Here is a 230,686-nt window from a genome sequence, read left to right on the forward strand (position 1 = left end):
TCTCGATCTGAGGGTTGTTTATTGGTGGAGGCGGGGGGAGTTGGTCGCTCTTGCGCGTCCTGCGCTCGCGACATTAGTGCATCCCTGCACGTCAAACCCCCTACGGGGGACACTCTCTACGCGCCCCACAAACAAAAAAGGCCACCCAGTTGGGTGACCTTGTTTGTTTGGTGGAGGCGGGGGGAGTTGAACCCCCGTCCGCCGGCACTCCGCTCGCGGCTCTACATGCTTAGTTTCCGTTAATTGATTTAACTCATCTGCGACCCAACGGGCAGGGTGCAGCGAGCGAGTTCGCTTTAGTTTTGCAATGTTGCCACGATCATAACAACACAGCTATCCAGTTCTATATGACAGTCTGTAACGCGGTACTGGCACCTTGTCATAGACCGCTAACGGCGTACCGTTAGAAGTGCTTCATAACCGCTTACGCGGCTAGTTGGGCACCGTAGTTGTCGTCATTGGCAACTAATAGTTTGCAGCTTGGGATTAACGTGATTGGCTACCATCACGGCATGCACCTTGAGTTTTGCCACCGGCGTCGAATCCAAGTCGCCCCCAAAACTGGGTGTGGCTTGTTAACTTAGCCGTACATTGGGACAAGCGAGTAATAGCTTGGTTCCCAACAGCCGGCCATTGTAGGGCTCACGGGCTGTAAGTACAAGGGGGCGGACGATGCTTAGGGCTTAATTTCACTTAAGTGCTGGACGGCGTTGGGGGTTGCTCCGGCAGGCGGTGTGGTTGCCTTTTAAGGTGGTTTTTTAGGGGGCGGTTTGATTCCGCTGCGAGCGCGGTACGGCTATCGGCAATCCGGTTGGTGTGGGTTGATTGGGGTTGCTTGATTTTTGCTCACGCTGGCCTGCTATTGGTTTGGTGCAATTGGATTCTATTAACGGTCATTTTTGATTTTGGTGTGTGGGTCAGGGTGGTGTTGCAAAAATTACATACGTATTCATAAGTTTTATCGCCATTTCAGGCTTTTGAATACGTATGCAAGCAATTGCGTGGGGTGGGTGGTGGCTCTAATCTCAGTAACAGGTTCATGACAAGCCACCAGCACCCTAATGCTGGGTTTGTCAGCCACTGGCGCGCTGGTTATGTCGGTGGTGCTGAAATTGATAATAATAGACCAATACAGGATTGCATCATGAAACAAGTTAAAAGGTTGTTGCTACCTTCGGCCATTAGCTGCGTTATTGCAGGTTTTGCTCCGACTGCTTTTGCTCAAGATAATGTCGAGTCTGGCATGCTTGAAGAAGTTGTGGTTACTGGTATTCGCGCCAGTTTGATTAACTCGATGGCGATTAAAGAAAACTCCAGTTCAATTGTTGAGGCGATCTCGCCGGAAGACATTGGTAAATTACCTGATACCAGTATTGCTGAGTCTTTGGCTCGCTTGCCCGGCTTAGCCGGTGAGCGTCGCGATGGCCGCACCAGCGGTATTTCGGTACGTGGCTTTAATGAAAACTATGTAGCTACCACCATGAACGGCCGCGAGCTGTTGGGCATTGGTGACAACCGTGGGGTTGAGTACGATTTGTACCCCTCCGAGATCGTATCCGGTGCGGTGGTGTACAAAACTCCCGATGCCAGCCTAGTTAACCAAGGCCTGGGCGGTATTGTTGATTTGCGCACCCGTCGCCCGCTAGATAGCGATCGTATTATTAGCTTTAACGGCAGTTACGAGATGAACGACTTGGAGTCGGGCAACCCTGACTACGATGATACCGGTCACCGTTTGGCGTTAACTTATTCTGATAACTTTGCCGATAACACTTTAGGTTTAGCGGTTACTGTGGCGACTATGGAGTCTCCCAGCCAAGAAGAGCAGGTGCGTGCGTGGGGTTATGCCGATGCGCCCGATGGCTCTAAAGTGTTGGGTGGCCACGATACTTTTGTGCGCTCGGCGTTGATGAAACGCGATACTATTTCGGCGGTTGGTCAGTACGCACCTAATGATCGTTTAACCTTGACGGTTGATGCGCTTTATATCGATTTTGAAGAGTCTAAAGTGTTCCGTGGTTTGGAAGAGGGCGGCCCAGTATGGGGCGGCGCTAACTGGAACGCGACTTCAATTGAAGATGGCTTGGTTACCTCTGGTCAGTTTGACGGCTTTCACAGTGTGATTCGTAACGATGGCGAAGTAAAAGACGGCGACTTGTCGACTTTTGGCTTTAATGTTGAGTACATGCTGAATGATGCTTGGATGTTGACCTTTGACGCCGCCCATAGCGAGTCGACCAAAGACTTGATCAACATGGAAAGCTACTCGGGTGTTGGCCGCGCGCAAACCCCAACTCAGGGCAGCGCTGCGGCTCGTACTTGGGTGATGGATCCAACCACGGGTGTGCAATATAGCGCGCACCCCACTATTGTTATGCCCGATTACACCGATCCTAATGTTATTCGTTTGGCCGGCCCACAAGCGTGGGGTGGTGCGATAGCCCCGCTGGTTGGTGGCAACAGTAACGCGCAAGACGGTTTTGTTAACAACCCATCGTTTGAAGAAGAGCTAGACACTTTGCGCTTAAGCGCCAAAGGCGATCTTGATATTTCGATCATCGACAGTGTTGAAGTGGGTGTGGCTTATTCTGACCGCACAAAATCTAAAGTAAACTACGGCGCCTTTTTGGTGGCACCGGGTTATGACGACTCACTACCGGCCGATCAGCAAACCGCTATTGCCGTACCTGAGAAATACATTGAAGGCAGCGCTAACCTAGACTTTGTCGGCTTGGGCAGCATGCTTGCCTACGACGGTATTGGTATGTACCGCGATGGTCTGTACCGCGAGATTGACGCCACTCAGGCCGAAACCGCGCGCTTAGGTGATACTTATAGTGTCAATGAAGAAGTGTTTACTGCTTACGGTTTGGCTAACTTTAGCGCCGGCATTATGAGCGGTAATGTAGGTATTCAAGTGGTCAGCAGCGATCAAAGCTCAACCGGTTTTGATACTTACACCGGCGCTGACGGCACTGTGGTTGCGACTCCAGTAACAGGCGGTGCGGATTACACTAAAGTGTTGCCAAGCTTAAACACTAATTTCCAACTGAGTGAAAACCAAGTGTTGCGTTTTGCCGCGGCTAAAACCATGTCTCGTGCCCGTATGGACGACATGAAGCCCAACAACACCATTGGCTTTAACTTTGATGCGGCTCGCCGCGTTAGTGACGACCCTGAGTTTAGTGCTTGGAGTGGTTCGTCGGGCAACCCAGGTTTGCAGCCTATTGAGGCGGTTCAGGCCGATTTATCTTACGAGTACTACTTTGCTGACGACGGTTATATTGCCGCAGCGTACTTTTATAAAGATCTGCAAAACTGGCATTTAAGCACTAGCGCCTTAACGGACTTTAGCGCCTACATAGTGCCCGGTTACCACGATAAAGATATTGCCGCGTTAGCATCGACCCAAGGTTTTACCGATTCTATGGTAGAGGCCGGTGACGGTTATGTTAAAGGCACAGAGCTGCAAGGTAGCTTGCCGTTCCATATCTTTAGCGATTGGTTGGATGGTTTTGGCATCATTGCCAGCGCGACTTTCTTGGATGGTCAGGTTGAGTACGAAGGTGTGGAATCGGATATTCCGGGCTTGTCGGATGAGATTTATCAGCTGACCGCGTTCTACGAGAAAAACGGTTTTGAAATTCGCATTAGCGGCCGCAAACGCGACCAGTACCTAACTGAGTTTTACGGCACCAGCTTGGCGTTAACGCCAACCGCCGACCAAGGTGCTGAGTTGATTGATGCGCAAATTGGTTTTGATTTTGGTGCCGCCGGTATCGAGTCATTGGATGGTTTGAGCATCACCTTGCAGGGTCAAAACTTAACCGACGAAGAGACTATCTCGGCGGCTGAAGATGATCCGCGTCAAGTGAACAAATACCAGCATTTTGGTGCTAACTATATGCTGGGTGTTAACTACAAGTTTTAAAGCTCTCCTCGCTTTATGTTAGGCCTCTTGTAAAAGCTGGCCGCTATTGCTTAGCCCCTGCTACCCTTTGGTAACAGGGGCTTTTTTATGGGCTGTGATAATAAATACAATAATGCTGGAGTGAGCAACGTGAGCAAATTAGATCTTGTGATTGCCGGCGGCGGTAGTGCCGGCTGGATGGCGGCGGCGATGCTGGTTAAGTTGTTGGGGCCGCAGCTTAATATCACTTTGGTAGAGTCGAGCGAAATTGCCACGGTGGGGGTGGGCGAGGCGACGATCCCACCGATTCGGACCTTTAACCAAGTGTTGGGTATTGATGAGGCGGAGTTTTTACGCGCAACCGGTGGCACCATTAAACTGGGCATTGAGTTTAATCATTGGAACGGGCCGCACAGCAACTACTTACACGCCTTTGGCAGCATTGGCCGCGACCAGGGTTTTGCCAGCTTTCATCACTATTGGCACCGCGCCCGGGCCGAGGGGCTGGCGGAAGATTTTTGGCACTACTCGCTTAACGCCCGCGCTGCTCGGGCCGGCAAGTTTGCGCCGTTATCACATATTGCCAACACGCCCTTGGATGGGCTGCATTACGCCTACCATTTTGATGCGGGCCGCTATGCCAAATTGCTGCAAGGTTATTGTTTGGCCGCAGGGGTTAGGCATGTTGATCGTGTTATAGAGCAGGTATTACTCGATCCAGACAACGGCCATATACAGGCGTTGCAATTGGCCGATGGCGCAACGTTAACGGGCGATTTTTTTATTGATTGCAGCGGTGCTCGCTCGCTGTTGTTGGGCGATGCGTTAGGGGTGGGGTTTGATGATTATCGCCAGTGGTTGCCGTGCGATCGCGCCATTGCATTGCCCAGTGAACGTTTGGCTAAGGTGCAACCTTTTACCCGGTCGAGTGCTAATGCTGGCGGTTGGTGTTGGCAAATACCGCTGCAGCACCGCACCGGTAATGGCATTGTTTATAGCGCCGACAGCCTCAGCGATGATCAAGCCTTAGTGCTATTGCAGCAACAGCTAACCGGCCCTGCGCTGGGCGAGGCTAAACTGATTCGTTTTAAGGTGGGGCGCCGGCGGCAACAGTGGCATAAAAACTGTGTCGCACTGGGGTTGGCCAGCGGCTTTTTAGAACCGCTAGAATCCACCAGTTTACACTTAGTGCAAAGCGCTATTACCCGCTTGGTTAAGTTGTTTCCGCGGCAGACGATTAACGCGCGCGATGTGCAGGAGTTTAACCGCCAAGCGCAGACGGAGTTTGAATCTGTGCGAGATTTTATTATTTTGCACTACCACTTAAATGGCCGCAGCGAGCCCTTTTGGCAAGCTTGCCAAACGATGGCGGTGCCCGAGCGGATAACCCAGCGGGTGGCTTTATTTAAAGCCAGTGGCCGATTGTTTATAGAGCCCAATGAGTTGTTTACCGAGCCGGCTTGGCAACAGGTGATGTTGGGGCAGGGGATAATGCCCGAGAGTTACCATACCCTTGCCGATGGTTTAAGCGCGCAACAGTTGGCTGGTTTTATGCGCGATTTAGACACGCTGTATGATCGTGCGTTAAATTCATTGCCCAGCCATGAGGATTACCTGCGCTCGCAGGCTAAGGTGTAGTGGCTTAAGGATTTACGGTTGTCAGTTGGGGCCATAAAAACGGCCGGGGTTGCCGGCCGTTTTTATGTTAGCGCTACGATTTACCTTTAAATATTACAGCGCACTGTAGTGCAGATTGTTGTCGTTTACCTCTAGGGTAATGGTGCCGCTGCGAGTATCGCTAATGTCGTTACCGCTGCTGTCCAATACGCCGTCTGCGTTGTTGTCGCCATAGTTGCTGCTCCAGTCGCACTCGCGGTCAAACTTATAGCGCTGGTTGGCGCTGCCATCTAAGGTTACGGTGGTGCGCCAGGTGTTGTCGGCGGTAAGTGTCAGGGCGTCGCAGCTCCAATTGTTAAAAGTGCCACGCACGTACAGGGTGCTCCAGTTAGCTGCATAGTTATTGGCGCCGTTGCCGCCGCTGACGCTGTAGGCGAGGGTGGCATCGTTGAGGGTGACCGCCACGCTACCGCTGCGGTTGTCGATAATATCGGCGCCGCTCGGCTCTAAGGTGCCGTTGTTGTCGGTGTCACCATAGTTACTGCTCCAGTCGCACTCGCGGTCAAACTTATAGCGTTGGTTGGCACTGCCGTCTAGGGTGATATCTGCGCTCCAGGTGTTGTCGGCGGTTAAGCTTAGGGGCGTACAGGTCCAGTTGTTAAACGTGCCGCGCAGGTACACACGGTTCCAGTTGCTGCTAAAACCAGTGGCCAGTGAGCTGATGCTGTAGCTTAAATCGGCATCGTTCACTTGTACTCGGTATTGGCCTATGACATTGGTGGTTATGTCATCACCGCTGCTGTCCAGCACACCGTCGGGGCTTGTGTTGTCGCCGTAGTTTTGGCTCCAGTCACCGGCTAGGTCAAATTTAAACCGCTGATTCGCTTGGCCATCAAACTGCACGTCTAATTGCCAGGTGTGGTTGTCGACTAAGCTCATGGGGCTGGCGGCCCAAGCGTTGGCGGTGCCGCGAAAGTACAGGGCATCAAAGTTGCTCACCAGCTCGGCTCCGCCCACTTGAATACTGACTTGGCTGCTGTGGCTGGCGCCTTGGTCATCGGTAACGGTTAAGCTAAACGTCGCATTGCCGGGGTTGTTAAGGGTTGGGCTAATGCTTGAGGTGGTGGCACCGGTGCTCCATAAATAGCTGACAATGCTGCCGTCGCTGTCGTAAGAGTTGCTGCCATCTAAGGTGACTTGGCTGCCGGTATCTATCGTGTTGGGCGCGCCGTTAATCACCGCAACAGGCGGTTGGTTGCTCACCCCTGCAATGGCACCGCCGTGAATTGCTGAGGCGGCGTGAGGGCCCACGTTAAACGAGGCAAAGCCATTGCTATCAACGCTAATAATAACGCCGCTGCACTCGTCGTCGGCACGCAAAATATCGCAGTAGTCGCCAGCGGGCATACCGGTGTACAAGCTTTGGTTAACGCTAGAGCTACCGTTGTTGATTACCACAAAGCCTTTGTCGCCGCGACCAAAAGCAATGGCGTTGTCATTGATTACCACTTTGTTGTCGACGCTCCAAGCATCGACGGTGTGGTTTCTAAAACCGACCATGTTGGCGATATTGCCCCAGCGGTGTTGGCATACCCAGCCGTTGGCATCGCACCCGCCGGGCGCCGGTGGGCCCATGTCGGTGCCGGCAAGGGTGGTGTGATCAAACTCGTAACCGGACATGACTTTGGGGTAGCCGTACGGGTAGGCGAGCATAAAGACGTTGGCCAAATTGTACTTAGCGCCATCTTTGTAAAATAAATTGCCGCCGCCACCGTGGCCGCGCTCGCGGTCGTGGTTATCGACAAACACTAAGGCGTCGGATGAGGCCAGCATGCCCCAGTTGGGGCCAAGGTCTAACAGGTGTTTAATTTGGCCGTTAAAGTTGCCCGCCAGTGCCGGGCCGTAACCAAACTCGGTAACGGCACCTAAATAAGTGTAGTTGGAAGGCTGAATCTCGGGGGCTTCACCACCGGCGCCAATTACTTCTAAAAATACCCAGGGGTTTCCGGCCGCTTGTAAAAAGCCGTTAATGTCCGATGGCGGCATGTGTTTCGCGGCATCAATACGAAAACCGTCAACCCCCATATTGCTTAAGCGCGTTAAGTAGTTGGCAATGGTGTCGCGCACGTAGGCTTGGCTGTGATCTAAATCGGGCATGCCGCTTAGGTCGCAGCTCCACACAGAGTTTGCATCGTTGTAGTTGGTGGCGCAGCCGGGGTGAAAGTCTTGCGTACTAAATTCGGGATAATCTCGCGGTGCCCACCAAGTACCGCCGACACCGTAGTTGCCCTCGACTAAATGATTGGCCATCTGGTTGACAACAATATCAGCATAAATTTTAACGCCGGCGTTGTGGCAGCGGTTGATCATGCTTTGCAGTTCGGCCTCGGTGCCACTGCGGCTGGTGAGGTTTTGGTAGGTGATAGGTTGGTAGCGTGTCCACCACTGCTGGCCCTTGGCGTGCTCTGTTGGCGGGGATATTTGCACGGCGTCAAAGCCTTTGGGGCCTAAAAAGGTTTCGCACTCATTGGCGATGTCGTTCCAGCTCCATTCAAATAAATGCACAAATGCGGTGCCTGCGTGGGATGATTGTGCCGCCAGCAGCAGTGCGGCGCTGCCTATTAACTGCTTTAGGGGGAAGCGTTTTAAACGAGTTTTCATGTGTGACTCCCAGTCTGGTTATTAATATTAGGGTGTTCAGGAGTTGGACAGGCGAGCCTGCCGGTGCCGGATGCTGGCTGAGTGACTTTGGTGTTAGTCGCAAAAATAAACAGCACCTTGTTATTTTTTAAAGTGGCACTGTCGACCAACATAGGTAGCTTTAAGAAGGGGGCCAAGATGTATACGTATGCAGTTTTTTTGAATACGTATGCAGCGTGGGGTGGTGTTAACAATGGCGCAAAAAGTCAGTTTATAAGGTGATGTAGGTGGTGCGGGGGAGCCTTAAGGTATTGCGGCTTAGAGTAAAAGCTAAGGCCGCCTACCTAGTTATCAGTAGGCGGCCTGTGTTGCGGCGGGGCTTAACGCAGTTCGCCGAGGCGAGCGTTGGGTTTAGGGTCGACCATCCACTTGCTGATATCGGCGGCAAGCGATTTCACGTCGCGGCCCAAAAATGAGCAGGTGCCTTTAAATGCTCCAAACGCGCCGCCCGAGGTGGTGCGTTGGCCTCTAAAGCTGCCAATTTCTTTACCGTTATCGGTTAGGGTGCCAGAGGCGCCGACAGATTTACTGCCGCTCCAGGCGCCGCCGCCGGGGGCTTGGACGTTGTCTATCTCGACATTAAGCACTAGGCCTTTGGGCGCGGCCTCGCCTTGGGTGTAGGTGGTGACGGTATAGCCGCGCTTACCCACGTAGGTTTGTAAAAAGCCTGACATTTTAGTGCCCAGCTGGCACTCGTCACGAATTTCTTTGCGCACGTCTAAATCACTAGAAAAGGGTATGTCATCGCTGATAAAGACAGCTTTGTCGGCGGCTAGAGCGCTGGTGACAGGTAGCGCCATAAGCGCAGCGATACTGATGTATTTTATTGTTTTCATAAAACGTCCTTGAGTTAATGGCCGCTAAGAATAGGTCAAAAAGTGTGTAAAAGAAACAGTGACGGTTGGCCTGGGTGGTGTTGAATATCTGGATTTTTACCCCGAGGCCTTTTATGCTGCGCATTTGTAGATTTGGTTAGAGATAAGCGGGATATGAGTATAAAAAACAGGGATTTATCGGATGTCGATGGAATTCAAGACCCGCAGGTTCCCAATTGGGCTGAGCTTGAGCTGGCGCAGACTTGGGCCGACCAAATTAACTTTTCGCGTCCAAGCGGTTGGTGGCAGCTGTTTCGCGCGATTAAGGGCCCCCCGCAACGGGTGCAGGTTGATAGTGCCGATGCGTTGTTTACGAACATTCCTAAGTATGCGCTGCAAGAGTTTCATAACCTGCCCAATGGCAATTACTCCAGCCGTATTTCTAGGGGCTACATTAAAGGCTTTGATGTCTCTATGCTGGGGGTGGTGAGCCGTTTTCGCCAAGCTATGGCGGCGCAGGTGGCTAATTGCCGCGCTGTTTTGGATGTAGGTACCGCAGGTGGTACTCTAGCCTTTGAGGTACAGCGTGCCGGCGTGGCTGATGTCTGGGGCGTAGATGTATCGCCATATTTGCTAAAACACGCCGCAACCGATTACCCCGAGATTCGTTTTGTTCAGGCGCCGGCCGAGAACTTGCCTTTTGCCGATCAGCGTTTTGATGCGATTGTGCTGTGTTTTTTACTGCATGAAATGCCGCCTAAATACGTGCGTCAGGCGCTGGCAGAGTTTCATCGCGTATTGGCTCCGGGGGGCAAGCTATTAATAGCCGAGCCATCACCCGCGCAGTTGTTGCCTATTGCTTGGGGTTCGTTGTTAAGCGCTGCCGGCTGGCGTCATTTGTACTTTAAGACGCTGGCTCGGTTTGTTTATGAGCCCTTTGTTGCGCCTTGGCATAAAGAAGATAAAACGGCACTGTTTAATGCGGCCGGTTTTACGATTTGTAAACACGAAGACCGAATACCGATTAATTTTTTTGAGCTGCAAAAAACACCCGCAGATCATACTGATTGAACGACAACTAACCCTAAGAGAGTTGCTTATGTTAATACCAACAAGTGTTCGATGCTTATCGGCATCTGTGTTGCTGGCGCTGAGCGTCGTAGCTGTTGCGCACGATACCGACAACGAAAAGCTTAACCTCGCACTGCACACCGATTACCGCAGTGATGCGGCTGTGCGCGATGAGCATCGGCATCCGGCTGAGACCTTGACCTTTTTTGGTGTTGAGCCCGATATGACCGTGGTAGAGATTTGGCCCGGCGGTGGTTGGTACACAGATATTCTAGCCGCCTACTTGCGTGACTCGGGCACCTATTATGCCGCGCACTTTGATCCTAACAGTGAGGTGGGCTACTTTAAACGCTCGCGGGAAGCGTTTGGCAAAAAAATGGCCGAGCACCCAGAGCGTTATGATCAAGTAAAGCTGTCGGTTTTTAACCCTCCCGCGCAATATGATATTGCCCCTGAAGGCAGCGCTGATGTGGTGTTAACCTTTCGTAATGCCCACAACTGGTACATGAATGGCGGTGGCGAAAAGCGTGTGCTGGCGGCTTTCTCGGCGTTTTACCGCAGCCTTAAACCCGGCGGCGTACTGGGGGTGGTGGATCATCGCCTGCCAGAAGATCGCGATATTAAAGAGCAAGATGCCAGCGGTTATATGAAGCAAAGTGTGATTGAGAATATAGCCAAACAAGCCGGCTTTGAGCTGGTGGCCAGCAGCGACATTAATGCCAACCCAAAAGACACGGCGAATCATGAAAAAGGCGTGTGGACGCTGCCACCGTCTTATCGTTTGGGTGACATTGATCGAGCTAAGTATCAAAAAATAGGTGAGAGTGATCGGATGACCTTGAAGTTTGTGAAGCCGAAAAAGTAGGCGGTTACATTCTAAACAAAAACGGAGCTGCAGTTAGGCTCCGTTTTTATTTTTGGTTACGCTAAACGTGGAGGCAAAATGAAGAGTTTAAAATCGTGTGTGATCTTGGCTGTGACACTTGCAGGTTTGTTTTTTGGCTTTGCTCGGGCCGAGGACGTTGTAAGTTTTGACGCACGTTTGAGTGAATACGCTTATCCGTATCCTGTGGGTGAGTTTAATTTTAACTCACAGCGCCAAGCGCTCACTATGGCTTATATGCATTTACCTGCCCAGCCGGGCAAAGCTACGGTACTGTTGCTGCACGGTAAAAACTTTGCATCCGATTACTGGCAAAGCACCGCCGAGTTGCTGCAACAAAAAGGCTATGGCGTGTTAATGCCCGATCAAATTGGATTTGGCAAATCATCTAAGCCTGCGCACTATCAGTTTTCGTTTGAAGCGTTAGCAGCCAATACCCGTGCTCTAGCGGATAAGCTAGGTATTAAGCGCTTGAGCGTTATAGGACACTCTATGGGCGGCATGCTCGCCTCGCGTTATGCGTTGAGCTACCCCGAGCATGCAGAACAGTTGGTGCTCATTAACCCTGTAGGGTTAGAGGATTATTTGCAGTATGTTGAATATAAAGACCCTGAGTTTTTTTACCAAAGCGAGTTGCATAAAACCATCTCTGGCGTGATCGCCTATCAACAGAAAAACTACTACGATGGCAAGTGGTCGGATGCTTACGAGGCCTTAACGGTTATTCACAAAGGTTGGATGAACGGCCCGGATTGGCCTTTGGTGGCTTGGAATAACGCGCTTACCTACGATTTGATTTTTACCGGGGCGGTAGTCAATGAGTTTAAAGATATATCGGTGCCGACCCATTTAATTATTGGTACGCGCGATACCACCGGCCCCGGCCGCGGCTGGAAAAAGCCCGGTGTGGAGCGGGTGTTAGGGCAATACAACTTGTTAGGTAAGCAAGCGGCCGAGACAATTCCTAATGCCACCTTGCACGAGCTAGACGGTATTGGCCATATGCCACAGTTTGAGGCGCTTGAGCGGTACAAAGCGATACTGGACGATATATTTTAATTTAGTTAAAGGCGGGTGTTGTTATGAGTGAGTTAAATAAAATGCTCGCAGGTCAAGAGTACTGGATTAACGATCCTGAGCTGACTGAAACTCGGTTTAAAACCCGAGATTTAGTGGATGATTTTAACGCACTAAAAGCTCGTGATAGCGTGGCAAAATCTGAACTTCAGCAGCAGATATTTGCTGTGGTGGGCGATAACGTACACATCGAAAAGCCGATACGGATTGATTACGGTGTTAACACGCGTATTGGCAGCAATGTGTTTATTAATTTTAATTTTGTCCTGCTTGATTGCTGCCCAGTGACTATTGGCAACAATGTATTTATTGCGCCTAATGTACAAATCTATACTGCAAGCCATCCGCTGGATTTAGATAAGCGCAATGCTCATGTTGGTTTTGCTGCGCCTATTACCATTGGCAACGATGTTTGGATCGGCGGCGGTTGTATTATTTTACCCGGTGTAAACATTGGCGATGGGGTAACGATTGGCGCTGGGAGTGTGGTGACTAAAAGTGTTCCCGCCCACAGTGTTGCTTATGGCAACCCCTGTAAAGTGCAAAAAACTAATCTGTAAGTTTCTTGAGCGGCAAAAAAAGGGCCTGAAATCAGGCCCAATCTAGAGTGCTGGACAGTGATGCTATTGAAAATCTAGAGAGCTGAAGATTTAAAGTAGCGTGCCAGTCGAGTTACCAACTGCCTAACTGCAAGTTAAAGTTACTGGGCGCCTGTTTAACATAGACATAAAGAGTGCAGTGATTATCTGCAGTGGCTACAATACTAAAACCGTTTTGCATTTGGGCAACATTAGTAATGACTTGGTTGTTGCAATCAATGATGTCGTAAGTTGTCCCAGCCGCGGCGCTCCAGCTGCCTAAACGCAAATCCCCCCAAGTATGTTGATAGCGAATGCACTGGCCTTGGCTAGTGGCAATGGTGTTGCCGGTCATTGGCGTGGCGTTGGTGGTATCGCAGCCTGAGGCACTACTGGATGATGAGCTGCTAGATGAGCTGCTGGAGGAAGAGCTGCTGCTAGAACTACTGCTCGAGGAGCCGCTCCCAGCCAGTTCAATTTTAAGCCAGTTAAGATTCCAGCCGCCGCTGACTACAGACACGGCTAAATCTTGATCGCCTGCGGGTAAATCTACCTCGTGAGAGATGGTTTGCCAGTTTTGCCAACCACCGGTAACCGGGGTAGTGATGCTGCCGTAGCTCGGGTACCCTCCCGCGGCCTCTAGTTGTAGCATGCCACTATTGTTAGCACCGGCTACCCGATAGCTGACTTTGTAGCGAGCCGCCTGGGGGATATTAACGCTATAGCTTAACCAGTCGCCGGCGTCGGTCCAGCCCACATTCATACCGCCGCCGGTGTCGCTAGTGGCTTGGGTTTGAATACCGTCCATTGTGCAGAAAGATTCAGCTTCGATGCTGCCCGGTAAGTTTATGCGGGTACAGGTTGGGTTTGGATCTACAGGCCCCGCATCGGACCAATCACGGACAATATCGCGCACAAAAGTTCCAGATGCCGTGTATTGGTTGTTGGCCCAGTTACCGGCACCGCTGGCGCCACTGACTAAAGCAGATGCACCCTCAACCTTGTCATTTAATGCCCAGTTGGCATGGCTGATATTGTTGGCCTGTAAAAAATCCATCCAAGTATTGGTTTCGGTATAGGCTACGCTGCCATCGCCGTTGGCATTTACTGTCCCCCATTCGGTGACAAATAACGGAATCCCCATATCTAGGGCGTACTGGGCTTTATCACGTAAGTATTGTGTGTGAGTACCGGCGTAAAAGTGCAAGGTATAGGCGATATTACTGTAGTTGGTGATTGGGTCGTTGGCAGCGGCGTCAACATCTTGTGACCAAGTAGGGGTGCCCACCACAACTAAGTTGTCAGGGTCGATGGCGCGGATGGCGCTAATAACTTGCTCGGCATAGGGCTTAATCGTACTGCTCCAAGAGACGCTAAGCGGTTCGTTATAAATTTCGTAAATAACGTTGTCGTGCTGGCCGTATTCAGTGGCCATTTGCTGGAAAAAACTCACGGCGGCCTGAGGGTGATCTTCGGCGTGGTGGCTGTGCCAATCAATAATTACGTACATGTCGTTGGCTATTGCAGCATCAACAACAGCGCGAACTCGACTGAGATTGGAGGCGGGATCGTCTAAGTAACCGCCCGGGTCATCGACCCCCATGGCGGCCCGAATAATTTCAGCATTCCAATCTTGGCGAACGGTGGCAATCGCACCGGCGGTGTAGAATTTTTCGCCGCCCCAGCCGTTATTGCTCCAAAATAGGCTGGGTCCGGCTACGCTGTCGGCTGTGCCGCCAAACAGTAACTGATTGCCGCTTGTCGAAATTGGCGCCACATCGGCATTTGCCATGTTGGCTGATAATGATAAGGCGGCAATAGATAGAGGTAATAGTAGCCGTTGAGTTAAGCGTGGTTTCATAATGACGTACCTTTGGTTAAGAGTATTATTATCCATTCCTTGTTTGCCAGTGGGCATTCTGACAAAGCACAAGCCAGTCAGTTGGGCGCTGGCTTATGCGCCAGTTATTTATAAGTATTGCTAAGCTACAGGCTACCCACTTTATGAAATGGCTTATTTTGGGTGTTTTTTTTGTGATCTTGTGCCGACATTGTGAAGCGGGGTAACACTTCCTTACGCGCTCGGGATTAAAAAGGGCGAGTGAGCTAAGCGTCATTTTTGAGAGCAGCAGGTTACTATTGTTATAAACAGTGTTAACGTTAATGATCCCTTATCTTAAAATGATAATTTTGCGGTAAAATAAGTCGGCATAAATTGTTTGTCGCTCGCGGGCTTGCCACCGCTGCGGTTTTATCAGTTAAAAATGATCGGCATATAATAATCGATAGTGTTGTGGTTAAGCAGAAAGTGATGCCCGGCATTAAGTCGCCTACGGGTTATAAAAATAATGAGTCAGTTTTTATTTAATATTCACGAAGTCGTTTTATTTATTACTGCGATGGAGGCGTTGTTTTTAGCTAGTGGTATTTTGCTTATTCCGCGGTACCGGTTACAGTCTCACTGGTTGTTGGCCGGCTTGCTTGTTCTGGTCGCGATCATTTTAGCCGCGACACTCATTATTTGGCATAGATCACTACAGATTGGTCGTTTTTCTGATTCTATAAGCATACCCGCCTTGTTGACTTTTAGCCTGCTGCTGCAAGGGCCATTGCTTTACGGGGTCATGGCCTCGTTTACCCAGCCTTTAATGCTGACATCGTGGCGGGTAGCTTTGCATCTAGCCCCAGCGCTGTTGGGGGCAAGTTTGATTGGCCTGATGGGCGTTACTGTCGCCGATTGGTTGCCTTGGAATTGGCAGCACTTACCCGAGTCAAAACAACAAATTATTTTATTGATTTGGGCCGCGTTTAAATGCTCGCCTTTAATCTATGCGGTGTTGTGTTGTGCCGCCGAGTACCGGTTGCGGTGCCAGCTGCGTCAGCACTATGCCAGCTTGCCATTATTAGAGTTGCGCTGGGCGGAGTTGCTGCTGGGGGGCTTTACTCTGCATTGGCTGTGGGTCTTTATCGCTTATTGGTTGTCGGGTTATGTGAGTGGCACAGTCAACGATATGATGGGTCTAATCAGTAACTATGTCACCGTATTGCTGATAAATGCGTTATTTGTTTTTGCGTTGTTTAGTGGCCGAAAAGCGCTTATGTTATCCGATGCAGGCTCACAGCGTGGCGATGCTATTAATCAAGTCGAAAAAAAGTTAGCGCGCATTGCTCGGGCGATTTCAATTGACAAGCTGCATCTGGATCCACACATTAATTTAGAGCGTTTTGCGGAGCTGTGCAACATCAAACCTAGGGAGCTTTCTTCGCTTGTTAACTCACATCATCATAAGAATTTTTTTGAGTTTGTTAATTATTATCGCGTTGAGGAAGTAAAGCGCTTACTTGAAACCGATTATGGGATGACAATTTTAGAGACCGCACTGGCCGCCGGGTTTAATAGTCAATCGGCATTTCAGAGGTTTTTTAAACGCTTGGTGGGAATGACTCCGTCTGAGTACCGTCGTCGGCATCGCGCCGATATCGCAAAGCTTGAGCCTAGTATTCAATAAACCGCCAGGCGAGCACACGCGTGATTTTATTGCCCTGCGTCATGGGAATTTCTTTTATCTCCAGCGCCCCGAGTTTACGCAATAATTTTATTAAAGGTTTTATATTGTCGCTTTTAGATACCAAGCTGCTAAACCAGCGGCACTGATGGGCAAAGGTTTGGCTTTCCTTGGCCATTTTTTTAAGAAATAAGCGCTCGCCACCTTTGCACCATAGCTCGGCGGCCTGGCCACCAAAGTTCAAGCCACTGGGGTTGCTCGTTTGCTCGCCGCGGTTGCGCGCTAGGTTTTCTTGCTTGCGCAGGCTGCTTTTTAAGGCCTCTTCGGCCGAGGCATGAAAGGGCGGATTGCAGACGCTGAGATCGTAAAATTCTCCGGCCAAAATAATATTGGCAAAAATACAGTTTTTATCGCTTTGCGGGCGCAGTGCAATGCGGCGCTTTAGTGTGGGGTTGTGCTCGAGGATGGCGGCAACATTGTCGAGCGATTGCGTATTAATATCAGTCGCGACACACGTCCAGCCGTACAGCTGGCTGGCCAGCAGTGGGTATATGCCACTGGCCCCAGTGCCTATGTCTAAAAGCGTTATGTCGCTCGACTCGGTTGCCGGCACAGAGGTTGGTGGCGCTACATTTAATAGCTCAGCTAGGTAGTGTAAGTAATCGGCTCGCCCCGGAATCGGCGGGCAAAGGGCTGCGGCAGGAATATCCCAATCTTGGATATGATAATGATGCTTTAGCAGCGCGGCGTTTAGTGCTTTGACGGCGGCGGCATCGGCAAAATTAATGGCAGGGTTGCCGTGTTGGTTGGCGGCCACATAAGGTGCCAACGCCGGATGGCTGTTAATTAAGGCGGCAAAGTCGTAGGGTTGGTTGTGCAGGTTTCTGCGATGCAAACTTTTGGCGTGTTGGCGGTTAGCGTGGGTAGGGGGCCGAGGCGTGCTCACAAAAATATGTCCGATGTTTGGTGTTTAGGGGGACCCGCTACAGGGCGATGCGCTTGTTGTGCAATTAAAAGCAAACGCATCGCCTGTGGTTTAATCTTCGTTATCATCACCGGTGTCTGCTACGCGGATGCGCTCTAAGCGCTCCTCTTCCTCTTCTAACGCAGCTTTAATTTCGTCTAGCACTGAGTCGACATCGGCGCTTTCTTCTGGGTCGTCAAACTCGCCGGTTAATGCGGTGTCGGGGTGCAGCTCGCCCTCTTCATACAGCGCCCATATTTCATCGGCGTAGCGGGTGCTAAGCAGCTCTGGGGCAAATTGGCCGTAGTATTCGGTCATATTGCGCACGTCGCGCTCAAGCATGCTTTTAGCGTTGTTGTTGGCGGCGGCATCGACCGCTTGGGGTAGGTCGATAATTACCGGGCCGTATTCGTCTACCAGCACGTTAAATTCCGATAAATCGCCGTGAATTAAACCGGCGCAAAGCATTTTAACCACGTCTTGCATAACCACGGCGTGATCTTCTAGCGCTTGCTCGGCGGACATGCCGACGTCGTTAAGGCGCGGTGCAACATCACCTTCTTCATCGGTGATTAGCTCCATTAGCAATACGCCGTCAAAGCAGCCGTACGGTTGCGGCACGCGAACACCTGCTGCCGCGACTTTATACAAGGCATCTACCTCGGCGTTTTGCCAGGTGTCTTCTTGTTGTTGACGGCCAAATTTAGAGCCCTTTTCCATCGCGCGGGCGCGACGGCTATTGCGTACTTTTCGGCCTTCTTGGTATTGCACGGCTTTTTTGAAACTGCGTTTGGCGGCGTCTTTATAGACTTTAGCGCAGCGAATCTCATCGCCACAGCGCACTTTATAAACGGTTGCTTCTTTGCCACTCATTAGCTGACTTATCACTTCGTCAACCAGCCCGTCATTTACTAGCGGTTGTATTCTTTTAGGTGTTTTCATGGGCCTCTAAATCGTTTTGCAGCTTATAACCTTAAGGTCTTACTTTATCTGGGCGCTATTGTGTTGTTTTTATGGGCGTAGATGCAAGAGGATCATAGTTTTTGCGTTTGAATTAGGCTTTTTTGAGGTTTTTTACGCGTAACTTGGTCGGTGTTGCGATTAAAAGAGGCAAAAGTGGGCGTTAACGACAGGTTTTGGGGTTGGTCGTCTCTTTGTGCGGGTGTGGCTTATTTTGCCGCGAGGCTTGAGTGGCCAATGGTGGAGTAAAGAGGTGTGGGTGTAAAAACCGGTGCAATTTGTGTGGCTCGGGCTGATAATAGCGAGCTGAGATCGTGCTTTAGCAATCGGTCACCTTTAAATTATTATATGAGAGCTGATTTTGTTAAGTTATCGTCATTCGTACCATGCCGGAAACCACGCCGATGTTATTAAGCACATCGTTTTGGTTGAAATTTTAGCCTACCTCGGTCAAAAGCCTGCGCCGTTTGAGTATATTGATACGCACGCCGGTGCGGGTTTGTATAACCTGCGCTCTGAACACGCCATAAAATTGGGCGAGTATCGCGGCGGTATTGGCAAACTAATGACTAAGCCTTGGCCTTTGTTGGCGCCGTATTTAGAGCAGGTTAAGTTGGCTAATCGTACCGATAAACTTTATTACTACCCAGGCTCGCCATTAATTGCCCAGCGGTTTTTACGCAGGCAAGACCGCGCCTGGCTGTTTGAATTACACCCCAGCGACCATAAAAAGCTTAGCGATAACACCAAAGCGTTTAGCAATGTGCAGGTTGAGCATGCCGATGGCTTGAACGGTTTACTTGCTCGTATTCCGCCTAAGTCGCGCCGCGCCTTGGTGCTGATCGATCCGTCGTACGAGGTGAAATCTGAGTACGTTAAAGTTATCGATGCGGTGATTAAAGCTCACAAAAAGTTTGCCTCGGGTGTTTACGCTATTTGGTATCCGGTGGTCGAGCGCGAACAAATTGACTTTATGGCGAAGAAATTAGTTCGCAGCGGCATTAAAAATATTCAGCGTTATGAGCTAGGGCTGGAAGCTGATGCGGAAGAAAAAGGTCACGGTATGACCGCATCGGGATTGTTTGTGATTAACCCGCCCTGGACGCTACGCGCGACCATGCAAGAGCTGTTGCCGCAGTTGCAAGCTGCGCTGGCTGAAGACGATGGCTTTTTTAAATGCGATGTTCTGGTGGATGAGTAGTTAAGAAGGCGGTGTATCGCTGGGTTGGCAGTTGTGGCTCTGAGTCAATTTTTACCCAGAGCCACCGGGGTTTAGCTTTGCAGTGCTTGGGTGTTATCTACCAGCCAAGCGGCGGCACCAATTAACGCGGCTTTATCGTTAGTGACCATGTGTACCGGAATCTCTTCTACATAACCGCGCATAACGCCCTTGTGCACATAGCGTTTTACAAAATCGGTTTGCGGCAAGTAGCTGGCGATTTTAGGCACAATACCACCACCTAAATAAATACCGCCCAAGGCTCCCCAGCTAAGGGCTTTATCGCCCGCTACGCTGCCCAAGATATTGCAAAAAGTCTCTAATGCCTCGTTGCACAGCGGGTCTTGATGGGCGAGTGCGCGCTTGCTGACATCGGCCGGTGTTAAATTCTCAGACGCTTTGCCACCTACTGCAGCCAGTGCTTGGTAAATACGTACTAAGCCCGCGCCCGACAGCAAATGCTCGATAGAGACGTGATCAAATTCGCGGCGCATATGTTGCAGTATCGCGACTTCTTTATCGGTGGTGGGGGCAAAACTGCAGTGACCGCCTTCGGTGGGGATAATCTTCCAGCCACTGCGTATCGGTGCCAGCATCGCTGCACCAAAACCTGTGCCAGGGCCCATAACACCAATCGGTGCGTGCGGGTTGCCTTTTACGTTGTACAGCGTGGTTTTGTCGGTGCTTTGTAAGTGGGGGGCCGCATAAGCAAGCGCCGAAAAGTCGTTAAGTACATCTAGCGCCTGCATATTTAGCTCGTCGCGCAGGCGGCTTATAGAGAACTCCCAATTTAGATTGGTGACTTTAACGTGGCCGTCTTGGATGGGGCCGGCAATCGCCAAGCAGGCAAACTTGGGCATAGTAATACCGGTTTGATCACAATAGGCGCGGATCATATCGGCCAGTGAATCGTGGTCGGCACTGGGTAGGCTAAGCTGCTGTACGGCGTTGTAGCCGGTATCGTGCTCGCACGCATCGACTAAGCCAAAACGGCCATTGGTTCCACCAATATCGGCGACTAATATTTTACTCATGCGGTTGTGCTCCTGGCGTTTTTGCCTGCGCTGTTTTGGTGTTGCTTAGCGCTATTACTTGCCCCCAGCTTGATAGCTTGCTCTAGAGGTACCTAGTGTCTTTACGATGGCTGGCCACTTAGGTAAGCGGGCCGATATTGGCGTAAAAATGCCATGTTAACGATACATAAAGACGAGAAGTGTAGGATCGATTGACAGCGCTGTCAATAGTGGTGTAATTTTGCCCGCGTTCCGTTAAGCTAAGGCGCTTTTTTACAGGTTGCGTGCGCCCTTACGCGACCGTAAGAAGAGCAAATAGAGCTAAGCGTTGTATAGCTTGCAACACATAACTAAAAGACATACCTGACACTCTTGGAGATTACCCCATGCCTTGGCCCCGTTTGACTTCGGCATTTGCCGCTGATACTTCACTTGAAGCAAAAATAGATGAAATCTTAGCGCAGATGAGCGTTGAGGAAAAAGTAGGGCAGATGATTCAGCCCGAGATCAAACAGGTCACCGCACAAGATATTAAAGATTACCATCTGGGCTCTGTGCTTAACGGTGGTGGTTCGGTACCCAATAACGATCGTTATTCGAAGGCCTCCGATTGGGTGGCGTTGGCCGATACCTTTTTTGATGCCGCCGCCGACTGCAGCGATGGCAAAGTATACGTTCCTATGATGTGGGGCACCGATGCTGTGCACGGCGTGGGCAATGTCGTGGGTGCGACTTTGTTTCCGCACAATATTGCGTTGGGCGCGACGCATAACCCAGCGCTAATTCGCGAGATTGGCGAAGTCACTGCGCGTGAAATTGCCGCGATTGGTATTGATTGGGATTTCTCGCCTACCGTTGCTGTGGCCCGCGATGACCGCTGGGGCCGCACGTACGAATCCTATTCGGAAGATCCAGAGATTGTGCGCGCCTACGCCGGCGAAATGGTCACTGGGCTGCAAGGCTCTGTTAACACCAATGAATTCTTAAACGAGCAGCACGTCATTGCCACCGCAAAACACTTTATTGGCGATGGTGGCACGCTTAACGGTATCGACCGTGGCGATTGTGCGGATGACGAGCAAACCCTGTGCGATATTCATGGCGCGGGTTATTTCAGTGCGATAGAAGCCGGTGTGCAAAGCGTGATGGCCTCGTTTAATAGCTGGCACGATGAAAAAATGCACGGCCATCAATACCTATTAACCACGGTGCTTAAAGACAAGCTTGGCTTTGATGGCTTAGTGGTAGGCGATTGGAACGGCCACGGCTTTATCGAAGGCGCCGAGGTGTTAAATTGCCCGCAGGCGATAAACGCAGGGCTTGATATTTTTATGGTGCCCGACCCAGACTGGAAAGTGCTGTTTAACAACACTGTCGAGCAAATTAAATCGGGCGTGATTGATGCTGCCCGCGCTGACGATGCCGTGCGCCGTATTTTGCGGGTTAAGTTGCGCGCCGGTTTGTTTGAGCGCGGCAAACCCTCTAGCCGCCCCCTCGCTGGACGCGATGAGCTGATTGGTGCCCCCGCACACCGCGCCGTGGCGCGCCGCGCGGTGCGCGAGTCGCTGGTGATGTTGAAAAACAAAAATAACCTGTTGCCGTTGTCGCCTAAGCAGCGAGTGCTGGTGGCCGGTGATGGCGCCAACAATTTATCTAAACAGGCTGGTGGTTGGTCGGTAACTTGGCAGGGCACTGGCACCGATAGCCGCGACTTTCCCGGCGCCACCACCGTTTATGATGGTTTAGCCGCAAGTGTTAATGCCGCCGGTGGCGAGATCGAATTGAGCGAAACCGGTGAGTACAGCGTTAAGCCCGATGTTGCCATTGTGGTGTGGGGCGAGTCGGCCTACGCCGAGATGCAGGGTGATGTGCAAAATTTGCTATTTAAAGAAGGCGCAGGCCGCGACTGGGAGCTTTTAAAGAAATTCCAGGCCGCCGGTATCCCAGTGGTTTCATTATTTATCACCGGCCGCCCAATGTGGGTTAACCGCGAGATCAATGCCTCTGATGCGTTTGTGGCTATCTGGCAACCAGGCACCGAGGGTGCCGGTGTGGGCGATGTCATCTTTACCCGCGCCGATGGTGAGATAAACCATCCGATGAAGGGTAAGTTGACCTTCTCGTGGCCGCGCGACCCCGATCAAGTACCGCTTAATCGCGGTGATCAAGACTACGACCCACTGTTTGGCTACGGTTATGGTTTGGCTTACGGCGATGCCGACTCTTTGAGCGATGATCTACCCGAAGATTACGATGCCGGCACCGAGACGCTTGACGAGCTGTTGGTGTTTAACCGCCGTGCCATCGACCCCTACGGCATTATGGTACAAGGACGTCAAAACGATAAACAGCTGATGCAGGGCAACCGCGTTGAGGTGTCGAGCATTTGTGTCACCGCAGTAGACCGAGACGTACAAGAAGACGCACGCCGCGCACAGTGGAACGGCACCGGCGTTGGGCTGGTAGCGCTTACCACTCGCGACCGCCAGGTGCTGGTCGATTACCTCGATAGCGACGGCGCGTTAATGTTTGAGATTAAAGTGGATGTTGCGCCGAGCAAGAATGTCACGCTGCGTTTAGGCTGTGGCCCAGACAGCTATTCCGACTTGGATATCACCAGCACAATGCAAGGTCTGGCCGGTAACGGCTGGGCGCAAGTGCATGTGCCGCTTAGGCTGTTCCCCGATGTGGGCTCGGACTTTGGCTTAGTGTTGCCGCCTAGCGAGTTTTTCCATCGTATTTTAGAGCCCTTCACGCTGGTTAGCGAAGGCGAGCTGGACTTAAGCTTTTCTCGTGTCACGCTTAAAAAGGCCGCAGCGACTGAGCTGGCAGGTATAACAGTGGTGGCCGGTTAGTTGAGTGCAGGCCCGCAAACAGGGGTGATCGTCCTGTGCGGGTCTTTTGCATTTTGATCGGGCAGGCTTTTCGACTACCATAGGCCCGCCCGAGCGCCCGCATATTATAGATATGCAACTTTATGGCGCCTTATACGTCCAATGGCTGTTTCCGGCAATTAACATTAAAGCGTCACATGGAATGTGGCTTGCCAAACTCATAACAGCCAGCTGTGTACAGTGAAGTTATTATGGTAAAAGTCCGTCAAGATCACCCCATTGCCGCCGATGGCAGTGTTGATATCGATGCCTGGTTGCAACGCTTTGCCGGTATTGAGCAACAAAGCCCTTTCCCTTTAGACGAAATGAAACGCGCCTGCGAGCTGTGTCAGCAAGCCGACGCTGCGGTCACTCGCACTGCGCCTCATAGCTGGGGTGAAGGTGCCAGTTGTTTGCGTATCGGCATGGAAATGGCCGAAATACTCGCCGATTTACAACTCGATCACGAAACGTTAGTCGCTGCGGTGCTTTACCGTGCTGTGCGCGAAGAAAAGCTCGCGCTGGCCAATGTCGAGGCGCAATTTGGCGAAACCGTTGCCAAGCTTATTAGCGGCGTGCTGCGCATGGCGGCGATCAGCTACCAGCGCAACGAAAGTGAAGAGCGTGTATTTGGTAAGCAGTCTGACGAACAGGCCGACAATATCCGCAAAATGTTGGTGGCTATGGTCGATGACGTACGGGTTGCGCTGATTAAGCTGGCCGAACGCACCTGTGCGATTCGGGCAGTTAAAACCGCACCAGCGGCTCGGCGCCGGCAAGTAGCCCGCGAGGTGGCCGATGTTTATGCGCCTTTGGCGCATCGGTTGGCCATTGGCCACTTTAAGTGGGAGTTAGAGGATTTATCTTTTCGCTACCTAGAACCTACCGATTACAAGCGCATTGCCTCGCTGCTAGATGAGCGGCGTATCGCCCGCCAAGAATTTATTGACGACATTTTAGCGCGCCTGCGCGGCGAGCTACAAAGTGCCGCCATCGATGCCGAAGTGACCGGCAGAGCGAAACATATCTACAGTATCTGGCGTAAAATGCAGCGCAAAGGTATTGGCTTTTCACAGGTTTACGATATTCGTGCGGTGCGTATTTTGGTGCCCAGCGTGCGCGATTGTTACTCGGTATTGGGTATCGTACACAGCTTGTGGCGCAACATTCCCCACGAGTTTGACGACTATATTGCCTCCCCCAAAGAAAACGGCTATCGCTCGTTGCACACGGCGGTTATTGGCCCCGAGAACAAAGTGCTCGAGATCCAGATTAGAACCTTTGCCATGCACGAAGAGGCCGAGCTTGGCGTGTGCGCCCACTGGCGTTATAAGGGCACCGATACCGATACCACCGAAGACGGTTACGAGCAAAAAATCTCTTGGTTGCGTCAAGTGCTAGAGTGGCACGATGAGCTGGGCAGCAGCAGTCAGCAACTGCAAGATGACTTAAAATCTTTTGAGCAAGATCGTATTTACGTTTTTACGCCCGAGGGGCACGTGGTCGATTTGCCGCAAACTGCCACGCCGCTAGATTTTGCTTACCGTATTCATACCGATGTGGGCCACCGTTGCCGGGGGGCCAAAGTTAATGGTCGTATTGTCCCACTCAATTATCATTTAAATACCGCCGATCAAGTCGAGATATTAACCGGTAAACTCGAGGCCCCAAGCCGCGATTGGCTTTCGCCCGCTTTGGGTTATGTTAATACCGCCCGCGCTCGTGCCAAGGTACAACACTGGTTTAAAGTGCAGGCGCGTGACGACAATATATCCGAAGGGCAGGCGCTGCTGGATCGCGAGTTTAAGCGCTTGGCATTGCTCGATTTAGAGTTTGAGGCCTTAGCCAAAAAGCTCAACATGCAATCGTTGGACGACTTGTACGCGGCGGTAGGTGCCAGCGACATGGGCGTTGGCCAAGTGATTAGTGCCGCGCAGCGTTTAATCGATAGCAAGCATCCTAAAGAGCCAGTAATTCCGTTTAAGGCAAAATCATCTAAACGTGTTAAAGACTCCGATGTGTACATCGAAGGTGTGGGTAATTTACTGACTCAAATTGCCAATTGTTGTACACCGGTTCCGGGCGATGCAATTACCGGCTATATCACCATCGGGCGTGGAGTTTCTATTCATCGTGCCGATTGCAGCAACGTTTTACAATTGCAGGCCGATGAGCCCGAGCGAATTCTGAAAATTGACTGGGGCGCTACGCCGCAAAGCAGCTATTCGGTTGATTTAATCGTCGAAGCTTATGATCGTCATGGTTTGTTACGCGATATCACCTCGCTACTCGATCATGAGCGGATTAACATTAGCGCCATTAATATGTTATCGGACAAGTATAAAAACACCGTAGATATGCAAATCACCGCCGAGATACGCGGTTACGATGAGCTTAGCCGAGTGCTGACACGGTTAAATCAATTGCCCAATGTAGCCTCGGCGCGACGCAAACGGCCCAGCTAAAATTGGCGTTAATCCTAAATGGCGATACGCTTACACGGTAAGTGTATCGCCCACTTTTGTTAAAAGTGTTGTGCGCTTTTTAAAAGAGAACCCCACATGTCTGGCACGCCCTATACCCTCGATGATTTAATTTACTTAATGCAACGCTTGCGCGACCCGCTAGATGGTTGTCCGTGGGATCAGAAGCAAACCTACCAAACCATCGTGCCGTCTACCATAGAGGAAGCCTACGAGGTAGCTGATGCTATTGAGCGGGGCGATCTTGATCACTTGCAAGAAGAGTTAGGCGATTTGTTATTTCAGGTGATTTTTTACAGTCAACTAGGCGCCGAGCAGCAACGCTTTGATTTTAACGCCGTGATCGACATGCTGGTGGCTAAACTTGTACGTCGTCACCCGCACGTGTTTCCCAATAACAATTTACAAGGGCGCTTTGGTGATCAACCCGCAGACGAAGCCGCCATTAAACAGCGCTGGGAAGACATCAAACAAGAAGAGCGCGAGGCCAAAGGCGTGCGTGGCACCTTCGATGATGTACCGCTTAACTTACCCGCCTTAACCCGTGCGGAAAAACTGCAAAAACGCGCGGCACGCACCGGGTTCGATTGGAAAGATGTCAGTGGCCCCATTGCCAAAGTACGTGAAGAGCTGGCCGAAGTCGAAGAGGCTTTGGCCAGCGGTGATATGGATGCGGTCGATGCCGAAGTGGGCGATCTAATGTTTGCTGTGACTAATATTAGCCGCACCTTAAAACAAGACCCAGAAGGCTCACTGCGACGCGCCAACCAAAAATTTGAACGACGCTTTCGCTTTATCGAGGATAACGCCCACAAACCCATGGAGGATATGAGCTTAGAAGATATGGATGCGTTATGGGATAAGGCCAAAGAGCAGGGCTTATAGCCATCGCGCCAGCTCGAGGCGTCTCAAGGTTAAGAAGTTACCCCCCTTCCAGCATAATAAGCCGACCTTTGTTGTCGGTGCACATTTCCCAAGATACACCTTTTTATTTAAAAACATTCTGCGAAGATAAGTATATAAAGCTTTTTTAAGACAAATTTTTCACTTTGTTCTCAATAAATTATTCACAGTCGGCGTTGTCGGAAGGCATGACGCCGGTAGCTGGCTAAATGGCAGCGCAAACAACATAGTCGCTTTTCTCCTCTTTCTGTCGTCCTCTTCGCTATCGTTAAAGCATCCGCTTGATTTGTTCACACTCCTCAATTGTTGCCCATTCGCTTACGGACTAGCGTCTATTGGCACGTATTAATGCACAGCTAAAATCACCTTGATGTTCAGTTGATCGTGTCGTTTCGCGCGAGGGAAAGTTCGGTAAGAAGTTTCAGGGTAAATAACTTAAAGGTCGGCGCTGTTAAGGTTTTTAGTGTTTTTTAGTAATAAGAATGGCTCTAGTGGTTTTAAATTTATATCGTAATGTCGCATTGTGTGCCATAAAAAATTTTATTGTATTCATTTTTTATGGCTGAATATTTTTCAGCTACAGTTATGTTTATTGTGTTTATTGTTTTTATTTTTTATGAATTAATGTTGGAATTTTTTTATTAATGATTAATGCGATACGAGGTCATATTTTTTGTGAGGTTAGTCTCGAAGGTGGGCGCATTAATTTGTTTTATCATTTCTTTACATCGTTATACTCGTTATTCGTTTTTCAGAGTGTATGTGAATATTTTTAATTAAAAATAACGACCTTATATTTTATTTGGTTGGTTGGTCGTTTTGTTATTTTTTCTTGTTAGAAAGTTGACAGCGCTGACATTGTTTTCAATGTTTCTAAAATAATCATTTGGCGCAGAATTTATGGTCACTTAAGGGAGTTTCGTGTTGTCGCATCTATTAACAAGTTAACTTTAGATGACGCGTTTTTTACGGATAAAAGTGACGATAAAAACACCGACCTTGGATGTGCCGGTGTGGTTTGTTGGCGTATGGAACGCCATTTATAAGCAGAGAGATAAGCTTTAATACTAAGGAGAGCAATAAAATGTTTAAAACAAAAAAACGTTATGGTTCGGCTGCAGTTCTGAGCCTTGCGATTGCGGCTATTACACAAGGTGCTTCTGCCCAAAGTGCCAGCTGTAGCTACATAGTTAGTAATGATTGGGGGTCAGGTTTTACTGGCGCCATCAACATTACTAACAATGGTAATACGCCTATTAATGGTTGGGAGGTGAATTGGCAGTACAATAATAATGCCTTGACCAACACATGGAATGCCAACATGAGTGGCAGTAATCCATATACGGCATCTAACTTAAGTTGGAATAGCACCATCCAGCCGGGTCAAACCGTTACTTTTGGTTTCCAAGGAAATACCAATGGTGGTTCGGCCGAAACTCCGGTTGTAACCGGTGATGTGTGTGGTGCAACCTCCTCGTCCAGTTCGTCTAGCAGCTCATCGAGTACGAGTTCATCAAGTTCAAGCTCCTCCAGCAGTTCATCGAGCTCTAGCTCATCGTCGAGTGTTCCCGCAGGAGATGGAACCTTCCGTGTCGATGAGACTGGTAATATCACTAAAAACGGCAGCGTCTTTCCCGTTAAGTGTTCTGCTTGGTTCGGCTTAGAAGGTCAGCATGAGCCACCAACAGCGGCAGATAATCCCGATGGCGCCCCCATGGAGTTGTACGTCGGCAATATGTGGTGGGTGGATTCCGGCCGTGACATTCAGCAAACTATGGATGAGATTACCGCTCAAGGCATTAACACTATCCGCCTGCCAATTGCACCGCAAACCTTGGATCCAACTGATCCACAAGGTATTGGTGATATCCGCCAAGGCGGGGTACTGAAAAATGCAGCATCTGTTCGCCAGCTTAACGCTCGCCAAGCATTAGAAGATTTTATTGTGCAAGCTGATCAAAATGACATCGAAGTTATTGTCGACATTCACTCGTGCTCTAATTATGTGGGCTGGCGTGCGGGCCGTTTAGATGCTACGCCACCTTATGCTGATCGCGATCGTGAAAATTACGATTATACCCGTGAAGGTTACTCGTGCGGCGTGGTTGATGATAACGGTGTTATCGTCCATGAATATAACGAACAAATGTGGCTGGATGACTTGCGTGAAATCGCAGGGTTATCGGCCCAGTTGGGCGTAGATAATATTATGGCCATTGATATCTTTAATGAACCATGGGATTACACTTGGGACGAGTGGAGTACCTTGGCAGAAAATGCTTACACGGCTATCAACGAAGTTAACCAAGATGTATTGGTCATGGTTGAGGGTATTTCTAACCAGACTAAAGATGGCACCCAGGTGCCACATGGCTCTGAAGAAACTAACCCTAACTGGGGCGAAAACCTTTACCCGTTCCAGAATGATCCGCTTAACATTCCTAAAGAGCGTTTGATTTTGTCACCACACGCCTATGGCCCATCTGTGTTTGTGCAAAATCATTTCCTAGATCCATCCGACCCTGAGTGTGACGGTTTGGATGGTGATGCGGCCGGAGATGCAGGTTGTAATATTGTGATTGATCCCGCACGACTTGTACCGGGTTGGGATGAGCACTTTGGCTACCTGCGTGAACAAGGCTATGCCATGATAGTGGGTGAGTTTGGTGGTCACTTGGATTGGCCGGTCGGCGCACCATTGCGAGATCAAAATCGCTGGGGACATATCCAGCCAGGTGTTGATGAGCAATGGCAAGGGGCTTTGGTTGATTACATGGCTGAGAAGAGTATTCAAGCTTGTTACTGGTCGACCAACCCAGAGTCAGGTGATACCGGTGGTTTATATAACCATGCCTATGATCCAGTCTCTAACACCGCCGCGTGGGGCACCTGGAACGGCTTTGAACAACGAAAGTGGAATTTGTTGTTTGAGCTTTGGGGTGAGAACTAAGCTGTTTAGTTAGTCTTAAAGCCGGGCCTTAGTGCCCGGCTTTTTTATACGCCAATAATTATATGAATCACTTTGGTATTTGGTTTTATATTGTGAGTTTTATAGGCGAATGAATAGATGAGTTGGTTGATGATTATTATTTTATTTGTTCCATAAGGCATGTGCTTGCATTACTACCAATGCATGTCGTTTGGCCAATGCTTTTCGATCATCGTCATAGCCCCCGCCGATAACAGTTGCCACTGGAATATTTTTTTCTTTGCACAAGGTAAACACAAGTCTATCGCGCTCACAAATTCCAGCCTCACTAATGTTTAGCAATCCCAGCGGGTCGTGGCTAAAAATATCCACCCCTGCGTCGTAAATGACCAGTTCTGGGCGTTCAGTATCAAGGAGTTTTTTTAAGGTCGTTGCAATAACGGTCAAGTATTCATCGTCGCCGGTGTTAGGGGCTAATGCCACGTCGTAATCACTGTATGCTTTTTGCGTAGGAAAGTTTCTTTCGCAGTGAATTGAACAAGTAATGGCGCGCGGCTCGTCGCTTAATATCGTCGCTGTGCCGTCACCTTGGTGAACGTCGCAATCGAAAATTAAAACCTTGTTGATTTTACCTTGGGCTAATAGAGTTTTTGCGGTAACTGCGAGGTCATTAATAATACAAAATCCCGAGGCGAAATCGTAATGCGCATGGTGTGTGCCGCCGGCCAAATGACACGCGATACCATGATTCAATGCCAAGTGAGCCGTTAATAAAGTCCCGTTGGGTGAAATCAAGGTACGCTTGGCTAATCCCTCGCTCCAAGGCAGCCCCATTCTACGCAACTCTTGGCTGGATTGTGAATTACGGCAAAATCGTTCGATGTAAGCGGGACAGTGGGCGTTGTGGACAATGGTTAAGTTTGCTTGTCCCGGCCTAAAAGTATTGCGTGGTGCTAGTATGCCTTGCTCGGTTAAGTATGCGTTTAATAAGCTAAATTTTTCCATCGGAAACCGGTGACGTCCGGGGAACGGGAAAGAGTAGGCGGGGTGGGTGACAATAGGTATGAGCATTAGCTTATAATAGCGGCGGTGTTTCACCGAGTATACCAGAGGTTAATATGAGAAATTCAAAAGATGCCATTGCCCTGATTAGGGCTGGTAACTGGAGCGCTGCGCACCATTTAGTTCAAGATGGCACAGATGAAATCTCGTGTTTATTACATGCTTACTTACACCGCGAGGAGGGCGATTTAAGTAATGCCAGCTATTGGTATCATCGCGCTGGTGAATCTCTGCCAGACAATACTTTGGCGGAAGAGCTGGCCCGTTTAACGAGCTTAGCCAATCAATCGTAAGGTTTGTATTCGATCGCGCTGATGTAATAGTTTTTTTCGTTGTCGGCGCTGCGCACCATCACTTCATCGTCCACTTGTTTTTTTAACATGGCTTGCGCCAACGGCGAGTCCATGCTGATTTTTCCCTCGTTAATATTAAACTCGTCAGGCCCGACAATTTGGTAGCATCGCTCTACGCCGTCATCATCTTCAAGAGTTACCCAGGCGCCAAACAGGACGCGGCTTTGGTCGCTAGGTAGGCGGTCGACAATGGTAAGAGATTCTAACCGTTTGGTTAAAAAACGCACCCGAGAGTCGATCTCGCGCAGGCGTTTTTTGCCGTATATATAGTCACCATTTTCTGACCGGTCGCCATTTTTAGCCGCCTCGTGTACGACCTCGGTTACTTTGGGGCGCTCGACTTTCCACAGCTCGCGTAGTTCGGCGGTTAACGCGCGGGCACCGGCGGCAGTAATATAGGCCGAACTTTTGGGTCTAGGTGGTCTCCAGCGCCCCATTATCGTTGGGCCTTATGGAGTTGAAGCGTCTGACAATAAAAGTCTAACTCTTTACTGATGGCCGTTTGAATACTATCGGCTGCTCTAAAGCCGTGCCCCTCATTGGCAAAGGTGACGTACTGATTGGCAATGCCTTTATCTGTTAGTGCGGCTACCATGGCTTCGGCCTGGGCGGGCGGCACCATTTTGTCTTTTAGGCCCTGTAAAAAAATCACTGGGCAGTTGAGTTGCTCGATGTGTTGGATGGGCGAGCGGTCTAGGTAGCGTTGTTTGGTGGCGGGATACGGCCCCACCAAAGAGTCTAAATAGCGCGATTCAAATTTGTGGGTGTCTTCGGCCAGCGCGGTTAAATCACCAATACCGTACAAGCTAGCACCGGCGCTGAAGGTGTCGCTAAAGGTGAGAGCGGCGAGTACGGTGTAACCACCGGCGCTTGAGCCGCGAATAATTAATTGCTCGGGGTGGGTGAGTTTTTGCGCAACTAAAAAGTTGGCGCCGGCCACCACGTCTTCGACATCTTTAATGCCCCAGTTAAATTTTAAACTGTCGCGATACGCACGGCCGTAACCGGTGCTGCCACGATAGTTGACATCCAGTACGGCAAAACCACGCGAGCTCCAAAATTGTAATTTGTAATTGAGCGCGCTGCTGGTGGCGCCGGTGGGGCCGCCGTGACAGATAATAATAAGCGGCGGCAGAGTATGTGCGGGCGCGCTAAAGTCGCGGTTGCACGGCGGGTAATAAAAACCGTGGCAAACCCCTGAGCCACTAGGGTAGCTAATAGCCTGTGGCCGAGCTAAATAACCGGGCTCTATTTTGGCCTCTTGCGAGCGTCGTATTAACGTTACAGGCGGTGTGCCTGAGTGTTCAACCGCTTGGGTTGATACATGAAACAGCGCTGGGGCTTGCTGCGCATTGGCGCCAATAAACAACAGGTGATTAGCACTGCTGGCAATACTGCTAATGTCGCTCATGGGGTTTTTAAGTGCGCTAAAATGATAAGCGGTGTGGGTGTCATCAATGCTGATTAATCCCAATTGCCACTCGCCGTTTTGGCTAAAGGTACAAAAGATTTTACGGTTGCCGCAAAAGCCGTAGGTAGACATACCAAACACCCATTGTGGTGTGGCAAATTCGGCCTCCATTGCAACAACCGGCACGGCACCGGCGTCATCGTGCCGGTAAAGGTTCCACCAATTAGAGCGGTCGCTAACATAATAAATGTGATCGGTAGGGCTCCACTGCGGCTGAAAAACCGATTCGCCATCACCGCCGGCAATAACCCGTAGATTTTGCGTTGCGCCTTTGGCGTTTAGCGTGGCTAAGGTTAGCGTGGTGGCATCCCACGGCATGCTCGGGTGTTGCCAGCTGAGCCACAACAGCTGCTCACCCGAGTGGCTGAGGCGTGGATTGCTGTAAAAGTCGGCGCCACTTACCAGTACTTGCACATTTAAGTTGCCGCTTAAATCGATAGCCACTAGCTCGCACTTAGGTTCGCTATGAGATGTGGCAACACCGCTGTGATCTTCGCGCACCGCGATAAGCCGTGCGCGTTTTGCGTCTAGGCAAAAATCGGCATAGCGATAGTCGCCTTTAGGGGTTAGGGCGATTGGCGCGGCGGCGTTATCTTGTTTTACAGCTGCCGGCTTTAACGGTATTTGGTAGACGCGTTGGTCGGCATCAAATACCGCGTATACGGCATCGGTTGTGGCAAGGTATGCGCCGCCGCCATACTCGTTGGCGCGGCTGCGTACACTGGTATTGGCGTCTAGTAGCTCGCGTGCTGTATCGCCTATCTGTTGGTACATCAAAACATTGCGGCCGCCCTCGTCGGGGCGTGACTCTAGCCAGTAAGCAACATCGTTACACAGTTGCGCCTCGCCCAACCTTACTGCATTGGCGGTTAGCGTGGCGGGGGTGATGGGGGAGTTCCAGGTGCCGTAGGCGGCGATTGTTGTATTCATAATGCCTTAACTGTGTTGCTGTGTTTTTTGGGGTGGGCGATAGCCCGCAAACACTAACCATTGTAGCGCCACTGCGCAAGAGACGTTTTGTTACGGTCGCTTTTGCGTTTTAATAGACGGCTACGAGGAGCCCCATGACTTTTACACTCAACTCAACGCATCTTAATGCACTGCAACCTAGCGCTGGCGGCCACTGCTGGGTGGCTTACAGTGGCGGGCTGGACTCTAGTGTGTTGTTGCACTGGCTGGCGCGGCATTGTCCGCAGCTGGCGTTGCGGGCGGTACATGTTAATCACGGCTTGTCGGTTAATGCCGATGCTTGGCAAAGCCTGTGCGAGCAGCAATGCCGTGCGCTGGGTATCTCCTTAAAAGTGGTGACCGTACAGTTAGACTCGGCGGCGGGCAACCTTGAAGCCCACGCCCGCGCCGCGCGCTATAAAGCCTTTCGGCAAGTGTTGGGCATCGGCGACACCTTGGCATTGGCGCATCACCTAGATGACCAAGCCGAAACGTTATTGTATCGGTTGTTGCGCGGCGCCGGTGCTCGCGGTTTAGGTGCCATGGCGCACGAGCGGCGGTTGGGCGCGGCGCGCTTGGTGCGGCCACTGCTTGATGTGAGTCGCGCCGAGCTTGAACAGTATGCGAGCGCGCACGGTTTAGCTTGGGTAAATGACGAATCTAATCGCGATGTGCGTTTTGATCGAAACTATTTGCGCCAGCGGGTGATACCCGTACTGCGTGAGCGTTGGCCGGCGGCGGCGAACTCGTTAGCGGATTCTGCCACCTTAAGCCGGGGTAACGATCAGCTGTTGGCCGAGTACGCGGCAGAAGATCTGGCGCGATTGGCCGAGCGCGCGGTGCCAATGGGCTTTTGCCTGCCCGCCGATGCACTGGCGGCGATGTCTGTGCCGCGGCGATACAACCTATTGCGCTATTGGCTAGAGCAGCGCTTTTTACAGTTGCCCAGCCGCAACGCTTTGGCCGAGATAGACACGCAATTGCTGGGGGCTGCGGCAGTTGGCCACGCCAAGGTGGCTGTGGGGGGCGTTAGCTTGCAGCGCTTTCAGCAAGCGTTGTACGCCTTAAGTGCCAGCCAGCAGTGGCAGCCCAATCAGGGGCCCGCGGGGCACATCGAGCCGAGCATTACTTGGCTCGATATAACCCAAGCATTGGCGTTGCCGGGTGGTGATCACTTGGTTTTACAGCCGGCAACGGGTTTGGGTATTGCCCAGCGCTGGCTGCAAGGCGAGCTTGAGATTCGCTGGCGCCGTGGCGGTGAGCGCTGTCGGCCGGCGGGCCGTGGGCACTCGCAGGCGCTTAAAAAGCTGCTGCAAGAATACCAAGTCCCCCCATGGTTGCGCGCACGAGTGCCGCTTTTATATATAGATGGCGAATTAGTTGCGGTAGGCCATTATTGGGTGTGTCAGGGCTTTACCGCCGCGGTTGGTGAGCCGAGTTGGGCCTGTTGTTGGCAGTGGCCCGACGTTCAGGGCTCATAGGTGCAATATTTCCCACCTTTTGGAACTTCTTTTGATGCTTAGTAATTGAGCTTAAGTACACTTTCTGGTACTCTGGCGCCCCATCTCTAGGGCGGTTCTATACGGTTTTTCTGGGCCTTTTTTGGCCGGTTACGTACAGTTTTGGTCCTGCATCGCCGGCTTTTTGCTGGTTAACCGCATACTGATCAACCTCTACAAGGCTTTACATGACGCGATATATATTCGTTACCGGTGGTGTTGTTTCCTCGCTGGGCAAAGGCATTGCCTCGGCCTCTTTGGCGGCTATTCTGGAATCGCGGGGTTTGGCGGTTACCATTATGAAGCTCGACCCTTACATTAACGTAGATCCGGGCACCATGAGCCCGTTTCAGCACGGCGAGGTGTTTGTCACCGAAGATGGCGCCGAGACTGACTTAGATCTAGGCCATTACGAGCGCTTTATTCGCCCCCGTATGACCCGCCGCAATAACTTTACCACCGGCCGCGTGTACGAGACGGTACTGCGCAAAGAGCGCCGTGGTGATTACTTGGGCGGCACCGTGCAGGTGATTCCGCATATCACCGACGAGATCAAACGCCGTATTTTAGAGGGCGGCCGCGATGTGGATGTGGCACTGGTCGAGATCGGCGGCACCGTGGGTGACATCGAATCGCAACCGTTCCTTGAGGCCGTGCGGCAACTTAAAGTTGAGTTAGGGCCGCAGCGCTCGATGCTGGTGCACCTAACGTTGGTGCCCTACATCGCCACTGCTGGCGAGACGAAAACCAAGCCGACCCAGCACTCTGTAAAAGAGCTGCGCTCTATAGGTTTACAGCCCGAGGTGTTGCTGTGTCGCTCTGAGGTGTCGATCGATGATGACTCGCGCCGCAAAATCTCACTGTTTACCAACGTTGCTATGAACGCCGTGGTTCCGGTACCCGATGCCAACACCATTTACGCGATTCCGCGTTTGTTAAACGAGTTTGGCCTTGACCAAATCGTCGTTGACCAGTTTGGTTTAGATTGCGGCCCGGCCGATTTGTCCGAGTGGGATGCAGTCGTCGATGGCAAGCTTAACCCCGAGCATGAAGTTACCGTTGCTATGGTGGGTAAGTACATGGAATTGCTAGACGCCTATAAGTCGCTTAACGAAGCATTAAGCCACGCCGGCATTCACACTCGCACTCGCGTTAAAATTAATTACATCGATGCCGAGCGCATCGAGCAAGAAGGCGTTGATATTTTAAAAACCGCCGATGCCATTTTGGTGCCGGGCGGCTTTGGTAATCGCGGTGTCGAGGGCAAGCTTGCCGCCGTTCGTTACGCCCGTGAAAACAAAGTGCCGTACTTGGGTATATGTTTGGGTATGCAGTCGGTTGTTATCGAGTTTGCCCGCAACGTGCTGGGCCTTAAAGGCGCCAACAGCACCGAGTTTGATCGCCAGTGTAAAGATCCCGTTATCGGCTTGATTACCGAGTGGGTAGATGAAAGCGGCCGGGTAGAAACCCGCGATGAGCAATCTGACTTAGGCGGCACTATGCGTCTTGGTGCGCAAGAGTGCCGTTTGGTTAAAGACTCAAACGCACGCGAGATTTACGGCGATGACGTAATTGTCGAGCGTCACCGTCACCGCTATGAGGTGAACAACAACTACGTTGATATGCTACAACAAGCGGGCTTGCGTATTGGTGGTTGGTCGTCAGATGACACTTTGGTTGAAGTGGTAGAGATTGCCGATCACCCGTGGTTTGTCGCCTGTCAGTTCCACCCAGAGTTTACCTCCACCCCGCGTGATGGCCACCCGTTGTTTACCAGTTTTGTAGCGGCGGCGCTTAAAACCAAAGGTTAAGTAACCCTCAAGATCACATAATCCCGCACGCCATACGCGTTGCGGGATTTTATTTTAAGGAAACTCTGTGACTGATAAAATTGTTCGGATTGGCGGCGATAAGGCCGGCAATGTCAGCGTTGGCAACAAGCTGCCGTTTGTCTTGTTTGGTGGTATGAATGTACTTGAGTCGCGCGATTTAGCGCTGCGCACCGCCGAGGCCTATGTTGAGGCCACACAAAAACTGGGCATTCCCTACGTTTTTAAAGCCTCGTTCGATAAAGCCAACCGTTCCTCCATCCACTCCTTTCGTGGGCCAGGTATGGAAGAGGGCTTAAAAATCTTTCAAGAGATTAAAAGCACCTTTAACGTCCCAGTGATTACCGACGTGCACGAAATTTATCAGTGTAAGCCTGTGGCTGAAGTTGCCGACGTTATCCAGCTGCCAGCTTTTTTAGCGCGCCAGACCGACCTAGTGCAGGCGATGGCCGAGACCGGCAGCGTGATCAACATTAAAAAGCCACAGTTTTTAAGCCCGGGCCAAATGAAAAACATTTGCGAGAAATTCCGCGAGTGTGGCAACGACAACCTTATTCTGTGTGATCGTGGCAGCAACTTTGGCTACGACAACCTTGTCGTCGATATGCTCGGCTTTAGCACCATGAAAGAAGCCTCGGGCGGCGCGCCGGTTATTTTTGATGTAACCCACTCGCTGCAATGTCGCGATCCGTTTGGTGCCGCCTCTGGTGGTCGTCGTCAACAAGTGGCCGAGTTAGGTCGCGCCGGTATGGCGCTGGGTATTGCGGGTTTGTTTTTAGAAGCTCACCCAGATCCAGACAATGCCAAGTGCGATGGCCCCAGTGCCTTACCGCTAGACAAATTAGAGCCGTTTTTAGCACAAATGCAATCAATTGATGCTTTAGTGAAAGCGATGCCAGTGTTGGATATTAAATAACGCAGCACACACTTTTTTGCGTAACAGTTTTAGTACTTAGTTTATTGATCGTTAACCTAATTTATACCATGACAATTGGAGCCATTTGCCAATGAGCAAGATAGTAGATATTAAAGCCTTTGAAGTGTTAGACAGCCGCGGCAACCCAACCGTTAGCGCCGAAGTTATTCTTGAGTCTGGTGCCGTAGGTTCAGCCTGTGCCCCATCGGGTGCCTCGACCGGCTCGCGCGAAGCACTAGAGTTGCGTGATGGCGACAAATCACGTTACTTAGGTAAAGGCGTATTAAAAGCCGTTGCCAACATCAACGACACCATCAAGCCTTTATTGGTGGGTATGGATGCTATCGATCAGCGCGCGTTGGATAACGCCATGCTCGAAGCCGACGGCACCGAGAACAAATCAAAGCTGGGCGCTAACGCCATTTTGGCGGTATCGCTGGCCGCGGCTAAAGCCGCCGCAATTGCTAAAGGCGTGCCGTTATACGCCCACATTGCCGACATTAACGGCACCCCTGGCAAGTACACCATGCCAGTGCCTATGATGAACATCATCAACGGTGGCGAGCACGCCGACAACAACGTTGATATCCAAGAGTTTATGGTTCAGCCCGTAGGCGCTAAAACGTTTGCCGAGGCGTTGCAAACCGGTGCCGAAATTTTTCATGCACTGAAAAAAGTATTAAACGAAAAAGGCCTGAATACCGCTGTGGGCGACGAAGGTGGCTTTGCGCCTAACCTGCCATCCAACGAAGAAGCCTTGGCCGTTATCGGCACTGCTGTTGCTAACGCCGGCTACAAGTTGGGTGAAGACGTTACCTTGGCGCTCGACTGTGCCGCCTCTGAGTTCTACAAAGATGGCGTATACAACTTGTCTGGTGAAGGCAAAACCTTCAACGCCGAAGGCTTTAGCGATTACTTGGCTGAGCTGACCGAAAAATACCCAATCATCTCCATTGAAGATGGCTTGGACGAAAGCGATTGGGACGGCTGGGCCTACCAAACCAAAATTTTGGGCGATAAAATCCAACTGGTTGGCGACGACTTGTTTGTTACCAACACCAAAATTTTGAAAGAAGGCATCGACAAAAAAATCGCCAACTCGATCCTAATTAAATTCAACCAAATTGGTTCGCTGTCTGAAACTTTGGACGCGATTAAAATGGCACAAGAGGCAGGCTACACAGCTGTTATCTCGCACCGTTCAGGCGAAACCGAAGACACTACCATCGCCGATTTGGCGGTAGCCACCGCTGCCGGTCAAATCAAAACCGGCTCACTGTGCCGCTCAGACCGTGTATCTAAGTACAACCGTCTGTTGCGCATCGAAGCCGAATTGAATGGCACCGCACCTTACAAAGGTCGCGCAGAATTTAAAGCGTAAGTTGCTTTAAATTATAGGTGCGCGCTTTTTACGTGTGCCTTTTTAAAAGCCCCGTGCTGGTGACAGTGCGGGGCTTTTTGGTTTTTGGGGCTTGCCATTTGTGGGGTATTTATTCTTTAGGTGTAAGCGGCTGGAGCGAGGGTAGCTGACGACCGAGATGCCAGGGTGCGTTTCTTGGTCGCTTCTTGCTCGGCGACAAAAAGTAATTAATGATGAGGTAGGAGAGGGGGGCTTTATAAAGGTTATTTGGCATCAGTCTCAAACTGCATCAAATTCAACGGTGAACATGAGATGGCTTACTTTCAGATTCTGAAACCGCAATAATAAATTTGATATTTGGTAAATATTTCAGGGGCTTAAAGGTCAAAATCCACGCTATTTAATAAATATGATACATTGCCGTCTGCTGTTCAAGTTGGCTTCTTTACCTTTCTATAAAAATGCGTCAAAGTTAAGGGAATAATATGAATTACAGTGGATTATGGCGAGTTTCTAAAAGTATTCTAGGTGTTATATATTGCCAGGCGCATTTTTCAACTCGCACATTAATAAGCTGTTAGTTGCAAATAAACATGGATAATCTTTCTGCAATTGAAACAACCCGAAAAAATGGTGATGAACCTTTTGAGTTTAATGGTACATCATTACCAATGGACCTATTGTCGTTTTGGCAGTGGTCATCTTCCGACATTGTTGGCAATGCTATGAGAGGCATCTTAGCTGAATATATTGTGGCATCTTCTGTCGGCATGAATTCTGGCATTAGAACGGAATGGGATGCTTTTGATATAGAAACGCCGGAAGGCATTAAGGTGGAAGTGAAGTCTGGTGCATACGTTCAAAGCTGGGAGCAGAAAAAACACTCAACCATTCAATTCAGCATCCGCCCAACTCAGGGTTGGGATTCTGAATCAAACGAACGAAATATCGAAGTCCGTAGACAGGCTGATGTCTACGTTTTCTGTCTTTTAAAACATAAGGATCAAACCAGTATCAACCCCTTAAATCTAGATCAATGGGTATTCTATGTCTTGCCTACAGGCACACTTAACCAGTCTGTCGGAGCGCAGAAAAGCATTACATTAAATAGTTTGGAGAGCTTAAATCCAAGCAAGGTGAAATATGGTGAGCTACATGCTTCAATCAAAGCAGCAGCTAACAAGTAGCTCCACCGGACAAAATACTCGCTGCGCTCGCATTTTTCCGGTGAGCTAGGCGTTATGGAAACCCAAGGAGATAGGATGACCAAAGAGAATTTAGCTTGGCTACTCATTAGATTTATCGGGGTAGTACTGATAGTTTTTTCCTTATATTTCATTTATCAATTGGCAATATATTTGTTGGTTTATCTTTCAATTGAGCCGTCAGTTACTGTAGGCACTGATGGAGTTAAAACCATACGCCTTCAAAATATTAACTGGACACCATTGACTAACGGTGCTTTCTGCTTAGCTTCCTCTATGTATTTTCTCAAGCGTGGTAGTTTTGTCCATAAATTGCTACTAAATAATGTATAGAAAACGTAATAAGAAATAGTTTTACTGGCTTTTTGAGTGAAACAGTTAAATAGAAAACACCATAAAAAATCACGCCAGGCTCGCAAACTTCGTTTTCTGGACGCATTGTAAGTCGTGCATTTAGCGAATCGCTGTGCGAAGTTTATCGTACATGCGTAACTTACAACGCGCCCCAGCGCTCAACGTTATGTTTCCGTGTTACCCATAATTAGTAGACACTCTGTATAGTTAGATTAATTGATATAGAGCTGAGAGGCGGCTCTATTCAAATTTTCAGTTAAGAGGTTTTAACCGTTCAGAAATAATCACTTAATAATATAAATCAGTTTTTAAGTATATGGTTTTGATGTTTTCTGTGTTTCCTTTTTTGTCATTCAATCCCGTTATCGTTACCGGTTGTTATCATTAATGATTTAATGTTGAAACGATTCGGTTGACTTATTTCTGATGGCTGTGTTTGTCGCAATGTTGTATAATTTAGGCGAGTCACATGAGCCTTGGCATATCTTTCTCGGGCATGGATCTGTCAGAGAATCTTTTTTATTTTTAGTCAAACACTTCTACCGATTCTTAATCTTATTCTTACTGGAGAATAGGTTGCCGTGCTGTGTTTGAATAAACCATGTTAGCTCGTGGTTAATAACTATATTAATAAGGGTACATCCATTCATGATTAAAGTAATTTCTGCAGTAGCCATATTGGCATTAGGGTACTTTTTGTTCTTTAATGAGTCGTCGCCTAAGACTATATATTTTCATGGAATGGAATATGGCCCAAAACAACTTGATAGATCAAATGATAGCAATAGTAAAATTTTTAAATATTACAGCCAGTCGGTTTCCAATAGGGACTATATATCAATACTGCACCCCGATTCGGGTACTGGTAGTTTAAGTGAATGGTCCGATATGTTCTCTACACACTTTGAGCGGCAAGGTTTTAAGTTTTCTAATGTGGGTGGAAACAAGGTGGGCGTGAAAAATACAGTAAAAATATTTATGATGAATTCACATAAATATAATGTAGTTTTTATGTATGTTCTGGAAGACATTAAAACATCTGACCATCTGGATCAAAGAAATCTCTTTAGGCACTTAGATGCTATTGTTTTAGACTGATAAAGTCATAAAGTCGAGTGTGTGCATCGTGTAAATAGTGCCACGCTCGGCTTTGCATCTGTCACCGCATTTGTTGTTATAAAAGTTTCCTCAGTAAGTTCAAGTAGCCCTTATTTTAATTCCCCCGCTTTAATAAACACTCTAAATCTCTTTTTGGCTGTTGAAACGTTTAGTCTATTATTCATGGTCAGTAGGCTGTCTATCATTGCTTACAATTCTTTATAGTGAGTGGACGTTATTGCCAATATTTGGGCTTTGTTGCCGTGCCGGCAATGTTTTGGCAGCGTGTTGCCTGAGTATTAAGGGTGAGCTTTAGCAAGACGCGGTTAGATGGCGTTGAGATAATGAAGCTGTGCTAGCTAAGGGTAATATTGTCGAGAGTTAAATCTATATCGCCATTAATGGTCTTATTGACTATATGGTGGTTCGGATATAAGCTGCTAAAAATTAACTTCATTAGGGGGGCGTGTAATGAGAATTCAGCTTGCTACAACTAAATTGGTTTTATCGGTACTGCTGCTGGGGGGCTGTGCGGCTTATGATAATCAATCAACGCAAAACACCACTTTTAAATCTGCCTTTGCAGATGATTTTTTGATTGGCACCGCTGTTAGTGAGCGGCAGGTTATGACTAATGAGAAAACTCGAGCATTTGTTGCCGAGCAGTTTAGTGCGCTTACTGCCGAGAATTCGATGAAGTGGGAGAGTTTACAGCCGCAAGAAGGGGAGTTTAATTGGCGCGTAGCGGATGAGTTGGTGGCGTTTAGCGAGGCTCATGGAATACACGTAACTGGGCACACACTTTTATGGCACCAGCAAGTGCCTGAATGGGTGTTTGAAGGTGCCGACGGCGAGCCGGCATCGCGTAGCTTGTTATTGAATCGCTTGCGCCAGCACATACACTCTGTTATTGGGCGCTACAAAGGGCGTATACCGTCGTGGGATGTGGTTAATGAAGCGCTTAACGAAGATGGGAGTATGCGTGAATCCCAGTGGTACAAGCTTATTGGCCCAGATTATTTAGTCCATGCGTTTAAATTTGCCCATGAGGCCGATCCTGAGGCAAAGCTTTATTACAATGATTACAACCTGTTTAAACCTGAGAAACGAAACGGAGCCGTTAAGCTTGTGCGTGACATTCAGCAAGCGGGAGCGCCGGTTCACGGAATTGGCTTGCAGGCGCACTATGGGGTTGGTTACCCAGAAGATCTGACTCAAATAGAAGATTCGATTATTGCTTTTGGTGAGCTGGGTGAGGTTCTAATTACCGAGCTGGATGTTTCTGTACTGCCGTTTCCGGATGAGGAGCAGCAAGGCGCTGATATTAGCTTAAATATGGCGTTATCGGATCAGCTTAATCCCTATGTGGATGGCGTGCCGGAGCAAGATCTGAAGAAGTTTAACGATCATTACGTGTCTTTGTTTAAAATTTTTCTGGATCATAAAGACAAAATTAGCCGCGTGACTTTCTGGGGTGTTGATGATGCCCAAAGCTGGCGTAATAATTGGCCTATGTCGGGGCGCACCGATTATCCACTGCTGGTAGATCGCAAGCAGGTGCTTAAGCCTGTGACTGAAACAATATTCTCTTTAGCCCAATAAATTTGACGAGTAGCTCTTATGAAATACGTATATGCTTTTGTTTTATTGTTAATGTCATGCTCTATTTTAGCCGCTGAAAAAAGCGACTTTAATATCGAGAAAGATTTTGTCTTGCTGCAATTTGACAGCAAAACAGATGTGGATGACCTGCATACGATAGCAGCGGTTGCGACACTTTTTAGTCTGCAACCGTTTGAGTCTATCCGTTATCGTGCCGTAGCAGGTACGTATGGCGATCAAGAAGGGCTTTATGTGCCTTCTCCCAAGTTGTTTGATATGGCGTTCTCTGACAATTGGTCTGATTATCACAATCAACCCGATGCGGCGCTAAGTGATGTTGTTACTGCGGTGGTGAGCCATTTGGACAGTGGTGCGAACATTTGGGTGGTAGAGGCGGGGCAGTCAAACTTTACCGCGCGCTGGGTAAAAGAGGTTGCTAACGTTCGCTCTGACGTGGATCTTGCCGAGCGTATCCATGTGGTACAACACAGTGATTGGAATGAACAGCAGACTAACCCTAAAGACCTTGCTTACGTTAAAGCTACCGTAAATTATCAGAGAATTCCCGATGGTAATGCTACAGGTAATGGCTCTCCTGGCTTTAAGACGTTTGATATACTGACACTTAGCCGTTATGCCTTGGCACCTAATGTGCTCAAGATATGGGAGCGAGCGGTAATACTGGGTGACCATTACAACGGCTTGGATGGGCGTTATGAAAATGATGCGGTGTTGGCGCAAGGCTTAGATTTCTCGGACACTGTGGAGCTTTGCTGGATACTGGGTTTGAATGACTTGTCGGATGCGAAAGAATTTTTTGAATATGCTCGGAAGAATACTAAACCTTAAAAACGGCTAAAGGCTCTGTCGATAAGGACTCTATCGATAGAGCCTGTGCTTTGCGTGTCATATAAATGGCTGGTGATTACCAAAACTAGAGGTGTATAGTTGCAGTGCCGCAATTGAATGAGCATTGATTGCGGCCACTTTAAAAGGACTTGCTCAGGAGGTTTGATTGGTTAGATTGCCGAAAGCGTTTGGTTGCGTATTAAATAAAACGGCCAGCACGTTAAGCCTAATAAAATCCAGTATCCTCTGTTTGTGGCTGGTGGTGTTATGTCTTCTGGTTGGTTGTGAACCCTCATCTGCCCGGCAACAGGCGGTCGATAAGTACTCTACAGGAAATCATCCAAGCCAATACGCCGAGCTAGTAACCAAGGATGCAGACACTCTTGATACTAAGCAGTTATACAATCGCGCCCTGACACTTTGGGGCGAAGATTATACCGAGCTTGGTATTCCCACATCGTACGGTGTGGCGCAGGTGGTTGTGTCTGGCCCCGCCGATGGCTACCCACTTGTGCTACTGCATGGTATGAATACCAACTCCACCATGTGGTACCCCAATGCTGCTGGGCTTGCTCGTCATTACCAAATTTACGCTATTGATTACCTCTTAGGGCCTGGAAAATCTGAGCCTAACGAGACGGTTGATGATGTTGCTCAAGTGTTGGCTTGGTACAGTGAGGTGTTCGACCAGCTTGAGCTGAATCAATTTGCCTTGGCGGGAGCCTCGCAAGGTGGGTGGTTTGCAACACAAATTGCACTTGATCAGCCATCTAGAGTGAGCCACTTAGTGTTGCTTAGTGCGGCGCAGACTTTTAGTTGGATCGACCCCAGTGTGGATCTGCTAAAAAACATGTACTTTGCGCTTAACCCGGAACGAAGTGGGCTTAGAGAAATGCTGCAAACCATGTCGGTGAATGTCGACAATATTGACCAGCTGTATATCGATCAGTTTTATCGCTATTCATCCAGTAATACGTCGTTACCAAAACTACTGATAGAGATGAAACCGTTTGATGATGAAACGCTGGCTAAGTTGAATATGCCAACCTTAGTGCTGATTGGCGATCAGGATATTATTAATTCACCGGACAGTCTTGAGCGAGCAAGGCAGCTTTTGCCCTGTGTTAAAACCGCTATTGTTGCCGATGCAGGTCACTTTGTGAATGTCGATAATGCTGAGAGGGTCAATAAAGAGATTCATCGTTTTATTGGTTCTAACGGGGGCGAGAGCGATGGTTGTAACCTCCCAAGTATTAAAAGAAATCAGAGCCATTAATCTTTCACTCTTCACTACAACTTCTAAAAAATTAACGGTTCAAAGCCTGGAAAGTCCAGCCTGACAGTTAAGGCCTTTACGGATTCATATGGGCGCGATACTCACCTTGTCTTTCGATCATCCAGCCAGGGTACTCGGCCGCTAACCGACTGACCTTATCCAGCGCGATTAGCTCATCTTCAGTTAGACGAATACGCGCGGCGTTAATATTATCCAGCAGTTGTTCTGGCCGTTTGGCGCCGATGATCACGCTGCTGACGGCGCGTTGTTGTAGCAACCAGGCTAAGGCCACTTGGGCGACGCTTACGGGTTTGCCGTCGAGCGTTTTACCCGTGGCTATCTCGCGCATGGTGGCGATGACTTGACTGCCGCGTGCGCGATTTACCGGAGGAAAGTCAAACTGGGTACGGCGGTTTTCTGCCGAGGCATCGGGGCCTTCGTATTTGCCGGATAAATACCCTCCCGCCAGCGGGCTCCAAACCATTAAGCCGATATCTTCGGACTGCAGCATAGGAATAACCTCGCGCTCTAGATCGCGCCCTACTAATGTGTAATAAGCTTGCAGCGATACGATAGGGCAAAGCCGGCGAACCGCTGCAATGCCTACCGCTTTAACCACTTGCCAAGCGGCCCAGTTGGAGAGGCCAATATGGTGGATGTGGCCTTGTTGCACCAAGGTGTTCAGCGCTTCGAGTGTTTCGGTTATGGGGGTTGCAGGGTCAAACCCGTGTATTTGATAAAGATCGATATAGTCGGTTTGCAATCGTTTAAGGCTAGCTTTGCACTGGTTAATAATATGTCCGCGCGATGCTCCGCGATGATTTGGCCCTGGGCCCATTGGGGCTAACACTTTGGTGGCGAGCACGATGTCCTCGCGCGGGATATTAAGATTTTTTAGGGTTTGGCCGAGAATTTTCTCGCTGTTGCCACCGCCATACACATTAGCGGTGTCGATAAAGTTAATACCGTGTGCCAAGGCTAACTCGACCAGCTCGTCGGCATCGCGCTGTTGCAACTTGCCGATTTTTCCCCACATGTCATCGCCACCGCCAAAGGTCATAGTGCCAAGGCAAAATTCGGATACAAACAAGCCCGAGCCACCTAAGGTGCGCATAGTGAGTAGAGCGTTTTGTGATGCTGTTGCCATTGGGGCTACCTCGCAATAGTGATGAATACCGTTTTGGGTGTGACACCGTTATATTAAGAGCGGCGCGCGATAAGCGGTAGCCAGAAGCTCTCGCATTTATGCACAATCCTATCAAATCGTGTTTTGATGGCTCCTGTGCCCGAGTCATCGGCGTACACTGTATGACGGTTAGTTGGGCCTTATAGCGCCGTGTATTTATAAGAGGTAGAGCGAATTAATGAGAAACGACGAGCGCTTGGAATTGGCAACGTTGCAAACATTGGTAGAGCAGCAATGGTTGAGCGGTGGCCATGAGTGCGCTATTGATGGATTGCGCCTGACGCGGGCAAGTGAGCCCAGTGGCACTATTCGCGCCGTCTACCAAAGCTCTTTTTGTTTGGTGTTGCAGGGCGGTAAATCCAGTGCCATTGGCCAGACCGCGCTGGAGTATTATGCCGGACAGTGCTTAGTCGCTTCGGTTAATGTGCCGGTTAACTCACGTATTGTTCAAGCCAGTGCCAAGCGACCTTATGTGGCGCTGAGCTTATCGATTGATCCGGTGATGCTGTCGGAGTTGCTGTTGGCGCACCCCGAGGTGCCGCATAATCGTGTAAGGCAAGTGGCTTTGGTAAAAGGTGCGGCTCCGCCTGAGGTGCTCGATCCTCTCATACGCTTGTTGGAGCTTTGTCAGCGGCCGCAAGATCAAGCTGTACTTGAGCCGCTTATCCGCCGTGAAATCTGCTGGCGTCTGTTGTGTTCGCCGATGGGCGCGGCATTGCAGCAGGTGGGGTTGCAGGACAGCGAAACTGCTCGTATCGGCAAAGTTACCGCTTGGATGCGGGCCAATTACTCTCAAGCGTTTAAAGTGGCTGATTTGGCCGATATGACGTCTATGAGTCCGGCATCATTTTACCGTCATTTTAAAGCTATTACGCAAATGACACCGGTTCAGTTTCAAAAGCAAGTACGGCTACAAGAGGCTCGGCGATTGTTGTTAAGCGAGTATGAGGTGGCGGGTGTTGGCTATAAAGTCGGTTACGAAAGTCCATCGCAGTTTAGCCGCGATTACCGCAAGTTTTTTGGTGCGCCGCCGGGCAAAGACGCGGCTATTATGCGCTCTAGTGTGGCGATAGAAAGTAGGGCCTGACAATGAGTCAGTTTGAAGACTGTTTAGCGTATAAAAAGCTGGAGTAAATATGCCGTATCCCATCAACGGGTCATGTCAGTGTGGCGGCGTTACTTATCAATTATTATTCGAGCCGTTGATGATTATGGCGTGTCATTGCAACGCGTGCCAAAAACTCTCGACCAGTGCCTTTAGCATTACAGCTGTGGTCGCGGCGGAGTCGGTTGAGTTTAACGGGGTAATGACTGAGTGGCGTAGAACCGCCGATAGCGGCAAGATCAATGGCGCGATGTTTTGCCCCACCTGCGGTAACCGAATTTATCATTTTAATCCGCAAGAGTCCGATAAAATTAAACTTAAGCCCGCTAATTTGTCGGATACCAGTATTATTAAGCCGACGGCACATGTATGGGTGAGTGAAAAGCAAGATTGGTATGATATTCCCGAAGGCGTTGCGGTATACGATAAGCAGCCTTGAGTCGGCATACACTACCGTATCTGTTAGCGTTACATTACGAGTTACTATGAAAAAGACATTTGTATTTTTATTGATTGTTATTGTGTTGCCCGCGTTTGCCCAAAGCGAAAAGTCACTTGAGATTCGTCCGTTAACGCCGAACGTTTACTTACATACCTCTTTCAAACAGATTGAAGGCTATGGTTTGGTTGACTCCAACGGACTCATCGTCATCGATGGGGAGGATGCTTATCTGATAGACACCCCCTGGTCTGAGGCAGATACTCAGCAGCTTCTCTCTTGGCTTGCGGATAGAGGCTATAAGCTTATGGCAAGTGTTTCGACGCATTCTCATGAAGATCGCACCGCAGGTATTAAGATGCTTAACGCCATGTCGGTGCCCACCTATACATCGCAGTTAACTCAAACACTGCTTGAGCGTGACGACCGGTCGTTACCCACCCATGCTTTTGCGGGCGATGAATTTACTCTGGGCGGTGGGCTTATCGAACTCTATTATCCGGGGGCGGGGCATACCCAGGATAATATCGTTGCCTGGCTGCCCAACAGCAATCTATTGTTTGGTGGCTGCCTAGTAAGAGCCCACGAATGGGAAGGACTAGGTTACGTGGGAGAGGCTTCCATTAGCGTATGGGCCGACTCGATTCGAAATATTAAAGCGAGGGAGTATGCGATTGATCTACTTGTTCCCGGACATGGAAAAGTAGGTGGCGCCGGGATTCTCGATCACACCATTAAACTTGCCGAGGCTGCACATAAAAAATAGCGTGGTTTAGCATTGGTTAAGCTAGCTTATCGGGATGGCATTTAAACGTTGTTGCAGTGGCCCCACGACAGCATCTAAAAACTGTCGCACTCGCGGTGATAACAAGTGGCTATGGGGAAACACAAACTGTACCGGCAGTGCTGGGGCATTATATTCGGTTAGCAGCGCGACTAAGGTGCCGTTTTCTAGATCTTGTTGCGCTTGGTAGCCCAGTACTCGGCAAATCCCTAGTCCGTCGCGGGCCGCTGCTAGCCCAGTATCGATTTGATTAGCGCTGACCACAGGGTGAATGCGCTGCTGCCAAACTTCACCTTCAACCTGAAACTGCCATACCTCTCCATTAGGTGCGAAGCACACGGTTGGCCATTCTGATAACTGCTTCGGGTGGCTGGGTTTACCGCGTTGCGCTATCAGGGCTGGGCTTGCACAGAGTAAGTAGGGCGTGCTGCCTATGGATCGGGCCACCAGAGAAGAGTCGGCTAGCTGGCCTATACGCAGTGCGAGGTCAAAGCCTTCTTCAAGCACATTCACGACGGTATCGGTCAAGCTCAGCTCTGCATTCATGCTGGGGTTTTCTTTTAGCCACTGGTTAAGCAGTGGTGCGATATACAAACGGCCAAACATCACCGGCGCGGTAATGGACAGCTTGCCCGTCGGAGCTGTTCGGCGGTTGTCGAGTTGTAGCTCTGTGGTTTGTATATCCGCCAGGATACGGCGACACAGTTGCAAATACTCGTGCCCTTCATCGGTGAGGGCGATACGTCGAGTACTGCGGTTAAGTAGGCGAACACCAAGGTGCTGCTCTAAGGCGGCGAGGGTTCGCACGATAGCCGCTGGAGATCGGTCTAGCTTATCGGCGGCGGCAGACAGGCTACCTTGGTCCACGATTGCGACAAAGACACTCATGGCTTTGAGTTTGTCCATAACAGGCCCTGTTACAGCGTGTGAGATTGGATTTGTGTAAAAAGCTGAATAAAGATATCAGCTAACCAGTATTTATTGAATCCTTTTAAGCGTGTCTACTTGCTATACACATCAGACATTCGGAGTCGGTAATGAGACAACCCCAAGTTATTCGTCAATTTGATCATGTGGGTATTCGGGTCAGTGACCGACAACAAGCGGTGGCTTTCTATGAGCGGCTTGGGTTTCGGGAGGTGCGTCGCTTTGAGCAATACGAAGCTAATGAGATGGAGACCGCAGACGGTGTGCGTATTAATTTGATTTTTAATGCGGCACGTTTAGCCCATGGCCGAAACGTATTGCTGGACGAACCCATTAAGCTGCCCGGTGTGACCCACGCGGCATTTGTTGTCGATGACCTGTACGAATTAAAGGACTGGCTTGATCGGGCGGGCATTATCGTTACCGAAGGTATTCATCGTTTGGGGGCGCGCCGAATCACTCTGTTTATTCGCGACCCCGACCGCAATGTACTGGAGTTTAATCAGTTAATGCCTGAGTCGGTGAGTGCCGCCCAAAGCCAATAAACGATCACTTGAGGAAATGTTTTTATGAGGCTATATGATTTGGAATTGTCCGGTAACTGCTACAAGGTTCGTTTGTTTGCCGCTTTAGCCGGTATTGAGTTGCAGCGAGTTCTGGTAGACGTACCGAGCGGCGCGCACAAACAGCCACCGTTTATTGATCTTAATCCTTGGGGGCAGGTTCCGGTGCTCACAGACGGTGAGGTTGTTTTACGTGATTCTCAGGCGATTTTGCTTTACTTGGCTCGTCAATATGGCGGCAACCAATGGTGGCCAGATGGCGCGGCTCAGCAAGCAGAGGTGATGCAATGGCTGTCGACGGCCGCGGGTGAGGTTCACAGTGGCCCAAATGCTGCCCGCTTGATTGATAAATTTGGCGTCCCGCTAAATAAAGAGCGTGCGTTGGAGATCAGCGCACAGCTGCTGCCACTGATCGAGCAACACTTGAATAAGCAGAGCTGGTTGGCACTCGGTCGCCCAACTATTGCCGACTGCGCGGTGTACCCATATATAGCATTAGGGTGGGAGGGCGGTGTAACGCTTGAGCAATACCCTGCGATTCAAGCATGGATAGAGCGGCTGATGGCTCTGCCTGGGTATATGGGTATGCCAGGGGTCGATCATTACCATGGGTGATTATAAGCTAACAAAATAAGAATTGTGTTGGCCGTGGAAGAGCGGCCGAGTATATGGCGGGTGATAAGCGCAACGTCAATAACTACCCGTTAGATGATGTAACGCGGTTTTGGTAGATTTTTAGCGCTGCGACAATGGCCATAAAAAACAGTAGATGTAATACAAATTTAGCGTCTACATTAAAATTTAAATCGGGTAGTTGATCGGTGTGAATCTTTTGCCAAGAAACAAGCTGGACAATAATGGCATTGGCCGGCGGCGCTATAATGGTTGTTAGCCATGAAAATATTAAGGTAAGCATTGCAATGTATCGCAAGCGCGTTGTAGCCAACATAACGATGCCGATCAATAAGCCGTAAAAAACAGAAATAGCCATGTGTGCAATCCAAGCTATGGTTATCGCTGCGCTGCTATTCCAGTTGCCAAGTTTTTGATACGCCGCTGCATGTCGGCTTGTTAGGGTGTCCATGCCAAACAATGGTTGCACCATGATAAACACAATGCCTACCAGGGCGCCTATAATACAAGCGGCCAGTAACACGTGTGCTCGCTGAATATTTTTATTTGGCATAGGTTCTCTTAATAGTATTGTTTGTGCGTTAACTTGTAAGGTGCGCAAAGCACCGATGCCGACTGAAGGATTAAGTAATAAGGCTGGTCGCTTTGGTATAAGTGGGCCGTGGCGGCCCCCTTATTAATCATTCACGTTAAGGCGGTTAAACTGGCTTTAATGCTAACACCTTATCAATATCTTCTGCGCTGTGACGATTTTCAAGCTGCTCCCAAGGTTCGCCCCAACTGCGATTGACAATGCTGCCGCGTTGTACCGCAGTACGCGCTAACATTGCTTTAGCCCAACATTGTACGTGACTGTATTCGTGTACTTGGAGGAAGTCTTTGGCATCGTATAGGTTACCAAGTGCTAAGTTTCCATACCAAGGCCAAATGGCGATGTCGGCAATACTAAGTTCATTGCCGGCTACAAATTCATGATTGGCCAATTGTTTATCCAAAACATCTAGCTGACGTTTGGTTTCCATGGTGAAGCGGTTAATGGCATATTCAAATTTTTCTGGGGCATAGGCATAAAAATGACCAAAACCGCCGCCTAAATAAGGCGCAGAGCCGTGCAGCCAAAAAAGCCAATTAAAAACGTGTATCCGTTTCGCGCCGTCTTTTGGGAGTAGGGCGTCAAATTTCTCGGCAAGATAAACCAAAATTGAGGCCGATTCAAAAATAGGTTCGGCTGTTTCGCTTGCGTGATCGACCAGTGCTGGAATCTTAGAGTTTGGGTTTAATGCCACAAACCCAGATGAAAATTGGTCACCGTTTCCAATGTTAATCATGTGGGCATCGTATTCGGCATTTTTCCCCAATGCTAATAGCTCTTCTAGCATGATGGTGATTTTCTGGCCGTTTGGTGTGCCCATTGAATACAGCTGTAAAGCATGTTTGCCAATAGGTAACGTTTTTTCATGGGTTGCCCCAGAAATCGGACGATTTACGCTGGCCCAGGCGCCACCATTGTCATCATTGTGAGTCCAGATTTTGGGTGGGGTGTATTGATTTTCCATTCTCATCCTCCAGTTGGGTGTATGAATTCACAAGACTTAAAGCATCTAGTGGCAAAAATATAACGGCAAAATAGTTACGCGTTAAAAACCGCCAAGGGTGCTCAGCGTTATGTTTTTGCCACAGAACTTTGTGACTAAAAGTCCTGTGGCAGGGCAGCGCATTATTAGTGTGCTGTTTTGTCGAATGGTTAGATATTACTTTTTATCCCAAGCAAATGCTTTAAATGCATCGTCTATAGGTGTTTTGGCAATGTGGTTGGTGTAGTTGCTCATTACTTTTTGGCTGAGACCTAAAATAACGTCCAAAACATTTTGCTGGGTATAACCCGCTGCATAAAAATCATCTAATTGCTTAGTTTCAAGCTCGCCACGTTGACGCACCATCGCCAGTGTGAAATCGCGTAAGGCTTCTAGCTTGGCGCTCGGTAATTTTGTCTCATCGCGCAAGGCATTACTGATCTCGTCCGATACTTTCATGGATTTAGCGATACCGGTGTGTGCGGGTACGCAGTAATGGCACGCATGCTCAACATTAATGGTTTGCCATACTACGGTTTTCTCGTCTGCATTAAAGCTGCTATTAACAAATAAGTTATGCAGTACTTGATAACCTTCAAGCAGACCGGGAGATTCGGCCATTACGGCATGCAAGCCAGGAATCATGCCAAAGGCTTTTTGTGATCCTGCGAGCAGAGGTTTGGCGGCATCGGGTGCGCTGTTTTGATCGTGCAGAGTAAAAGTGGTCATGGGGTTATCCTTTTTTGAGTGATCGTTCAATAATGGTGGATGTTAGTTGCATCTAAGGTCATCGTCAAGTTAAAATTGAGCGATCACTCAAATTAAGTTTTGGCCGGCGTTACTAAGGCCTTTCATTCGAGAACTTACAATGGCACGCACAGCTCGTTTTGATCGCCAGGTCGCCTTAAATAAAGCGGTTGAATTATTTTGGTCGCGAGGTTATTACGCCTCATCTATGAAGCATATTGAGAAAGCGCTGGATATGCGCCCCGGCAGTCTCTACGCCACGTTTGGCAGTAAGGGCGGGTTGTTTGCTGAGGCGTTAGAGGCTTACGCTGCGCGCGCGGGTGACGAGTTTGATCAAATTATTGCGCAAGCTCCAAGCATTGTCGATGGCTTAAAGTGCTATTTGCGCTCATTTGCCAAGCCTTGCGAGAGCGATGAAGAGCCACCGGCGCAAGCCTGTATGCTCATTAAGACCTTGCTTGAAGTGAATGGCGAAGATGCCGAGCTTCGCAGTCAAGTTGACACGATACTGGCAAGCATCGAGCAAAGATTGTGCGAAGCATTGCAGCAGGCTCAAGCCGTAGGGGAGTTAAGTGGCGATGTGGAATGCTCTCGGCTTGCCCGCTTACTACAAACACAAGTGATTGGCTTGCGGGCTTTTGCCGAGCGGCGGGTACCTAATGAGCAGATTGTGGCGCTGGCCGAGGACATGACCGATATGCTGGATGCTTATCGAATCTGATCATTATCGATGATACGTTAGTTCTTATGCGGCGTTAAACTTACAGCGTGGGAGTTTTGTTGATAGGCTACTCCACGATAGCGTAGCCTGATCTGGCTGACTTAATTACCTAATACATTGATTTCTGCTTTCTTAGATGATTTTGCCGCTTTCTTTTCTTTTGCCGTTAAAAGGGGCTTCTTTTTAATATTTTTTTTGCTGTCTTGTCCTTTGCTGATTATATTCACCTATCGTCATAAAAAAATTAACCTAAGATCGGTGTAAACTCATCGAAGGACAGTTTCTAGGTATTGGCAATAGTGTCATCTGTGGTGTCGATGCATAGGTATAGCAGTATGGGCCTAATGATGGGCAACTGAAGACGATTCTTTTTAGTTACAGTGAAGTGTTATAACGCCATGATGCAAGGCTTTAAGTATTAGCTGCGAGATGCTTTTTTGCGATATAGGCTTAAGCTAAAAAGGCAAAAAAAAGACCCACTTAACGTGAGCCTCTTATGCGATTAATACCTGTGTCATCCATGTAGGCTTGGGTACGTCCTTTACTGCTTATTGTTCCCGTGGCATCCGGCCTGGTTACCCTTTAGCTGCTGTTGGAGATTCTATGCTGTTCGGCGTCCTTGTGCCGAGCGACAAATCCTTGTCTCATCCAGATTGTTATCGTTATGTTCTTCCTTGGCCATTCCGTGGCATGACATCCATGTGCTTTGTCCTTAGCCTGCCGCTAGGCTAATGTTTTGTACGTGTGCATCCTGCGAACCTTCCTGGCCCTTGGTCATCCTTGTGGCGTCCCTGTATTGCTAGTATCCCTAAAGTCGATATGTAGAGATAGTCGCTATTAACGTTAGTTTTTGTGCGACATCTCTTACACGGAGTGTGACTTGTTTGTTACAAAATCAAGTATAAATGTGCATGTGGTCTATTTTATTATCTTATAGCAGGGTTTATAGGTACTGCCGGGCAGCTTCATACGCCCTTGATCTTGAAAAGCCTGCAGCAGCTCATCAACCGGCTGCATAATGCTTGATTCACCACAAATCTCAAATAAACCGTGCCTTTCAATGGCGCGAATCCCTTCGTCTTTAACGTTGCCCGCGACAATGCCCGAAAACGCTCGGCGCAAGTTTGCCGCTAAGGTGTGAGTCTCTTGATTTTTATGCAGGGCAAGTTTGCTCATGTTGGCGTGGGTGGGGGCAAACGGCTGCTGAAACAGCGGGGCGATTTTAAGCTGCCAATTAAAGTAGTAAGCGTCGTCGGTGTTTTTACGGAATGTGCGTACCTCGGCGATGCCCTGTTGCATAGTGCGGGCGACAGTTTCGGGGTCATCGATAATAATTTGATAGCGTGACTGTGCCTCGGCCCCTAGGGTGCTGCTGATAAACTCATCAATTTGGGTAAAGTACGCAGCGCTAGAGGCCGGTCCGGTAAATACCAACGGGAAGGGCAGGTTGGCATTATCGGGGTGCAGTAAAATCCCCAATAGATACAAAATCTCTTCGGCGGTACCAGCGCCACCTGGAAATACCACAATACCGTGGCCGGCGCGAACAAACGCTTCTAGGCGTTTTTCGATATCGGGCATGATCGCCAGCTCGTTCACGATGGGGTTGGGAGCTTCGGCGGCAATAATACCGGGTTCGGTAATGCCAATATAACGCCCTTGGCCGAGACGTTGTTTGGCGTGACCAATGGTCGCGCCCTTCATTGGTCCTTTCATGGCGCCAGGGCCACAGCCAGTGCATATGTCTAGGCCGCGCAAGCCCAGCTCGTAACCCACCTTTTTACTGTAGTCGTACTCGCCCACGCTGATCGAGTGACCACCCCAGCAGACGATAATGTTGGGATCGATATTGGGGCGAATAATGCGCGCGTTGCGCAGCATATGAAACACCGCATCGGTGCAGGCCTCGGCTGATAATTGGTTGTCTTGGTTGGCCAATTCACGAGTGTCAGCCATGCGGCGGTCACCGCTGGCAAAAATCACATCGCGTAACACGGCAAACAAGTGTTCGCTCACCCCGCGTATCATTTTGCCATCGACAAACACGCTGGCCGGCGCCCCTTTAATATCAAGCTTAATGCCGCGCTCTTCTTGAATGACTTTAATATCAAAATTGGGATAACGCTCGAGCAGTTCTTTACCGTCATCGAGTGAGTTGCCACAGTTAAGCACGGCTAATGAGCAGCTACGAAACAGCTTATAAAGGCCGCTCTGGCTAATATCCAGTAACTTGGCAGCCTCGGTTTTAGACAAGATATTGAGCTGTTCTTGCGGAGCGATAATTGCATCGATGGTTTCGTGGTGATCGGTATGCTGGTCTGCGTGTTGATAGGGTTGATTGTGCTGCATTGAATCTTGTTCCTTCCTACTGGCGCCAATGTATGGCGGTGACTACAGCCGTGGGTTATGGGCCCGTGCTCTATACTGAAAATTGTTTAAGTGGTCAGTGTACCCCAGATTGGCTCGATTCGGATGGGGTTTGCGGTGGCCCGGTCTTGGTGCACTACTGTTGGCAGCCAACTCTTGCACAAAATCGGTGCGCGATTCTGATGCAAAACACGCAATGATTCATTTTGGTGCGCGCCTGTGGGCAAGCTCTTGTGGTATGGGGCTTTAACGTCTAGTGCGGTTGGCATAGATCTTGATCGTTTGATTGCAATAATAGGTTAAGCCAATTCGCTTAGCCGCCAACCAGAGCGAGAACTTGTGCCCCAGCCCACCTGTGCTGTCGCCATAACCGACACCGATCACGCCTCGCTAGTCGCTGGCCCCCAAGTGGTGCGGCAATGGCGTGCTGCTATCGATATCGAGTTGGCCGAGCGAGCCGGTCGCACCGCTTTAATGCGCGCACGGCACCAAGGTCCGCTGCGTATTCAGCGTGTTTTTTACCCCGAGACTAACGGTTGTGCTCATGTCTACCTGCTGCATCCACCCGGTGGTTTGGTGGTGGGCGATGAACTGCTGATCTCGTTGCACGCAGCAACCGCTGCGCACGGGTTGTTGACGACGCCATCGGCAGGAAAAATTTATACCGTACATGGCTTGCGGCACAGTGATGCGGCGACCACGCAAACCCAGAGTGTTAGCTTAACCCTTGATGCCGGTTCTATCTGTGAGTGGTTGCCGCAAGAAACCATCGTTTTTAATGGCGCTAATGCGCGTCTTAATACCCACGTTAAGGCCGCCGCTGGGGCATTATTTTGTGTCTGGGATATAGTTTGCTTGGGGCGTCCGGCGAGTGATGAGACTTTTGATGATGGCGTGGTGGAGCAAGTGCTACAGATCCACATCGATGATCGGCCGGTGTTAATTGAGCGCAACCGAATCGCCGGTGGTGAGCCGTTTATGCAAGCGCCGTGGGGCTTACAGGGGGCGGGTAGTTTTGGCACCTTGGTGGCCAGTGTCAGTTTGAGTCGCGACCAAGTCGATGCTTTGCTGGAAGATTTAAATCATCGTTGGCCCAATGCTAAATGGGGGCTAACACAAAAAAAGCAGTTGTTTATCGCCCGCTATTTAGGCCCAAGTGCGGCTGAGTGTCGCTACGGTTTTATTGTGATCTGGACATTATTGCGTCCGCTTATGCTCGATTGTGAAGCAGTAGAGCCACGAATTTGGAACACATAAAGATGGCGCGTTTTGCGTATCTTTATGATCGACCTATTGATAGGAGAGAACTGTGGAATTAACACCCAGAGACAAAGACAAATTATTGTTGTTTACCGCTGCACTGTTGGCCGAGCGGCGTAAAAACCGTGGGGTTAAGCTCAACTACCCAGAATCGATTGCTTATATTAGCGCTGAGATTATGGAGGGCGCACGCGATGGTAAAACTGTGGCTGAGCTGATGGATCACGGCCGTCAAATTTTGCGTCGAGAAGACGTTATGGACGGTATTGCCGAGATGGTGCACGAGGTGCAAGTCGAGGCGACTTTCCCCGATGGTACTAAGCTTGTCACTGTTCACAATCCCATTGTTTAGGAGGCGCTTATGATTCCCGGAGAGTACGATATTTTGCCTGGCGAGATCGAATTAAACCCCGGTCGCGAAACCGTAACCCTCAGTATTTCTAACAGTGGTGACCGCCCAGTACAGGTGGGCTCGCACTATCATTTTTACGAGGTAAACGCCGCGCTTAATTTTGAGCGCGACCAAGCCCGCGGGTTTCGTTTAAACATAGCCGCCGGCACCGCCGTGCGTTTTGAGCCTGGTCAAACTCGCGATGTTGAGCTGGTAGCACTGGAAGGCGCGCGCACAGTGTATGGGTTTCGCGGCGACATAATGGGGGAGCTATAACATGGCGACAATAAACCGGCGAGCTTACGCTGATATGTATGGCCCCACCACTGGGGATAAAGTTCGCTTAGGTGATACCGAGCTGTGGCTAGAGGTTGAGCGCGATTACACTCGTTACGGTGAAGAAGTAAAATTTGGTGGCGGCAAGGTAATCCGCGACGGTATGGGGCAATCTCAAGCCAGCTGTTTTGATACCCCGGACACGGTGATTACCAACGCCCTTATTTTGGATCACTGGGGCGTGGTAAAGGCCGATGTGGCGATTACCGCTGGCCGCATTAGCGCTATTGGTAAAGCAGGCAACCCAGATATTCAATCCGAAGTGGACATTGTGATTGGCCCCGGCACCGAAATTATTGCCGGTGAAGGCCAGATATTAACCGCCGGCGGTATTGATGCGCACATCCACTTTATTTGCCCACAGCAAATAGAGGAGGCATTAATGAGCGGCATCACCACCATGATTGGTGGTGGCACGGGTCCCGCTACCGGCACTAATGCCACCACTTGCACTCCTGGCCCCTGGCACATTAGCAAAATGTTGCAAGCGGTAGAAAGCTTTCCCATGAACATCGGTTTGTTAGGCAAGGGCAACGCCAGCCTACCGATCGCCCTAGAGGAGCAATTAGAGGCGGGCGCACTCGGATTAAAGCTGCACGAAGATTGGGGCACGACGCCGGCGAGTATTGATAACTGTTTAAGTGTTGCCGAAAGGTATGATGTACAAGTGGCGATTCATACCGACACCTTGAATGAGTCGGGCTTTGTTGAAGACACTATCGCCGCGTTTGCCGGCCGCACCATTCACACCTACCACACCGAGGGTGCCGGCGGCGGTCATGCGCCCGATATTATTAAAGCCTGCGGCTTGGATAACGTTTTGCCGTCGTCCACCAATCCGACTCGGCCCTATACAGTAAACACCATCGACGAGCACTTGGATATGTTGATGGTGTGCCATCACCTTGACCCCAATATTCCAGAGGACGTCGCCTTTGCCGATTCGCGTATTCGCAAAGAAACCATTGCCGCCGAAGATATTTTGCACGACTTAGGCGCGTTCTCGATGATCAGCTCAGACTCGCAAGCTATGGGGCGGGTGGGTGAGGTGGTGTGCCGCACTTGGCAAACAGCACATAAAATGCGAGTGCAGCGCGGCGCACTGCCGGGCGAGACCAGCAGTGTCGATAATTTCAGGGCCAAACGTTACATTGCCAAATACACCATAAACCCTGCAGTGGCTCATGGTATTTCTCACGAGGTTGGCTCTATTGAAGTGGGGAAGCTGGCCGATATCGTACTTTGGAAACCGGCGTTTTTTGGTATTAAACCTTCGTTAATTATTAAAGGTGGAGCTATTGCCGCCGCGCCTATGGGCGATCCTAATGCGTCTATCCCAACACCGCAGCCGGTACACTACCGGCCGATGTTTGGTGCCTACGGCCGCGCCTGTACTGGCACCAGCGTTAGCTTTGTCAGTCAAGCGGCGCTGGATGCTGGTATCGCAGGGTCGCTTGAATTAGAGCGACGTTTAGTGGCGGTGAAAAACTGCCGCTCGGTGACCAAAGCCGATATGCGCCTAAACGACTACCAGCCCCATATGGAAGTCGATCCGCAAACCTATGAGGTGCGCGCCGATGGCCAGCTGTTGACTTGCGAGCCGGCCAGCGAGCTACCTTTAGCACAGCGTTACAGTCTATTTTAAGTGGTGATTATGTTAGAAGCTTATAGTGTGAAACAACAGGCAAGTGCTGCTGCGCTACTGGAAGTAGAAGCCAGTTTTGAGCAGCGACAAAAGAGTCGCTACCGCACTAGCACCCGCTGCGGGCAGCCACTGGGGTGGTTTCTAGAGCGTGGTCATGTGCTGCTCGATGGCGAGGTGCTAGAGTGTAGTGATGGTCAGCAAGTTCGTGTGGTCGCGGCATTGGAGCCTGTGAGTCAGGTGAGCAGTGATGATGCTTTGGCGCTCACTCGGGCGGCCTATCATTTGGGCAATCGCCATATGCCGTTACAGATTGGTGCTGGTTTTTTACGTTACCAACACGATCACGTGTTAGACCTTATGGTGGAAGGCTTAGGCCTTAAAGTCAGCTTCGAGCAGCAGCCTTTTCAGCCCGAAAACGGTGCTTACCACGGTAAGAGCCACGGTCATGCACATTCTCACACTCACTCTCATGAACATAGCCACGGCGCGGAGCACGGCCACTAATGTCCGGCTCGTTATTGCATCTGCTGCACTTGGTTAGCCCCGCTTTGCCGGTGGGCGCTTACGCGTACTCGCAAGGCTTGGAGTACGCCATCGACAGCGGTTGGGCCGGTGATGAAGCCGCGCTGCAAGATTGGATCGCGCAGGTGATGAGTCACAGCTTAGGCCAATTAGATGTCCCGGTATTGCGCCGTGTGTATAGCGCGTGGCAAGCGGGAGATTTAGCCGAGGTAAATCACTGGAATGATTTTGTTCTGGCTTGCCGTGAAACCCAAGAGTTGTTGCTTGAAGATGAACAGCTGGGCATTGCCTTGGGGCGCTTGTTGGAATCGTTACAAATCGAGCAAGCCCGGCGCGTTAATTTTTTTGCCCCACCCAGTTATCTAACTTTGTTTGCGTTAGCCGGTAGCCACTGGCAGGTGAGTGTTGATGAGTTGGCTCGAGGTTTTGTCTGGAGCTGGCTGGAAAATCAAGTGGCAGCAGCGACCAAAATTGTGCCGCTTGGGCAAACCCGAGCGCAACAGTTATTAGTGGCGTTAATGCCTGCTGTCGATGACGTGTGCGAGCGAGCAAAAACACTCACAGATGATGAGCTGGGTCTGAGTTTACCAGGCTTAGCGATGGCCTCGTGCTTGCACGAGCGTCAGTACACGCGTCTGTTTCGATCATAATGAAGGACAAATAGTATGAACAAGCCAGCCTTGCGTTTAGGTATTGGGGGCCCTGTTGGGTCGGGTAAAACGGCGTTGGTAAAGAGCCTTTGTGCGCATTTAAAAGATGTTTACAACATTGCGGTGATTACTAACGATATTTATACCCGCGAAGACGCCGAGTTTTTACAGCGTCACGAGGCGTTAGCCGATGATCGTATTATCGGGGTTGAGACGGGTGGTTGCCCGCACACGGCAATTCGTGAAGATGCCTCTATGAACTTGTCGGCGGTAGCTGAGCTGCAAGAGCGCCATCCGGGGCTCGATGTAATTTTAATTGAAAGTGGTGGTGATAACTTGGCCGCCACCTTTAGTCCTGAGCTTTCGGACTTAACCCTGTATGTGATCGATGTCTCAGCCGGCGATAAAATTCCACGTAAAGGTGGGCCCGGTATCACTAAATCTGATTTGCTGATTATCAATAAAATCGATTTAGCCCCAATGGTTGGTGCCGACCTTGGGGTGATGGATCGCGACGCAAAAAAAATGCGCGGTGATAAACCTTTTTTGTTTACCAATTTAAAAGATGAAACAGGTGTGGCTGAGGTCATTGCCTTTATAGAAAGCGCGGGCATGTTGACTCGCTCCGCTTAAGCTCACTGAACAATATGGTTGTTATAAATAGATGGAGATGTTTATGAAGTTGATAAAACAAAGTTTGGCTTTTTGTGCCGCTTTAATGGTTTCGTCGTTGGCATTGGCTCACCCGCATCACGATGCGCACGTGTCCGATCACATTCATTTTTCGGTGATTAGTCTTGTGTTGGTTGGCATTGCATTGGTCGGTTACTTTGTGTTCTTTCGCAAAGGGCGAGATCAGTCCGAAGTGCGTCACGAGCAACCACGCAATCGTGATTAATAACTGCTGGGCCTAAATGACTTATAGGCCGTGCTTTTTGCGAGCTAGCGCAGGTTATAGATGTGCTAGCTCGCCTTTTTTTACGACTTAATGGCAAAGCCGTATAAGAGGCTTTGTTGTATGCTCTAGAGCTAACGGCTTTAAACTCCCTGGTAAGCAACAATTTGGCAATGCCCAACAAATGTTAGCTGTACCTTGTTAACCCTCGTGTTGACCACTTTAGATCAAATAATCACCGTCGAACCACGATACGCTGAGCATGGTTAAAGCCAGGCTGATTATTGCCTATGCGCTATTTGTTAAATTATGTGTAAATGTTTACCAGCACCTGCGAGTTTTGGGTAACTTCGTTATACTCTGCGACCATTGCCGCCGTGTAATGGCGCAACGTGACTTTTTACAAATATATAAGGGAGCTGGTATGACGTATCGCGTGTTAACAAGGCCTATGGGCTGGACGCTGTTATGTTTAAGTATTGCCGTGGCCACAGGTTGTGGTGGTGACAATAACACCGAGGGATTGGAAACCATAAAAGTCACCGCTAGTAGTGGCGAGGGCGGCACCGTTACGCCGCTTGAATCGGATGTACCGCGTGGCGCTGTATTGCACGTCACTGCTCAGCCAGAGTTAGGTTATCGTTTGCTGAGCATGTCGGGCTGCGACGGCGCCATCACTGGCGAGAACAACTATAAAAGTGCCGAAATTGAAGCGCCATGCCATATAGAAGCGACGTTTGAAACAGGTCCAGTAGAAGAACTGGGCAATTTACAGTTTAGCAACACCTCCATCGCCCGCAGTATTGGTTTTAAGTGGGATGAGGTGACTTACGCGCTGCGCTACAAGCTGTATAAAAATATTGATGGGCAGTCGGGCTTTACTCAGATTGGCCCCGAGTTTGCCGGTGATGAGCTGAGCTATCAAAGCGTCGAGACCCTGTACGATAACCTTAATGCGGAATATAAACTCGAGGCCTGTAACGATGAGAGTTGCACCGATTCCGAGCTGCTAGTAACCGACAGTGCGATTAACCAAGCCATTGGTTACGTCAAACGCCCTAATGGCGACAACAGTTTGCGTTTAGGTTATGCCCTGGCCTTTAGTAGTGATGGCAAAACCCTAGTGGCGAGCGCGCCGGAAAATTGCAGCGCCGACAATGACGGTCTTTGCAGCGGGGTGGTGTATGTTTACCGATTGGGCGATACGAGTTGGCAATTTGAGGCCGCGATTGAGTTAGACGATATTCGTGCCGACTCGCGTTTTGGTGAGCGGTTGAGCTTGAGCCGTGACGGCAATATGCTGGCCATTAGCGCGCCTTTGGTGTCGGCCTCATTTAGTGATACCAATAATACACGTGTCGGTGCGGTGTATATCTACGAGTTTAGTGATGACAGCTGGACTCAGATGCAAGCGCTTAGCGGCGATGATCAAGGCGAAGATGACACCCGTCTGCTGGGCTTTGGCGCCGATATCGCGTTAAGTGGTGATGGCGATACGCTAGCCGTAGTGGCACAAGAGTTAATCGACGAAGACGGCCAAGCACTGCTGTACCGTTTAACCTTGGATGAAGATGACGAGCGCGTGTGGGAACTAGAACAGCGTTTTGATACTGCCAGCGCGGTGAGCTTAGATAACAGCGGTGATTACTTGGCACTGGGTGTACGTAACGCAGCGGGTCTGGAGGACGAAGAAGCAAACGTTGGTGTTACCGAGCTGTATCACTATGGTGTCGATGCCGACGATGAGGATGAAGGCGAGGTGTGGCAGCTCGACGCCGAGCTGAATGCCCCTGAGGTTTTTGTGGGCCAGCATTTTGGTCATCGGGTATTGCTCAGTAGCAATGGCCAAAAATTATTGGTGGGCGTGAACTACGACAGCACCGTGGTTGAGACGGCAGAGCTGGAGAGGCCAGAAGTGTATATGTATCAACGTAACTCTGATCAATGGAGCTTAGCTCACACTTTTGCCCAGCTTGAGCAACAAGGCGCGAGCAACACCGAGGATGACGGTTGGTCGCGGTACGGCAGCGCATTGGCTATGAATAGTGATGGCACACGAGTGTTGATTGGCGACCCGGCCGAAGATGGCGACGGCAATGGTTTTTTTGCTAACGACAGTATCAATAGCGCGCAATTGGCCGGCGCAGCCTACCTGTATAACTACGTCGATGGTGCGTGGCAAGACGAGGTGTATATAAAGGCGAAAAATACGGATGCTGGTGACCGCTTTGGTGCCGCGGTGAGTATTAGCGGCGACGGTAAAATTATTGCAGTAGGTGCGCCAGAGGAAGACGGCTCAGCGGTTGGAGTCGATACTGTGGTGGCAGCTGATAATGCTGATGGCAGTGGTGCGGTGTATTTGTATTAACTCGGTAAGGTAACGCTAATAAAAAAAAGGCGCTGAAATCTCAGCGCCTTTTTTATTGTTGCTGGTTTAATATTAAGCGAGAATTTTATTGATACTTGCGAGCTCGGCATCGCTAAAGTTTAAGTTGTTAAGGGCTGCCACCGAATCTTCAATTTGTGCCACTCGGCTAGCACCAATAATGGCGCTAGTTACCGTCTTGTTATTTAGCACCCAAGCCAATGCCATTTGCGCAAGCGATTGACCACGCGCCTCGGCAATTTGGTTCAATGCATTGATTTTAGTTAGTGTCGCCTCGTCAAGATCATTTTCGCTGAGGTAAATTTGCTCGCCACGTGCGGCACGCGAATCTTTAGGGATTCCGCCTAGGTATTTGTTGGTGAGCCGGCCTTGCGACAGCGGTGAAAACACAATGGCACCTGCGCCCTCGTCATCTAACACATCGGTTAGGCCATCTTCGATCCAACGGTCGAGCATGTTGTAACGTGGCTGATGAATCAACAGCGGGGTGCCTAGACTTTTTAAAATGGCAGCGGCCTCACGGGTTTGTGCCGGATCGTAGTTAGAGACACCCACGTACAAGGCGCGGCCTGAGCGAACGATATAATCGAGCGCCTGCATGGTTTCTTCTAATGGGGTTTCTGGATCAAAGCAGTGCGAGTAAAAAATATCAAAGTAATCGACACCACAGCGTTTTAAACTTTGGTCGCAGCTGGCCACTAAGTATTTACGTGAGCCGCCAATACCGTAAGGCCCGGGCCACATGTCGTAGCCGGCTTTGCTGGAGATGATTAGCTCGTCGCGGTAGTGCGATAAGCCCTCGGCCATCACCTGGCCAAAGGTAGATTCAGCGGAGCCGAAGTTGGGGCCGTAGTTGTTGGCTAAATCGAAGTGGTTAATGCCTAAATCAAATGCGCGGTGAATCATATCGCGGGCGTTTGATAACGAGTCGACCGCGCCAAAGTTCTGCCAAAGCCCTAGGGATAATTGCGGTAACCGTAAACCGCTGTTACCGCAACGCGGGTAAGCCATAGATTGGTAGCGATTGGTGTCTGCAACGTAGCGTGGATTTGGCTCGTGGGTAATCATGGTGTGGCCTCTTGGTGGCAATCTCAGATCTAGTGCTGTGACTTATTATGAATGTGTGTCAGTTAATGGCCTTATTCTACGCAAAAGCCGACCGCAAGCGGTCGGCCATGACGATTCTTAACTAAGTTTTATGTCGTGCTTAGGCGCTAAACAAGTCGTCAACCGATAGGTAACGTTCACCGGTATCGTAGCTGAAGGTCAGTATCCGGCTGCCTGGGGCAAATTCAGCTTCACGTTGTTTGATGGCGGCCAAGCTCGCGCCCGATGAGATGCCGACAAAAATGGCTTCTTTGCGGGCGCATTCACGGGCCATTTCAAAGCTATCGGCTTCGCTGACAGCAATCGTGCCATCGAGGCTGTTGGTGTTGAGAATCTCGGGTATAAAGCCTGCGCCAATGCCTTGTAAACGGTGTGGACCTTTGTCTTTGCCGGCAATAACTTGCGAGTTTTCGGGCTCGACGGCAAAGGTTTGCAGCTTGGGAAAGGCCGCCTTAAGCTCTTCTGAGCAGGCGGTAATATGGCCGCCAGTGCCGACGCCGGTGATTAAGTAATCAAGACCTTCGGGGAAATCGGCCACAATCTCTTTGGCCGTCGTGTTGCGGTGCGCTTCGACGTTGATTGGGTTGTTGAACTGTTGTGGTACCCAGCTGTTGGGGTAATCGTCGTGCAGCTCGTTGGCCTTAGAGATAGCCCCGCCCATCCCTAACTCTTTGGGGGTGAGTACTAGCTCGGCGCCCAGCGCCTTCATCACTTTGCGGCGTTCGATAGACATGGATTCGGGCATGGCTAAGATCAGGCGGTAGCCACGGGCTGCGGCCACCATAGCAAGGCCAATACCGGTGTTGCCGCTGGTGGGCTCGATAATGACAGTGCCGGGCTTCAGTAAGCCTTTTTGTTCGGCTTCGTTGATCATCGCCAGCGCAATACGATCCTTAATACTACTGCCAGGATTAAAACGTTCGACCTTCATCCACACTTCGATGTCGTCGCGAAACAGGTTGTTGATTCTGACGTGGGGGGTGTTGCCGATGGTATCGAGGATACTGTTGACTTTCATAGTGGCGCTCCCAAAATAAGTGAGGCAATAACTTAACAGAAACAAGGCGTTTTGGGCAGTGTGTGCGGGCTCTGAATTAGCGCTTAGGCCTTGGCCGCCACACGGATGGGTATGGCAGTCAAGCAAGCAAGGCCCGCATACCATAGGCTTAGCCATCAAGCAGGGCGCTGGCTAACACCTCAGACGGCTTGCCGGTTAACTCTTGAGCAATGTCGCGCAGTTGCTCCAAGCTGACTTTGCCCAGTTGCATCATGGCGCGGGTGGCGTTGTCTAAACTTTTTTCACCGTTGGTGCGTGAGCGTATCTCGGCGTCGAGCTCGCCAAACAGCAGTGCGGCGCGGGCGGTACGCTCGCCGCTAGAGGCGCCGCCACGCAGAGTTTTGATGTCTTTACTCCAGTTACTCAGCCAGTTTTCAACACGCGCTAGACGGTCGTCTGTGAGACCACCGGCACGGTGTAAAACGGTATAAGAGTAATATTCAGCCAAACCTTCGGCAATCCAATCATCGCCTTTGGCGCCTCTGATACGCGTGAGTGTGTGTATTAACTCATGCAATAAAGTACTGGTGCCGTTCTCGCTGACCATAGGCCGGGCGGTGTGAACAAACAGCGAGTTTGGCCCTGACAAACCGCCGCGCCACATGGGGTCACCGGCCATTACTAGAATGATTTTGGGCGGTGTTTTACCTACAATTTGGCTCAGTGTTGGCCAGTTGAGCATTACAAAACTCATTAAATCCATGCGCCGGATATCTTCACCGGCCGGGCCACTAATGGCGATATGTGTTGTAGGTAAGCGCTCGCGGCGGGGGCCCAGTTTGCCGGCAATAAACCAACCAGTGGGGCGATCAAAGCGGCGCTCGAGGTTGTCGATAATAAAATTGCCCTCAGCGGTCTTCTCCCAGCCGCTGTTTACGCTGGGCCAGTCGCTCGGCAGGGTAAAGTGCAAAGTGGCCTGACTCTCAATGCCTTTGCGGCCACGGACTATGGCCGGCGGAATTAAATCATCACCGCGAAAAATTGCAAAATCGGTCGCGCGCAATGAATCGTAACCCCCGTTGCGGCGTTTGTGGTTGAGGCTGACCTCAAGGCTAAACCACGGATTGTCAGTGGGCGGTTGCCAGAGGGCTCGGCCATTTTTTAGTGTTAACTCGCCATTGGCTTTGATGTTGTGGTGTAGATGCTCGTCGAGGTTAAAGTCAATTTCACTAAGGCCACTGTCATCTCCCAGCTCAATGCGTACGAAAGCGTGGGTGTCGCTTTGACTGAGATCTACGCGGTAGTTAATAAGGTAGCTTTGTTTGTCACTGGCATGGCTGTTGAGCACTCCTAGCATGGTAAGAATTAGACTGAAGCTAAGAATTAAAAGTGACGATTTTGGTGCTAACCGTGGAGCAAGAGCAATTGACATAAGACGGTGGTTCCTAAAAGTACTATTTGTAGCGAGTGATTTAAGCTTGGAGCCAAAAGCCCTTGGCAGGTTCATTAATATGAGCGGCGAAACGGCTTTTTGTGATGCGCGTTGGATAAATCTTGCCCCAGTTGTTTGTGATCACTATGATTGCCCCTTTTTTTGTTGCCGCCAATGGATAGCGGCCAGTCAGTGCCAGCGCTTGATTATAAGAGTGGCGCAAGTATGAGCTAAAAAGCACAGCCAAACGAGGGGGTAAGCGTTGAAAAGCAGGTTACAAGCTTGGTGGGGGTTACTGGGGTTCGAGCCTAACACGACCAGTCATCATGAAAAATTAATTTCGGCCGTAGGTGGCGGGTTGGGCATCGCAGCTGTTTATGGTTTGTCTCACTGGGCTTTAGATGGCATGGCAGCGGGATTAATGGTGGCGTCTATGGGCGCGTCGGCGGTGCTGTTATTTGCAGTTCCGCACGGTACCCTGTCACAACCTTGGCCGATTATTGCAGGCCACTGTGTATCTGGTTTTGTGGGTGTTAGTTGTTATTTATTGTTTGGCAACTCGCTGCTGTCAGCAGCTATGGCAGTAGGCGTGGCGGTGATAGCAATGGCTTATTTGCGCTGTATTCACCCCCCCGGCGGGGCTACTGCTTTGGCCGCAGTGATTGGTGGGCCGGCAGTGCACAGTTTGGGTTACGGTTATTTACTAACACCTGTAGCGGTAAATTTAATTGCTATTTTGGCCGTCGGTTTCTTGTTTAATAATGCATTTTATTGGCGGCGTTACCCAGTGGGGCTAATGGTGCCGCGTAAGAGTGAGCCGGGTCGCCCTCATTTGGCGTTATCGCACGAGGATTTTGCCGCGGCGATGCACGCGCTAGATACTTACATTGATGTTAGCTCTGAAGAGCTGGCCCAGTTATTTGATCGCGCGTGGGAACATGCGCGTGCGGCCGATCAAGAAGCTTTAAAACTGCTTCCCAATCACTACTACAGTAATGGCCAAGTGGGTGATCGGTGGTGTGTAAGGCAGGTGTTTGATGTGGCGGAAGATCAGTTAAACAATCCGTGCTCGCAGTTAGCGTATCGGGTGGTGGCGGGGCTTAATAAAGAGCAAACGGGCAGGTGCCGGGTTGATGAGTTCCACCAATGGGCTAAATTCCGTGTCACCAAACAAGGCGAGCGCTGGATTAAAGCGGCGTAAGTTAACAGCTCTAAGTTCTCTCGATACTGTGGTAAAATGAGCGCTCTAACGCGCTCCTTACCTTACTTGTCGGTACTCCATGTTTGATAATCCCCTGGCTCAAGTTGTTGGACTACTTAGCTATTGCTTGGGTGTTTATTGCTTTTATCAGCGCGATGATCGGCGTTTAAAAATTGTCTTGTTGGCGATGCAGATTAACAACTGCATTCATTTTGCCCTGCTTGGGGCGGGCACGGCATTACTTAGCTCTGTGTTTTCGGTTGTCCGTACCGGAGTGTCACTGCGCACCAAATCAGGCGTAGTCGCCTGGTTATTTATTGCACTTAGTTTTTCTTTGGGCTTGTACGTCTCTAGCAGCTGGCAAGACATGTTGCCGGTGATGGGCTCTTGCATGGGTACTTACGCGCTGTTTTTTTTACAGGGAATTCGTATGCGTTTATTGTTTTTAATAAGCGCGTGTTTTTGGTTGGCTAATAATATTTATGTCGGATCGCTTGGCGGAACTTTGTTAGAGGCAACTTTAATCACTGTTAATAGCCGCACCATGTTCAAGCTTTATCGCGAGTAGTTTATCCGTTGGGGTAGGTCGATATTATTAGAGTTGATATAAATATACATGACCGATTCAAGCCGTTACCGCGGCATCTTAGATTATTCCTGCCCCTTATCGTACGTATCATCCGGTTTACTCATAGACCGCTGCGGCGTTTTCACAGTGGTAATTATTAGCCCAAAAAAAGGCCGCAATGCGGCCTAATGGGGGAGGGTTGATGTAAGCCACGGACGCGGCTCTCATCGGGGGGAATAAAAAGGGGCCGGTTGACGGCCCAACGAGGGTTTGGCGAAACAGTTGCGGCTAGAGCGGCGGCTGCTTATTGGGTGTTGTTTGATGTGCATACTGTGCTCTCTATTGCGGTTTCTGTTTACTGTTGTCGGGTTTAAAGCGTGAACCATGCCAATAATAAAATATTTATTAAAAACAATAATTTATGCTTTTTTTTGTTCAGGCAATGAGCACGATAAGAGCAAAAGCTATGTAGTTTTTGGTGTTGCTTTTGTAACTCTTACAGCTAGCTGTTGTTTGGCTAAAAAGCGAGCCCTTGCGGGCCCGAAAAGAGAAGCAGCTAATATTTAGCTGATGCCTCGAGGAGGTCATGGGGTAGGTAAACACTCATTAATTTTACCGCTGCCGGCATAGGCGGTGACGTGGCTTTTGGTCTCTGAGCCGGCCAGCGCTGTGTATGAGTAGCTAGGGGTATAGCTAATTGTTGCGCTGAGATCAGCGCCTGGGCCGGCAATCAAATCGCCATCGGCAGGGTTGCTCCAGCTGATGTTGTCGTAAACATTATCAGCCAGATCCCAGTAACCCACTTCGGCCGAGTAAAAGCTAACAACCGGGTTTTGGACGTTTTCAAACACAGTGCCTTCAACGCGAATGGTTGCGCCCATGCGGGAGTTAACTGCGGTCGACGAAACATCTTTGTAATAGTTGTTCAGGATATGCGCTTCACCAAAACGGAATAGCGGCATCCGTGAGCTGGCGTTTTCCCAAAAGTTGGCGTAGAAGGTAATGCGGCGGTGGCTGTTGTCTTCATCGCTGCTCCCCCACAGAGAGGTTTTCCAGCTGTCGTGTAGGTAGTTGTAAGATATGGTGACATTGTCTATGTCTCGTTTACCGCTGACTAGCTCGTCGTAATAATCTTTGTCGCTGTTTAAATCATTGTAAATTTCATTGTGATCAATCCAGATGTTGTTGGCGGGCCCTTCTAAACTAATGCCATCCTTCTCGCCGGTGTCTACCCGCCGAATAGTCAGATTGCGAATAATGATGTTGTCTGATTTGTACACTTTAATGCCAATGCCGTCGAGCATAGCGCTGCTGCCAACCCCGATAATAGACAGGTCAGACATTTCTTTAACGTCAAACCTTTCCACACTGGAGTTATCGGCGTTAATAATTCCATCAACAAAAATGGTCAGTGGGCTGCTGCCTTTAGCCGATAGTGCTGCCGCCAATTCTGTACCGGAGGTCGCTGTAATGGTATTGCCGCCAGCACCACCGGTGGTGCCAGCGCCTAGGCTGGCAAAGCCGACCACGGTGTTCATGGTATCGCAGTGGCTGGCGACAGAACTGCTGGATGAGCTTTCACTTGCCGTGCTTGAGCTGGGCGTGTTACTGGATGATGAGCTTTCTGGGTAAGTCGGGTTGCCGCCTGTAGGGCCACCTGAACTACCGCAGGCGCTGAGGGTGGCGGTTAAGGCCAGTATGCTAGTAAAAGTGACTGCTTTCATGAGGTGTCTCTCTGCGTGAGTTCGATGCATCATGTGTGGTTCTACTTAAGTGAGTTTGCGGCGGTACTAACACCGCCGCGATCGGTTTTAAGGCGCCAGTGGGTCAATGCTGATGTTGTCGAACTCAACGGTGATGTTGTTTTCGCCGGGAGCTGCGTAAAGGCCTACATACCAGGTGTCGCTGTCGGGTGTTGCGGCAAAATCGCTGGTGCTGTTTGCCTGAATAAAATCGACCCCGTCTTTTGAGTAGTAGCGTTTAACGCGCTTGTCGGCGCCGTCATCGTAAATCTCAATGCGCACATAATCGCCCACTTCTAACTCGGGTATGTCCGAGCGTGAGCGGCTGCCGCTAGGTTTCATTTGCGCGCGCGAACCGATCAGTGTTGCCGGATCACCATCGACATAAAAACCCGCATCAGCCCAACCAGGTAGATTGGCAAAGTCGGCGACTGCGTCCATGTTCTCCATTGCCATAATCCCAAAGCGATAAGCGTTACCCGCGGCGATATCAGCACCGCTTACCGAGCTGATTTGAGCGGTAAACATAAAATCACTCAGCTCGATTTTTTGGCTGGCAAAAAATAAATTTTGCTTGGACGATGACATATTACCGCCGGTGGCGGTTAGAGTGATCGAGAACGCTGTGTTTTCGCTCAGCTCACCTGACACAGGAATATCCGATTCACCTATTAAGTTTAAGCTGTTGACTGTCCATTCGGCGTCTGCTCCTGGCGCGTCACCGGTGTATTCAAGCTTAATATCTTTAAGGGTAATATTGCCGACGCGGCTATCGGCCCGCAGTTGTAAAAACGAGTTGGCACTACCTAAGAAATCAGGTTCGATGATCAGCTCGTAAGGCGTCGCGCCAATATCATCTGGGGTTAATTCGATAAGTTTAGAGTCTCCTCCATGAATCGAGTTGCTTGAGCCTGAGGTGTTGTTGTCAACATAGACTTGGAACTTACCTGGGCTGGCCGGGTCGGCACTGGTGAAGTCGGAGATCGTCATAGTGATACGATAAGGTGCGGATAAATCTATATCACCTGAAGGTTGTACGCCATCGGCACTGGGTACACCGCTATCGCCGACGGTAAAACGCGCATTGTTCATACTTAACGCATTATCGGCAATGTTGATACGGCTACTGCCACTGGTGACTTTATAAAATGGATCCGCGCGATCGGTTGAGAGAGACAGGAAGTCGGCGCCTTCGGTCTCGCCGAACAAAGTATCGGAATCGTGCGACAGATTAATCGTTAACGGCAGACCGCCAAATGGCGTGCCTTCGGCTTCTGGCTCAGGGGCATTGTTATCGTCGCCGCCGGTTGCAGGATTAACCAGTTTATAGTTAGAGTCTTTAACACTGCAATCGGGTTGCGTGTTGTTGGCATCGTCTTGATACTCGATGACTAAATCATCAATAACAGCCCAGCCGCCACTTGATACGCGCATTGAGAAAAACGAGTTTTCGGTGCCGACTAGCTCGGGCTTAGAGGCAACTAAAGCGCCGCCGGTGGCTAAAGTGGTGTCGCCTGGAATATTAATCTCGACGCGTTGGCCTGCCACTAAAGTGTTAACCGGTTGGTTAAATATGCGCGAGCCGACGTTACCGCCGCCGTGAATCGAACTGGCTTCACTGGTGGTATTGTTGTCGACGTAAATTTGGAAGTCACTGGCACTGGCGGTATTGGGTACGGCCACCACACAGAAAGAGATTTTATAATTTTGGCTTAAATCTAATTCCCCCCAGCTTAGTCCTTCATCGATGCCATCACCGGGCGTGGAGTTTTTACGTGGATCGTTCACCTCGCCCGCTAAGGCAGAAACCGTTTGAGCAATGGTAAAGCGTGCATCACCTAAACGCAGTTTTTGGTCGGTGTCGGCGGTAATCCAATTGCCGCCGTCGGGGTCAACCGTACCGTCTTCCATAAACACACCGGCCATGGAGTAATAAAAGCTGTCTTCACCCTCCTCGGCATCACTGGCAAGAGTTTTGTAGGCTGCGCTAAAGAACCCAGCGGTATCGCTGGCGCCAAAGGTTTCAATAATGGGCAGCTGGGTATTGGTGATTTTAGGCTGCTCGCCGCCATCACCGTTACCCTCACCCCCTGCGGGTTTGTCGATATTAATAATAATATCGGGTGCGCTGGAGTCGGGTTCGCTACCGCAGCCGGTTAAAAAGCTGGCAGCGATGATAAAAGTGCTTAGCAGCGTTAGCCTAGTATTGATAAGCTTAGTGTTCATCGTGAAATACCTTCGTTATTGTAGATTATTTGGTTGGCGTCAGCCCTGTGTCGCCATGACGGTTACTTAAACTTCATTACATAAAGCGGTAGTTAACACCGATCTGGAAAGAGCTGCCGTAGTCCTCGGACTCGAACATAATGTTGCCGCGTGAGTACTCATTGCCTTTAAAGTACTTAAAGCTTTTATCTTCGGTTAGGTTGAGAGCATCAAAATAAAACTGAATATCATCGTTAAGCTGATAAGTCGCTTTAAAGTCCAAACCAAAGGTGTCGTCGTCGTAGATATCAGCCCAAGTGGCACAGTTTTGTGGCAGCCCAAGATTGGCATCGGCCTCGATATCGGCCTGTGAACAAGAGCCGATACGCTCTAGCACCTTACTGCGGTAGTTGCCGATGACTCGCAGCGAGATTGAGTCGCTCTCCCAGCCGAGGGTTAAGTTGACAGTGGTGTCGGCTTGATCGGGTAGCTGGATTTCGTCGGCGCGAATGGTGTCGCCGACATTGGCACTGCTATCAATCAAGGTCATGTTGCTTTGTACAAAAAAGCCTGTCTCAAAATACTGCGAATAAGACAGCTCAATACCGTAAACTTTGGCCTGTTCGCCGTTAGTGGTTAGGTTGACGTCGTTGTAAACTTGGCCGGGTGGGAAGTAAAACTCGCTGACCTGATCGACTGGAATTTTCACTGGCATATCTTCAAAGGAGCTCGAGACGCCACTGACCTCGACGATAAAATCGGAGATGTCTTTGTAGAACAGTGCTGCTTGAAAGTACAAGTCTTCACTGGCATACCACGTAATAGAGGTGTCTAGGTTAACCGACTTCATGGCGGTTAAGGTTGGATTTCCTAGATTAATTACGTTGTCGGGGCTCACGTAAAAGTCTTTCGAGTCAGATGATAAATCGTCTAACGATTGGGCGCCGATATCGGTGGGGTTGTCGCTACATTCGCCGTAGTTGGCGCTGCCTTCGATATCATTACAAATGGAGACTCGGCCCGAGAAATCGGCAAAGGCTCGGGCTTCATTAAATGATGGCCGAGTGAAGCTAGTCCATACCGAGGCGCGCACTAAAATGTCTTCGCGCGGCTCGTAGCGATAGTGCAAGCTCGGAAAGAAATCGTCGTAAGCGCTATTAGCTCCCACCATAGGCACAGCGATGTCGAGCACGGTAGATTCGTTGGCCACTTCAAAGCGGTCGTTGCGGATCGATAAATTTCCGGTTGAGGTGAAATCGGTTTTCTCCCAGCGCACCCCAGCAATTAGTGATGACTTTTCACTTAGCTGAAACTCCGCCATCACATAAGCGGCAGCTGTGTCTTCGGTTAAGGTGTAATCGTCTTTGACGCTGTCTTGGCCCGAGCGCAGCGGGTCGGTGTATTTGGCAATTGGGGTGGTGATATCTAGTAGTCGTTCGGCTTCATCGTAGGTAATAAAGTCTTGCTGGATATCTGGGTGGGCAGGGGTAAATGTGGCAAAGTCGCCCAGACGCGCACCCGCTAATTGCAAGCACTCGGCATCGCCGTCACAGCCGTTAGTGTAATCACCGGGAATCACACTCCAGCGATCTTTATTGCGATAACGATCGCGTTGCTTAACCGTAAAACCGGTTTTTATGTAGTTAAGAAAATTATTGTCGGAGAAATCTTTTTGCAGATTCACGCTGACTTGATCGATAGTATCTTCGCGGAAGCTGTCTTCAATAAAAATGTTGTCGTACAGTAAGTTGGTTTGTCGGCGTTGTCCCTCTTGGTAACCATTTAAGCCGCCGTAGCCACCAGATTGCGGTAGGCTGTTTGAGCCGCTAAGGGCTTCTAAAACATCGGGTGATACCACTTGGCCCTGAATGTAACCAGGCCCTGCAACCCCTAGCATGGGTAGGTCGCGGGTACGAAATTGTACGCGGCGACCATCGGGTTTCGTCCACTCGCCAATGGAGTGTGCGTAGTCGTAATCGAGAGTCCAGTTGTTGGCAAAATGATTTTCGCCACCTATAGAGAAAGCCGTGGTTTCTGAGGTGCCGTCTTGAATAAAGAATTGTTGTTGAAGATCGGTGTCGACTAGACCAAATAAACCCGATTCATTATCGAGGTAAACAATATCGCCGGTGCCGGCTTGGCCAAAGCGGTAGTACTCGCGCATGGCCATATCTAAATCATCGTACTTGGTGTAGCTGACTTTGGCGTAGTACTCCGAGTTTTCGCTCGGGCGCCAACCTAAATCCAGCGAGCCCGAGGTGCGGGTGCGCTCGGCGTCTTCCTGGCGCGCTTCGTAGCGAAATGGAATTAACATTGGGTCGCCATCGTACTCTGTCGGTAAGCTCGCAACATCCGGAGTTATATAGCGTGGTAGTGAATCCGCGTGGTGCTGTACTTGATAAACCACACTGGAGCGATCTTCATACGAGGCAGAGTAGCCCACGCCGATAGTGTCGTCGGCAAATAGATGGGTGCCGTTGATGGCGATCTTGGGATTGAACTCTTCTTTATACGATTGATAATTGCCTTGCGCTTTTATTTGGACGCTGTCGCCTTTACGGTCAAATGCCGAGACGGTATTAACATTGACAGTACCGCCGATAGAGTTGAGATCCATATCAGGGGTAAGGGCTTTAATCACCTCTATCGAGCCGAGCATGTCGGCGGGTAGGGCGTCTAGGGCAAAAGCGCGGCTGTCTTCACCGGCCGATGCCAGCTCATTACCGTTCATGCTGACGGTGACAAAGCCAGGCCCAAGGCCGCGTACGGTTACAAATTTACCTTCACCTTCGGATTTTTGCAGGGTAATGCCGGGCAGTCGTTGCAGTGATTCTGCAACGTTTTGATCGGCAAAATTACCGACATCATCAGTGGCAATAATAGAGCTAAATGCGTCCTTGTTACGCTCGCGCTCACGAGCATTAAGCTCGGCCTGACGGACCCCCTGAACGACGATCTCCTCCATGGCGTTATTGTTTTGCGGCAGGGCAGCTTCTTGTGCTTGCAGCTGGCCGGCTGATGCCATGGCAATCAACACTGAGAGTAGTCGGTACTTTGGCATACGTGTTCTCCATTTTTTTATAGATTATTAGATGTTTATGGTATTACCAATTTTGAGTGTATGTTTGCACACAACTGACGGGTTTTCAATATTTGGCTTTACCATATTTCTTTTTGGTATTACCGCCTGTCGAGGTAGGTTGATCTGGCACTATCTGGAGCAGAGGGAGGCGAAATAACGGACCGCCACCTTTTGGGTTGGAAGATGGCGTCCGCTGTGGTCGCGCCTTGTGGACGCTGGGGTAGGACTTGATAACCGCGCTGTGGGTTAAGCGAGAGTTACCGAGTTGTCGAGATAAACATCTTGGATGCTTTGCAGTAACTGTACGCCTTCGGCGAAGGGCTTTTGAAAAGCTTTGCGACCACTGATTAGCCCCATGCCGCCGGCGCGTTTGTTGATAACGGCGGTGCGTATCGCTTGGGTTAGGTCGTTGTCGCCAGACGCGCCACCTGAGTTTATCAGGCCAATACGGCCCATATAACAGTTGGCCACTTGGTAACGGGTTAAATCAATTGGGTGATCGCTGGTGAGTTCGCTGTAGACGCGTTGGTGGGTTTTACCGACATTGATTGCATTAAACCCGCCGTTGGTTTCGGGCATTTTTTGTTTGATGATGTCCGCTTCGATGGTGACACCGAGATAGTTGGCCTGGCCCGATAAGTCGGCCGATAAATGATGGTCATCGGCATCGGTTTTAAATGCGCTATTGCGTAGGTAGCACCAAAGGATTGTGACCATGCCTAATTGGTGCGCTTCGGCAAACGCGGCAGAAATTTCTTCCAGTTGGCGGCGGGATGTTTCTGAGCCAAAATAAACTGTGGCACCGACTGCAGCGGCTCCCATGTCGTAAGCTTGGCGTACGCTGCCGAACATTCTCTGATCGTAACTGGTGGGGTGAATCAGTGCGTCATTGTGGTTGAGCTTAACCACAAAAGGAATTCTGTGGGCATAGTGGCGAGAGACCGAACCCAATACGCCCAGCGTAGAGGCGACGGCATTGCAGCCGCCCTCTATGGCTAATTCGATAATATTCTTTGGATCAAAGTACGCCGGATTAGTGGCAAAGCTTGCTGCTGCCGAGTGTTCAATGCCTTGATCAACAGGTAAAATTGAGACGTAGCCGGTGCCGCCTAAACGCCCAGCATTTAAGATACTTTGAAAGTTGCGCAGCACCTGAGGTGGGCGGTCAGTTGCGCTAAAAATATTGCTCACATAGTCGGGGCTAGGTGTCATTAAAGTGCTGGCGGGGATGGTGTTACTCTTGTGGCCAAGTAAGTAGTCGGCTTCGTTGCCTAGCAGGCGCGCAATATCAGTCATGTCTGTGTTCCTTTAATGAGTCCGCAACTTGCTATGTTGTGCTGGATTTGCGGTTAAGTGTTGTGAATTAGGTTTCTGGGTGTTTTAGGCAGGCTCTTTTACGCTGCTTCTGCGGCCAAAATATTCGGGTAATTTTCGCGCTATTAAACGGTTGCGACATTTGCGGTAATCGGGCAAGCCGTTGCAGTAGGGTGGGTAGGCCTCGCCGGCAATAAGTGGGGAGAAATAGTCGAGTCCCGCTTGCGTTACACTAAAGCCGTCTTTACTCATAAAGTGGCGCGGCATGTTTTTTTCGCCGCTGGCGACCTCTGAGATATGCACGGGTTTTAGGTGCCATGTGTAAGGAACCGACTGGGTTCGGACGATGGCTGGCATCACCGATTGCAGTCCGGCTACCGCGTATTCCACCGCAGCTTTACCTACCGCATAAGATTGCTCAATATCGGTTTGTGATGCCAAGTGGCGAGCGGCTCTTTGTAAGTAATCACACACACTCCAGTGACATTTATAATTGAAACGTTCTTTAATAAAGTCCACCAACAGCGGTGCAACACCGCCGAATTGGGTGTGACCGAATGGATCTTCGTTTTCGGCCGAAGCCAGCAGCTCGCCCGAGGCTTGGCGAATTCCTTCTGCGGTGACGACAATGCAAAAGCCTTTCTTGGCGACGGTTGATTGAACACGCTGTAAAAAAGCTTCTTGGTCGAAGGTTATCTCGGGGACTAAGATGATATCTGGCCCCAGCTCGCGCTCGTCGCAGGCAAGACCGCTCGCCGCGGCAATCCAGCCGGAGCGACGCCCCATGACTTCCATTACAAATACTTTGGTTGATGTTTTGTGCATTGAGGCCAAGGCAAACGATGCTTCTAAGGCTGATACCGCGACATACTTGGCGACCGAACCAAATCCCGGGCTGTTGTCGGTTATGGGCAAATCGTTATCGATGGTTTTAGGCACGCCGATACAAGTTAAGTCGTAGCCGACTAACTCGGCCACCTGCGCCAACTTGCGTGTAGTATCTTGTGAGTCGCCGCCACCATTGTAAAAAAAATAACGAATGTTGTGAGCGCGAAATACCTCGATCAGGCGTTGGTATTCATCGTGCTGGACATTGGGGTTTTGTAACTTGTGGCGACACGAACCAAACGCCCCACCGGGGGTGTGCAGCAACCGCTCTAGCGTCTCGTCTGACTCTTCACTAATGTCGACGAGATTCTCTTGTAGTGCGCCCAGAATACCGTCGCGGCCGGCATAAACTTTTTCAAAAATCGCTGGGTATTGTCGTGCGGTCTCGATGATTCCGGCGGCCGTCGCGTTGATAACCGCCGTAACGCCACCTGACTGACCGTAGAATGCATTCGCCATGGTGCCTACTCCTTGGGAAGAAAAGTCGCATTAAATCATTTTTTGGTCTTACCTTTCAATATAAATTGGTAATACTATTTTGTTGTTTTTGGTATGACTATTTTGACACCGCTGTCATTTATATTCTGTATGGCACATCTGGTCAGTGCAGAGAGTACTGAGCTTGATGGCACAATTGATTTTTTGGTGAAGGGGGCGCTTTAGCTTTTGGTTGTGCAGCGCAAGCCCTTGATGTATCGGCGTGGCTCGAACGTGTTTGGTGTGTTATCAGTTATATGAAAGTTTTATAGCGCGATAGGGGCGGCCTATTGTTTTAATGAGTCCTGGCACTTGAAGCTTGGGCGATAAAAAAGGCCGCCAGAGTTGTCTCAGGCGGCCTTTTTTGTAAGCTAAGAATAGGTGTTAGTCTGCCAGCTCCCAGCGGATATTTCCCACTTGGAAGGTGACGTCTTGTTCACCAAATACTGGCCACAGTGAGAAAGGTGTGTCGACATTTTCTATGTCAAATCCACCCTGATTAATGTCGGCAATAGGGATAGTAATAGTGTGCCATTCGTTATCCGCTGGCAGCGGAACGGGAACTTCAGTTCCCACGCAAGGGTAGCCGCAGTCAGCTTTGGCGAGGAAGCCCTGAGTATTGCCGTTGTTACTGACCACTTTCAGGTCAAACACTAAATTACCTGAGGCAAAAGCGCTAAGATCCTTGGCTGTTGAGTCTTGGATATAGAAGGTACCGAGTCCTGTATCTGTGAACTCCACGCCAATCACAGTGCCTTTGTCGGGATCAACAATAGTCGCATCAAGGGTGATTACCTGGCCACCGTCTTGCCACACTCCAAATCCAGGGCTGCTCCACTCGGCTGGTAGTGCATTGACAAAAATATCCATATCTTCAGTGACAACTACTGGCGCTAGCACTGGGTTGATATTGCAATCGCCCAGGCAGGCGATGCGGACATTGTCTAGTTGAATGTGAGCTGCTCCATCCAGTATTTCGACCTCGATGGGGCGCATCACGGACGACCAGTCTATTTGTGACCACGAGCCCTCTGCTTGACGCAGGGTGGAAAAACGCACGGATACTGGCGTCCACTGTCCGATCATATCTGCGCTGAGGTCTATATCATCAACGCTAATATCGGGGAAACCTGAACCTAGCTTAACGACTAGCTTAGTGCCCACATCGGCCGCTTCAACCCAGATATCAAACTTGAGCTCGCCAAGGTTGCGTGGGTTATTGTGTAGCGGGTCGCTACCAAAGTTAAAGCCGTCCAGCACCTCTGGATAACTGCTCATATCGTCTGAGACCAGCCACGCAACGGCGGGGCCCGCATTCGAGAATTGCAGGTCCCATACTATTGTGCCGCCCGATCCTGGGTTAATTGGTGCAGCGTTGGGAGTGGAGATAAGTGCGCCGCTATCGTTCCAAATGGCGTGCTGTAGAGTGTTATCGACTGGGGTACCGTTGACATCGAATCCTAGTGTTTGTATCCCGTCATCCGAGCCACGATATAACCACACTTCATCTCGCACATCCGCCGGTGGCACATGGCCAGTAATATTGGTAGCGGAAACACCTGCGTCAGCCGTAGGTGTTTCACAGCCTTGGCCGGTCACGGGGTCGTGTGAGCATTCATACACACGCACATAGTCTACTTGCATGGTTCTGGTGTCGTTAAAGTTTGGCAAATCAATGTATTCGCCGTTGCCCAGTGCCAAGTTCAAGATCATATGGAAGGGGTTATCAAACGGTTGGGCGCCGGTGCCCACTTGATAGCCAACCTCTTGACCTGCCCAATAGTAGATAAACCAATTGCCGCTGTTGCGGGCAAAAAGTACATCATCAACATACCAGCGGATTTCGCCTTCCTCCCACTCTACGGTATAGGTATAAAAGTCATCCCAAATATTAGTTGGCGGCTCGTAAGCGGCGCCGCTGTACTGGTTCCAAGGCCAAGAGAAGCCGTAGTGCAGTGTGCCGTGCATTTCATTGGCGGTACCTGTAGGTGCCGGGCCCGCAACGCCGGGCTGGAAGGCTTCAAAAATATCAATCTCGCCACTATGGGGCCAGCCGCCATAGGTGCTGGTGTCTGATGGTAGCATCCAGATTGCAGGCCAAATGCCTACGCCTTGTGGCATTTTGGCGCGAATTTCCATACGGCCATAAGTCCAATCGCCCTGATTACGTGTGCGCAGACGAGCGGATGAATAGTCTTTACATACATTAGGGGCGGTAGCGTAGTTTGGATCTTCTTGGTTGGTATTAGGGCCGCAAACATTACCCGCACCTTCGTAGATGGCGGAGATATGCAGCAGGTCGTCCTCGACATAGCTGTTAGCTGGGGCGCTGGTATAACACTGGGCTTCATTATTACCGCCGCCCCAGCAGTTAACTTCGTGCTCCCATTTGCTGCTATCAATGGTTGTACCTTCAAACTCATCGTTCCAAACCATTGTCCATCCGTTTGCGGCGCTGCTCGATGAGCTGGAGCTGCTGCTCGATGAGGCAAGACTGCTCGATGAGCTTGAAACGCTGGATGAGCTGGCGACGCTGCTGGATGAGGCGATGCTACTTGAGGAGCTGCTAAACACCGATGAACTAGAGCTGGCGGTGTTGTCCACAGAAGAGCTGGCCACGCTGCTAATAGCAGAGCTGGAGCTGCTCTCAACGCTGGACGATTCGGATGAGCTTGAATCGCTTGAGGCGCTAGAAATATCAACTGACGACGCGGAAGAGGATGCCACCGAACTCGATGGCACTGAGCTTTCGACTGAGCTAGAAGATACAGAGGCGATTGAGGATGAGGACGTAACGACGGAACTGGATGAGTTGTCGTCGGCTGAGTTGCTGGATCCACCGCAGGCGCTCAATGTGAGCGCCATAATGCCGGCTATAGGAAGTAATTTAAAGTTTTTGATCATGATTGTCTCGATTGGTATCGTTTTTATTAATTAATAGTCTCGTGGCGTCCTTGCGCTTTGAGAACTTGCCTTACGGTAGTGCTCACTTGTCGCTTGTTATTTTTGTGTCTTCTCGAATGAGCCGCCGTATATATTGAGTCTGGAGGCTAGTCCGAAAAAATGCCGTGACCACACAATACTGCCGAGCCGTTTGTGGTGTGTCGTCCCACTTTGGAGTGCTGATGAACGTGGCTTGTGTCACTTTAAATTTATACAAACTGTGACAGTCTAGTTGCCCGTTATTGGCCGGTGGAGAGATGGGTTTGGCTCTGCGCGATAAGATCGTTCTCTCGATCTTATCTGCCGGTTTTAGGGCATAAGATTGGAGCGCGACTAGAAAGTGTTGCGATGAAGGGTTAGAAAATATAACAAGTTAATAATAGTTGGTGGGGGTGTTGTTAGGTTTTTGAGTACGACCGCCAAACAGAGGATGGTGACCGATTGTTGTAGCGGTAAGATTGCGAATAAAGATTATCGCGTTAGGATCTTTTGGCGTATTAATTATTTTTTTGTGAATTGCAGATTAAAGAGTGAATAATAAAAATAGATATTATTCACTCTTTTTTTATATTGTGTTGTTTTGCGAAAGTCTATGGTGTCGCTGGGCTGCAGCGCGGGGTGCCTACTTACGTAGGGCGAATGTGGGAAAGAGTGACTTCTCATATTGCGCCTAAGCGATTAGTGGGAAGACGCCTTGTAGCTAAGGCAATAGAGTGCGAGAGCTGGGACTAAGCAACACTCTGAGTATTACGCTTAGATAGCGGCAGCTCCAGCACTGCGCCAGATTGATCGAGTGCCTGATAGGATGTCAGCGGATTATCGACTACGGAAGCCGTGCAGCAACAGACTTACTCAAACCTCACACAATGCTAATAATGAGGAGCGTTACATGATAGCCAATACCTTTTCTCGGGGTGCCCTTGCGGCACTGATTATGGCTGTAAGCAGCGGCACTTACGCACAGATAAGTAACTTGTCTGGTGTCGCAACTGCCACGGCTAGCACCCAAGATTTACCCGCCAATGCCGCCATTGATGGCGACGGCAATACCCGCTGGGCCTCTAGCGGGCAAGTCGACCCTTCCTCGTTAACCCTTGATTTTGGGGATCGCTATACGCTCTCGGAAGTGGTTATTTACTGGGAGGCTGCTAATGCCGCCCAATACGAGATTCAGGGCTCCAACGATGGTGTGAGCTGGTCGACCATGGCTACTCGTAACGGTGGCACTTTTGGCGATCGCACTGATACCGTGTCGGTCTCGGGTGATTACCGGTATGTGCGAATGCATGGCATCAGCCGCAGTGCTGGCAACTATTGGGGTTACTCCATCTGGGAGATGGAAGTCTACGGTGCGCCGGTAAGCTCTACGGCCGAGTCGGTACGTATAGAAGCTGAAGATTACGATAACTATTTTGACCTCAGTGTTGGTAACAATGGCAATGCCTACCGCAGCGACGATGTGGATATTGAAGCCAATGCTGATGGTTTTAATGTCGGTTGGATGGACCCAGGTGAATGGCTTGAGTACAGCGTTCAGTTGGGCGCGGGTAGCTATGAGCTAAGCACTCGGGTTGCCTCGCTAAACGGCGGAGGTGATTACACGCTATCACTGGCGGGTGCGGCGCTAGGAGGTAGTGTGCCTGCGACAGGTGGCTGGCAGTCGTGGCAAGAGCAAACACCAGGCACTATTGCCGTGGCGCAAGCTGGACAATATACCTTGCGCCTCGATGTAAATGCTGCCGGTATGAACCTCGATTGGATTCATTTAGAGGCGCAGCAAAGCTCCAGCTCATCTAGCGCCAGCGGCGGTTGCGACGATGGCTGCCTGCAAATGTTGGATGCTCAGACGTTGCGGGCAACGGTTAGTCAGGGCGATACAGTGGATATTCACTACCGCGTTAACGGCGGCGGACAAAATAATGTTCGTATGACCGATACCGGCACTGAGTGGGTGTACGATATTCCGGGGTTAAGCAGCGGTGATCTTGTCAGTGTTAGCTTTACGGTTATTACTAACGGTGCCGGTGAGAGTTTGGCGTGGCGCGACTATAGCGTTGACGGCTCGAACAGCTCGTCTAGCAGCTCTAGTAGCTCGTCCAGCTCTAGCTCTAGCAGTTCCAGCAGCAGTTCTAACTCTAATAGCTCATCAAGCAGCTCGAGCACCTCTCCAGCTGGTCCCGTAACACCGCTTTATAACAGTGGTACGACACTTGAGCCGGTGATTCAATTTGATCGTGGCGATGCTTTAGTAACCCGCTTTTCTGACCGTGGTCGTGACCGCCATGCGAAAGAGGACATGTTCCAAGCATACGAGCACTACTTGAGTTTTTACTGGGAAGATCGCACGGCGGCTATCGAGATTATCGACTACGTGGCTAAAGGTGGCGATACTATTCGTATGAATGTTGAAACTCAGTTTCGTCTAAATGATACCGAGGCCGAGAACCGTTGGTTTTATCGCGGCGTAGGTACAGTGGCGGAGTTTTGCGACAACGGCACCATGGAGGTTATTGACGACACTCACTACTATAAAGAGCGCACCTATAATTGCCGTGAAGGCCGCTCGATTCAAATTGGCGATAAAATGGAGTTTGAGTTGAGTCAATTTTTGGATCACAGCGTACCTAATGGTCGCTCGGCTTATTATGGCTCGACTTACTTGTATATTGTGGGTGAGGGGCTAGTGCCGTGGGAAGTCGGCGGGGCAACACCGGCCGGTGGCATTAAAGATTCGGTTAAAATTCCTGAAAAAGCGTGGCTGGGTGGTCACACCACCGTGCATGCCATGAGCTCTAATGAGCCCGACAATCTATTTATGCAAATGGCCACCAACATTGGTTACGGTAACGCGCAACCGTTTATGTTGGGCCGCCGGGTTCTGCACAGTTCGTTCGTCGATGGTTTGCACGATGAAAATCCGATTGATAATCCACCTTTGACATCGGCTATTGGTGGCTCCGGCCCGTTGTTTGTCAACTCAAGCTGTACCGGTTGTCACGAGCGCAATGGTCGTGCAGCGCCAAGTGCAGTGGGCCAGAATCTGGATAAGTGGGTGTTTAAAGTTGGCGATATTAACGGCGATCCGCACCCGCAGTTAGGGCGTGTGTTACAGCCAGAAGCTAACAGTGGTGCAACTAGCGAAGGTCAGGTAGCCATATCATCTTGGACTGAGCAAAACGGTTTACGCTCGCCTAACTTCCAATTTTCCGGCGTCACGCCCGAGACTTTCTCGGCTCGTATCGCGCCACCGTTGGTGGGTATGGGGTTGCTTGAGGCGATTTCTGAGTCGGACGTATTAGCGCTTGCCGATCCTAACGACAACAATGGCGACGGTATTTCGGGTCGCGCTAATCGAGTTGGCGATCCACTCACTGGCGCGACTCGTTTAGGTCGGTTTGGCTGGAAGGCCGGTAAGGCGACTGTCAAAGCCCAAGTGGCTGGTGCCTTTAATACCGATATGGGGGTGATGAGTTCACTGTTTCCTAATCCCGACTGTGGCAGTGCTCAGGCAAATTGTGGTGCGTCTGGTTCTGAGCTGGCCGACACAGATTTGGACAACCTGACCAAGTACATCTCGCTGTTGGGCGTGCGCGCACAACGCGACTATGATGATGCGGCGGTGCTTAATGGGGAAACCTTGTTTGGCTCTATTGGTTGCGCCGATTGCCACACGCCGTCTTTCCAAACGAGCCAGTTTCATCCGTTGGCTGAGTTACGTGATCAGACAATTCGGCCTTACACCGACTTGCTGTTGCACGACATGGGCCCAGGCCTTGCCGATAACTTAGGCGAAGGCGATGCAAGTGGTAGCGAGTGGCGCACCACACCACTGTGGGGTTTAGGTTTGTCCGCTTGTGTTACCGGCGGTATGACTAATGCGGGGCAGGGGCAGCAGGTGTGTACGCCAGTGCACAGCTATTTGCACGATGGCCGCGCACGCAGTATTGATGAGGCTATTCGTTGGCACGGCGGTGAGGGTGAAGCCTCTAAGCAAAGCTATGAATCTTTATCTACGGCACAAAAGAACGATGTGTTAGCCTTTTTACGCTCATTGTAAGTTGCTAGCCATGGGGTGACGGATTACTCCTAGCTAGGTTATTTAGAAAGCCCAGCCATTAATCTGGCTGGGCTTTTTTTATGTATTATTGATTTGGAAAATCCGGAACGACTGGCTGTGTGTGTGCCGCAGCTCTAGGTTTGGTCTTTAGTGTGTGCTTAGCAGGTTAAATAGCGCCATCTAGGCTAACGCTGAGTATGTTGCTAATGAAACGGGATTTTCTGACTCTGGGAGTATGAATCAGCACAGCAACCTACTTATAATGGGCCGCTTTAGAAGTAGCAGTCCATAAGCTACGTGCCATAGAGTTCACAGCAATCCGCCTGTTTAAATCTTTAGCACCATGGTTTTAGCTTGTTACTTTGTGTCAACGGAGTATGGATATGCTTAATGATAGCGCCCGCCGGCCACTTAAGGTTCGGTCTTCAAAATATTCGCAAGATATTGCCCGTAAGCTGTGCCAGTACCAGGTAACTCCCAATCAAATATCAGTGACGAGCGTGCTCTTTGCGTTACTGGCGGCGTTTTGTTTGATAGGGATGCGTTATTACTGGGGGTGCTGGTTGCTGCCTATATTGGCCGCGGTATTTATTCAATGCCGACTGTTGTGCAATTTGTTTGATGGCATGGTAGCGGTTGAGGGAGGCAAGGCCACCGCAGCGGGTGAGTTGTTTAACGATATCCCCGATCGTATCGCCGACCCTTTGATTATTGTGGCCGTAGGTTACGCCGCCCAACCTATTTTAAGCTGGGCCGATAACTTAGGTTGGTGTGCCGGTCTGTTGGCGGTGTTAACCGCCTATGTACGCACTCTGGCTGTTAGCATTGGTGCGCCCACTAGTTTTGCCGGACCTATGGCTAAGCAGCATCGAATGGCGCTATTAACCGCCGCTTTAGTGCTGACAGCATTAGAATCCGTGGTGTTTTCGCAGCAAGGCTATAGCCTTGTTGTGGCTTTAATAATAATTGCTCTGGGCTCGCTATTAACGTGTATTAATAGGGCTCGCGCTGCCTACCTGTATTTGGAATCCGCCAAAAATGATTAATGTTCCGCAACATGCTTTTTATGCCATGTGTCTGGTGCTTGCGTTATTACTGTTGGCAACCGTAATACGGTTAACTCTTAAAGCCTGCAACCCCAGTCGAGACTATACCGAGCTGCGCCAGCGCATCCAGTCTTGGTGGGTAATGATCGGCATCTTGTTTTTTGTCTTGCTTGCAAGCAAAAACGTTGCCATCGTATTTTTTGGTTTTATCAGCTTTTTGGCCTTGAAAGAATTTTTGTCGATTGTGCCGACCCGTCATGCTGATCGGCGGGCTGTGTTTTGGGCGTATTTGTCTATTCCAGTGCAGTATTATTGGGTGTCTATGGGCTGGTACGGTATGTTTATTATTTTCATACCTGTTTATGTGTTTTTGTTTATACCTATACGTATGGTGCTTATTGGTGAAACCCGTGGCTTTATAGCATCGGCCGGGGTCTTACATTGGGCATTAATGTTGACTGTGTTTTCAATCAGTCATATTGCGTACTTGTTGATGTTGCCAGATAAAAATAATCTAGCCGGCGGTATGGGGCTGATTATATTTTTAATTTTTTGCACGCAATTTAATGATGTGGCTCAGTACGTTTGGGGGAAGCTGTTTGGCCGGCACAAAATCATCCCCAAGGTCAGCCCTAATAAAACTTGGGAGGGTTTTGTTGGAGGACTGTTAACGGTTGCTGTTTTTGCAAGCTTTATTGCGCCGTGGCTTACCCCGCTTTCTTGGCGCGAAGGGCTGGTCGTTGGTTTGATTATTGCCGTTGCAGGTTTTATGGGGGACCTTGTTATTTCGTCGGTTAAGCGTGACTTGCAAATAAAAGATACCGGTCAGCTTATCCCTGGCCACGGAGGCCTGTTGGATAGAATGGACAGCCTAATGTATACCGCGCCGTTATTTTTTCATTTTATTTATTATTTGCACTATTGAGAAAAATCATGATGGCTAGAGTTTTAAAAATAATATTTTTTGCCTTTATTGTTAAGCCCGTCGTGCTTGTAGTGCTTGGGCTGAACGTTGGCAACCGGCAAAACTTACCGCGTAAAGGCCCTGCGGTGGTTGTTGCAAATCATAATAGCCATCTGGATACCTTGGTGCTAATGAGTTTGTACCCGCTGTTGGATATACATCGGATACGGCCTGTTGCCGCAGCGGATTACTTTTTGTCTAATCGTTTGGTGGCATGGTTCTCTTTAAACGTCATAGGTATTATCCCGCTGGAGCGCAAAGCAAGAAGTCGCCCTAAGGTTTTGTTTGAGCAGTGCGAGAAAGCTTTGGATAATGGCGATGTGCTAATTATTTTTCCAGAAGGCTCTCGAGGTCAGCCAGAGCAGCTTGGGACACTAAAGCGCGGTGTTTATCATTTGCTAAAAAATCGTCAAGATACAGTGTTAACTCCGGTGGTAATGCACGGCTTAGGTCGCGCATTACCCCGTGGCGACGGGCTGTTAGTGCCGTTTAATTGCGATGTTATGGTCGGTGAAAGCATAGCGATTGGTGCGGATGGGCAAGAGCTGATCGATAATTTAACAATTGCTTATAAAACATTGTTGGATCAGTGCCTTACTCGACGAAGTTCGGATGTGGTGTAAGTTGTGGCCGGTATTGCGTTAGATGCTTCCACCTAAAACAGTGTCTCCATTTGCTGTTTGTTTGTGTTAGCGCACGAGCATTGTATGACTGTTCAGTTATACTGGCGCCCACCTATCTGCAGCTCGAGGCGCTTATTATTATCCAACGTTTAAAATCGCCGGTTCGGTGGCTGGTGGAGATGGTCGCTCGCTATCCGGGTTTATTAGCGCTGCTGGGGTTTATCTCTGGGGTAGCCAGTTTTTTTCTGGTCGAGCGCGAGCAGGAGCGTTTTGCTCAACTGGTGTCGCTGTTAATGCTAGCCAGCTGGGTGCTCTTGATGCTGGAGAATCTGCTCAAGCGTGGGGTTAGTCGCTGGTTTGGGGTGGAGCTGCCAGATCCGCTGGTCAAGTTTGCTGCGCAGTTGGTGCATCAAGAAAGCTTGTTTTTTGTTATTCCTTTCTTTTTTATCACCACGGCTTGGAATAGTGGACAGATGGTATTTACCGGCTTGCTAATGTTGGCTGCCTGTATTTCTATTGTTGATCCAATTTACTACCGCTGGCTGGCACCTAAGCGTTGGTTGTATTTCTTTTTTCACGGTTTCACGTTGTTTGCAGTACTGTTAACTGCGCTGCCGATAATTGTACATTTGCCTACCTCGCAATCGTATTTTTGGTCGTTGGCGATTGCTGTATCCTTATCTTTTTTAAATATAGTGCGCGACTTCTCATTTGGCTGGTGGCGGCGTACGGCGCTTGCGGCACTGTTGTTGGCGGTTGCTGCGATTGTCGGGGTGGTTGCTCGTCCGTGGGTGCCGCCGGCCACATTGTGGTTAACGAATGTGGCGATTACCACGCAGATAGACGATACGACAAAAGCGCCAGTGGCTCAGCTAAAACTGGTAAGTGACGAGCAATTGCAACAAGGGTTGTATGCCTATACTGCGATTCATGCGCCGCGCGGCTTAAATGAACGGATTTATCATGTTTGGCGTTTGAATGGTAACGTGATTGATAAAATTGCCCTGGATATCAATGGCGGACGTAAAGCGGGTTACCGCGCTTGGTCACACAAATTAAAATTTCCGCCTTACCCGCAGGGCAGTTGGCGGATAGAAGTTGTGACAGAGGCAAATCAGGTGGTGGGGGTGTTGCGCTTTAAGGTGGTGGCATCTAAATCCGAGGTGCAGGCTGAGCTTGCAGCAGCGCCAGTGGCTCCAGTTACACTTTTTACGTCACCGGCGTCTGCGATTCGCGAGCCGATTGCGGCGGTTATTAAAGCCGAGGGCGAGCAATTAATAGACGGTATTTTACCGGATGAGAGTGCGTCGAGTTTGATGTCGTCGGTCGATGAACTGTCGGCTCAGTCGTTGTCAGCCAGTGTATTAGCTGAAGCGCAGTCGTCCGCTACAAAAACATCATCGCTAGCTGGCGGGTCGTCCAGTAAAGCCAGTGGCTATATGCCGGCACAAGCTGGCGAGTAAAACTTAGCAAAAGCCGCCACTTATGGCAATGTCTTGTAACTTAACTGATATAGACAAGGCTGAGCCGCTAGAGTGTTGATCTGATTATAATTGCCAGTATCGCAAGAGGAGTCTCCATGCGTCATTTTTTACCGCTAAAAGTATTACAACTTATGGTGACGGTGTGTGTGTTTTGTTCGGCAGTTGTTTGTGCTGAGATGACGGGTTATGCCCGCGTAACTCAAGATGGCCGAGCCGCTGTGGCGACGGTACAGCCACGAGCTACTGAGGCCGCCATGGCAGTGTTGGCCGAGGGTGGTAATGCGATAGATGCCGCAGTGGCGGCAGCCCTGGCTTTAGGTGTGGTCGATGGCCATAACTCGGGCATTGGCGGTGGTTGTTTTGCCGTGGTGCATTGGGCTGACGGCACGATAGAGGCTCTGGATGGGCGCGAGACGGCTCCGATGTTGGCTAGCCGTGATATGTATGTGGTAGATGGCCAGCTAAATCGCGAGTTGAGCCGTACTGGTGCGTTGGCCTCGGGCATACCTGGCTCGGTGGCGGTGTACGACTATATGCTGAAAAAAGGTGGCGCTCTTAAGCGAGAGGCTGTCTATCGGCCGGCCATTGCACTGGCCGAGCAAGGTTTTGCCATAGATCAAATTTACGCTGAACGCTTAGCGCGCAACCGCGATGTGTTGGCCCGCTTTTCCGGTACGGCTGAAGTGCTGCTTGATGATAATGGCCAGCCTTGGCCCGCGGGGCATAAACTGGTGCAGCCAGAGTTGGCTAAAACCTATAAGCAGTTGGCGCAACAGGGAGCTGAGTACTTTTACCAAGGCGAGCTGGCTAAGCGCGTTGAGCTGTGGATGAAAGCCAACAATGGTTTGATTCGTCAGAGTGATTTTGCGCGCTATCAAATGCTTAAGCGTACGCCGGTGCGCAGCCAGTACCGAGGCTACGAGGTGGTGGGTTTTGGGCCGCCTAGCTCGGGCGGTGTGCATGTGGCGCAGATCCTGAATATTTTGCAATCGTTTGATTTAACTAAGCTCAGCGAGCTGCAGCGTTACCATGTAACCGCCGAAGCCATGAAGCTTGCGTTTGCCGATCGGGCGTTTTGGTTGGGTGATCCCGCTTTTGCCGATGTGCCTAAAAATCTTATTAGCGAGACTTACGCTGCATCATTGAGTAAAACCATCGCGTTAGATGGTACTAATAAGGCGGTAACCCACGGCACTCCGGCAAAAGCCGAGATAAACTTATTTGATAAGCACACCACGCATATTGCGGTGGCCGATAAAGCGGGTAACTGGGTGGCGATCACCACGACGGTGAATACTGATTTTGGCTCGAAGGTGATTATTCCCGGCACCGGCATGGTGATGAATAATCAGATGGATGATTTTGCTGCGCAGCCCGGCGTGCCTAATGTGTACGGTTTGGTCGGCTCCGAGGCTAATGGTATTGCCCCCGGCAAGCGGCCGCTATCAAGCATGAGCCCGACCTTGTTGCTAAAAGATGGCAGGCCGGTGATGACGCTGGGGGCGGCCGGCGGCCCAACCATTATTACTCAGGTGGTGCAGGCGTTAATTAATACGATTGATTTGCAGTTGCCGTTGGCACAAGCCTTGTCGGCCGCACGTATACACCATCAGTGGCGGCCGGATGCGCTTTACCTAGAAAAAAGCGCATCGCTTGAGCTGCGCGGTGGTTTGCACAAGCTAGGTCACAATATGAAGGATTTAGGACCGTATGGCTCGACGCAAGCTATTGCCTTTACTAAAGAAGGCTTTGTTGCGGTATCGGAGCCGCGTTTAGAGCAGCGTAATCGCCGTTAGGCGGGCCTAGCTGTGCATCAAAGTGCGTTAATAAAACATCGGACTGCTGTACGCGTTTAATGGTTTCAAAAAACAGGTTGGCCTCGGGGTATTGGCGGCGTAAATACATAAGCCACTGCTTGATACGATTACCGGCAAATTTCTCGGGGTAGTTGGGGCGGCACAGCTCAAAGTAGTGGCGCAGCAGTGTGCATACCTCAAGCCAGCTCATGGGGGTGTACTCTTTACCAGCCAAGTGGGCTTTTATTTGCAAACCTAGGTCGGGGCAGGCCAGCAGCCCGCGTCCCAGCATTACATCGGCGCAGCCCGACTGCTCGCGGCAGCGTAGGTAATCTGCCACGCTCCAGATCTCGCCGTTGGCAATTACCGGAATTTGTATCTGCTGATTAATTTCGCCGATACACTCCCAGTAGGCGGGCGGGCGGTAGCCGTCCGCCTTAGAACGTGCGTGCACGACTAGTGTATCGGCCCCGGCGGCCTCTACGGCTCTGGCGTTCTCTAGGTAGTTGTCGCGCGCATCAAAGCCTAAGCGTATTTTGGCGCTGACACTAATGGTTGCCGGTACCGCGTCGCGCACAGCTTTTACAATATCGTAAACTCGCTCGGGTTGGCGCAGTAGGCAGGCGCCGCCGTCGCTTTTATTAACGGTTTTAGCCGGGCAGCCAAAGTTAAGGTCGATAGCGTTGGCGCCAGCGATGACTGCACGCGCGGCGTTGTCGGCCATTGGCGCTGGCTGGCCGCCGAGCAATTGCAGTTTTACCGGTATGCCAGCCGGGGTGAGGCAGTTGTTGGCAAGCTCTGGCGCTAAGCGGTGAAACGCACGGCGCGGCAAACGCTGAGCTACCACCCGTACAAACTCGGTAACGCAACCATCAATACCGCCGATGCGAGTCATCAAATCGCGCACTTGGTGGTCGACAACGCCCTCCATTGGGGCTAGGTGCAGGTGGGTCATGGGTTGCTCCTCGCTTAAGGTGGCGTAGTTTACACAGTTTCTGGATAACTGTCGGTGGCCAATTGCTAACGCTAAAATCCTCTAAAAGTAGTCAATTGTAATTAAAGTTAAAGAAACTAACGGCAAATGCCGGCAAGTTTTAAGTGGCCGTGTTGCGGCTTCTTGTAAGTTTTTAAAAGATAAGGGAAAATGCTCGGCCGTTTGTGCCGCCTAAGGCTTGTTGCCGCCTGCGACAAGCGGCTTTTTGAGCGCGAGACGACGATTAATTAAAGGGTAGTCATCATGCAAAATATACTGCTGCAGCAAGGCATGGATCTAATGATCTACGGCATGGGCACCGTGCTGGTGTTTTTGACGCTGTTGGTCATCGCTACGGTTATTATGTCGCGCTTTGTGACGCGTTTTTTTCCGGATCCTATAGTCGCCGAGCCATTGCGGTCAGCGCCGCAGGCGGGGCGTGATGTTGCGCTTGACCCTGCGATACGCAGCGCTATTGAAAAAGCTATTGAGCTGCACCGTGCGCGTCGTTGATACGCCAGTGACTCAAGGGTAAGCACAAGTAACAAATACAGTCATAACGATTGATGCGAATCATTATTCGCCGATACGAACGATAATTTGGGGTAGAAAACGCCATGAGCGAGCTTAAAAAGCCATTGGGTATTACGGATGTGGTTTTGCGCGATGCGCATCAGTCACTGTTTGCCACACGTATGCGCCTTGATGACATGCTGCCAATTGCAGCAAAACTCGATGAGATTGGCTTCTGGTCGTTAGAGACTTGGGGGGGCGCTACGTTTGATAGCTGCATCCGTTATTTGGGTGAAGACCCTTGGCATCGCATTCGCGAGCTGAAAAAAGCCATGCCCAAAACTCCGATGCAAATGTTGCTGCGAGGCCAAAACTTATTGGGCTATCGCCACTATGCCGACGACGTTGTTATCAAGTTTGTTGAGCGCGCCGCCCACAATGGGGTCGATGTATTCCGCGTGTTTGATGCCATGAATGATATGCGCAATATCGAAACCGCTCTTAAGGCTGTCAAACAACAAGGTAAGCACGCTCAGGGCACTATTTCTTATACATTAAGCCCCGTTCACACGCTCGAGGGTTGGGTCGAACAGGGTAAGCGCATCGAAGATATGGGTGCCGACTCTATTGCCATCAAAGATATGGCGGGCTTGCTTAAGCCTTACGTAGGTTACGAGCTGGTTAGTCGCTTAAAAGAAAGTTGTAGTATCCCAATTCATATGCAAAGTCATGCCACCACAGGTTTGGCTCACTCTACTATTTTAAAATGTGTTGAGGCCGGCATCGATAACGTCGATACCGCTATTTCTTCTATGTCGATGACTTATGGCCATAGTCCGACTGAAACCTTAGTGGCAAGCCTTGAAGATACCGATCGCGATACGGGTTTGGATATTCACAAGTTAGAGGACATCGCGGCTTATTTTCGTGAGGTGCGTAAAAAATACGCTAAGTTTGAGGGCGCGCTTCAAGGGGTAGACTCACGTATTTTGGTGGCACAGGTGCCGGGTGGCATGCTCACCAATATGGAGAACCAGTTACGCGAGCAAGGCGCTACCGATAAGCTGGATGACGTGCTGGCCGAGATTCCACGAGTGCGTAAAGATTTGGGCTATTTACCCTTAGTAACGCCCACTTCGCAAATTGTCGGTTCTCAAGCGGTGATGAATATACTTTCGGGTGAGCGCTATAAAACCATTACCCGTGAAACCGAAGGGGTACTTAAAGGTGAATACGGCGCCTCGCCGGCACCGGTCAATACCGACCTGCAAAAACGTGTGTTGGGCGATGCTCAGCCCATAACGTGTCGTCCTGCCGACTTGATCAAGCCCGAGCTGCAAGCTCTGAGTGATGAGCTGTTAAGCCAAGCCAAAGAAAAGAGCATTGAGCTGACCGCAGGGGAAGGGCAGGTAGACGATGTCTTGACCTACGCTTTGTTTCCCCAAGTCGGCCTTAAGTTTTTACAAAACCGCAATAATCCAGAAGCTTTTGAGCCAGTGCCTACTGGTAATGAGGGTAGCGTACCAACCACTGACTCTGGTGATGAAATTTACACAGTAGAGGTGGCCGGTAAGCAGTACACTGTGACGGTATCTAGCGGCGGTGACATTACCGCGTTGGCCCCTGTGGCTGGTGCTGCTTCTGTGGGTGTCGCGCCTGCAGCAGGATCGGGCGAGCCGGTACCGGCTCCGCTTGGCGGAACCATCTGCAAGGTTACAGTACAGACTGGGCAGCAAGTTGAAGAAGGTGACACTTTGTTGATTCTTGAGGCCATGAAAATGGAGTCGGAAGTCAGTGCCCCGCGCGCCGGAACCATCGTCGCGATTAACGTTCAGGCTGGTGATGCCGTCACCGCCGGTGACAGCTTGCTTAGCATCGCTTAAATAGGTCGGAATTAGATTATGCAAAACTTTTTACGCCTGTGGCACGACTCGGGTATCTACCACCTCGATTGGGGGCAAGGTGTGATGCTGTTAGTGGGGTTGCTGTTGCTGGTTTTAGCAATTCGCAAAGGCTTTGAGCCACTGTTGCTGGTGCCAATTGGCTTTGGTGCTATTTTGGCTAATATCCCCGGTGCGGGTTTATCGCTCTCGGCAGTTGAAAATGCCTTGGCATCGGGCTACCCCGATGTATTGGCGCAAATTGCTCAAGTGTTGGGCGCTAGCGCCGATGCTGGCCTGCACGCGCTCACAGATGCTTACAAACACGCACCCGGGGCGATACAAGCCGATGTGTATCGTCTAGCAACGGATCTTGGCTATGCCAATGGCATGCTGTATTCGTTTTATACCGTTGCCATCGGCAGTGGTGTTGCGCCGCTGGTGATCTTTATGGGAGTCGGTGCTATGACCGACTTTGGCCCGTTGTTGGCTAACCCCAAAACCTTGTTTTTGGGGGCCGCTGCCCAGTTTGGTATTTTTGCGACGGTACTGGGTGCCGTGGGTTTATCGGTCACCGGCGTGATTGATTTCTCGATTCAAGATGCCGCGGCTATTGGCATTATTGGTGGCGCGGATGGCCCGACGGCAATTTACGTGGCCAGCATTTTAGCGCCAGAATTGCTGGGTGCTATTGCGGTAGCTGCGTACTCTTACATGGCTTTGGTACCGCTTATTCAGCCGCCCATTATGCGACTGTTGACCACCGAAGACGAACGCAAGATTCGCATGGAGCAAATGCGTGTTGTCTCGAAACGCGAGAAAATTGTATTCCCTTTAATTTTGCTTATTTTGGTGGCGTTAATTCTGCCAAGCGCAGCACCGCTATTGGGGATGTTCTGTTTTGGTAACCTGATGCGTGAATGCGGTGTGGTCGAGCGTTTAAGTGACACGGCACAAAATGCGCTTATTAATATCACCACTATTTTTCTCGGCTTGTCGGTGGGCTCAAAACTTGCGGCTGATAAATTCCTCGACCCTAAAACGCTAGGTATTTTGGCGCTGGGTATTATCGCCTTTGGTATCGGCACTGCGATGGGGGTGTTAACGGCCAAGTTTATGAACTTGTTCTGTAAGCATAAAATTAATCCGCTTATTGGTTCGGCTGGTGTTTCGGCCGTGCCGATGGCGGCGCGAGTATCCAACAAAGTTGGACTTGAAGCCAACCCTCAGAACTATCTGCTAATGCACGCGATGGGCCCTAATGTGGCTGGTGTAATTGGATCGGCAGTTGCCGCAGGCGTTATGATCTCTATAGTTTCATCGTTGTAAGCCTGACGCAGGCAAGCCTGCTTGCCTGCGTCAAACTGTATCGGGCGGGCTAGCCGCCGACTGTGCTGCATCTAGCTGACGCGCGCTGCACAGTTTTATTTGCGTTCACTTGTTGAGTCTCATCGTGAGTAATTCTGGAGTATTTTCCCTTCTAAAACACCCAAGGCTGCAAGCGGCTTTAACACAGCTGGAAATTGACGAGCCTACCCCCGTGCAAGCCCGTGCTATTCCGGCCGTGCTTGATGGTGCCGACGTGGCTGTCTGCGCGCCTACCGGCAGTGGCAAAACCTTGGCTTTTTTGTTGCCAATGCTACAGCTATTGCTAACGCGTAAAACGGGGCGGGGGGCGGTTCGTGCGTTAGTTCTGACCCCCACTCGCGAGCTAGCTCGGCAAATTGTTGCCGAAGCTCGCAAATTGTGCGAGCGGGATATGATTAATGTCGTTGCTCTTACCGGTGGCGATAGTAAATCAGCTCAGCGCGAGCTGATTGGTTCGGCCGATTTACTGGTGGCAACGCCAGGGCGCATGTCTGAATTTGTCGGTTTTCAGTTGGCCGATTTATCTAATATTGAGTTTTTGGTTATTGACGAAGCCGATCGAACACTAGATATGGGCTTTTCTGATGAGGTGACTCGTATTGCCAAAGCGTGTGGTGAGCAACGGCAAACACTGCTGTATTCGGCCACCCTGCGGGCTAAAGGTTTGGGGCAGTTGCTGCTGTCCATGACCAATCCTGACACTTTGCAGCGCATCGATATTACTCAATTAACCACTAATATGTTGCAAGAGAAAATTCTTGCCGACGATTGGCCGCATAAATGCCAGCTATTGGCTGCATTGTGCCAGCAGCGCGAATTTCGTCGCGCGGTCATTTTTGCCAATACTCGGGAGCGAGTGAACGAGATTGTCAGTGCACTAGACAGTGCTAATGTGCGCTCGCTTGCGTTGCACGGTGAGGTCGAGGCTAAAGTTCGCAAACAAGTGATGGCGCGCTTTAGCGGCGGGCAGTGCAATATTTTAGTGGCGACTGATTTGGCCGCGCGTGGCTTGGATATTGAAGGTATTGAATTAATTATTAACGCCGATTTACCCTACAACGTGCCAAGCTTTGTACATCGTGCTGGTCGTACCGCGCGGGCTGATGCCAGTGGTACTGTGTTATCGCTGGTCACGGCTCAAGGCTGGAACTTAATGGCCGATATCGAACGGCATTTGGGCGCTGCAGCTAAGTTTGTGCAGCTGGATGGTTTGGTGGCGCGTTATCGCGGCCCCAAAAAAGTTAAAAGCTCGGGTAAGGCTGCGGGCAAAAAACCGGTGATGAGTCGTGCCAAAATGGCTAAAAAAGATAGCGCCGCTGAAGGGGGTAAAACTAAAAACCGACTGCGTGATCAAAAAAATATTGGTAAACGACGTAAAACGGCCGCAGCACCGGTAGCCCCGGCGGGTGTTAAAGGTTGGGTAAGTCAAACAAACAAGAAAGAACCATAACTATGTTTGCTTGGTTTCGTCAGTGGCGAGAAAAACGCATCATCCGTGACAATCCCATCGACGAGCGCGATTGGCGGCAAGTGCTGGACCGCTTGCCGGTGTTGCAGGGCTTAACCGATACTGAGCTTGCGCGCTTGCGACGCCTAGCTATTTTGTTTATGCACGAAAAAGATTTTGTCGGCATTCGAGGACAAGTGCTAACCGGCAATATGGCACTATTGATTGCGTTACAAGCTTGTTTGCCTATTTTAAATTTAGGTATCGAGTGGTACCAAGGCTGGCAATCAATTCTGGTGTACCCCGCAGCATTTAAAACGCAGCGTACCCAGCTGGATGCCAGCGGTGTAGCGCATGAGGTTGAGCACCATTTGGCCGGCGAAGCCTGGAATCAAGGTGGCGTGGTACTGGCTTGGGATGAAACCGCCAAAGCTGGGGTGATTGATGGCCATAATTTAGTGATTCATGAGTTTGTTCATAAACTTGATATGCTTAATGGTGCCGCCGATGGTTTTCCGCCTTTACGCGCGGGCATGTCGGTAGATGATTGGACCGCTAGCTTTGGCAGCGCCTTTGAGGATTTATGTCTTAAAGTAGCTCGCGGCCAAAACACAGATATTGACCGCTATGGCGCGACTAACCCTGCTGAGTTTGTCGCGGTTACCAGTGAGGTGTTTTTTGAGCAGCCCAGGCGCTTAGCAGACGCTTATCCTGAGGTATATCGTAATTATATGGCTTTTTATGGGCAAAACCCTGCTGAGCGCCTACCATAAATATAGGGCTTGATTGGGTGTGTTGTCTCGGGGGAGGGGTAGACCGCTCTGTATTATGTGAGCTCTACTGGGTTTGATGTGAGCATGGCTGTGCTATAACTACACTCGGTATTCAATACTCACGCAGAGGGGCCTAGCGGATTTTTGTGATCCACCAAAATGGTTATATAAATACGGCTGTTTTACAGCCAGTTCTTATAGACGAATGATAGGTTTTTCTTGATTCTTATTCCTTTGATAAAGTACCATCGTGCTTCAATGTGGAAATATGTGACACTTTCCCCGTGGCGTGACATTTTTAAAAAACGGTTATCTAAAGTTTTACATACATTAACCTGCCGGCAGAGCATGGTGTCTACGCAATGCGCTTTTCACAAGTACACTACACATGAAGTCTCATCATTCGAGGGATTAACAATGCAACTCCCCCTACGTACATCAGGAGTGTTTGCACATATATTGACGGGTGTTTTTCTGTCTGGATTCTGCGCCGCTGTAAACGCACAATCGGCTAGTGAATCATCGACGCAAACTTCTGTTACGCCTACCAGCTCAATCGCCGGTGTTGCTGCCGAGGCCATAACCAGTCGCGATGTGGTATTAAAGGCGCTCGATTATAACCCCGAGGTGCAAGCGGCGTGGCATACTTACCAAGCGGCAATTCACGATGTCGGAACTGCGCGAGGCGGCTACCTGCCTTCAATTGACTTAGTTGGCAGTACCGGCAAGCAACGGCGCGACTACGACGACCGTGATGATTACGACATTAATCAACTTGAGTTGTCATTAACGCAGATGCTATTTGATGGTTTTCGGGTCGCCGGCCAAGTGAACCACCTTGAAGGGGCGCGTCAGGTGCGCTATTTAGAGCTGCTTGATGCTGTGGATAACCTAGCGCTTGAGTCATTTGTTGTGGCTGAGGACCTTGTGCGTTACCGCACACTGCTGAAGCTGGCTCGGGCTAACTATCAAGAGCATTTGAATGTGCAAAGTCAAATTGGCGATCGTGTGGATCAGGGTGTGGGGCGTCGCGCCGACCTCGATCAGGTCGATGGTCGTGTAGCTCTTGCCGAGTCTAATTTATTAGTTGAAGCCGCTAATTTGCATGATGTTACGGCTAAATACCTGCGTATCGTCGGTGATTTACCACCGGCGAGTTTGGTACCTAGCGACCTGCAATCGGAGCCGTTACCCAATTCTGTTAAAGACTTACTGTATGCCGCTTATCGGGGAAACCCTGGGTTTCATGCCGCGATTAAAAATATCGCTGCCGCCCAGGCGACCGTGCGCACTCAGCGCTCGGGTTATTACCCGCGAGTCGAACTGCGTGCCCGTTATGGTACGCAGCAAAATCTAGGCGTGTTTGATGATCGCACCAATCCTAGTGACTTTGGTGATGAAGGTGCTATTGAATTAGCTTTTACCTACAATCTATTTAGTGGTGGCTCAGATCGCGCTGCGGTAAATCGCTCTTTGTCTGAGCTCAATACAGCTAAAGACCAACGCGATGTTGCCTGTGTTAATTTACGTCAGACAACCCAGATCGCCTACAATAATACTCGCAGTTTAGCCGAGCGTTTGGTGTCGCTTAATCAGCATCGTGAGGCGAGTGATCGCGTTCGCCGAGCCTATTCTGAGCAGTTTCAAATTGGGCAGCGTACATTGCTTGACTTGCTTGATGCCGAGAACGAATACTTTCAATCGAGCCGGTCGTATATCGATGCCCAGCATGAATTAAACATTGCTCGGGCACAGGTGTTAGAGTCTACGGGTAAGTTGTTGTCGGCGCTTAATATCGTGCCCGATGAACTGCCCGTGACAGAAGGGCTAGACGAAGATTTGTCGGATATCGATGTTGAGCCGTCGGCGGCTTGTCCAGCATTATCACCATCGGCGCTGTCTCGCGATGACTTACTTAACAATGTCATTACTTATGAGACCGTTAGTTTGTTTGCAGATAATAGCTCGGTATTAACCAATAGTGCGATGAACCAGCTAGATCAATTGTTGGTTCGCTATGGTAATCAGTCGGGTCGCGTTGCTGAAGTGGTTATTGGTGCTCAGTCAGCTGCACCAAGCCCGTCTAAAGTTAATCGTGCCCTGGCCCGTGCGCGGGTTACGGCAGTGCGCGATTACTTGGTGATCAATGGCATCGACGCTGGGCAGGTCGAGGTAGAACCCGCGATTGACCCAGCGGGTGTGGTCGTGCGCCCAGCAACCGATCGTATCGAAATTACTGTGCGTCAACTGCAGTAGTAAGTGCGTCTCGAACTTCGAGGCTTGAGTTTTGATGTTAGTTGAAGCTTAAGTCTCGAGGTAAAAATACCGACGATATAAGAGGCTCAGTATTGTATGAGTGATAAAGCTGACGAGTTCAGTCAGGCCTCGTTGCGCGGTGGTCCACTGTTAAACTGTCTGTTGATCTTGGCGCGCATGCACGGCGTCAACACTTCCGGTTCGACCTTGCTTGCCGGCTTGCCTTTACAGCACGAGCCACTACCGCCTTCACTATTCGATCGTGCTGCACGCCGCGCAGGATTAACCAGTCAGCTGGCACAACGCTCCTTGGCTGACATTAATCGCTCGCTTTTACCGGCAATTTTATTGCTAGAGGGCAATCAAGCTTGTGTGTTGCTGGGCATTGATGGCGAGCACGCAGAAGTTGTTTTCCCGGACTTACCGCAAACTCAAGTTAATATCCCCCTTGATGATTTAAGCGCTCGCTATAGTGGCCGGGTTATATACGCTCGCCCACGCTTAAAATTTAGCGCTCGCAATGCCGATATTGTTCAGAGCCAAAAAGGCCATTGGTTTTGGGAGGTTATTAAAGCGCACCGAGGCCTGTATCGCGATGTACTATTTGCCGCACTGCTGGTGAATGTTTTTGCGTTGGCCATGCCTTTGTTTGTGATGAACGTTTACGATCGAGTCGTGCCAAATTTTGCCCTTGAAACCTTGTGGGTTCTGGCTTCTGGGGTTGCTATTGTCTTGTGCGCTGACGTCTGTTTAAAAATGGTGCGCGCGTGGTTTGTCGATTTGGCGGCTAGTCGAGTCGATATTACCTTGTCGGCGGCTATTATGGCGCGAGTACTGGGTATGCGCATGAGCGAGCGACCGGCGTCGGTTGGCTCTTTTGCCGCGGGCCTGCAAGCGTTTGAGTCGGTGCGTAGCTTTATTGGCTCCAGTACTATCATTGCCTTTGTCGACCTACCTTTTGTGATCTTATTTAGTTTAATTATCGGCATGCTAACCTCTTGGTGGTTGGTTGTGCCAATCGCCGTGGGGGTGATTATTTGTATGCTGTACGCCGCCGCCGTACAGGCAAAAATGCATGAGTTGTCGCTCAGCAGCATGGAGGCGAGTGCCTATCGCAATGCGGTATTAGTGGAAAGTCTCAATGGGCTTGAGGCGTTAAAAACATTAGGTGCCGAGGGGAAAATGCAAAACCTATGGGAGAAATCTACCGTATTTCTCTCGCGTACTACCACCAAGATGCGTTTATTGTCGGGCTCGGTAACCACCGGTGCGGTATGGGTGCAGCAGCTGGTCGCGGTAGCCATTATTATTGTCGGTGTGTATTTAATTACTGAAGGTGAGCTTACTCAAGGCGGGTTAATTGCCGCGTATATGTTGTCGTCACGTATTATGGCGCCAGTGGGGCAGAGCGCGGCATTAATGATGCAGTATCATCAGGCCGCAACAGCCTTAGAGGGGGTCGACCGGGTTATGAATACACCGATTGAGCGCCCAGAGCAGGCGGAGTGGATTACCCGGCCGCGATTGGATGGACGGATTGAGTTTAAGAACGTCTCGTTTAGTTACCCGCACGATGAGCGCCATGCGTTACGCGATGTAAGCTTCAGTATTGAGCCGGGCGAGAAGGTGGCGATTCTCGGGCGCAACGGCTCGGGCAAAACAACGATCGAAAAAATCATTGCCGGTCTTTACGCGGCTTCTAGTGGACGAGTGTCGATAGATAACATCGATATCGGTCAGCTCGATCCTGCGCAGTTACGCCATAATATTGGTTATGTTTCGCAAGATGTTAATTTGTTTCTCGGCACTTTGCGCGAGAACATTACCATGGCCGATCCGCGTATAGATGATGAAAGTCTGCTTAAAATACTTGAGCTGGCAGGCTTAGGCAGTTTTATTAATGCGCATCCGCAAGGTCTATCGATGCCGGTCGGTGAGCGCGGCGAACTACTCTCAGGTGGACAGCGTCAAGCGGTGGCTATTGCTCGCGCTATGGTGACAGATCCATCTATTTTATTGTTGGACGAGCCTACCGGCGCAATGGATCACACCAGCGAAGAAGATCTTAAGGTTAAACTGGCTAAGTTTTCCGTTGGTAAAACCATGCTGGTGATTACTCACCGCAACTCATTGTTAGCGATGGTCGACCGTATTATTGTGATTGATGCGGGAAAAATTGTTGCCGATGGGCCAAAGGATCAAGTAGTCGAAGCGTTGCGACAAGGTCGCATCGGGAGGGCTAGCTAATGAGTCAAACCCGAGAGCAAAAACACTTTCATCGTATAGGTCGTTGGATTACTAAGCTGGGTCAGCCGTTTGGAAAATTGGTTGATAAGGTTTGGAACCGCTGGATGTCGCCCTCGCAATCGCATTCTAAAGACTGGGTTGAGGATGCTGATTGGGCCAAGATTCAGCAGGCGCCGTTGCGAGCACGCGGTTTGTTGTACAGCATGTTACTGATTGTGATTGCATTATTTGTCTGGGCTGGTTTTGCAAAGATAGATGAAGTCGCACGCGGTCAGGGTAAAGTTGTCCCCTCTACCCATACTCAAATTGTGCAATCGTTTGACGGCGGTGTGGTACAAGAGATTTTAGTGAAAGAAGGGCAGGTGGTCGAGCAGGGGGCATTGTTGATGCGGATTGACCCGACTCGTTTTATATCCACTTTTCGTGAGAATCGTGCGCAGTATCTGACATTGCAAGCGCGTGCCGCACGCCTACAATCGTTGGTAGATGATTCTGAGTTTCAGATTCCCCCATCGGTGAGCAAAAATGAGCCACGGGTTGCTGAAAACGAAACAACTTTATATCAATCTAACCTTAATGAGTTAGAGCAAAAGCTATCGCAGGCACGGCAACAGCTTACTCAGCGACGCGAAGAGTTAAATGAAGTTGAGGCGCGCTTAAGTCAGGCTTCGCGTGCTTACGAGCTATCAAGCCAAGAGCTAAAGGTCACTCGGCCACTGTTGGACAGTGGGGCGATTTCGGAAGTCGAAATTTTACGGTTGGAGCGCGACGCGTCTAACGCTAAAGGTGAAAAAGGCCAAGCAACGGCACAAAAAGCGCGTATTGAATCGGCTATTATTGAGGCGCAAAATAAACTCAAAGAAGTCAGCTTGGTGGCCAAAAATGAATGGCGTAATCAGCTCTCTGATACGCTGTCCAAACTGTCAAGTTTGTCCGAAACCAGCACAGGTTTAGCCGATAGAGTTAAATATGCCGATATTCGCGCCCCAGTGCGCGGTACTGTGCAGCGGATGTTTATTAATACCGAAGGCGGTGTGGTACAACCGGGAAGTGAGGTGTTAGAAATGACGCCGCTGGGCGATCAGTTGTTGGTCGAGGTAAAAATCCCTCCCAAAGACATTGCTTTTTTGCGTCCAGGTCAGCAGGCTATGGTTAAGTTAACCGCTTACGATTTTACAATTTACGGTGGGCTGCCGGGTGATATCGAACATATCAGTACGGATACCGTTACCGATGAGCAAGACCAAACTTACTACATAGTGCGGGTTCGAACTCGCGAATCAGGCTTTGATAAAACGCTGCCAATCATTCCCGGGATGACAGCGCAAGTTGATATTATAACCGGTAAAAAAACCGTCTTAGCCTATCTTCTTAAGCCTATTCTTCGGGCCAAACAAAACGCAATGACAGAACGATAATGCAATCAATATTTGTATCGACCTCTGAGGTCAATTCCGCGCGCTGGTGTCTGGCTATGACCGATGCTCGCGTGTGTTTAGATAAGGCTCCAGGGGAAATCTCATTTGACCCGCAATCGTTAGTGTGGCTGGTTATGGCTGGCGAATGGCGTGAACACTTAAGTCTTGCTTTGGCGGCGGGTGCAAAAGTAATCGCCATGACACTGACCGAAACCGCTCGTGAAGCGCGCACGGTGATTGGCTTAGGTGCCAGTGGTTATGTGCATGCATTGGCGGCGCCGGAATTACTCATTCAAGTTAAAAATGCAGTCGAACATAATGGCCTTTGGCTCGGTAAGCACTTGTTGGGCGAGTTATTAACGCTTTCTACCCCAGCAAAGCCGCGCCCAGCGGTGGGGGATCAACTCAGTATGCGTGAGCGAGCCGTTGCCCAAGCGGTGGCGCGCGGTAATAGCAATAAAGAGGTGGCACGTGAGCTGGGCATTACTGAGCGTACAGTTAAGGCTCACCTGAGTGCTTGTTTCGATAAGCTTGGTGTTCGCGATCGGATGCAGCTGGCATTATTGATGAGCAATGATGACGCTTGATGCGAGTTTAGCGGAGCAGCCCTTCCTTTAAGTTATTAGTCTCTCATTCTTATATTCTTTTGCACTATTGGACCTAGGTACAATAGATGTGTCGCTTGTTTCCTTTTAGTCTGATATCAATAGAAAATTTATATCAAATGATATAGATACTGAATTCGGCTAAATCTGGAGATAAACATGGCGACTCAATCAGCAACCGTAGGTGTATTGCAGGGCAAAGCATGGGCAAGAGCCGCTGATGGTTCTCTGCGCGAGCTAGCGGTAGGTGATGTTGTCGCCGCTGATGAACGCCTGGTCACAGAGGTTGGCACACTTATCGAGCTCGATTTTGGCGATGGTGCGCCAGTGGCCCTTAGCGGCCTTCACGATGTCGCCATGAGCCCCGATCTTTGGCCAGAAACAGCCACTTCTAGTGAACACGCCAGCGTACTTGACGACCAGTTTGACGCGATCTTAGCCAGCCTTGATGAAAATGACAGCCTGTTGCTTGGCGGCGACGGTGATCTATTGGATATTCTCGATGAAGCGCCTGCGGCGGGTCAATCAGGCTCTGACGGCGGTCACGACTTTGTTCAGGTTGAGCGTATTAACAATTCGGTAGAGGATCAATCGTTTGAGTTTGGTATTGCGCCGCGCGCTGATAACAGCGCCCGCGAGCAAGGCGATTTGATCGTTAATAATGCCCCAACAGCTCAAGACCAGTCGTTAACCACCGGTGAAGACACTTCCGTTATTGGCCAAATAAGCGCCCAAGATATCGATGGCGATAGCCTAACCTACACCCTGACGCAACCTCCCGCTAATGGCACTGTCACGCTCAACCCCAGCACCGGGGAGTTTGAGTACACACCTAATCCCGATTTTAACGGCACCGATGAAATTTCAGTCACCGTGTCAGATGGCACCGATAGTGCCGTAAGCATCGCACAAATAGAAGTGCTGGCCGGCAACGACGCGCCTGTGGCACAAGACCAAACCTTGACCACACCAGAGGACATCCCTTTGTCGGGCCAGGTAGACGCAAGCGATATTGACCTTGGCGACACACTTACCTATACACTAGAGGTTCCGCCGACTCACGGCAGCGTCACCATCGACCCAGAAACGGGCGCCTTCACCTATACTCCTGCCGAAAACTATAACGGTCCCGACGAATTTACTGTTGTGGTAATCGATAGCTCCGGCGCCAGCGACACCGCCATCGTTGAGCTGACCGTAACTCCGGTTAATGATGCCCCCAATGCGATAGACGACGGTCCGTTAGAAACTTCGGCTAGTACTACCGTAACTGGCAATGCACTCAATAATGACTCAGATGTCGACGCCGATAACCTACAAGTTATTAGCTTTAGTGTTAACGGAGATGACACCGCTTATACCCCGGGCACAGAGGCTCAATTAGATAACGCCGGCGTGTTCGGCATCGACACCAATGGTGAGTTTTACTTTACTCCCGCGCCTGGATACAGCGGTCCAGTCCCCGATGTTAGCTATACTATTAGTGATGGCTCGATATCCGATAGTGCAGTGATCAGCTTTGACGATGTACCTGCGCCTTCAAACCCAACACCTACGCCAACGCCAACGCCCACACCCTCGCCGACTCTCGATGCGGTGAACGACAGCATCAGCGTTAACGAAGACGCCAGCGTCAGCGACACCGTGGCGGGCAACGACGCGTTGGGTGAAACCCCCTCGAGCTTCGCCGTGACCAGCGACGTCAGCAACGGCACCTTGGTGTTCGCCGCCGACGGCAGCTACACCTACACGCCGGACGCCAACTTCAACGGCAGCGACAGCTTCAGCTACAGCATCACCGACGCCGACGGTCAGACCGACACGGCCACCGTCAGCATCACCGTGAACCCCACCAGCCCCGCGATCGACGCGGTGAACGACAGCATCAGCGTTAAGGAAGACGCCAGCGTCAGCGACACCGTGGCGGGCAACGACGCGTTGGGTGAAACCCCCTCGAGCTTCGCCGTGACCAGCGACGTCAGCAACGGCACCTTGGTGTTCGCCGCCGACGGCAGCTACACCTACACGCCGGACGCCAACTTCAACGGCAGCGACAGCTTCAGCTACAGCATCACCGACGCCGACGGTCAGACCGACACGGCCACCGTGAGCATCACCGTGAACCCGCTCAACGATGCTCCGATCATTGATGTTACTGCCAATGATTTTGTTGAGGGTGATGTTGTGGTAGCCGGTTCTACCGTTGCAGGCACTTATTCAACGGATGATCTCGGTGATGGAGATACTTTAACGATTAGCTTTAATACGCCAAGCCCACACTACACGTTGGATCTTGTGAATAACCAAGTGTTATTAACTCAAGCTGGGGTTGATGTCGTTGATAATGGAGGTGCCCTAGACGCTATTGATTTGATTGTGACAGATGATGGCAGTCCTGCATTGTCTGGTACGGATAGCGACACACCGGAAGTGACGGCGGTAAATGATGCTCCTATTGCTGTTCCTGATGCATCGGTGAACTACACCTTAAGTGAGGGTGCTGCCTTGTCGGTTAATGCTGCAGATGGCGTCTTAACTAACGATATTGACTTGGATGGCGATAGTTTTGTTGCTACAGAGTTTGCAGCAGATATCTCAGGTGTTGGTGCTGTATTGGTTGACGATGTCGCAACTATTACGACGGCATTAGGTGGTGAGGTAACATTATATGCAGATGGTTCGTTTGATTATGTTGCCCCTGCTACTGTTGATCATTCAGCTGCTGATGTTGAGGTAGATAGTTTTGCTTACCGTGTATCAGATGGTTTAGAAACGTCAAACTGGGCGCTTGTTGAGATTAACGTAACAGACACTGCTCCAGTGGCAGAGGCTGATAATGACACAGTGAATTACAGTGGTGCGGCAACTGGGAATGTTATTAGTGGTGCGAGTGGCGATGGCACAGGAACAGATACATTAGGTGAGGATAGCGCGTCACTTTCGAGTGTTATTTTTGACGGTCAAACGTATGATTTGACGGATTTGGATGGCTCGAATAACTGGGTAATTAATGCCGACTCAGGACAGCTGACGATCAATGTTGATGGTAGTTATAGCTATCAATCGGTTGCTTCTTCTAGCCCTGTGACACTTGGTTCGACCGCCGGTAATGGATCTTTAGCAGATTGGTCTGCCGCTAATTTATACGGCTTTAGTACCGCGACGCCATTTGCTGCTGGCGGATCATTATTGTTGACTAATGCGAATGCAGCGATATTGCATTACGACAATTATGGTTTATACATTAATTCGCCAGGCGGTAGTGATGACCCTGATGAGTTGGATTCTAATGCGCTTGGTACAGAAGCAATTGTCATTGACTTTACTGAATCTGCAGATCAAGCACAGGTCACGCTCACGGATGTTCAAAATCAAGACGGAGGTAACTGGATTGCATATGATACCAATGGTAATCAGGTGGCGACCGGCAGTTTTAATGGCACGAACTCAGTAACGATTAACCCAGGCGTTGATTTTCAATATTTGGCACTGACAGGCGGTGATACAAATGATGATTTCAATGTCCGATCGGTAACTTATACTCCAGCACCAGTGAGTGCCGAAGAGTTTACTTATCAATTAACGGACTCCGATAACGATAGTAGCTCTGCAGTATTGACGATTACTCATAACACCGCAGTCGGTGATTATGATGAAGAGTTTAATGTTACTGAAAACCAAGATATCACTGCCGGCAGCTTTAATTTACTAGACAATACATCACCAGTGTCCGGTAGCGGCAGCATATCCTCTGTGAGTGAGGGATCAATTTGGGTGGGCGGTGTAGATGTGAGCGCCGATTTTACTTTCACTCCATTATCAACCTCAGCAGGAGAAGTTATTCGGTACGAGTTGACGCATAATGAGTCTTCGCATACAGCCGAATTGACGGTTAATAGCGATGGTGATCTTACTTTTGTAAATCAAAACCAAAACCTCTTTGATTTCTTAACAGTAGGTGAGGACGCCGAGATTCGAATTGATTATCAAGTGACAATTAATGGCGTACAGTATGATTCAACGGCGACAGTTAATGTTGCTGGTCTTAATGATGCCCCTGTTGCGAATCCAGACACCGGCGTGTTGTCGGGTGGTTTTGCTTCCGAGTTTTGGGTGTATAACCAAGGAGTGGATGGCCCAAATTTATCAACCATTGCGCAAGTAGTCGGGTTTACGGGGGGGAACACACCAGATGCTACATTTATTTCAACAGGCTTTGATTATTCTGTAGATAGTAGTGACTCGGATTACAGCGCAAACTTAGGCTCAGGTTCTAACTTGGAGTTATGGCTGTCTGATAATGGTGATGACTCATCGATTGTACGGAATACTACTGAAAGTTCAGGTGATGCAATTGTTCGGTTCACGGGTATTTTTGATGTAACTTCAGATGGCTTTTATGACTTTAATATTCGTCACGATGACGGGTTTGTAGTGTACATAGATGGTCAAGAGGCGTTTGTTGCAGATTTTATTACTTCGCCGAGTGATTATTCCGATACTACCTATTTAACCGCAGGGTCTCATGATGTTGAAATATATTACTGGGATCAAGGTGGCGAATATGTGTTTAATGGAAGCTTATTTGATGCGTCTGGTAACGATGTATGGACTTCTGCAAATCTTTCATATCGCGGCTCAGCCATCACAACGAATGAAGATAGTGCGATAACAATCAATGTGTTGGCTAATGATACGGATGTCGATGGAGATATCTTAAATGTTGCGTCGGTTTCTAATGGCAATTATGGAACAGTAACCACCGATGGTAATGTGGTGGTCTATACACCTAACAATGGCTTTTTTGGTCAAGATTCCTTTACTTACACTGTGACTGATAATAATGGCGGAACGGACACCATTGCTGTGCCAGTTGAAGTGCGGCCAGCGAATAACTTACCTGTTATTGATTTGGATGCAGATGATAGCTCAAGGGCAACGAATGGTGGGTATGTTGATGCTGGGCCAAGCTATAATCCATTGCCTATTACCGATGCCGACCTTGTGATTAGTGATCTCGATGGCAGCCAGTTATTTTCGGCACAGATACAGATTCTAAATCCCGAGGCTGGCGATCTGTTAGTGATGAATGGAAGTTTGCCAGGCGGTATTAATTTTGTTTACAACGCAGCAACCGCAACGGCGACTCTTGGTGGCATGGCCTCACATGCTGATTATATTACTGCATTGAAAATGGTAGGTTTTGATGACAACGGTACGGTGACCGGAGCGAGAGACATATCAATTTCTATTTACGATGGTAGCGATCAAAGTGCGTCCGTTAATTCAACTATTTATGTGACGGACGGTGAGCAGCTTGGCAACGCTAGTAATAACGTCATTGATACTAGTAACTGGGGAGGAACCGCGGCCTTAACATTGAAAGGATTTGGTGGTGATGACAACTTACGCTCTGGTGATTACGACGATGTACTCATAGGTGGTGCAGGTGATGACACTTTGGCCGGTGATGCTGGTAATGATGTATTAATTGGTGGCTTAGGTGCTGACACTTTCGAATGGAGCTTGGGTGACGCTAGCAGTACCGGTTCGCCGGCAATGGATGTGGTGTTAGATTTCTCTACCAGCGAAGGCGACACATTGGATTTGTCTGACTTATTGCAAAGTGAGAGCCTAAGCAATATCACCGATTACTTACACGTTGAATCGGACGGTACGGATACTGTTATACATATTAGTCAGTTGGGTAATTTTGATGGTGACTACGCAAGTCATACCAGCGCGACTGATCAGGTGATTACGCTGGAGGGGGTTGATTTATCTGGCATTGGTGCTGGTACCAGCGATGAGATTATTAACTATCTGATCAACGGCAATCACTTGTCAATTGATCAATAATGGATGATGACAAACTATGGCACCGCTCAGCGGTGTCAAAGGAGTGGTGATGTTTGTAAGGCGCGATAGTAACGGTGATATTTGTGCGGTTAGCCGTGAAATGATTGCCGAGGTAGATGAACCGATAGCCGCGGATGCCGAGGAGCTAACTCAGTTTTTGCAAACGTCTAAACCTGAGGCTCAGCGCGCGCTCGAACAGTCAGATTTACAGATGGCGCGAGTGATGGAAGATGTTGTAAACCTGTTGATTGATAAATCAATCATCCGGTTTACAGACCTGCCTTTGGCGGCGCAACAAAAGTTATTGGGCCGCCGTGAAGTGCGTGATCAGGTGTTGGGTAACTTCGGTTGGAGCGACGAGGATCATTTGTCGCTTTAACCTGATCACTTCATTCTTGTTAATTTATTAATAACTTTTATTTGATCCCAGGGCCTGTCACACCATCTGTATTTAAGGTGGCAAGGGCCTGTTGTTCAGCCTCGGTTGTAACCCCCTCGGCGATCATGGTCATGCCTAATGAGTGTCCGATACGACACAAACTTTGAATGTAAGCGTGGTTGCTGTTTTGGGTGTCAGCGTCACGAATAATCGCGCTGTCAATTTTTAAATAGTCCAAGCCGATTCCTTGCAGCTCTTCTATACGGGTAAATTCCAAGCCGACGTGCTCTAAGCCTACCTTGCAGCCTAGCTCGCGCAGTGCGCGACAGAACTGTTTTAATTGTGGCATCTGACGAATGGCACAGATTTCGGGGAACTCGATCCAAAGATGTGTATTAATGTTGAGCGAATTACTTAATAGCTCGAGCACTCGGGTACGAAAGTGAGCGTCGCACAAAGAGCTTTCAGAGAAGTTGATTGCACAAGGCAGTTGTTTGGTTTGAATGTCGTTAAGCGCCGCGCTTAAAACGTGTTCGTCTATATGCGCAAGTAGCCCTAATCGGCGTGCCCAGCCAACAAAGTAGCCTGCATTTTGCCAGTTGCCATCGATGTGTAAGCGTACCGGACGTTCGTAGTGCAGGATGCTACCGTCGTGGTCACGTACAGGGAACTCTCCCAGTAGTACGCCATTATTATCAATTGCCTGCTCAATGCTCGTCCGCCAATCGGCCAAGTTACGCTGTAAACCTTTAGCTTGTTCAAGTGGCTGAACCACAATGCCGCGATTACCTTTTTGCTCGGCAAGGGCCAAAAGTCCGTCTAATCGCGATAATAACTGGCCGCGTTTTTCACCGGATTCTAACGAGCTGGCTGCAAGTGGTAAACCAATTCTTTGATCATCTATACCTAGTGCAATGAGTTGATCATGCATTTGCTCGCTAAGCTTATGGGCGGCTTGTTTAAGTTGCTGTGTGCCCGATAAGACTAAGGCAAAGTCGGTACCATTAAGCCTGCCGGCAAAGCCTTCGGTGTTGTCTTGGGTATGTTCATTAAAGATCCGGCCTAAATTTGTCAGTAATCGATCAACAATGTCGCGGCCTAGTTTTTGGTTTAAATCGGCTAGATTAAGTAGCCGAACTAAGTAAATTGAGGTGTCATTTTCGTTCTCTTCACGCAAAGCTGCACTATCTAGCAGGTTAATAAAGTGATCCCGGTTCGACAAATGAGTAAGGGCATCTTTTTGTGAGGCAACTTGTAGCCGCTCTAATTTTTTTGTTTCTTTTTCTAACATGGCTTTAACGCTGGCCGACAATTTGTTCATGGCTCTTACTAGGCGTCGTAACTCGTATGTTTTAGGCTCGCTGGAGGTAATAAAATGACGCTGGCCAATGGCTTCGGCTTGGATGACCGCTTGGTTGAGCGGACCTGTGATAAACCGCAAAATGGCTGTGCCAATTAAACCGCACAGTAGCGCGGCGATAATAAGCCATTGCAGTAGATTTTTTGTGCTTTCCCATAACTCTTGTTTGGCATAGCGCGAGTGGCTTAGCAGCTCAATCGTGCCGTATTGTTGCCAGCCATTTTGTACTTGGGCAATGCCAGGCTTGGGCGAAATGTCGAGCATATTATTAAACCAGTTAGGCACTGGATCTGTTGTTTCGCCCTGAAAGTTTCGCTCGGTAATAATCTCACCGGCGGGATCAGTGAAGCGTATATATTGATAATGACCACTATCAAATTGCGCGGCAATTAACAGCTCTAGAGTGACCGGATCTTTTTGCATTTGGGTGATTGAGAGCGCCAGTGAGTTGGCGTTATCGATATTCTTTAGATGCAATTGTTGCTCTAGATACGCCTTGGCGGTATAGGTACTGATAAAAAAGCTGCCACCCATAGCCAATAGTAGTATTAAGACAATACCGATCCAGAGTTGTTTAATCAGCGACATAGTGACTCCCAGTTGGGCCTTTGCATAAGTACATTAGAGAAACCCCTCATCGCGCATCCGTTGCAGCACATCGCGCCAACGCGATAAGCGTGTGGTAGGGTCATTTTGCGTTTTGTTGCCGCCGAGCCACAGACCTTGGCTATTAAAGCTAAATACCGGTGTTAAGTCGGGGCGCTCGTGGGCGGGTAAAATATTTGGGTTAAGGTTGTCTAAAATTAAAGGTTCAGCGCTACTGCTGGAAAAATAACCCAGCACCATATGGGCTTGGGCACGATTACCGAGCTTAGCTTTGACATAAATAAGACGCAGGTTATCTGGCGCGATTCCAAGCTTAAGTAGCGACATATATTTGGCAATACTAAAGTCTTCGCAATCACCGCCGCGCATGCCCATAGTTTGTATCGGTGTGGCCCAATAATCCTTCTCACGCCAGAGCAGTGCATCGTCGGTAAATTGAATGTTTTGATTAAAAAAAGTATTGATGGCGCCGAGTTTGGCTTGATCGGTTTGACCGTCTTGTGCGGCGATAAGTTGAAACCAAGCCCCTAATAATGCGTGCCCATCGTCCCCGTAATTGGCTTGCATGTTTTTCAGTATTTGGTCGCTTTGCAGTGCGGTGACACTAAGGGTAAAAAAAAGGGTGGTAATGATCGAGCTGCCAACAAGCCATTGCCAGAGGTGACTCAGGTGTTTTGCAGGTGCACTAACACCGTTAACACAAGCCGTAAGGTTTGTGCTGTGGGGACGAAGGTGTCTGTTATCTGTATGGCGCCGGCTCAAACGATATCGCTCAATATTAGGCTGTGCGTTTGAGTATAACAGCCGTGCGCGCGTGCGACAGCCGCTTTGCCTTGCTTGACACCTTTTTGGTCGTAATCTGATCAGTTGCAGGCTGTACTAGATGGTTACACTTGGAGTTGCTGCAACAGGTTAGGGCGGTAGCGGCAGAGTTGTTGTCAAGGGCGTATAGCAGGAACGATTAAAACGCAGAGGTGGAGCAGAAAAACCTGGGTGAAATGATTCCCACCCAGGTTAATAGGATTAATCCCAGCTTAGAGCGCCACCGGTTTGATACTCGATAACACGGGTTTCAAAGAAGTTTTTCTCTTTGCGTAAATCCATGATTTCGCTCATCCACGGGAAGGGGTTTTGCGCACCCACATACTGCTCTTTAAGGCCTACCTGAGCTAGACGGCGATTGGCGATAAAGTGCAGGTATTCTTCCATCATAGCAGCGTTCATGCCCAATATACCGCGGGGCATAGAGTCGCGGGCGTAAGCGATTTCAAGCTCGGCGCCTTCGACCACCATTTGCGTGACTTCTTGCTGAAACTCGGTCGACCACAGGTGTGGGTTTTCGAGTTTGATCTGGTTGATAATGTCGATACCAAAGTTTAAGTGCATCGACTCATCGCGCAAAATGTACTGGAATTGCTCGGCAACGCCCGTCATTTTATTGCGTCGGCCCATCGACAAAATTTGGCTAAAACCGCAATAGAAGAAGATACCCTCGGTAACCACATAAAAAGCCACTAGGTTACGCAACAGCTCTTGGTCGGTTTCGGGAGTGCCGGTGTTAAACGTCGGGTCGCTCAGTGATTGCGTGTGCTTTAAGCTCCAAGCCGCTTTGGCCGCAACCGAAGGTAGCTCGCGGTACATGTTAAACACTTCGCCTTCATCCATCCCCAATGATTCGATACAGTACTGGTAAGCGTGGGTGTGAATCGCCTCTTCAAACGCTTGACGCAGAATATACTGGCGACATTCGGGGTTGGTGATTAGACGGTAAAGCGCCAGTACCAAGTTGTTGGCAACCAGTGAATCGGCAGTCGAGAAGTAGCCCAAGCTGCGCTTAACCACGCGGCGCTCGTCATCGGTTAAGCCCTCGTCGCCTTTCCATAAGGCGATGTCGGCGGTCATGTTGACCTCTTGTGGCATCCAGTGGTTGGCGCAACCGTCGAGGTATTTTTGCCAGGCCCAGTCGTATTTAAAGGGCACTAGTTGGTTAAGGTCGGCACGACAGTTGATCATGCGTTTGTCGTCTACCTCGATACGCTGAGCGCCGAGTTCTAGCTCTTCTAATCCAGGTGCCAGATCTAGTTTTTCCAGCGCTTCACGCGCTTGGCGGATAACCTCGGACTCGGCGCTACCTGCTTCTGCGTTATTGTGCGGGGCACTGTTTGCCGCCTCATTTGCCGTAGGTTTCGCCTCTGCTTTGCTAGGCGTGGCGACAGCGGCAGCTTGAGCTGCCGGGTTGGGCGCCGATTGTGTGTTGTTTTCGTCGATGTTGAATTCGTCCCAGCTCAGCATAGTGGCGGTATCCTTTTGATCGTGAGGCTAAAAAATATGATTGGTCACTGCGCTTGCAAGCACAGTGACCAATGGCGTCTTACTGGCAGGCGTCGCAGTCTGGCTCATCCAATGCGCAAGCTTTTGGCACGGGAGCCGCTTGTGGCGCACTAGCGGCCGCGGTACTGCTTGCGGTGCTGCCAGACGATACGGCATTAAGTGAGCCGGTATTGATGGTCGACTTCTCGGTAGTGGTGGCCGACAAAGCACGTAGGTAGTACGTGGTTTTAAGCCCTTGGAACCAAGCCATGCGGTAGGTTACATCAAGCTTTTTACCGTTGGCGCCGGCGATATACAGGTTCAAGCTTTGCGCTTGGTCGATCCATTTTTGGCGGCGACTGGCAGCTTCGACAATCCAGCGTGGCTCTACTTCAAACGCAGTGGCATACAGGTGCTTTATATCGGCCGGGATACGGTCGATTTTTTGCAGCGAGCCCTCGTAGTATTTCAGGTCGTTAACCATCACGCTGTCCCATAAGCCGAGCGCTTTTAAGTCGCGCACTAAGGCTGGGTTTACGACGGTAAATTCGCCCGATAGGTTCGATTTAACGTATAAGTTTTGGTACGTCGGCTCTATGGACTGGCTAACCCCGGTAATGTTGGCAATGGTCGCTGTGGGCGCGATCGCCATAACGTTAGAGTTGCGCATGCCTTGGGTTTTAACAGTCTCACGCAAAGTGTCCCAGTCGAGCCGTTGGGTGCGATCTACTTGTAGGTAATCGGCACCGCGCTCGCGAGCGAGAATCTCCAGTGAATCGACAGGTAAAATACCCTGGCTCCAGAGCGAACCCTCAAAGCTTGAGTAGCGACCGCGCTCGGCGGCTAGGTTAGACGATTCGGCAATGGCGTAATAGCTGATGGCTTCCATTGAGGTATCGGCAAACTCTACCGCCTCAGGTGAGCCATAAGCGATGTGCTGGGCATAGAGGGCGTCTTGGAAACCCATAATGCCTAAACCGATAGGGCGGTGACGCAAGTTAGAAGTACGCGCGCTATCGACCGAGTAGTAGTTAATGTCGATAACGTTATCGAGCATACGAATCGCGGTTTTAATGGTGGCTGCCAGTTTGGTTTGATCCAACTTGCCATCGACAATATGCTGCGCCAAGTTAACCGAGCCTAAGTTACACACGGCAATTTCTTCATTGGCTTTGGTGTTGAGCGTGATCTCGGTACACAGGTTAGACGAGTGTACGACGCCGGCGTGTTGCTGCGGACTACGCAGGTTACAAGCGTCTTTAAAAGTGATCCAAGGGTGACCAGTTTCAAACAGCATGCCCAGCATCTTGCGCCATAAATCTAATGCACGGATGGTTTTGTGCGGCTTGATTTTACCCGCAGCGGCTTGTTGCTCGTAGTATGTGTAGCGTTCTTCAAAGGCGTGACCAAACAAGTCGTGCAAATCTGGCACATCGTTGGGTGAGAACAGTGTCCACTCTTTGTCGTCAAACACACGCTTCATAAACAGGTCAGGAACCCAGTTGGCGGTGTTCATATCGTGGGTGCGGCGACGATCATCCCCGGTGTTTTTACGCAACTCTAGAAACTCTTCGATATCCAAGTGCCAAGTTTCTAGGTAGGCACATACGGCGCCTTTACGCTTACCGCCTTGGTTCACGGCAACGGCGGTGTCGTTAGCCACTTTTAGGAACGGGACGACGCCCTGCGAGCGACCGTTGGTGCCTTTAATGTAAGCACCTAGCGAGCGAACAGGGGTCCAGTCATTACCTAAGCCGCCGGCAAATTTGCTGAGCATGGCGTTGTCTTGCATCGCGCCGTAAATGCCGTGCAGGTTGTCTGGCACGGTGGTTAAGTAGCAAGAGGATAGCTGCGGGCGCAATGTGCCGGCGTTAAACAATGTAGGGGTCGAGCTCATGTAATCGAATGAGCTGAGCAGGCGGTAAAACTCGATGGCGCGCTCTTCACGGTTGTCTTCTTCGGCGGCGAGACCCATGGCAACCCGCATAAAGAAAATTTGCGGCAGCTCGATACGGACATCGTTGCTGTGAATAAAGTAGCGGTCGTAGAGCGTTTGCAGCCCCAGGTAAGTAAACTGCAAGTCACGCTCAGCTAACAGGGCTTTACCCAGTTTTTCTAAGTCGTAATTTAATAGCTCGGGATGAATAAGCTCAAGCTCGACACCTTTGCGAATATAAACGGGCAGGGCACGAGCGTAATGCTCGTGCATATCGGCTTGAGTTGCAGTATTGGCAAGGCCTAAAAAGCCCAGAGCCTCGGCGCGCAGTTTGTCGAGCAGTAGACGCGCGGTGGCGTAGCTGTAGTTAGGCTCTTTTTCAACCAGTGTGCGGGCGGTTATGACTAACGATGTGTTGACGTCTTCGTATTTTACGCCGTCATAGAGGTTGCGCATGGCCTCATCGAGAATGGCTTTGTCGTCTACGTCGGTTAGGCCGGCGCAGGCCTCACTTACGATAGTGCGAATATGCACCATATCCAGCGGTGCGGTAGTGCCATCTTCTTGAGTGATTTGGATCACGGGATAATCTGGATCGGCTTGAACTGTAGCGTCTTCTGGACGCTTAGAGGCGCGCAGGCGTGCGTGCTCTTCACGGTATAAAACGTAATCACGCGCAATTTTTTGCTCGCCCGAGCGCATCAGGACTAGCTCGGCCTGGTCTTGAATGTCTTCGATGTGAATGGTGCCACCAGAGGGCATGCGACGCTTGAAGGTGGCGGTAATTTGTTTGGTTAGGTTGTCCACTATTTCATGAACGCGGCCAGAGGCTGCGGCAGTGCCGCCTTCAACGGCCAAAAAGGCTTTGGTCATAGCGACGGCAATTTTACTGGCATCAAATGGCACCACGGTGCCATTGCGTTTGATGACGCGCAGCTGACCCGGCGCGGTAGCCTCTAGATTCTGAGAGTTGTCATTGTTGCTGGATGCAGAGGCTTGAGCCGAGTGTGTATCTGTTTGCATGGATGTCTCCGTGGAAATTCCTTGTTGGTATGAGTGCGACGGGGTATTCCCGCTAATACGGTTGTTATTGCGTTTTGATCAAACTTACCGGGCACAGTGAGCCGAGGTGCCGCCGTTGATGTGTAACGCCTTGATGCATAAAGCACCGATGTACAAATATTGACCGGGAAGTGACTCCGGCTTTAACTGTCGAGTGTTCTATGGGACTACTTGGACCTAGCTTGGGTTTATCTTGGGCTTATAAAAAGGCACTGCATTTCGTGTTTCTAATGTGATATCGATAATTTTGTGGCTGTAGCCTTATATCAGTTGGGGCATAGGCTTTTGATACTGCCAGACGTTAACCCCGACGGGCCGGCGTATTACCACAATAGGCGCTATTTAGAGCTAATAAAGATCATATTTTGTGATGCTCATAGCAATATTTGTCATATTGTGCAAATTAGCCAGAAACCCTATATATAGGTGTTTTGCAAAAGTGGGATACAAGATAATGCGGTTTGAGAGGGAATGCAAGCGAAGAAAGCCAGCTCGAATTAGTGTCTAGAGGCAACTGAAGTGGTCGCTAACGTGACGGCCCGTCGCGGTCGTGGACTGGCGCAATAATAGGCTGCTTGTTGGGATTAGACTAAATAATTATGACGACTCAAGTGTTTTATTCATTTGTATTTTACGGTTCTGTTTGGAGATTAAACCGGCTTTGCCGGGTAGCTTGCGGAGGCGCCTTTGGTACACGTGCAGGGTTGTATTTGAGCTTTGCATAACCTAACCGATATTGTGCGCAACTGTCGGCTACAATGTCGCCTTCTGGGTTGCTCGCGGCTCGTATTTACTATCCGTATCTTGCTTTCATTTGGAGTTTATCTTGCTGTTGATGTTGTTGCCCATATTGGCACCGGTGTTTATCGCCACCGCAGTAGGTTTTATGTGGGCCCGCTCGGGGGCCGAGTATCCGTCTGATTTTATCGGCCGCTTGGTTATGACGGTAGGGACGCCCTGTTTGATTGTCTCGTCGCTGGCCAGTACCGAGATCGAGCTTGCCAGTATTTCTCGGGTGGCGTTAGCGGCGGCGCTGGTGTTAGGTACGACAGGACTTTTGGGTTATAGCTTACTGCGCTTAAAAGGCCTTGATGTAACTACTTACCTGCCGCCGATAGTGTTGCCCAACAATGGCAATATGGGCTTACCGGTATGCTTGTTTGCCTTTGGCGAGCAGGGCTTGGCGTTAGCGCTGGGCTATTTTTTAGTAATGATGTTTTTTACCTTTACGGTGGGGTTGGCCGTGGTCGCAGGCGGTCATGGTCCGCGGGCTATGTTTAAAGCGGTTGCGGGCCAGCCTGTGCTGTGGGCAATGCTATTGGCGGTTGCACTGTTGCTTACCGATACGGCCATTCCTTTGTGGTTAAGTAATACCTTAACGCTATTGGGCGATTTTGCTATTCCGTTAATGATGCTGACACTGGGTGTCTCGCTGGGTCGCTTAAAAATTAAAAAACTCAAACGCAGTGTTTTTTTTAGCGCTTTACGTATTGCTGGTGGTTTGGCTGTGGCGTATGGGGTAGTGGCCGCACTGGGATTAACGGGCATCGAGCGGGGGGTAGTGCTGTTGCAATCGGCGATGCCGGTGGCGGTGTTTACCTATATTTTAAGTCTGCGCTACGAGCGTGACTATCAAGAGGTGGCGGCGATGGTGGTAACCTCGACAGCGATGGCCTTTATTACATTACCTCTGATTTTGGCGTGGGTACTGCAAGGTATTTAGCCGATAAAAAGAGCGCCCTTGAGTCCATCAGGGCGATAGGATAATCTTGGCGCGCTTATGAGCGCCGTCTGCTGTAGGGCAGGCCGATAACCGCAGTAGAGAGAGCAAGTAATGGCAGATGTAAAAGAAATCGTATTGACCTTCAGTTGTCAGGATCAGCGAGGCCTAGTGGCGCGAGTCGCCAGTTTATTTGCCGAGCGCGGCTATAACATTACCGAATCGTCACAGTTTGAAGATACCGATCGCCGCCGCTTTTTTATGCGCACGGTGCTTGATTGCCCTGCAGGCGTTAATATCGAAGACATTAACTCACTGTTTACACCCGTTGCCGAACAGTACCAAATGGATTGGAAAATTAGCGACACAGCCTGTAAGCCTAAAGTGCTTATCGCTGTCTCGCAGTGGGGGCATTGCCTTAATAGCCTATTAAACAGCTGGAAGAACGGCTCGCTGCCGATTGATATTGTCGGTGTGGTATCGAATCATAATGTGATGCAGTCCTTGACCGAATGGTACGATTTACCGTTTTACCATCTGCCTATTACCGCCGATACAAAACCTCAACAAGAAGCGGCTATTTGGCAGCTGATGCAAGATCGTCAGGCTGACTGTTTAGTGCTGGCGCGCTATATGCAAATTTTATCAGATGATTTATGCCGCAAACTCGAAGGTCGCGCCATTAATATTCACCACTCATTTTTACCTGGCTTTAAAGGCGCAAAACCTTATCATCAGGCGTATGAGCGCGGCGTAAAGCTAATTGGTGCTACGGCGCACTTTGTAACAGCCGACCTCGACGAAGGCCCTATTATCGAGCAGGCTGTCGAGCGCGTCTCACACGTTAACTCGCCAGAGGGAATGGCTGAGATTGGTCGCGATATCGAAGCGGTGGTGCTTAATCGTGCGCTGCGTTGGCATGCTGAGCATCGGGTGTTGTTAAACGGCACTAAAACCGTGGTGTTTTCACGCTAAATATTATTATCCAGTTTTCTTCGGTGCTCGTTCGGGCACCGTTTTTTTGCTTGCCTCCAACTTATTGCACGCTTTTGGTGCGCTGTCGTCGCTGACTTAACCCCCTTAGTCTAGATATCGCGTGGCGTTGATTTATACGTCAATATTGGCCTGTTTTCTGCATTCATGTGTCTAGGTGATTTGTGAGCCATAACCGGCCGGCTTAACCTCATCACATCCGCTATCTGCTACGCCCTTTGAGAAGGGTTTACGTTAAAGGACCCTCGCCATGAGCTTACAAAGTGACCAAATGCAATTGTCAGGATCGGAGCGCCATTGGTTAGATTGGTTTGGCGGTAATGGCAAGTTGGCGTTAGGTTGGTCTTGCCGGGTAAATCGCAGTCGTTACGCGTTGATGGAGCAAGCTTTTGAGAGCATTGCCAATACTCGTATTCGCTTAATGCAGCAGTGGGTAGAGGCACAATGGCGTCATCTCGATGGTGTCGCGGCACGTTTAGTTGGCGAAGAGGTACAGCTCGACACATTGCTGCCTCGTCAGCAACAGCGGATGAAAGACTGCTCTGAATTGTTTTTGATTAACTCCACCGGACAAGTTGTTGAGTCAACCTATGCGGGCCATAAAGGCTTGCGCGATTTAGACAATAAGGCAGTGGCGGCCGGCTTGGCTGAGCCTTTTTTACACGGCCCCTATGTGGATACGTTAACCGAGAAGATCGGGCCATCCAGCTCTAAATTTCATGATGCTGTAACCTTGATGTTTTATTTACCGGTAACGTTAGCCGACGGTAGCTTGGGCGGTTTGTGTGCGCGTTACCCTAACGATGTGCTGAGTGATTTGATCCAGCGCGAAGCGGGCCACATCTTTACTGAATCGGGCGATAACTATCTATTTATGGTCGAGTCCAACTTCGATCGCTCGATTGCAGCCGGCACGGCATTGTCGCGCTCACGTTTTGAAGACAGTACATTTTCTCACGGTGAAAACCTCAAATCTGGCATTAATACCAACTGGGGTGTGGTCGGCGTACGACATCACACTGAATTTGAAATTCGTTTTACCGATCCGGCTACCGGTCAGTTGCACCCAGGCGTACGTGAGACGATTAAAAATGGTAGTAACTTATTTGTCACATACCCAGGTTATTCCGATTACCGCCATATTCCTGTAATCGGTAAGGGCGTTACCTTCTCCTTAAAAGGTTCACCCGATCGCTGGGGCATGATGTGTGAGGGTGATCTGGAAGAGGTGTATCGGTTTCGCTCAGTGACTTACTCTATGATGCGCCAATATGTGTTGTCGGTACTGTTTGCCTTTGGCGCTAATGCGCTGTTGCATAGCTTTACCGAGTTGCCGTTGTGGGGGGTTAACACGGCAACTGCAGGGTTATTGGCGGTTAGCGCTTTCGTGTTTCGCCATCACGGTCCCAGGCGTTTGGCACGACGCATTGGTAAAATGACAGAAATGATTCACGCTATTGCCGAAGGTGGTGGAAACTTACGACAACGATTGGATACTCGTAAACTTGCGCCGGATGAAACCGGCGACTTAGGTCGCTGGACCAACAGTTTTATTGATAATCTTGATAGTATCGTCGGCGAAGTGATTGGCGCTGCCAACGATGTGAAAAGTAATAGTGATCAGATGCTAACGCGCAACGAACAAGCGCGCAGTACCTCGCAGACCGTATCCAGCTCTGTCGAACAAATGTTGACGCTAGTAGAAGATCAAATCTGTGAGATAAGCAACGCCAGTGTGACGGCGAATCAGATGAAAACCACAATGGACGAAGTGGTCGCGCAAGCCCGAGGACAATTGGCGCAAGTGCAAACCGGGACGCAATCGATTCGCGATGTGGTAGAGCGTTCGGCCGAGACAATTCATCGGCTTAATGATCAAACCTCCGAAATCTCCAGTATGGTGACGATGATTGGAGGCATTACCGAGCAAACTAACTTGTTAGCACTTAACGCGGCAATCGAGGCTGCGCGTGCCGGTGAGCACGGTCGAGGTTTCTCGGTGGTAGCCGAGGAGGTGCGCTCTCTGGCCGGTCGCACCGCCCAAGTTGCCGAAGATATTAGTGAAAAAATTCTATCGATACAATTGGAGTCACAAAAGGCGGCTACTTATATGGAGTCTAGTGTTGAGGAGGTTGATCGTGGGCTGCGCCTTGCGGAAGAGTCCTCAACCGACAATGCAGAGTTACACGAGATAGTGGCGCAAATGTTCAATGCGATTCAGCAAATTGAGCAAACCAGCCGTCAAAGCGGCGATCGGGTGCGCGAGGTGGCAAGCTCCAGCGATGCGATGAATCAAGTGTATCGAGTTTTGCGAGGCAGTTCGGATAGGTTACAAAATACCGCCGTTACTTTGCATCAATTGGTGGATTCGTTTCAGGTGTCGGTGCGTTAGCGTCCCTTATAGCCAGCCTCTGTGTCGCGCGATACGCGCGGCATCTACTCGATTGCCAGCGCCTAATTTGCTGATTGCCTCGGATAAATAATTGCGGATGGTTCCTTCAGATAAACACAGTTTTTGCGCAATGTGTGCAGTGCTTAAGCCTTCGTGAGCAAGACGCAAAGCACGCCGTTCTTTGTCGGTTAAAGGGTCTTGATCGCCTAGCGCTTGCAAGGCCAACTCACTAGCAATAACGCGCTCGCCCCGGTGGACGCGATAAATTGCGTCCACCAATTGATCTGACGGGGCATCTTTCAGTAAAAATCCTCCCACATCTAATGCTAATGCCCGACGAACAAAACCGGCGCGATTAAACGTAGTAATAATAATGCTTGCCAGCGGGTTCTGTTGCTCACGCAACCAAGCGACCAGATCAAGTCCGCTTAACCCTGGCATTTCAATATCTGTCAGCAATATATCGAAGCTTTTCTCTCGCAGCAAAGCCTGCGCTTTAAGCCCATCGCTCACCGCCGTGATGCTAAACGAAGGTTCTAATCCTAACAGCGTACTGAGTGCATCGCGCAACATGGTTTGATCTTCGGCTAACAGTATGTTCATGCTGGGGCACCGCTATTAACTATGTTTTTGGGTACGCTAATATTAGCGCAATAACCGCGCTCGGTTGTAATAATAAGTTGCCCTCCGAGTGCGTGTAACCGCTGTCTTATGCCAAGTAAACCGTTGCCTTCCGTAATGTTGTCGAGCGTACCATTGTCTTTTAACGTCATTGTGACCGTGGTGTCGTCTTGGTTAAATGTTAGCCCACACTGGCTGGCATTACTGTGGCGCAACAAGTTGGTGGTTAGCTCTCGTAATATCAAGGCCAGAGCGCCATCTGCCTCTTGGTTCATAAGGGAGGGGACTTTGCCGGTTTGCTTAAATTGAATACCTTGCTCGCGCATACGCAATGCTAAATTGATCAATTCGGTGGCAAGGTTGCTGCGGTGAACACCACTGATGGTCTCGCGTACTTGGCGCAGTCCGTCACGGGTAATGGTTTGCAGTTGTATCAGCTCTTCGGCAGCTTGCTCGGCCTGTTGCCGCGCCAAGAGTTTTTGTGCCAGCTCTGCTTTTAAGGCAATGGTTGCGAGTGTATGGCCAATCACGTCATGTAAGTCGCGGGCAATACGTTCGCGTTCAAGCGATTGTGCCAAGCTGCGAATCTCTTCGGTCGATTGTTGCTCTCGTTGCGCGCTTTGTGCTCGCAATCGTTCGACAACGCCGATCATGCCAATGGTCGGAGTGCCAATAAAAATATATAAGCTGAAAAATAAGAATGGATAGTGCAGCACCTGACCTAGCCAGTAGGTGCCGAGCAATATAACACTGACAGCGCCAATAAAGTAACGTAGTGGCAATATAATACCCAGAAAAAATCCACTGTACATAAAAAAGTTAGACGCACCTGGAGTAATTGCCGAGCAGGCAGTGGCAATGCCTAGCATGGCTGCAATGGCGAGATACCAACGGTTCTTAGGTAAAAATCGAACGCTAATATAAGTGGCGATAAACGCGACGTAGCCGACAAGTGCCAATGCTAATTTCCAGCCAGTAATAGGCATGGCAAAAATAGGAATAAAATAATAGGCGCTAAAAATTAACCACAAGTAGTAGAGACGATCGTTTTTAAAGTAATGGATACTGTCGTATGCTGGTGATAGCTTGGGTGAGTGCTCGGGAGGGTACATAGTTGACCTCAATGTTGAGTGCACAAGTAGCTGGCGAATGCCAGAATGAGTAAGTTGATACTCAGGGTGACTTTAGCCCATTGTCCAAGTTCGGGTGATATATCGCAGAGCAAGCTATAGGTACATACAGCGGTGACAGACAGATAGTCGAAAAGGGCAATGACCATGGGTACAGCTCCTGAGTTGTTGCAGGAATTTATTGTGCTGTACTTGACGGCGCTTAACCATTGAGCAATGTCACCCATTGAGGGTGACATTTGTCATTAATACTGGCCTTTTTAGTCTTTATCCTTCTAGGCTTTAATTTTCTGTGGATAGCGAATCGACTCGACCAGTTCCTGTACCTCGACTGGGGCCGGAGGGGTAAAACGCCAAACGGTAACGGCGACAATAATATTCAGCAACATACCCACAGTACCGATACCCTCAGGGGATATTCCCAACAACCAATACTCGGCGGTGTTGGGTAAGAGTGGCTCCATAACAATGCCTTTAAACACTAAAATGTAAATGGTGGTAAACAGTAGGCCGCAGATCATACCGGCAATGGCGCCTTCACGGTTCATGGATTTAAAGAAGATCCCCATAATAATCGCCGGAAAAAAGCTCGCTGCCGCCAAGCCGAATGCAAAGGCAACCACTTCGGCGACAAATCCCGGTGGATGTATACCTAAGTAACCCGCGACGCAAATAGCCACGGCGGCGGCAATCCGTGCAAACAGTAACTCTTGTTTTTCGCTAATGTCAGGCATCAGGTTACGTTTTAATAAATCGTGGGATATAGATGTCGAGATCACTAGCAGTAAACCGGCCGCGGTAGATAACGCCGCCGCCAAACCGCCGGCAGCAATCAAAGCAATAACCCAAATAGGTAAGCGGGCAATCTCGGGGGTCGCTAACACCATTATGTCGCGGTCGATGGTCATTTCGTTGCGCTCATCACCGCTGTAAAACAACCGACCGTCTTGGTTTTTATCTTCCCAAGCGACAAGGCCGGTGGTCTCCCAGCTATCGATCCAAGCGGGTGCTTGGCTGGCGGGTACGCCTTGGGCTTCGGGGCCGTTAATGGTCTCGATCATATTCACCCGAGCAAATACAGCGATCGCTGGAGCAGTGGTGTATAAAATGGCAATAAAAATTAATGCCCAGCCAGCACTCTTACGCGCGTCACGTACTTTAGGAACGGTAAAAAAACGCACGATAACGTGAGGTAAACCCGCAGTGCCGACCATCAATGCCGCGGTGATACAAAACACATCTATAGTCGATTTTTTACCCTCGGTATAGGCATTAAAACCAAGCGATGTACTTAAACCATCAAGTTTATCAAGTAAGAATACGCTGGGATTATCGACCATGGTCGAACCCATGCCGATTTGTGGGATGGGCGATCCGGTCATCATTAAACTTAAAAATATCGCCGGCACCATAAAGGCAAAGATCAGCACGCAGTATTGTGCTACCTGGGTGTAGGTGATGCCTTTCATACCGCCGAGTACGGCGTAGAAGAATACGATGCCCATGCCAATAAAAATACCCATGGTAATGTCGACTTCTAAAAAGCGCGAAAACACCACACCCACGCCGCGCATTTGCCCTGCCACGTAAGTGAAGGAGACAAAAATCGCGCAGATGACCGCTACCGTTCGGGCGGTTTGTGAGTAGTAGCGGTCGCCAATAAAGTCGGGTACGGTAAACTTGCCAAACTTGCGTAGGTAAGGGGCAAGACACAGAGCAAGCAGTACGTAGCCGCCGGTCCAGCCCATTAGGTACACGCTACCGTCGTAGCCGATAAACGAGATTAACCCAGCCATCGAGATAAACGAGGCCGCGCTCATCCAGTCGGCCGCGGTGGCCATGCCGTTAGCCAGTGGTGGCACATGGCCGCCGGCTACGTAAAACTCTTGAGTGGTGGCAGCGCGAGCCCAGATGGCAATGCCGATATAAAACGCAAAGGTAATGCCGACGATAATAAACGTGAGTACTTGAACATCCATCTTATTCTTCCTCTACGCCGAATTTTTTATCGAGCCGGTTCATGATACCTACATAAACAAAAATCAGTATCACAAAGGTGTAAATAGAACCTTGCTGGGCAAACCAAAATCCGAGTTTAAAACCACCTAAGTGAATATTGTTAAGTTGTTCGACGAATAAAATACCTGCCCCAAAAGACACAGAAAACCAGATACTAAGAAGAATAAGTAGCCAGCGAATGTTGGCTCGCCAGTAAGCTCGGGCGGCCTCTTTAGATGAAAAACTCATATGAAAGCTCCGTTTATTGTGATGTTTTTATCGGCCTATATATTTTTATAATATGCTATTGCTTGAGTTTAGAAATTGTTAATGATTGACTAAAAAACTGTTTATAGATAATCGAGCATTAGCTGGGTCTTGTGAGAAATCAAATTCGGGGGTAATAACGCCGGAGTGCAAGCTGGTGCAAGAGTAAAGTATTAAACGATTGTAGCGCGCTGGGATCTCGGCAATCTTTTCAAACACTTCGGTGTCGGCAGAAATATAATCTGCTGCAGGCACTCCCACTTGTTTGGCGTCAGCGTCTAGAGCGCTTATGTAAGGTTTAAAGCGCACGTCGGTAATAGACTCAAAGCCGGTGCTGCGGTGGCGATAAAAAGCGGTTCCGCCATATTGCTCGGTTGATTGGTTACACAAAAAATAAACGCTGGCTAACTCCTCTGGGTGACGAGAATCAAAATGCGGGATGCGTTGCAGCGGTTTGAGTGAACTGGGCGGCTGGGTTACCAGAGAGTAGCTGGATTCTACTCGGCTAATGTCGCCAGGGCGAGTGCCAAATGCATCGGCCAGTAGTGGTGGCAGGGCCCCCTCTAAAGCATTAGTGTAAGCACTAGGCGCTGGCGCACGATGCCCTGGAAACAATCCTTGATCGGGTTTAAATGCTGCACTGAGAGCTTGCTCGGCAAGCCATTCGGGATTATTTAAAAAATTATCAATAATTAACACAACTTGTCGTTCGCGACCGATATATCGACGCTTGATACGAGCTGTTGAATTGGTGAATAGCTTAGGTGTTATCATGAGTTAGAATACTAAACATAGATAGATTGTTGGCATTATTTTTTGTAATTATCTGGCACTATACGTCCCATCTGGGAGTGGCGCAATTGCCGCTTTCTATATCAATGCTTTTGATTAACTAGTAGGAGCGAAAATGAAACAGACATTGGCCGCCACGGCCCTATTATTTATCACTCAAGTGGCCAGCGCTGCAACAGCTCAGCAAGTCGCGCCACAGTCGATTATTTACGTAATTGGCGACGGCATGGGCATGGAGTACATAACTGCCTACCGTCACTTTGTCGATGATCCTGCGACAGAAGAAATCGAAGAAACCTTGTTTGATCGTTATTTCGTCGGCACCTCGGCCACTCATCCTCACGGCCATGAGCTAGTGACCGATTCAGCCGCAGGCGCCACCGCGTTATCGGCTGCTATTAAAACGTATAACGGAGCGATTGGCGTAGACATAGATAAGCAGCCAGTTGAAACATTGCTAGAGCGGGCCAAAACGCTGGGCTACAGCACGGCGATGGTTACTACTAGCCAGATCAACCATGCAACTCCAGCAAGCTTTGCGGCCCATATAGATAGCCGCCAAAAGTACGATGAAATTGCCGATCAGTACTTGGATAACCGTATTGCAGGAAAACCATGGGTTGATGTATTAATTGGCGGCGGAGAAAAATACTTTAAACGTGAGGATCGCGATTTGGTGGCAGGCTTTACCGCACTTGGGTATCAATACGCCGATAGTTTTGCTTTGTTAGACCGTATTGAAGCTGCCCCAGCGTTGGCACTGTTAGCTGATAAAGGTTTGCCGTTTGCCATAGATGCACCGCCGGCTAATCGCTTGGCGGTAATGACCAGCAAAGCTTTGGCGTTATTGCCCAAAAATAAACCGTTCTTTTTACTGGTCGAGGCGAGTGAGATCGATTGGTGCGGGCATGCCAATGATATTGCTTGCGCTATGGGTGAGATGCACGATGCCGAGCAAACCTTAGGCGTGGTGAGCCGTTATGTCTCCGAGCATAACAATACCGTTATGGTGATGACGGCCGATCACAGCACAGGTGGTTTAAGTATGGGCGCCAATGGCGAGTACGAATGGCGCGCATCCGTTGTGCGCGGGGTTAAAGCATCGGCTGGCGAGCTGGCCCGCGAACTAAAAGAGGCGGGTAATACATGGCCAGTCAAGTGGCAGGAGCTAACCGGCATTACGCTTAGCGCCGAGCAGCAAGATACTATGGCTAAGCAGGTTAAAGCCTCGGTAATTGCCAATACGGAAGCTGAAAAAAATAGCGCAAAAACCACGTTACGCAGCGGCATATTGGCCGCGATAAATACCGCCAGCGCTACTGGTTGGACAACTGGCGGCCATACCGGTGGCGATGTTGGAGTCTTTGCCGCTGGGGTTAATCCCGAGCAATTTGCCGGCCACCAAGATAATACCGCTATTGCGCTAAAACTATTTACTCGGTTACGTCCGGTGCAATAAGCGAATGTTCGGCGGTGGTACGTATCCAGTCGGCCATCGTTTGTTCACCCAGCTCTGCGTATAAGGCGGCCTCAACCCGGGCTTCTAATACATTGATGGCGGTATTTTTGAGCAGTGATCCAGGGATGTCGCTTTCGTGACGCCTTAGTGTTTGTAAAACCTCTCGCAGGGTAATACGATCGAGGGAGCGGGCAGGAACCAACCGGTTGGCATCTGTTCCCGAGATCATTATCAGATCGTACTTAAGCATTTTATGGATCATACGCTGGATTTCTTCTGGTCCTACCGACAAATGAGATTCCATTTTAGCGATTGAGGTACTGCCTTCATCGTTGTCAAAATTGCAAGCGACCTTGTGCATAATGGCAAGTCCTGTAAGCTCGTCGATACGAGCCGAGGGGAGATTAACTCGCGATCGGGTAATTTGTTGCGCGTGTTGTGAATAAAACGCAACGGCGGCACCTACCAACAAGATCAGCCAAGCCAGATACAGCCAAATAAGCAGTAAAATACCAACTGCAAAACCCGAGTAAATCGCGGTGTAGTTGCTTGATGAAGATACGAAAAGCGTAAAGCCAAAAATGGTGGTTTGCCATATTACACCGGCCACTAAGCCACCTAAAAATGCATGAGGTAGCCTGACGCGAGTATTGGGAATGAAGGTATATAGAAAGGTAAACAACCCAATAATAATGACATAGGGCATCGCGCTGGATAAAAATCCGTACAGCCAACCAAGAGGCGCAAACTCAATAAGGTTTTGCATCGTCTGGCTGTTAATCAGCGCAGCAGTGGCGCCCATGGCCGAAAACACCAGTAACGGGCCGATCATAATGACACTTAGATAACTGCTAAAACGCTGACCTAACGAGCGACTTTCACTGACGCGCCAAATCTCATTAAACGAGCGCTCGATTTTTTGAATCAGAGAGATAACCGTATAAATTAATACCCCAAGTCCAACTGAGCCTAAAACCCCTACCTTAATGTTATCGACAAAGCTTAAAATATTTTCGACTACCATTGGGCCGCGATCACCCAATGGGGCTGCCAGCATATGATCAAGAATAGGTTCTAGCTGGTTGTGCACCCCAAAGCCTTTCAGCACAGAAAAACTTAAAGCTAAAAAGGGCACCAGTGATAACAAAGTCGTGTACACCAGACTCATGGCGTGCAGAGTGATGTCGCCGCGCACTAAATCGCGTACCACCGCTACAATCACGCGCGATAAATGCCAAAAACGTTGATGCAATTTTGAGCGGTGTGCAGTTTCTACCTGCCATAAACCGCGGTCAAGTGCACGCAGGCCGTTCTCGATTTTTTTAGCAATCGATTCTGAGGGAACTTTGTGATCGCTGTCGCTCATACGGGTATCCGATATAAAAAGTTAAAGTGCGCTGGCTTTGATTAAACGTCATACGCACGAATCGTTTGTTTGTATTGATCGCCATGTGTTTAGGCTGCTACGGTTGCATCGTTACCATTATCACGGGACTTAGGTTTTGGCTGATGCACTAAGCTTAGCAGGACCCAGTCTTTGCCAGGTGAAAAATCTTCGCCCTCAATAAACGGTTTAAGTTTGCCTTTGTTGGTAATGACAAACAGTAATTGAGGTTTGCCTTCTTGGCGATCGAAGTCTTCTATGGTGAACTCCTCGGTGAGTCGAGTGGCGCGAATCTCGGCGCCACTGCCCATTAAACTGGCGAGCTTTGTATAGGTTAAATCCGAGCTAAACAAAGCGGCGCCTTTAAGTTGGGAGGCCACTTGATGCTTTTCGGTTTTTTTATTGTCCGCGCTGGTGCGTACCGAAAATATGTGTCGATCGCCAAATTCACTGCGAAAATGCATGCCGGTAATGACGTTAAGCTCGCGCAGTGGTGACAAAGCAATAAGATTGCCAATGCCAGACAATTCTAATCGTTGCGAGGCAAACTCAGACACTGGATTACCGTAAAATGTTTTCAGCCCATCCATACGTGCTAAACGAATATTGTCCCAGTTGGAATCACACATTAATACTGGCAAATCTTGTTGTTTTAATGCTTTACCAATACGACGGGCAACCTGATTGGCCCCCAGAATTAATACTCCGCGAGGCTCGGGCTCTACGATCCCGAGCAGTTTTGCCAAGGGGCGTGAAGTGGCGCTTTGAAATACTACGGTGCCGAGAATAACGGCAAAGGTTAGTGGCACTAATAAGTCGGCACCTTTAACTCCGTTCTCGGCTAAGCGTAAGGCGAAAAGGGCCGATACCGCAGCGGCGACAATACCCCGTGGCGCGATCCAGCCAAGTAATATTCGTTCGCGAACTTTCACCTCTGAGCCGAGAGTTGCCAGCGCTACCGATATCGGCCGCGCGACAAACTGAATAACCAGTAACAGCAATAATGATGCAACCGTAAAAATACCAATAAGCTGCTCTAGAGTTAGACGCGCGGCGAGAATGATAAACAGGCCCGAGATAAACAAGATGGTTAGATTTTCTTTGAAATTAAGGATGTTGTGAATATGTACGCCGCGCATATTGCCAAGCCACATACCCATAACGGTAACACCCAAAAGGCCTGATTCGTGTGCTAGGTGATTACAAAAAGTAAACACCATAAACAAGATACTTAAGGTCGCCAGATTTTGTAAATATTCCGGCAAGCGGCGCTGAATAAGAATCTTACCTAAAGTATAGCCAGCCGCCGCACCTACTGTAAGGCCGATGACAATAATCTCTAAAAACAGCAATAAGCTCTGACTAAAGGCCTCACCGCCACTTTGAGTGACGATAAACTCATACACGACAACCACCAGCAAGGCGCCAATTGGATCGATGATGATGCCTTCCCAGCGCAGGATGTTAGCCACTCTCTCAGATGGCCGAACGGAGCGTAGTAGCGGTGTCACAACCGTCGGGCCGGTTACGACCATCAGCGCGCCAAACAAAACAGATAATTGCCAGCTCAAGTCAAACAACAGATGCGCCGCCACGGTGACAATAATCCAAGTGATGGGGGCTGCGACAGTGATCATTCGTTGTACAACTTTGGTTGTGCTGCCCAGCTCCTCAAAGTTAAGGGTTAGACTACCCTCAAACAGAATCACCGCTACCGCCAAAGAGACTAATGGAAACAGCAAGTTGCCAAAAATATCATCAGGGGTAAGCCAGCCTAAGCCGGGGCCTAAGATGAGGCCGGCAATTAAGAGGAATAAAATGGCTGGTAGACGTGCCTTCCAGGCACCCCACTGACAGGCGAGCGCGGCAATTCCGATAATGGCAATTGCCATGGCTGAGTCGTGCATAAAAAATCCTTTGGTTGTGCGAGATTAGTGCGTAGTCACTACTCATCATAATCGATAGCGTCTATGATGGCTAAAGGCAAATGAGTAAAGAGGAGACATCCGTGACCGATCGTGACGATTTTTTACGCAGCTTTCCAGTAACCATCGAGATTGACGTACAGTGGGGGGAGATGGACGCCTTTGGCCATGTCAACAACGCCGTATATCTGCGTTACTTTGAGTCCGCCCGTATCGCCTATATGCGCCGAATGAGCCAAAAAGGGGTGTTTGATACCGGGCAAATACTGCCGGTATTGGCCGAGACCGCTTGTCGCTATCGCCGCCCGATACGCTACCCCGACCACTTAATAGTGGGTTGTACCGTCACTGAGGTTCACGAGCACGGATTTTCTCAAGAGTACGAAATTTATAGCCAAGAGTTAGGTGAGATAGCCGCCACCGGTGTGGGCCGTATTGTATTATTAGACAAACGCTCCCAGCAGAAGTCGTTACTAGCCCCCGAGCTACACAGCGAAATTAAATTATTAGAGTCATTGAACTAAGTGTAAGGTGCCACTTGCCACAATTATTAATGCGAACCACCGGCGCCAGCGCCGCAGAAATCGATGGCCTTATAGAGCTATTACAAAGCGAGGGTATAGTTTGTTATACGACCGATGCTGGCCGCTGGCGCTTGGGGGTAGATGGCTTATGGCTTGCTGACGATAAAGATGTGCCAAGGGCGCGCGAGCTGGGCGCTGGGTTTCAGTACGAGTTTAGCAAAGAGTCACGTGCGGACTTTGAACGCCGATTGGCCGAGGGAACAGCGCCTACGTTTGCCAGCCAGTTGCGCCAGCGGCCCATGGTGGTCATAGGCACTGTGCTTGCTATTGCGGCTATAGCGATGCTGTCGCTGTTGCCACTGGCGCTCGGTTGACGTTTATGCGGTAACGTGGACAACCGAGCGATCCAATGCAGCGCGGATGCTGCTTAAGCGTTGCGTTTTACGCGGCGAGTAATGCCCGCGCTTAATAGTGCGAGTAACATTAGCCAGCTGACGCTACCGCCGCCACCACCACTGCTACCGCCATCACCATCACTAGCTGAGCCGTCATCGCGGGTGGTGGGTTTAGGGTTTAGGTTGGCGGCAGTGTCAACAGCCGCGTCGAGGACTACGATGTTTTGCACCAAGACGATATGATCTTCTGTTGGTAAAAGTTTATCGTTGTAATCATCTTGAGAGTAATCTCGAACAGGCATTTCGTCTAATGCTGAAATGTTTAAAAATTCTTCACTGCTGAAGTTGCCACGGCGTAATGTGGCAATGGCATCAATAATGGCCATGCCATTGCCAGTCACTTCACCGAATGCTGTAAAGCCACCGTTTTGGTTATCGAGGTTAGCGCTGTTATCGCCAAGGTTAAAAAACCATTGATTAGTTCCGGTGCTTGGCCCCGCCGCAGTTTTGGCCATTGCAATGGTGCCGCGCTGGTTAGACAGTAGTGGTTCGTTGAGTACCGGATCATTGCTGGCAATAACGCTAAATTGGTTGGCCTCGGTATTAAACTGAAAACCGCCGCCTTGAACAATAAACCCAGGTACCGAGCGATGAAAAAAGGTGTCTGTGTAAGCTTCAGCCTCAACATACGCTAAAAAGTTAGCCACAGTCTCGGGCGTGGTCTCATCATAGAGGTTCACTTCAAAATCGCCCATTACAGTTTGAAACTGGACGGTAGTCGCTTGGCTAAATGTACTTAAGCCTAATAATGACGCCAAAGTAAAGCCAGTAGCGGCTTTCGATAAATAACCCATTGTGAATCTCCAAGGTAGATATTATGTTTATTAACGATCACTATAACGCGATGGCGCTCAGCTAGGGTGAGAAACCTTATCAGAGCCGTCAGGAAAAAATTGTTAGAAAATGTATCGGGCTTATTGTCCTTGATACGATTGTAAGAAGACCTGCAGCGATAAGGTTAAATGTTAACGAGCGCTACAGGTTATCAAGGCACCTCAAAGCTGTTTAAACGCTAACCTACGGCTTGCGTAACGAGTGGCACTTGCGCCGACTAAAGCCAATAGCATCAGCCAGCCAATGCTACCGCCGCCACCACTAGAATTGCTAGAAACACTAGAAACACTAGAACTACTAGAACTACTAGAACTACTAGAACTACTAGAACTACTAGAACTACTAGAAACACTAGAACTACTAGAAACACTAGAAACACTAGAACTACTAGAAACACTAGAACTAGTTCCGGCGAAGGCATTCAACACCACAATACTTTTAATCAACATTAGGTTGTCTTCGGTCAGGGGCACTTTGCTCCTTATGTCGGCAGCGGTAACATTGCGCAAAGGCAAGTCGGTAAATGCACTGTTGGTCGATTTATAGTTTGCGACACTTAGCTTGGCAATCGCATCAACAATCTCCATGCCATTGCCTGTGACCTCGCCAAATACGGTAAAACCACTGTTGGTACTGTCTAAAAAATCGTTGCTATCGGCCAGGTTAATAAACCATTGGCTGGTTGCGCTGTGTGGTTGATTGTTTAGTTTGGCCATGGCGATGGTGCCACGGGTGTTGGAAATACCCGGCTCGTTTTTGATCGATGCATTTGGGGTAATATTTTCGATTTGGTTGTTTTCTATATCAAAGGTAAAACCGCCACCTTGAATAACAAAGTTGTCTACTGAACGATGAATGATAGAGTCCGTAAAGGCTCCGGCTTCAACATACTCTAAAAAATTTGTCGTTGTGATGGGGGTAATCTCGTCAAACAGCTCGACCTCAAAATCACCCAGTACAGTTTGAAACTGTACCGTAGTTGCTTGGCCGCTGACGCTAAACCCTAATAGTGCTACTAAGGTAAAAAATCCGGTCAGTTTTGATGTGTAACCCATTGTATAATTCCGCCTAAATAGTCTAATGTTTAAATGTTTTTGTAATCTTCTGGCGCTCTTATAAGGCTAAAAACCGTATAAAAGCGTCAAGGTAAAAAGTGTTAGAGAATCGTCGGGTATTATTGCCCTTGATACGATTGCAAAATGATCTGCAGCGGGTGAGGCAACCGTTGGTCTTCTATCCGTTTCACCTGACTGCGACAAGAGTAGCCGGTAGCCACTAGCTTTCCGTGGTTGGCGGGCTCGGTGACGAGGGCTTGCCAACTTTGGGAAAAGATCTTTTTTGAGGTCGCAACGTTGGCGGCCTCATGACCGTAGGTGCCGGCCATTCCGCAACAGCCAGTCTCTAACACACTTAGTTCTTGTCCTAATGCAACAAACACCGTTTGCCAATCTTTAATAGATGCGGCGGCATTGGTTTTCTCGGTGCAGTGTGCCAATAACTTATAATCACTTTTAGCAAACAGTGGTTTGGCGGTAGTTAAGTCTTGAGTGGCTAACCACTCTTGAATCAATGCAACGTTAGGGGCCTTGTCTCCCAGTACTTTTTGGTACTCACTACGGTACGCCAACGTCATGGATGGCTCTAATCCCACCAGTGTAATCCCGGTGTTGCTCAACGCATTAAGCATAGAGGCATTGTTGTTGGCTGCTTTGGCAAAAGCTTTTAAAAAGCCATGTACATGCAATGGTTTGCCATTGGGTTTAAAGGGGGCAAGCATCGGGTTAAAGCCGAGTATTTTTAATAGTTTTAGGCTGTCTAATACCAGCTCGGTTTCAAAATAGCTGGTAAACGCGTCTTGCACCACGATCACGGTGTTGGCTTTTTGCTCATCGTTTAAGGTGGCGATATTTTGTGCGCTGGCATAACGTATGCCTAATTCGCGTAGCGCTTTATCTAAGTCGACACCAGTCAATAGCGGGCTGTCTACCATGCCGGCTACTTTAGTCAGAACACTTTGACTTAGTTTCGGTTTCATAACGCCATTGTACAGCCAAGGTGCTCGCGCCATGGTGGGCATAATATATTCCAGCGCACCAATAAAATAATCTTTTAGCGGGCGCAGGTAACGTGTGTAGTAAAGTTCTAAAAACTTAGAGCGAAATTCTGGGACATCAACTTTGATGGGGCACTGTCCGACACAAGACTTGCAGGCTAAGCAACCTTGCATGGACTCATTGACTTCGTGAGAGAAATCGTATTCGCCGCGTTTTTTGTTAATGGTGTTTTTGATGCGCGAAGGTAAAGAAAGTAAGCCTATCTTTTTGCGGCTGGCACTGGCCTCTTGTACGGCATTGACATCCCGCTCGCTGAGTTGTTTAAGCCATTCCCGTACTAAGGCAGAGCGGCCCTTGGGTGAGTGAACTCGGTCGCGAGTGGCTTTGTACGAGGGGCACATGGCATCGTTAGGGTTCCAGTTAAAGCAGGCGCCGTTGCCGTTGCAATGCATACCTTCGGCGTAGCCTTCCCATACTTGCACGGCAATTTTTCGATCTTTTTGGCCGCGTGTCGGTACTGCGTCAATACTCAACAAGGGCAGCTCGTCCGAGGCTGTGGCGATTTTCCCTGGATTTAACTGATTGCGCGGATCAAAGGCGGCTTTGATTTTTTGCAGCTGTGGGTACAGTTCACCAAAAAATTTCGGTGCGTATTCCGAGCGTACCCCTTTGCCGTGTTCGCCCCATAGCAAGCCGTTATATTTTTGTGTTAACTCGGCTACTTGGTCGGAAATAATCCGCACTAATTTTTCTTGCTCTGGGTCCTTCATGTCGATGGCAGGGCGCACATGCAACACGCCTGCATCGACGTGGCCAAACATGCCGTATTGTAAATTGTGACTATCCAGCAGCGCGCGAAACTCGACAATAAAATCGGCTAAATACTCGGGAGGGACAGCGGTATCTTCTACAAATGGAATCGGCCGAGCTTCGCCTTTGGCGTTGCCCAACAGCCCCACGGCTTTTTTGCGCATGCCCCAAATTTTTCCTACTGCGGCATTGCCCATCGCCACTGAGTAGCCAATACGGCCGGTAGTTTCGCGGTCGCTGTCATTCATGGCGTCCAGCGCGTCGGTTAAGCGTTTAATGCCAGCGGCTAATTCATCGTCACTGTCGGCGGTGTACTCGACAAGGTTAATTCCTTTAATGTCCTGTCCCGGCACTGGCGGAAAGAACTCGCTGACACTGTGCCAAACGATATCGTTCATGGCCAAGTTAAGGACTTTGGAGTCTACCGTCTCAATGGAGGTGGGGCCGGCTTGCATTAGCTGGGTGGCGTCGCGTAAGGCGGCGTTAAAGTCGCGGTAGTTGACGTTCACCAGAGCTGAACATTTGGGGATAGGCAATACATTGAGCTTGGCCTCGGTAATAAAGCCCAAGGTGCCTTCACTGCCGCACAAAATACTGTTGAGGTTAAATTCGCCGCCTTCGGTGCGAATATGGGCCAAGTCGTAGCCGGTTAAACAGCGGTTGAGCTTGGGGAATTTGGCATCGATTAAATCGGCGTGATTGCGCTGGATATCGTCCACCGTACGCACCACTTGGCCAATGCGGTCTTCGCGGCTGCGCAGGGTGGCAAGAGCGGTATCATCCACGGGTGCCGAGTCACAGACGCTGCCATCGAGCAGCACGGTTTTCAGTTCCAGTACATGGTCACGGGTTTTGCCGTATAAGCATGAGCCCTGGCCCGATGCGTCGGTGTTGATCATGCCGCCAATGGTGGCGCGGTTGCTGGTGGATAACTCGGGGGCAAAAAATAAGCCGAAGGGCTTGAGCGCTGCGTTTAACTGGTCTTTAACCACCCCGGTTTGCACCCGTACCCAGCGCTCGGCTTCGTTAATTTCCAGCACTTGGTTCATGTGGCGAGAGATATCCACCACCAAGCCGTCGGTTAACGACTGGCCGTTGGTGCCGGTGCCGCCCCCCCGAGGGCTAAGCACTACTTGCTGAAACTCGTCGCGCTCGCTCAATTGTGCCAACAGAATTAAATCATCCGTATGACGCGGATAGACCACACCCTGAGGCAGTACTTGATAAATCGAATTGTCCGTCGCCAATACCGTGCGGTTGGCGTAATCTGGGTTTAAGTCGCCGGCAAAGCCGCACTCTTGCAGCGCCTCGATAAAAGCTAAATAAACCGATTGAACAGGTGACGTTTCGCGAATACGAGGGATCATAAGGTTCGGAGTCAATATTGCGTGTAGGGAGCGGTATTTTACGGGCTCGGAGGGCTGAGGGCCAGCGTTACGGCTTGGATTGTGCAGCACTATTTGGGGTTGTTGGTCATTAACCCCCGTGAGCTAAACGACCGAGCTGGCTTTTGGGGGCTTTGCCGGTCTGCTAATATGACTATATTTACAACTGAGTAAGCATGCATGAATCGTCGTAAAAGAGGCAATGAGACATTAAAGGCACGAGCCAAAAAAGCGAATGCCAAATTGGCTCCCAGAAATAAGCCTAAGTACATCAGTAAAGCTGATCGAGAGGCATTAGCGCTGGGGGCGGATCAAGATGCCAGCGCCAAGCTAGGCGATTCAGTCGATGTGGGTTTAGATAAATGACGAACGTCCTACCTTTTAAGCGCCCTAGCCCGAAACAAAAACATAAAGGTAAAACTTTGTGTAAAAGTGGGTTTCATAAGTGGCAGGTGGTTACTGGCCAGCAGTTTGATACCAAGCAGGGCAGATTAGTGACGCGCTATAAGTGCGAGCGTTGCGCGCAAGAGAAAGTTGAGGCGCATTAACGGCGCAGCTATTGATGGCTGGTAACTTTGACGGTGAAAAGCAAAAATTAATCGGCGGTGACGAGAGGGGGTAGAGTGCAGAGGTCGGGGCCAGCCGGAAGCTGGCCCTAGGGCAGTATTAGTGCTCCTGGCCGCCGGCACCGTGAGCGTGGCCGTGGGTTTTTTCTTCCTCGGTCGCTTCGCGGATGTCGGTGATCTCGACGTCAAAGTTCAGGTCAACACCTGCCAGTGGGTGGTTGGCATCAACGGTAACCATATCGCCATTAACAGCGGTGATGGTAACAACCTGCATACCGTTTTCTGTTTGTGCGTGAAACTCCATGCCTTCTTCGATTTTATCAACGCCCGAGAACATGTTCGATGGCAGTTCTTGCATCATGGCTTCGCTGCGTTCGCCGTAAGCATCGGCGGCTGCTACAGCCACTTTTAGCTTGTCGCCAACTTGCTTGCCAACAAGCTCTTTTTCTAGGCCGGGAATGATGTTTCCGGCACCGTGCAGATACGCCAATGGCTCGCGGCCGTCAGACGAATCGAGTACCTTGCCATCTTTGTCGGTCAGGGTGTAGTGAAAGCTGGCAACGCAGTTGTCAGAGATAGTCATAAAAATAGCCTTTGCTTTTTAGTGAGTGAACTGTGGCGTTTTTCCTGCCTCGCAGGTCGCCTTAATTAAATGACGAGATCTTTTTATTGTCGACCTCGGCCTCGTTGATGTTAATGGTGTAGACATCGCCGTCTTCTTCTTGCTGCATGCGCACTAACAGATAGCCAAACTTGGGCGCCATCCAGGCGTAAGTAACGCGATCGCTGTCTTTGCGGGTGCGCTTAATTTTTACTGTGTCAACTTGGCCCAACGGCGTTTTTAAGCGCTCATTGCCGATAATGGCAAATTGATACTCTTTGATTTTTCCACCATCGGCGATGGTGTAGGCGAGGTTCTCGGTTTTGCCAGCGATTAAATCGCGCTGTAGCTGGACCTGAAAACTCACCTTGTCTTGCGTGCCCAGAGGGATTTTCATTTTCCAAGGGTTGTTGTTGATGTCGTTAATCACTTTCTGGTTATCCCAGTCAAAAGTGATGCGTGCAGTGCGGTCGCGACCTAAACCGTTGCGGTCGTAGGTGTAGAGTTCCGGCTGCAAGTTCTTGTCATCGGACGAGCTAAAAGTGCTGGTTTCATCGATGCTGGCAACCAGCGAGTCAGCAAAAAAGCGCAATTTGTGGCGCTTGTCACCGAGCGGGATTAGCTCGTGGGTAACGGTGACGGTCATACCGTAGACCGATGACTTATAGATGTTGCGAAATTGATTGGGTGCAGTGACATCGTCAGCGGCAAAAGTTTGTGGCAGCCAACAGCTTGAAACCAGTGTCGCGCCCGTGAGTAAAGCTAGGGTCATGCGTTTTAGTCGAGTCATAAGTCCCTTATGGTTGTGAGTGCCTTACTTGGTAACCACTAGGCGGCAAAGGTTCACCGTCAAGTAGTGCTCGATTTGCAGCCATAGTGAGCCGCCCTTCACAAAACCAGCGCACAGCCTTAGGGTAAATAATATGCTCTTGTTGCTGTACTCGCGCCGCCAGTGTGTCGGCGGTGTCGGTATCTAGCACTGGCACCACTGCTTGGATCGCGGCGGGGCCACCGTCCAGTTCTGCGGTAACAAAGTGTACGGTTACGCCGTGCTCGGCATCACCAGCTTCTAGTGCTCGCTGGTGGGTGTGTAACCCTTGGTACTTGGGGAGTAGCGATGGATGGATGTTAAGCATCCGTCCGGCAAAGTGGTTGGTAAAAGCGGGCGTTAAAATACGCATAAAACCCGCCAGTACTACCAGTTTTGGCTGTAGTTGCTCGAGCTGTTCAGTCAACGCTAGATCAAACGCTTCGCGGCTATCAAAGCCTTTGTGATCGAGAGTAATGGCCGTAATGCCGGCCGCACGGGCGCGCTCTAAGCCGCGCACCTCGGGGCGGTTGCTAATAACAGCAACAATCTCAATCGGCAGATCACCGCTCTGCTGGCCATCGATCAGCGCTTGCAGGTTGCTGCCGCTGCCCGAGATCAGCACCGCGATGGGCGTTTTAGGAGGTGTCATGCTCAGTGTAAACCGTCCAATTGCACCTGTTCTTCACCTTCAAGGGCGTCGGCAATGTGTCCGATCAGCAGTGCTTGCTCCCCGGCATCTTGCAACTGTTTTATGGCCTCGTCGGCGCGCTCGGAAGGGACCGCGATGACCATGCCAATGCCGCAGTTAAATGTGCGATACATTTCGCGCGAGTCGATATTACCCGCCGTTTGCAGCCACTGAAATACGGGGGGCAATTGCCAAGCGTTGGTGTCGATGACCGCTTTGGCGTTGTCGGGCAATACCCGGGGAATGTTCTCAAGCAGGCCACCACCGGTAATATGCGATAACGCGTGCACAGGCATAGATTTAATCAGTGCCAGAAGAGGCTTAACGTAAATGCGGGTAGGGGCCATCAGTGCGTCGGCAAGGCTTTGGCCGCCGCAGTCTTGTTGTAAATCGGCACCGGAGACATCGATCACCTTGCGGATCAGGGAGTAGCCGTTAGAGTGTGGGCCGCTTGCGGTAATGCCTATAAGTGCATCGCCGGCTTTAACTTTGCTGCCGTCGATGATCTCGGATTTTTCGACCACGCCAACACAGAAACCGGCTAGGTCGTAATCTTCGCCTTCGTACATGCCGGGCATTTCGGCGGTTTCGCCACCCACCAGCGAACAGCCTGCTAGCTCACAGCCGGCGCCAATGCCGGTTACGACATCTGAGGCGACATCGACGTTAAGTTTGCCGGTGGCGTAATAATCAAGAAAAAACAACGGCTCTGCACCGGCTACGATTAAGTCGTTAACACACATACCGACTAAGTCGATGCCAATGGTATCGTGTTTATTGAGGTCCATCGCTAAGCGCAATTTGGTGCCAACGCCATCGGTGCCCGATACCAATACGGGCTGGCGGTAACCTTCGGGTAACTCGCAGAGTGCACCAAAGCCACCAAGGCCGGCCATAACCTCTGGGCGACGGGTGCGTTTGGCAACGCCTTTAATGCGCTCTACCAACGCGTTACCGGCATCGATGTCTACACCGGCGTCTTTATAACTTAACGATTGCGGGATTTTCTCGCTCATAGCGGCCTATGGTCTCGTTGCTGTGCGCCGGCCACGACTACCGAAGGGTATCAATGGGTTGGGCGTCGGATCTGAAAGGCGGATATTCTAGCAGTTAATGGCACCCATTTGCAGTTAATGGCGCTGATATTTCATGGGGGCAGCTATTTTATTGATACTTTTCTCGCGACTATATTGTCGCCGTGACAAGAAAAGCACTACATTGCCTGTTACAATGCGCGACCATTATTATCAGAGTTGGGCCGTTGGGAGACGAGACGCTGATTATTCGATACTTATTACTTATCTGCGCTTTGCTATTGGCGAGCGCGGCGAATGCCGATCAAGTGATCGAGCTTTATCGCGCCGATGCATTGGTTAAATCGCAATCTGAGCCGCAGCGCGCCGCGGCGGCTAAGCACGCGTTAGCCGATACGTTGGTGCGGGTGTCGGGAGCTACCAACGCGGTCGATAACCCAATTGTGCGCCAAGCTTTGGTGCGCGCCCAAGATTTTGTCTACGAATACAGTTACGCCTCTACCGATGAGATGCTGAGCACCCTCGATGGTGAGCAGGTTGCCGCCTCACGCTTACAGTTTAAGTTCTCGGCGCCTCTTATAGAGCAACTGTTGCGCGATGCTAATCTTACATTTTGGCCCTCCAATCGTCCTACAGTATTGGTTTGGCTGGTCGCTGGCACTGCAACGGGCCGCGATGTGGTGAGCGACTTGGCGGCCATGACCGTATTGCGTGACCGAGCCCACGAGCGCGGTCTACCCTTAATGATTCCACTGTTTGACTTGGAAGATCATCTAGCTATGCCCGCCGATGCGCTGTGGCAAAACCAAGAGTCGCAAATTCGCGAAGGCTCTGAGCGCTACGCCGCTGATGCGATAGTGGTGGTGCGCGCGCGCGAGTTGGCGGACGCGCACTGGAGCGCCGATTGGCAGTTGTTGCATGTTGATGGTTCGCCTAGCTTTAGCTCCGAAGGCGATTCGTTAGAAGCTCTGTTGCCGGCGGTGATCGACAACGTGGCGGATTACTTTGCGACACGCTACGCGATTAGCCCCAGCGAGGTGGGTGACGCTAACGTGGTATTGCAGGTAAATAATGTTGCAAGCTTTGCCGATTACAAAAAAGTTGAGGGTTATTTGGCTCAGTTGGCGTTGGTGCGGCGCACACAACTGGCCAGCTTGAACGCCGATGGCCTAACGTTAAAATTGTTTACCGAGGGCGATGTTGCTCGGTTACAACATACCTTGGCCTTGGGTGGCGTGCTTATCCCGTCGTCCGATAGCGTCAGCTTACCCAGTAATCGATACATTGTGCCGGGTACTGTTGCGGCGCCTTTGCAGTATCGTTTGGCTCGCTGAGGCCTAGCATGTCAAAACCGCAACAGCTGTCGCTGAGCGTTAGCCTAAAAGATGATGCCACCTTTGATAATTACTATGCACCGGCGCACTCGAGTAACGGTCAGGTTATTCGCGCCCTGCGCGAGCAGGTAGAGGGGCAGGGTGAGCATTTTTTATATTTGTGGGGTGCCAGCGGTGTTGGCTTAACCCATTTGCTGCAGGCCAGCTGTCACAATGCCGAGTCGCGCCGTTTGGTGGTGCAATACTTACCCCTGCATGACATGGCAAGCTTTGCCCCCGAGGCATTGCTCGAAGGGCTTGAGGAGCTGGATATGGTTTGCCTCGACGGACTTGAAGCTGTCGCGGGTCATCCAGCCTGGGAGCGCGCGCTGTTTAACTTGTATAACTCATTACGCGATGCTGGCCGTTTGTTGCTGGTCGCCGCGGCGCAAAACCCTCGCGAGCTCAATATAGCGTTACCCGATTTACGTTCACGTCTGCAGTGGGGCATTACTCTTAAGGTACAGCCATTAAACGATGCCGATAAACAGCAAGCGCTAATGCGTCGCGCCCGCGAGCGAGGCATTGAGCTTAATGAAGAGGTGGCCAGTTATATTGTGCAGCGGGTGCCGCGAGATATGACTCAGCTGTTTTGTTATTTGCATAAGCTTGATCATGCATCGCTAGCCGAACAGCGTAAACTAACTATTCCTTTTGTTAAAAAAACGCTTAATTTATAAGTCGTTATGCAGCTCATACGTTAAATTTTACGGCGCTTTTAACACATAATAATTTAGGCCTGTGAATTCACGTTTGCATATCGCGCGATGCAGTTTTAAATACAACCCCTATAAACAGGGGCATTCACTGTTAACAAAACACTTCTTAGCATTGGCTAACACACCTCATACAGCTTTATCGTTCGGCTAAGGCTACACTTGGCCAAGTTACCTGCATGTAAAATTTGGTGGTGTCGGCTTAATGTGGCGCTACTAAACGCTAACGCGACAACAAACCATGCCCAGTCGTAAATACATAACAATATAGAAGGACGACCATGATGACTTTTAAGCCCAGAACTCTAGCGTTTGCCGGCAGCCTATGCTTGACGCTCGCAGCTTGTGGTGGTGGCACCTCAAGTAATAATTCCAATTCGGATTCCACATCATCCAGTGTGGTGACATCATCGCAATCAAGTACATCGAGTGCGTCGAGTGCGTCGAGCAAGAGCCGGATTCATGTCAATCAAGTAGGTTTTGCTTTAGGTGGGAAAAAAGTTGCAGTTATCCCTCAGTCGGAGGCTACGCATTTTAGCGTTATTAACGCGGCCACAAATATCGAGGCGGCTAGTGGCGAGATTGATGCGTATCAGCAGTGGTCCTATGCCGCAGAGGCGGTGGGGCAGGCGGACTTTAGCCAGTTGACGGTGCCTGGTGAGTATTTTGTGCGTGTTGATGGCTTGAATGATTCAGATGTTTTTGTTATTGCCGATGATCCTTACAGCGAGCTGAATAAAGCGGTTATTAAAGCCTATTATTATAATCGCGCCAGCACAGCGCTTGAGGCGCAATATGCTGGCGTATGGGCCCGCGAAAGTGGCCACCCCGATACTCAAGTCCTGATTCACCCATCCGCGGCCAGTGCAGAACGTCCCGCCGAGAGCGTAATTTCATCACCTAAAGGTTGGTACGATGCGGGTGATTACGGTAAGTACATTGTTAACTCTGGCATCTCGACTTACACCTTGCTGGCAGCGCTGGAACACTACCCAGAGCTATACGCCGAGCGCGAATTAAACATTCCCGAAAGCGGCGATAGCGTGCCCGATTTGTTAGATGAAGTGCGCTGGAATCTGGATTGGATGCTAAGCATGCAAGATCCTGCCGATGGCGGTGTGTACCACAAGTTAACCACTAAAAACTTTGTCGGTGTGGTGATGCCAAGCGACACTGCCGAGCCCCGTTACGTGGTGCAAAAAGCAACCGCAGCTACACTTAATTTTAGCGCGGTAATGGCGGCTGCTAGCCGTGTTGTTAAACCTTACGATACAGCTTTAGCGAGTCAAATGTTAACTGCAGCCAAGCGCGCTTGGCAGTGGGCAGAGCAAAACCCTAATGTGGCTTATGTACAGCCTGGCGATGTTAATACTGGCGCTTATGGTGATAGTAATTTTGCCGATGAGTTTGTTTGGGCCGCCGCCGAGCTATACATCAGTAGTGGCGAGGATAGCTACTATCAAGCGATCAATGCAGGGTCGGCGGGCAATGCTGTGCCCAGCTGGTCGCAATCGTTAGGTTTGGCGTGGATGTCATTGGCGGCACACGCTGACGACTTAACCGCTGTTGCGAATAAAGCACTGATTAATCAGCGTGTCACTGAATTAGCGGATGCCATTATGGCTACCGGCGAGCAATCAGCTTATGGCGTATCAATGGCCAGCTCTGATTTTGTTTGGGGTAGTAATGGTGTTGCCATGAACCGCGCGATGATGTTGGTGCAAGCCTATCGAGTGAGCGCTGATAGCCAGTATATGGATGGCGCTCAGGCGCTGTTAGATTACGTCTTAGGGCGCAATCCAACCGAGTACAGCTTTGTTACTGGCTTTGGTGCGCGCCCCCCCATGGATATTCACCACAGGCCTTCGGCGGCCGACGATGTTGATGCCCCAGTGCCAGGCTTTTTAGCTGGCGGCCCACACAGCGGCCAACAAGATGGTTGTAACTATCCGTCGAGTCTCGCGGCCGAATCTTATCTTGACGATTGGTGCAGCTATTCAACTAACGAGATTACGATTAATTGGAACGCGCCGTTGGTTTATGTAAGTGGTGCATTAGAGACTTATTACTTAAATCTGAGCAAGTGATAAGCGGCCAGCATTAATCGTAGTGCTTAAGTCGGTCATAACTTTTTATTATCGCAAGGTTATTATGCGAGTCTGAAGGGTTATGGCCGCTCAACTACCCACTTCGTTGTCACAATGGCTAAGCGGTTCGACACCGGCTAAAAACCAAGCGCTTGCGCAGGTTAAGCTCCTCTTGCCTCCCCCATTGTTGAATAATTTATCTTGTTAGGCTCAATTTTTACGCTGCGGTTTTTATTGTGGCACACAGCTGCATGTGTTTGTTAGGCGAGCGGACTGTATGGCTGTAGTGAATTCGCTCGCCTTATTTCCCGCTAGTTGGCGTTGCTGGGTAAGTGCTGGTTTAGAAAGCTGTCCATGGCTTTAAACGTTGCGACTCGGTTATCTTCATTAGACAGATAGTGGTCTTCGTTTTCTAATACGACATAGGTGACAGGCTTGTCGAGACTTTTGAGTGCCTGGTGCATGCGTTCGCTGTGCTTGATGGGTACTTGACGGTCGGCGTCGCCGTGCACTAACAGTACGGGCACCTTGATTTTATCTGCGTGGTTAACCGGCGAGATATCTTTTAATTGCCCCCCAAGCTTACCTATTTGTTTATCCGCAATGTTGTACTTTGTTCGGAAGTCGCGGTTATCTCGAACTAAGTCAAATACATCGCTCACCCCGGCAACGCTGAGCGCACAGTGGTAAAAGTCGGGAGTTTTAACTACGCCCATCAGTGCGGCATAACCGCCGTAACTGGCACCTGCAAGGCAAATCTTATCGGGATCGGCAATGCCGTCTTTAATCAGTTTTAGTGCGCCGTCCTGGATGTCATCTTGCATTTCTTTACCCCACTTTTGTAGGCCAGCGTTACGGTGTGCAAAGCCTTCGCCAGTTGATCCACGAAAGTTCATTTGCAAAACAGCGTAACCTTTGTTGGCAAAAAACTGAGACCAATAGTCGAATGCATTACTGTCGCGGGCCTGCGGGCCGCCGTGGGGGAATATAATGGTGGGGAGTTTTTTGGGTTTTTGGCCTTTGGGTAAGGTCAGCTTAGCCTCAATGGCAAGGCCGTCGCGAGCGCTATAAGGGTAATTTTGCACGCTGCTTAGCGTCTCTGGTGGCAAGCTACGATAGCGGTATTCTAACGCCGTTAGTTTGGCCGGGTTGCGCTGCCCTAAATAATAAGTCCCCGATTCTGTAGCGCCGGTGGTATAGAGCAAGTAATGATTTTTATCGTCGGTTAGATCGTAAATATAATTTTGGGTGTTGGGCATTAGCTTATTAATGCTTTTTTGTAGCAGGTTAAGTTTATCCGAGAAATAAACAGAGCCTTGATTTGATGTTGAGTTAATGCCAATAACCTCATAGCTGTTCGGGTCGTAAATCAGCGAGCCTGTCACATCGTAATTAGGGTCAGAATAAACCAGATTTTTTTCCAGCTTTGGGTCTTTTAAATCGACCTTGAAAATCGCAAGGCGGTCATCGTAAGCGGCGCGCAGATAAACAATGTCAGGGTCTTTGCCAAAACCGATGACAGAGGTTTGTTCTTTGGATAGTGGTGTGTAGGGCCAAAGTTCACGCCATTTTTTTGTGTTTAAGTCATAAATCCTGCTGGTTAACGTGCCGTCATTAAGGTGCAACCCAACACGGACTCGGTGTTGCAGGTCGGTACTCCAACTCAGAATACTAGATTCTGAATTTTGCACTGCTACGACGCGTTGATTGCGGATGTTAACCTTATAAATCACGTTGTGTGGGCCGCCAGAAAAGCCGGGCATTGCCATCAGTAGATGGTCTGGATCCTCGGTTAGCAAGTCGACGATCTGGTCTTGAGCGGTAGGTAAACTTGAAAGTCGTCGAGGAACGTGTGCTTAAACGGCCGGGTAACTTCTCCAGTTTCGGTGTTAATAATAAGCAGTCGAGTTTCTCGTGTGTCACCGCGCACTTGTGCCCATCCAATCCATGTGTCGCGCTGTGCTGGGTAGAAGGTGTGTACCAAGAGTGTATTGTTGTCCTTCCAGTGGATTTTATAAATAAAATATTTGCTGTTGTCGGTATACAGGTGAAATTTTTTCTCCTGAGTTTCAAGGTTGGTTACCTGAACCGCAATACCTTTTTGATCTTGAGTTTTTATGCGTACTAGTGCGGCAAGCTTTTTGCCGTTGGGTGTTAGGGTTAGCTCGCCTGCATCAGGCAGTTGGGCAAAATTTTCGATGCTAAGGTTGGCCGCGGCACTGTAGGCACTCAAGATAAACGATAACGCTATAAGCGTGTTAATAAATAGATGGGGCAGGGCTCTTGCTGGGGTGGGCATACGTCATCCTTGTTTATTGTTGTCTTTCAGACTAGAAGGTTTCTCTGGTGTCCGTATTCTCACGAAACTGATGTGAAAGTTCAAGTTATGGGTCTTCCGGTTCAATCCGTGAGGGTTAAGCGTATGTTAGATGGTCGAGTTAGACGTTAAGCCAGCCCTTGGTGTGTTGTGGCCAGAACACAAAGTCAACCCGGTCTCGCCCTAACTGGTCGGTATATGCGTGAACAAGTAGTAAGTGAATATTTGTGGCTATGTTGTAACAGTGCCGGGCCATTACCTTTATTGGCTTTGGCTGTTTTTTTGGGTAAGGCGGAGCTAATGTATTTACTTAGTGCCGCCTAGGTCATGCTGCCACCTTTAAGCTTCGCGTTAATTGCATCAGGAAATGACGAAGCTGGTGTTTGTGATTTGTTTCCTTGATTTTTATTGTATTTTTTTTAGGCATTTTCAGGTAATAAGCTATCTCATAGCCCAGTAAATTGCGATAATGGTAAGTTAGCGCAAGCCAGTAATGCTTGATTTGATCTGTTGTCGGCCTACAACCGGCACAACCAAGGAATCCGTGATGTCAGCTAAGCCAAAATCCACTCATCAATGTGTTTGTCCTCCCTATCGATCGCGTGCTTTGGCACTTACCATCGCTCTTATCAGCGGCGCAGCTTATGCTGGGCCTAATGGCGGCGTGGTAATTGATGGCGATGCCAATATTGATATTCGCGGCAAGCTCACCGATATCCTACAAAACACCCAAAACACCACCATCGTTTGGGACAACTTTGATATTAACATTGATGAAATCGTTAATTTCATTCAGCCCAACGACACCTCCATCGCCCTTAACCGCGTGTTTAGCGCCGATGGTACGCAAATCAACGGCCAGCTTAACGCCAACGGCCGCGTGTTTGTCATGGACGCCAACGGCGTTTTGTTTGGGCAGAGTGCTAGCGTCAACGTCGGCTCATTGGTGGCCTCTACGTTGGATGTGTCGCATACCGACTACACCAACTTTACCTTTAGCGGCAACGGCGCTCCGGCCTCGGTATTAAACCTAGGCGCAATCACCGCCGCCGACACCGGTGCGGTAGCACTATTGGGTGGGCAGGTAAGCAACCGCGGTGTGATTCAGGCCAAGCTCGGCAACGTAGCGCTCGCAGCGGGTAACCAAATCACTCTCGACTTTGCCGGCGACGGCTTGCTGAATGTACAGGTGGACGAAGCCGCGCTTAACGCCCTGGCCGAAAACCACGGCCTGATACAAACCCCCGGCGGCCAAGTATTAATGACCGCCCATGCCAGTGATGCGTTGCTGCAAACCGTGGTCAACAACACAGGTGTAATAGAAGCGCAAAGTCTGCAAGCGCAAGATGGCAAAATTATGTTGCTTGGTGGTTTCAACGGCGGCACGGTTAATGTCAGCGGCACGCTCGATGCCTCTGCCCCTAACAGCGGTAATGGCGGTTTTATAGAAACCTCTGGCGCGGTGGTGCAAGTAACCGCTAATGCCAACATCGATGCCTCCAGCGCCAACGGCAGCGCCGGCACCTGGTTGCTCGACCCAACAGATTTGGACATCAGCTACGACGAAATGGGCGCAGACGATGGCGTCAGCCACGTTCATACCCAAGCCCTGCAAAACTCACTGGCCGGTAGCAATGTCATATTACAAACCGCCGATGCTGGCGCCGGTAATGGCGATATCACCATTGCTGACCCTATTATTTGGGCCAGCGCCAATACTTTAACGCTAGATGCTGATGGTGGCATTGTCTTTAATGATTATGTTCAGGCACCCAACGGCGGCCTAAATCTTACCGCATTGGCCGACATTACTAGCGGCGCTGAGGGCCACATTAATGTGGCGGCCTTCACCTTAGAATCCGGTAACTTTAGCCAAATCATGGCGACCCTGCCGACGTTTATGGCTGACGACTTCACTCTAAACGGCGGCACCTTTACCCGTGCCACAGGTGGTAATGGCACCGGGTCACCACTACAAATTACCGATATTTTTGGCCTGCAAGGATTGGCAACTACCCTAAACCTTAGTGCAACCTTACAAAACGACATAGACGCTTCAGATACCGCGGGCTGGAACAGCGGGGCGGGTTTCGATCCTATTGGCAATTCCAGTATTCCCTACAGTGCCACATTTGATGGTGCTGGCTTTGTCATCGACGGCCTAACCATTAACCGTCCAGCAGAGAATTTTGTTGCTCTATTTGGTCACACGAGCTCAACGGCCTCCATCAGCAGGCTGGGTGTTACTGAGGGTCAAATTACAGGTGATTACTATGTGGGCGGCTTGGTCGCTAGAAACCGTGGTGACGTTAGCCTAAGTTACACAACCGGTACGGTGATTGGGGATACGGATGTTGGTGGATTAGTCGGTAATAACACCAATGGATCCGTGGATCAAAGCTACTCGACCAGCGCCGTTACTGGTGATGAAAGCGTTGCTGGCTTGGTCGGCAACAATGCCATGGCTACCGTGACGCAAAGCTATGCCAGCGGCTTGGTGACAGGCGGCTTCATCGCTATTGGCGGTTTGGTGGGCTATAACTTCAACGGGACGGTTAATAATAGCTACTGGGACAGCTTTACCACCAATCAACCTGGTGTTGGGGTTCCAGGTGCGGGTAGTATCTTTAACGCCACGGCCGTTAACGGCGATTGGTCCGGAGCGACGGATGCTTACGACCAAGCCAGCTATGAAGTAGTCGGTCAAGAATTTGATTTTGCCAATACCTGGTTTATCGCCGAGGGCAGCTCGCGCCCGATGCTGCGTGCCTTTTTAGACGGCGGCAATATCTCTAACTTGTATCAGTTACAAGGCATGGCGGCTGATTTAACCGGCAGCTACATTTTACTTAACGATATCGATGCATCGGCCACCGCTTCAACCGACAACGCGGATGTTTGGGGCGGGCGCGGTTTTGCGCCGGTGGGTCATATAACTCCCGGTGGCGCTTTTACCGGCGAGCTAGACGGCCAAGGTTTTCAGATTGGAGGTTTGACCATTAATCGGCCTGCACTCACTGGCGTTGGTCTTTTTGGTGTTGCAACTGGCGCGACTTTTTCGGACCTGAGCTTGACCGGTATTAATATTGTTGGCGATGTATATGTCGGGGGGGTAGTGGGGCAAGATGGTCTATCTTCAATCTCCGATGTTGATGTTGCCGGTGATGTCGCGGGTGGGAGTGGTGTTGGAGGCCTGATTGGTGGGTCTAATACCTCCTCTATAGTGGGGAGTTATTCTGACGTTAATGTGGCAGGTGTAGCGTCAAGCGGTGGATTAGTAGGCCTCGCTGATGGACTTACTGTAAATACTAGTTATGCAGTGGGCGAGGTTAGTGGGGAAACGTACTCTGGCGGTTTGGTAGGCGTATTGCGCGCGGCGGGCTCTATTACTGATTCATTTGCCACAGGGGCTGTAGAGGCAACTACTAACTATGCGGGTGGCTTAGTTGGTCACCTAGAAAACGCTACAATAGTAACCTCTTGGGCCAGTGGCGAGGTTGCCACAGCTGGGGCTAGCAGTGGTGGCTTGGTGGCTCGGGACAATGGCGGCAATACTTATACTAATAACTACTGGGACTCTTTCACCACTGCGCAAGCCGATGCTACCGGTGCGGGTGGAGTGGTTGCCGGTATAACCGCGGTTACCGGTGATTGGTCGGTTGCAGAAACCGCCTACAGCGCTGGCAGCTACACAGGCTTTGATTTTGGCAACGCATGGTTTATCGCCGAGGGCCACTCTCGCCCAATGCTGCGTGCTTTTTTAAGTGGCGGTGGCGAAATACATAATCTCTACGACTTGCAAGGCATGGCCGCTGATTTAGCAGGTAGCTACACCTTAATGACCGATATCGACGCCTCGGCCACTGCCTCTACCGATAACGCCGATGTTTGGGGTGGGTTGGGCTTTGCTCCGGTAGGCAATTCGGTTGAATTTAGCGGTGATTTTGACGGCAATAACCACGTTATTAGCAATCTAACCATCAACCGTCCCGAGGCCGGTTATGTTGGTCTGTTTGGACGCACCAATGGCGCTATTATCTCCGATGTTGGGCTCACCCAAGTGAATATTGTTGGCACTAACACCGTTGGGGCGTTAGTGGGCATGAGCCTTAATGGTTCTATCTCGGAGGTGTTTAGTTCTGGGCAGGTAACTGGTGAGAATACTGTTGGCGGCTTGGCTGGCTTGAATGATTCGTCCGTTTCTAATAGTTATTCTGTGGCCCAAGTGAATGGAGATGATAATGTTGGCGGGTTAGTAGGTACAAATAACTTTATTGGTAGTATCTCGCAAAGCTATGCGACAGGTGTGGTCACTGGCACTAGTTCAGTCGGTGGGTTAGTCGGTCATAACGAAAATAGTGTTGTTAACAGTTTTTGGAACGTCGATACCACTGGCGTCGGCATAGGGTCCGGCCCGACAGCGGGGGCCGCCGGCCTCACTACTACCGAATTTACTAACCTAGCAAACTTCACCAGCTGGGGCGCAGACATAGACGCCGAAGGCGGTACAGGTTCTGTATGGCGTATTTACGAAGGCCAATCTACTCCGTTATTGCGCTCATTCCTAACCGAAATCGATGTGATCGCCTATGACGATTACAAAGTCTACGACGGCGTCGCCTACGATGGCCTGCACGACATTAACGCCACCACCGGCGCGGGCGTGCGCTACGGCAACAGCTACGCCGAGTTTGTGGCAGCCTTTGGCGAAAATGGCACACCGTACGGATCGGACGACATTAACAGCGCCGATTTAGAATACACCGGCGACTCGCAAGGCGCGATTGACGCCGGCACCTACGATATTACCCCCAGCGAGTTGTGGTCCAACCAAAGCGGTTACGACATTGTGATGAACGACGGTGTGCTCACCATCGATCAAGCCGTGGTCAGCGTTACCGTGAAGATCAACAACGCCAGTAAAGAGTACGGCGAAGCCGACCCCACCTTTAGCTGGGGAGTCACCTCGGGCTCTCTGGGTGCCGGCGACCGCTTAACCGGTCGTTTATCGCGCGCACCCGGTGAAAACGTGGGCAACTACGCCATTACCGGCAACGTCACCGGCGATTTAGCCAGCGGCAACTACGACGTCACCCTGATTAACGGCGTGTTTACCATTACCCCGCGCGCCATTACCGTCAACATTGCCGACCTAGACAAAATCTATGGCGACGACGACCCAAGCTTTAGCTGGAGCATTACCGGTGGCAGCTTGGCTGCTGGCGAAACCTTAAACGGCACCTTAACCCGCGTACCCGGCGAGAACGTTGGCGACTACGTGATTACCGGTGCGTTAGAGGGCGACTTGGCCAGCAGCAACTACACCGTCACCGTTGATGATGGCGTGTTGAGCATTGCCCCACGGCCACTGGTGATCAGCGCTGACGACTTTGCCAAAATCTATGGCCAAGACGACCCAGAGCTTACCTGGAGCCAAGGCGGCAGCGTGGTCGAGGGCGACACCCTAACCGTGAGCCTAAGCCGCAGCGAAGGCCAAAACGTGGGTTACTACACCATCACCCCAGAAGTAACCGGTGATGTCCTCAGCGACAACTACGCGCTTAGTATTAACAACGGCGCGCTGCAAATCACTCCCGCCGCACTGATGGTGACCGCCAACGACATCGAGACCTACTGGAACCTGCTGCCACCGTTTAGCGCCACCTTAGACGGCCTAACCAACGGCGACACCGAGCAAGACGTGTTTGGTAACTCGCTGACCGTGACATCCGACTTAAGCTTGCCGATACCGGGTGCATACACCTTAACGCCGATGGCAACACTGGCCAGCAGCAACTACACCGTTAGCTTTAACGACGGCGTGTTAAACCTGCTCAGCTCTAACCCCGGCGGTGGCTACGGCGATGGCTTAACCAGTACCCAACTGCCTGCACGGGAAGCACTGGGTCGCCAAGATCGCGCCAACCTCTTTGAAGGCCGCGATTTGCTGACCGGTGAGCTGGACGACATATCGCTTGGCGTATACCAAGACGGCGTGCGTGTGCCGGCGGCGGTTCTGGCCGAGTTTGGTCTACCTATGCCGCGCGCGGTGTTGTTTGCCAACAACAGCGATACCGTCGAGCCCGAATACGTAGAGATGCTGGAAAAATTTGTGGCTAAGCTCGCGCAATATCCCGAGTTTAACCTCTTAGTAGAAGGCCACACCTCGCACACCGGTCCGCGCTTGCTCAACGAAAAGCTCGCCCGTAAACGCGCTATGGCGGTGTACAACATACTGGTCGAGTTGGGTGTAGAGCCTGCGCGACTGGGTACCAAAGGCTTTAGCTGGACGCGCCCGATTGCCGACAACAGCACCCTAGAGGGGCAAGCGTTAAACCGTCGTACCGAGATCACGCCGGATAAGCCCAGCGCCGATCAAGACGCCAGCGAGTAACACCACAACCGACAAGCGGCGCCGCGCCATAAACCGTAGGGCGCCGCTTAACCCCGTATTTAACCGCGTATAAAACGCGATGGAGAGGAACGCGTAACATGAAGTTACCCCTTATATTGAAGCTAACGCCGCTGGCCGTGTTAATCCCCCACCTGGTGTTTGCCCAAGCCGTACCCAATGCCGGTACCTTTATTCGGCAGCTAGAAAACGAGCCCGGCGTACAGGCCGAGCCCAACAACGCCGATATCAGCCTGCCGCAACAACAAGCCCAACCCGCGCCCGCCGAAGGCGGCCCCAGCGTCTTGGTCAATGCCTTTGAAGTGACCGGCGCCGAGATCTTTACCGCCGATGAGCTCACCGCATTAGTGGCCGACCTTGCCGGTAAAACCCTCACCTTGGGTGAACTGCAAGAAGCCAGCAACCGCATTACCCGCTACTACCGCGAGCGCGGCTTCTTTTTAACGCGCGCCTACTTGCCGCAACAAGATGTAAACGACGGCGTTGTCACCATCGACGTGCTTGAAGGTCGGTTGGGTAAAGTCGCCTTAAACAACGACGCCCATACCCGCGACTTCGTGCTCAAGCGTCCGTTCCGCGCATTAAACGCCAACCAAATGCTCAGCGCCTCCGACCTAGAAACCCCGCTGCTGCGCTTGTCGGACTTGCCTGGCATAGATGTCACCACCACCCTCGTACCCGGTGAAGAAGTTGGCACCAGTGACCTGCAAGTGGATGTTAGCCAAGGCCCATGGGTCAACGGCACCGTCGAGCTCGACAATTACGGCAACGAATCCACCGGTGAATACCGCCTAGGCGCCAGCGTGCAAGTCAACAGCCCATTAGGCTTAGGCGACCGCTTTGATCTGAGAGCCCTTGGCTCCGATGAAGAACAAGTGTTCTTCCGCGCCCAATACCAACTGCCCGTTGGCCCTTGGGCCACCGAGCTGGGTGTGGCTTACTCCGACATGGACTACACCTTGGGCGGCAACTTTGACGAGCTAGACGCCACCGGTAATGCGCGCATTACCACCGCGTTTGTAAAACAATCGTTAATCCGTACCCGCAGCGCCAACCTAAACGTGCAGCTGCAGTACGACAGCAAAGAGCTCGAAGACAAAATTGGTGCCTTTGCCAGCCACAGCGACAAAGACTCTGAGCTGTACACCCTAAGCATCAATGGCGATTGGCGCGACCAGTGGTTGGGTGGTGGTATCACCCAAGCCTCGCTGGCCTATACCAAAGGCGAGCTAAACATCAACAGCTACCTCGACCAAGTCATCGACACCGTGACCGCACAAACCGCGGGTGACTTTGAGCGCTGGACCCCCTCGCTGATGCGTTTGCAAAACCTCGGCGGTAACTGGAGCCTACACGCGCAAATCCACGGCCAGTTTGCCGATAAAAACCTCGACTCGTCCGAGAAATTTAGCCTAGGCGGCGCCTACGGTGTACGCGCTTACGCCCAAGGCGAAGCCAGCGGCGATGAAGGCTACCTGGCCAACGTCGAAGTGCGCTACGACCTAAACAGCCAGTGGCAAGCGTTTGCACTGCTCGATCACGGTCAAGTCGACATCAACAAAAGCCCGTGGGACGCCAGCGTCGACAACAGCCGCAGCTTAACGGGAGCGGGTATTGGGGCGCGTTACAACAACCGCGCGTGGAGCGCCAGCGCCACAGCCGCCGCACCTATCGGCAGTGAAGATATCCACGGCGATGACGACGATGTGCGTTTGTTTGCGCGGGTAGCGTGGAAGTTTTAAGTTGAGCTAAAGTGATACAGTTAAGGCGGGCGAAGTATTTCGTCAGTCTTAACTGATTAATTGTTAAAAGCAGATGCGGTGATAAAAACTGTTCATAGCTTTAAGTATTGTAGCAACATGATTTTTGAGCGATAAGCTTTGTTTGATGAGGTTCGTTTAATCAGTGTATGACGGTCAATCTCGCCGTGCTTACCTGAGAACTATTCCGCCCCTTTAAAGCCAGCTGTGCTACCGCTCAACCCTCGATTAAATTGATCTCGGCACAAAATTCTATAGCGAGCTTTTGTCCTTTTCTTAATGTATCTATTAGAGTTTTTGGAGTCTTGTCTGGGGCTGTACGGAACTCATTCATGGCGGTGCCCAGCTGCCCCAGAATACCTAAATCTCTATTAAGCAGTATTGGTTGCAGGCCTGCGGCTTCCAGCTCTCTGTTAAGTAGGATAAGTGCAACGCGGCCATTACCGTCTGAAAATGGATGTATATCCCCGATTGCCATAAGTATCAGGATTGCTCGAGGCAAGCCTGTTTTTACTTGAGGGTAGATTTGTGCAAAGAATACTTGCAGAGTATTTACCACTTGAATCGGTAACGGTCGCACAAAAGATTTACTGGCGGCTGTTTGATTTTGAAAAAATTTAAATTGTCCCGGATGGAACCTCGTAAGGTTCTTGGTGGCAAGAGCATGCAGCTCTCTTATTCCGGTTTCGGCTTGGAGTGCAGAGTCTAGGCTAAATGTTTGTGATCTCGCATGATCAATGCTTGAGATCATATTTGAAGTCTCGGTATAGCGATGATCGTCTGTCGTATTGTTGAGAACCTCATCTCTTAGGCGCACATAGTCTGCTGCCGAGTCGACTAAAGGAATCATAAAAAACGCTTCGTACTCTGCCCAACGACTAGTCAGGGGGATAATCGGTGTTAGTGTGTGCTCGCTAGATTCCAGCACTTGAGCGTATGATTTTAAGCGATCTAATGCTTTTAGGTCGATGCCCTGTAGCTCGGGTGAGCTGCTTGATGTGGTAGCTGCCAGAGTGTTGCTGTTTGGCTTTTGAAGAAACTCGCTAATGCCGGTTTGATAGCGAAGGTATTCACTGGCTAGTATTTTGAGCGATGAGATTTCTTCTAGCTCCTCAGGGTTGGCTGAATCGCTGGAGATTTTAGTTAAAATATTTAATGCTTCTTCGGGTTTCTTCAGGCTTAACTTTGTTTTAGTTAATAAAAGGTGTGCGGCGGTGAGCTTGGGGTCAATGGCAATTGATTTTTTCAGTAAGGTTTCAGCCTCTTGATTCTTGGTTAACAAAATTAGGCTTCTTGCCATTCGGTATAAGCTGCCTGCATTGACGTCTAGTTGCAGTGCTTTTTGGAAGTAGCCAACAGATTCTTGATGGCGACCACTTTCTAGCAAGGCATCCCCCCATATTTGATAGGCTTGGGGGAGTCTTGCATTAATCGTTAGTGCGTGTTTTGAATACTCGATAGCTTGTGCATGCCATTGCATTTGATTGGCAGACTCGGCCAAGTTTATCCAGCCTTCAATTCTTAACGGTTTTACTTGGGTGGCATTTTTAAAGTAATTGTAGGCTGTCTTTATTCGTTTTTGTTGAAAGGCGACTAACCCTTTGTGCATCGTTTTTAACCAGTTTTGCTCTGCGTGAGTTGACATAATATTATTCACTTTGAGCCGATGTGCGAAAGCAGCGTGCTGCGTACTCTAATCCTTTTGGATGCTCATCAAGCCAAGTGGCGGCTATGATCATAAAATCAGATGAGCCCATATCATCTTTATATTGAGCTAGCTCGGATGGGATTTTTCCACCTTGGATAATAGGGAGGGTTGGTTTGCAGGTGCCTAGCGAATTTTTACAGGCATCAATAAAGTTTTTATTCTGTTGTTGGTCTTGAAAGCGAGTGGCAATTGGGCCTGGGGCAACGGTTAAGTCCGCTCCGGCGAGTCTATGCAGTGTCGCCATTGCACTGTCTGTTGCTCCCCATTGCGAAGATCGAGTAATAACATCGCCGCAAGTATTGTGAGCAAGAATCATCATGTCAGAGCGACGCCGAACCTCAGAGATAAATGAGATTCCTTGAGCGTATGAGCTCACCAGAACACCGTCAACGCCAGCGGCTTGGGCTTGTTCCAGCATGGGGAGGGCTGCCTCTAGGTCATCAATAATATTGGCAAAGTACAATTTCTTTTCGCCCGTGGCGTCTTCTACTCGTTTTTTCATTGCGACCATGCGTTGTACCCGGTCTGCAAACGGTGAGGCTGCACTATTGTATGTAAGCTCGTCATCTTTAATAACGTCAAAGCCACCGGTAAGCACTTGCTCGTTCATTTTTAGCATGCTGTCAGTGCTGAGGCCATTAGCGGGACGCATAGAACGGCAAAATATTGGGCGGTCGGAGAATTCTAGCTTTGATTGAATGCCGTCGATTCCATAGCGTGGCCCAGAGAGTTTTTGGGTTATCGTCGAGGGGAATTTTAAGTCGGTAAGGATGGCACTGCTGAGAAATCCGAGGCGATGAACTTCCCCTAAAACATTGTTCCAAATTCGTGTGAGACGAGCGTTAAATACGTGTACTGGGTAAGCGATAATAATGCGATAAGCTTTACTGTTGCCTTCTGCTTGTGTGTTGCCGTAGACGCTGGTATTAAGAAAGTAAAGTGAAGCGATCTTGCTCATATTTATGGGGGCAGGCTCAACAGAGACTACTTTAGCGCAAAACGTTGTAATGTCTTTTGCAATATCGAAGCTGGCAAGAGAGGTGGCACAGACACTTTGCTCTTTCGCTATACCATAAGCGGCTTGCTCGCCGTCTAAAGGAGTCGCTATGACATAAGTGGCAAAAAGATAATCATCGACATTACCGTTGCTCCAAGTAAATAGGTGGTTGTCTGCTGTATTTAAGTTCTCAGAGCTCATGCGGGTAGATATCCTAATTTTGGTGCGATGACTTTTTCGGCGATATCCCAATCCAATGGCGAGGTGATTTTGATGTTTTCAGCCTCCCCTCGAACGGCATAAAGTGATTGCCCGGCACTCATTACTAATTGAGCGGTCGATTGAAAGCTTTCGGCTTTAGGTTGTTGCAACGCTTGTGCTAGTACTGAGTAGCTAAATGCCTGAGGGGCTTGAAATATTCCCACTTCGGAATGATGCCAAAAATGTGTCACGTGGTTATTGTTAATTTTTCCAATAGGTACAACCGGATCGACAAAGGCACCCGCGGCTTTGTGCTTTTCAGCGGCGGTTAAAACCTCTTCGCAAAGGGCTTGAGAGGCAAAGGGTCGAGCGGCATCTTGCAGCAGTATGGTTTGTGCATTACACGAATCAAACAGTTTGTTAATGGTGTGGTGGCGAGAGTTTCCGCCAGTGATGATCAAGCAATTAGGTAATAGGCCGGCGGCGATAGCTTGGTAACCTTCAGGCACGGCAATCACAACAATATCGACAATCGGTTCTAGGGTATGAGCAACCCATTCAATCAAGGTTCGATCGGCTAGTTTTAAAAAACCTTTTGGCCCTTTATTTAAGCGCGTGCCAAAACCGGCAGCAGGAATTATTGCTGCACGAGATACAGGTATGGCCATATAGGATCCTTAAGGTATAGAGGTTTTGACGCTTAAATCCGCACAATGGCGAGAGTAGTGCATCTGACCTTTGGGGGCAAGTTGTTCTCTTTGCTTAATTTGGACACTCTATTTTCATCATCAGAGGCTTTGATTGGAAATATAATGGATGGCCAGGCTGGTCATTTTTGAGGTTTAGGTAAGAGTGCTTATAACTCTCGCCGCCGGTTTATGGCTCAGCCTGCAAAATGAGCTGTCGTAGCTAATGAGCAGGCTGTTAGGGCAGAGAGTTTCGATGTGGCCATCCTTACCGTTAAGCTCATTGAGTTATAGCGGGGCATCGGCACTGAGAGCAGTGGCCAATATACTGCTCTCAGTGATCGTCAGATTTACCGAGTGTAAGTTCACGCTCTGCGTGGGTAATGCAATGGGCGATTACCTGATCTAGCGGTGGTGTAATAGAGACTTCTATTACCTCTGGTTCATCGACTGGCGACTGCATGCTCGCCAATTGACTGTCCAGTAAACTGCTGGGCATAAAATGATTTTCACGACTGCTCATCCTTTCTGCGATGGTGGTTTTGTCGCCTGTGAGGTAAAAGAACAGTCGCTGAAAGGGCAGTTGTCGCAATAGTTGTCGATGATCACTGCGTAGACCAGAAAAAGCTAAGGTACAGCTGGTTCCCGAGTTGGCACATTGACGTAAATAAGTACTAATGTTGTGCACCCAAGGTACACGTATAGCATCGGTTAAGGGGGTACCACTGGCCATCATAGCTTTTGCTTCGTCGCTATGAAAATCGTCGGCATCGAGATAGCGGTAATTAAAGTGTTGCGCAAGAGCCTCGGCAACAGAGGATTTCCCTGTACCTGAAACCCCCATAACAATTAACAATTTAGCGTGTTCAGCACTTGCCATGATGGCCTCATTTGACGTCGTTATGCCAGCGCAAGCCAGAAGCGATGCGGTGTGTCACCTGCTGCTCGTTACTCGGTGACAAGTGTGCCTTATGATAGCGCAAACATTCGCCACTGTGCTACCATGCGCGATCGAGAAGTGTAAATTTTTATTAGGGAAGCGTTATGGCCGGCCGCACTCGAAACACAAAATCAAAACGGGCGACCTTGGCCGATGTGGCGAAACTTGCCGGCGTCAGTGCCATTACTGTCTCACGCGTGTTGAATCATCCCGATAAGGTTTCGGGTGATTTGTGCCATCGCGTGCGCGAGGCGATTGATACGTTGGGTTATATTCCTAATCAGTCGGCCAGCTCACTGGCATCGGCGCGCTCACAAGTCATTGGTGTGGCGATTCCGTCGCTGTCTAATATTGTGTTTAACGATGTATTACGTGGCATTTACGATGTTGCCGGTGCGGGTGGTTACAAAGTGCTCTTAGCCGATACCCATTACTCGCCTATAGAAGAGGAGGGCATGATTCGCACTCTTCTGAGTCAATCGCCCGAGGCGATCATTGTTACTGGCGGCGATCAAACCCGTAGCTGTCAGCGTATGCTGAGCTCGGCGGCGATTCCGGTGGTACAGATGATGGAAATCTTAGAGCAGCCGCTGGATATGAATATTGGCTTTTCGCATTTTAACGCCGGTTTTGCGGTAGGCCAAAAACTGATAGCGTGTGGGTATCAAAAGATCGGTTTTATAGGCGCGCGCATGGACCCCCGTGTACAGCAACGTATGGCGGGGTTTAAAGAGGCGCTGCAAAATCAAGACTTATATCGCAATGAGTTTTTTGCAACCACGCCGTCGCCATCGTCCATCGCCTTAGGTGGAGAATTATTACGTGGCTTGCTTAGTACTACTGGCGGTAAGTTAGACGCCGTGTTTTGCTGTAACGATGATTTGGCGCTGGGGGCATTATTTGAAAGCCAGCGTATGCGCGTTAGCGTACCCAAAGATTTAGCCCTGTGCGGCTTTAATGATTTTGAAACATCGGCCTTTGTTAACCCATCGTTGTCGAGCGTACATGTGCCGCGTTACGAGATGGGCGTTCAGGCGGCACAAATGATTCTTGATGTGCTTAATGATAAGCCACTGGCAAGTAAACAAGTTGATATCGGCTTTGAGTTGCGTATGCGTCAATCAACTTGTATGCCTGCTAGCGCCCAATGATTACCGTTAGTTGGTAGTGTTTGCCGGCTTCTAGACCAGTAATACGATTACTGTTTTGCAGCACGTTATCCAACCATATTTGTACACCGTGGCTTTCAGTTGTGCGGGTATAGCTGACCTCTAGCTTGGCGCCGCGAAAATCCCGAGTCACCTGGGCGCTGGGCCAATCGGCGGGCAGTTGAGGCGTTATGCATAAACTGTCGCCATCGCCCTTTAAGCCCAGTAATCCTTCGATCACCGTGCGATACACCCAGCTGACTGTGCCGGTATTGAACAATTGGCTAGAGCGTCCAGCTGTGCGTGGGTATTGATGATAAGCGCCGCGATAATAGTTGGGGATATACACCGGCATCTGGCCGCGCTGCGTAAAATCTTCGAGATCTGGCCCCGGTATCATTTGCCGTAATAGCTTATAGGCGCGTTCGGTCTCACCAATACGGTACAAGCTAAAAATATAAAAAATAGCGGCGTGGTTGTACACTGAGCCGTTTTCGGCCGAGCCCGGATGTTTTTGCGTTACTCGCCCAACATCATCACGCATGGCAGTATAAGCGGGCGCTAACATGGCAACGCCATAGGGAGTTTCTAGTTGTTCTTCCACTGCATTGAGCATTTTTTCACGCTGCTCATCAGAGCAAGTGCCAGCCAAGATGGCCCAGCTTTGAGGGTTAAGAAAAATGCGCCCCTCGTGATCTTTGCTGATACCAAACACGACATTGTCGTCGGTAATGCCACGCCCGTACCAATCGCCGTCCCATAAGTGTTGGTTGACGGCTGCATTGATGGTGTTGGCACCTGCTCTGAAACGCTCGACTAAATCTGTGTGATTATTTGTCTCGCAAATATCGGCCCACAAGTTGAGCGCGTAGGCGGTAGCCACCGATAACCAACCCGAAACACCTTTGCCTTTGTAGCCCACCATGTTCATCGGGTCACACCAATCGCCCTGAGCGATATAGGATAAGCCGCGTTCGTCACGCGCGGCTAACAACCAGCTCATGGCGTTGCTGATGCGCTCAAGTAGGCTTAGGGTTACACCATCGGTGCCGGTGATTTGTTCGGTTAAAATTGTGTTGTCACCGGTTTCATCTAAATACGCTTGCAGGCACACCGGCAACCATACGCAGTGATCGGTATGGGGGATTTGATTAATGTATTTTAGCTCGGCTTCTGCGTGCAGCAAGATACCGTCGGGCATAGCGCCGGAGGCTTCTTGCTGGCTGAGAGCATGTAAAAAGGCGGCGCGTGTGACTTCGGGCTTAATGTAGCTCATGCCCATATTGTCTTGCAGGTAGTTGCGAGTTTGCGGGTCGGTGCTTAGCCGGTTGACATCGCCGTGGTAAAACACTTGGCGGGCGAGCCAGTGGTTAACAAAGTTATTAAGCCCTGCATCGGGTGTTTGTATTTGCAGGACGCCACTGCCCGAGGCAATGTAGTCGGCGTATTCTGCGCGAGCTTGGGCAAAGCCTTCGGCGGACAAATAACGCGCGCGAATTTGGCTAATCTCGGCGTCGTCGAGCGCGGGGCCAAATGCTAAACGATAGGTCTGTTGTTCGTTGGCGGCCAGTGCTAAACGGTATTGCAGCGCCGCGAGTGGGGTCTCATAGCGGGCGTCGTCGCAGGGCAGTTGCTCTTGCTGTAAGGCGTCTGGGTTATGCAGGCCGCCTTCGCCTTCAAAGGCCTCACGCTGTACTTGCCAAGCGCTCGGGTCGCGCTCGTGCAGCAAATAGGTTTTGTCTTTAAAGTGGCGGTTTTTAAAGTAGTCGGGATATTTTTGGTAAGGGGTAACACAGCTGGCGACAATGGCGCCTAGGTCTGGGCGATACTCGGCGCTTTGGTTCATCCAGCTCATAAAGCCCGGTGTAAAGTAGGGGTACAGGCTAATGTTGCGCGCTACATCTGAGAGGTTGGTTACCGAAATTTCCCATAGCTCGACGACGTCCTCGACAGGTAGTGCCACGCGAATGTTGATTTCTAGCTCTTTTATAACCACTCGCCAGCTAATGTCGGTTTTACCAGCCGAGAAGGTGAAGCTGTCGTAGGGTGCACGCACCGGCTCGTAAGGGGCCGAGAAAATCTCGCCGGTATCTTCATCCTTTAGGTAAAAAAAGCGGCCGGGGTGGTGAGCATAATAAGGCTGCTCTGGCTGCATAAATGTTTTTGCTTCTAGGTTGGGCGCATAGGCGTATTTAGCCGGCTCAGGCTGCATAAACTGGGCCACGGCAAAGCCTCGGCAGTTTATTTGCACCATCATGTTTTTGTTCCACAAAAACCCTGCCGCGCGCGGCATTAACACGGGACTGGTTAGATGGTATGACGCACCATCATCGGCGGGAAAAAGCATAATGACCTCGTAAAAAAAAGAGCGCCCGCATAGTGGCGACGCTCAAGCAAAAGTTTTAATCAGAAAGTTAAGCAGTAACTAGTGGCGCTACGATGACTGTTTGCGCAAACTTAACTCTTGTTGAATGTTGGCCAGCTTGTCGCCGGTTAGATCGTAAAAAAACAAGGCGATAATGGCGATAAGCGCAAAAACACCGGGTGCTAATGTTTGCATATAGACAATGCCGTCTAGCGAAGCATTGTTTTGTACTTGGTTGGCTTCGTAACCCAGCATTGCCAATACCGACAACATAAGCGCCGAACCTGCGGCACTGCCTAGCTTTTGTGAGAAGGTGGTGGCAGAGAACGTCATGCCGGTAGCGCGGCGACCGGTCTTCCATTCGTTGTAATCGGCGACGTCGGCGTACATTGCCCAAGTGATAGGCGCCTTGGGACCAAGCGCTAAGCTTATTAAAATACTGAGGGCAAACATCCAAAGTATTTCGTTGGGCATTTCGGCGCTGTCTAATACCGAGCCATCTTGGCGAGTTTTTATGACGCTGATGGTTTCGTTTTCTAATTCCGATAGGTCAAGCGTAGGAGCAGTATTTTCGAGCTCGGTGCGATCTTTTATGATCCAAAAAACTTTTTCGTAATGGGTCCAAGTATAAGTGTCGCCCGGTTGGTGTGCTTCACCTAATAAATCATGCGCTTCAACCGTGGTGCGCTCGGTCTGGTTTACATCAACCACGCCTAAAGCGTCGGGCTTGGGCACAAACGAAAACGCAAAACACAATAGGCTGACTATGCCCATCAAGATCATCAGTAGTTTTACTTTTTCTACGTAGCGGGTCAGGGTGGAGGCCGACATGGCGCCAATCATTAACCCTAATACTTGCAAGCCGACAAAGGTGCCTAGTAGATCTGGACGCTCGACAAAATACTTAAAGTAATAAGTGGCAGAGCTGCCGCGTAGTGTGAAGGTGGTCATAATAACCATGGCCAATATAAAGATAATAATCCACGGTTTGCACACTAGCAGATTTTTTAAATCTTCTAGTGGTTTAGATTCTTGCTCGGGCGGTGGGGCGATTCGCTCCTTGGTGGTGGCAAAGGTAATCACAAATAAGATAGAGGCTACCACCGCATAAATGCTCATGGTTATCTGCCAGCCTAAGGGGCTGTTGCGATCGCCGCCACCAAAATACTCCGCTAAGTCGGGGGTGGCTGCGCCGACAATAATGCCGGTAAAGTAAGCAAAGAAAAACCGAGTACTGTTAAGGGTGTTGCGCTCTTGTGGGTCGGCCGTTAACACCGCCGATAGCGAGTTGTAAGGCATGTTAAGGATGGTGTAAGTCAGCATCAATATCATGTAAGTGGCATAGGCCCAAATAAGCTTGCCACTCTCGCCAAGGTCGGGGGTGGTCATGGTGAGCAGACCTGCGCCCATCATGGGTAAGGTGCCAAACAAGAGGTAGGGTCTAAACTTGCCCCAGCGAGTTTTGGTTCTATCGGCAATCGCGCCCATGGCGGGATCGGTAAAGGCGTCGACAATTTTGGTGATGGTTACCATGGTGGCAGCGGCTGCGGCCGAAATACCAAACACATCGGTATAAAAGAAGATTAAATAAGAGCCGATAATCGCCCAGTAAAAATTAAACCCAGCGTCGCCTAAGCCGTAGCCAATGCGCTCGCGCCAGGTTAGCTTGGCTAGTCTGTCGTTGGATGCTTGCTGTAACACAGTTTACCCTCGCAATTATTATCATAGGCTTGCCGCTAGATTGCAGCAGGCTTGGCCTGGCGGTCAAAATATGAATATACGTTGGCCGTGTGGCGAACGGATGATAGCGCTATCATATTGTTGTTTGAGATAAAAATCTACCCTATCGACAAAACAAGATGAGCCGAGGGGCTAATTAAGCGAGGGCTCTGCCCGCCCAAGCTGCTGGGCAGGGCGGTAGTGGGTGGTTAGGCGCTGCGTTTTAGGCGGTGTTTGGTTTTTTGTTCAGTGATTAATGCATCGTATTTAAGCCAAGCTTGCTCGATGGGGTTGGTGGGGGCATTTTTCTGGCTAATGACTTTGACGGTGCGCATATCGGCTAGTGTTGGGTTAAGTACATCGTTGTTAAGCAGGGCGACAATGAGTGTGCCATGCTTTTTTACTAGTCGAGCCTGTGCACTGCTTAGTGCCTCTTGATTGTGGAGAGCGTGTAGCCCTTGAAAGGGCTGCTTTAGGTAGTGTTCGCGTGGCAGCATGGCGGTTGGTCTCTGTGCTGTTTGTTTCAACAGAGTTATACGTTAGCTTTTTGATGGATTCGTGTCAGTTTGGTTAAAACTTTGTGGCAGCTGGCGCTGTAGATGTGTAGTGGGTTAATTGAGGGCACAAAAAAACCGGCCGAAGCCGGTTTTTTTGTGCCTGGAGCGCTTAGATTAAGCGGCCAAGGCTTTGATTTTGCTGTTTAGGCGGCTCTTGTGACGAGCGGCTTTATTCTTGTGAATAATGCCTTTGTCAGCAATGCGATCAAGGACCGGAACAGCGGCATCGTAAGCGGCTTTAGCTTGTGCGGCATCACCGGCTTCAATGGCTGCGTCTACTTTCTTCAAGTAGGTGCGTGCCATAGAGCGCAGGCTAGCGTTATGCTTGCGAGCTTTTTCGTTTTGGCGTGCACGTTTTTTAGCTTGAGGTGAATTGGCCACCGAGTTGCTCCTATTGATTACTGCGTATCTGAAATAAGTATGAATATGAAAGACGCGGCATTTTACCTAGTTTAGGCTGTATGTCAACTGCTGTCGTCTTGCAAATTAGTTGGGTTGCCGTTGGGCAAACATTCCTGGGCTACGGGCAGGCAGTTCTATTAAAAAACAAACCCCCGTAGGCGTGTTTTGTGCCCGAGCTCGGCCCTGATGGCTGCGTGCGATAAGTTCGACAATATACAGCCCTAAACCCAAATGCACCCGCCCATGGTTGCTACTGTTAATGCTGCTGTGACGTGATGAGGTGAGTGAGTTAAATAGCTGCCCTTCAAGCGAGGCCGGCAGTTCCGGGCCGGTGTTATTTACGCTTAAGCGATAGCTTGGGCCCCACTCGGCATCTTGGCTTAGCTCTAAGTGCAGCTCGATGGGAGTCTCTGGCGGGCTAAAATCGGTGGCGTTATCGACCAGCTTATCCAGCAGTTGCACCAATAGCTCGGGTACCGCTAGGGTGCGGTAAGCGTCGGCCGCAGCTGGGGCGATGGTGTGGTTGAATTGATGTGTGGGGTAGGCGCTGCGGTAGGCTTCGGTCATCTCGCTCAGCAGCTGCCCGAGGTCAATCGGCTGCGGCTCGCTTGCGCGAATGCTCGCCTCGACTCGGTCGGCTTCGCTCATGGCGGTAATGATGGCGCTTAAACGCTCGCTGCCAAGGCGTGCCCGCTTAAGGTAAACAGGCAGCTGGCTGTTGTTGGCGCCGTCCATATTGTCGAGCGACGAGCGCACAATGGCCAGCGGGGTGCGCAGCTCGTGAGATAACTTACCGGTGAGGCTTTTAAGGTAGTCGGTATGGCCGTGTACTTGTGTTAAGAGTGTGCGGTATTGGCTGGCAAGATCGGCCAGCTCGTCGTTTAAGCGGTAGTGTGGCCATAACTCAAGTACCTCGCCAAGGGGTTGGGCTTGAGCGGCGTTGGCGGCTCTTGATAGCCGCCGAATACGCGCCGAGAGCCAGCTGGCGTAACCAATAAGCACCAGTATTAACAGTGCTCCACTGAGCGCGCTCACCCAAGCTAAGTGCCCGAGCGTGGCGTGGCCCAAGCCCTGCCAAGGCTGTAAACGTTGCTCGACCATTACGGTGCCGGCCAGTTGCGACTCTACGGCGCCAGCATCGGGCCAATCGAGGTACAGCGGTACAGCGACGCTGGCAATGTCGTCATTGCCAGCGCGATACCAGAGGCTACTGTTGTCTATATTGGTACTTTTGGCGGCATCGCTGACATTGTGATGGTTAATCTCTGGCAGCAGCGGTCGGCCATTGTGGACCGGTTGCCATGGCGCGAGGGTGCGGCGTCGGCCAGCAAAATCCAATAACCATTGTGTTACCCAGCTGCGCTGTGGCGCTAGCGACTCTAGCTGGCCTGCCTGCGCCACTTGCCAGCCCTGTCGGTCGGTGACGATAAAGCGCTTGCCGGGAAGGGCGAACACCTTTAATGCTTCACTGAGCTCATGATTCTGGCGAATAAGCCTGCCCTCGGTGCCGGGCAATACGCCGGCATCGGGACCGCCTGCAACACTCGCCCATTGGCCGGCGGTGCCGATGGCGCTTGGTGTGGCATTGCCATCGTTGGCAATAGCCGATAGTGCAAAGTGAGGCTCGGCCATGTCGAGCGGCATGCGCAGCTCTACCTGATAGCCCGCATCGGTATCGCGCCAGAATCCCCGAATGCGATAATCCGGTCGGATTTTTCCGTGGTCGTCGCGGTAGACGGCTTGCACTCGTCCGGGTGTGTCGGCACGAATGGCGTAGTAGCGGTTGCCCATGCCTTTTTGTTGATTGGCAATAATTAGGTGATTGCCACTGGCGAGGTTGTTGCTGTCGGGCTGATGATAGTGGCGTTTGGTGCCCTCGACCTCGACCAGTAAAAATAGGCTCTCGCCGTGAGTGCCGGCAGTAAGGTGTAAGCTGAAATTGTTGTGCGGCTCGTGATTTGCGGTGCTGTGGTTGGAGAGTGTGCTCGATGTTTGTTGGTCGAGCGCAGCGGCTGTAAATTGTCTGGACGTTAGTCCATAAATGCCCCAGTCGTCAGTGTAGCCGTCTATTATGGGGGGCGAGGCAAGTGGATGTGCGTAAATCTCCCGCTCGGAGTCAAGGCTCGCGCGGTTGCTAAGTTGGGCGGCGTTAAGCAGCGTAGCATCGGCCCCCAAGCGTGCCGCTACGGCAAGGGCGGTGGCATTAAGGGCGCGAACTTGCCCCTCGCGCAGCAGGCGGTCAAACACCTGTAGGTATTGTCCCAGCGCCCAGGGCAGCAGTAATGCGATCAAGCTAACCAATGCCAGCTGGCGGCGTAGCTTCATACCTATGGCGCCTCGCGCCAGCGGTAACCCATGCCATAGGCGGTTTGAATGCAATCAAAGTCGCGGTCGTGTTGGTTAAATTTGCGTCTAATGCGCTTGATGTGCGAGGTGATGGTGTTGTCATCCAGCACGACGTTGGCGGCATCCATCAGTTGCTGGCGATTTTTAACATGGCCGGGGTGTTGCGCTAGCGAGTGTAAAATCCAAAATTCGGTAACGGTTAAATCGATGGACTGCTCTTGCCAGTGCACGCTCATGCGTGAGGTGTTAATGCGCAGCTCACCGCGGCTTATGGTGTCGTTGGCGCGGGCCGGTTGACGCAAGGCGTCGATGCGCCTAAAGAGTGCGTTAATACGCGCTAGCATGTGGGCTTGACCGATATCTTTGGTGAGGTAATCATCGGCGCCTAAGCGCAACCCAGAGATCACATCAAACTCATCGTTACGGGCGGTTAAAAACATAATAGGGAGCTCGGGCGCGCGGCTGCGCAACTCGCGGCACAGTTCAAATCCGCCTTCTACGTCATCGCCTAGGCCGACATCGATAATAGCCAAGTCGGGCAGAGCGATGGCAAATGCTGCGGTGGCGCTGGGGCGATCTAGGTAATGGTTAACCCGATAACCCAGCCGAGTTAAGGCGTCGCGGTAGTTGTCGGCAATGGTCTGTTCGTCTTCTACAATGGCGATGGTGCGGGCCATAGATTTCTCGGCAGTAAAGAATATTGGCTAAAGATGGTATCTTAAAAAGATAACAGAATACAAAGAGGAATCGGCAATGGCTCAAGGTACAACGTATAGGCAAGCTGGGGCAAAAGCCTCGGGTGGTTTATGGGCTAAGGTTAAAAAGCGCTGGGTAGTGCTGCTGTTTGGATTGCCATTTGCCGGGGTGGGCGTTGGTATGCTGTTGTTTGGCGTGTTGCCTCAGTTGTTAGATTGGCAAAGCATGAAGCAGTGGCAGCCGGTTGTAGCGCAAGTGAGTCAGGCCGAGCTAAAAGTAAGTCACGGCGATGATTCCACCACCTACAAGCCGACCGCGCAATACTCATATCAGTTTCAGGGGCAGCACTACAGAGGCTCGCGCGTAGCCATTAGTGACTCTTACGATAATGTGGGTGATTTTAATGTCGATCTTGGGCGGCGTTTAGAGCGTGCTGCTAGCAGTAATGCTCCGGTAACGGCCTATGTAAACCCGAGCAATCCAGGCGAGGCGGTATTAAACCGCGAGCTACGATTAGGGATGATCGGTTTTAAAATGGTGTTTGTGGTTCTCTTTGGTGGTGTTGGTATTGGCATAATTGCCTACCTTTTATTGGCTCCGCTTGATGAAATAAATGGCGTTACTGAGGGGGATAAACCTTGGTTGACTCGACGCGCTTGGGCGAGCTCATCGATTAAAAGCAATGGTAAGCACATGATGATTTTTGTCTGGTGCTTTGCGGCATTTTGGAATGCCATCGCGATACCTACCGGCATTAATTGTATTTACGAATTTAACAAAGGCAATAATCTGGCGTTATTTGGGCTGCTTTTTCTTCTGGTGGGCGCTGGACTGTTGTATTGGGCCGTTAAAGAAACCGCCAAGTGGCGGCGGTTTGGCCCAGCTCCATTGCAGCTTGATCCGTACCCAGGTGCTATTGGTGGGCAGGTGGGTGGCTTTATAGAGGTTGATTTACCTTATGATAGTAACCACCGTTTTAAGGTGACCTTGCAGTGTTTAGAGAGCTACTACAGTGGTAGCGGCAAGGAGCGCAAACGACACGAGCGGTGTGTTTGGCAGCGTGAAGGTTACGCCCATACTCAGCTTAGTGCTCACGGGACACGCTTAGAGATTTTGTTTGATGTTAAAGAGGGCTTGCCAGAATCCGAGCCGGTTAAAAATCGTTATCATTTGTGGCGTTTAAATGTTGCGGCGCAATTGCCGGGTGCAGATTTTGATCGCAGCTATGAGGTGCCCGTATTTGCCACTGGCGCTAACGCTATGGGTTTGCGAGAGTCCAGCGAAGAGCACCGTCACGCGCATCAAGAGCGCGAACAGTTGCTAGAAAGCGCATTGCAGATAAAGCAAATACCCGGTGGTATTACCATGTACTATCCCGCGTTTAGTCAAGCATTGGCTAAAGTTATGGGGGTGCTATTTGGTGCCGGTTTTTGTGCCGCTGGCTATTTTATCGATGCAACCTTTATGGGGGCTGTCTTCTTTTTGATAGGAGCACTTGTTGGTCTGGGATGTTTGTATTTTTTGTTGACGAGTCTCGATGTGAAAATCGATCAACAGGGGCTTTTTACTCGACGTAAGTTGTTGGGTTTTCCTGTTAACACCACCAAGGTGGCTCGCCATGAGTTAACGCATTTAAAAATAGCCGAGAGCTATTCAAGTCAAAGTGGTAAAAGCCATGTCACCTACTTTAAGGTTCAAGCCCATCGCAACACCGGAAAACCGGTAACCATTGGTTATAACTTTGCCGGGGAGGCCGTGGCCGAGCAGGCATTGGAGTCGATCAGTGTGCTCACCGGAGTGCCGCAAGCATGAACCAATTTAAAGCTAAGATGATACTGTTGTGGATATTGGCGTCGCTAAATACCGCTTGCGCTTTAACGAACCATAAAGAGCAAACTTTAACCTTGCCAGACGGTTCAGTCTATAGCGGAGCATTAAGCAAGGGCATGCTAAGTGGGGCGGGGCGCTTAGTATGGCTTAACGGCGATATTTATGACGGCCAGTTTAGTGATGGTTTGCTGCACGGCATTGGCACCTTAACCACGGCTGCTGGCGATGTTTACCAAGGTAATTTTCAGTTGGGTGAGCTAACCGGTAAGGGCGAGTATGTCGGCAGCGATGGCACTCGTTATCAAGGTGAGTTTTTGAGTTACCAATTTAATGGTGGGGGCGAACTGGTCACCTCATCGGGCGATATTTATCGCGGTGACTTTGAGTTGGGTGAGCTGTTAGGTTTAGGTACTTTTAATGGTGTTGACGGCAGCCAGTACGCCGGTGAGTTTGTGGACAGCCTGTACGACGGATTGGGTGTTTGGGAAGATGACGAATCCCGTTATACCGGTGAGTTTTTACATGGTTATTTTCATGGCTTTGGCGAGCGAGTTGATGTTGAAAGTGGCGAGGTGATGGCCGCAGGCGAATGGCAGTATGGCCGTTTTAAAGGGCCGGCAGAGAACGCGGCTGAGCGTCTTGCTCGGCAGCAGAAAATAGAGCAGGCACTGTTTGATCAGCCGGCTATATTAGCTAAGGCGCTCGATGCCGTGGCGCCGCAAAACCCCAACGTTGTTGAGTTGTACCCGGTGATTGTTGCCGGCGATGGCACTCAAGATGTGTTTTCTCTTGAGGCAAAGACTATTCAGGCATTATTAGATGAAAAGTTTTCCAGTAATGCTCGCACCTTAATGATGGGTAATCATCCCGATACTATGGGCGATGCACCACTGGTTACTGGTGTGTCGTTACCTCTTGCATTGCAAGGGATTAGTCAAAAAATGGACCCGCAGCAAGATATTTTATTGTTGTATCTTACCAGTCATGGCTCGTCCGATCATAAGTTTTATCTGGCCACCCCTGGCCATAAATTTTTAGGTTTGGCGGCCCAAGATTTAGCTCAAACGATTAATGACTTACCGGTGAAGTGGAAGGTGATTATCGTCTCTGCATGCTATTCCGGTGGTTTTATCGAGCCGCTTAAAGCGCCGGAGCACCTAATTATTACCGCTGCAAGGGATGATCGCACCAGTTTTGGTTGCTCTGACGAAGATACGATGACTTACTTTGGTCGAGCTTTTTTTGAACAGGCACTACCTGCAGAGCAAGGCTTTGTCGAGGCTTTTTATAAGGCCCGTGTGACTATTGCAGGCTGGGAAGAGGAGCAATCATTTGAACACTCTGAGCCGCAAATATTTATTGGTAGCAAGATTGAGGGTGAGTTGAAAAAAATCATGGCCAAATAATTGTTTGTTTTATAAAAGTCTTCCTGCTGGGGTTGATTGGGCGTGGATGAGTATTGTTGCCGGGGTGGGGTTTGAACATAAATATAAATATTTTTAGTTTTTTAAAAAAAATAATTTTATTGCTAGGGTTTTGCTGCTTTTCTTTATCTTCGGTTGCGGCCGATTGTATTGCCCAAACTTTAAGCTCACAGATGAGTGGTCGCTTAAATACGTCCAATATAAAGCTCTTGATGCTGGAGGACCCGCGCGAACAGCTTAGTATCGCCGATGTTGCCGCACTGCCTAATAAGGCATTTAAAAAATCGACTGGTTCTATAGGTAGCGCGGCAAGAGGCGGGGCGGTGTGGCTTCGCCTGTGCTTGGTGCGTGGGGCTGATGCGCCGGAGCGCTGGTTGTTGAGTGTGCTACCCGCTTACACCAAGAGAATTACACTGTATGAACCTTTTGATGGGGGGTATCGTGCTCGCAAGCAAGGTGCTGTTGAGCCGTGGAGCTCTCGCGAGCTGGGTTATAGGGGGTTCACCTATCAGCTGGATTTAAAAGATCATCAGCCTGTGATGTACACCATAAAGATTGATGTCTTTAATCGTATTACGGCAGATTTGTTACTGTTAACTCCTGATAAAATGTACCAATTAATTGCTGTGGATTATAGCCTTTTTGGTTTTCATTTGGGGGCGGCTTGTTTGGTTGTGATTATTAATCTATTGTTTTGGTTGTGGTTTCGAGAGCCGATTTACTGGCGTTACGCGTTGTCTGTTATTTTTTTTAGTGTGTTCACTACGGTTATTGGCGGTTATGCGTCAAAGCTTTTGTTTTTCCAGGGAGGTTTCGCAATATTTCCTTGGATGATGGTGAGCGCTTCATTGTTTTTTGCAAGTTTTCATTTGCTGTTTCAGACAGTGTTTCAGTTGTCTGGCTGTTACAGGAAGTCATATTTCGTTAGTCGGGTGCTGGCTGTTGCCTACGTGTTATTTGCTTGCGTCTTTTTAGTTGCCAGGGACGTCTGGCTTTACAACGTTTATTCGTATTTTTATATGCTGTCAATGGCATTGTTTTTATTTGTCATTATTGACGATGTCTTTATTAAGCGTAGATTTGTTCTTTATTCTGTAGCTTTCCTTCCGTTATTGATTTCTTTGTTGTTAAGTTCTTTAAAGGCAAGTGGGTTTTCTGCTTGGATGTCATTTGCTGATTACTTCCCAAATGTTGCAGTGTTGATTCATCTGGTTTTAATTAATGTGGTTTTGGTTAAGCGCGCCTGGCGTTCAGAAGAAGGTAAGATTAATGCAAGTAATGAGCTTTTGAGTCGGGCAGGAGATTATAATAGGGTCTTGGCGCGTGAGGTTTCTTCTCGGACGAAAACTTTACTGCAGGCGAGCGAGGATTTAAAAGTTGAGGTTGCTAATAGGAAAGGTGCAGAGGAGAAGCTTCGCGAACTGCTACTTCAGGAGCAGGAGGCACGAAAAGAAAAAGGAGCATTTGTTGCTTTGGTTTCACATGAGTTTAGGTCGCCTTTGGCTGTTATTGATATTGCGGCGCAGAACTTAGAACGCCAGTTTTACTCGTTTGATCAAGATGTCTTAAAGCGAATTAAAAATATCCGAGAGAGTGTTGGCCGGCTTGATCTGTTGATAATCAAATTTCTTGAAAATGATAGGTTGTCGGAAGAAGAGCAAAGGAAATTGGCGCTTAAGGATGTGTGTTTAAATCACTTTATTACTAGGGTGTTGCTTAAGTATCAATGCGATAATCGATTACAAGTGAACATCTCGGAGCAAGAGATTTATTCCAGCATCGATGAGGGTTTGTTGTCTGTAGCGGTGGGGAACTTAATTGAGAACGCTTTGAAGTATTCGGAAGATGAAACCTTGGTTGTGGTTGACTTTAAGGTTGTAGAGGGATGGACAGAAATTGAAGTTAGCGATGCGGGGCGCTCTATAAAAGAGCAGGATAGAGACAAGATATTTCTTAAGTATTATCGCTCCGACCTATCTCACGCTCGTTCAGGTTCGGGCTTGGGGCTTTTCTTGGCGCGAGCCATCGTTGAGCAGCATGGTGGCAGTTTGGTGTTGTTGCCTGCGCCTTCTAGTGGGGTGGGTAATAGTTTTGTTGTTAAATTGCCAATTTAAATTTGCGCGGATGTGCAGCTCTTCCTAAGGTGCAACATCACTGATATATTCAATCTCTCTGTTTGAGGTTGGCGAACCTTTACTGATGAATTCATAGTCTACGCAAAGGAAGCTAAATGTTGCACGTTACCATAGTTGATGACGACACCGCATATTGTGAGGAGTTAGCTTTTTCGCTTAAATATTCGGGGTTTAATACTTCGGTTGCCCATAATTATTCTCAGCTCGAGAAAGTATTAGAATCTGGTAAGACCGATTTAATTTTATTGGATATTGGTTTGCCTGAAACCGACGGGTTTGCAGTTTTGCAGCGTTTGCAGCTCGCAGGACGAGGGGTGGGGGTTGTCATGTTGACGGCTCGTAGTGACACCGGAGATCGGGTTCGAGGGTTGATTGGTGGCGCTGATGCATACTTGGTAAAGCCGGTGGATGTGGCTGAGATATCGGCCACGTTACACGCAGTAGCGCGTAGGCTACCCCATAGACGCACCAAGAATATGCCTTCGCAAAATGGTTGGCGGCTAGAAAAAAATTCTTGGGTAGTGGTGTCCCCCGAGGGTAAAGAGCATGCGTTAACGGCGCAAGAGCGATTTTTTTTGCAGGCGTTATTGCATACATCAAGAACCCAGCAAACGGTAACGCGAGAGGCGTTAATGAGAGGGTTGCGCCGCGATCCAGCCATTTATGATGATCACTTTATCGATACCATGGTGAGCCGGTTGCGCTCTAAGTTGGGTAAAGATTTTCCGTTGCAAACTGTCCGTGGAATTGGTTATACCTTGTCAGAGCCATTGGATGACCAAGAGGGGCCAGCTGCTTCTAGCTAACCGCTATTATTTCCTGTTATTTTTTATAAAAACTTGTTAAGTCTTCGTTAAAATTCTGCTAAAACCTCATCAATACCGCTACATAAATTTCATTTCTTATTTGTTAAAACCTTTCAGGTTAGCTCTTTTAGTTTTCCAGTTCAATTGCTGTGAGTTTTTGTGAGTTTGGATAGTTTTCGTTCGCGAAGTGGGGGCTCCTCTTCACTACACTGCGCGATTAGTTATCCGCCAGTCGAGCCTGTCTGCCTTGCCGGTTCACTTTTCTCGTAAAAATGTAAGTGGTTTATGGAGCTAACCTTTATATGTGGTTTTTAAGCAACGATTCTGAACGGTGCAGCCCTGCTAAGCTGGGTGCTAAGTCTTCTACCATCTTGGCGTTTTTATTATTAGCGCTCTTCTCTGGTGCACACGCTGCACCTAACAACGATTTTTCTGTACAGGTCAATACCGGCTCGGGTGATCCCGATACGGTTTATCCTGGGCAAGCCACGAGCTTACGCATCACCTTGGCTAACGACTCAGATAGCATTGACCTGACCAATGTGAATTTGAACCAAGCGTTACCAACGACCGCCACAGGCGGACTAAGAGTGATTGGCGCGGCGACTATTAGTGGTACAGGTTGTACCGGCGGAACACTAACAACCACAGCAGGCATGGCGGACATTCAACTTTCGGGTTTGACGGTACCTCATCAGGACCTTGGTGATCCAAGCTTGGGTACTTGTTATCTCGATATTCCGGTTGCTGCTTGGTCGAGCAATGGTGCCAGTACCTCGCATTCTTATACTTTGGCGGCGGGCGCTGTGAGTAGCGATCAAGGCGAGAATTTTAGTGGCGGCCCACAGGCCATTACTGTACGCGCTGTGACTAGGCCAACTTGGTCTAAAGGTTTTCCTAGCGGAAATGGCACGGCTATTTTGGGTGGCGCTACAGAAACCTTGCGAATTACCGTCAATAATAATGACGCTAATGTGCCATTAACCAACTTTGGGTTTGTGGATGTGTTTCCTACCAGCGGCGCTGATGGGGCAGTTATCGAACCGACCGGCACACCCGCGACGGGCACCTGTGTTGGCGGTGCAGTGAATGCAGTTGTGGGCTTAACTCCGGGCTCTGCCGCGCAAGTGGCGGTAAGTGGCGGCACCTTGGCGCCCAACAGCAGTTGTACTATTGAGGTAGAGATCGCAGCTCGCCATACCAATGGTGATTATGATATTGGTACCCAAAACAGTATCAATAACGCCAGTTTTACCAGTGATGAAGGCTTGCAGCCTTCGAACAATGCTAATCGCAATATCACGGTTCGCTCGCCACTGGCGGTAAGTAAAGGTTTTGCGGCAACCCCAGTAGCCAGTGGGGTGCCCAGTACCTTTACAGTAACCTTAGCTAACAATGGTAATGCCCCGCTTACGGTTGTTGGTTTTGCGGACGACCCTATCTCGGCCGCGCCTTATGAGGACCGCTTGACGGCCACAGGGGTTACCAACAGTTGCCCCGGTGGTATTGAATCTATCATCTCTGGCGGGCAAGGCTTTGAGGCGTCGGGTTTTGATATCCCCGCCAATGGCTCTTGTACGTTAACGGTAGATTATACTGGCTTAACGCCGGCATCTGATCTGCCTACGACATACACCAATAACATTCCTGAAGGGGCTGTTGATGTAGGTGTGCCGGGTATTATTAGCCAACAGCGCTCGGCTACGGTGATTGTTGCCGACCGTTTGCGCGTGTTAAAAAGCCAAAGTCCAACCAATGTTGCACCGGGTAACCCCGTGCGCTACCAAGTTACCGTACAGAACTTCTCCGACACTGATGCAACTAATGTTACCGTTGCCGATCAACTGCAAAACGGTGCAACCCTACTCACTAATGGTGGCTTTGCCCCGACTCTTTCTGCAGGTTGTGGGGTGTTAGACCTTAATGGCCGGGTAGAGGGAGATAACGATTTATTGTTTTCCATCCCCACATTGCCTCAGCGTACCGATGCCAGTACCCCAGGCGTTTGTACCATTACCTTTTGGGCCATGATTGACCCGAACAGTACTATAGACACCAGCAATCAGATCGCGGCTTGTGCGGTGCAAATTAATGGTAATGCTGCAGATTGTAATGGTAGCGCCTCACAGCAGGTGAATGCTAATCATCAAGCGGTGATCAGCTTGGAAAAAACCTTCGATGGCGAAGAAAACCGTGCATTGAGCGAAGGTACCGTCTCAAGAATGCGGATTGAGGTCTCTAACTACTCCGATAATCCGCTGAGTACAGTGGCGATTGGTGACACCTTTCCTACCGGCGGCAGCGCATTTCAACAATTAAGGGTCGCATCACCGGCCAACCCCGGTAACACCTGTGGCGGCACTGTTACCGCCATACCAGGCGATACCTCGGTTAGCTTAAATGGCGGTGCTGTAAGTGCGCGCAACAGTAGCTCCAATGCTCCTGGGCGCTGTTATATTGAGGTGAATGTTGTCGGGCCGGCGGGCGTCTATCCCAATACCGCCACGGTTAGCGCGATACAGGCCAATGCTGATGGTACTTTTTTACCGGTTAATACCAATGATACGGCGACCTTAACTTATAACGACGCACTCAATACGACAAAGAGCTTCTCACCTGCGAGTGTTGGTCCAGGGGGCGAATCGACGGCACGTATTCGTTTGAGTAACTTAGATGCAAACCGTCCGATTACCGGTATCAGAGTAGAAGATAGCCTACCTGCTAATATGGTCATAGCAACTCCGGCTAACGCCTACACAACGTGTAATGGCTCGACCGTGGTTACCGCCATCGAAGGCGGCTCGACGGTACTACTTGAGGGGGCAAGTCTGGCCCCAAGCGCTACGTGTGATTTATTGTTTAACGTTGCCGTTACCGGCACTGCCGATTGGACTAACACCTTGGAGCCGGGTGATGTGACGGCCGATGGTGGTTTGTTAAACCGCACCGATGTTAGCGCCACGCTGACTTATGTTGCGCCTTCGGTTCCTGTTATCTCTAAATCGATTGTTCCGGGTAATATTGCTCCGGGTGAGTCGGCACAGTTAACTATCACCATTACCAACTCGACCCAAGAACTTAGCAATCTGCGTTTGGCCGATTACTTTACCGATGACGGACTCGTTTCTGGTGTGGCTAATGGTATGACCATAGCGTCATCGGCCCAAGTGTCTACCAGTTGTCCGGGAGGTGTGGTGAGTGCCGTACCAGGTGGTGATCAGGTATTGTTATCTGGCGCTAATCTTGCGGCCAATGCGGTGTGTACCGTCAGTGTTAATGTTAGCTCGAGCCAGGTGGGTACTATCACCAACACCATCCCGATGAACTCGATTGAGACCAATGAAGGCGCCACTAACAGTACAACGCTTGCACAAAGTACTCTTAGTACATCAAGCGGTGTGGGTATTAACAAAAACTTTACCCCTAAAGTGGTGGCCGCAGGTGCGGTATCGCGTTTACGAATTACTTTTTTAAATACGCGCGATGAATCGTTAAGTGGGTTTGATGTTGTAGACACAATGCCTGCCGGATTGGAAGTGGCAGCCAACCCTAATCCGTTTAGTAATTGTGGCGGTGGCGCGGTTATTACTTGGCCGGGCAATAACAGTGTACAAATGACTAATGGTAACCTTGGTCCCGCCATTGCCGGTGAGGCCGCCACTTGTTATCTAGAGATTGATGTCTTCTCCAGCACCGAAGGCTCTTACGTTAATACGATTCCGGCCAACGCTATCACCATTAGTGCTGTGCCTGTAGATCACCCTGAGACCACCGATACGCTAGAAGTGCGTCAGCATATTTTGGTGAATAAGGCCATTGGCGGTTTTACCTTAGATGCAGGTAATCCAGTTGGTTTTACTACCGGTAGTGCTAATCGTTTGCCGGGGGTGGCCGCGCCGTTAGTCATACGTTTAGAAAACCCTAACGACATCGAGCTAACTCAGGTCAGCGTTACCGATTTGCTACCCGAAGGGTTAGTGGTCGGTACTGTTCCTAATATTCAAACAACCTGTACCAATGCTGTGGTAAGTGCGCCGTCATCGTCGCGCGATATTATTGCTACCGGCATCACCTTAGCCGCCACTGGCAATGCAGGTAGCAGCTGTACGGTTAGCGTTAATGTATTGAGTAATATCCCTGGGACTTACGTGAATGAAATTCCAGTGGGTGGTGTTACAAGTTTTGAAGAAATTGAAAACGAAGAGCCAACTCAAGCTGAGCTAATTGTGAGCGAGCCGGGCACTCTGGGTAAGCAGTTTGAGCCGCCGGTTATACCGCCTAATGGCGTATCGCGTTTGACCATTACCATTAACAACAACAACGAAGCGAATATGGTGCTAAGCGCACCGTTAGAAGATGTCTTGCCGGTACTGCCATCGCAGATGGAAGTTGCCGCGCCGGCTAATCTGTTTACCTCATGCCCAGATGGTAATGCGGCGATACAGGCAAATGCTGGTGCGACTTCGGTGGTATTAGACAATGGTGCGATTATCCCGCCCGGTGGTTGTCGTATCGAGGTAGATGTAACTGCCCCCGATGCTGGCGATTACCTTAATAGTTTTGCGGTAGGGGCGTTGCAAAGTAACTTTGGCCCGAACGAAGATCCTGTCAATGCACCATTGTTAGTCAGCACATTAGGTTATATCTCGGGTAAGGTGTTTTTAGATAACCAAGCCGTACCCGATGGCCTATTTATACCTGGCGATTCTACCCCGATTGCCAATAACATCATTGAGTTGCGCAGTGGTGCCACCTGTAGTGATGCGCTTTTAGAGACACAACAGACTGATACCCAGGGCAATTATTTGTTTGCCGAGCTACCCGCTGGCAGCTACTCGGTGTGTCAGCCGGTGCAGCCTAGCAACACGCTTAACAGCATCACCACTGAAGGTGTTATTACACCTTACAACGGTAGTGGTGGCACGGTGGGTACGCCTGGCAATCCGAGTGTTACTACCAGCCAGATTGTCGCTATAGAGTTGACAAATAGCGGCGATGCCCAAGAGGTGAGTGGTTCACCCAATAACAACTTCTCTGAGGTGCTACCTGCGAGTATTGCCGGTAATGTCTATCACGACCGTAACAATGATGGCGTGATCGATGCGGGTGAAGAAGGTATTGGCAATGTTACGATTACGTTAACCAACACAACTAATGCCCAAACACTGGTGACTCAAACCGCCGCCGATGGTAGTTATAGTTTTACCGATTTGCCTCCGGGCGAGTATACCGTGACCGAAACGCACCCTAACGGTTGGCTTGACGGCATGGATACCGCTGGCAGTCATGCCGGTGATGATACGGTTGATGACGTTATTAGTGCTGTGGTACTCGCGCCAGGTGACGACGCGACCGAATACAACTTTGGTGAATTCTTAACAGATGGGACCGCCCTGGATGGCTTGTCACTGCAATTGAATAGCTACTGTGATAACGACATGTTTATGGTCGATTACGAGGTGTTATCTAATGGCTTAAGCTTTGACAGTCCCGGTCCGCAATTTACCATCTCGTGGTTTACGGCGGGTGGCCGATTGGTTGAGCAGCTTGTTGCACAAGCCTCCAATGGCACTTTATTGTGGCCCGGTACCGAAGTCGATGGCAGCGGTGACCCCGTAAGCTGGCCGGGTTGGTCTTATGTTGCAGGAGAGTGGGTCGAGGTTGTTGATGACCGCACCGAGGACTTAACGATTCGCATCGAAAGCCCAGAGGCCGAAGCACTTGCTGAGTATCCTACCAGCTTGGCGCGTTGCGCTGCGCAACCACCGGGCACCTTTAGAGGTGGCGAAAAAGGCGCGCCTACGCTGTCATTTTGGATGCTATTGGCCTTGTCATTATTTATGGTGGGCACGACCTACCACTGGCGCCGCAGTCATGGCATGAATGCATAATTGCCATGACCAGCAACACTTTAGCGGCGCCTCAAGCCGAATTTAAAATAGGTTTGTTTTGGCTAAAGTTTTTAGTGTTGCAAGGGGTGTTGTTTGTCACTGAGTTACTGCAGCCGGTACAGCAGCATGTAATTAAACCTTTTAATTACATGCTGGCTCAGTTGTCGGCGAGTATCTTGCAAATATTTGATTCCAGCGTGTACGCTCGTGACGCTATTATTTGGAACACCCACACAAATTTTGGTATTGAAATACTGGCCGGTTGCAATGCTGTAGAGGCCAGTATTTTATTAGCCTCGGCAATACTCGCATTTCCAACCTCATTAAGTTACAAGCTCAAAGGCTTATTGGTTGGCATGGTGGCCTTACACGGCGTTAATCTACTGCGTATTATTAGCTTGTTTTATTTGGGGCAGTGGAGCGAGACGGCGTTTGAATGGGCGCACTTGTATGTATGGCAAGCACTGATTTTTGCCGATGCGGTCATCGTGTGGCTGTGGTGGATGTACCGGTCGCCACGCAATTTCAGGGTCAAAAAAGCCTAGTAGGGTTAACGCTTCTAAAGTTTAAAACACTAAAAAATCATCTTAATGCTCAGTGTTTTGAGCATTAAGATGATTAATTGTCAGTGTCGTCTGTTGGCCAAGGGATATTTTTAGTGCGCTCTTCACAGGGCAGTTGCATATGTAATGCGGCCTTGCCAACAATATGTGCACTTACCGGGGCTGTGATAAACAAAAACATCGCTATCAGTAGCTCGTGTAAACTTAGCCCTTGCGTTTGGCTTGAGAAAAAAACAATCGAGCCGATAATAATACTGCCTACGCCTAGTGTGGTGGCTTTGGTGGGGCCGTGTAGGCGCATAAAAAAATCTTGCAGCCGAGCCAACCCAAGTGAGCCCACCAAGGCAAAGCAAGCGCCTGCAAATAATAACAGACTGATTAAAATCTCTAGTGCTACGCTCATAATGTGCCCTTTAGCTTAATGTTCTGAATCATTTTTTTACTCAATGATATCGCCGCGCAGTAAGTATTTAGACAGCGCCACTGTGCCGACAAAGCCCATCACTGCAACCAATAGCGCCGCCTCAAAGAAAAGGCTGTTACGCTCGTGCATGCCAAATAATATCAGCAGGGCAATAGTGTTTATGTACATGGTGTCGAGCGCCAAAATACGGTCGGGCAGCGACGGCCCGATACACAGGCGCCAAAGATTAAGTGCCAGCGCCAGCGCGATCATAAACAGGGTGATTCGAATTACGGAGTCGAGCATTCAAAAATCTCCTTTAAGGGCGCTTCATAGCGCCGCTTGATCTCGGCAATGGCGGCATCTATGTCGGTGACGTGCAGGCTGTGTACCAGCAAGTAGCCCTCTTGCATTTGTAAATCCACAGTGACCGTTCCCGGTGTTAGTGAGATGGTGTTAGCCAGCAAGGTAATGGTGAAATCTTGCTTTAATGCTAAGGGGACCTTCATAAACGCGGGTTGTAGTTTTTGGCGCGAACCTAAAATGAGTACCGCCACTTGAAAGTTAGCGAAAACGATGTCCCACAACACTAAAAGAATAAAGCGCGTGGCAAGCAGTGGCGATGATAGCACCATCGATTGCGGCCAAAACGATTGCGTAAGATACGGAATTCCCCACGCTAAAAGCGCACCCAGTAGCCACTGCCCAGGGCTGATGCTGTTAACCATAAGCAGCCATAAAAACAGCATAAACAGGCTGAGAAGTTTGTGTGGAAACAGTGTTTTTTTGTGCGTTAAGTTAGTCATGCGCAGCTCCTGGTGCGTGAGCACGGCTAATAGGTTGGTGACCTAGCACGGCATTAATGTATAAAGAGGGCGTCATGGTTTGCTGCGCCAGTGCTTGGGTAAAACGCACCACCGGATCACCGGCTAGGCTTAACACTAAGGTTAAACTTAACATGCAAATGACCGTCAATAAGGCGCCGCGGTCAGCTTTGTCGGCTTTTGCTACGCGGTTCTCGGTGCGCCAAAAAATAGTGCTGCCGCTGCGGCTTAGGGCAATGATCATGACAAAGCTTGCCAATAGCACGATACTCCACAACCAAAACGTTTGTTGATCGGTTTCGGCTGACTTTAAAATCATCAGCTTGCCGATAAAACCCGACAGCGGCGGCATACCAATAATGGCGGCGGCGGCGATAAAAAATAAGCCTCCAAGTTTTACCGCTTGACGTACGGCGGGGCCGGTAATGATTCGATCGGCAGTTGCTCCACGTTGGCGCATGATAATGTCGGCCAGTAAAAACAATGCACCACACACCCAAGTGGAGTGCACTAAGTAATATAGCGTAGCGCCTAGGGCCGCAGTATTGTTAAGCGCAATACCTGCCAACAGGGTGCCGACCGAGACAATAACCAAATAGGCAATTTGCAGCCGCAACTCGCGCGCCGCGAGCGCGCCAGTGGCACCCAGAGCTAGCGTGATCAATGCCAGCGGCCATAAAAATGGTTGAGCGATATTGGCCAGCGCACCGGCATCATTGCCAAAAACAAGCGTGTAAAATCGGATGATGGCGTATAGACCAATTTTGGTCATGATACAAAACATTGCGGCTACTGGAGCCGATGCCGATGCGTAAGCGCGCGGCAACCAAAAATACATAGGGACCATAGCCGCTTTAAGGCCAAACACTACCAGCAGCAATAATGCCCCAGCGGTGAGCAGGGGGATTTGCGCCGGTGTTGCATTGGCCACCTTTACCGCCATGTCGGCCATGTTAAGTGTGCCAGTTACACTGTATAAAATGGCGGCCGCTATTAAAAATAAGCTAGAGCCAAACAAATTAAGCAGCACATAGTGCAGCCCCGATTTAATACGTGCCGCGCCGCCGCCGTGTAATAGCAGTGTGTAAGAGGCAATAAGTAGCACCTCAAAAAACACAAACAAATTAAATAAATCGCCGGTTAAAAACGCGCCGTTTACGCCCATTAATAAAAAGTGCACAACGCTGTGTAAGCTGTCGGCGGGCTTGTCGTTGTTGCGCACCGCGTAGCAAAGACTAAAAAACGCCAGCACTACCGTGGTAAACACCATTAAGGCGCTCAGTCTGTCGACCACCAAGACGATGCCAAACGGTGGTGCCCAGTTGCCCAGTGCGTAAACGGTATAGTCGCCCCTAGCGGCGCCAACAATAAGCGCGGTGGCGACACACAGCTGGGCGGTAACGCTTAAAAAGCTGATGCTGCGCTGAACCTTAAGGGGGCGGCCGGTGCCGAGCAATAATAAGATGCCGGTAAGCAGCGGGATAAGTATCGGTGCAATAGCCAAATGACTCACGAGTTTACATCCTCTACGCTAATGCGACCGTCTACGTGATCGTTGCCAAGCTCGGCTCGCGCCCGTAGGGCCAAGACCAGTACAAACGCGGTCATGGCAAAACTAATCACAATGGCTGTTAGTACCAGTGCCTGAGGGATCGGGTCGGCGTATTGCTCACCCACACCAATAATGGTGCTGCTGCCAGGGCTGAGTCGACCCGAAACAAAGATAAATAGATTGACGCCATAGGTAAGCAGCGTTAGTCCGAGAATAATCGGGAAAGTACGACCGCGCAGCAACAGGTAAACCCCGCAACTGGTCAGCACGGCAATCACAGTAGCCATTAACAGTTCCACTACGGCTCTCCTTTGGTCAGTTCATTGCTACGGTAGGGCATACTGGTAGCGGGGCGGGGTGAGTGGCTGGTTTGCGCCAGCCGACCCAAGTGCGCCAAGATCAGCATGGTGGCTCCTACAACGGTGGTGTAGACACCAATATCAAACATCATGGCCGAGGCGATCTCAACTTCGCCAATTAACGGAATATTAAAGTGACCAAATGCCGAGGTTAAAAACGGGTAGCCAAAAAACCAGCTGCCGATGCCGGTAAGTGCGGCAATTAACACCCCCGATACCGCAACCCGGCGATAGCGCCAGCGCAAGCGTTCTTGCATCCAGCCGGTGCCCGAGGCGACGTATTGCAAAATAAGTGCAACCCCGGTAACCAGTCCGGCAATAAATCCGCCGCCCGGCGCATTGTGGCCACGCAAAAAGATAAACACCGACACCAGTAACGCCAGCGGCAGTAAGATGCGCGCCATTACCGCCAAAATAGGGGGGTGAGGCTCTTTGTCCCAGCGCCGGCCTTCGCCATCGGCACCCGGAAGGGGTAGGTGTAAGCCGTTGAGCATGGCGTAAATACCTACCGCTGCAATCGCTAAAACGGTAATTTCGCCCAGAGTGTCAAAGCCCCTAAAGTCGACCAAAATAACGTTGACGACATTGGCACCACCACCACCGCTCACACTGTTGGCAAGGTAGTATTCAGAAATCGATGTGAACGGTTGGGTGAGCATGGCGAGGGTTATTAAGCCCATGCCGATACCCGCTGCGCCAGCTAGGACTATATCGCGGCTAACGCGTTTGCCACCCGATTCGTTGGGTGTAAGTTGTGGCAAAAAGTACAGCGCCAGCATCAATAGCACGATGGTGACCACCTCGACTGACAACTGCGTGAGCGCTAAGTCGGGGGCCGAGTATCGGACAAAGATGAGCGAGACAATCAAGCCCACCACGCTTAGCAATAACAGCGCGGCTAAACGGTTGTGGTGTAGCAATACCGTGCCTAAAGCGCCGACAATTAAAATCACCGCGCATAACAAACTCACCGGTTCGAGCTCGGTGATGGCGATAGGCCCAAACAATTGCGGCATGCCCCACAGCGCATAACCAATCGCCGCTACCGCTGTGGCTATTAGCAGCGCCATATAGCGTTGCAGTGAGTTGTTTTGAACGAGGTCGGTAATGTGTTGCGCGATGCGTACCGAAAACTGCACTCGGGCTTCAAACACGGCTTTTTCGTCGTGGCGGTATTTGCGCTCGTAAAAGGCAAATAGGCCTTTGCGTTGGCTGTACATTAGAACGCCGCCGGCCATTGCGATAAAGCTCATGATCAAGGGCAAGTTAAGGCCGTGCCAAATCGCAATATGGTACTCGGGCATTTGCTCGCCCAACACCGCGAGACTGGCGGCCTCTAAAAAGGGGGCGACGGTCAGGTTGGGGACAATGCCCACCAGTAAACACAGGCCTACTAGAATCTCGACCGGCACAATCATATAGCGCGGTGGCTCGTGGGGCGGAAACTTGGGCAGGTCGATTGGTTCGCCGTTAAAGAAGACGTCGTGAATAAATCGTGCCGAGTAGGCCACCGAGAATAGGCCTGCAAGAGTCGCCAGCAGTGGGAATACCCAGCTAAACATCCCCATAGACTCTAGGTGCAGTGCCTCGGAAAAGAACATCTCTTTGCTTAAGAAGCCGTTAAGTAGCGGCACGCCGGCCATTGCCAGTGCTGCCACCATGGCCAGTAGGGCGGTATGCGGCATGTACTTCCACATACCGTTGATTTTGCGCATATCGCGAGTGCCGGTTTCATGGTCGATAATACCGGCCGCCATAAATAGCGAGGCTTTAAAGGTGGCGTGATTAATAATATGAAAAATACCGGCGGCTACCGCGAGTGGGGTGCCAAAGCCAAATAGCATGGTAATCAGGCCTAAATGACTGATAGTAGAGTACGCCAGCAGGCCTTTTAGATCGTGCTTAAACAGCGCGTTGTAAGCGCCAAACAGCATGGTCGTCATGCCGGTAAAGGTGACGATATAAAACCACCAATCGGTACCCGCTAGCGCCGGATACATACGCGCCAGTAAGAATACCCCAGCTTTAACCATCGTGGCCGAGTGCAAATAGGCTGAAACTGGGGTGGGGGCGTTCATGGCGTGAGGCAGCCAAAACTGAAACGGAAACTGTGCCGATTTGGTAAAGGCGCCCAGTAGCACCAATATTAAAATAACCGGGTAGCTTGAGTGCGCGCGAATTTCATCGCCAGCGGCAAAAATAGCGCCCATCTCAAAACTGCCAACAATGCGCTCGATTAACAGAGCCCCGGCAATTAGACATAAACCGCCGGCACCGGTTACCGCTAATGCCATGCGCGCGCCCTTGCGGGCATCTGACTGGTTGGACCAGTAACCGATCAGTAAAAACGACACGAGGCTGGTGATTTCCCAGAAGACGATCAGCAGCATCAGATTATCGGACATGACGATGCCGAGCATCGCCATCATAAACAATTGCAGCAGTGCGTAAAGTTTAGCCAGTGAGTCGCGCGGCGATAAATAATAGCGGGCGTAGAGCGTTACCAGTAGACCAATGCCGACAATCAGAAGGCCGAACATCAGGCTTAAGCCGTCGAGGCGTAAATTGAGGTTGAGCCCTAGCGACGGCAGCCAGCTTAATTGGCTGTAGAGGATGGTGCCGTTGAAAATGGTGGGTGCGCTACCGATCAGTAAGCCTAACGCAATCAGTGGGCCGATTGCCGCCGAGTAGGCGCAAATCGTGCGCCCCATACGCTCGGTCATAAAGGGTATAGCGGCACCTATTAAAGGCAACAAGATAATAATTAATAATGTCATGGTGTTAAGACACCCCAGTTACTTGGCGCGAGCGGCTGCAGCACCAATATTAAATAATAGTTAGATAACAGCGAGGGGTTAGCATGCTGGGGGATCGAGGTAGTAGGGATGATAGTGTCTGCTTTGACGGCTGTGCACCGGCACGCCGGCAGATGCCGACTGTCGCAGAGTTGTGCCTGTTGGTCGATTATTCTGTTGTACCATAATTAGGTATTATTCAAATCGGCTTTGAGGTGCATTAGGGTAGCCGATTAAGATCTGTACAAGCGATATTTTGCGCTTGTCGCTTTCATATTGAATCGGCTGAGCTACGACAACTTTATACACAAAGTCGCCCTTAAGTACCAGCCCTAGGCGGTCTTAAAGCAGCTGCAGATGACTTGTGCCGCACCGAGACGGCCGTCGTTAATGCTTGCTCTAGAGTGCTCGGCGCGGGTAGTTATTGTTGCGGCCGGCTAATCACTAGCTGAATGGTGCCAACGGTAAAGCCCCATTTACTGAGGGTCGATTGGTTGATGACGGTGTGCTCATCAACTCGCCACATCCAATCGTCTACCGCTAGGTTGAGTTTACGGTTTTTATAATCGACCTCTAACACATAATTAAGGTTAAGTGCGTTGCCAGAGGTGGCGCCGGTACCGGTACCAATCACATCGCCCGCGGTTGCGTTAAATGTGGTGTTTGAAGTGGGGGTGAGCGTCCAGGTGCGGTGTTGTATTTCGCCATCGTCAAACACAAAACGCTCTGCCAGCGTACCAATGCCATTGCTCCAGCTGGCGTCAATGGTGGCGTTAAAGTAGCGCGTGACTTGGCCCGAACGATTCTTCAATACCCCGTGGGCCGTTAATGGCCCCTGAAAAAATTGCTCGGGGGCAAAGTTGGGGCGATTGGTTTGATATTGCTCTATGTTTGGACCGGCGCAGCCGGTTAATGCAATAAGAAACGTTATAAGTACGGGGCTAAACCAAGGGCGGGCGCGCATGGGCTGTCTCCTAGAGTTGTAGGCTATAACAACTGATACGCAGCTCGGGCTAGAATAGATCGCTAAACACGACCCCTAAACCAATTGATTGGGTCTCGACGTTGTAATCGATCAAGCTGGCACCGTAGCCATGAAAATATTTTAAATAGCCGCGAACGGTGGGACGCAGCGGAAAGCTCCAACCCAACTCTACCGAGCCTTTGTCGCTAAAAGGACGGCGTGTTGTGGTGTCAATAATATGTCCTTTATAGGCGTAGGCTGCGGTTATTTCGTAGTGACCTAGATAATCTTCAATATCTGGGTTGTCGTCATCTTCGAGCTTCTCGGGCAGGCGATACCAAGGGGCGAAAGCCAGCGCTAAATTGCCCCGCTCAAACACCGAGCGTGCTCGAATACGGTTCCAGCTGCGCGACAAGGTGCCAGATTGACCGTTGGACTGGTGCACCAAGCCAACTTGGTTTAACACGTTGCGAAACCCAAAAATTTGCCAATCGTTGGTGGCTGAAAAAAGCAGCTCGGGTTCGTGGTTAGTCTCGCGAAAGGGGCGTGAAATATCACTGTTATAGGCTTGCCAGAGCGAGCGATTGGTGTAGGCGATATAAAGGTTGCCGTTGTCGTGCAGTAAGTCTTGAGCGATCAACACCTTTAGGCTTATTTGAAAATCGATCTCGGTGTTTTGTAAATCGGTCGGCTTACCGGCGGCCTCTTCAAAAGGCGCAGCATTGGTATGCTGGGAGTAATTGAGCGGCAGGACGTAAGTGCGATTGTGCGGTGTTAGAACAAAACGGTTAGCGCTGCTAATGGCCTCGACACGCAACCGAGTGTTGAGTACACCAATGTCTTGTTCGTGCAATGTGTTGCTTGTGGTGTCCACCAACAGTAAGCGGCAGGATTCGCGCAACTGAGCAATGCTCGACTCGGGCGCAGCGTGCGCGACCTGCTCTTTTAAACACTGCTCGAGGCTCTGGTAGCGCGGCATTGTATTGCTGTCGGTGAGTTCCGCAGCAAGTGCGCCGCTGGCGAACAGGGCTAGACTCGCAGCCCAAAGGGCTCGTGGTAACAACATGCTAAATCGCCTGCGCAAAAATTGTGGGCCGTTATTGTGCATGAGTGCCGCAGTAGGCGCCACCCTATACTGGGCGAGCAGATCAGAGGCATGAGCCATAACAAAAGAAAATGCCACCGCACGCAACTTTTTGCGGGCTTATCGCGTCTATTTTGTCGCACTACTGGACCTGTCGCGCTATCGCTATATAGATGGGCTGTGTGTTTGAGCAAGCTGGGACAAAACCACACAAGAACCCGTAGGCGTCAAAACTTACAACGTTGTATGATAGCTGACCTTTTGTTGGGGCTGAGCCACACAGTAATAAACACCGTATGACAATACTAACAATGATCGTGACACAGGAGCAGGTTGTACATGTCTAACCTAGGAACTAACGGCAGAAAAAAGCGCTGGATTTTACCGTTTGTGATTTTGCTGGTGGCGATTGTTATTGCCTTCTTTATGGCGTCGATGCGCAAACCACCGCCGCATAAAGTGGTAGAGGAAACTGCAGCCCTGGTCAATGTACAACCGTTGCAAACGGAAGCGATTCAGTTGCAGGTGCTGTCGCGTGGTGTCGTGCAGCCTAGGTATAGCACCGAGTTAGTGGCTCAGGTCAGCGGCGAGATCAATTCGATTGCCGAAGCCTTTGTTCGTGGCGGCATTGTTAAAAAAGGTCAGTTGCTAGCACAGATTGACCCGACCAATTACCAAGTGCGTTTAGAGGAGTCGCGTGCTGGGCTTGCCAGCGCCACGGCGGCCTTAGAGTTAGAGCAAGCTCAGGGTGAGGTGGCCCGAGTTGAGTGGCAGGGGGTGAGCGATCATCCCGCGCCGGCACTGGGTTTGCGTAAACCGCAATTAAAGCAAGCGCAGGCGCAGGTGGCAGCAGCAAAGGCGGCGTTAAAACAGGCGCAAAAAGATCTAGACCGGACGCAAATCATCGCGCCTTATGATGCTTTAGTGGCGGCGCGCAATGTCAGTTTGGGCACCTTTGTGAATGTCGGCACAATGATGGGACAAGTGTTGGACATAAGCAGTGCCGAAATACGTTTGCCTGTTGCCAACGGTGAGCTGCAGTATTTGTTAGGCGATGGCGTAGGCAGCCAAGTTGAGTTAAGTGGTGATGCCATGGGCACAGACACTCGCTGGCAGGCCAAGATTGTACGTACCGAAGGGGTGATCGACGACGATACTCGGATGAGTTATTTGGTCGCGCGGGTAAATGACCCCTACAACCTAAAGGGCGAGAGTCTTGATGTGGAGCAGGCCGATTTGGTGTTTGGCAGCTTTGTGGTGGCTAACATCGTCGGCCGCAATTTGAGCGATGCGGTGCGTATCCCACGAAACTTAATCAAAGATGGTGCTGTACCGGTCTATAACGAAGGCAAATTACAGCTCAAGCCGGTAACGGTGTTGCGTCATATCGGCGGCGAGAGTGTGGTTACCGACGGTATTGCAGACGGCGATTTACTGGTGACAACCTCGTTGGAATACCCTGTTGCGGGTATGGCACTGAAGCGGTTTGATGAACGTGCAGCCGAGGTTAAATCGGCGAGCAGTGCTGCCTCTGGGCAAGCATTGTCGGCGGCCAAGCGCGATCAGGGAGAGCAATAATGGAGCACGACGACGCTACTCGCAAGGGGCTTATTGCTTGGTTTACCCGCAACAGTGTGGCGGCCAATTTGCTGATGATCTTTATTTTGCTGTTGGGTGTGGCAACCGCCATGACTATCCGCAAGCAAATGTTTCCGCAAATTGAAATTAACTGGCTCAACATTAATATTGCCTACCCCGGCGCGGCACCGCAGGATGTAGAAGAAGCCATTACCGTTAAGCTGGAAGAATCGCTCGCCAGTATTCAGGGTTTAAAGCGCGTTATTACCCGCTCTAACCGCGGCAATGCCTCGGCCAGTATTGAGGTGATGGAAGAGTACGATGCCCAAGAGGTGCTGGATGAGGTAAAAACGGCGGTCGATTCTATCTCGAGTTTTCCCGACGGCATGGAGCGGCCACAAATCAGTCGCGTCAAATACCGTCAAGAGGTGATGTACGTCAGTCTCTATGGCGACCTTAATAATCACGATTTAAAGCGTTTGGGCGAGCGGATTCACGATGAACTGCGCGCGTTGGATGACGTTAGTATTGTCGATTACTACAGTGGTGCCAATTACGAAATCGCCATTGAGGTGAGCCGCGATAAACTCTATGAGTACGATTTGTCGTTTGAAGAGATCGCGGCGGCCGTGCGCAATTGGTCGACGAATCGCTCGGCCGGCCAGATACGGGCTAAAGAAGGGTTTATCTCGGTTCGGGTAGAAGATCAGGCTTATGTCGGGGAGGAGTTTGAGCGCTTGCCGCTGCGCACCCGAGCCGACGGCACTAAAATTTTACTGGGCGATGTCGCTACCATTAATGACGGCTTTGAAGAGGGCATCAACTACACCAAAATGAATGGTCACAATACCGTGACCTTTTTTGTCGGGGCGACGCGTGACCAAAGTATTGGTGATGTCGCTGATATTGTCGATGGCTATATCGCCGAGCGTGCCAAGACATTACCCAATGGCGTAACACTGGAGCCGTGGGTTGATTTAACCTATTACCTCGATGGCCGTTTGAACATGATGCTGAGCAACATGTTTTGGGGTGGCTTGTTGGTGTTTATTATTCTTGCGTTGTTTTTGCGTATTAAGCTTGCCATGTGGGTGATGATGGGGCTGCCGGTTAGTTTCTTAGGCGCCATTATGTTACTGCCTATGGGCTGGGTAGATGTAACCATTAATATTGGTAGTTTATTCGCTTTTATTATGGTCTTGGGGGTGGTGGTTGACGATGCCATTGTGATTGGCGAAAGCGTACACACGGAGGTGGAAGAGAAAGGCCAGAGTATCGACAATGTGATTCGCGGTGCGCAAAAGGTCGCGATGCCGGCCACCTTTGGGGTGTTAACCACCTGTGCCGCGTTTTTTCCTATGGTGCTCGAGACCGGCCCGCAATCTGCATTTCCTCGCGCGATCGGCTTTGTTGTGGTGTTTTGTCTGCTGTTCTCACTGGTCGAATCCAAGTTGATTTTACCCGCCCACTTGGCCCACATGAAACCGCTAAAGCCTAATCCAAGCAATCTAATATATCGGCTACAGAATTTTATTGATCGACACTTACAGCGTTTTATTAGCCATAAATATCGTCCGTTATTGCAGTGGTGTTTGGCGAATCGATACGCCGTTATGGCAATTTTTACCGGCGTTATCTTTATTACCGGCGCTTTGTTTGCCGGTGGCTTGGTTAAGTTTGTCAATCAACCCAAAATCCCCAACGACTTTGTCCGTGTAACTCTGGAAATGAACGCCAGTGTGGCCGAGCAAGATACGATGGATGCGATGCTTGGTGTCGAGCAGATGATCAAAAAAATAGAAGCCGAGACTATCGACGAGTACCACAAGCCGATGATCGACAATTTGTTTGTGTCGATGGAGGGACGCACTGAAGCGCGAGTCGAGGTGAAGTTGGTCGATCCAGAAGATCGTCCAATTGGCACCTTTGCGTTGTCGGCCAAGTGGCGTGAGCAAATGCCCGATATTACCGGCTTAAAAAGTCTTGAAATCGCCGATACCGTGATGGGCGGCGGCACTAACGATGGCGATGTCAGCTTTCGAATTATCGGCAACGATATTACCAATATGCGTCAGGTGGCGAGCCAAGTGCGTGCGGCGATGGGCAGTATCGATGGAGTTTACGAGATTAACGACTCTGAACAAGTCGGTGCCCAAGAGGCGCGCTTTAAGCTGAAACCGCTGGCCGCCAGTATGGGATTAACCACCGCTGATGTGGCGGCGCAGGCCAGTTACAGTTTGTACGGCATTGAGGCGCAGCGCATTGTGCGCAATAGTGAAGAAATTAAAGTGATGGTGCGTTACCCCGAGTCTGAGCGCAATGTGTTGGGGGCGGTTAATGATTTGCTTATTACCACCCCTAAGGGTAGCAAAGTGCCTTTGATGGAAGTGGCCGATATCGAGCTGGTTGAGGGCGTGAACCAGGTGTACCGCGAAGATGGTCGGCGCACGATTACCCTATGGGCTTCGCTCGATTTTGCCAAGGTGCAACCGCTGCAGGTAGCTAATGAGTTGCGCGATGGGGTGTTTTCCGATGTGGGCGAGCGCTATCCAAACATTGAGATTGAAGAGGCGGGTAACCTAAAAGAGGAGCGCGACAGTGTTACCGACTTTCTTATTAACTTCATGAAGATTTTACTGCCGATCTATATTTTGCTGGCATTGCCTTTGCGCTCTTATACCCAGCCGTTGATGATTATGTCGGTAATCCCGTTTGGGGTGGTTGGCGCTATTTGGGGGCACGTCATCATGGGTTACGAGATGAGCGGCTTATCGCTGTTTGGTATTTTTGCGGCGGTCGGCGTGGTGGTCAATGATTCGTTGGTCATGGTGGATTACGTCAATAAAGCGCGCGAGCGAGGCGAGACGTTATTCGATGCCGTGATGAACGGTGGTCAGCGCCGCTTTAGGGCGATTATTTTAACCTCGCTCACCACCTTTATTGGCTTGCTGCCGATTATGTTTGAGAGCTCGTTACAGGCGAAGTTTGTCATCCCCATGGCAATATCGCTGGGCTATGGTGTGTTGTGCGCCACCTTTGTAACGCTTATCTTGGTGCCGTGTTTGTACTTAGTGATGAATGATCTAAGTCATATAAACCGTCGCATTGGCCGTTGGTTTTCGCCGTCCGACGAATCGCACTCCGTGCCGCAGCGTAATCGTTAGCGGTTAAACGGTAAATTTTCAGTGACGTGGCAGGCGCCTCTGAGGTAGGGTAGGGCAATTTAATCCTACCCTAATCTCAGAGGTTATTATGAAGGTTGTAGCTATCAGCGGCAGCTTGCGCAAAGAGTCTTTTAATTCAGCATTATTATTGGCCGCGCGGGAGCATTTTTTAACCGGCGAAGATGCATTGGACGTGGAGTGGATCGAAGCCGATATTGCAACCATCCCTTTGTATAATCAAGACATCGATGGCGATATAAAGCCCGAATCGGTGGCAGTGTTACTCAATCAAATTGAACATGCCGATGTCTTAGTAATTGCTACGCCGGAGTATAATTATGGCATTCCCGGTGCGCTTAAAAACGCCATCGACTGGGTCTCCCGTCCGGCGTACCGCTCTGTTCTGGCACATATTCCCGCGTTGATCATGAGTGCATCTATGAGCCCCGCTGGCGGAGTGCGTGCCCAAGGGCAACTTAAGCAAGTGTTGGGCGGCACCTTAACCGCAGTATTCCCCTGTCCAGAGTTTGCCGTCGGCAGTGCCCACACATGCTTTGAAGATGGCAAGTTAACCGATGCCGTCACTGCGCAAAAGTTAGAGCGTTTAGTGACGGACTTTGTTGGTTGGGTCAATGCCGACGTTGATTTTGATGATTAACCATTATCGTTTTACTTAAGCCAACTCTACCAGTGCGCGTATCGCGAGAGCTGCGGCAGAGGTACGGTTTTCAACGCCGAGCTTTCTAAAAATCTGCTCTAAATGTTTGTTTACTGTGCGTGGACTCATGTCTAAAATTTGGCCGATTTCACGGTTGGTTTTACCGTTGGCAATCCACAGTAGAACATCGGCTTCGCGCTGAGTAACGGTAAATTTACGGCGCAAAACATCCGTGTTGGTTTCGTTGCTAGGGGTGTCAATCAGTCTGAGTAAATGCTCATGCTGATTGACCAGCGCTAAAAACTCCACAGTCAGTGGCGTGGGTAAAAAATCTAAATTCAATTTGTGTCCGGGCTCGGGCTTGTGACTAAACCAGCGCGCTAGAGTATCGTTGAGCTGAGTTTGTAACGCTTCCTGGGCTGTTCCGGCATTGGCCAGTTGTGCGTGTACTGCGGGCGTTGCCCACAGCGGTTGCCCCTGTAAGTCGGCGGCAAATAAATTTTGTCCTGCTAAATCAAGTGCGGCTCGAGCACTGCGAGCCATCCGTGCGTTGGCTAAATGTACCTGCATGCGCGCCACTAACTCAGCGGCATTGATGGGCTTGGTAATATAGTCGACCCCACCCGATTTGAGTCCCATCACTACATGCTCGGTGTCACTTAAACCGGTCATAAAGATAATCGGCACATCCATCAATTTAGGGTTTTCTTTAAGGGCTCGGCAAGTTTCAAAGCCATCCATATTCGGCATGATGGCATCCAGCAAAATAATGTCTGGGGTAATATTTTGAGTGATAGTTAATGCTTGCGAGCCTTCAAGGGCAACCAAGACCGTCATATTGGCGGTTTCCAAAACATCGTTGAGCATACGAATGCTGTCGATGGCATCGTCTACTACTAGCGCAACGATTTTGTCGGGTTTAGCCGTTTGCATCGGATGTTCCTTTTAAGAGTTCGGTAAGTTGTTCAAACTGAAAATTATCGGTAAGCGCAGTGCATCGCTCAAAAAAGTCGCGCTGACACTTCCCCTCGGCCATTAAGGTATTTAAGTAGCGAATGAGTCCGCTTTTGTGACCAATGGTGGCCAGTGTCGCCAGTTGTTGCCGATGGGGTTCGTCCGGTAACCTAAGTGCGTTACTCATTTCGAGCTGTGGGCCTATGGTTGAATTGGCAAGCACGGCAGGAGCGTCCGAGGTGAGCAATTGATTCGCCGAAATAGCATCGTGACACCACTGAATATCAAGCAGCGCACCGATTTTATCGAGTAGGCTGGCAATTTTTATCGGCTTAACCAAGTAAGCATTATGGGGCGCGGGTGTTATGTAAGCCGATTGATCTTCGCGAGCGTCGGCGGATACCATAACAATCGGGCAGTTAATATGCGCGGCGCGTAAATGTTGTGCTAGCTCCCAGCCAGACAGTGCGGGCATATTGACGTCCAGCATAATAAGATCGGGTTTAGTCGCTAGTGCAACTTGTTCTGCATCCAGCGAGTTATCGACAAATTTTAGATGAAAATCCAGTGGCGCTAAAATGGCCTGTATTAATTCGCGGTGACTGGCCTCATCGTCAACTACCAACAGCGTTTTACGCGGGCCGTGATAACCGGTGATATGCGCGCTGATATTTTCGCTGCGCTCGGCTTGGGTTGGATGAATGCTGGACAACATCAGTGTGACTTTAAACGTACTGCCTTGGCCGGGAGTACTTTCAAGAGCAATATCGCCGCCCATAATGTCGGTCAGCAGGCGTGTAATGGTTAGGCCCAGACCGGTACCTGCGATAGTGCTACCGGGGCGCTTAACGCGCTCAAAGGGGCGATAAATTCGCTCGACATCTTGTTGCGCGATACCCTCACCGGTATCCGTGATGGTAAATTCGGCTACTTGCGAGCGGTAGCGCACGTTAAAAGTTACTCGGCCTTGCTCGGTGTATTTAATGGCGTTTGATAATAAATTAATAAGAATCTGACGTAAGCGTTGCTCATCGGTTTTAACAAATTCTGGTAAGTGACTGGAGCAAATATAATCAAACTCTAGGCCTTTGTTTTCCGCTTCTGGCCGAAACATATACACTAATTGCTCTAGCAATTGAGGGAGGCGTACTTGTTCCATATGCAAGTCGAGGCGACCTGCCTCAATTTTAGAGATATCCAATAAACCTTCAATTAAATCCCCAAGGTGTTCGCCACTGCGACGAATCACGGCAATGGCGGCACGCTTTGAATCGGGAATAGAGGTGTCTTTCTCCAGTAATTGGGCGTAACCCAGTACCGCATTGAGGGGCGATCGCAACTCGTGACTAATACCGGTTAGGTAGCGGCTTTTGGCTTGGTTGGCCGCCTCGGCGGTATCTTTGGCTCGCTGCAACTCTCGGTCAGTATGTTGATGGGCTGTAATCTCTTCGGTTAGCAGGCGTGTTTGTCGTTGAGTTTCTTCTTGTGCCACAACTCGGCTTTCGTGTGCGAGAACAAACAGCCAACTAATAATGCCGGTAATAATGACCAGTAAAAAAAATACTTTCCATAATGTCGTGGCAGTATTAGGCGTTGGGCTTTGAAAATAAATAAGCGATAACAGCAGCGCTGAAAAGCCGTTTATTACCCCGAGCAGCCCTAAAAAGTGACCAATACGTGAATTAACCTCAGGAATTAAGGCTGCGGGTAAAAAGCGTGTTAGCGCCGACCGCAGCTGCTCTGAATAACCCGCGCCCGGTTTACAGTAATCGCCGCAGCGGGCATCTAATGAACAGCACAGTGAACAAATATTGCCGGCATAAGCAGGGCAGTGGCTAATATCTTCGCGTTCAAAGCGGTGTTCACAAATACAACACATGGCGCTTGTTTGGTCGGCTTGATCAAATTCAATATCGCTGGCAATTAATTCACGGGCAATATAATAGCGGCCCTTTGTCAGCCATGCGATTAAGGGAACAAAAATGAGTGTAGACCCGAGTGTTATAAAGTGGGCTAAGGCTTGAGGGGCATAACCTAATGCCCCGCTATAGCTCACCATGCCTAATAAAGTGGCAAGAATCATCGAGCCACAGCCAACTGGATTGATGTCGTACAAGTGGGCGCGTTTAAATTCGATATGTTTGGGAGACAATCCCAAGGGTTTGTTGATAGTCAGATCAGCCACTAAACAGCCAACCCACGCGACCGCAATAATGGCGTAAAAACCAAGGGTTTGCTCCAGAGCTTGGTAGACTCCAAGCTCCATTAGTAGCAAAGCGATGGCAACATTAAATACCAACCAGACAACTCGGCCGGGATGCGAGTGGGTGAGACGTGAGAAAAAGTTAGACCATGCGATGGAGCCTGCGTAAGCATTGGTGACATTAATTTTAAGCTGACACAAAACCACAAAAATACCGGCGACGGCCAGCGCTATTTCTGGCGAGTCGGTAATATAGCCAAAGGCAATGGTGTACATTTGGGTGGGGTCAGCGGCCTCGGTTAAGCTAATGCCGTGGCCTAAAACTAAAACGGCTAAAAAGGAGCCCGCTAACATTTTAATAGCACCGACCAAGATCCAGCCGGGGCCGGCAGCCATGGTGCACAACCACCAGCGCTTGCGCGTTGCCGGAGTGGGCTCGGGTATAAACCGTAAAAAATCAACCTGCTCACCGATCTGGGCAATCAGGGCAAACATAACGGCACAAGCTGCGCCAAAAAGCATTAGGTCAAATTCGCCAGTGGGAGCGGCGCTGGTCGTGTATTGAGTCCAGTCTGTGACGGCGCTGGCATCGGCGTAAATAATAAAAATAAAAGGCAGTAGTTGTAAAATAAGCCAAATCGGTTGGCTCCAGACCTGAAAGCGACTGATGAAAGTAATGCCGTAGACCACCAGAGGAATAACCATAAGGGCACTGACTAAATAACCGAGGGCCAACGGTAAACCAAATAACAGTTTTAACGCCATCGCCATGATGGCGGCTTCTAAGGCAAAAAAGATAAACGTAAAAGAGGCATAAATAAGCGAGGTGATGGTCGAGCCAATATAGCCGAAACCTGCGCCGCGAGTTAATAGATCGATATCTAGGCCGTATTTCGCGGCGTAGTAGCTGATGGGGGTTGCCGTTAGTAAAACAATCAAGCTCACCGCAAAGATGGCGGCAATAGCGTTGGTAAAACCGTAATGGAGGGTGACAGTACCACCGATGGCTTCGAGTGCTAAAAAAGAGATGGCACCGAGTGCGGTTATAGCCACACGAGAGGCGCTCCAGCGACGTGCGCTTTTGGCGGTAAAGCGCAGGGCATAATCTTCTAACGTTTGGTTGCCGACCCATTTGTTGTAATTGCGGCGTACACGAAATATATGCTGTTTGGCTGTCATCTAGTCTGCAATCCCCATGGACGGTGTTTGATTTATGATTGTCTATTGGCCCGTTCGTGAGCGTTTACTGTGTTCGTGGGCTGGCTTGTCCTGGGTGTTGTTTTATTTTGCGATCAACCGCTGCATTATTTTGGTGCACCGCTTGGTGCGTCCCAGCCAAAATGGTGCGCTATTGTTGTTGAACCGTAACTCGGTGTTTGCTGAAGTCCTTTTGTTGCGTCTTTATTGCCGTGTTTTATACCGTTGCCTGTAGTAACTATCAAAAGCCGTACCAAGTCACCTTAATTACACATTTATTCCTGCGCGCACGACTCTACCGTTAGTGCTTGAGAGTCCCTATGCGTCAAATGACGTAGCTTCATGGTGTGTTTGGCGAATAGTGCTCAAGCTCGACTTTCCTGAGAATAAGCATCGTAGGCACAGCGTGTCTGTTGCTGGGCGAACCCACTTCTGGGATAACCAATGAGGAAAGAACATGGGAACTTTAGATAACGCACCGTTAGTTGACCTTGGGGGTCGACTACCAAGCTTAATGAAAGGCCTAGCCGCTGCCGTGGCTGGTGTAACTTTGGCGTTTTCGGCGGCCGTTAGTGCAGCGCCGGCGACCTCCGAGGTTAACACTACTGATCTGGCTGTGACCGATGATACGGTTACAGTAGGTATTCTTCACTCTGTGACCGGCACCATGGCGATCAGTGAGACTGGTTCGGTACAAGCAGAGAAGTTGGCTATTGAGCAAATCAACGCCATGGGCGGTGTGCTCGGCCGTCAAATTGAATACGTTCAAGAAGATGGTGCTAGTGACTGGCCAACCTTTGCTGAAAAATCACGTAAATTGTTGCTGCAAGATAAAGTAGCCTCGGTTTTTGGTTGCTGGACTTCGGCTTCGCGTAAAGCGGTGCTGCCGGTGTTTGAGCAGTATAACGGCATGTTGTACTACCCCACCTTTTACGAGGGTTTAGAGCAGTCGCCTAATGTTATCTATACCGGTCAAGAAGCGACTCAACAAATTCTTGCGGGTATCGATTGGGTTGTAAAAGAGAAGGGTGCAAAAACCTTCTACCTGCTGGGCTCTGATTATATCTGGCCTCGCACCTCTAACAAAATTGCTCGTAAGCACATCGAAAAGCTGGGCTTAAAAGTGGTTGGTGAAGATTACTATCCACTAGGTCACACTCAGTTCAACTCGGTGATCAACAAGTTCAAGTTGAAAAAGCCTGACGTTATCTTTGCATCGGTTGTGGGTGGCTCTAACGTTGCCTTTTACAAGCAGCTTAACGCTGCTGGTATTGACATGACCAAAGAGAAGCCGTTGGTGTTGACTATCTCTGTAACCGAAGATGAAATCTTGGGTATCGGTGGTGAGAACATCGTAGGTGCTTACGCTTCTATGAAGTACTTCCAGAGCTTGACCAACAGCAATAACGTTGAATTTGTTAAAGCGTTTAAAAAGCGTTGGGGTGACGACATCGTTATCGGTGATGTAACTCAAGCGGCTTACCTTGGTCCTTGGTTGTGGAAAGCAGCTGTTGAAAAAGCGGGTTCATTTGATGTGGATAAAGTTCGCGCCGCTTCACCTGATATCGAGCTGACGACTGCACCAGAAGGCTACGTTAAAGTGCATCCTAATCATCACTTGTGGTCTAAGACTCGTATTGGTAACGCAAAGCTTGATGGCCAATATGAAATTGTTTACGAAACTGATGAGCTGATTGAGCCAAATCCGTTCCCAGAAGGTTACCAGTAGACAGTACTCCAGGCCGCGCAAGCGGCCAACAGAACCCACCGATAACGGGTGGGTTCTTCTTTTACGAAAACATGAAGTTTCTTTTGAATTTTCTCCACGAGGATTGAGCGATGTTCGCCGATTACACGACCTCTGAGTTAATGTCGATATTTGCCATGCAGGGCTTTTCAGGATTAATTTTATTTTCTGTCTTTGTTCTTATGGCGTTAGGGCTGGCTATTATTTTTGGCCAGATGGGCGTTATCAATATGGCGCATGGCGAGTTTATGATCCTCGGTGCGTATGTTACTTATTTAACATCTAATGTTTTTTCCGAGTATATGCCGGCGTTGTTTGGTGGATACTTTTTTGTCGCCATGATATTGGCGTTTATTGCCGCAGGTGCTTTAGGTATGTTGGTGGAGTGGGCCATGATTCGCCATTTATACCACCGGCCACTGGATACCTTGTTAGCCACTTGGGGTTTAAGTCTTATTTTGCAGCAGCTTTACCGCACTATTTTTGGCGCGCGAGAGGTTGGTGTCACTTTGCCAGATTGGTTGATGGGGTCGGTTCAAATTACCGATATTATTGAAGTGCCCATTAACGGTATTTTTGTGATGACCTTGGCCGTTGGTATCTCGGTATTGATTGCGGCACTTATGTATCGTTCACGCTGGGGTATTCAAGTGCGTTCGGTAGTGCAAAATCGTCCGATGGCAGGGGCTGTTGGTATTAATACCGCCCGAGTTGATCGCTTAACATTTGGTTTGGGGTGTGGTATCGCGGGTGTTGCCGGCAGTGCATTTACCATGATCGGATCCACTGGTCCTACCTCTGGTCAGTTATATATTGTTGATACATTTTTAGTTGTAGTGTTTGGTGGTGCGGCAAGTTTGCTGGGAACCATTGCCTCTGCATTTACTATTTCTCAAGCGCAATCGACCATGGAGTTTTTCCTCAGCGGTTCAATGGCTAAAGTTCTGACGCTATTGTTTGTTGTCTTCATTCTGATGCTAAGACCACAAGGTCTTTTCTCACTGAAAGTGCGTCGCTAGGAGGGTTAGCGTATGTCTTATGCAAATTTACGAACTCTGTTGCCGAAAAACGATATTCTCAATTTTGCGGTGCTGGCGTTAATTTTAGTGGTGGTATTACCGTTAAGTATGGATTTATTCCGTCTTAACTTGATAGGTAAGTACCTTACTTATTCTTTTGTCGCACTAGGTTTGGTGTTGTGTTGGGGTTACGGTGGTATTTTAAGTTTAGGTCAAGGGGTTTTCTTTGGTCTGGGTGGTTATGCCATGGCGATGTTTTTAAAGATCGAAGCATCGTCACCAGAAAATACCGCTATTCAATCAACCCCTGGTATTCCAGACTTTATGGACTGGAACCAGCTCACTGAACTTCCTTGGTTTTGGCAGCCGTTTCACAGCCTAACGTTTACTGTGATAGCGATTATTGTGATTCCGTCGATCTTTGCCTACATCATTGGGGTTGCAATGTTTAAGCGTCGGGTTGGTGGTGTTTACTTCGCCATTATTACTCAAGCGGTTGCGGCAATCTTGACCATTTTGATTATAGGTCAGCAAGGTTATACCGGTGGTGTTAATGGTATTACGGATTTACGTACCTTGTTTGGCTGGGATATTCGTACCAATGAAGCTAAATACATATTCTATTTTTTGTGTGTGTTTATGTTGTTCTTGTGTCTTGGTGTTGCTCAGTACGTACGCAAAAGTAAGCTTGGCCGTTTGTTGGTTGCCATGCGCGAGATGGAAGATCGGGTACGCTTTTCGGGCTACGATGTCGCTAACTTTAAAATCTTTGTGTTCTGTCTTGGCTCTGCATTTGCAGCCATAGGTGGCGCAATGTTTACACTGCAGGTTGGCTTTATGTCACCTACGTTTGTCGGCATTGTACCTTCTATCGAAATGGTAATTTTCTGCGCAGTAGGCGGTCGATTGTCTATCTTTGGTGCCGTTTATGGCGCGCTTTTGGTGAACTGGGCGAAATCGACTTTCTCTGAGAGTTTCCCAGAGTTGTGGTTGTTTGCGATGGGTGCACTGTTCATTGGTGTTGTTATGGCTTTCCCCGATGGTTTGGCGGGTCTTTACAGCAAATACGGTGAGCCACATGTGACACGATTACTTGACCGATTTACTAGCTCTAAAAGTAAAACTTCAGGGGATAGTGATTTGCCGCCTGAAATGGAAGCCGAAGGAGGTAACTCATGAGCTCAAGTAACACAGACTTTGTGCTTGCGGTTGAAGGGCTAACAGTTTCGTTTGATGGTTTTAAAGCTGTTAATGATTTAAGTTTTTATGTTGATAAAAACGAAATCCGAGTTATTGTTGGCCCCAATGGTGCTGGTAAAACCACGGTTCTCGATTTGATTTGCGGGCGAACTAAAGCCACTGAAGGCTCTATTAAGTTCCGCAATAAAGAGCTGACAAAAATGAAAGAGCATCAGATCGTCCGGGCGGGTGTGGGACGAAAGTTTCAAACGCCATCTATTTACGGAGATTTGACGGTATTTGAAAACTTAGAAATTTCTTTTCCTCGTGGACGTTCGGTCTTTGGCGCCTTGACCTTTAAGCGCGATGCTGAAGTGTTGCAGCGTGTTGATGAAATATCGCGCATGATTTTTCTCGATGAGCTACTGCACACTCGCGGCGATCTGCTCAGTCACGGTCAAAAACAGTGGTTAGAGATCGGTATGCTGTTGATTCAAGACCCTGAGTTGTTGATGTTGGATGAGCCTGTTGCGGGTATGTCGGTATCAGAACGCCGTAAAACCGCTGAGTTATTGCGCACAATTACTAAAGATCGTTCGGTGATTGTGATTGAGCATGATATGCAATTTGTCGCTGAGATTGCCGATAAAGTGACAGTCTTGCATCAAGGCAAAATCTTAGCGGAAGGAACAGCAGAGCACGTTAAACAAGATCCTAAAGTCATCGAAGTATATTTAGGCCATTGAGGAGAAGACTATGCTGAATGTGTCTGATTATCGAGTCAGTTACGGCCAGAGCAATATTATTAGCGGCATGAATTTCTCTGTAGCACCTAATGAAATTGTTGCGGTAATGGGTCGTAACGGAATGGGCAAAACCACACTCATGAAATCACTGATGGGGGTTATCCCATCAGAGTCCGGTAGCGTTACCCTTGATGGCACGGAAGTGTCCGGCATGAAAAGCTATCAGCGGGTTGAATCCGGCTTTGGCTTTGTACCGCAGGGGCGCATGATCTTTTCGAGCATGACCGTTAAAGAGAATATTGAAACGGGTTTGACTACCACGAACTCGCGCCATGTGCCGCGAGATCTTTACGATATGTTTCCAGTGCTGTTGGAAATGCGCAACCGTCGTGGCGGTAATTTGTCGGGCGGGCAGCAACAGCAGTTGGCGATTGCTCGGGCTTTGGCAAGTAACCCTAAAATGTTATTGCTGGATGAGCCCACAGAAGGAATTCAACCATCGATTATTCGTGATATGGCGCGCACGCTTAAAGAAATTCGCGATCAGCGCGGCTTGTCGATTGTTGTCTCTGAGCAAGTGCTGAGTTTTGCCCTCGATATTGCCGATCGAATTTTGGTGATTGAAAAAGGTGAGATTGTGCACGAAGAACTTAGATCAAATGTAGATGAAGCCAAAGTGGCTTCTTATCTGTCGGTGTAAAAACACACCATACAACGGTTTGGTGCAATAGCTGTCGTGGCTATTGTGCCGGTTTTTTTCAGGAGTTAACGATGCGTCACGGTGATATTTCTAGCAGCCCCGATACAGTTGGCGTTGCAGTGGTTAATTACAAAATGCCTCGGTTACACACTAAAGCTGAAGTGTTAGAAAATGCCCGTAAGATTGCCGATATGATGATTGGCATGAAGAAGGGTTTACCGGGTATGGATCTGGTGGTGTTTCCCGAGTACAGCACGATGGGAATCATGTATGACAACGATGAAATGATGGCTACCGCTGCCACTATTCCGGGTGAAGAAACCGCGATTTTCTCTGAGGCCTGTCGTCAGGCCGATACCTGGGGAATATTCTCGTTAACCGGTGAGCAGCACGAAGATCATCCTAACAAAGCGCCTTATAACACCTTGGTGATGATTAATAATCAAGGTGAGATCGTACAGAAATATCGTAAATGTATTCCTTGGTGCCCCATTGAGGGCTGGTATCCCGGTGACAAAACCTATGTTACCGAAGGTCCCAAGGGCATGAAGATCAGTTTGATTATTTGCGATGACGGTAATTACCCTGAAATTTGGCGTGACTGCGCTATGAAAGGTGCCGAGTTAATTGTCCGTTGTCAGGGGTATATGTACCCGGCTAAAGAACAGCAAGTGATGATGTCTAAAGCGATGGCTTGGGCCAACAACTGTTATGTTGCAGTGGCTAACGCTTCGGGTTTTGACGGAGTTTATTCTTACTTTGGGCACTCGGCCATTATTGGTTTTGATGGTCGCACATTGGGCGAGTGTGGCGAAGAGGATATGGGCGTGCAGTACGCACAACTGTCTGTGTCGCAAATTCGTGACGCACGTAAAAATGATCAATCGCAAAATCATCTGTTTAAATTATTACATCGCGGTTATAGCGGCGTTTATAATTCTGGTGATGGAGACAAAGGCGTTGCCGAATGTCCTTTCGATTTTTATCGCAGTTGGGTGCTCGATGCAGAAAAAACCCAAGCAGATGTTGAGGCAATGACCCGCTCGACAATTGGTGTCGCAGACTGCCCCGTGGGTGATTTGCCGGTAGACGGAAAAGAAAAGTCAGCGGACTAATGGATTTTAAATCGGTGAGTAGGGGGTTGTGTGCCATTTATTAATGATTTATTGGCCGATCAGAACCCCCCAAGTTCTGTATCGCCTAGTGCTGGCAAGGCCGGTGAGTATCGCGTAGGACAAACGCGGTTTCGTTTTGATGTAACTAAAGCCAAAGCATTATTACGCGAGCGAATTGTTGGTCAGCCCGAAGCGATGGCGGCACTTGATAGTGCACTTGATGTGTTGAAGGCTGACATAGCAGATCCAGACCGACCGCTTTGGTCGGCTTTGCTGGCAGGCCCTACGGGAGTGGGTAAAACTGCCACCGTTAAAGTGTTAGCCGAGGCTCTCACCGGGAGTGCTGATAATTTTTGCCGCATTGATATGAATACATTGTCGCAAGCGCATTACAGTGCCGCTTTATCTGGTGCGCCACCTGGCTATGTGGGTAGTAAAGAGGGACACACCCTTTTTGATCCGGTGTTAATCGCCGGTGATTACTCTACGCCCGGCATTGTGTTGTTTGATGAGGTGGAAAAAGCCAGCCCAGAAGTCTTGCGAGCACTGTTAAATGTTTTAGAGGACGGGCACCTGCGTTTGAGTGCAGGTGAAAAAACCATCGATTTTCGCAATACGCTACTGTTGATGACAAGTAACCTGGGTGGGCGTGACTTAAGCGCGTGGTTAAAGCGCGCCCATTGGTGGCCGGGCAATTCATCTAGCGTTTTGCCGCCGCGTGTAAAGCGACGAGTGAACGAGCGTATAGAGGCGTTCTTTGATCCAGAGTTTATCAACCGACTAGATCGGGTGTTAATCTATCGGCCGCTGGGGCAGGACAATGCGAATACATTGCTCGACCTTGAAATTGCACGATTAAACCGGCGCCTTAACCGTAAGGGATGGAGTCTGACTTTAACAGTTGAGGTGTGTGACACTATCGCAAAAACCTCTATGGACAAACGCTACGGTGCTCGGTCTGTGAGAAGAGTCGTGCGGGATGCTATTGAATCACCGCTGGCACAATTTTTACTCACCTCTGGTCCGGTAACTAATCCAGGCCTTTCGGTAAAGCCTACCTCAAGCACTACATCCATGCTACGAGTGGCTCATGGGCAATTGCAGTCAGGCAATATCGTTTTTCACGAACAGTAATCTTACCTCTTACTCTCGCATTAAAGCGTTGGCATTCTCCGGCGCTTTAATGTGTCTCGTCATCTGTCATATTTTGTTTACTAAAGTCTAGACCATGCGCCAAATGACGTAGTGCTCGAGCTGTTTGTCGTATGATCGGTTTTGCTCGTGGATTCGATACTAAGCCCACATCCGCAGTCCGTCGCAACCGCGCCTTTAGCTGGGTATTTAATTGAGCAGGGCGCTCATAAAGACAAATTGCAGCTACTGACTATCCATAGCGTTTTACAGTGCGGTGAGGTGCAATTTCGTTGACTTAGTGACACTAGCCTTTTAACTTCACAGTGAATAGCTATTAGCAAAAGCCAGCTCTTTTATAGCCGGTTTTTGGGTTTTAGGCCAGCATTATTAAGAGCGGATTAAGTCTGATTTTCGACTTTTACGGTCAATGCTGCATTTGAGGTAGTTAGCTGGCTAACGCCGTTGTGTTACTCAACATTGAAGCATCGCATGTGCAGTGATTGTCGGTAGCCTAATCCACTTATCCTTTTTAGTTCACTAGCAGCAAGTTATCCTGTTTTGCGCTAGCAAGTCCGCACGATACAGCACTCTCGCAGATATACTTTTAACCTTCCTAACCAGAGATGGACGCTGTAGTGGGCGTTATTGGGTGGCTCCTGTAGTCAGATGCTTTGTAATCCAATGTTGCTATGTAAAGGGGGCGGCGCGCCGTGCTTTCAGGAATGATACTTGCGAATCATTTTTCATGTTCCCTTTTGCCTCTTTGCCGGTGCTGCAAACCTACGTCATTTAACGAATATACGCAATGTTATAACATTGCAACAATGCCCTTGTATCTGCAGATAACCCATTAAACATTCATTCTGGAGTTTTTGTATGGCTAGTACAGGTAGCGTTAGCGCTTGGGATGAAGCGCTTTTGACCGCAATGATTCAATATCCCGTCCCAGTGATTAAAGGTCCCGAAGATATTCAGGTCCAGGTGGATCAAATTTGTAAGGCTCTGGCATCGACAAAAGCCGGTTACCCTGATCTTGACTTGATCGTATTTCCGGAATATTCCACGCAAGGCTTAAATACAGCTATCTGGACTTATGATGAAATGCTGTTGACGATTGATAGCCCCGAGATCGATCAGTTTCGAAAGGCCTGCGTCGACAATGACGTATGGGCCGTTTTCTCCTTGATGGAGAAAAATGAGGATCCGTCTAAGCCGCCCTATAACACCGCTATTATTGTCAATAATGAAGGCGAAATTGCACTGCACTATCGCAAATTGCAGCCTTGGGTGCCGATTGAGCCCTGGTCGCCGGGCAATTTCGGTATGCCAGTATGTGACGGGCCCAAGGGTTCCAAACTTGCCGTTTGCATCTGTCACGACGGTATGTTCCCAGAACTAGCTCGCGAAGCCGCTTATAAAGGTGCCAATGTCTATATTCGCATTTCCGGTTATTCGACCCAAGTAAATGATCAGTGGATTTGGACCAATCAAACCAATGCTTGGCAAAATTTAATGTACACAATCTCGGTCAATTTGGCCGGTTACGACGGTGTTTTCTACTACTTCGGTGAGGGCACGGTGTGCAACTATGATGGCAACGTCGTTCAGCAAGGTCACAGAAACCCCTGGGAAATCGTGACCGCGGAGCTTTTCCCGAGACTGGTAGACAAGGCTCGAGAAAACTGGGCGCTGGAGAACAACATCTTTAATCTTGGGTGTCGCGCTTACGTAGGCCAGCCCGGAGGCAGCAAAGAAAACTACCTGACGTGGGTTAAGGACCTTGCCGATGGTAATTACAAGCTGCCTTGGGATGACAAAGTTAAGATTCGCGATGGCTGGAAGTACTATCCCGACGGCGTAAAGCTGGGGCCGATGCCAAAATAATCGATCGCTTTTTCTTTAGATCTGCGCTGGCACCACTCACCTACGTCAAATGACGTAGGTGAGTGGTGCTATTAACGCATGGTCGCTCCTTGGGGTTTCATCGATACTGCAGTCATTACTAACTGGATCAAGATGATTCCCCGAGGAGTTACCGACATGACAGAAACCATTGTAAAAATCGACTTAAGCAAATCGGCCTATGAAAACGACATGATCCACAACCGTTGGCACCCAGATATTCCTATGGTTGCCACAGTTAAGCCTGGCGACGATTTTATTATGGAGTGCTACGACTGGACTGGTGGTCAGATCGAAAACAATGATTGTGCGGATGATATTCGCGATGTGGATCTGACCCAAGTACACTTTTTGTCGGGCCCTGTCGGTGTTGAAGGCGCTGAACCTGGCGACTTGTTAGTCGTCGATATTCTTGATATTGGTGCCTTTAAAGAAAGCCAGTGGGGTTTTAATGGTTTTTTCTCTAAACAAAACGGCGGTGGCTTTTTAACCGAGCAGTTCCCCGAAGCACAAAAGTCCATTTGGGACTTTAACGGCATGTTCACAAAATCACGCCATATACCTGGGGTCGAGTTTGCCGGTCTTATTCACCCAGGGTTAATTGGTTGTCTGCCATCTAAAGAATTGTTGGATAACTGGAACGAACGCGAGAAAGGGCTGTACGATACCGAGCCTGATCGCGTGCCAGCACTGGCTACACTGCCTTATGCCGAGACTGCGCATATGGGCCGTATGAAAGGTGATGAGGCGAAGGTTGCTGCGGCCGAGGGCGCGCGTACTGTTCCGCCTCGTGAGCACGGCGGCAACTGTGATATTAAAGATTTGTCTCGCGGCTCAAAAATCTATTTCCCTGTTTATGTTGAAGGCGGTGGTTTAAGTGTAGGCGATTTACACTTTAGCCAAGGCGACGGTGAAATTACTTTCTGTGGCGCTATTGAAATGGCCGGTTGGATTCACTTACGGGTTAATTTGGTTAAAAAAGGCATGGAGATGTACGGGATTAAAAACCCGATCTTTAAACCTAGCCCGATCACGCCAAAATACGATGACTATATTATTTTTGAAGGTATCTCGGTAGATGAGCACGGCGGTCAGCATTATCTGGATGTACAGGTGGCTTACCGACAGGCCTGCTTGAATGCCATCGAATTTTTAACCAAATTCGGTTACAGCAAGGCACAGGGTTACGCCATTTTAGGCTGTGCACCAGTGCAAGGGCATATCAGTGGCGTGGTGGATATCCCCAACGCTTGTGCGACCTTATGGCTGCCAACGGATATCTTTGAGTTTGATATTAACCCGACCGCGGAAGGCCCCAAGAAAATGGTCGACGGCACCATCGACATCCCATTATCGAAAGATAAGGAGTAAATCATGCCTGTTTACGATTACCGTTGCAGCGAGCACGGCGTGTTTAATGAGCTGGCGACTATAGACAAAAGCTCGGCGCCTGCGGCTTGCCCGCAGTGCGGCACGTTGTCAGGTAGGGTGATTATGATGTCACCGACACTGATGGATATGGCCCCTAGCAACCGCCAGGCCCATGCTCGCAATGAGAAATCACGGGACACCCCGTCATTCTCGACGCCTGAGTCACGCCTTGAAGATAAGGCTCGGCGCGAGCACAAGCACGGTAAAGGTTGCGGCTGTGGCGATAGCCCAATTCGTAAATCGAAAGTGTTTTATACGCCCGATGGCAGCAAGATCTTTCCCTCGGCTCGGCCTTGGATGATCAGCCATTAGCGCAGTGCTGGAGTAATAGTTTTATTTTTTATACTTTGGGGAGCTTGCTCCCCTTTTTTATGTGGGCCGATATTGCGCCCAATATTCTATTTATATAGGCAATATCGCCAGCGCGAGCAACGGCTCGACCGGCCCTCCTAGTAATCACCTCCTGCTCGGCAATGCTGTAATCCCAGTTAAACCTACACCTGTTTGTGGCGCGATATTTGAGCGCAATAGGCGAAGATTGTGAGCAATCATAGAACTTTACATATGATTACGCTTTCGAGTGATCTCTTTTCTGGTTTGGCACGTAAAATTGCGAACCTGTTAAGTTTTTATCCCTCGGAAATCCTTTATGTCTGGTAGTTATAGTTTAACCCTAGTGTTTGCCTCTTATTGTGTGGCTGTTATTGCCGCTTACACCGCTATTTATTTTGGAACTCGAATATTTACTATGCACGACGGTGCCGGCCGAAAATTTTGGTTAGGCATGGGCGCTATTTGTATGGGCTCTGGTATTTGGTCTATGCATTTTGTTGGCATGAGCGCCTATACCATGCCGGCGGGTATGACCATGAGCTTTAGCGCACCCTTGACGCTGCTTTCATGGATACCTGCGGTTCTAGCCTCAGCCTTGGCGCTATACGTAATTACTCGCGCGACGGTTAGCTCGCTGAGTATTGCCGCAAGCGCCGTTATTATGGGGGCGGGTATTTGCGCTATGCACTATGGCGGAATGTACGCGATGCGTATGGACCCTCAAATTCAATACGATGGAGTTATTGTAGCAATATCGATCATTATTGCCGTCGTCGCCTCTGGTGCAGCATTGGTTATTTGTCGTCAGGTACGGGTAGTACCTGCGCAGTACGCGCTGGTGGTTAAAATCGTTGCGGCATTGGTGATGGGGGCCGCTATTTGCGGTATGCACTATACCGGCATGGCCGCGGCGAGTTACCCGATGCATGCTATGGCAGCCCATGACAACACACTACAAGGGCAGTGGATGGGTATTCCTACGGCAATAGTGGCAAGTATTGTTTTGTTGCTGGCGTTAGTGGTGGCGTACCGAGATTTTAAGCAAGCAGAGCAAGAGCGTCGCAATGCCGCGCACGAACATCATCGCGTGATTGAGAACGCGTTTGCCGATCAGTCTACCGGGCTTGCAAATCGCACACGCTTTGAGCAGTTGTTGATTCAAAAAATGTCAGTAGAGGGCAACCGCTTTAGTTTGGTTTATATTGAAATGAATGGTTATCGGGATCTTCGCAGTGCCTTAGGCGAGCAGAGCGCACAGCAGATGGCACAGGATTTTGCGGTGGCTATTAAAAAAGAGTTGGGTAATACCGATGACATAGCGCGTTACAATAGTGCGGGGTTTATTGCGCTAGTCCCTGAGATGACTAATCGCAAGTTGGCGAGCGTATTTGCCCAGCTTAAGTATGCGCTGGGTGGCGCCGACTATATGTCATCGTACGGCCAGTGGTCGCTTGGGTATAGTAATTATCCCGATTCTGCGACCAATAGCCGGCTGTTGGTGCGCGCGGCGCAAAAAACTCGGTACAACGTCGATTACCAAGCGGCCTCGGCGTAAAGGCACTCATGTGTGATGGGTGTGTAGTGTTAATGATGCGCGTTTAACGGAGCCGCCTCAGCCATGATATCTAATGTCCTGGCCATTAATGTGCGGATTTGGGTAAATTGCGCAAGAGTACCCGCTACCGTTTTGGCTGGTTGTACATAGAGGCTGCCGTCCAGTTCATGGCCACAATGCTCTAGTAGCGCTTGGGCCGATTCGGCGGTTGTCTCTAAGTGAAACTGCAACGCCAGTACCCGTGTGCCAATGGCAAAGGCTTGGTGTTGGCAGGCTTCGCTGTGGGCAAGGTGAGTAGCGCCGTGGGGCAGGGCAAAAGTATCACCGTGCCAATGAAATACGGTCGGGTTGTCAGTAAATAACTGGCTGTAAACACTGTGGCTGGTTAGTCCCTGCACGGGGTGCCAGCCGATCTCGCGGTGGCGCCCAGGAGTTACCGCAGCCCCTAGTGCGCTGGCAATTAATTGCGCCCCGAGGCATATTCCTAATACGCGTTTACCCGCGCTAACTGCGGCGGCAATCAGTTGTTGCTCGGTTACTAGCCAAGGGTGCTGAACAGTATCCGCGACGCTCATCGGGCCGCCCATAATCACCAGCCAATCAAAGTCAGTGAGCTTAGGCAGCGGCTGGTTGAGGTATAGATGATGGTTGGTAACGCTATAGTTCCGCGCGGCAAATTCATCAGCCATACTTCCCAGCCCTTCAAAGGGTACATGTTGCAATACACTAATACGCATCAATATCTCCATAAGTGAGGCTGGAATAATAGCCTGTTGGTGGTTAAATTACCGCTGCGCAAGACTGATTTATCTGGCGCTGCTGGGCGGAGCATGGCTGTACGAAAAAGGTCAGGAACGGCATAATCGTGTATACTCCGGCCACATTTTAATCAACAGGTGTTTCATTTTGATCGCAAAGTTATTCAGAAAAATAATCGGCGGCGACAACTCACCAAAGCCGCAGACTCCCCCCAGTAAAGCTGCCGACACGTCCAAAGCAACGCGTGGCCAAAAACTTGCTGGCGATCAGAGCCCAAGGCCCAACTCAAAAAGCCGCGCTAAGCCTACAGCGACCGCGGGTAAAAGTGACTCAGGTAATCGAACTAAACGCGACGACAAGCGAGATAATACCCAGGGGACGAGCAAAAGCCGCACTAATACAACAGCTCCCGCAGCCAAAAAATCTAGCACTAAGCCTAAAAGACCACCTAAGCAGGCGTGGGATGTTGCACAATTTGTGGTTCCTGCTGTGGAGGGTAAAGTCCGCTTCCACGATTTTAATCTCGACCAAGATCTGATGCACGCGATTGCCGATTTGGGCTTTGAGTATTGCTCGCCGATTCAGGGGCAGTCGCTGCCATTTGCCTTAAAAGGTCGCGATGTAGTGGGTAAGGCCCAAACGGGTACCGGTAAAACAGCGGCTTTCTTAACGGCTATTATCGAGGATTTACTTAAGCATCCATTAGAGGAGCAGCGCTACGCTGGCGAAGCCCGAGCATTGGTGATTGCACCTACCCGCGAGCTGGTGATGCAAATTGCCGAAGATGCCGAGCTGCTGTGTAAGTACACCGATTTACAAGTGCATACACTGGTGGGTGGCATGGATTATGCCAAACAGCAGCGTCGCCTAAACGATAGTCTAGTGGACATTTTAGTGGCAACCCCTGGGCGTTTACTGGATTTTTGCCGCAATAAAGATGTGCATTTAGATCAGCTAGAAATCATGGTGATCGATGAAGCTGATCGCATGTTGGATATGGGCTTTATCCCACAAGTGCGTCAAATCGTCCGTCAAACACCGCGCCGCGAAGAACGGCAAACCTTGTTCTTTTCGGCGACTTTCACCGATGAAGTACACCGTTTGGTTGATCAGTGGACCAACAATCCAGAAACTATTGTTATCGAGCCTGAAAGCGTTGCCACCGATACGGTAACCCAGTATGTGTATTTGGCCAGCACCGAGGAAAAATACACCTTGCTCTACAACCTAATTCAGAGCGAATCGGTAGAGAGTATGATCGTCTTTGCCAACCGCCGAGATGAGTGCCGCCGCTTAGAAGAAAAACTTAAGCGCCATGGGATTAAAGTCGGGCTACTTTCGGGCGAGATCGCGCAAAACAAACGCGTATCGACTCTAAAGGCCTTTAAAGACGGTGATATTAAAGTGCTGGTGGCCACTGACGTAGCGGGTCGCGGTATTCATATCGACGGTATCAGCCATGTGGTGAACTTTACCTTGCCCGAAGAACCCGAAGATTACGTCCATCGAATCGGTCGTACCGGTCGTGCTGGCAACAGTGGTACTTCTATTAGCTTTGCTTGTGAAGATGATGCCTTTCTACTAGAGCCAATTCAGCAGCTGTTAGGCAAACCGTTGCGCTGTGAGCAGCCGCCAGAGGCGCTGTTGGCAGAGATGCCACCTATGGCGCCGGCGCCACGGCGTAGCAGTAGCGATCGCTCATCGCGCGATCGTGGCCGTAACAATAGCCGTGGTCCAAGTCGAGGTGGTAATAGTAACCGCGGCCCTCGGGGTGGTGGTCATCGCTAACGGGTGATTTTATTGATGGCGTGTCTTGCTATACGTTTTTACGGGCCTTTTGTTGCTATATCAGTAGCCATTGGCCGGTTTAATGTGTGGCGAGCGCTAAGTAACTACTGGGGCTTGCAGTATTTTACGAAACTTTGCAGGCATGTCGGCGCTTTGCAGCTGCCGCAGCTGCGTGGTTATCTGATTTCTGTTAACGTTGCGCTTTTCCGCAATCGGCTCGGGTTATGCAAAAAATAGGTACTGCAACAGCCCGCTCGTGGCTCGCAACCCTCAAGCAATACCGCGATATTCGCCTGCTGTATGTGTTTTTACTAGGCTGCTCGTCTGGTTTCCCCTTCGTTTTAATTGGTTCTAATTTAACCGGCTGGCTCACCGATGCGGGTATATCTCGCGCCGAGGTTGGACTGATCGGTGCCGTTTTTATCGTTTACGCCATTAATTTTCTTTGGGCACCGTTGCTCGATCGGGTGCACTTGCCATTTTTTACGCGCAAGTTGGGGTTGCGGCGCAGCTGGATTTTTTGTCTGCAAGGGATAATGTTGCTGCTTATTTTGGGGGTTGTGGGTACACAGCCTTCGGTTAGCTTGCTGTGGACGGGTATTCTGGCGCTGGGCATTTCGGCTTGTTCGGCGACCCACGATATCGCGATAGATGCCTACCGTATCGAAATTATTGGCGACGATGCTGGTCGTGTTCCTGCCGCCTCGGCGGTAAGCATTATCGGTTGGTGGACGGGCTATTCACTGCCTGGGTATCTGGCATTTGCTAATGCCGATGCCATTGGCTGGTCCGGCGTGTACTTGTGGATGGCTCTAGTGATGGCATTGTTGATGGGGTTCACGTTGTATGTTCGTGAGCCGGTAACCGATCGCGAGCAATTACAAGCGACAGCGCAATTGCGTTATGCCGGAGCGCTCAACGCGGGTAGTCGTCGGATTGACCGTGTGTTGGTTTGGTTGAGTGTCACGGTGATTGAACCGTTCGCTGATTTTTTTCGCCGCAACGGTTGGCGTTTGGCGTTGTCCATATTGCTGTTTGTCTTTTTGTTTAAAATTGGCGAGGCGTTTTTGGGGCGCATGTCGATTGTGTTTTATCGTGAGATCGGGTTTTCTAATGAAGATATCGCTCACTATTCAAAATTAATTGGTTGGGGCTTAACGGTTGCCTTCACCTTGTTAGGCAGCACTATTAATATCCATTACGGTATTGTGCGCGGCTTGTTTATTGGCGGCATAGCGATGGCGGCGAGCAACTTAATGTTTGCTTGGATTGCGCTAACGGGCCCCGACGAGACGTTGTTTATGGCCGCTATCGTCGTCGACAATTTCTGTGCGGCCTTTTCGACGGTGGCATTTGTCTCACTGTTGACCTGGCTTACTGGACGCGCGTTTTCGGGGGCACAGTATGCGCTGTTGGCATCGCTTGGTAACTTAGGTAGAACCACCTTGGCATCTGGGAGTGGCACTTTAGTTGATTGGTTGGATGGCAACTGGGCATTGTTTTTTGTGCTGACAGCGTTGATGGTGATACCTGGGTTGTTGTTACTGCTGTTAATCGGGCGTCAGCTTACGCCTGAGGGGGGTGGTCGGCCGCTCGATAACAAGCGCCATAACCTTGATTGAAACGACTGTCTTGCTGGGTGTGTTATTCCCGAGGCCAGCGATATTGTGCCAAGGCAATACGCTCGTTGCGAAAAGCAATGCCTTCTGCTTCAAGCCGTGTACGTTGTTTGCCGGCGGCATCCGAGCCCGCCGGCAGTGATATTTTACCGCTAGCGGCCACTACCCGGTGCCACGGTAGCTGGGTATCGTTTGGTAGTGCACGCAGCTGGCTACCCACCCAGCGAGCGGCCCCAGGGCGGCCCGCCAGTGTGGCTAATTGGCCGTAGGTAATAACTCGCCCGACCGGTATCTGGGCCAGTACGGTATAAAGCGGGTTGGGTGGAGTGTCGGCCAGCCCCGACGGTTGTGATGGGTGCATAAATACCCCTACATAGAGCTAATGTTAAAACGTTGGTAGATCTGATAAGTGTAATGCGAGAGTGGATACGAGTGTGAGAAAACTGGGAATCATTGTGTTGTTATGGCTTAACGCCAGCTTGGCCCACGCCGGCTTTGTTGAGCTGTTTAACGGTGATCGCGTAGAGGGCGATTTTGTTAAACTCGACGGTGACTCGCTGGTGTGGGGCAGTAGCAACTTTGGTACGTTGAAAATTGCTCGCGCCAAAATTAAAAATATCAACACCACAATGCCGATGAAATTAAGCGGCAGTGTAACGCCTTGTTTGCTGGACGGTATGAAGCAAGAGTATTTGTTTTACTCCTGTGGGGGAGATCCTGATCAGCGCAGCGTATCGCTTGCATCGCTGGAGGTTATGCTGCCCTTTGAGAGCCATATTGAAGGTGAGTACACTTATAGTGGCAAGCTTAGCGTCACCGGCTTTTTTGCCGAAGGTAACGATGTGCGGCGCGATATTAAAATGAAAACGCATATTGAATATCGTCGCAGTGAGTTTCGCCACAATGCTAACTTAGAGTATGCCAGTTTCTCGTCCGACCGTGAGGCCCCCGATGAGCTGTGGTTGGGAAAGTATACCCTAGACTGGTTCTTCCGCGAGCGCTGGTTCTGGAGTAGCGATGTCTCTCTCGGGGCCGATGAGTCCCGTGGCGTTGAGCAGTATTATACCTTTGGTAGCGGTACTGGTTATCAGTTTTGGGAAAATTCAGATACGGCCCTGGCGCTTACTACCGGGCTTACATATTTAAATGAGCGGTATGAAATACCCGAAGAGCCCGAGGAAGATTTTAGCGAAATTAATGAACGATTTGCCTTGCGCTTGGGAACTAACTTTCGTTATTTGTTGCCTTTAGGTGTGTCGTTTTTTCACGAGAATGAAGTTACCCGCTCACTTGAGGATGGCAGTGACTGGCGCTTGACCACGGGTACGGGTATTAGCACGCTACTGGCCGGTAATTTGTACTCTGAAGTTAAAGTCGATTACAACGTCGATAATCAGCCGCAGCAAGATAAGCGGCGTGAAGATACCCGCCTGATGGTTGGGGTAAGTTACGAGTGGTAGCGCCCAAGCGCTACTAAAGCGAACACATGGAGAGCTTCAATGCCGATATTTCTTAGTCTTTTTATTATAATTCCGCTGCTAGAGATCGGCCTGTTTATTCAAGTGGGCAGCCGGATTGGGGTGCTGCCGACAGTGGCATTGGTGGTGTTGACCGCTGTTTTTGGCGTGCTGCTGTTACGCTGGCAAGGTTTTACAACCTTGATGCGCGCTCGCGGTCGTATGCAGCAAGGGCAAATGCCTGCGCGTGAAATGGTCGAGGGCATTATGTTGGCCTTTGCTGGCGCCATGCTGTTAACACCAGGCTTTTTTACCGATGCCTTAGGTTTTTTACTGCTGATTCCAGCTTGTCGGCACGCTCTTTTTAATTCCCTCGGTAAACGTATGATGATTGGCAGTCTGTATGCGGCTCCCGGCGGGGTAGGGCCACGTCCATCGGCCGGTGGCGATGTCTATGATGGTGAGTTTCGCCGTACTGATAACGCCTCAAATGACACTTTACCGCCTAAAAAGTAAGCAGTTGGGCGAAAGCTCGTAAAAAATGACCTAAATCCTCTCTTTTTTTGATTTTTTCCTGTTGTAGCTATTGAAATAGCCTGTCGCCATCCCCACCTTTTGAGCAAGTTCGCAAGTGTGTGGCAAGCGCTGCATACAGGATCCGAATTTTTGCCGAGATCGGCAAAAGTCTGGGGCAACCCGGGTTCGACATTGTCGTTATTGCCTTTTGTTACTAAGCATTTAAACCTGTTAGTTGGAGATAGAAGTCCATGAATATTCGTCCGTTACACGATCGCGTTGTGGTTCGCCGCAAGGAAGAAGAAAAAACTACTGCCAGTGGTATCGTTTTACCCGGTTCAGCCAAAGAGAAGCCCAACCAAGGTGAAGTGTTGGCCGTAGGTAATGGCCGCGTACTGGATAGCGGTGACGTTCGTCCGGTTGACGTGAAAGTGGGTGACATCGTTGTATTTGGTAAATATGCCGGCAGCGACACCATCGAGATCGACGGTGAAGAGTTAGTGATTTTAAGCGAAGGCGATATCAAAGCCGTACTTGCTTAATATCCTCCCCATAAGTGTTGTTGAACGATTTATTGTAAGGAATTAAATTATGTCTGCTAAAGAAGTAAAATTTGGTGATAACGCCCGCACACGTATGGCAAAAGGCGTTAACATTTTGGCTGATGCCGTAAAAGCAACTTTGGGGCCCAAAGGGCGCAACGTTGTATTAGAGAAATCTTTTGGCGCGCCTACCGTAACCAAAGATGGTGTTTCGGTTGCTAAAGAAATTAGCTTAGAAGATAAATTTGAAAACATGGGCGCACAGATGCTGAAAGAGGTTGCCTCTAAAGCTTCTGACGACGCTGGTGACGGCACCACTACTGCAACAGTATTGGCGCAAAGCATTGTTAATGAAGGCCTTAAGTCAGTAGCGGCCGGCATGAACCCAATGGACCTTAAGCGTGGCATCGACAAAGCTGTTACCGCTGCAGTTGCTCACATTCGCTCGATTGCTCAGCCTTGTGATACCCCTAAAGCGATTGCTCAGGTGGGAACCATCTCGGCCAACAGCGATTCACACATCGGCGATATTATTGCCGAAGCGATGAGCAAAGTAGGTAAAGAAGGTGTTATTACCGTTGAGGAAGGTACCAGCCTTGAAAATGAGCTAGACGTGGTTGAAGGTATGCAGTTTGATCGCGGTTACCTGTCGCCTTACTTTATCACCAATCAAGACAATATGATGGTAGAGCAAGAAGCGCCCTACGTTCTGTTGGTTGATAAAAAGATCTCTAACATCCGCGAGCTGCTGCCCACCTTGGAAGCTGTGGCTAAATCTGGCAAGCCGTTAGTTATTGTTGCCGAAGATGTTGAAGGCGAAGCCTTGGCAACATTGGTTGTTAATAACATGCGCGGTATTGTTAAAGTGTCTGCGTGTAAAGCGCCGGGTTTTGGTGATCGTCGTAAAGCCATGCTGCAAGATCTTGCCGTACTGACTGGCGGTACTGTGATCAGCGAAGAAGTGGGCTTAGACCTTGAAAACGTTACTCTGGAGCACCTGGGCACCGCTAAGCGTGTGACCATGAGCAAAGAGAACACCACTATCGTGGATGGTGCCGGTGATGCAAAAGAAATTGAATCACGCGTTGCGCAAATTCGTACCCAGATCGAAGACACTAGCTCTGATTATGATCGTGAAAAACTGCAAGAGCGCGTAGCCAAACTGGCCGGCGGTGTTGCTGTGATCAAAGTCGGTGCTGCTACTGAAATGGAAATGAAAGAGAAAAAAGCACGCGTTGAAGATGCTCTGCATGCGACTCGCGCAGCCGTTGAAGAGGGTGTTGTGCCTGGCGGTGGTACTGCTCTGTTGCGTGCCGTGGCCGCTATCGCTGATCTGGTTGGTGATAACGAAGACCAAAATGCTGGTATTGCTATTGCGCGTCGCGCAATGGAATCACCTCTGCGTCAAATTGTTACCAACTCAGGCGAAGAAGCCTCTGTTGTTGCCGATAAAGTGCGTAAAGGCGAAGGTAACTTTGGCTTTAACGCCGCCACTGGTGAGTACGGTGATATGCTGGAGATGGGTATTCTTGACCCAGCTAAAGTTACTCGTAGTGCACTGCAAGCGGCGGGCTCTGTTGCTGGCTTGATGATCACCACCGAGGCTATGGTGGCGGATAAGCCTAGCGAAGGCGGCGCAGCTGCCCCAGATATGGGTGGTATGGGTGGTATGGGTGGCATGGGCGGCATGATGTAAGTCTGCGCCACCGGGCTCTGTAGTATTTATCCCATTATTAACGGGGCCCTAAAGGCACCTTCCTTTCTAGGAAGGTGCCTTTAGTATTTAATAGCGTTATACTTTTGCGCTTTAGATCAACATTAAAAGTGTCGGCAGGGCTTTGCCCGGTTGATGAAAAAAGACTGAATAACTCGCTTTGAGGGTTTCACTTTAACCGTGTTAATGGAGAATGTTATGGCTTTTGAATTACCGGATCTGCCTTACGCAAAAGATGCTTTGGCACCGCACATTTCTGAAGAAACGTTAGAGTTTCACTACGGCAAGCACCACAAAACTTACGTTGATAAACTTAATGCTGCAGTACCTGGCACCGAGTTTGAAGGTAAAACATTAGAAGAAGTTGTTAAAACCTCTTCTGGCGGCGTATTTAATAATGCGGCACAAATTTGGAACCACACCTTTTACTGGCATTGCTTAAGCCCTAATGGTGGCGGTGCAGCATCGGGCTCAATTGCCGGTGCTATCGACGCAGCGTTTGGCTCTTTTGAGAAATTTAAAGAAGAGTTCACCGCTCAAGCAGTGGGTAATTTTGGTTCAGGTTGGACTTGGTTGGTCAAAAAAGCCGACGGTTCGGTTGCTATTGTTAATACCTCTAACGCTGAAACCCCATTGACTGATGCTTCGGTAACGCCGTTGTTGACCGTTGATGTATGGGAGCACGCTTACTATATCGATTACCGCAATGCTCGTCCTAAGTATATGGATGCATTTTGGGCGCTGGTTAACTGGGAATTTGTTAACGCCAACTTTGCCTAAATTGTAATCGCTTTATTGCGTGTGCAGAAGTTGGGTTGACGTTATGTCGCCCAATGCTTGTAACAAAAAACGCCGGCATTGCCGGCGTTTTTTGTATTGCTGGAGCGCAGCTTCTTTTTTGTGGTCATACCTGTTATAAACATTACCCTGTTAACAGCGTCATGTTAAACAGCATGATAATCTCATGCGCTTTTATGATTATTTAATCGTTGTATAGGACCTTTATGGAACGCAAAGAGCCCACTCTAGGGGGCGCCTCCCCCGATCGTGATGAACAGCAGCTTGATGATCAGCCAGCACTGCGCACCAGTGCCAGCCGCCCCCAGTCATCATCTCGTTCCGCGCCGCCACCCGTATCTGACGAGACTCGGGGGCCTGGCATGGTTGCCGTATTAGCACTGCTGGTGGCAATTGCCGGCGTCGGTGGTAGTGGCTATCTTATGTGGCAATTAACCGAGTCACAAAAAGTGTTGGCCGATGCCGAGCACCGTATTGCCGGCTTGGAGACGCGGCTTAACCTGAACTCCGATCAGTCCAGTCAAACCGTCGATGAGATCCAAGATAAGTTAAAGTGGGCCGATTCAGAGATTCGTAAGCTCTGGGGGGTATCGCAAGACACCAACCGCAAGAAAATTACCGCCAATGAAGATGCTTTGGTGGTATTAAAGCGGCAGCTTAGCGCGGTTGAAAAAAGTGCCGCCAACGCCACGGCGAGCGCCAGCGGCGTTAAACGTGAGCTGCAGGCTCAACTCGACAAGCTAACCAATCAGCTGTCACAGGCGAATGAGGCGGTGACTAAACTAAAATCAAGCGCCGATCAAATTGAGAGCCTAAGCATTGATGTACAGCGTGTTACGCAGCAGTTGCCAGGGCTGCGCGATTTGGCCTCTCGGGTTAAAACCAACGAAGAGGCGGTAGCCGCCATCGATACCTATCGTCGCAATACCAACAACGATATCTTGCAGCTCAAGCGGCAAATCAGTAATGCCAGTTCGGGTACGGCACCCTAAAAAGATCTTAGATCTGCCCGCTGTTGCTTTATACAGCGGGCAAGCTTGACTATATTGGTGTAAAATTACGCGCAAAATCCAGCCTTCGAGATTTTGCTATGACAACCGTAATTAAAGAAGCCGATCTTATCGAGAGCGTCGCCGATGCTCTGCAGTTTATCTCTTATTATCACCCCGTTGATTTTATTCAAGCTGTACACCAAGCCTATGAGCGCGAGGCCAACCCGGCCGCGAAAGACGCTATGGCACAAATTTTAATCAATTCACGCATGTGTGCCATGGGCCATCGTCCTATCTGTCAGGATACCGGCATTGTGACTGTCTTTGTTGAAGTCGGCATGGATGTGCAGTGGGATGCCAGCCAAGGCCTCACTGATATGGTTAACGAGGGGGTGCGTCGAGCCTACAGCAATCCAGATAACGTGCTGCGCGCTTCGATTTTGTCCGACCCTGATGGTGCGCGTAAAAATACCGGTGACAATACCCCTGCGGTGATTCACTACAACATTGTGCCGGGCAATACGGTTGATGTGCATGTGGCGGCCAAAGGTGGCGGCAGCGAGGCAAAAACCAAGTTTGCCATGTTGAATCCATCGGATTCGGTTGTCGATTGGGTGTTGGATATGGTGCCTAAAATGGGGGCCGGCTGGTGTCCGCCAGGTATGCTGGGCATTGGTATTGGCGGCACCGCCGAGAAGGCTATGTTGCTTGCCAAAGAGGCGCTGCTAGATCCGGTTGATATTCAAGACTTACAAGCCCGTGGCGCTAGTAACCGCTGCGAAGAGCTACGCCTTGAGCTGTACGACAAAGTAAACCGCTTGGGTATTGGTGCTCAAGGGTTGGGCGGTTTGACTACCGTACTGGATGTTAAAGTTAAAGATTACCCAACCCACGCAGCCAACAAAGCGGTAGCTATAATTCCTAACTGTGCGGCGACCCGCCATGCCCACTTTACTCTTAAAGGAGATGGTCCTGCGCTGCAAACTCCACCGTCATTAGACGATTGGCCCGAGATTAGCTGGGAAGTTTCTGACACGGTTCGTCGAGTTAATCTTGACACCGTTAGTGCCGAAGATGTTAAGCAATGGCAGCCGGGCGATACTATTTTGCTGTCGGGCAAAATGTTAACTGGTCGTGATGCCGCGCATAAAAAAATGACAGATATGCTGGCTAAAGGTGAAAAATTACCGGTGGATATGACCGGTCGTTTTATTTATTACGTAGGCCCAGTGGATCCGGTGCGAGACGAAGTGGTGGGGCCGGCAGGGCCGACTACGGCAACTCGAATGGATAAATTTACCCGCACCATGCTGGAAGAAACAGGCTTGCTGGGGATGATTGGTAAAGCTGAGCGTGGCCCGATTGCGATAGAGGCGATTCGCGACAATGAATCGGTCTATTTGATGGCGGTCGGCGGCGCTGCTTATTTGGTGGCGCAAGCGATTAAGTCCGCTAAAGTGTTGGGCTTTCCGGAGCTTGGCATGGAGGCGATTTATGAATTTGATGTAAAAGATATGCCCGTCACCGTAGCGGTAGACAGTAAGGGTGAATCTATTCATAAAACCGGCCCACAGATGTGGCGCGCTAAAATTGAAGAGGGCGTGGTGACGGTTAGCTAATCGATATTTGCACGCTCAGGAGTTTTATGGCTTATGAGCGTGTGAAGGAATCGGCGTAAACGCTAAGCAACAGGAACGTTAAATTTATCGGGTTGTCGCAGGGATTGTTGCAGCAACACACGCCGATTAAATGATAGCGTTTAAATTATAGGAGCTAGATTATGTCTGTATTACATGAACAAACCTGCAGCGCCTGCCACGCCGATGCCCCAAAACTCACTGAAAAAGAGATAAAACAGCACTTGAATCATGTCCCTGAGTGGACGGTAAAATATATCGAGAGTATTCCGGTGTTGACCCGAGTGTTTGAGTTTAAGGATTTTGCTCAAGCTCTGAGTTTTACTAATCGCGTGGGTGAGTTGGCCGAACAGGAGCAGCACCACCCTAAAATTGTCACAGAGTGGGGCAAGGTTAGTGTCGACTGGTGGACCCATAAAATTAAAGGGCTGCATACCAACGATTTTATTATGGCGGCAAAAACCAGTCTATTATAGCGAACCGAAAACGGCTTTGGTGGGGCGGTTTGCCGTACTGCCAGAGCTTATGGCTTGCTGTCTTTAATGTACATGCCCATTCCCGCTCGGGCTTTAATCTCGAATAAATCGGAAGCTTTGATCAGATCGCTGATTTTCTTGTAGCCGTAGTTGATCGACGAAAACGAGCTGTTATTTGATATATAGCTGCCCACCCGCCCGAGATTTGCCCAACCGTCATCCTCTGATGTTTGCTCGACCGCAGTGCGCAGTAACCTTACTAATTGCGTATCGCCGCGCAACTCGTTGCGGGTTTTTCGGCGCGCCGGTTGTTTGGGCTTGTCGTCGGCCTCATCTTCTTCGATTAAGTTTTCGGTGAAAATAAAGGGTGAGCAAGCGTCGACGAATGCACTGGGTGTTTTGCGTTCGCCAAATCCAAATACCGGCATGCCACTTTCTAAAATACGTAACACCAAGGGCGTAAAATCACTGTCGCTGGTCATTAATGCAAAGGCGTTGACGTTACCGCTGTAGAGTAAATCCATGGCGTCGATAATCATCGACGAGTCAGTGGCATTTTTACCTTTGGTGTAGGCAAATTGTTGCACGGGGCGAATGGCGTTGGGGTGTAGTCGCTCTATCCAACCTACTAAGCTTGGGCTTTTCCAATCGCCGTGGGCGTGACGGACGTTGACAGTCCCGTATTTGGCCAGCTCCTCTAAAACGCCTTCTACGGCATTATGGCTAACGTTGTCGCAGTCGATTAATAGTGCAATTTTTAGGGCTTTATGTGCCGTTTCCATGTTGGCCTCTGTCAGTTAATTCTTTTCAGTGTGGGCAACGTATACCGAATTGCTTGCCTCTACCTGTGCAAACGGATTGTAAAAGGTGACAAGCTCGCTCGTCACTTTGGCAAACACACTTTCTAATAGCTTGATGAATTCTGCATTGGGTGAGTTTTGGCTCCACATGGCAAAGACACCGCCGGGCTTTAACTGTTGCGCCATAGCGCTTAGGTTGCCGTGGGTGTAAAAGCCGGCGTTACTGCTGTTAAGGAATTCGCTCGGGGAGTGGTCGATATCGAGTAAAATCGCGTCAAACAAAGCCCCAGGTGCATTTGGGTCAAAGCCTATGTTGGGCTGAGCCAAATCAAAAAAACTGCCCAATACGTAACGGCAACGGGGATCGCGATTTAACACTTCTCCTACTGGCACTAGTTCGTTTTTATGCCAGTTAATTACTGGCTGTAAAAACTCTACAACAAGAAGTTCGTTAATGCGCTGATCGTTTAGCGCCGCTTTTGCGGTGTAGCCTAACCCTAGACCGCCGACCACCACTTTAAGTTGCTCGCCTGGGGTTGCCGCCAAGCCCAAGTCGGCCAGCGCCACTTCGGCGTCGACAAATAAGCTCGACATTAAAAACTCTTCGCCCAGCTTGACCTCATAAATGTAATCATCACCTAGCGTCGGGATGATACGTCGGCGCAGAGAGATCTCGCCTAAGCTGGTGGGTTGACTGTCGAGCTCGGCAAATAAACGGGCCACGTTAAATCCTTGGGCAGCCCTAGGCCGCGTTAATACGTAAAGTAATTTTGGGGGTTAAACAATGCGATAGCGCTCGCTGATGTCATCAAGACCATCGATTGGCTCCATCAAATTACGGATAATGCCGTCTTTAATGCTGTAGCACCAACCGTGCAAGGTTAACTCTTGACCGCGCTTCCAAGCGTCTTGAACGATATTGGTGTGAGCGACATTAGCCACTTGTTGTACAACATTTAACTCGCACAAGCGGTCGATGCGACACAGCTCGTCATCAATTGCTTCAAGTTCGTCTTGGTGGTTAAAGTAAACGTCGCGTATGTTGCGAATCCAGTAATCAACAATACCAAACTGTTGGTTTTGCATCGCCGATTTAACCCCACCACAACCATAGTGGCCGGTTACCATAATGTGTTTAACTTTTAATACATCTACCGCAAACTGCATGACTGACAGACAGTTGAGGTCTGTGTGTACCACTAGGTTGGCAACATTGCGGTGAACAAACAGCTCGCCGGGGAGTAGGTCGACGATCTGGTTGGCTGGCACACGACTGTCGGAGCAACCAATCCAGAGGTACTCTGGCGACTGCTGTTGTGAGAGCTTAGTGAAAAAATCGGGATCTTCGGATTTTATGTTTTCTGCCCAGCGGGCATTGTTGGCAAAGAGTTCATCCAGCTTATTCATTGGCTCTCCTTCTCGATTGGATGGACAGTATATTTCAAAGCGGGAGTAAAGTGGTAGAGTGGGTTGCACTAAGAGAGAATCGCAGTAAATAGCGCGAGGAGCATGCATGGCGGTCAACACCACAGGAAACACCACCTTTTATTGGCACGATTACGAAACTTGGGGCGAGGTGCCTGCGACTGACCGCCCTTCGCAGTTTGCCGGGGTACGCACCGATACCGACTTAAACGTTCTCGGTGAGCCATTAATGATCTATTGCCAGCCGCCGGAGGACTTGCTGCCCAAGCCTGAGGCCTGCTTGGTTACCGGTATTGCCCCGCAGCATGCCAAGGCCCATGGCCTGCGCGAGGCTGAGTTTATGGCGAGAATTGTTACTGAATTTGCTCAGGCAGGGACGTGCGGGGTGGGGTATAACTCGATCCGTTTTGATGATGAGGTAACCCGTTACGGCTTGTATCGCAACTTTCACGACCCCTACGAACGCGAGTGGAAGAACGGCAACTCACGCTGGGATATTATCGATATGGTGCGGATGACCCGCGCATTGCGACCGGAGGGTATTGAGTGGCCTAACTATGACGACGGCACGCCGTGTTTTAAGCTTGAGGCGCTAACCGCCGCTAACAACCTTGAGCACGGCTCGGCGCATGATGCCTTAAGTGATGTGTATGCCACGATTGCTATGGCGCAG

Annotated in this window: 173 protein-coding genes, 1 other RNA gene and 1 pseudogene (1 of these 175 running past the window's edge); 103 read left to right on the forward strand and 72 right to left on the reverse strand. The window is 49.9% G+C overall.

The features are described from left to right. Positions 1-168: 168 nt before the first annotated feature. Positions 169-557, reverse strand: a transfer-messenger RNA (tmRNA) gene (gene ssrA, locus GILYN3_RS16420). A 587-nt stretch (positions 558-1,144) separates the two neighbouring features. Here ssrA and GILYN3_RS01625 point away from each other — a divergent pair. Continuing rightward, complete coding sequence (locus GILYN3_RS01625; protein ID WP_049721234.1) at positions 1,145-3,931, forward strand: TonB-dependent receptor; 2,787 nt, start codon at positions 1,145-1,147, stop codon at positions 3,929-3,931. A 129-nt stretch (positions 3,932-4,060) separates the two neighbouring features. After that, positions 4,061-5,548: a tryptophan halogenase family protein gene (locus tag GILYN3_RS01630; protein ID WP_049722511.1), complete on the forward strand. Its 1,488-nt coding sequence runs from the start codon at positions 4,061-4,063 to the stop codon at positions 5,546-5,548. Positions 5,549-5,641: 93 nt separating this feature from the next. Here GILYN3_RS01630 and GILYN3_RS01635 read toward each other — a convergent pair whose 3' ends face one another. Together GILYN3_RS01635 and GILYN3_RS01645 are read right to left on the reverse strand one after the other, a co-directional pair. Beyond that, entirely contained in the window at positions 5,642-8,188 is a 2,547-nt protein-coding gene (locus GILYN3_RS01635) for an alpha amylase C-terminal domain-containing protein (protein ID WP_084005018.1), read from the reverse strand. Between the two features lie 359 nt (positions 8,189-8,547). Next, positions 8,548-9,063, reverse strand: a complete 516-nt coding sequence (locus tag GILYN3_RS01645) for a hypothetical protein (protein WP_049721236.1) — start codon at positions 9,061-9,063, stop codon at positions 8,548-8,550. A 153-nt stretch (positions 9,064-9,216) separates the two neighbouring features. Here GILYN3_RS01645 and GILYN3_RS01650 point away from each other — a divergent pair, with 153 nt between their 5' ends. The 4 genes from GILYN3_RS01650 to GILYN3_RS16970 all read left to right on the forward strand — a co-directional run bounded on the left by GILYN3_RS01650 (position 9,217) and on the right by GILYN3_RS16970 (position 12,633). Beyond that, the gene (locus tag GILYN3_RS01650; protein WP_049721237.1) at positions 9,217-10,113 is read left to right on the forward strand and encodes a class I SAM-dependent methyltransferase; all 897 of its coding nucleotides are present in this window, start codon (positions 9,217-9,219) and stop codon (positions 10,111-10,113) included. A gap of 28 nt (positions 10,114-10,141) precedes the next feature. After that, positions 10,142-10,978: a class I SAM-dependent methyltransferase gene (locus GILYN3_RS01655; protein ID WP_049721238.1), complete on the forward strand. Its 837-nt coding sequence runs from the start codon at positions 10,142-10,144 to the stop codon at positions 10,976-10,978. Between the two features lie 78 nt (positions 10,979-11,056). Continuing rightward, the gene (locus tag GILYN3_RS01660) at positions 11,057-12,055 is read left to right on the forward strand and encodes an alpha/beta fold hydrolase (RefSeq protein WP_049721239.1); all 999 of its coding nucleotides are present in this window, start codon (positions 11,057-11,059) and stop codon (positions 12,053-12,055) included. A 23-nt stretch (positions 12,056-12,078) separates the two neighbouring features. After that, a complete protein-coding gene (locus GILYN3_RS16970) occupies positions 12,079-12,633 on the forward strand; it encodes a sugar O-acetyltransferase (RefSeq protein WP_049721240.1) in 555 nt (184 codons plus the stop codon). Positions 12,634-12,745: 112 nt separating this feature from the next. Here the strand turns inward: GILYN3_RS16970 and GILYN3_RS01670 are convergent, their stop codons facing one another. Beyond that, entirely contained in the window at positions 12,746-14,512 is a 1,767-nt protein-coding gene (locus GILYN3_RS01670; RefSeq protein ID WP_049721241.1) for a cellulase family glycosylhydrolase, read from the reverse strand. Positions 14,513-14,999: 487 nt separating this feature from the next. Here GILYN3_RS01670 and GILYN3_RS01675 point away from each other — a divergent pair, with 487 nt between their 5' ends. Then, on the forward strand, positions 15,000-16,160 hold the full coding sequence (locus tag GILYN3_RS01675) for an AraC family transcriptional regulator (RefSeq protein WP_049721242.1): 1,161 nt from the start codon (positions 15,000-15,002) through the stop codon (positions 16,158-16,160). On the opposite strand, the gene rlmF is transcribed toward GILYN3_RS01675, so the two are convergent. Both rlmF and GILYN3_RS01685 read right to left on the reverse strand, forming a co-directional pair. Continuing rightward, complete coding sequence (gene rlmF / locus GILYN3_RS01680; RefSeq protein WP_049721243.1) at positions 16,147-17,103, reverse strand: 23S rRNA (adenine(1618)-N(6))-methyltransferase RlmF; 957 nt, start codon at positions 17,101-17,103, stop codon at positions 16,147-16,149. The two genes, GILYN3_RS01675 and rlmF, sit on opposite strands and share 14 nt — an antisense overlap. Before the next feature lie 90 nt (positions 17,104-17,193). Further along, a complete protein-coding gene (locus GILYN3_RS01685) occupies positions 17,194-18,063 on the reverse strand; it encodes a PA4780 family RIO1-like protein kinase (RefSeq protein ID WP_049721244.1) in 870 nt (289 codons plus the stop codon). Between the two features lie 379 nt (positions 18,064-18,442). Here GILYN3_RS01685 and GILYN3_RS01690 point away from each other — a divergent pair, with 379 nt between their 5' ends. Further along, positions 18,443-19,282, forward strand: coding sequence for a 23S rRNA (adenine(2030)-N(6))-methyltransferase RlmJ (locus tag GILYN3_RS01690; protein WP_049721245.1), 840 nt, complete (start codon positions 18,443-18,445; stop codon positions 19,280-19,282). 71 nt (positions 19,283-19,353) lie between these two features. Here the strand turns inward: GILYN3_RS01690 and glk are convergent. Next, positions 19,354-20,343, reverse strand: a pseudogene (gene glk, locus GILYN3_RS01695) (glucokinase); the annotation flags it as partial. Positions 20,344-20,699: 356 nt separating this feature from the next. Here glk and GILYN3_RS01700 point away from each other — a divergent pair. The 4 genes from GILYN3_RS01700 (at position 20,700) to GILYN3_RS01715 (ending at position 29,522) form a co-directional block, all read left to right on the forward strand. After that, the gene (locus GILYN3_RS01700; RefSeq protein WP_049721247.1) at positions 20,700-23,168 is read left to right on the forward strand and encodes a glycoside hydrolase family 3 protein; all 2,469 of its coding nucleotides are present in this window, start codon (positions 20,700-20,702) and stop codon (positions 23,166-23,168) included. Between the two features lie 230 nt (positions 23,169-23,398). Beyond that, positions 23,399-25,651: a GTP diphosphokinase gene (gene relA / locus GILYN3_RS01705; protein WP_049722512.1), complete on the forward strand. Its 2,253-nt coding sequence runs from the start codon at positions 23,399-23,401 to the stop codon at positions 25,649-25,651. Between the two features lie 96 nt (positions 25,652-25,747). Next, entirely contained in the window at positions 25,748-26,554 is an 807-nt protein-coding gene (mazG, locus tag GILYN3_RS01710; protein WP_049721248.1) for a nucleoside triphosphate pyrophosphohydrolase, read from the forward strand. 1,102 nt (positions 26,555-27,656) lie between these two features. Further along, entirely contained in the window at positions 27,657-29,522 is a 1,866-nt protein-coding gene (locus GILYN3_RS01715) for a cellulase family glycosylhydrolase (protein WP_084005022.1), read from the forward strand. A gap of 141 nt (positions 29,523-29,663) precedes the next feature. On the opposite strand, the gene GILYN3_RS01720 is transcribed toward GILYN3_RS01715, so the two are convergent. Then, positions 29,664-30,572 (reverse strand): histone deacetylase family protein, encoded by a 909-nt coding sequence (locus GILYN3_RS01720; protein ID WP_049722514.1) that lies wholly within the window; start codon positions 30,570-30,572, stop codon positions 29,664-29,666. A 47-nt stretch (positions 30,573-30,619) separates the two neighbouring features. Here GILYN3_RS01720 and GILYN3_RS01725 point away from each other — a divergent pair, with 47 nt between their 5' ends. Next, on the forward strand, positions 30,620-30,856 hold the full coding sequence (locus GILYN3_RS01725) for a hypothetical protein (protein WP_049721249.1): 237 nt from the start codon (positions 30,620-30,622) through the stop codon (positions 30,854-30,856). On the opposite strand, the gene greB is transcribed toward GILYN3_RS01725, so the two are convergent. Continuing rightward, positions 30,847-31,353: a transcription elongation factor GreB gene (greB, locus tag GILYN3_RS01730; RefSeq protein WP_049721250.1), complete on the reverse strand. Its 507-nt coding sequence runs from the start codon at positions 31,351-31,353 to the stop codon at positions 30,847-30,849. The genes GILYN3_RS01725 and greB overlap by 10 nt on opposite strands. Further along, positions 31,353-33,317 (reverse strand): dipeptidyl-peptidase 5, encoded by a 1,965-nt coding sequence (locus GILYN3_RS01735; RefSeq protein ID WP_049721251.1) that lies wholly within the window; start codon positions 33,315-33,317, stop codon positions 31,353-31,355. Before GILYN3_RS01735 ends, greB begins: the two co-directional genes overlap by 1 nt. Positions 33,318-33,451: 134 nt before the next feature. Between GILYN3_RS01735 and tilS the strand changes: the two genes are divergently transcribed. The 10 genes from tilS (at position 33,452) to GILYN3_RS01785 (ending at position 45,323) form a co-directional block, all read left to right on the forward strand. After that, positions 33,452-34,816, forward strand: a complete 1,365-nt coding sequence (gene tilS, locus GILYN3_RS01740) for a tRNA lysidine(34) synthetase TilS (RefSeq protein ID WP_049721252.1) — start codon at positions 33,452-33,454, stop codon at positions 34,814-34,816. Between the two features lie 206 nt (positions 34,817-35,022). Further along, a complete protein-coding gene (locus GILYN3_RS01745) occupies positions 35,023-36,645 on the forward strand; it encodes a CTP synthase (RefSeq protein WP_049721253.1) in 1,623 nt (540 codons plus the stop codon). A gap of 67 nt (positions 36,646-36,712) precedes the next feature. Next, positions 36,713-37,579 (forward strand): 3-deoxy-8-phosphooctulonate synthase, encoded by an 867-nt coding sequence (gene kdsA, locus GILYN3_RS01750; RefSeq protein ID WP_049721254.1) that lies wholly within the window; start codon positions 36,713-36,715, stop codon positions 37,577-37,579. A gap of 91 nt (positions 37,580-37,670) precedes the next feature. After that, positions 37,671-38,960 carry a phosphopyruvate hydratase gene (gene eno / locus GILYN3_RS01755; RefSeq protein WP_049721255.1) on the forward strand — a complete coding sequence of 430 codons (1,290 nt, stop codon included), beginning with the start codon at positions 37,671-37,673 and terminating at the stop codon, positions 38,958-38,960. A gap of 572 nt (positions 38,961-39,532) precedes the next feature. Further along, positions 39,533-40,126 (forward strand): hypothetical protein, encoded by a 594-nt coding sequence (locus tag GILYN3_RS01760; protein ID WP_049721256.1) that lies wholly within the window; start codon positions 39,533-39,535, stop codon positions 40,124-40,126. 75 nt (positions 40,127-40,201) lie between these two features. Further along, positions 40,202-40,477 carry a hypothetical protein gene (locus GILYN3_RS01765; protein WP_049721257.1) on the forward strand — a complete coding sequence of 92 codons (276 nt, stop codon included), beginning with the start codon at positions 40,202-40,204 and terminating at the stop codon, positions 40,475-40,477. A 669-nt stretch (positions 40,478-41,146) separates the two neighbouring features. Beyond that, the gene (locus GILYN3_RS01770; protein WP_049721258.1) at positions 41,147-41,596 is read left to right on the forward strand and encodes a hypothetical protein; all 450 of its coding nucleotides are present in this window, start codon (positions 41,147-41,149) and stop codon (positions 41,594-41,596) included. 471 nt (positions 41,597-42,067) lie between these two features. Then, the gene (locus GILYN3_RS01775) at positions 42,068-43,198 is read left to right on the forward strand and encodes an endo-1,4-beta-xylanase (RefSeq protein WP_084005024.1); all 1,131 of its coding nucleotides are present in this window, start codon (positions 42,068-42,070) and stop codon (positions 43,196-43,198) included. Positions 43,199-43,216: 18 nt separating this feature from the next. Continuing rightward, positions 43,217-44,047: a hypothetical protein gene (locus GILYN3_RS01780; protein WP_049721259.1), complete on the forward strand. Its 831-nt coding sequence runs from the start codon at positions 43,217-43,219 to the stop codon at positions 44,045-44,047. 166 nt (positions 44,048-44,213) lie between these two features. Beyond that, on the forward strand, positions 44,214-45,323 hold the full coding sequence (locus GILYN3_RS01785; protein WP_049721260.1) for an alpha/beta fold hydrolase: 1,110 nt from the start codon (positions 44,214-44,216) through the stop codon (positions 45,321-45,323). Positions 45,324-45,399: 76 nt separating this feature from the next. On the opposite strand, the gene GILYN3_RS01790 is transcribed toward GILYN3_RS01785, so the two are convergent. Then, positions 45,400-46,470, reverse strand: coding sequence for an aldo/keto reductase (locus GILYN3_RS01790; RefSeq protein WP_049721261.1), 1,071 nt, complete (start codon positions 46,468-46,470; stop codon positions 45,400-45,402). A gap of 217 nt (positions 46,471-46,687) precedes the next feature. Between GILYN3_RS01790 and GILYN3_RS01795 the strand changes: the two genes are divergently transcribed. Genes GILYN3_RS01795 through blaDIM form a run of 3 tightly spaced genes read left to right on the forward strand, consistent with a single transcriptional unit; the run spans position 46,688 to position 48,819 of the window. After that, the gene (locus GILYN3_RS01795; protein WP_049721262.1) at positions 46,688-47,596 is read left to right on the forward strand and encodes an AraC family transcriptional regulator; all 909 of its coding nucleotides are present in this window, start codon (positions 46,688-46,690) and stop codon (positions 47,594-47,596) included. Between the two features lie 49 nt (positions 47,597-47,645). Then, positions 47,646-48,053, forward strand: coding sequence for a GFA family protein (locus GILYN3_RS01800; protein ID WP_049721263.1), 408 nt, complete (start codon positions 47,646-47,648; stop codon positions 48,051-48,053). Between the two features lie 46 nt (positions 48,054-48,099). Further along, on the forward strand, positions 48,100-48,819 hold the full coding sequence (gene blaDIM / locus GILYN3_RS01805) for a DIM/SIM/IMP family subclass B1 metallo-beta-lactamase (protein ID WP_049721264.1): 720 nt from the start codon (positions 48,100-48,102) through the stop codon (positions 48,817-48,819). Positions 48,820-48,840: 21 nt separating this feature from the next. On the opposite strand, the gene GILYN3_RS01810 is transcribed toward blaDIM, so the two are convergent. Continuing rightward, on the reverse strand, positions 48,841-49,743 hold the full coding sequence (locus tag GILYN3_RS01810) for a LysR family transcriptional regulator (protein WP_049721265.1): 903 nt from the start codon (positions 49,741-49,743) through the stop codon (positions 48,841-48,843). Between the two features lie 131 nt (positions 49,744-49,874). Between GILYN3_RS01810 and GILYN3_RS01815 the strand changes: the two genes are divergently transcribed. Together GILYN3_RS01815 and GILYN3_RS01820 are read left to right on the forward strand one after the other, a co-directional pair. Then, on the forward strand, positions 49,875-50,309 hold the full coding sequence (locus GILYN3_RS01815; protein ID WP_049721266.1) for a VOC family protein: 435 nt from the start codon (positions 49,875-49,877) through the stop codon (positions 50,307-50,309). A 24-nt stretch (positions 50,310-50,333) separates the two neighbouring features. Continuing rightward, positions 50,334-50,942, forward strand: coding sequence for a glutathione S-transferase family protein (locus GILYN3_RS01820; RefSeq protein ID WP_049721267.1), 609 nt, complete (start codon positions 50,334-50,336; stop codon positions 50,940-50,942). A gap of 82 nt (positions 50,943-51,024) precedes the next feature. Here the strand turns inward: GILYN3_RS01820 and GILYN3_RS01825 are convergent, their stop codons facing one another. The 3 genes from GILYN3_RS01825 to GILYN3_RS01835 all read right to left on the reverse strand — a co-directional run bounded on the left by GILYN3_RS01825 (position 51,025) and on the right by GILYN3_RS01835 (position 53,263). Then, the gene (locus tag GILYN3_RS01825) at positions 51,025-51,513 is read right to left on the reverse strand and encodes a hypothetical protein (RefSeq protein ID WP_049721268.1); all 489 of its coding nucleotides are present in this window, start codon (positions 51,511-51,513) and stop codon (positions 51,025-51,027) included. A 145-nt stretch (positions 51,514-51,658) separates the two neighbouring features. Then, positions 51,659-52,516: a glutathione-dependent disulfide-bond oxidoreductase gene (gene yghU, locus GILYN3_RS01830; protein ID WP_049721269.1), complete on the reverse strand. Its 858-nt coding sequence runs from the start codon at positions 52,514-52,516 to the stop codon at positions 51,659-51,661. 195 nt (positions 52,517-52,711) lie between these two features. Next, positions 52,712-53,263 (reverse strand): carboxymuconolactone decarboxylase family protein, encoded by a 552-nt coding sequence (locus GILYN3_RS01835; protein WP_049721270.1) that lies wholly within the window; start codon positions 53,261-53,263, stop codon positions 52,712-52,714. Positions 53,264-53,402: 139 nt separating this feature from the next. On the opposite strand from GILYN3_RS01835, the gene GILYN3_RS01840 reads away from it, so the two are divergent. Then, positions 53,403-54,002 carry a TetR/AcrR family transcriptional regulator gene (locus GILYN3_RS01840; protein ID WP_049721271.1) on the forward strand — a complete coding sequence of 200 codons (600 nt, stop codon included), beginning with the start codon at positions 53,403-53,405 and terminating at the stop codon, positions 54,000-54,002. Positions 54,003-54,103: 101 nt separating this feature from the next. On the opposite strand, the gene GILYN3_RS16975 is transcribed toward GILYN3_RS01840, so the two are convergent. Together GILYN3_RS16975 and ppnN are read right to left on the reverse strand one after the other, a co-directional pair. Then, positions 54,104-54,229: a hypothetical protein gene (locus GILYN3_RS16975; RefSeq protein WP_269745911.1), complete on the reverse strand. Its 126-nt coding sequence runs from the start codon at positions 54,227-54,229 to the stop codon at positions 54,104-54,106. Positions 54,230-54,920: 691 nt separating this feature from the next. Beyond that, positions 54,921-56,351 (reverse strand): nucleotide 5'-monophosphate nucleosidase PpnN, encoded by a 1,431-nt coding sequence (ppnN, locus tag GILYN3_RS01845; protein WP_049721272.1) that lies wholly within the window; start codon positions 56,349-56,351, stop codon positions 54,921-54,923. A gap of 357 nt (positions 56,352-56,708) precedes the next feature. Between ppnN and GILYN3_RS01855 the strand changes: the two genes are divergently transcribed. From GILYN3_RS01855 to GILYN3_RS01895, 9 genes are all read left to right on the forward strand, one after another. Beyond that, entirely contained in the window at positions 56,709-57,626 is a 918-nt protein-coding gene (locus tag GILYN3_RS01855) for an urease accessory protein UreD (protein WP_232305490.1), read from the forward strand. A 52-nt stretch (positions 57,627-57,678) separates the two neighbouring features. After that, a complete protein-coding gene (ureA, locus tag GILYN3_RS01860; protein ID WP_049721274.1) occupies positions 57,679-57,981 on the forward strand; it encodes an urease subunit gamma in 303 nt (100 codons plus the stop codon). A 9-nt stretch (positions 57,982-57,990) separates the two neighbouring features. Further along, entirely contained in the window at positions 57,991-58,296 is a 306-nt protein-coding gene (locus GILYN3_RS01865; RefSeq protein WP_049721275.1) for an urease subunit beta, read from the forward strand. 1 nt (position 58,297) lies between these two features. Further along, a complete protein-coding gene (gene ureC, locus GILYN3_RS01870) occupies positions 58,298-60,001 on the forward strand; it encodes an urease subunit alpha (protein WP_049721276.1) in 1,704 nt (567 codons plus the stop codon). 9 nt (positions 60,002-60,010) lie between these two features. After that, entirely contained in the window at positions 60,011-60,505 is a 495-nt protein-coding gene (ureE, locus tag GILYN3_RS01875) for an urease accessory protein UreE (RefSeq protein ID WP_049721277.1), read from the forward strand. Further along, positions 60,505-61,173: an urease accessory protein UreF gene (locus GILYN3_RS01880; RefSeq protein ID WP_049721278.1), complete on the forward strand. Its 669-nt coding sequence runs from the start codon at positions 60,505-60,507 to the stop codon at positions 61,171-61,173. Before ureE ends, GILYN3_RS01880 begins: the two co-directional genes overlap by 1 nt. Positions 61,174-61,188: 15 nt before the next feature. Further along, positions 61,189-61,806: an urease accessory protein UreG gene (ureG, locus tag GILYN3_RS01885; RefSeq protein ID WP_049721279.1), complete on the forward strand. Its 618-nt coding sequence runs from the start codon at positions 61,189-61,191 to the stop codon at positions 61,804-61,806. 43 nt (positions 61,807-61,849) lie between these two features. Beyond that, entirely contained in the window at positions 61,850-62,071 is a 222-nt protein-coding gene (locus tag GILYN3_RS01890; protein ID WP_049721280.1) for a hypothetical protein, read from the forward strand. A gap of 421 nt (positions 62,072-62,492) precedes the next feature. Then, positions 62,493-64,436 (forward strand): InlB B-repeat-containing protein, encoded by a 1,944-nt coding sequence (locus GILYN3_RS01895; RefSeq protein ID WP_198147260.1) that lies wholly within the window; start codon positions 62,493-62,495, stop codon positions 64,434-64,436. 72 nt (positions 64,437-64,508) lie between these two features. Here GILYN3_RS01895 and GILYN3_RS01900 read toward each other — a convergent pair whose 3' ends face one another. The 3 genes from GILYN3_RS01900 to GILYN3_RS01910 form a co-directional block, all read right to left on the reverse strand. After that, on the reverse strand, positions 64,509-65,522 hold the full coding sequence (locus GILYN3_RS01900) for an aldo/keto reductase (protein WP_049721282.1): 1,014 nt from the start codon (positions 65,520-65,522) through the stop codon (positions 64,509-64,511). Positions 65,523-65,661: 139 nt separating this feature from the next. Then, the gene (cysK, locus tag GILYN3_RS01905; protein ID WP_049722517.1) at positions 65,662-66,579 is read right to left on the reverse strand and encodes a cysteine synthase A; all 918 of its coding nucleotides are present in this window, start codon (positions 66,577-66,579) and stop codon (positions 65,662-65,664) included. A 148-nt stretch (positions 66,580-66,727) separates the two neighbouring features. Beyond that, entirely contained in the window at positions 66,728-67,990 is a 1,263-nt protein-coding gene (locus GILYN3_RS01910; protein ID WP_157484829.1) for a hypothetical protein, read from the reverse strand. Positions 67,991-68,252: 262 nt separating this feature from the next. On the opposite strand from GILYN3_RS01910, the gene GILYN3_RS01920 reads away from it, so the two are divergent. Both GILYN3_RS01920 and GILYN3_RS01925 read left to right on the forward strand, forming a co-directional pair. Further along, positions 68,253-69,191, forward strand: coding sequence for an HPP family protein (locus GILYN3_RS01920; RefSeq protein WP_084005026.1), 939 nt, complete (start codon positions 68,253-68,255; stop codon positions 69,189-69,191). Positions 69,192-69,270: 79 nt separating this feature from the next. After that, positions 69,271-69,759 carry a YgjV family protein gene (locus GILYN3_RS01925; RefSeq protein ID WP_049721284.1) on the forward strand — a complete coding sequence of 163 codons (489 nt, stop codon included), beginning with the start codon at positions 69,271-69,273 and terminating at the stop codon, positions 69,757-69,759. A gap of 584 nt (positions 69,760-70,343) precedes the next feature. On the opposite strand, the gene GILYN3_RS01935 is transcribed toward GILYN3_RS01925, so the two are convergent. The 6 genes from GILYN3_RS01935 to GILYN3_RS01960 form a co-directional block, all read right to left on the reverse strand. Next, positions 70,344-71,483 (reverse strand): pectate lyase family protein, encoded by a 1,140-nt coding sequence (locus GILYN3_RS01935; protein ID WP_049721286.1) that lies wholly within the window; start codon positions 71,481-71,483, stop codon positions 70,344-70,346. 87 nt (positions 71,484-71,570) lie between these two features. Continuing rightward, positions 71,571-73,727, reverse strand: coding sequence for a DUF1349 domain-containing protein (locus GILYN3_RS01940; protein ID WP_049721287.1), 2,157 nt, complete (start codon positions 73,725-73,727; stop codon positions 71,571-71,573). A 76-nt stretch (positions 73,728-73,803) separates the two neighbouring features. Continuing rightward, positions 73,804-76,767: a TonB-dependent receptor gene (locus GILYN3_RS01945; RefSeq protein WP_049721288.1), complete on the reverse strand. Its 2,964-nt coding sequence runs from the start codon at positions 76,765-76,767 to the stop codon at positions 73,804-73,806. A gap of 267 nt (positions 76,768-77,034) precedes the next feature. After that, positions 77,035-78,084 carry a class I fructose-bisphosphate aldolase gene (locus GILYN3_RS01950; RefSeq protein ID WP_049721289.1) on the reverse strand — a complete coding sequence of 350 codons (1,050 nt, stop codon included), beginning with the start codon at positions 78,082-78,084 and terminating at the stop codon, positions 77,035-77,037. Positions 78,085-78,168: 84 nt separating this feature from the next. Then, positions 78,169-79,449 carry a 6-phosphofructokinase gene (locus GILYN3_RS01955; RefSeq protein WP_049721290.1) on the reverse strand — a complete coding sequence of 427 codons (1,281 nt, stop codon included), beginning with the start codon at positions 79,447-79,449 and terminating at the stop codon, positions 78,169-78,171. Between the two features lie 402 nt (positions 79,450-79,851). After that, positions 79,852-81,903 carry a glycoside hydrolase family 16 protein gene (locus tag GILYN3_RS01960; protein WP_049721291.1) on the reverse strand — a complete coding sequence of 684 codons (2,052 nt, stop codon included), beginning with the start codon at positions 81,901-81,903 and terminating at the stop codon, positions 79,852-79,854. On the opposite strand from GILYN3_RS01960, the gene GILYN3_RS16590 reads away from it, so the two are divergent. The 7 genes from GILYN3_RS16590 to ggt all read left to right on the forward strand — a co-directional run bounded on the left by GILYN3_RS16590 (position 81,869) and on the right by ggt (position 92,380). Further along, positions 81,869-82,405, forward strand: coding sequence for a hypothetical protein (locus GILYN3_RS16590; RefSeq protein WP_157484830.1), 537 nt, complete (start codon positions 81,869-81,871; stop codon positions 82,403-82,405). The genes GILYN3_RS01960 and GILYN3_RS16590 overlap by 35 nt on opposite strands. A gap of 894 nt (positions 82,406-83,299) precedes the next feature. After that, on the forward strand, positions 83,300-86,467 hold the full coding sequence (locus GILYN3_RS16425) for a di-heme oxidoredictase family protein (RefSeq protein ID WP_232305491.1): 3,168 nt from the start codon (positions 83,300-83,302) through the stop codon (positions 86,465-86,467). Positions 86,468-86,850: 383 nt separating this feature from the next. Then, complete coding sequence (locus GILYN3_RS01975; RefSeq protein WP_049721293.1) at positions 86,851-87,513, forward strand: CDP-alcohol phosphatidyltransferase family protein; 663 nt, start codon at positions 86,851-86,853, stop codon at positions 87,511-87,513. After that, positions 87,506-88,438, forward strand: a complete 933-nt coding sequence (locus GILYN3_RS01980) for a phosphatidate cytidylyltransferase (protein WP_049721294.1) — start codon at positions 87,506-87,508, stop codon at positions 88,436-88,438. Before GILYN3_RS01975 ends, GILYN3_RS01980 begins: the two co-directional genes overlap by 8 nt. An 8-nt stretch (positions 88,439-88,446) precedes the next feature. Beyond that, positions 88,447-89,100, forward strand: coding sequence for a lysophospholipid acyltransferase family protein (locus GILYN3_RS01985; RefSeq protein ID WP_198147261.1), 654 nt, complete (start codon positions 88,447-88,449; stop codon positions 89,098-89,100). Further along, entirely contained in the window at positions 89,067-90,563 is a 1,497-nt protein-coding gene (locus GILYN3_RS01990) for a DUF5924 family protein (RefSeq protein WP_269745912.1), read from the forward strand. Before GILYN3_RS01985 ends, GILYN3_RS01990 begins: the two co-directional genes overlap by 34 nt. A gap of 116 nt (positions 90,564-90,679) precedes the next feature. Then, the gene (gene ggt, locus GILYN3_RS01995) at positions 90,680-92,380 is read left to right on the forward strand and encodes a gamma-glutamyltransferase (RefSeq protein WP_084005033.1); all 1,701 of its coding nucleotides are present in this window, start codon (positions 90,680-90,682) and stop codon (positions 92,378-92,380) included. Here ggt and GILYN3_RS02000 read toward each other — a convergent pair. Continuing rightward, on the reverse strand, positions 92,322-93,335 hold the full coding sequence (locus GILYN3_RS02000; protein WP_232305492.1) for a tRNA dihydrouridine synthase: 1,014 nt from the start codon (positions 93,333-93,335) through the stop codon (positions 92,322-92,324). The two genes, ggt and GILYN3_RS02000, sit on opposite strands and share 59 nt — an antisense overlap. 282 nt (positions 93,336-93,617) lie before the next feature. Here GILYN3_RS02000 and GILYN3_RS02005 point away from each other — a divergent pair, with 282 nt between their 5' ends. The 11 genes from GILYN3_RS02005 to GILYN3_RS02055 all read left to right on the forward strand — a co-directional run bounded on the left by GILYN3_RS02005 (position 93,618) and on the right by GILYN3_RS02055 (position 112,098). Next, on the forward strand, positions 93,618-93,866 hold the full coding sequence (locus GILYN3_RS02005; RefSeq protein ID WP_049721295.1) for an OadG family protein: 249 nt from the start codon (positions 93,618-93,620) through the stop codon (positions 93,864-93,866). A gap of 104 nt (positions 93,867-93,970) precedes the next feature. After that, complete coding sequence (gene oadA / locus GILYN3_RS02010) at positions 93,971-95,749, forward strand: sodium-extruding oxaloacetate decarboxylase subunit alpha (RefSeq protein WP_049721296.1); 1,779 nt, start codon at positions 93,971-93,973, stop codon at positions 95,747-95,749. Between the two features lie 18 nt (positions 95,750-95,767). Beyond that, the gene (locus GILYN3_RS02015; RefSeq protein WP_049721297.1) at positions 95,768-97,075 is read left to right on the forward strand and encodes a sodium ion-translocating decarboxylase subunit beta; all 1,308 of its coding nucleotides are present in this window, start codon (positions 95,768-95,770) and stop codon (positions 97,073-97,075) included. Positions 97,076-97,199: 124 nt separating this feature from the next. Continuing rightward, positions 97,200-98,564, forward strand: coding sequence for a DEAD/DEAH box helicase (locus tag GILYN3_RS02020; protein ID WP_157484832.1), 1,365 nt, complete (start codon positions 97,200-97,202; stop codon positions 98,562-98,564). 2 nt (positions 98,565-98,566) lie between these two features. Next, positions 98,567-99,334: a M90 family metallopeptidase gene (locus GILYN3_RS02025; RefSeq protein ID WP_049721299.1), complete on the forward strand. Its 768-nt coding sequence runs from the start codon at positions 98,567-98,569 to the stop codon at positions 99,332-99,334. 417 nt (positions 99,335-99,751) lie between these two features. Then, positions 99,752-101,590 carry a TolC family outer membrane protein gene (locus GILYN3_RS02030; protein WP_084005037.1) on the forward strand — a complete coding sequence of 613 codons (1,839 nt, stop codon included), beginning with the start codon at positions 99,752-99,754 and terminating at the stop codon, positions 101,588-101,590. 96 nt (positions 101,591-101,686) lie between these two features. After that, on the forward strand, positions 101,687-103,837 hold the full coding sequence (locus GILYN3_RS02035; protein WP_049721301.1) for a type I secretion system permease/ATPase: 2,151 nt from the start codon (positions 101,687-101,689) through the stop codon (positions 103,835-103,837). Then, positions 103,837-105,255 carry an HlyD family type I secretion periplasmic adaptor subunit gene (locus GILYN3_RS02040; RefSeq protein WP_049721302.1) on the forward strand — a complete coding sequence of 473 codons (1,419 nt, stop codon included), beginning with the start codon at positions 103,837-103,839 and terminating at the stop codon, positions 105,253-105,255. The genes GILYN3_RS02035 and GILYN3_RS02040 overlap by 1 nt, the downstream gene beginning before the upstream one ends. Further along, complete coding sequence (locus GILYN3_RS02045; RefSeq protein WP_084005039.1) at positions 105,255-105,842, forward strand: helix-turn-helix transcriptional regulator; 588 nt, start codon at positions 105,255-105,257, stop codon at positions 105,840-105,842. The genes GILYN3_RS02040 and GILYN3_RS02045 overlap by 1 nt, the downstream gene beginning before the upstream one ends. A 177-nt stretch (positions 105,843-106,019) precedes the next feature. Next, positions 106,020-111,719, forward strand: coding sequence for a retention module-containing protein (locus GILYN3_RS02050; protein WP_049721304.1), 5,700 nt, complete (start codon positions 106,020-106,022; stop codon positions 111,717-111,719). Positions 111,720-111,735: 16 nt separating this feature from the next. Continuing rightward, positions 111,736-112,098, forward strand: coding sequence for a hypothetical protein (locus GILYN3_RS02055; protein WP_198147262.1), 363 nt, complete (start codon positions 111,736-111,738; stop codon positions 112,096-112,098). Between the two features lie 37 nt (positions 112,099-112,135). Here the strand turns inward: GILYN3_RS02055 and GILYN3_RS02060 are convergent, their stop codons facing one another. The 4 genes from GILYN3_RS02060 to GILYN3_RS02075 all read right to left on the reverse strand — a co-directional run bounded on the left by GILYN3_RS02060 (position 112,136) and on the right by GILYN3_RS02075 (position 119,333). Further along, positions 112,136-114,046 carry a bifunctional diguanylate cyclase/phosphodiesterase gene (locus GILYN3_RS02060; RefSeq protein WP_049721306.1) on the reverse strand — a complete coding sequence of 637 codons (1,911 nt, stop codon included), beginning with the start codon at positions 114,044-114,046 and terminating at the stop codon, positions 112,136-112,138. Positions 114,047-114,079: 33 nt separating this feature from the next. Further along, positions 114,080-114,631, reverse strand: coding sequence for a transglutaminase-like cysteine peptidase (locus tag GILYN3_RS02065; RefSeq protein WP_084005041.1), 552 nt, complete (start codon positions 114,629-114,631; stop codon positions 114,080-114,082). Between the two features lie 456 nt (positions 114,632-115,087). After that, positions 115,088-116,356 carry a ribonucleotide-diphosphate reductase subunit beta gene (locus tag GILYN3_RS02070; protein WP_049721307.1) on the reverse strand — a complete coding sequence of 423 codons (1,269 nt, stop codon included), beginning with the start codon at positions 116,354-116,356 and terminating at the stop codon, positions 115,088-115,090. 79 nt (positions 116,357-116,435) lie between these two features. Beyond that, on the reverse strand, positions 116,436-119,333 hold the full coding sequence (locus GILYN3_RS02075; RefSeq protein ID WP_049721308.1) for a ribonucleoside-diphosphate reductase subunit alpha: 2,898 nt from the start codon (positions 119,331-119,333) through the stop codon (positions 116,436-116,438). 874 nt (positions 119,334-120,207) lie between these two features. On the opposite strand from GILYN3_RS02075, the gene GILYN3_RS02080 reads away from it, so the two are divergent. The 3 genes from GILYN3_RS02080 to GILYN3_RS02090 all read left to right on the forward strand — a co-directional run bounded on the left by GILYN3_RS02080 (position 120,208) and on the right by GILYN3_RS02090 (position 124,477). Then, positions 120,208-121,095, forward strand: coding sequence for an AEC family transporter (locus tag GILYN3_RS02080; protein ID WP_232305537.1), 888 nt, complete (start codon positions 120,208-120,210; stop codon positions 121,093-121,095). 111 nt (positions 121,096-121,206) lie between these two features. Further along, positions 121,207-122,067, forward strand: a complete 861-nt coding sequence (gene purU / locus GILYN3_RS02085; protein WP_049721310.1) for a formyltetrahydrofolate deformylase — start codon at positions 121,207-121,209, stop codon at positions 122,065-122,067. A gap of 268 nt (positions 122,068-122,335) precedes the next feature. Next, the gene (locus GILYN3_RS02090; RefSeq protein WP_084005043.1) at positions 122,336-124,477 is read left to right on the forward strand and encodes a methyl-accepting chemotaxis protein; all 2,142 of its coding nucleotides are present in this window, start codon (positions 122,336-122,338) and stop codon (positions 124,475-124,477) included. 6 nt (positions 124,478-124,483) lie between these two features. On the opposite strand, the gene GILYN3_RS02095 is transcribed toward GILYN3_RS02090, so the two are convergent. The 5 genes from GILYN3_RS02095 to GILYN3_RS02115 form a co-directional block, all read right to left on the reverse strand. Continuing rightward, positions 124,484-125,080 (reverse strand): response regulator transcription factor, encoded by a 597-nt coding sequence (locus GILYN3_RS02095; RefSeq protein ID WP_049721311.1) that lies wholly within the window; start codon positions 125,078-125,080, stop codon positions 124,484-124,486. After that, complete coding sequence (locus tag GILYN3_RS02100) at positions 125,077-126,210, reverse strand: sensor histidine kinase (RefSeq protein WP_049721312.1); 1,134 nt, start codon at positions 126,208-126,210, stop codon at positions 125,077-125,079. Before GILYN3_RS02100 ends, GILYN3_RS02095 begins: the two co-directional genes overlap by 4 nt. Positions 126,211-126,503: 293 nt before the next feature. Beyond that, positions 126,504-128,207 (reverse strand): sodium:solute symporter family protein, encoded by a 1,704-nt coding sequence (locus tag GILYN3_RS02105; RefSeq protein ID WP_049721313.1) that lies wholly within the window; start codon positions 128,205-128,207, stop codon positions 126,504-126,506. Between the two features lies 1 nt (position 128,208). Beyond that, entirely contained in the window at positions 128,209-128,475 is a 267-nt protein-coding gene (locus GILYN3_RS02110) for a DUF4212 domain-containing protein (protein ID WP_049721314.1), read from the reverse strand. A gap of 78 nt (positions 128,476-128,553) precedes the next feature. Further along, positions 128,554-129,267 carry a DUF6445 family protein gene (locus GILYN3_RS02115; protein WP_269745913.1) on the reverse strand — a complete coding sequence of 238 codons (714 nt, stop codon included), beginning with the start codon at positions 129,265-129,267 and terminating at the stop codon, positions 128,554-128,556. A gap of 133 nt (positions 129,268-129,400) precedes the next feature. On the opposite strand from GILYN3_RS02115, the gene GILYN3_RS02120 reads away from it, so the two are divergent. Then, entirely contained in the window at positions 129,401-130,744 is a 1,344-nt protein-coding gene (locus GILYN3_RS02120) for an alkaline phosphatase (RefSeq protein WP_049721316.1), read from the forward strand. On the opposite strand, the gene GILYN3_RS02125 is transcribed toward GILYN3_RS02120, so the two are convergent. Together GILYN3_RS02125 and GILYN3_RS02130 are read right to left on the reverse strand one after the other, a co-directional pair. Beyond that, positions 130,719-132,110 carry a YihY/virulence factor BrkB family protein gene (locus tag GILYN3_RS02125; RefSeq protein WP_049721317.1) on the reverse strand — a complete coding sequence of 464 codons (1,392 nt, stop codon included), beginning with the start codon at positions 132,108-132,110 and terminating at the stop codon, positions 130,719-130,721. The two genes, GILYN3_RS02120 and GILYN3_RS02125, sit on opposite strands and share 26 nt — an antisense overlap. A gap of 89 nt (positions 132,111-132,199) precedes the next feature. Further along, positions 132,200-134,035, reverse strand: a complete 1,836-nt coding sequence (locus tag GILYN3_RS02130; protein ID WP_049721318.1) for a cation:proton antiporter — start codon at positions 134,033-134,035, stop codon at positions 132,200-132,202. A 101-nt stretch (positions 134,036-134,136) separates the two neighbouring features. On the opposite strand from GILYN3_RS02130, the gene GILYN3_RS02135 reads away from it, so the two are divergent. Together GILYN3_RS02135 and GILYN3_RS02140 are read left to right on the forward strand one after the other, a co-directional pair. Continuing rightward, a complete protein-coding gene (locus tag GILYN3_RS02135; protein ID WP_049721319.1) occupies positions 134,137-134,577 on the forward strand; it encodes an acyl-CoA thioesterase in 441 nt (146 codons plus the stop codon). Positions 134,578-134,591: 14 nt separating this feature from the next. Continuing rightward, positions 134,592-134,951 carry a DUF6164 family protein gene (locus GILYN3_RS02140; protein ID WP_157484834.1) on the forward strand — a complete coding sequence of 120 codons (360 nt, stop codon included), beginning with the start codon at positions 134,592-134,594 and terminating at the stop codon, positions 134,949-134,951. Positions 134,952-135,004: 53 nt separating this feature from the next. Here the strand turns inward: GILYN3_RS02140 and GILYN3_RS02145 are convergent, their stop codons facing one another. The 3 genes from GILYN3_RS02145 to ydiJ all read right to left on the reverse strand — a co-directional run bounded on the left by GILYN3_RS02145 (position 135,005) and on the right by ydiJ (position 140,097). After that, the gene (locus GILYN3_RS02145; protein WP_049721321.1) at positions 135,005-135,826 is read right to left on the reverse strand and encodes a peptidylprolyl isomerase; all 822 of its coding nucleotides are present in this window, start codon (positions 135,824-135,826) and stop codon (positions 135,005-135,007) included. A 201-nt stretch (positions 135,827-136,027) separates the two neighbouring features. Next, positions 136,028-136,921 carry a peptidylprolyl isomerase gene (locus tag GILYN3_RS02150; protein WP_049721322.1) on the reverse strand — a complete coding sequence of 298 codons (894 nt, stop codon included), beginning with the start codon at positions 136,919-136,921 and terminating at the stop codon, positions 136,028-136,030. 119 nt (positions 136,922-137,040) lie between these two features. Further along, positions 137,041-140,097, reverse strand: coding sequence for a D-2-hydroxyglutarate dehydrogenase YdiJ (gene ydiJ, locus GILYN3_RS02155; RefSeq protein ID WP_049721323.1), 3,057 nt, complete (start codon positions 140,095-140,097; stop codon positions 137,041-137,043). A 198-nt stretch (positions 140,098-140,295) separates the two neighbouring features. Here ydiJ and GILYN3_RS02160 point away from each other — a divergent pair, with 198 nt between their 5' ends. Then, the gene (locus GILYN3_RS02160; protein WP_049721324.1) at positions 140,296-140,481 is read left to right on the forward strand and encodes a DUF2986 domain-containing protein; all 186 of its coding nucleotides are present in this window, start codon (positions 140,296-140,298) and stop codon (positions 140,479-140,481) included. A gap of 300 nt (positions 140,482-140,781) precedes the next feature. On the opposite strand, the gene GILYN3_RS02170 is transcribed toward GILYN3_RS02160, so the two are convergent. The 4 genes from GILYN3_RS02170 to purM all read right to left on the reverse strand — a co-directional run bounded on the left by GILYN3_RS02170 (position 140,782) and on the right by purM (position 143,797). Beyond that, positions 140,782-141,264 carry an FKBP-type peptidyl-prolyl cis-trans isomerase gene (locus GILYN3_RS02170; protein ID WP_049721326.1) on the reverse strand — a complete coding sequence of 161 codons (483 nt, stop codon included), beginning with the start codon at positions 141,262-141,264 and terminating at the stop codon, positions 140,782-140,784. 61 nt (positions 141,265-141,325) lie between these two features. Next, positions 141,326-142,072 (reverse strand): DUF3108 domain-containing protein, encoded by a 747-nt coding sequence (locus tag GILYN3_RS02175; protein ID WP_049721327.1) that lies wholly within the window; start codon positions 142,070-142,072, stop codon positions 141,326-141,328. Positions 142,073-142,079: 7 nt separating this feature from the next. Next, positions 142,080-142,742, reverse strand: a complete 663-nt coding sequence (gene purN, locus GILYN3_RS02180) for a phosphoribosylglycinamide formyltransferase (protein WP_049721328.1) — start codon at positions 142,740-142,742, stop codon at positions 142,080-142,082. 2 nt (positions 142,743-142,744) lie between these two features. Then, positions 142,745-143,797 carry a phosphoribosylformylglycinamidine cyclo-ligase gene (gene purM, locus GILYN3_RS02185; RefSeq protein WP_049721329.1) on the reverse strand — a complete coding sequence of 351 codons (1,053 nt, stop codon included), beginning with the start codon at positions 143,795-143,797 and terminating at the stop codon, positions 142,745-142,747. A gap of 245 nt (positions 143,798-144,042) precedes the next feature. On the opposite strand from purM, the gene GILYN3_RS02190 reads away from it, so the two are divergent. The 3 genes from GILYN3_RS02190 (at position 144,043) to GILYN3_RS02200 (ending at position 147,991) form a co-directional block, all read left to right on the forward strand. Further along, on the forward strand, positions 144,043-145,149 hold the full coding sequence (locus GILYN3_RS02190; protein WP_049721330.1) for a DUF2066 domain-containing protein: 1,107 nt from the start codon (positions 144,043-144,045) through the stop codon (positions 145,147-145,149). Positions 145,150-145,157: 8 nt separating this feature from the next. After that, positions 145,158-145,868 (forward strand): DnaA regulatory inactivator Hda, encoded by a 711-nt coding sequence (gene hda / locus GILYN3_RS02195; protein ID WP_049721331.1) that lies wholly within the window; start codon positions 145,158-145,160, stop codon positions 145,866-145,868. A gap of 317 nt (positions 145,869-146,185) precedes the next feature. Then, positions 146,186-147,991, forward strand: coding sequence for a glycoside hydrolase family 9 protein (locus GILYN3_RS02200; protein ID WP_232305493.1), 1,806 nt, complete (start codon positions 146,186-146,188; stop codon positions 147,989-147,991). Positions 147,992-148,302: 311 nt separating this feature from the next. Here the strand turns inward: GILYN3_RS02200 and GILYN3_RS02205 are convergent, their stop codons facing one another. Beyond that, on the reverse strand, positions 148,303-149,682 hold the full coding sequence (locus tag GILYN3_RS02205; protein WP_198147263.1) for an alpha/beta hydrolase family protein: 1,380 nt from the start codon (positions 149,680-149,682) through the stop codon (positions 148,303-148,305). Positions 149,683-149,783: 101 nt separating this feature from the next. Further along, the gene (locus GILYN3_RS02210; RefSeq protein ID WP_049721333.1) at positions 149,784-150,290 is read right to left on the reverse strand and encodes a hypothetical protein; all 507 of its coding nucleotides are present in this window, start codon (positions 150,288-150,290) and stop codon (positions 149,784-149,786) included. 565 nt (positions 150,291-150,855) lie between these two features. Here GILYN3_RS02210 and GILYN3_RS02215 point away from each other — a divergent pair. Further along, the gene (locus GILYN3_RS02215; RefSeq protein WP_049721334.1) at positions 150,856-156,702 is read left to right on the forward strand and encodes an MBG domain-containing protein; all 5,847 of its coding nucleotides are present in this window, start codon (positions 150,856-150,858) and stop codon (positions 156,700-156,702) included. Between the two features lie 98 nt (positions 156,703-156,800). Further along, a complete protein-coding gene (locus GILYN3_RS02220; protein ID WP_049721335.1) occupies positions 156,801-158,462 on the forward strand; it encodes a ShlB/FhaC/HecB family hemolysin secretion/activation protein in 1,662 nt (553 codons plus the stop codon). A 235-nt stretch (positions 158,463-158,697) separates the two neighbouring features. On the opposite strand, the gene GILYN3_RS02225 is transcribed toward GILYN3_RS02220, so the two are convergent. From GILYN3_RS02225 to GILYN3_RS02240, 4 genes are all read right to left on the reverse strand, one after another. After that, positions 158,698-160,125, reverse strand: a complete 1,428-nt coding sequence (locus GILYN3_RS02225; RefSeq protein ID WP_157484836.1) for a Fic family protein — start codon at positions 160,123-160,125, stop codon at positions 158,698-158,700. A 4-nt stretch (positions 160,126-160,129) separates the two neighbouring features. Then, entirely contained in the window at positions 160,130-161,386 is a 1,257-nt protein-coding gene (locus GILYN3_RS02230; protein WP_049721337.1) for a RuBisCO large subunit C-terminal-like domain-containing protein, read from the reverse strand. Then, complete coding sequence (locus GILYN3_RS02235; protein WP_049721338.1) at positions 161,383-162,054, reverse strand: IspD/TarI family cytidylyltransferase; 672 nt, start codon at positions 162,052-162,054, stop codon at positions 161,383-161,385. Before GILYN3_RS02235 ends, GILYN3_RS02230 begins: the two co-directional genes overlap by 4 nt. 352 nt (positions 162,055-162,406) lie before the next feature. Continuing rightward, positions 162,407-162,952: a gluconokinase gene (locus GILYN3_RS02240; protein ID WP_084005053.1), complete on the reverse strand. Its 546-nt coding sequence runs from the start codon at positions 162,950-162,952 to the stop codon at positions 162,407-162,409. Between the two features lie 164 nt (positions 162,953-163,116). Here GILYN3_RS02240 and gntR point away from each other — a divergent pair, with 164 nt between their 5' ends. Further along, entirely contained in the window at positions 163,117-164,163 is a 1,047-nt protein-coding gene (gene gntR / locus GILYN3_RS02245; protein ID WP_049721339.1) for an HTH-type transcriptional regulator GntR, read from the forward strand. Here the strand turns inward: gntR and GILYN3_RS02250 are convergent. The 6 genes from GILYN3_RS02250 to pdsR all read right to left on the reverse strand — a co-directional run bounded on the left by GILYN3_RS02250 (position 164,150) and on the right by pdsR (position 172,226). Next, the gene (locus GILYN3_RS02250) at positions 164,150-166,507 is read right to left on the reverse strand and encodes a GH36-type glycosyl hydrolase domain-containing protein (RefSeq protein ID WP_049721340.1); all 2,358 of its coding nucleotides are present in this window, start codon (positions 166,505-166,507) and stop codon (positions 164,150-164,152) included. The genes gntR and GILYN3_RS02250 overlap by 14 nt on opposite strands. A gap of 87 nt (positions 166,508-166,594) precedes the next feature. Beyond that, complete coding sequence (locus tag GILYN3_RS02255; RefSeq protein WP_049721341.1) at positions 166,595-168,226, reverse strand: MFS transporter; 1,632 nt, start codon at positions 168,224-168,226, stop codon at positions 166,595-166,597. A 227-nt stretch (positions 168,227-168,453) separates the two neighbouring features. Continuing rightward, complete coding sequence (gene maoP / locus GILYN3_RS02260) at positions 168,454-168,741, reverse strand: DUF413 domain-containing protein (RefSeq protein ID WP_049721342.1); 288 nt, start codon at positions 168,739-168,741, stop codon at positions 168,454-168,456. A gap of 174 nt (positions 168,742-168,915) precedes the next feature. Further along, entirely contained in the window at positions 168,916-169,182 is a 267-nt protein-coding gene (gene rpsT, locus GILYN3_RS02265; protein ID WP_049721343.1) for a 30S ribosomal protein S20, read from the reverse strand. Positions 169,183-169,287: 105 nt separating this feature from the next. Then, positions 169,288-171,528, reverse strand: coding sequence for an ATP-binding protein (locus GILYN3_RS02270; protein WP_049721344.1), 2,241 nt, complete (start codon positions 171,526-171,528; stop codon positions 169,288-169,290). 2 nt (positions 171,529-171,530) lie between these two features. Then, positions 171,531-172,226 (reverse strand): proteobacterial dedicated sortase system response regulator, encoded by a 696-nt coding sequence (pdsR, locus tag GILYN3_RS02275; protein WP_049721345.1) that lies wholly within the window; start codon positions 172,224-172,226, stop codon positions 171,531-171,533. Between the two features lie 76 nt (positions 172,227-172,302). On the opposite strand from pdsR, the gene GILYN3_RS02280 reads away from it, so the two are divergent. The 6 genes from GILYN3_RS02280 (at position 172,303) to xrtH (ending at position 184,876) form a co-directional block, all read left to right on the forward strand. Further along, complete coding sequence (locus GILYN3_RS02280) at positions 172,303-174,057, forward strand: DUF3592 domain-containing protein (RefSeq protein ID WP_049721346.1); 1,755 nt, start codon at positions 172,303-172,305, stop codon at positions 174,055-174,057. After that, positions 174,054-175,481 (forward strand): C13 family peptidase, encoded by a 1,428-nt coding sequence (locus GILYN3_RS02285; protein ID WP_049721347.1) that lies wholly within the window; start codon positions 174,054-174,056, stop codon positions 175,479-175,481. Before GILYN3_RS02280 ends, GILYN3_RS02285 begins: the two co-directional genes overlap by 4 nt. Before the next feature lie 71 nt (positions 175,482-175,552). Further along, positions 175,553-177,613, forward strand: coding sequence for a sensor histidine kinase (locus tag GILYN3_RS02290; protein WP_157484837.1), 2,061 nt, complete (start codon positions 175,553-175,555; stop codon positions 177,611-177,613). A gap of 116 nt (positions 177,614-177,729) precedes the next feature. Beyond that, positions 177,730-178,440, forward strand: a complete 711-nt coding sequence (locus GILYN3_RS02295; RefSeq protein WP_049721349.1) for a response regulator transcription factor — start codon at positions 177,730-177,732, stop codon at positions 178,438-178,440. Between the two features lie 302 nt (positions 178,441-178,742). Continuing rightward, on the forward strand, positions 178,743-184,331 hold the full coding sequence (locus GILYN3_RS02300) for a DUF7933 domain-containing protein (RefSeq protein ID WP_049721350.1): 5,589 nt from the start codon (positions 178,743-178,745) through the stop codon (positions 184,329-184,331). A 5-nt stretch (positions 184,332-184,336) separates the two neighbouring features. After that, positions 184,337-184,876, forward strand: a complete 540-nt coding sequence (gene xrtH, locus GILYN3_RS02305) for an exosortase H (RefSeq protein WP_049721351.1) — start codon at positions 184,337-184,339, stop codon at positions 184,874-184,876. A gap of 73 nt (positions 184,877-184,949) precedes the next feature. Here xrtH and GILYN3_RS02310 read toward each other — a convergent pair whose 3' ends face one another. The 8 genes from GILYN3_RS02310 to GILYN3_RS02345 all read right to left on the reverse strand — a co-directional run bounded on the left by GILYN3_RS02310 (position 184,950) and on the right by GILYN3_RS02345 (position 192,857). Continuing rightward, entirely contained in the window at positions 184,950-185,297 is a 348-nt protein-coding gene (locus tag GILYN3_RS02310) for a Na+/H+ antiporter subunit G (protein WP_049721352.1), read from the reverse strand. A gap of 36 nt (positions 185,298-185,333) precedes the next feature. Beyond that, complete coding sequence (locus GILYN3_RS02315) at positions 185,334-185,603, reverse strand: K+/H+ antiporter subunit F (RefSeq protein WP_049721353.1); 270 nt, start codon at positions 185,601-185,603, stop codon at positions 185,334-185,336. Then, positions 185,588-186,103: a Na+/H+ antiporter subunit E gene (locus tag GILYN3_RS02320; protein ID WP_049721354.1), complete on the reverse strand. Its 516-nt coding sequence runs from the start codon at positions 186,101-186,103 to the stop codon at positions 185,588-185,590. The genes GILYN3_RS02315 and GILYN3_RS02320 overlap by 16 nt, the downstream gene beginning before the upstream one ends. Beyond that, positions 186,096-187,634 (reverse strand): monovalent cation/H+ antiporter subunit D, encoded by a 1,539-nt coding sequence (locus GILYN3_RS02325; protein WP_049721355.1) that lies wholly within the window; start codon positions 187,632-187,634, stop codon positions 186,096-186,098. Before GILYN3_RS02325 ends, GILYN3_RS02320 begins: the two co-directional genes overlap by 8 nt. After that, the gene (locus GILYN3_RS02330; RefSeq protein WP_049721356.1) at positions 187,631-187,972 is read right to left on the reverse strand and encodes a Na+/H+ antiporter subunit C; all 342 of its coding nucleotides are present in this window, start codon (positions 187,970-187,972) and stop codon (positions 187,631-187,633) included. Before GILYN3_RS02330 ends, GILYN3_RS02325 begins: the two co-directional genes overlap by 4 nt. After that, the gene (locus GILYN3_RS02335; protein ID WP_049721357.1) at positions 187,972-190,809 is read right to left on the reverse strand and encodes a monovalent cation/H+ antiporter subunit A; all 2,838 of its coding nucleotides are present in this window, start codon (positions 190,807-190,809) and stop codon (positions 187,972-187,974) included. The genes GILYN3_RS02330 and GILYN3_RS02335 overlap by 1 nt, the downstream gene beginning before the upstream one ends. Positions 190,810-191,248: 439 nt before the next feature. Beyond that, on the reverse strand, positions 191,249-191,791 hold the full coding sequence (locus tag GILYN3_RS02340) for a DUF3833 domain-containing protein (protein ID WP_049721358.1): 543 nt from the start codon (positions 191,789-191,791) through the stop codon (positions 191,249-191,251). A gap of 49 nt (positions 191,792-191,840) precedes the next feature. Further along, the gene (locus GILYN3_RS02345) at positions 191,841-192,857 is read right to left on the reverse strand and encodes a phospholipase A (protein WP_049721359.1); all 1,017 of its coding nucleotides are present in this window, start codon (positions 192,855-192,857) and stop codon (positions 191,841-191,843) included. Positions 192,858-193,214: 357 nt separating this feature from the next. On the opposite strand from GILYN3_RS02345, the gene GILYN3_RS02350 reads away from it, so the two are divergent. The 3 genes from GILYN3_RS02350 to GILYN3_RS02360 all read left to right on the forward strand — a co-directional run bounded on the left by GILYN3_RS02350 (position 193,215) and on the right by GILYN3_RS02360 (position 198,275). Continuing rightward, entirely contained in the window at positions 193,215-194,453 is a 1,239-nt protein-coding gene (locus GILYN3_RS02350) for an efflux RND transporter periplasmic adaptor subunit (RefSeq protein WP_049721360.1), read from the forward strand. Continuing rightward, positions 194,453-197,617, forward strand: a complete 3,165-nt coding sequence (locus GILYN3_RS02355; protein ID WP_049721361.1) for an efflux RND transporter permease subunit — start codon at positions 194,453-194,455, stop codon at positions 197,615-197,617. Before GILYN3_RS02350 ends, GILYN3_RS02355 begins: the two co-directional genes overlap by 1 nt. Before the next feature lie 88 nt (positions 197,618-197,705). Further along, a complete protein-coding gene (locus GILYN3_RS02360; protein ID WP_049721362.1) occupies positions 197,706-198,275 on the forward strand; it encodes an NADPH-dependent FMN reductase in 570 nt (189 codons plus the stop codon). A gap of 15 nt (positions 198,276-198,290) precedes the next feature. On the opposite strand, the gene GILYN3_RS02365 is transcribed toward GILYN3_RS02360, so the two are convergent. Both GILYN3_RS02365 and GILYN3_RS02370 read right to left on the reverse strand, forming a co-directional pair. Beyond that, entirely contained in the window at positions 198,291-199,208 is a 918-nt protein-coding gene (locus GILYN3_RS02365; protein WP_049721363.1) for a response regulator transcription factor, read from the reverse strand. Beyond that, positions 199,195-202,611, reverse strand: a complete 3,417-nt coding sequence (locus GILYN3_RS02370; RefSeq protein ID WP_049721364.1) for a hybrid sensor histidine kinase/response regulator — start codon at positions 202,609-202,611, stop codon at positions 199,195-199,197. Before GILYN3_RS02370 ends, GILYN3_RS02365 begins: the two co-directional genes overlap by 14 nt. A gap of 34 nt (positions 202,612-202,645) precedes the next feature. On the opposite strand from GILYN3_RS02370, the gene GILYN3_RS02375 reads away from it, so the two are divergent. From GILYN3_RS02375 to GILYN3_RS02430, 12 genes are all read left to right on the forward strand, one after another. After that, a complete protein-coding gene (locus GILYN3_RS02375; RefSeq protein WP_049721365.1) occupies positions 202,646-202,864 on the forward strand; it encodes a hypothetical protein in 219 nt (72 codons plus the stop codon). A gap of 279 nt (positions 202,865-203,143) precedes the next feature. Then, positions 203,144-204,358: an urea ABC transporter substrate-binding protein gene (gene urtA / locus GILYN3_RS02380; RefSeq protein ID WP_198147309.1), complete on the forward strand. Its 1,215-nt coding sequence runs from the start codon at positions 203,144-203,146 to the stop codon at positions 204,356-204,358. A gap of 110 nt (positions 204,359-204,468) precedes the next feature. After that, positions 204,469-205,395, forward strand: coding sequence for an urea ABC transporter permease subunit UrtB (gene urtB, locus GILYN3_RS02385; RefSeq protein WP_049721367.1), 927 nt, complete (start codon positions 204,469-204,471; stop codon positions 205,393-205,395). A gap of 12 nt (positions 205,396-205,407) precedes the next feature. Beyond that, complete coding sequence (urtC, locus tag GILYN3_RS02390) at positions 205,408-206,574, forward strand: urea ABC transporter permease subunit UrtC (RefSeq protein WP_049721368.1); 1,167 nt, start codon at positions 205,408-205,410, stop codon at positions 206,572-206,574. Next, a complete protein-coding gene (urtD, locus tag GILYN3_RS02395) occupies positions 206,571-207,320 on the forward strand; it encodes an urea ABC transporter ATP-binding protein UrtD (RefSeq protein WP_049721369.1) in 750 nt (249 codons plus the stop codon). The genes urtC and urtD overlap by 4 nt, the downstream gene beginning before the upstream one ends. Before the next feature lie 10 nt (positions 207,321-207,330). Then, on the forward strand, positions 207,331-208,020 hold the full coding sequence (gene urtE, locus GILYN3_RS02400; RefSeq protein ID WP_049721370.1) for an urea ABC transporter ATP-binding subunit UrtE: 690 nt from the start codon (positions 207,331-207,333) through the stop codon (positions 208,018-208,020). 71 nt (positions 208,021-208,091) lie between these two features. Beyond that, complete coding sequence (locus GILYN3_RS02405) at positions 208,092-209,135, forward strand: aliphatic amidase (RefSeq protein ID WP_049721371.1); 1,044 nt, start codon at positions 208,092-208,094, stop codon at positions 209,133-209,135. A 30-nt stretch (positions 209,136-209,165) separates the two neighbouring features. Next, complete coding sequence (locus GILYN3_RS02410) at positions 209,166-210,269, forward strand: AAA family ATPase (protein ID WP_049721372.1); 1,104 nt, start codon at positions 209,166-209,168, stop codon at positions 210,267-210,269. A gap of 876 nt (positions 210,270-211,145) precedes the next feature. Further along, positions 211,146-212,153, forward strand: a complete 1,008-nt coding sequence (locus GILYN3_RS02415) for a formamidase (RefSeq protein WP_049721373.1) — start codon at positions 211,146-211,148, stop codon at positions 212,151-212,153. A 156-nt stretch (positions 212,154-212,309) separates the two neighbouring features. Beyond that, positions 212,310-213,542 (forward strand): formamidase, encoded by a 1,233-nt coding sequence (gene fmdA / locus GILYN3_RS02420; protein ID WP_049721374.1) that lies wholly within the window; start codon positions 212,310-212,312, stop codon positions 213,540-213,542. Positions 213,543-213,545: 3 nt separating this feature from the next. Next, positions 213,546-213,914 carry a zinc ribbon domain-containing protein gene (locus tag GILYN3_RS02425; protein WP_049721375.1) on the forward strand — a complete coding sequence of 123 codons (369 nt, stop codon included), beginning with the start codon at positions 213,546-213,548 and terminating at the stop codon, positions 213,912-213,914. A 337-nt stretch (positions 213,915-214,251) separates the two neighbouring features. Next, positions 214,252-215,490, forward strand: coding sequence for an MHYT domain-containing protein (locus GILYN3_RS02430; protein WP_049721376.1), 1,239 nt, complete (start codon positions 214,252-214,254; stop codon positions 215,488-215,490). 29 nt (positions 215,491-215,519) lie between these two features. Here GILYN3_RS02430 and GILYN3_RS02435 read toward each other — a convergent pair whose 3' ends face one another. Further along, on the reverse strand, positions 215,520-216,227 hold the full coding sequence (locus GILYN3_RS02435; protein WP_049721377.1) for a type 1 glutamine amidotransferase: 708 nt from the start codon (positions 216,225-216,227) through the stop codon (positions 215,520-215,522). 169 nt (positions 216,228-216,396) lie between these two features. Between GILYN3_RS02435 and rhlB the strand changes: the two genes are divergently transcribed. Both rhlB and GILYN3_RS02450 read left to right on the forward strand, forming a co-directional pair. Beyond that, entirely contained in the window at positions 216,397-218,037 is a 1,641-nt protein-coding gene (gene rhlB / locus GILYN3_RS02440; protein WP_232305494.1) for an ATP-dependent RNA helicase RhlB, read from the forward strand. Positions 218,038-218,261: 224 nt separating this feature from the next. Then, a complete protein-coding gene (locus GILYN3_RS02450) occupies positions 218,262-219,659 on the forward strand; it encodes an AmpG family muropeptide MFS transporter (RefSeq protein WP_049721380.1) in 1,398 nt (465 codons plus the stop codon). A 22-nt stretch (positions 219,660-219,681) separates the two neighbouring features. On the opposite strand, the gene GILYN3_RS02455 is transcribed toward GILYN3_RS02450, so the two are convergent. After that, entirely contained in the window at positions 219,682-220,017 is a 336-nt protein-coding gene (locus GILYN3_RS02455; RefSeq protein ID WP_049721381.1) for an MGMT family protein, read from the reverse strand. Positions 220,018-220,090: 73 nt separating this feature from the next. Here GILYN3_RS02455 and GILYN3_RS02460 point away from each other — a divergent pair, with 73 nt between their 5' ends. From GILYN3_RS02460 to GILYN3_RS02495, 8 genes are all read left to right on the forward strand, one after another. Next, on the forward strand, positions 220,091-221,116 hold the full coding sequence (locus GILYN3_RS02460) for a DUF481 domain-containing protein (protein WP_049721382.1): 1,026 nt from the start codon (positions 220,091-220,093) through the stop codon (positions 221,114-221,116). Positions 221,117-221,155: 39 nt separating this feature from the next. Further along, on the forward strand, positions 221,156-221,629 hold the full coding sequence (locus GILYN3_RS02465) for an FxsA family protein (protein ID WP_049721383.1): 474 nt from the start codon (positions 221,156-221,158) through the stop codon (positions 221,627-221,629). Between the two features lie 251 nt (positions 221,630-221,880). Then, a complete protein-coding gene (locus GILYN3_RS02470) occupies positions 221,881-222,171 on the forward strand; it encodes a co-chaperone GroES (protein ID WP_049721384.1) in 291 nt (96 codons plus the stop codon). Between the two features lie 49 nt (positions 222,172-222,220). Further along, complete coding sequence (groL, locus tag GILYN3_RS02475) at positions 222,221-223,867, forward strand: chaperonin GroEL (protein ID WP_049721385.1); 1,647 nt, start codon at positions 222,221-222,223, stop codon at positions 223,865-223,867. Positions 223,868-224,083: 216 nt separating this feature from the next. Then, complete coding sequence (locus GILYN3_RS02480; protein WP_049721386.1) at positions 224,084-224,665, forward strand: superoxide dismutase; 582 nt, start codon at positions 224,084-224,086, stop codon at positions 224,663-224,665. Between the two features lie 224 nt (positions 224,666-224,889). After that, complete coding sequence (locus GILYN3_RS02485) at positions 224,890-225,675, forward strand: hypothetical protein (RefSeq protein WP_049721387.1); 786 nt, start codon at positions 224,890-224,892, stop codon at positions 225,673-225,675. Between the two features lie 98 nt (positions 225,676-225,773). After that, complete coding sequence (locus tag GILYN3_RS02490) at positions 225,774-227,294, forward strand: fumarate hydratase (protein ID WP_049722526.1); 1,521 nt, start codon at positions 225,774-225,776, stop codon at positions 227,292-227,294. A 161-nt stretch (positions 227,295-227,455) separates the two neighbouring features. Beyond that, positions 227,456-227,788 carry a 4a-hydroxytetrahydrobiopterin dehydratase gene (locus GILYN3_RS02495; protein ID WP_049721388.1) on the forward strand — a complete coding sequence of 111 codons (333 nt, stop codon included), beginning with the start codon at positions 227,456-227,458 and terminating at the stop codon, positions 227,786-227,788. Between the two features lie 47 nt (positions 227,789-227,835). Here the strand turns inward: GILYN3_RS02495 and GILYN3_RS02500 are convergent, their stop codons facing one another. Genes GILYN3_RS02500 through can form a run of 3 tightly spaced genes read right to left on the reverse strand, consistent with a single transcriptional unit; the run spans position 227,836 to position 229,995 of the window. Further along, positions 227,836-228,570 carry an NYN domain-containing protein gene (locus tag GILYN3_RS02500; protein ID WP_049721389.1) on the reverse strand — a complete coding sequence of 245 codons (735 nt, stop codon included), beginning with the start codon at positions 228,568-228,570 and terminating at the stop codon, positions 227,836-227,838. Positions 228,571-228,585: 15 nt separating this feature from the next. Continuing rightward, positions 228,586-229,311 (reverse strand): spermidine synthase, encoded by a 726-nt coding sequence (locus tag GILYN3_RS02505; protein WP_049721390.1) that lies wholly within the window; start codon positions 229,309-229,311, stop codon positions 228,586-228,588. A gap of 54 nt (positions 229,312-229,365) precedes the next feature. Next, on the reverse strand, positions 229,366-229,995 hold the full coding sequence (gene can, locus GILYN3_RS02510) for a carbonate dehydratase (protein WP_049721391.1): 630 nt from the start codon (positions 229,993-229,995) through the stop codon (positions 229,366-229,368). A 106-nt stretch (positions 229,996-230,101) separates the two neighbouring features. Here can and sbcB point away from each other — a divergent pair, with 106 nt between their 5' ends. After that, positions 230,102-230,686, forward strand: partial view of an exodeoxyribonuclease I gene (gene sbcB, locus GILYN3_RS02515; RefSeq protein WP_049721392.1) — the 5' end (the start) only. 894 nt of this gene lie beyond the right edge of the window; the window shows 585 of its 1,479 coding nt (coding positions 1-585); it begins with the start codon at positions 230,102-230,104; its stop codon lies beyond the right edge, outside the window.

The organism is Gilvimarinus polysaccharolyticus (assembly GCF_001187555.1).
Taxonomy (GTDB): domain Bacteria; phylum Pseudomonadota; class Gammaproteobacteria; order Pseudomonadales; family Cellvibrionaceae; genus Gilvimarinus; species Gilvimarinus polysaccharolyticus.

What these genes read in the sequence shown, in the direction of transcription:
- GILYN3_RS02355 (WP_049721361.1), top strand. Translation starts at nt 194,453, where the DNA reads ATGGAGCACGACGACGCTACTCGCAAGGGGCTTATTGCTTGGTTTACC.
- purN (WP_049721328.1), bottom strand. Translation starts at nt 142,742, where the DNA reads ATGACACCTCCTAAAACGCCCATCGCGGTGCTGATCTCGGGCAGCGGC.
- GILYN3_RS01745 (WP_049721253.1), top strand. Translation starts at nt 35,023, where the DNA reads ATGACGCGATATATATTCGTTACCGGTGGTGTTGTTTCCTCGCTGGGC.
- GILYN3_RS01765 (WP_049721257.1), top strand. Translation starts at nt 40,202, where the DNA reads ATGACCAAAGAGAATTTAGCTTGGCTACTCATTAGATTTATCGGGGTA.
- GILYN3_RS01935 (WP_049721286.1), bottom strand. Translation starts at nt 71,483, where the DNA reads ATGAAAGCAGTCACTTTTACTAGCATACTGGCCTTAACCGCCACCCTC.
- GILYN3_RS02270 (WP_049721344.1), bottom strand. Translation starts at nt 171,528, where the DNA reads ATGAAGCTACGCCGCCAGCTGGCATTGGTTAGCTTGATCGCATTACTG.
- GILYN3_RS02030 (WP_084005037.1), top strand. Translation starts at nt 99,752, where the DNA reads ATGCAACTCCCCCTACGTACATCAGGAGTGTTTGCACATATATTGACG.
- GILYN3_RS02100 (WP_049721312.1), bottom strand. Translation starts at nt 126,210, where the DNA reads ATGTACCCTCCCGAGCACTCACCCAAGCTATCACCAGCATACGACAGT.
- GILYN3_RS02055 (WP_198147262.1), top strand. Translation starts at nt 111,736, where the DNA reads ATGGCACCGCTCAGCGGTGTCAAAGGAGTGGTGATGTTTGTAAGGCGC.
- GILYN3_RS02495 (WP_049721388.1), top strand. Translation starts at nt 227,456, where the DNA reads ATGTCTGTATTACATGAACAAACCTGCAGCGCCTGCCACGCCGATGCC.
- GILYN3_RS02025 (WP_049721299.1), top strand. Translation starts at nt 98,567, where the DNA reads ATGTTTGCTTGGTTTCGTCAGTGGCGAGAAAAACGCATCATCCGTGAC.
- GILYN3_RS01810 (WP_049721265.1), bottom strand. Translation starts at nt 49,743, where the DNA reads ATGGACAAACTCAAAGCCATGAGTGTCTTTGTCGCAATCGTGGACCAA.
- GILYN3_RS02285 (WP_049721347.1), top strand. Translation starts at nt 174,054, where the DNA reads ATGAACCAATTTAAAGCTAAGATGATACTGTTGTGGATATTGGCGTCG.
- GILYN3_RS02280 (WP_049721346.1), top strand. Translation starts at nt 172,303, where the DNA reads ATGGCTCAAGGTACAACGTATAGGCAAGCTGGGGCAAAAGCCTCGGGT.
- urtB (WP_049721367.1), top strand. Translation starts at nt 204,469, where the DNA reads ATGTTCGCCGATTACACGACCTCTGAGTTAATGTCGATATTTGCCATG.
- GILYN3_RS01940 (WP_049721287.1), bottom strand. Translation starts at nt 73,727, where the DNA reads ATGAACACTAAGCTTATCAATACTAGGCTAACGCTGCTAAGCACTTTT.
- GILYN3_RS02170 (WP_049721326.1), bottom strand. Translation starts at nt 141,264, where the DNA reads ATGACTATCTCTGACAACTGCGTTGCCAGCTTTCACTACACCCTGACC.
- GILYN3_RS01645 (WP_049721236.1), bottom strand. Translation starts at nt 9,063, where the DNA reads ATGAAAACAATAAAATACATCAGTATCGCTGCGCTTATGGCGCTACCT.
- ureE (WP_049721277.1), top strand. Translation starts at nt 60,011, where the DNA reads ATGTTAGAAGCTTATAGTGTGAAACAACAGGCAAGTGCTGCTGCGCTA.
- GILYN3_RS01670 (WP_049721241.1), bottom strand. Translation starts at nt 14,512, where the DNA reads ATGAAACCACGCTTAACTCAACGGCTACTATTACCTCTATCTATTGCC.
- GILYN3_RS02060 (WP_049721306.1), bottom strand. Translation starts at nt 114,046, where the DNA reads ATGTCGCTGATTAAACAACTCTGGATCGGTATTGTCTTAATACTACTA.
- purM (WP_049721329.1), bottom strand. Translation starts at nt 143,797, where the DNA reads ATGAGCGAGAAAATCCCGCAATCGTTAAGTTATAAAGACGCCGGTGTA.
- GILYN3_RS01985 (WP_198147261.1), top strand. Translation starts at nt 88,447, where the DNA reads ATGATGGCTAGAGTTTTAAAAATAATATTTTTTGCCTTTATTGTTAAG.
- maoP (WP_049721342.1), bottom strand. Translation starts at nt 168,741, where the DNA reads ATGCTGCCACGCGAACACTACCTAAAGCAGCCCTTTCAAGGGCTACAC.
- GILYN3_RS02295 (WP_049721349.1), top strand. Translation starts at nt 177,730, where the DNA reads ATGTTGCACGTTACCATAGTTGATGACGACACCGCATATTGTGAGGAG.
- GILYN3_RS02240 (WP_084005053.1), bottom strand. Translation starts at nt 162,952, where the DNA reads ATGGCAAGTGCTGAACACGCTAAATTGTTAATTGTTATGGGGGTTTCA.
- GILYN3_RS02220 (WP_049721335.1), top strand. Translation starts at nt 156,801, where the DNA reads ATGAAGTTACCCCTTATATTGAAGCTAACGCCGCTGGCCGTGTTAATC.
- GILYN3_RS02335 (WP_049721357.1), bottom strand. Translation starts at nt 190,809, where the DNA reads ATGACATTATTAATTATTATCTTGTTGCCTTTAATAGGTGCCGCTATA.
- GILYN3_RS02080 (WP_232305537.1), top strand. Translation starts at nt 120,208, where the DNA reads ATGTTGTTGCCCATATTGGCACCGGTGTTTATCGCCACCGCAGTAGGT.
- GILYN3_RS02105 (WP_049721313.1), bottom strand. Translation starts at nt 128,207, where the DNA reads ATGGATGTTCAAGTACTCACGTTTATTATCGTCGGCATTACCTTTGCG.
- GILYN3_RS02375 (WP_049721365.1), top strand. Translation starts at nt 202,646, where the DNA reads ATGATTGTCTATTGGCCCGTTCGTGAGCGTTTACTGTGTTCGTGGGCT.
- ydiJ (WP_049721323.1), bottom strand. Translation starts at nt 140,097, where the DNA reads ATGATCCCTCGTATTCGCGAAACGTCACCTGTTCAATCGGTTTATTTA.
- GILYN3_RS01720 (WP_049722514.1), bottom strand. Translation starts at nt 30,572, where the DNA reads ATGCTCATACCTATTGTCACCCACCCCGCCTACTCTTTCCCGTTCCCC.
- ppnN (WP_049721272.1), bottom strand. Translation starts at nt 56,351, where the DNA reads ATGCAGCACAATCAACCCTATCAACACGCAGACCAGCATACCGATCAC.
- GILYN3_RS01835 (WP_049721270.1), bottom strand. Translation starts at nt 53,263, where the DNA reads ATGACCACTTTTACTCTGCACGATCAAAACAGCGCACCCGATGCCGCC.
- GILYN3_RS01780 (WP_049721259.1), top strand. Translation starts at nt 43,217, where the DNA reads ATGAAATACGTATATGCTTTTGTTTTATTGTTAATGTCATGCTCTATT.
- GILYN3_RS16970 (WP_049721240.1), top strand. Translation starts at nt 12,079, where the DNA reads ATGAGTGAGTTAAATAAAATGCTCGCAGGTCAAGAGTACTGGATTAAC.
- pdsR (WP_049721345.1), bottom strand. Translation starts at nt 172,226, where the DNA reads ATGGCCCGCACCATCGCCATTGTAGAAGACGAACAGACCATTGCCGAC.
- GILYN3_RS02455 (WP_049721381.1), bottom strand. Translation starts at nt 220,017, where the DNA reads ATGCACCCATCACAACCGTCGGGGCTGGCCGACACTCCACCCAACCCG.
- GILYN3_RS01660 (WP_049721239.1), top strand. Translation starts at nt 11,057, where the DNA reads ATGAAGAGTTTAAAATCGTGTGTGATCTTGGCTGTGACACTTGCAGGT.
- GILYN3_RS02200 (WP_232305493.1), top strand. Translation starts at nt 146,186, where the DNA reads ATGATGACTTTTAAGCCCAGAACTCTAGCGTTTGCCGGCAGCCTATGC.
- GILYN3_RS01950 (WP_049721289.1), bottom strand. Translation starts at nt 78,084, where the DNA reads ATGACTGATATTGCGCGCCTGCTAGGCAACGAAGCCGACTACTTACTT.
- GILYN3_RS02370 (WP_049721364.1), bottom strand. Translation starts at nt 202,611, where the DNA reads ATGACAGCCAAACAGCATATATTTCGTGTACGCCGCAATTACAACAAA.
- GILYN3_RS02075 (WP_049721308.1), bottom strand. Translation starts at nt 119,333, where the DNA reads ATGCAAACAGATACACACTCGGCTCAAGCCTCTGCATCCAGCAACAAT.
- GILYN3_RS01775 (WP_084005024.1), top strand. Translation starts at nt 42,068, where the DNA reads ATGAGAATTCAGCTTGCTACAACTAAATTGGTTTTATCGGTACTGCTG.
- GILYN3_RS02000 (WP_232305492.1), bottom strand. Translation starts at nt 93,335, where the DNA reads ATGACCCACCTGCACCTAGCCCCAATGGAGGGCGTTGTCGACCACCAA.
- GILYN3_RS01725 (WP_049721249.1), top strand. Translation starts at nt 30,620, where the DNA reads ATGAGAAATTCAAAAGATGCCATTGCCCTGATTAGGGCTGGTAACTGG.
- urtA (WP_198147309.1), top strand. Translation starts at nt 203,144, where the DNA reads ATGAAAGGCCTAGCCGCTGCCGTGGCTGGTGTAACTTTGGCGTTTTCG.
- GILYN3_RS02485 (WP_049721387.1), top strand. Translation starts at nt 224,890, where the DNA reads ATGGAACGCAAAGAGCCCACTCTAGGGGGCGCCTCCCCCGATCGTGAT.
- GILYN3_RS02500 (WP_049721389.1), bottom strand. Translation starts at nt 228,570, where the DNA reads ATGGAAACGGCACATAAAGCCCTAAAAATTGCACTATTAATCGACTGC.
- GILYN3_RS01820 (WP_049721267.1), top strand. Translation starts at nt 50,334, where the DNA reads ATGAGGCTATATGATTTGGAATTGTCCGGTAACTGCTACAAGGTTCGT.
- GILYN3_RS16590 (WP_157484830.1), top strand. Translation starts at nt 81,869, where the DNA reads ATGGTTGTACCTTCAAACTCATCGTTCCAAACCATTGTCCATCCGTTT.
- GILYN3_RS02210 (WP_049721333.1), bottom strand. Translation starts at nt 150,290, where the DNA reads ATGCCCACCCCAGCAAGAGCCCTGCCCCATCTATTTATTAACACGCTT.
- GILYN3_RS01625 (WP_049721234.1), top strand. Translation starts at nt 1,145, where the DNA reads ATGAAACAAGTTAAAAGGTTGTTGCTACCTTCGGCCATTAGCTGCGTT.
- GILYN3_RS02490 (WP_049722526.1), top strand. Translation starts at nt 225,774, where the DNA reads ATGACAACCGTAATTAAAGAAGCCGATCTTATCGAGAGCGTCGCCGAT.
- GILYN3_RS01880 (WP_049721278.1), top strand. Translation starts at nt 60,505, where the DNA reads ATGTCCGGCTCGTTATTGCATCTGCTGCACTTGGTTAGCCCCGCTTTG.
- GILYN3_RS02300 (WP_049721350.1), top strand. Translation starts at nt 178,743, where the DNA reads ATGTGGTTTTTAAGCAACGATTCTGAACGGTGCAGCCCTGCTAAGCTG.
- GILYN3_RS01890 (WP_049721280.1), top strand. Translation starts at nt 61,850, where the DNA reads ATGAAGTTGATAAAACAAAGTTTGGCTTTTTGTGCCGCTTTAATGGTT.
- GILYN3_RS01655 (WP_049721238.1), top strand. Translation starts at nt 10,142, where the DNA reads ATGTTAATACCAACAAGTGTTCGATGCTTATCGGCATCTGTGTTGCTG.
- GILYN3_RS02320 (WP_049721354.1), bottom strand. Translation starts at nt 186,103, where the DNA reads ATGACTAACTTAACGCACAAAAAAACACTGTTTCCACACAAACTTCTC.
- GILYN3_RS01815 (WP_049721266.1), top strand. Translation starts at nt 49,875, where the DNA reads ATGAGACAACCCCAAGTTATTCGTCAATTTGATCATGTGGGTATTCGG.
- GILYN3_RS01790 (WP_049721261.1), bottom strand. Translation starts at nt 46,470, where the DNA reads ATGGCAACAGCATCACAAAACGCTCTACTCACTATGCGCACCTTAGGT.
- GILYN3_RS02315 (WP_049721353.1), bottom strand. Translation starts at nt 185,603, where the DNA reads ATGCTCGACTCCGTAATTCGAATCACCCTGTTTATGATCGCGCTGGCG.
- urtC (WP_049721368.1), top strand. Translation starts at nt 205,408, where the DNA reads ATGTCTTATGCAAATTTACGAACTCTGTTGCCGAAAAACGATATTCTC.
- GILYN3_RS02115 (WP_269745913.1), bottom strand. Translation starts at nt 129,267, where the DNA reads ATGATAACACCTAAGCTATTCACCAATTCAACAGCTCGTATCAAGCGT.
- eno (WP_049721255.1), top strand. Translation starts at nt 37,671, where the DNA reads ATGAGCAAGATAGTAGATATTAAAGCCTTTGAAGTGTTAGACAGCCGC.
- gntR (WP_049721339.1), top strand. Translation starts at nt 163,117, where the DNA reads ATGGCCGGCCGCACTCGAAACACAAAATCAAAACGGGCGACCTTGGCC.
- GILYN3_RS01715 (WP_084005022.1), top strand. Translation starts at nt 27,657, where the DNA reads ATGTTTAAAACAAAAAAACGTTATGGTTCGGCTGCAGTTCTGAGCCTT.
- GILYN3_RS02110 (WP_049721314.1), bottom strand. Translation starts at nt 128,475, where the DNA reads ATGAGTTTTTCATCTAAAGAGGCCGCCCGAGCTTACTGGCGAGCCAAC.
- GILYN3_RS02415 (WP_049721373.1), top strand. Translation starts at nt 211,146, where the DNA reads ATGGCTAGTACAGGTAGCGTTAGCGCTTGGGATGAAGCGCTTTTGACC.
- GILYN3_RS01865 (WP_049721275.1), top strand. Translation starts at nt 57,991, where the DNA reads ATGATTCCCGGAGAGTACGATATTTTGCCTGGCGAGATCGAATTAAAC.
- GILYN3_RS01795 (WP_049721262.1), top strand. Translation starts at nt 46,688, where the DNA reads ATGAGAAACGACGAGCGCTTGGAATTGGCAACGTTGCAAACATTGGTA.
- GILYN3_RS02005 (WP_049721295.1), top strand. Translation starts at nt 93,618, where the DNA reads ATGCAAAATATACTGCTGCAGCAAGGCATGGATCTAATGATCTACGGC.
- GILYN3_RS01945 (WP_049721288.1), bottom strand. Translation starts at nt 76,767, where the DNA reads ATGCCAAAGTACCGACTACTCTCAGTGTTGATTGCCATGGCATCAGCC.
- GILYN3_RS02250 (WP_049721340.1), bottom strand. Translation starts at nt 166,507, where the DNA reads ATGCTTTTTCCCGCCGATGATGGTGCGTCATACCATCTAACCAGTCCC.
- GILYN3_RS02310 (WP_049721352.1), bottom strand. Translation starts at nt 185,297, where the DNA reads ATGAGCGTAGCACTAGAGATTTTAATCAGTCTGTTATTATTTGCAGGC.
- GILYN3_RS16425 (WP_232305491.1), top strand. Translation starts at nt 83,300, where the DNA reads ATGATAGCCAATACCTTTTCTCGGGGTGCCCTTGCGGCACTGATTATG.
- GILYN3_RS02450 (WP_049721380.1), top strand. Translation starts at nt 218,262, where the DNA reads ATGCAAAAAATAGGTACTGCAACAGCCCGCTCGTGGCTCGCAACCCTC.
- can (WP_049721391.1), bottom strand. Translation starts at nt 229,995, where the DNA reads ATGAATAAGCTGGATGAACTCTTTGCCAACAATGCCCGCTGGGCAGAA.
- GILYN3_RS02465 (WP_049721383.1), top strand. Translation starts at nt 221,156, where the DNA reads ATGCCGATATTTCTTAGTCTTTTTATTATAATTCCGCTGCTAGAGATC.
- ggt (WP_084005033.1), top strand. Translation starts at nt 90,680, where the DNA reads ATGCGTCATTTTTTACCGCTAAAAGTATTACAACTTATGGTGACGGTG.
- GILYN3_RS02095 (WP_049721311.1), bottom strand. Translation starts at nt 125,080, where the DNA reads ATGAACATACTGTTAGCCGAAGATCAAACCATGTTGCGCGATGCACTC.
- fmdA (WP_049721374.1), top strand. Translation starts at nt 212,310, where the DNA reads ATGACAGAAACCATTGTAAAAATCGACTTAAGCAAATCGGCCTATGAA.
- hda (WP_049721331.1), top strand. Translation starts at nt 145,158, where the DNA reads ATGTCAAAACCGCAACAGCTGTCGCTGAGCGTTAGCCTAAAAGATGAT.
- GILYN3_RS02425 (WP_049721375.1), top strand. Translation starts at nt 213,546, where the DNA reads ATGCCTGTTTACGATTACCGTTGCAGCGAGCACGGCGTGTTTAATGAG.
- GILYN3_RS01925 (WP_049721284.1), top strand. Translation starts at nt 69,271, where the DNA reads ATGTTTGATAATCCCCTGGCTCAAGTTGTTGGACTACTTAGCTATTGC.
- GILYN3_RS01735 (WP_049721251.1), bottom strand. Translation starts at nt 33,317, where the DNA reads ATGAATACAACAATCGCCGCCTACGGCACCTGGAACTCCCCCATCACC.
- GILYN3_RS02070 (WP_049721307.1), bottom strand. Translation starts at nt 116,356, where the DNA reads ATGCTGAGCTGGGACGAATTCAACATCGACGAAAACAACACACAATCG.
- GILYN3_RS01685 (WP_049721244.1), bottom strand. Translation starts at nt 18,063, where the DNA reads ATGAAAACACCTAAAAGAATACAACCGCTAGTAAATGACGGGCTGGTT.
- GILYN3_RS02175 (WP_049721327.1), bottom strand. Translation starts at nt 142,072, where the DNA reads ATGACTCGACTAAAACGCATGACCCTAGCTTTACTCACGGGCGCGACA.
- ureG (WP_049721279.1), top strand. Translation starts at nt 61,189, where the DNA reads ATGAACAAGCCAGCCTTGCGTTTAGGTATTGGGGGCCCTGTTGGGTCG.
- GILYN3_RS02120 (WP_049721316.1), top strand. Translation starts at nt 129,401, where the DNA reads ATGAAACAGACATTGGCCGCCACGGCCCTATTATTTATCACTCAAGTG.
- GILYN3_RS02145 (WP_049721321.1), bottom strand. Translation starts at nt 135,826, where the DNA reads ATGGGTTATTTATCGAAAGCCGCTACTGGCTTTACTTTGGCGTCATTA.
- xrtH (WP_049721351.1), top strand. Translation starts at nt 184,337, where the DNA reads ATGACCAGCAACACTTTAGCGGCGCCTCAAGCCGAATTTAAAATAGGT.
- GILYN3_RS02065 (WP_084005041.1), bottom strand. Translation starts at nt 114,631, where the DNA reads ATGCAAGCCAATTACGGGGACGATGGGCACGCATTATTAGGGGCTTGG.
- GILYN3_RS02360 (WP_049721362.1), top strand. Translation starts at nt 197,706, where the DNA reads ATGAAGGTTGTAGCTATCAGCGGCAGCTTGCGCAAAGAGTCTTTTAAT.
- GILYN3_RS01760 (WP_049721256.1), top strand. Translation starts at nt 39,533, where the DNA reads ATGGATAATCTTTCTGCAATTGAAACAACCCGAAAAAATGGTGATGAA.
- ureC (WP_049721276.1), top strand. Translation starts at nt 58,298, where the DNA reads ATGGCGACAATAAACCGGCGAGCTTACGCTGATATGTATGGCCCCACC.
- GILYN3_RS02015 (WP_049721297.1), top strand. Translation starts at nt 95,768, where the DNA reads ATGCAAAACTTTTTACGCCTGTGGCACGACTCGGGTATCTACCACCTC.
- GILYN3_RS02150 (WP_049721322.1), bottom strand. Translation starts at nt 136,921, where the DNA reads ATGGGTTACACATCAAAACTGACCGGATTTTTTACCTTAGTAGCACTA.
- GILYN3_RS02050 (WP_049721304.1), top strand. Translation starts at nt 106,020, where the DNA reads ATGGCGACTCAATCAGCAACCGTAGGTGTATTGCAGGGCAAAGCATGG.
- GILYN3_RS01980 (WP_049721294.1), top strand. Translation starts at nt 87,506, where the DNA reads ATGATTAATGTTCCGCAACATGCTTTTTATGCCATGTGTCTGGTGCTT.
- GILYN3_RS02035 (WP_049721301.1), top strand. Translation starts at nt 101,687, where the DNA reads ATGAGTGATAAAGCTGACGAGTTCAGTCAGGCCTCGTTGCGCGGTGGT.
- purU (WP_049721310.1), top strand. Translation starts at nt 121,207, where the DNA reads ATGGCAGATGTAAAAGAAATCGTATTGACCTTCAGTTGTCAGGATCAG.
- GILYN3_RS01895 (WP_198147260.1), top strand. Translation starts at nt 62,493, where the DNA reads ATGACGTATCGCGTGTTAACAAGGCCTATGGGCTGGACGCTGTTATGT.
- GILYN3_RS02345 (WP_049721359.1), bottom strand. Translation starts at nt 192,857, where the DNA reads ATGTTGTTACCACGAGCCCTTTGGGCTGCGAGTCTAGCCCTGTTCGCC.
- GILYN3_RS02435 (WP_049721377.1), bottom strand. Translation starts at nt 216,227, where the DNA reads ATGCGTATTAGTGTATTGCAACATGTACCCTTTGAAGGGCTGGGAAGT.
- GILYN3_RS02230 (WP_049721337.1), bottom strand. Translation starts at nt 161,386, where the DNA reads ATGAGCTCTGAGAACTTAAATACAGCAGACAACCACCTATTTACTTGG.
- GILYN3_RS01700 (WP_049721247.1), top strand. Translation starts at nt 20,700, where the DNA reads ATGCCTTGGCCCCGTTTGACTTCGGCATTTGCCGCTGATACTTCACTT.
- GILYN3_RS02340 (WP_049721358.1), bottom strand. Translation starts at nt 191,791, where the DNA reads ATGCGCGCCCGCCCTTGGTTTAGCCCCGTACTTATAACGTTTCTTATT.
- oadA (WP_049721296.1), top strand. Translation starts at nt 93,971, where the DNA reads ATGAGCGAGCTTAAAAAGCCATTGGGTATTACGGATGTGGTTTTGCGC.
- GILYN3_RS02480 (WP_049721386.1), top strand. Translation starts at nt 224,084, where the DNA reads ATGGCTTTTGAATTACCGGATCTGCCTTACGCAAAAGATGCTTTGGCA.
- relA (WP_049722512.1), top strand. Translation starts at nt 23,399, where the DNA reads ATGGTAAAAGTCCGTCAAGATCACCCCATTGCCGCCGATGGCAGTGTT.
- urtE (WP_049721370.1), top strand. Translation starts at nt 207,331, where the DNA reads ATGCTGAATGTGTCTGATTATCGAGTCAGTTACGGCCAGAGCAATATT.
- GILYN3_RS02160 (WP_049721324.1), top strand. Translation starts at nt 140,296, where the DNA reads ATGAATCGTCGTAAAAGAGGCAATGAGACATTAAAGGCACGAGCCAAA.
- GILYN3_RS02235 (WP_049721338.1), bottom strand. Translation starts at nt 162,054, where the DNA reads ATGGCCATACCTGTATCTCGTGCAGCAATAATTCCTGCTGCCGGTTTT.
- mazG (WP_049721248.1), top strand. Translation starts at nt 25,748, where the DNA reads ATGTCTGGCACGCCCTATACCCTCGATGATTTAATTTACTTAATGCAA.
- yghU (WP_049721269.1), bottom strand. Translation starts at nt 52,516, where the DNA reads ATGGAAAATCAATACACCCCACCCAAAATCTGGACTCACAATGATGAC.
- GILYN3_RS02215 (WP_049721334.1), top strand. Translation starts at nt 150,856, where the DNA reads ATGTCAGCTAAGCCAAAATCCACTCATCAATGTGTTTGTCCTCCCTAT.
- blaDIM (WP_049721264.1), top strand. Translation starts at nt 48,100, where the DNA reads ATGAAAAAGACATTTGTATTTTTATTGATTGTTATTGTGTTGCCCGCG.
- urtD (WP_049721369.1), top strand. Translation starts at nt 206,571, where the DNA reads ATGAGCTCAAGTAACACAGACTTTGTGCTTGCGGTTGAAGGGCTAACA.
- GILYN3_RS02125 (WP_049721317.1), bottom strand. Translation starts at nt 132,110, where the DNA reads ATGAGCGACAGCGATCACAAAGTTCCCTCAGAATCGATTGCTAAAAAA.
- GILYN3_RS02040 (WP_049721302.1), top strand. Translation starts at nt 103,837, where the DNA reads ATGAGTCAAACCCGAGAGCAAAAACACTTTCATCGTATAGGTCGTTGG.
- cysK (WP_049722517.1), bottom strand. Translation starts at nt 66,579, where the DNA reads ATGAAAGTCAACAGTATCCTCGATACCATCGGCAACACCCCCCACGTC.
- GILYN3_RS01955 (WP_049721290.1), bottom strand. Translation starts at nt 79,449, where the DNA reads ATGGCGAATGCATTCTACGGTCAGTCAGGTGGCGTTACGGCGGTTATC.
- tilS (WP_049721252.1), top strand. Translation starts at nt 33,452, where the DNA reads ATGACTTTTACACTCAACTCAACGCATCTTAATGCACTGCAACCTAGC.
- GILYN3_RS01840 (WP_049721271.1), top strand. Translation starts at nt 53,403, where the DNA reads ATGGCACGCACAGCTCGTTTTGATCGCCAGGTCGCCTTAAATAAAGCG.
- GILYN3_RS02430 (WP_049721376.1), top strand. Translation starts at nt 214,252, where the DNA reads ATGTCTGGTAGTTATAGTTTAACCCTAGTGTTTGCCTCTTATTGTGTG.
- GILYN3_RS02470 (WP_049721384.1), top strand. Translation starts at nt 221,881, where the DNA reads ATGAATATTCGTCCGTTACACGATCGCGTTGTGGTTCGCCGCAAGGAA.
- GILYN3_RS01770 (WP_049721258.1), top strand. Translation starts at nt 41,147, where the DNA reads ATGATTAAAGTAATTTCTGCAGTAGCCATATTGGCATTAGGGTACTTT.
- GILYN3_RS01650 (WP_049721237.1), top strand. Translation starts at nt 9,217, where the DNA reads ATGAGTATAAAAAACAGGGATTTATCGGATGTCGATGGAATTCAAGAC.
- GILYN3_RS02130 (WP_049721318.1), bottom strand. Translation starts at nt 134,035, where the DNA reads ATGCACGACTCAGCCATGGCAATTGCCATTATCGGAATTGCCGCGCTC.
- GILYN3_RS01900 (WP_049721282.1), bottom strand. Translation starts at nt 65,522, where the DNA reads ATGATTACCCACGAGCCAAATCCACGCTACGTTGCAGACACCAATCGC.
- GILYN3_RS01975 (WP_049721293.1), top strand. Translation starts at nt 86,851, where the DNA reads ATGCTTAATGATAGCGCCCGCCGGCCACTTAAGGTTCGGTCTTCAAAA.
- greB (WP_049721250.1), bottom strand. Translation starts at nt 31,353, where the DNA reads ATGGGGCGCTGGAGACCACCTAGACCCAAAAGTTCGGCCTATATTACT.
- GILYN3_RS01910 (WP_157484829.1), bottom strand. Translation starts at nt 67,990, where the DNA reads ATGTCAATTGCTCTTGCTCCACGGTTAGCACCAAAATCGTCACTTTTA.
- GILYN3_RS02365 (WP_049721363.1), bottom strand. Translation starts at nt 199,208, where the DNA reads ATGCAAACGGCTAAACCCGACAAAATCGTTGCGCTAGTAGTAGACGAT.
- GILYN3_RS02350 (WP_049721360.1), top strand. Translation starts at nt 193,215, where the DNA reads ATGTCTAACCTAGGAACTAACGGCAGAAAAAAGCGCTGGATTTTACCG.
- GILYN3_RS02225 (WP_157484836.1), bottom strand. Translation starts at nt 160,125, where the DNA reads ATGTCAACTCACGCAGAGCAAAACTGGTTAAAAACGATGCACAAAGGG.
- GILYN3_RS01825 (WP_049721268.1), bottom strand. Translation starts at nt 51,513, where the DNA reads ATGCCAAATAAAAATATTCAGCGAGCACACGTGTTACTGGCCGCTTGT.
- GILYN3_RS02045 (WP_084005039.1), top strand. Translation starts at nt 105,255, where the DNA reads ATGCAATCAATATTTGTATCGACCTCTGAGGTCAATTCCGCGCGCTGG.
- GILYN3_RS01960 (WP_049721291.1), bottom strand. Translation starts at nt 81,903, where the DNA reads ATGGTTTGGAACGATGAGTTTGAAGGTACAACCATTGATAGCAGCAAA.
- GILYN3_RS01800 (WP_049721263.1), top strand. Translation starts at nt 47,646, where the DNA reads ATGCCGTATCCCATCAACGGGTCATGTCAGTGTGGCGGCGTTACTTAT.
- GILYN3_RS02090 (WP_084005043.1), top strand. Translation starts at nt 122,336, where the DNA reads ATGAGCTTACAAAGTGACCAAATGCAATTGTCAGGATCGGAGCGCCAT.
- groL (WP_049721385.1), top strand. Translation starts at nt 222,221, where the DNA reads ATGTCTGCTAAAGAAGTAAAATTTGGTGATAACGCCCGCACACGTATG.
- GILYN3_RS01635 (WP_084005018.1), bottom strand. Translation starts at nt 8,188, where the DNA reads ATGAAAACTCGTTTAAAACGCTTCCCCCTAAAGCAGTTAATAGGCAGC.
- GILYN3_RS02405 (WP_049721371.1), top strand. Translation starts at nt 208,092, where the DNA reads ATGCGTCACGGTGATATTTCTAGCAGCCCCGATACAGTTGGCGTTGCA.
- GILYN3_RS01675 (WP_049721242.1), top strand. Translation starts at nt 15,000, where the DNA reads ATGAGTCAGTTTTTATTTAATATTCACGAAGTCGTTTTATTTATTACT.